This window comes from Paenibacillus sp. JT22N7, assembly GCF_059383875.1.
Genome location: NZ_JBXENY010000002.1, coordinates 230,685 through 461,370, shown reverse-complemented (window position 1 = coordinate 461,370; position 230,686 = coordinate 230,685). Strand labels below are relative to the sequence as shown.

Below are 230,686 nucleotides of genomic sequence, written 5' to 3'. Positions count from 1 at the left end.
CTTTCGTCCATTTTCGCCTCCACGCTTGGCAGCGGGTCTATAATGATTTCCGTATTCGGGTAGATCGCCTTCACGCCAGGCAGTACCAGCAGCTTGTCCACCTGATTGGCCGGAACCTGTACCGAGTAACCATTGAAAATTTGCTGGTACTGGCGCCCGAGCTTCACATTCAGCTTCCTCGCAGCAGCCGCAAAGCTGGATTGCTCCTGCTTCACAATCGTCTGATAGTTGGCAATAGACTTAGCCTGTCCTTGCTGTGCCTTGACGCTCTGTACGGCAATGGGATCAGAAACCAGCTCAACGATGACGCTGATCGTCTGGCCACTGTCCGAATGCGGCACATAATTTTTGAGCAATGGCGTTGTTCCCTCTGCTGCAGATCCCGTGGTTTCGGAGCCACTCGCCGCTTCCAGCTTGAAGCGCTGCTCGCCCTGAGCGCCAAGCAAGCCTGCCGACTCCTTCTTGCCAGCTGAATCTACTTGCTGATAGGCCGATTTGGGCAGCTTCAGCTGCTGTGACAAAATGGAAGATTTAATGCTTTGCGGCGCTGCTTCCGCCCCCATAGCTCCCGCGGGGAACAATAAGGTGAGCAAAAGCGCCATAACGATTAAAATAGATAATGGCTTATTCCGACTTGTTTTGCGTTTAAACCATTGCTGCATGAAATCCCTCCTATTTTTCTTTGCCCTCTACTAAACTGCTAGCCGATCCTCCTTTCTATCTCATATCACAAATTTCCTTTTAATCCATAAATATGTATTTCTAAGTTCGCTAAAATCTATTGTAAAGGATCGTTTACGAGAAAATTGTAGAATCGTCTGATTATTGAAAATATTTTGGAGCATACAAGGTGAAACGGCTGTCGCCGTCCTTTGGCGGCGCGGCGCGTTACATTCCGAGAAATATAAGCCGATTATAAGTGTGAAACTTATAATCGGCTTATATTTAAAAAAAATCTGGCAAACGCTATAAAGCAGCGTCTGCCAGATTGTCTATGAATCTATGAATGGCATACCGTTAAGCGCCAGCTTTCGGCAAAATCAGCACGGATGCGGTTCAAACTATGATTTCGTTTTTGTCGCTGCACGCACCATAGGTGCGACATTCCCGGCTAAAAGCTCGATGCTTTCGGCAACTTTGGCATAAGGAATGCCGCCAATATCGAGCTGGGCAATAAAACGCTGATGCCCGAACAGCTCATGCTGGCAAATAATCTTCTCAGCTATTTCCTCAGGGCTGCCGACGAACAAGGCCTGATCCGGCGCCGTCATATCGGCGAATTCCTCCTGCGTAATCCGGAAATCGCTGCCGCGCTGGCGGTTCATATGCGACCAATAATTCGTGTAATAGGGGAAATATTCCGCACGCGCCTGCTGGCTATCCTTCGCGATATAACTGTGGCCAGTGACGCCAACCTTCAAGCTCGCTGCATCAAAGCCCGACGCGATTCCCGTTTCGCGATAAAGATCGACGAGCGGCTTGAACCTGTCCGGCGAACCGCCAAGAATCGCCATGATCATGCCGAGGCCAAACTCCCCTGCGCGCACGGCGCTCTGCGGCGATCCGCCAACGCCAACCCATACCGGAATTTGCGGCTGAATTGGACGCGGGGCAATCGCGGCGGCCCGAAGGGCAGGGCGATGCTTGCCCTGCCAGGTTACCGTATCCTGGCGGCCTAGCTCGCCGAACAGCTCCAGGTTTTCGCTAAACAGCTCATCATAATCGCTCAATTCATAGCCAAACAGCGGGAACGATTCGACGAAAGCACCGCGTCCTGCAATAATTTCCGCGCGTCCATCAGATAATAAATCAAGCGTCGCATAATCCTCAAATAAGCGCACCGGATCAACCGTACTTAGCACGGTAGTCGCACTCGTCAGCCTAATGCGCTCCGTTTCCCGGGCAATAGCTGCCAGCATAACCGGCGTTGCCGAAACGACAAAATCATGGCGATGATGCTCGCCCAAGCCGAATATGTCAAGGCCTCCCTCATCCGCCAGCTTTGCCGCTGCAATAATGTCCTGAATCCGCTGCTTCGCACTTATCGTGTCCGATGTATGAGGATCAGGCAATATATCGCCTAGTGTATAAATGCCAATTTCAATAGAGGCCTGTTCCTGTTGATCTTCCGTTTGCTTCTCCATCTCCACTTACCCACCAATCGTCAGCAAACTGGATATGCCAGAAGGATCTGTGACCATCCAGCCATCTGCCTGCTTGCGGAATTGTATTTGCTTTTGCCCCAGTCTGGCCAGCACTTCGTCCATCGCTGCTTGATCAGGAAGCACAACCGTGTAGTAGTCCAGACCTGCTGCATTCGCTGGAGCCGCCGGAACACCGACGCCTGCCCATGTATTCAGGCCTAGATGATGATGATAACCGCCCGCCGAAATGAACAATGCGGAGCCGCCCATATTGAAAATAATATCAAAGCCTAATGTGTCGCAATAAAACTGCTGGGCTTGCGGCAGATGGCTTACATGCAAATGCACATGCCCGATGACCGTGTCCTCGGGCAGTCCGTTCCATACTTTGCCTTCAGAAGCATCCAGAAGCCCTTTAATGTCAACGGGATCAGTCGCCATCTTATAGCCGCCGCCCTCCAGCTTCTCCCATTGCTCACGCGGGCGATCGCGGTAAATCTCAATGCCATTGTTGTCTGGATCATTGAAATATAAAGCTTCGCTAACCAAATGGTCGCCCTGTCCGACGGCTACATTATGGTTTGCCAAATTCCGCAAAGCAAGCCCTAGCGCTTCGCGGCTCGGCAATAAAATTGCAAAATGATACAGTCCCGCAGCTGCACGCTCCGGCAAAACAACCGCACCCTGCTGCTCCTGCAATATGAGCAGCGGACGCTTGCCATCAGCCGTCAGCTGCACTTCGTTTCCGCTGCGTGAAAGCTCCTTAAAACCAACAACCGCTTTATAAAAAAGGAGCGAGCGCTCCATATTACTTACTTTAAGCTTCACATATCCAATATGTGCAGCCGGATGAATGGAAATAGTCATTGTCCATCGCCTCTTTATCTGATATATTTGTTATAAGAATATATGTTTTATATGAGAAATATTATCATGCTCATGGTGGCAAGTCAATAAAACATTTGCTACTATGGATGAAGCTTAATGCCACATTCACAAATCAGCCTACAAAGCCATCACAGCTTAACGACATCGGTTAAGAGGCAAACTAGGTTTCAGGAGGTACTCATGGATATTGGCAATACAATTCGCACAATTCGCAAGAAGAAGCAGCTCTCCATCCAGCAGATTGCGGAGGCTACTGGACTATCGCAAGGCTTCCTGAGCCAAGTCGAAAATAATAAAACATCGCCATCTATTTCTACGCTGGATCACATTGCGGGTGCGCTGAACGTTCCGCTCGCCTTCCTGCTGCTCAAGAAGGACGAGCGAATGCAGATATTGCGCAAGGATGAGCGTCGGCACACCTTGTATGGCGGCGGAAAGATGAAGGTAGAGCAGCTCAGCGAGCGCGGCTCTGTCAAAATGATGCTCGTCGAGCTTGAGCCCGGCGCATCGACGGCAGAGGCGCACGCCCATGCGGGCGAGGAAATCCACTTCCTCCTCTCCGGCACGATCTATGTAGAGCAGGGAGACGAATCGGCGACCATCTACGCAGGCGATTCCTTTAGCTGGAAAGCCTGCATGCCCCACTATGCGAAAAATATTGGCGAGGATACAGCCATTGTGCTCATTTCCATCAATAACGATACGCAATTGGTTTAGCCCATCCTATTCAAATTGCTCTGCTGAAAAAGCAAAAACCCGCAGCTGGAGCATCTGTTGCCAGATGTCCTGCCTGCGGGCAGCTTATTGCATGAGCTGCTATTATTTTTTGGCTGCTAGAAAAGCATCGATTTGGCTTTGCACTTCTGCAATAATTTTATCAATGCCGGCCGCTTTCACCTGCTTGTTCAAATCCTCGAGGCCTTTATCTACATCCTTGATCGCGCCGTATTCCAGCGGAATCGCAAAGCGGAGCATCACATTGCCGACGTTAGCGACTTCCGTCTTCACCTTGCTGTTGTCAAAGACGAACGTTTCGAGCGGATAGTGGTAAACCTTTCCTTCCCAATCGTTCGTAAGCGCAGTTGCTTCCTCTGGGAAGGATGCGTTGTCACGGTTAAGCGGCGAATTGAAGCCCCAGCTGGAGAAGCCTGTGAAGTTCACGCTTTTATCGGTCGTATCGTATTTATCGTCGCCAACTGCTGTGAAATGTACGCCTGGGATACCGTATTGCACCAAGTCATGAAGCTCTCTGTCATTTTGCATCAAGTCGACGAACATCAGCGAACGCTCCGGATTTTTGGACGTTGCATGGATAGAAACGCCGTTTTGCGTCGATACGGCATTCGATTTCTTCGTATTCGGCGTAATGTCGGCAAGCGCAAGCTCATAAGGCGATTTTTCCATGCGCATCAATGCCATGAGTGAGCCGAGCGTTCCCATATTATGCGTAATGGACGCTGTTTTGCCTTCCTTGAAATCCTGCTGATGATCATTTTTATTATTCAATACGTTTTTCGACCAGGCATTATTGTCGGCAAGATCTTTGTAATAATACAGCAAATCCTTGAATTCCTGTGTTTCATAGACGTTAAACACTTTACCCGCTTCATCCGTCAGCTTAAAGCCGATCGGCAGGTCGAAATCGAGCATGTTCCAGTCATTTTGCTGCTTGAGCAGGATGCGGTCTAAATTATGCAGCTTCCAGTCGCCGGTTTCCGGTGTGAATGGCGTAACGCCTTTCTCATTTTGAGCGACCGCTTTCAAATAGTTAGCATAGGCTTCCGGGCTGTCGATAGCAGGAAGGTTGTATTTTTTACGCAGGTCCTCCCGGTACAAAATCAGCTTCTCTACCGATTCGCCTCTGTTTTGCGGAACCATGTACAGCTTGCCGTTTACTTTCGCCTGATCCCAGCCAACCTTGTCCATCGCTTTCCACGTTTCTGGCATATATTTGGACAGCATATCGTCGGTCAGCTCCAGAAAACCGCCTTTGAGTGCCTGATCGTTATAGCCCGCCCAGTTCGCAGAATAGATAAGGTCAAAATCTTCATTCGCCGCCAGCTTCAGCGGATACTTTTGCGCCCAATCGGACCAATCCAAAAACTCGGCATCGACAGTCGCATTGATTTTTTCCTTGAGCTTTTTATTAATTTCTGCGAATACGGCATCATAATCAACCGGCTTCGGGCCGACAAACACCATTTTCAGCTTGACCTCTTTGGAAATATCTAAGCCGTCCTTTGTAGGCGACTGCGTTGCGGAAGAATTAGTACCTGATGCTGGCGCTGTGCTCGCTTCTGTTCCTGTATTGCCACCGTTGCCGCATGCACCAAGAACCATGGCTAAAGTTAAGGCTACCGCCGGTATAACGACTTTTTTCTTCTTTTGCATATTGAATTTCCCCCTTAAATGTAACTGTTGATATGCCCATCTATCTTGATAAACCAAGTTCCCTTGGGATTATCCTTTCACTGCGCCAATCGTCAAGCCTTTTACAAAGTACTTCTGGATGAAGGGATAGGCAAGCAGGATCGGACCGCTGGCTACAACCGTCATTGCCATCTTAAGACCCTCTGTCGGCAGGCTTGTCGTCACAACAGCGCCTGAGCCCATCATCGCCTTGCGCATACCATCCATGTTGCCCAACATTTTGTACAAGTAATATTGCAGCGGCATCAGCTTGTCGTCCGCAACGAACAGCAGGGCATTATACCAATCATTCCAATAGCCGAGGGCAAGGAAGAGACCGATCGTTGCGAGAGCAGGCTTGGACAGCGGAAGAATAAGTTTCATGAAAATGAGGAAATCGCCTGCGCCATCGATTTTGGCCGATTCAACAATCGCTTCTGGAATGTTGCTCATAAACGATTTCATAACGATAATATAAAACACGTTCAGCAGCAGCGGCACAATCAGCGCCAGCGCCGTATCCTTCATATGGAGATAGTTGACGATGAGCAGGTACCAAGGCACAAGCCCGCCGCTGAACAGCGTCGTAAAGAAAAAGAAGAAGGAGAAAAAATTGCGCCATTTGAAATCTTTGCGTGATAGGCAATAGGCGGTCATAGCGGTCAGGAATAGGCCGATCGCTGTACCGATAACGGTAACGGAGATGGTTACCCCATACGCCCGAATCATTTGTTCGGGATATTTGAACAGGATTTTATAAGGCTCCACAGAGAAGGCAGTTGGGAAAAATTGATAACCCTCACGCACAATCGTGCTTTCCTCCGTAAACGAAGAGGATACGATCAGAATAAAAGGCAATATGCACAGAACCGACAGTACGGTTAAGGAAGTATAGCCGATAATGGCAAGAAGTTGGCGGTCGAGCTGACCGCTCTTCACAGACTTGACGGCTTTACTGCCGATATTAGCATCAGATACACTCATTTTCATGACCTCCCACTAGAATAAGGCGCGATCTTTGTCATACTTGCGAACGGCATAGTTAAACAGCATAATGGTGGTGAATCCGAGAACGGATTGGTAAACACCCGCAGCGGCTGACATGCCAATGTCATTCGAAGTGATGAGCGATCTGAATACGAACGTATCAATAACATCAGTAGACGAGAACAACACACCATTATTGCCGACCATATTGTAAAACATCCCAAAATCGCCTTTGAAAATATTGCCCACTGCCAGCAGTACCAATATAATGACGGTTGGATATAAATTAGGAATCGTTACCTTGAAGATACGCTGAAAAATATTCGCGCCATCGATTTCTGCGGCCTCATACATTTCGGTATCAATGCTCGTGATCGCCGCCAAATACATGATCGTACCGTAACCGAGCGTTTTCCACGCCGCGACCAGTACGAGAATAATCGGCCAATAGGCAGGCGTATTATAAATATCAATCGGCTCCATCCCAATATTTCTCAGCAGGGAATTAACCGTTCCGATGTCAAAGCTGAGCAGGTTGTAGGCAATCGCTCCCACGACTACCCAGGAAATAAAGTAAGGCAGGAACAAAATCGACTGGGCGATTTTGCGGAACCATTTGCCCCCAACCTCGAACAGCAAAATCGCTGTGAAAATTTGCAGCACATTGTTGACTACAATAAAAGCGATATTATAGAGCGCCGTATTTCTGGTTATGCGCCAGGCATCGCCCGATTCAAAGAAAAACCGAAAGTTGTCCAGCCCATTCCACGCGCTGCCAAAGATTCCGCCGGCATAATCATAATGCTTGAAAGCAATAATAATGCCCGCCATTGGTATATAAGCAAACAGTAGAAAAAACAAAACGGCTGGCAGCAGCATGAGCAAAATAGCCCGATATTTGATGACATCCTGTATAAATCCGTGTCGCTTCATCTGTGCTCCCCTCTCTTCTCTTGTCTGCTTTCATTATAAGAAAAGCAGGGCGTCCGCATAATTAAGGGGAACAACTAAAACTAATACTAATTCAACGATTGGATAAAATAACGGCTAAAAATAACCCGGAATCCACCGGACCCGGGCCGTTACCATGCAATAAAAAGAGAAATACGATTAAATATTATGCTTTTTCCGATATTCTCCCGGCGACATGCCAACCTGCTGCTTGAATTGACGATTAAAATAAATAATATTTTTATAGCCAGCCAGCTCGGCAATTTCGTAAATTTTCTTGGTCGGGTCCTCCAGCAGCTTGCACACATGCTTCATCCGCAGCTCGCTTAGAAAATCACTGAACAGCGTATTCGTCTCGGCTTTGAACAGCTGGCCCAAGTAGTTCGGCGTAAAGTCAAAGTGGGCCGCAACCTCATTAAGCGTAATTTTCTGATCAAGCCGCTGCTCGACATATAGCGCGATTTCTTCAATCAGCTTCCGCTTCTGCCGCTGCTTCTTCAAATAGAGCAGCTCGGACAGCTCGAAAAACCGCCTTCTCAGCCAAGAGAGAATGTCATGCACCGTCTCAAATTGGAACAAAACAAACGGCTGATGGGAGTCCCATTTTAAAATTTCATATAAATGCTCGTTCATTTGCTGGAGATCGGCATGCAGCTTGGACGTAATGCGAATGATGAGGTCGTAGATGTCGTTTTTCCCGGTTAAAGGCTGGTCGCCGCTGAACAGCTCCCGCAAGCAATCATCAACCGTCGTCAGGTCATATTCCAGCATCGCGCGCAGCATGCGGTCTACCGTCTCTTCGAGGCTGTAGGCCATCGCTTCTTTGGGCGACCAAGCCGCTGCATCGTGAATAAGCCTGTTTTTCCCGACGATCCATTTGATGCTGAGTGCTGCCTGTGCCTGCTGATAGGCGTCATGCAGCTTGGCAATAACCGTTGTATGCATGCCAGCGCCAATCGTAATCGAATAAGGAAAAGCTTCGTTAAACGCTTGCACCAGCTTTTCAAGCAGCGCTTTGCATTCCGCCTCCTGCACCGTCGCCAGCAGCACAAAATGATAGTCATAGCTGGTCAGCACCGTTCCAACTTGATGGCGATCTACAAAGGAACGAATAAACAACGCCATTTCCGCTGTTAAGGAACGGCGCTCGTCAGCTGCCATTTTACCCAGCTTCCACTCCATATCGTCGATTTCAATAATGGCAACGGCTGCTCCGCCCTGCAGCAGCGGCATGAGGAAGCTGTGAAGATGCTGCTCCACTCGCCCCGATGTCGGCTCGTTAAACCAGCGCAGCAGCAGCTCCTGATGCACAAGCGTCAGCGTCTCGGTCAGCGACTGGTTTTGCATCCGCTCCTGCTCGATTTTGTTGCACAGCTCCAGCAGCATATCATGAAGCTCATTGTCGTCAACCGGCTTAAGCAAATATCCAGAAGCATTCAGCTGGATCGCTTCCTTCGCATAGCTGAAATCCTGATGGCCGCTAATAAAAACAAGATGAGCCTGCGGATTAATCGCCTTCGCCCTGCGTGCAAACTCCATCCCCGACATAATCGGCATGCGAATATCCGAGAGAATCAGGTCGATGCGCTTCTGCTCCATCATTTCCAGCGCCTCAAACCCGCTAGTGGCCACGGACACATCCTGCAAATGCAGGCGCTCATTGCCGACTACCCTTCGGCGGAGCCATTCCAAATCGATCGCCTCATCATCCACCAATAATATACTAATGTCCATCCTGCACTCTCCCCTCTAAGCTGCCTATGGTCGAAGCCCTTCTGCATCCTCCCGCATCTCGGCATTTTCGACCGGAAGAATAATTTGCACCGTTGTGCCTGCGCCATAATGGCTGCCAATTCGAATGCCAAAATCTGTGCCGTAGCGCAGCTTGATCCGCTCTTCGACGTTTTTCAGCCCATATTTATCCGCTTGGCCTTCTTCCACGCTTTCCGTTGGGCCCGCATGAGCTTGCATAGGCAAGGACGTATTCGAGAGCATTTTCCTCAGTGTATCCGGGCGCATTCCTATGCCGGTATCAATTATTTTCAGCTCAATGCGGTCGCCAAGCCGCCTGCCCGTTATGCGAATCGCTATCGTTTTGCCGAACCAGGCATGCTTAAATATATTTTCGACAAATGGCTGTAAAATAAGCTTAATAATCGGCGTTTGCAAAATATCCGGCTCAACATCGTAATAAACCTCGAACGTGTCCGCATATTTGACCCGCTGAATGTCCAAATACGTCTTTACCTGCTCAAGCTCCTTCTCCAGCGTAATGTACACATTGCCGCCATTCAGCGTTAAACGGTAAAACTTCGACAGCCCCTGAACCATCGCCGTCACCTTGTCCGTCTCGCCCAAATTAGCCAAGCTGCCAATCGTCGAGAGCGTGTTATACAAAAAATGAGGGCTGATCTGCGCTTGCAGCACATCCAGCTCCGCCTGCTTTTTCTGAATGCCCTGCACGTAGACATTTTTGATCAGCTCTTGAATGCTCGTTGCCATCTGATTAAAGGAATTGGCGATGTGGACAAACTCGTCATTGCCGGTAAAACCAATCCGCTTATGAAAGTTCCCCTCTTGGAAGGAGCGGACCAAGGTGACGATTCGCTTCATCTTCTTCCCGGAAAGCCGGGCAACGATGTAGCCAATAAACACCATGACCAGAAAGCTGATCAAGCACACGGCGAAAATAACCTTTTGCATGCGGCTGGCGTCCTTGTTTAAATAAGCATGCGGCACTATCGTTTCAATGACGAATGGCGTTCCGGGTATTTCCTCTTTCACACTAAGGTAGGAGGCCGAATCAGAATGGTCGCTTGTTATGCCGCGCGTATACATGACCTCGCCTGATTGAGTGTTTAGCAGCCGCAAGCTGATGCCTTGATCGATCGGGAACGTATCGAAGTTGCCAAGCAGCTCATCGAAGCGGGCCGTCACGCGCACATAGCCGATAATGGGAGCCATCCCGCTGGAGGACACCAGCTTGCGAAAATGCGAAACGTTTTCCAGCTTGCGGTCGGAACCCAGCTGTATCCAAAGATTATCCTGATTGGATGCTTGAAGTGACTTGAACCAGTCTGTATGCTCGATCTGACGCACCGAGAGCACATAATAGTCTCTGCGCTGAATCGGCTTGTCCATATCATCGCCCGGCACCTCGTACAATTTCTCGTCTACCGTGTAGACGGCAAGCCTGATATTGTTGCCATACAGTTGGAGCGGCGCTCTCATCTGCGGTATGATGTCATCCTTCATTTTCAGCATCATTTCCAGCGGCTCTCCCGTGTTTTGCAGCGCATTCTGAAAAGTTAAGCTGCTGAAAAGCGTGCTCGATATGCGCTCAATTTCATCCATTTGGTATTCAATATTATTGCGCGTCTGCTCCAGCGCGGTGCGAATATTCGTCTCCGCCATCTCCGTTCGCGATTGGATGAGCATCGTATACGATATATAGCCGACCAGCACATCCGTCAGCAGTACAAGCGCCATATAGGGAATCATCATTTTATACGTAAATGGTATATACAGCTTGCTCAGCTGGAAGCTCTTCATCTGTCGTCTCCTTTCGTATCATGCACCGCTTATGTGCATCATTCTACAATACGGGCGGGGAATTTGATATGGCAATAAAATCACTATTTTCTGCACTTATTTAAGCATTACAAGAAAACAACCCGTAAAGTGGAGGTTGTTAGAGCATCCACTTTACGGGTTATAATGATTTATTTATTTCACAATACTCTCAAGCACATCATCAATCATCTGCGAGTTCGCAATCGTTCCCGTATACAGCCAGCTGGCATTGTTGTCATACGCGTAGACGTTGTTATTTTTAACCGCAGGAATGCCCTGCCAGATTGGATCGCTCAAAATTTCCTCTTTCGTCGCTTCCCTGCTATTCACAATGAACAGGTAATCGGCGTCCAGCTCGGCCAGCTTCTCCTTGGAAATCGCACTCCAATTCGCCTTCGCTGTCGACGATATTTCCGCAACAACATTCGGAACGGTCAACTCCAGATCCCGATAAAGCAAATCGCCGCTGGATAAGTTTTGGTTGACGACGTACACATTTTTAGCCGTAACCCAGAGAACAGCAGCTGACTTATCTCCGATCGCCTGATGCAGCTTTTCCTTGGCATCTGCTGCTTTCGCTTCATAATCAGCCAGCACCTGCTTCGCTTCCTCGCTCTTATTCAGCACTTCGCCTACCTTCAGCAGCTCCTGCCGCCAATCATTGTTGACATCGCTGCCTACCGTATAGGTTGGGGCAATTTTAGCATATTGTGCGTACTTGTCCCCCATCACCATTTCCGCATTGTCGATAATAATGAGATCCGGCTGGTAGCTCATCACGACTTCATAGGGAAGCTCGGATGGAATAGCAGGGATATTAGCCAGCTCCTTCTGCAAATAATTTTGCACCTTCCCATCACTGACCGACCACTGAGCAACCGGAATGACGCCTAGCGCCACCAAATGATCTTCCAAATAAGAGGCTATAACCCGTTTAGGATTAGCTGGAACCTTAACTTCATTGCCCAAACCGTCCTTCAGTATTCGCTCACTCGCTGTCTGTTCCGCTGCATTGCTGCTTGCGGCTGGTGCAGTGCCATTTGTCGCTGGAGAATTTGCCGAACTTGCGCATGCGCTGACCAATAAAGTCATCGCAAGCAGCATCATAATGGCAATGGATTGTTTCGAACCTCTGTTCATTTTTAATGCCCCTTCACTACTGTTTTGATAATGATTATCACCAATAACAGTATGCCCGCTGCGTCTTCTCGACACAATAGGGTATCGGGACATCAATAATGGATTATAAGGGCGTTTTCGCGGAGCGCTCGCTTCCGTTTTATAATGGATCGGCGAAATGCCCGTATGCTTTTTAAAAATACGACTGAAAAAATAGACGTCCGGATAGCCGACACCGGCAGCGATTTCCTGTAAAGTCCCCTCCGTGCTCGTCAGCAACTCCTTCGCCTTCTCGATACGAAGCTGGATGAGATAATCAATCGGACTATGCTGGATTTGATTTTTGAACAGGCGTGTTAAATGCCTTGGCGTGCACTCCAGCACCTTCGCCAGCCGCTCCAGTGTAATGGCTTCGGCATAATGCTCATGGATGAACCTGACCGCCTGGGCGACCAGATCTGCTTTTATAACGGGAACCTCCTGCTCACTGAGCTGCCGCATCCATTCATATATAAAATCGTAAAACAATGTTTTCACATGCAGCTCGGCAAGCTTGCCGCCCTTGTGAAATTCCTCGTCCAACTGCTTCAGCTTCTCATAAAGAGATATTGGAAAAGCAGGCGTAACGCCATATTGCATGCGAAAAGGATTTTTCTCCAGCAGCCGCTGTTTCTCCGGCATATTCAGAAGCGGCTGAACCGCTTTGTAGAGGATGAGATAATATTCAAAAAGCTCCTCTGTCGAGCGAATATCCAAATAAAAGCCTTTTCCGCCATGCAGCATTTGAAATTTTTTGAATGCATACTCCCGGTTGTCCAATGCGACCGCTGCACTGCCTCGCAATGCAAACAAAAACGCATTGGCCGGAAGCCGATAGGCGCTAAGCGCTTCCCCTAGCTTCATTTTTATATGCCGAACGTCCATCACTTTAATGGCGCTATGCGTGAACCAAAAAAGCTGCTCGTCGATGTTTATCGTGTCGTTCATGACTTCCACTCTATCTTCACTCCTTGCTCTAACGCTCCACTCGTCTATATTTGAAAAAACGGATAAAAAAGCAAAAAACAGGCCAATCATGGTAATATCTAACCATAATCGAACTGTTTCATGCAACTAACTTTGATACCTTTAAATGTTGAAGGACTGAGGTTCCGCTATTTGGGCTTTTGATTCGATTTCAGGCCATAAGCGGACAGGAAATCCGTTATTGCCCTCAATATCCCGTCAAAATGGCTTATGGCCGTGCATTAGCTGCCCCTGAGTCCGCAGCCTGTGCCATATCCGTGTTTTTGCCGAAATAGCGGCTGCTGTGTCCGTCAAACCTCCTGAAAGCTCCTGAAACTTTCTAAAATTTCCTAACCAGCGAGCGGTACATGAGGAACAGGAAATACGGACTGCCAATCAGCATAATAATTAGGCCTGACGGAATTTCTTTCGGCGCCATAATCGTTCTTCCGAGCGTATCGGCAATGACGAGCAGCAAGCCGCCGAGCAGCCCTGACAAAATAATGGAGCGTCTCGTGTGATGCCCAATCATCATGCGCACGACATGCGGCGCCATAAGTCCGAGAAAACCTATCGTACCTACGCTCGCAACAGCTCCCGCTGCCAGCAAAACGCCGATAATCATCGCCCAGAGCCGCGTTCCTCGAACCGGCAGGCCAAGGCCTACCGAACTTTCGTCGCCAAACGCCAGCAAATCAAATTTCCGTCCCAAATAGTAGGCAACCGGTAAAAGGATAACCAGAAACAGCATAATGCTATAAAATTGGTTCCAGCCTCGCCCATAGGTCGTGCCCGTTAACCATATTAGCGCTGTACTGTTCCACAGGCTCGCCTTGACGATCATCGCCTGTATGCCCGCAGCGCCGATTGCCGATACGGCGATGCCAAGCAAAATAAGAACAGACGGATTTAAGGATTTGCGCCATGCTAACAAAAATACAAAGGCCGCGGCAAGAATCCCACCTGCAATTGCAGCAAACGGAAGGGCGAAGATTGTTAAATTCGGCAGTGCAACCAATACGATTAGCGCGCCAAACCCCGCTCCCGACGTTACGCCAATAATTGAGGCGTCGGCCAACGGATTTCGGACGGCGCTTTGAATTAAGACGCCGCTAATTGCAAGCGCAATACCGCCTCCAGCCGCAACAAGTGTACGCGGGAGCCTTAAATTCAGCAGCACAGAATACGATGAGTCTCCTCCACCGACAAGGCTGCCCAGCAAATCGGCAATCGGTATTCTCGTTCCCCCAAGCGACAAGCTTACAAGGATGATAACGATGAGCAGCGCTGTCATGGATATCACAGTCGGAGCGAAGCGCATACGCAGCGCTACCCCGCCGATGTTCATAGATGACTGCCCAGAGCCTGCTCCGGATATATTTTTCATCTTGGTGAGTACGAGCCAAATGAGCCAAGGCGCTCCAATAATCGCCATGACCGCGCCAACCGGCATTTCCCCTAAATTGCTCCGTACCATACGAGCAAGCAAATCCGCCGCCGTAATGAGCAGCGCTCCCCACAATGCGCTGGCGGGAATGAGCAGGCGATGCTTGCGAATACCGCTAAGCCGGACAAGATGGGGAGCGACCAAACCAACGAAGCCAATCGGACCAACTACACTGACTACAATGGCAGCCAGCAGTACCGAGAGGCCAAGCCCCATTGCCCGTGTTAATCCTACACGCTGCCCAAGCGAGCGAGCAGTAGATTCGTCGAGCTCCAAGGCATCAAATTGCCTTCCTGCGAGCATCGCGATCCCAAGCAGGGCAATGACGAAAGGCCATGCATACAAGACGCCGCTCCAGTTCAGCTGAATCAAGGAGCCTGAGCCCCATAAAAATAAATTTTGCGTTTCCGTTTGCTTAAAAATTTGAATGGCCGTTGTAAACGCCCCAAGCACCATAGATACGATCATGCCTGATAAGGCAAGTCTGATAGGTGTGGCCTTCCGGCCGCCGCTCAGGAAATAGGCAATTAACGCCGCCAGCAATCCCCCCGCCACCGCCAGCAAAAATGGGAACTGCTGCTGCAGAGCAGGAAAAGCTACCAAGCCAAGGACAACCATAAAATAAGACCCGGCATTGATACCTAATGTATCGGAGGCAGCGAGCGGATTTTTCGTTATCGTTTGCAGTAAAGCACCAGCCGCAGCGAGCGCAGCACCAGCCAAAATACCAATAACCGTGCGCGGCATACGGATATCCCAGAGCAGATTATGCTCCATTATATCTTGGCGGCCGAGCAACCCATCTAATACGGTAGCTGCCGGGATTTTGGCCTCCCCGAAGCAAAGACTTAAAATCGATAATACGAAAAGGGCGGCAATGCCGCCCCCAAATATTCCAATTACCCGCCAGGCCATTCCGATTGAGGCTTCGTTGTTAACATTTTCGTTCATCGTGCCACTCATTTCGTTAATGTATTTACAACTTCATCAACGATCACTTTAGAGGAGATTGGACCGCCGAACACCCAGGTCGCGCTATCTAATCCGAAGAAACGTTTTTCCTTAACGAAGGTAAGACCGTTCCAAACAGAGTTATCCTTTAGTTCTTTCGAAAAAATATCATCATCCTTTTGGACGATGTAGATTAGATTGGTGTCTTGAACCGCAGGCAGCGCTTCAACCGTCGAAGTGCTAAATCCATAAACCTCAAAATTTTCCGATTTCCAATCGTTTTTCAGGCCAATCCGATTCAACGTTTGTACGGCAAGAGAGTTATCAGTAAAAAGACGCAACGTTGCTGCATTTTGGTAGCTGTACGCTTGTGTCAGTACATAGTTGAAGCCGCCCTTGCCTGCCGCCTCCAGCTTCGCCTTTGCATCCGCATAATGCGCATCCAGGTCAGCTAGAACCTTCGTGCCTTCCTCTGTTTTGCCAACAGCAGCTGCAATCGTTTTGAACACTTCTTCCATCTGATCATATTGATTGGTTTCCCCTTCAAGCGGGTACAGACTAAAAATCAACGTTGGCGCAATGCCTTTCAATTGATCATAGATCGCTTCGTGGCTATCCGTATTCGCAATAATCAAATCCGGCTTCAAAGCCGCAATCGTCTCCAGATTCGGCTCTTCACGCAAACCAACATCCGTCACGTTTGCATCCAGTGGCGCCTCTGATGTCACATACTGCTTATATTGTGCGTTATCGGTATTCCCCACTGGCTGCATGCCAAGCGCAATCACGTCTTCCGTAAACGTCCACTCTAGTACGACAACCTTTTGCGCGGGCTTATCCAGCTTAACCTCGCCTTTAGCATCCTTAAGTACAATAGGACCAGCCGCAGCGGACTCCCCATTTGTATTTGCAGCAGCTGAATTGTCAGTTGCCGTTCCTTCTGCTGCTGAATTATTCGTTGTGTTAGATCCACAGCCTGCCGCGACCAGCATAACCATGATGACCATAATTAAACCCATTAGCCTTTTGTTCATTTTATATATCCCCCTATTTTTTCAAAAATCAAAGCTGTTCCAATGTGATAATATTTATCATTATATTGATAATGATTATCATAATTAGACACAATAGCTATATTAGCTACCATTTTACCGAAAGTCAATGTTTAAATTTTCAAATTCCACTTTATCCGACCCGAATACAAAAAAAGAACAGGATACGTTCTCCTGTCCTTCGCTACCTTGTATTTCTGCCGCAAGCTGTATCTATGCCATCCGTTGCATCAATCCCGCAGTCTTAGACACTCACATCTTTCAGCTCCGCAGCCAGACGCTCATTTCGCCAGGCTGGCGATTGCCCCATAAATAATAAGGGATGGACTTGAAGCGCACAGCTGTCTTCTGCTTCGTAAAAGGACGGTAGGGCTTGCCATCTGACCACGAAGCAGAGTCTGTCACTACTCCGTCTCCTTCTACAATAACGCAGCCGCCAAGAAGATTTGGAGCGGTATACTCCGTCAAATTTGGCTCCTCCGCCAATGAGAGCGAGGCAATCGGAGCTCCATTGTCCGCTTCCTCCAAGCAATAAACGAGCGGCCCGCGCTGAATAGCCACTTTGCCAGCATCAGCCCGAATAGACGGGTGGGCTGCAATGAACTTCGCCTCCATCGGAAGCAGCCACTCCAATGTATCGCCATCTGACCAATTTCGCGCTACTTTCGCATAGCCATTTTCAACACGATAAAGCTGCGTTTCGCCATTCACCTTCAACGCTGGCTGCTCGTGCTGGAACCAATCAGGTATGCGTAAGGCCATTTCAAAAGCAGCACTTGCAGTGCCCTCCGGAAGGGAAACCGACCATTCAACATGTCCGCTCCAAGGAAGCTCAGAGCGTTGATGCAGCGCTACGTTGACGCCGCCAAGCTCAAAGGAAGCTTGGCTTCCAATAAACAAATGAGTGTACACCGTTCTGCCATCCTCAGACACGTCGTAAATATAATCGTTTAGTGAAGATAGCAGCCGTGCGACGTTAGGCGGACAGCAGGAGCAGCCGAACCATTTTTGCCGAACTGGCTTTACGTGCTGCCGGTCTGGGCTTTTGCAGCTTGCTTCTGGCCATACCTCTAGCGGGTTGACATAGAAAAAATGCTTGCCGTCGTTGGACATGCTGCCCAGCACATTGTTGTACAGCGCTCTCTCCATCACATCCGCATATTCGCTCCTTGCTTCAAGCTGCAGCATGCGCCGTGCCCAGAAAATCAAACCGATAGAGGCACAGGTTTCTGCATAAACCGTATCGTTAGGAAGATCGTAGTCAAACGTGAAGGCTTCTCCGTGATGCGTTGAACCAATGCCTCCAGTAATGTACATTTGTTTGCCTGTCGTATTGGACCAAAGGCGCTCGCAAGCTTCGCGCAGCCCGGCGTCTTCCGTCAAACGGGCGAGGTCAGCCATCGCCGTGTACATGTAGACGGCTCGAACGGAGTGGCCGACAGCGACCGTTTGCTCACGTACAAGAAGATGGGATTGGTATACTTCCAAATTAGGCATGCCTTGTGACCAAATGTTCGTCCTGCCGCCGCGTTTCCATTCCTCTACAAAATAGTTTGGCTCGTTTCCACGCTCATCAATGAAGTAGCGGCTAAGGTTCAAATAACGCTCCTCCCCCGTAACTCCATACAGCTTGACCAAGGCCAATTCAATTTCCTGATGCCCGCAGTAAGCCCGGATCTGGCCCGGTTCAGTTCCAAACAAGCTTGCAATCAGGTCAGCGAAACGGCAAGAGAGGTCGAGCAATTTACGCTTGCCTGTCGCTTCGTAATAAGCAACTGCTGCTTCAATCAAATGGCCTGCACAATAAAGCTCATGGGCCTCGTAAAGATTCGTCCACTGTTTTCCAGGCTCTTTAATCGTAAAATAGGTATTCAAATAGCCGTTGGTTTGCTGGGCTTGGCCGATCAGATCAATGGCTTCATCAGCCGTTTGCTCCAGCTCAGGATCGGGGTGGCGATGCAGCGAGTAGGCAACAGCCTCCAGCCATTTGTACAGATCGCTATCTTGAAAAACCCAGCCGCCAAATTCCCCTTTCGCAAGTCCTGCAGCTATTTTGAAATTTCGAATGGCGTAGCTCGGCTCAGCACCTTCTATCCTATCGTTCAGTGCTTCCCACTGATAAGGGATGACGGTTTGGCGAACAAGCTCGGAATATTGGTTCCAAAAATCGTCTTGGATAAAAATCTGATTTTTTCGCATAAATATCCACCTCGAAGCTATAAAATTTGACTCTCTATAGCATCGAGTATATGCTTTTTATAGCTGTCATAATAGAAACGGATTGACCTTTTTTCTATAAAATATAACACAGAAAAATGAGGGTAATCACTTGAAGGACGAGTTAATGGTTTCGCTGCAGACCCCGCCCCTTCCTTATTATTGGGAAGCTGGCCGCGCGGACTTTCGCGCAGGAGATCGCCACCCGAATCGAAAACATTTCGGTCTGTTCGACCTGCTGCTTGTAGTTAATGGAGCACTGCACATTGGTGAAGACGGGAAAGAATGGTCGCTTGGCGCAGGGGATACGTTATTGCTGCTGCCGGAAGGGGAGCATTATTCGGTCAAGCCATGCGAACAGGAAACGATTTTTTATTGGGTTCATTTCGAGCATAAGGTTTGGCGTCAAGCTCCTGCGATTGCTAAAGCAGAAGCAACGGCCCCATCATCTCCCTTCGATAATCCAAAATTAATCCATATCCCTAAGCATGCCTCGCTGCCTAACCCCCAGATCGCGTTTGATCTGATGAGGCAGCTTCTGGAGCTGCCGATCGGCGAAGCCTTCTGGGAGAAGCAGCACTTGCTGTTCCAGCTGCTCGCTTTGCTGGAAAATGGAAGATCGGGGATGACTAGCACGCCAGCAACGCGTCTGGCTGAGAAAGCTGCTGCTTACCTGCAGCGCAACTACCAAGAGGAAATTACCAATGAAACGCTGGCATTAGCGCTGCACTTCCACCCTAACTACATTGTGCGTTGTATGAAAATGAAATATGGGGTCACGCCCATTCATTATTTGCTGCAATTCCGGATGGAGCGGGCCAAGCAGCTTCTCGTCTCAACGGAATGGTCCATCGATCGCATAGCTGAGGAGGTCGGCTTCCGATATTCCCCTTACTTCTCGACCTGTTTCAAGCGCAGCGTTGGAATGACTCCACTCCACTTTCGCAAGAAATATTTGAATTGAATAAATACGATTATTCATTATCCGAGGTTTGAAAATTAGAATAGACACCGCATATTTATAGCCAACAAAAAAATAACGACCGATCATCATTGATGACCTGTCGTTATTTTTTAAGTTAGAGCATTTGCTGCTTGCTCCATTATTTTTTTCAGCTTATACCCAAATAAGCACTTAAACAACTTGTGATACGCTCATGTTCATCAACGTCCGAGGTGCCCGTAACTGCTATGGCCCCAATAAAGCCAACTCCCCTTACTACGATTGGGAATCCGCCTCCTGCTGCTACATAGTCAACAGGGCTTAAATGGAGAGCCTCCTCCAGTGTCACACCTTGCTCCTTCAGCTTCAATTGAATGCCCAATGTGCTTTGATTGAGCCTATAAACCGTATTTTTCTTCTTCCGAAGCCATTCATCGTTGTCTACGGTCGTCCCTTCCAATGCAGCGTGGAAGATTTGTTGTCCGCATTTAGAAATATCCACTGCAATAGACTTTCCTTCACTTCTGGCTTTGTTTAGCAGCAATAAACCAATTTCTATTCCCATGTCATGACTAAATGTATCAAATTGCAATAACCTTTCTTGTTTGGCAATCCTCTCAATATTCATCGTCAATTCCTCCATCCTGTTGCGTTATATTAGCCTCTTCCCTTAATCTTCAAAAGGATATTTAAGCCCCCATTGACGCCGCAATTCATCGCACTGCTTCATAATGGACAGGCTTTGTTCCCATGTCATAATGGGCGACTGCTTCAGATTTCCCCTTATGCATGCATTCACATGCGCAATCTCATATTGAAAGCCATCATCTTGAATGCCTTCGACACTTTGAGGCGCTGTTTCTTCATAGGTTGTAATATTGCCATCCTTCATCACATGGATTAAAGTAGGCTTCCAAAAGGACGGCACTTCAATATAGCCCCCAGTACCATAGATCATGGCAGTATCGACCATATCCGTTCTCACGCCACTGCTCATGACGACAAGCTCGCCTTTATCATATTTGGCAATATAGCTTGCTTGCTCGTCAACCTGTATATGGTATTCATCAGAATCAATAGTAGCGAATCCTGTAAGGGCAACGGGATTTTTCCCTAATACGGCTTCGGCAAAATGAAGATTATAAATACCTGTATCCAGCAAGCCGCCGCCAGCAAGCTCCGGATTCATCCATCGTTGATCACGGAATTCGCCAGGCATTCTAAAAGAAAAAGCAATATTCATCGCTCTAACTTCACCGATGCCCTCATCATTTAATAATGACCTTATTTTGTTCATCATCGGAAAAAATCTTGTCCACATGCCCTCCATGAAAAATACATTATTTTTCTTGGCACATTCTAATACTTCAGTTAATTCACCTGCATTGACACATGCCGGCTTTTCTACCAATACTGATTTTCCGTGCTCCATCGCCATGATCGCCATTTTTTTATGTGCGGGATGCGGGACGGGAATATAGACAACATCAATATCCGGTCTTTTTAGCAAAGCATCATACTCTAGCGCTAAGGGAATATCGTGCTTTCGAGCCATCTTCTGCGCACTTTCTATTGTTCTCGACGATACAGCCACAATTTCCACATCATTCAGCTGTTTGGCACCACAAATCCATCTGTCAACAATACTTCCTGACCCTAATAAACCCCATCTTATTTTTCTTTCCATTGTTATTCTCCTCCTTTTCGCTTCGCCCGACCTGATCGCTCAATCCTTGTATTCGCTTTCATTCTATCTTTTAGTTTACATGGTGGAACGACGAATTCCGATTGTCCAAACCGAGGTGTTTTTACCCAAAACCGGGCTACCCCCCCGTTCGATCGCGATATTCCTGGGGAGTCATGTTCGAAAACGTCCTGAACAGCTTAATGAAATGCGGCACGGCCTGATACCCAATGATTCGGGCGATTTCATAAATTTTCTTGTCGCTGCTGCGCAGCAAATACGCGGCCAATTCCATCCGGTATCGCAAAATATATTCGCTCAAATTGTTTCCTGTTTCTGCCCGGTACGCTCTCGACAAATAGGCGGGATGAAGACCGATTTGCGCCGCAAGCGTCTGCAGCGATAAATTGTCGTTCATGTTTTGCTCGATGAATTTATGGACTTTGTCCACTAATCCGGTCTGCTTGACGCATGAATCTTCCAATTGTTCTTTAAGGCAGCGGAATATGAAAAATGCCCACTTCTCCAACTGCTTAAGAGAAGGAGCAGTTGGCATGAGACCGAAGGAGGATGCCCCGAACTCGCTTAGCAGCTTTCCTTTCTTGTGCGCCATATACTGGTAGGCGTTAGCAATGGCGAAATACGCTTCATTGGCATACTCGGGGGGATAATCTACGCTTTTCAGTTCCTTGAATATTTCGATTAGCTTTTCCTCCGCATGCAGCCAGTTCCCCGTATCGAGCAAATGAATGAGGAGAGGAGGGCGATATAGCGATGTCAGCGTTCCAATTCGAACCTGATCGAGTAGGCCCGTGATCCGCAAAAATAGGCTTTGCCGCCCTTCTTCTATCCGCCTCATGCCATCAATTACGGAGCGGTACAGGCCGGGAAGGCCTTCGGGAAAAGATACCCCGTTCACGGCTAGCGCGATGGACACATGGCCATTCAAGAGGGACTCCGCCTTTTTCTTCAGCGCAGCCACCCGGACGTCCATCGTAATCCGATCGATTGTCATAGCTTGTTGAGCCTGCCCGTTCGCACTGGCTTCCCCTTTGGCCGAAACGACAAAGACGAGATATTCATTATGATCACGGCAGAACCACAAGTGAAAGACGTCCCTAAACAATTCTTCCGCCATATTCGTGACCGCATATTCAATAAGCCCTCTATCCATGCTTTCATATTCTTGCAGCCTGCCCTCCAGCCTTACGATGAACAAGCCTACTTCCTGACCCAAGGTGAAAGGCAAGTCCAATAGGAAAAGCTTTCGTTCCAGTTCCGCGAACGGGATGCCGTTATCGTGCAGCAAACGATTCAACAGCTCGTTGCGCAACGTAGGCAAATTTTCTCTGAAGGCGTATACGTCGCGCTGCTGCTGCTGTTGCTGCCTCATCTCGCCGGTAATTTCTTCGGATAATTTGCCCAGCATCTCCCGAAGCTGTTCGGGATTTACCGGCTTCATTAAGTAGCCAGACGTATTATACGGTACAACACCTTGCGCATATTCGAAATCGGCATACCCCGAAATAACGATAATTTTGACTTTGCGTCCCATTTTACGTATTTCTCGAATGAATTCAATTCCGTTCATCTCAGGCATCCGTATATCCGTAATGATGATATGTATGTTTTGTTCCCGATAAAGCTTTAAAGCCTCCTCACCCGTATGGGCTTTATGAATATGCCTGATTCTAAGTTCATCCTTTGGAATGGTAGCGGCTATGCTGTCAACCTGGGAGGGAATATCGTCTACGATCAGCACTTCAAATATCGGAATCGCCTCCGTTCTTAATCATCAATCCCACGCGAAGCCCACCTAAAGAGGAATGGTCGAGCAAAAGCCCCGAGGATTGTCCGAAGTAATGCCTTAGACGTTGATGAACGTTCCTTAGCCCAAGGCTGTGATCCGCGCTTGATTTCAACTGCAAGGAATGCCTTAAAGCATTCAATTCAGCTTGCTGCATTCCGACGCCGTTGTCTTCTACGATGAGTTCCCAGCCTTCCTCGGTCTGCTTGCCGGTTATGACGATTTCAAATTTTCCCCTCTTGCCTTCCATTCCATGCACGATCGCATTTTCGACAAGCGGCTGAAACAGCAAGCGGGGCATAAGCAAAGAAAACATGCCTAATTCAATCTGTTCATGAAATTGCAGGCGCTCGGACTGCATCCGGTGGATTTCCAAGTAATTGCGAATCAATTCCATCTCTTCGGCCAAAGAAGTCAATTGCTGCTCCGTCCTGGTCGTATAACGGTAATACTGGCTCAAGTGCTGGGTGAAGGCGACAATCGCTTTCGTCCGTTCAAGCTGCGCCATGCTTTGGATATATGCGAAGTTGTTATACAGAAAATGCGGATTGATTTGCGCCTGCAAATGCTTGAGGGACGACTCTTTAGCCTGAAGCTGTTCCGTGTACACTTTATCGATTAGCGTCTGAATATCGTGGGACATCAGGTTAAACTGCTCGATCAAATAATAAAACTCATTGTTCGATATATGCTTGACCCGATGACCGTATTCGCCCCGCCGGAGCGACTTCACTGCCCGAATTAAATCATAGATCGGCTTCTGCACGTTGCGATACAAAAGCGCTGCGGCGGCAACACCAAGAACCAGCAAAAGCAAGCCTGCGGCATAAAACATTTTCTTGCTATGATCAATGGGCTCCAGCACTTTTTGCATCGGTTGGAAATCGATTAAATACCATCCCAACGAGGCGGATGCCACATAATTGACAAGATACGGTTCATTGCGAAAAGTCAATTTGACCGACCCTTCGGTCGGGTTCTGTGCTTTGATTTTATCAAATTGCTTGGCCATGGCATTGATCAGATCGGGCTCCGACTCCCGCGGCATAATCGGCTCGAAGCCCGGACAATAGAGAAACGGCTCTCCGACGCTGCCTTGCTTAAAACGATCCAGCATTTTGACTAGATTTTCCGACGAGAACGAGACTTCGACATACAAATTCGGATTTTCTGGCTTGGCGTTCGATTCGAAAGGAGTTATTAAATCCCGCACAAATGCGTTTTCCGGTCCACGCTCCGTAACAATCATGCGATAATCCCAGCGCTGCTGGCTCGAATTTCTGAAGTAATCCGCATCGTGCTGCTGCAAATAATTCGTAGAAACCATTACGTCCGAAACCGGGGAATATACGGTGAAATCATTTACCCATTGGAAAGTGGTAGACTGCATATCCAGCTTCTGCAGCAGAAGCGTCTTCGATGCCAGCATGGAATAGGAAGGTTCGGAAGAAGAACGCAGCTGCAGCTGCAGCGCATCCGGGTCGGATGCAACGACGAAGGCCGCTCTCCATAAACGGTCTGCTTCAACGTCCATCTGCTCCACAAAAAAACGAATCCGATTCATGTTGACTTGAAGCAGCTCCTGCTCAACAACGCCGGTACTAATCTTATTCGACGAATTATACATCATAACGACAGGGATGAGCATGAGAACGATCACGATCATGACTTTCGTGAATATATTCATTCTGCCTCCCATAACGCTTCTGCTGTATAACATAGGTCTCCTCCAATTCAGTTGCATCTTCTCGGCCTGCTAGAATTACCCTAGGATTTCACCGAGCCAAGCACAATTCCTTTAACAAAATACTTTTGCAAAAATGGATACACGAGTAAAATCGGCAACGCGCCGATAAAAATTTGTGCTGTTTTAACCGTACGGTTGGAGAAATTGGCTATACTTTCCGATGTTACACCAATCCGTGACATATTGTCACTAACAATCATGGAATGCAAATAAGTGGCGAGCGGATACCCATCCGGATTGGTCATATAGATTACGCCGTCAAACCATGAATTCCAATGAGATACCATTGAAAATAAAGATAATGTCGCAATGGACGGCATCGATACGGGCAAATAAACGCTCCAAAGCACTCTCAAATGACCAGCTCCATCGATATGGGCAGCCTCTTCCAGCTCCTGAGGAATCGTCCGGAAGAAATTGAGCATCAAAATCATATTCCACACGCTGACAGCCGAAGGCAAGATCAACGCCCAAATGGTATCGATCAGATGCAGCTTGCTGACCAATATATACGAGGGAATCAGACCACCCGAGAACAGCATCGTGAACACGAAAATCCAGATGTAAATTTGACGCCCCGGGAATTTGTAGCTGGACTTCGATAAGCTGTAGGAAGCCATCGTGACCACAACCATTGAAAGGATCGTGCCTAACACGGTCCGCTCTACGCCAATCCACATGGCTTTAAGAAATTTCCCGTTGGCTAGCGTTTTGACATAGGCGTCAGTCGTAAAGCCGACCGGCCAAAAATTGACGATATTCGCTGTTGCCGCAGCCCGTGAGCTGAAGGATACCGCAAGCACATGGACAAGAGGAAGAATGCAAATGAGCGCCAGCAGGCAAAGAAAGACGGTGTTCAGTATCGTAAATACGGTGTAGCCTCTAGAGCGGTAGTGCATGGTCGACCTCCTCAAGCGTAAACGGCTGAAGCCGTCCTTTGGCGGCAAAGCAACCGTTTCGCGATGAAATATAAGTCTATTTATAAGTGTGAGGCTTATAAATTCTTATATTTCAAGCGTAAACGGCTGAAGCTGTCCTTTGGCGGCAAAGCAACCGTTTCGCGATGAAATATAAGTCTATTTATAAGTGTGAAGCTTATAAATTCTTATATTTTAAAAAATCCGGTAGTTAGCTAGTTTATATGCCAATCTGTAGCTGATGACGATTAAAATGAAGCCGATTAAAGACTTGAATAGTCCAACCGCCGTTCCGAAGCTGAATTGTCCGTTGTTCAGTCCTTCCCGGTATACGAATGTATCAATGATATCTCCGTGCGAATACACGAGCGGATTGTACAAGTTCAAAATTTGATCGAAGCCGGCATCCAAAATCCGGCCGAGCGATAGCGTCGCTACCACGATTACGATTGGCAAAATGAGCGGAATGGATATGGATTTGACTTGCTGCCAACGGGTAGCCCCGTCGATTTCGGCCGCTTCGTATAAAGCCGGATTGATGCCTATTAGGGTAGCTAAGAAAATAATGGCAGAGAAACCAAATTCCTTCCACACGTCGCTAAGGATGACCGTAAACCGGAACCATGGGCCGTTGCCTAAGAAAAAGATGCTGTCTATGCCGAACGAATTAAGGACGCGATTGACGATTCCGCCCTCCGTCGATAAAATATCGAGCATAATGCCACCCAAGATGACCCATGACAAAAAGTGCGGCAAATACACAAGCGTCTGCACGACTCTCTTAAAAAAAATCTTCCTGACTTCATTGAGCAGCAGAGCGAATACAATGGGAATGAATAAATTCATAATTACCTTAAATGCGGCGATAATTAACGTATTCCATATGACCTGCTTGCCGTCCGGATACGTGAACAGATACCGGAAATGATCCAAGCCCACCCAAGTCGACCCCTTGATGCCAAGCCATGGTTGATAATCTTGGAAGGCAATGACAACTCCAAACAACGGGATATATTGAAACACGATGCATAATATTAAGGCCGGCAACAATAGCATGTGGAACGGCCATGTTTTTCTCCAGTACATTGCCACTTCGTACCCATCCTTTCATCGGAAAAACGGAAAGGAGACCGGCAGCAAATGCTGCCCTCTCCTCCGTCCTCCATTCCTGTTGTCAGCGCGCGTTACTGGTTTTCCGCATACCACGCGTTAACTTCATCCGTAATTTTCTGGCCGCCATTATCCAGCCATTCTTTGACGAATTCATCGAAATATTCGATCGGTTGATCGCCATAAATAATTTTGAGGTAGCTTTCAGTAGCAAGCTTCTTCAGCAATTCGCCTTTGGATTTCATCGTTGGCGTCATTGGGCCGGTAAAATAGTTTTTCCCCTCCGTGATGCCTTGGTTAATACGGACGCCCTGACCATCGATTTGTTTCTTCTTCATTTGTTTAACGTCAAATTCTTTGGAGCTTACGGGCTCAGCGTTAGGGTCGGCCAAAAACTTCTTGACTGGAGCCTCGTTGGAGTAAGGAATCGTCACGCTTGAGCCGAGAATATTCGTCATCATGAATCTCATATCCATACTTCTTCCGTCTTTAAGCGGCCATTGGTCTGCCGGAACGCCCGCTGCTTCGTAATCGCCCTTGATGAGCTTGCCGTTGTATTTCACATAATCGTATCCTTCATAGTAACCGTCTTTCCAACGTGGATCGAAGAACGGATCGCCTTCTTGCTCCAATTGCTTCGCGAACATTTTGTTGAAATAAGCGAACCATACTTCGATATCCTTGAAGTCTTTATTAAATACGGTGAAGCCCGAAACCAACATTTTCTCCGCACGACCTACCAAGCCATCCGGACCAGCTGGAAGCGGATATGGCTCAAAGTCGGCTTTTGGATCGTTCTTGGTCGCGTCGCTCAGCGGCCAGTCACCCATCCAGGCCGGACCGAACATAATGCCGGCTTTGCCGCTGGCAACCAATTCGGAGGATTTTGACGGATCCTTGATTCCAGCTTCTTTGTCCATATAACCTTTGCTCATCCAATCTTTCATCGTCTGCAAATACAATTTGGCGTCTGGATTAATCGCGCCATAGGTCAGCTTGCCATCTTCCCCCTTGTTCCAGAAACTGCGGATGTCAGAGGTATTGATCATTTGGGTGGTAAGGGCTGCAACAATGGCGTCCGTCTGCCCCATCCAAGTCCACGGTCCTTCTTTAAGCGGAACGGCCAGACCGATCGTATCGTTCTTTCCGTTTTTATCGGGGTCATTTTCCGTAAATTGCTTGAGCACGTTTTCGAACTCGGCCAGCGTCTTAGGCGGCTGAAGACCTAGATTATCAAGCCAGTCTTTGCGAATCCACATAACGGTGCCTTCATCACCCATGAAGAAGGATGGCAAACCATAAATTTTGCCGTCTTTTTTGACTTCACCTAGTGTGTATCCATAATTTTTCAATAATTCCTTATAGCCTGGATGCGCATATTTCTCTATAGCTTCGTCCAGAGACATTAGTTTATTAGCTGCAAGCAAGCTTTGAAGCGGCTCCCCCTGGGCTCTGAAAGCATCAGGAAGCTTGGCGCCACTGGAAAGCAGGAGGCGAAGCTTCGTATCGTAATCTTCCGGTTTCGTTACAATAAAATCGAATTTCACGTTGATGCCCATATTTTCTTTCATCCAGCGAAGATTCATGTTGTCTTCCATCGACTCGCCAGGCTTGAACGCATTGCCCCTCGAAGCGCCATCATCGACAATGGCAGTCGTAATCGTAACCGGTGGGTCAAACTTCTGTTCCCACGTACCCGCCCCAGCCGAAGCGCTTTCAGCTGTGCTTGCCGGGCTGCCAGACGGCTCTTGATTATTATTGCTCGAACATGCGGCTAAAGTCGGCAATACTCCGATCGCAATAGAAAGCGCTAACAACTTTGCAAACTTAACATAATGACCCATGTTTTACCCCATTTCTATATATTGATGGTACATAGGAGCTGCGAGGAGTTTAGCGGTCCTTTATTTCGTCGCAGTCTCATAGCTAATTATAGGGTCATAGTGCAGCTGTTTATATATTCCGTTTTTAACATCATATCAAAAATCGTACATTCGGCTTTCCGCTTAGACTTTCTTTGATGGAATCTAATAGGAATCCGGCTATTCATTTACCCCAGATTAAGGTGATTATATAAAAATAGTAAATAGAAAAAACTAGACATACTGTCAAAATTTACTTATATTGTGATTGAGAGTATTCTGGTACTTCCGTATAGATGTATCTGTCGATTCATTCTATCTATGAATCTGGTGCGGTTATCAACAGATTATTCCTCATTATTGAAAAGGGGGCGATCTTCATGAATCTATAGAGAAAATGATTCTATCATTATCAAGAAAATTCTAAAGGAGGAATATTTATGAAAAGTAGTTTTAAATTCCTGTTCACGTCTGTTTTTTCTTTGATTTGTGTTTTGTACTTTCATACGAACGTTTTTGCCGCACCTGCATACGACGGAGTTGTCGAAATAGAGCAACCGTCAGGCGAGTCGTTTCAAGCTACGATGCATGGAGATGAATGGTTCCATTGGGCAAGTACAAACGATGGCGACGTACTTTTACAAGATCAGAAGGGGTATTGGAATTACGCTGAACTTACATCAGACGATCTGAAATCGACGGAAAAAAAATATAAAATTGACATGAAGCCTGCAAAAGCGGTAAATGAGAACAATTTAATTACATGGGTAAACAAATACAATCCTCAAGCTCAGAAAAAACAGGAGCTGATAAATGAGCTGCAAAAGGAATCCTCATCTTCTCTTGAACGTTCAGAATCGAAAGAGTTTACGGGATCACTACAAAATATTGATGGAACTGTCACTTCAGTTTCAGGAACCAAAAAATTACTAGTTTTGTTAATTGAGTTTACAAATATTGATATCGCATATAGCGACAACGATTGGAGCAACAAATTCTTTTCAGCAAATCAAAAGTCAATTAAAGATTACTATAATGAAGTGAGTAATGGAAAAGTGCAGCTCACTCCAGCGTCCGAATTATATGGCACGCAAAATGATGGGGTAGTAAAGGTAAAACTAGACTACGATCATCCGGATACATCGGGAAAAAGCATGGGAACAGTTATAACAGATGCACTGACTAAAGCTGATCTTGCGGTGAATTATGCTAGTTTCGATACCAATAATGATCAGGTCATCGATTCTAAAGATGGTTTCTACATTGTAACTATTCTTGCTGGTAATGAAGAGGCTAGTGGTGGTCCAGCACCAAATGTTTGGGCACATCAGTCGTTTGCTCCCGACACCAATCACGATGGTGTTACAGTATCAGGTATGTATACGGCACAGGGCGAAAAACAATATGGTCATATGGCAACGATTGGTCTCCTTGCTCATGAATTAGGCCATTCCTTTGGTCTTCCAGATCTCTATGGTTCTAATAATCATGTGGGTGATCTAAGTATAATGGCTACTGGGTCCTGGAATAGTCTTCAAGGAGAAGATTACGGAGCTACACCCACTCATATGGATGCCTGGTCAAAAGTAAAATTAGGATTTGTAACACCTGTTGTAGTAAATACAACAAACAATGTAACTCTGCATAGCATCCTTAATAACTATAATGTTATAAAGATTCCTTTAGCGGATAATTCCTATTTTTTAGTTGAGAATCGCCAAAAAGTTGGATATGATGCAAGCTTGCCAACCGTTTCTGGCGGCATCGCGATTTGGCATATTGATGAATCCATGAATAATATCCAAAATGATCCTCACCCTTTCATCGATATTGAGCAATCCGTCAGCGAATACCAGGACTCGTTCTATTATACGAATAATAATCATGCTGCTTCCTTTGGTCCAGGCACCAATCCAAACAGTAATACCTACACTGGAAATAATTCAGGAGTTACAATTACGACGACAAGTACAAGTAATTCCGCTATGAATACGACAGTAACAGTAGGAGGAGCCAATCTGATTCCGCAAACGAATTGGACGCTAAAATATGTAGACAGCGATGAATTGTACAATGAAGCCCTGAAAGCCTTTGATGGAAACAACAGCACGTTATGGCACACGAAATGGTCCCCAGTAGCTCCAATGCCGCACGAGATTCAAATTGATCTGGGTGCATCCTATACTCTCTCCAAATTCAGCTATCTGCCAAGACAAGATGGCCAAGTGAACGGAACGATCAAGGACTATGAGTTCTACGTCAGCACTGATGGGGTAAACTGGGGAACATCTGTAGCCTCAGGTGCCTTTACAAATGATACCACTTTGAAAGAAGTCAGCTTTGCAGCCAAGACGGGTCGATATATTAGACTGCGTGCCTTAAGCGAGGTAAACAATAACCAATGGACAAGTGCGGCTGAACTTAATGTATTTGGAGTGACGCAATAATGTATCAGCCCTCAAAATTCGAAGTACCGGGCATCTTAATACGATTTTTGAATTTCTTCCGCCACCTTATGGCACACTAGAGACTTTCTCTCTTTAGCCAGTTGAGCTACCAAGCGCACAAGAGGCCAACCTATTATACAAAACTAATAGGTTGGCCTCTTTGATTTAATAGATTTTTCAGGCTCTCGTTTACCAACCGAACCGCTTCCATTTTTGGCTCCAGAGACTGCCGGAAGTTCCGCCCTTATCGGCAAAAAAATACCATGTGGCGGCCTTTATGTGATTTCTCCAGAACCTTCCCCCCTTATAGAAATTGTTCGGGCTGCACGCATTAAAATGGTTTAATCATTTGTTGGGCGTTGCTGAATCAAAGTGTGAAGTTCTTTTTGAAATTCGTCTGCCAGACAGGCCGTTTGAATGATTTCATTAAAAGTCAGCAAAGCTCTTTGGAGTTTAGACTCGCCAAGCTCTGTTAAACAAGTATAAACGCCTCTTCGATCATCTTCACAAACATGACGTTGTAAAGCGCCGCAATTTTTGGCTTCCATTCTAACTACCAATCTGGATATGGCACTTTGACTCAAACCGACCATGTCTTGCAATTGCTGCAATCTCAGCTGTTTATCGCTTGTTTGAGACAGAAAATACAGGACATAAAATTCCTTTAAGGACAAGCTGTATTTCTCCTCTAAAGCACTCTCCAGCTTATTATTAATCTTTGCCTGAATGTCACTAAAACTCAGCCAATTATCTAAAAGTTTGTTATCGGTGTTGGTATTCATCAAGTTTTCACCTGTTCTATTTCATAGTATTTAGTCCATAGGCCGATCAACTTGAACATTTGTTCAGCGGCATATCGTTATTATAACCTTAACCTTGTATCCGTACCAGAGCCTTCATTTTATAGCTTTATATGCTGGGGATATAAGTTGTCACTATGCATTTTACTATCTATAGAGGGTGGGAAATGACAAACCGATAACGCACATTGTACGTTCAAGCTAGAGCTGTCGTCATTTTTCTTCTATTCGTTCAGTTCTTAGAATCCAGAAGAATACTGTTTAGGGATATCGGTTTCTTTGCCCAGCTTTGATGCGGCTTCCAATGCCCAATAAGGGTTTCTCAGCATTCCTCTGCCAACAGCAACTAAATCAGCATCTTCATTGCCAATGACGGCGTTAGCCAACGTTGGATCATCGAGTCTTCCTACAGCGATCACTGGAATATCAAGAGCTTGTTTAATATCTCTAGCCAATGGCACTTGATAAGCAGCATGAGTTCCCGGTCTGCCCCATGCAGCAATTGGACCCTCACCACCGGATGAAATATCAAACATGTCCACCCCTGCTATTTGATATTCCTTGGCAAACGCAATGCTTTCCTGAATACCGTATCCGCCCTCCACGTATTCCTTGGCTGAAATACGCATTATGAGCGGCATATCTTCTGGCATCTCGGCCTTCGCCGCCTGAATAATTTCCCGACCAAAGCGGTTAAGGTCTTTGCCATATTCATCATCCCGTTTGTTCGTAAGTGGCGAGTGGAACTGATGAATCAAATAGCCATGTGCCCCATGAAGCTCAATCGTATCGAAACCCGCCTTCACCGCGCGAGCAACAGCAGCCCGGAATTTCTCTACCAATCCTTTAACCTCTTCGGTTGCAAGCGCGCGCGGCTGTTTTGAATTTTCATCAAACGCAATCGCAGATGGCGCCACAGGAACTTCGGCATCTTCTGCCTTGCGTCCAGCGTGGGCAATCTGAATCCCGACTTTGGCACCGTAACTATGGCATGCATCTACGATTCGTTTCAGCGCCGGAATCTGCTCGTCAGACCATAACCCTAGATCAAAATCGGAAATACGCCCATCCGGCTCTACATCCGTCATTTCAAGCATAATAAAACCAGCTCCGCCTACTGCACGGCTAACATAGTGCATGTAATGCCAATCTGTAGCGATACCATCTTTTTTACCAACCGAGTACTGACACATTGGCGGCATTACGATGCGATTTTTCAATTCCAAACCTTTAAATGTATACGGACTAAATAAATCTTTCATGAGAAAGACTCCTCTCTTTATTTAACTACATAGAGAAATTCAAATCCGCGCTTTCGCAAAATTCGCGCAGCTTTTTTTGATTTAAATGCCCTAGTAGACAATATGATGACATTATCCTCACGGATAAGATGCTTTTTCCATACGTAAGGAAGGCGGCCTAGCGAGATATTGATCGTCCCAGCTGTAGGATCAGCCAAATACTCGAGAGAATCTCGGATATCAATTACTTTATATTCACGAAATTCATCCCGCCGTTTCATAAAATCTTGATAATCGATATGTTTAAGGTTTGGCAAGGGCCATAACTGACGTATAACAACGAACATTGCGATTATAACGGCTAAAAAAATCAACCAGAACATTCCGAAGCCCTCTCTCATTTCATTCGGATTTATACTGCAGCTGCTTTTTAGACTTTTTTCAATGCATCGGCAATTAAATCGTCACCAGCAATTAAGTCAAACGCACGCTTGTAGGTATGCTTCTCATCCAATGCGGCCAAAATAGCATGAGCTACATCTTCACGAGGAATACTGCCAGAAGTGATATTCTCAGCAGCAAATACTTTTCCTGTACCCGGTTCATTCAAAAGAACGCCTGGCCGTATAATCGTGTATGTCAACTTGCTGCTTTCCAGCAGTCTGTCTGCATAATGCTTTGCTGCGTAATACGGAACAATCTCAGTGTGCCAGTTCTCACGGTTATTCGCCTGAATGGCACTGATCATAATAAATCTGCCAATGCCTGCTTTTTCAGCCGCTTCAATCGTTTTCACAGCACCATCTAAGTCAATCAACAGTGTTTTATCATGACCTGTTTTGCCTCCTGAGCCCGCGGTAAACACAATGGCGTCACAGCCCTCAGCGGCTGCGGCAATGGAATCGACCGTTCCTTCCAAATCTGCAAGCACCGTTTCGACGCCCTGCTTCTCATAGGCATCGGCTTGTTCTTTTTTTCGCACCATCGCCCGGACGGTGTGCTCTTGGCTTGCTCTCAACAGTTGAATAAGGCGCTGTCCAATTTGTCCATTCGATCCGACTACTAACACCTTCATATTCAAACCCTCCTCGTTATGAAATATTGCCAGTCTATTGCGATAGCCCTACGGATACCAGCAATGCTTGAGTATTGTGGGTAAAGGACGCTTTTGTGCGCAAACGATCTATGATCAGATAACAACATGATCCGTACGCCACATCGAATAAAAGCATGCGCATGCATTTAATTTAGCGTAAAAAACAAATGATGTCAAGTCGTGTATACCATCAATATAATCAGTCATTAATTGAAAATAAGCTTCATCATTTCCTCTTTATTTCCTCGTTCCTTTGATATTTGCTTGGCCTTGGACTTTTTACCTCTCGGTTTTATTTGTCTTGTATCCAGTCTCACGAATTTCTAAATTCACACTAAGATCTCGTAGCGCCTGCTAACTAAAAATAACCAAATCTTAATCCTTTTTAGGTACATAAAAAAAACAAGACGCTAAACAATCGCGTCTTGTTTTTTTATCTTAGAAGTCATTTAAAGCTACTAGCTTCACTAAATGATAAGTTGATTGCTTTATTAATTGGCGAGAGACTGCTCTCCGCCATCCGAGCTCCGGGTATAGCGGTGATCCGTGGACGCCTCCTGAATGTGTCCGAACGCCCAATGACTTGCTGGAACATCCTTCCAGGCGGCTTTCTCGCCCGTGAGTGGACCGCGCTCCAGCACGCGGTTCAGAATGACGACCGCTTCTGCGCGCGTCAGTGAATCGTTCGGACGGAACAGACCGTTGCCCGAGCCGGACATGATGCCAGCTGCGCTTACTCGTCCGATCGCTTCAGCCGCCCAGTGGCTGTCAATATCCTTGAACGATGCTTTAGCATCGCCCTCTGCCATTCCGTTTTTCAGCAAGCGATCGACAATCACTGCCATTTCCGCACGGGTAATCAACTTGTCTGGCATGAAGCGACCGTCGGAGCCCTGCATATAGCCCTGCGCCGTCGCTTGCGCAATCGCTTGCTTCGCCCAAACGGCGGACGGCAGATCGGAGTAAGCAGCATCCGCTGCTCCTGCAGTAGTACCCGGCATCGCTCTGGATAGCAGCGCCGCCATCTCCACACGCCGAACTGCTTGATTCGGACGGAATGTACCGTCGCTGTATCCTTGAATATAAGCCGTATGAGACGAGCTATCTACACTCAACTTCACGATGGAAAAGGTGCTGAACTTCGTAATGGTAAATCGGATGCCCGGCTTGTTCGTTCCGTTGTAGCCGACCTGTTCACCCTTCACCCATTCCTTCGTATCGTCGCTATGCTCGATGAAAACGCCCAGCTTCTCCAGCTCCGCCTTTGGCAAATCCTCCCCTACCGGCAGCTCAAGGGTTACCTCGCGGCTGCTCATGTTCGTCTCGATCGTCATCGGCCGACCAATCAGCTGCAAGCCGTCCGCCGTCGCTAGTCGGAGAAGCGTTGGCTCCTCTTTGAGGCGCTCTTCTACCTTCTTGCGTTCGACAGCTGCCTTAATCGGTACGATATGGAAATACACTTCCTCCTGCAAGCCTTGCAAGGAGCGGCTTGGGATGAGGATGCCGCCGTTGTTGGTCCAGATTTGCAAATCAACGCCTTGTGCGGCAAACTGCTTCGCAGCCTCTGCCGGCAGCTTAATAATCAAATCGGATACTTCGTCCTTCTTGTCAGGAATGACGATTCTGGCCGTAGACGAGCCGGCTTCCTTCAATTGCTTAAGCGCCTGCTCCGCCTGTGCCCACGTCAATGTCACTTCGTCTTTCTTGCTGCCATCTGCAAGGGTCGTTCTTGCAATAGTCGTGCTGGCGACTACACCGCCCTTGCCGCTGCCATCGCTGACTTCGACTTTAATTTGCTCCGTCGAAGTCGAAGTCGAAGCTCCGCCGCCGCCTCCACTTACCGGTGCCGTCGGTATCGCAGCTTGTGATGCTGCGGACGGATCGGACATCCCCGCAGCATTCTGGGCGACAGCGTTGAAGGTATAGGACGTGCCGTTCGTCAGCCCGGAGATGACGGCCGACAATTGCTCTCCGCCAACTGTGACAGAGATGTCGCCAGGATTAGACGTCACAATATAACGATCTACCGGAGCCTCGTTCACATTGGCTGGCGCGCCCAGGGTAACTTGTACTTGTCCATTGCCTGGCACAACCGACAGGATAGCTGGAGTCAGCGGCTTCGCCACCGGACGAACCGTGCCGATGAGCGGCGCCGAATCTCCAGCAACATTCACTGCGTAGATGCGAATCGTGTACGTCTTTCCATTAGACAAGCCATCGAAGCTCGCGCTGTACAAACCCTCGCCGCTTTCCGGCACTTCCTTCGCTGAAACGATGCCGTTGTCTAGCAGCGCTTCGACGCGGTACTTCAAAATTGGCTCGCCGACCGCATTGATCGGCTTCGCAAAGGAGATGACCGCCGTCCCGCTGCCTGGCGTGGCGTTAAAATTCGTCGGTGCTCCAGGAACCGAAACAGGAGCGACTGCCTCCGAAGCCGGGCTCAGACCGGATGCGCCGGAAGGATTGACCGACTTAACCGCAAATACGTAGGATGTACCGTTAGCCAGTCCCTCTGCAGTATACGCATTGGTACTAACCCCACTAGCGATCTCTACCCAATCGGTGACGTCGTGAGGCCCAGCTTCTCCCTCATAAAGGTATACTTTATACGTCTCCGCTATCGGCACGGCCGGCCAAGTCAGCCTGATCTTGCCATCACCCGGAGTCGCAGTGACCAATGCCGGAGCTGCGGGCGGAACGACGACGGAAACTTTGCCGTTTGAGACAGTCTTGTTCATCTCCACGGCATGCACGTCGGTAAACGTCAGCTCCCGCACGTCATTTGGCGTCTCGATAGTCAGCGCGTGATCGCCGATCGGCGCGTCATCTTCAACTGCGAACTTGATCGTGAAGAGGGTCTGAGCATCCTGAGAAGCCGGAATCGGGCTATCTCCGCCCGTCAGATCCAGCCAAGAAACAATCAACCAGCCGTCAGTATTGTTATAGTTCGACATGAAGCCTTGTTCCACGATCCCATCGTAGCTTATCGCGTCCGGATCGAACTTGATCCGTATGCCATAGGAGGCAACCTCCTTATCAAGCTTCGCCTTCACCGGCACGGAGACGATGCCGTCCTCCCCTGCCTTGATGGACGCCGAGCCGATTTCAATGGCCGCATTTCCTGATGGAGACACGGTCACCCTCCCGCTCACGAGATCGGCAGATACTGGATTGACGTCCTCGTAAAGCTGGCCCTGAACGACCGTAAGGGCGGAGTCGCCTGCCGGCACGCCTTCCTTGATCTTGAACCGCAGCGTGAACAGCTCGCTGGAGTCCTCTATAAAACCGGTAAGCGTCAACTTAAGCTTCAGACTTCCGGTTGTTGCTTTGTCTACAAGCAAAATCGCGTTGGAATCGATTGCTTTGACCAGCCCGCTAACGGCTGCTTCCTCTCCTGCCACCGGCTCAAGCACGTTCGGATCGTAATTAATCGTAGTGTCCGACCGGTAGACATACAGATCGGAGCTATTCGAGTCGAAGAAAACCGGCACATCAATATAAGCACCCGGCGCTCCGGCCACCGTGCCGACACGCACGGATGGCGTGTTCGACGGGGCAGCAGACGCTTTCGGGAGTGCCGGCAGCAGCAGCGCCAACACCAGCAACAAAGCAAGGAAAGCGCTGAACCTGCCGCGCAATCCAGATCGGTTAGCATAAAAGTAGTTCAATATATTCACCTCAAGGTTTCTTAGGTTGCATTGCCCATATAGATATTCATAATCAAGGTAGCATCAGCTTCGGTCACTTCACCGTTATCATCCATGTCGAGCGCTTCAAGCTGATCTGCCGTCAGCGTGATTTTCCCTTTTAGATACTTGGTGATGAGCAGCGCGTCCGCAGGCGTTACGGCTCCGTCCCCGTTGGCGTCTCCCTTCAGCCCTATGATAAGCTCTACCTTGCCGGCCGTTTCGGAATACGCTCCGCCAGAATCCATGGCCAGCCATTCGAAGAAGGTCGTACCTCCCCAAGCTGCATCGGGCGTGAATATCAAGCCGTTCAACGAGGCCTCAGTAATCGCTTGTTCGGCCTGAACAGGAACTCCTGCGAGGCTGAGCGTGCCGTGAGCCGGCAGCGTAACGACGCGAATCCCCTTCATCACATGGCCGTTCGGATCGGAATAATGGTACAGGAAATCCGAGCCGTTCAAGGCAATCGCATGGCCTTTCTTGCCTCGTTTCATGAAAGAGCCGGCGATCGGGGGATCGTTCAGCTCGGAGGTCAAGCTAAGCACCCGATTAAAGGTGCCGGTATCATCCAAATTAAGAACGACAATGCGATTTTGAGGCGCATCCGTCACATACAGTTTATTGTCCGGACCGACGGCAAGGGCATGCGGCTCGCTGATGCCGTAATCGTCGGTCAGGTTGAGCCAGGGCTGAAGTGTTGGGCGATTGTAGTAGGAAGCGCCGTTATAGGAAGTACGATAGATTTTCGTCTTGTTCATAACCACGTAAAACATCTCTCCGATGAAATCGACCGCGATTTCCCCCGTCGAGTAGCCATCCCCTGGAAACGTGTTAAAGACAGATTCCAAGTCGACGTAGTAGCCGCCAGAATCCCAGAGTTTACCGTCAAAGTGAAGCGCGAAGCCCAGCTCTCCTTGACCGGAGCTGCCGCGGCCCGAGCCGCTCAGATCCAGTCGAAGACTAGCTTTTGTATTAACCATGCCATATGTCGCAGGAAAATAACTGATTGTTCCGTAGCTTTCATAATAGAAGTTGGCTTCTGTGTACACTTGCTGGTTGATCGGGTTGATTTTCTGTCTAACGAAAAGACTTTTGATGTTCATAAGCTTCGGATAGTTTTGGACAGCGGTGACCATCGGGGTGATCAAATCAATGGGATTGTCCATCGCCTGCCCGTTATGCTTTACTAGCGAAAGCAGTCCTCCTTCCCGGTTAAACGCATGCAGTCCCGCGGTCAAGCCCGATTCGGCGACGTAAATATTGCCGCCTTGGTCGACAGCGACTGCCGTCGGATTATTGACGGGAATAATTAAATTCGCCAGCCCGTCCTGATCCGCCCGAATGACCCGGTTATTGCCGGTGTCGGCGATGTACATCTCCGTTATGCCGTTGTAAGTGTAGAATTTGATATCTTGCGGTGAGTTGAGGTACAAGGGACCAACCGCTGCATTTGCCTCGCGGGACGGCAGCGCCAATGCGGCCAATAGAATAAAGACCATTACCGCAACAGACCTTCTTTTCCATTCCTTCACCCAGTTTGTTTTTCTCGTTAGCATCTGAAACTGTCCTCCTCCTTAAGTCATCAGTTATGATGGTATTTGTCGAATAGTGTAACAGCAAGCACTTAACAAACACTTAAACTCTAAAGTCCATATTGCACAGCTCATGCTAATGTTCATAATCAATTTGACCCTGCTTGCCGGCATAAAAAATGCACCCCCTAGAATTTCATTGGATAAACCAGGGGTTTATTCCAATGTCTATTCTAAGGGGTGCACTTCAAAGTTGGTCAAGTCATTCTTGTCGTTTTTATACGTGGCTGCCATTTTCAAATGGTCTCAGTGATGTTCGGGGGACATCTAATCAAATATAGCTAATAAATGTTCTTACTTAAGCTCATAGTAAACATCCGGTACGGGCGTTTGTTTGAAAATGGATTGTTTCCTCAAGTAGGCTTTCCCATTTACCTGAACTTCAAGCTCATTGAAGCTTTCAATGAGACCCCAACCAACCATTTTATCCTGATTAAAAACAATAACGAAATAACCCATAAAAATCGCATTATCAAACTCGAAATCAGAGTTAAGTGTTGTATTTACAATCATAATTTTGCACTCCTCTCTTTTTCACCATTTTCGCTTCTCCTACTAGAACCTTTTTGCTGTATACTCACAACGCTTGGGATCATTTCACTCGGCAATCCGAATGGATTAGCTGACTTTGGAGTGACTCAAGTGGTAATGTAAGATAAACTAACGCTTTACCGCTAGCCTTAGCGACGGCCTCTGCTCTCTGTCCACCAGTGTAACTTTCTCAATGCCCGCCATAAGAAACATAAGGACTAAAGCACTTTGCAAAATAATCAAAATCATTGACAAATCATTCTCTCCTTGAAAAAATGAATAATAAAAGACGGGATTCAACAAGGTATTCCCGTCTTTTGGTAATATTTTGCTTAGCTTTGTAAAACCTTTGCATCAACAAAAATGTATTTTGATGTGCGTTCCTTAATGAGCCACTTTTCATTTTGACGTACATATACATCATGATATTGAACACTATAATCAGTGAGGACTTCTGTGCCCTCCTCACCGTCACGCAACATTTTTATATGAGAAAATACGACTCCCGTTGCAGTATCTCCATCCACGTTTACAACATGCTGCCCGTTCAGAGAGAAGTATCGTTTCACAAGTGAAACGTGACCGTTGAACTCCTCCTCCAGTTGTGCGGTGCCAGAAACATTAGACACCAATTGATCACTCATATATATTTTAAACTGGGTATCTGGTGTAAATAATAGCATTTGATCTGAAATTCTTTTCTCATCGGTTAAAGTTGCATAAGCATCCACAAGTTCTCTTAATTCAAGTTTTGCTTGGAGCGTTTCTAGTGACATGATGTTATCCTCCTGGTAATTTAGATTAGAGTAAGTAATCCAACACTTGTTGAACAACTTTTCCTTATTGCTTATTATATAAGGTATATCGATTCGTTCAATTGTTAATCATTCGGTTTTTGTTCGATATTCAACAGAAGATCGTGTTTTGTTGTATTTTTTCAGGGAGGTTATGCAATTGGAAGGTAAAGTTGACAGAAGAATTACAAGAACAAAAGAGGCAATTTTTCAATCCTTTATTACTTTGGTCTCTGAGAAGGACTTTGAAAGCATTACGATCAACGATATTGCAGATCGGGCTAATATCAATAGAGGCACCGTTTATTTTCATTTTGATGATAAATACGACCTTCTGAACAAATGCATAGACGAAAACCTAAATAAAATGATTTCGGTTACGACTGAAACAAATGCAAGCGGGGAGACTGTCGATTTGATAAAATCCTCCTTTTTGCCCGTTATGAATTATTTTGCAGAGAACCATCGATTTTATGCATCTATGCTTGCGAATAAAGGAATACCTATATTTCGTGAACGGATGCTAGAGCTCGTTACGAGTCACATCAAACTCCACATTGATATGGGTGGAAATAATCAGAATTACAGCAAGGAGCTAGTGACTCAATTTATGGGCTCGGCATTTGTAGGGGTAATGGAATGGTGGATTCTCAATAACATGCCACAATCTCCTATTGAGGTAGCTGATCAGTTATGGGGTTTGTTGAAACGGAATCAAGTCATCAATTAATCATCTTGAAGTCATGCTCCTCATGGCACGACTTCATTTCCCAAAGTTACAAGATAAGCAAGTAGCCCTTGTTACAGATGCGAATCGAGGAATCGGATTTAACAGACATATAGGCCTGTCAGCCATTGTCCAGTGCGCTAACTGTAAACCAGCCAAATTCAGCCCACCCAGGTGATGCCTGTTCCTTAATGGCGCTTGTCGTCTGATCTTTGACAACATCCGATTTAGCATACACCCCTATTTTAGCTCCTACCCACTTGCTGACTGTTGCTTGAAATAACGGTGCGTTCAGAGCCTCGAAGTGCTCCCCATCTAAACTATATCCAAAGGAGCAGCGAGCTTCAGGGTAGACGTCTGCCCGCAACACAACATGATTTGCTTCAATGGGAGCTTCCCAAATCACCGTTTCCTGATCCTCGTTTCCATATACCAGTTGCAACTTCCTTTTATTCATTGCTTCGCTGCAACAAACACGCAAGGCTGCATACTGATATCCAAATACAATTAATCCTGTCTCCATTCCATCTGAAGCAGCTGAAATGTCCAGCAAAGCAGAGGCTCTGAATGAAGGTGCGGGAAACTTCTGTAACAACAGATGAGGAGCATGAAACAACGTATCCTCCGCATTCAGTCGTGGCTGGGCAACCAATCTTAGCCAACCTGGCCGCTCCGACAGGGAGTACCAGTTGTCAGACGGATTGGCCTGCCACTGCCATTGCACGCCAAGAGTAGAGGCTGCAAAATGATCAGATGTGGCCGGAACTTCACACGAATGCTGACTACCTACATCAGGTTTACGGTAGCGTTCGAGCGGTTCTCCCACACCATTACCATCCACAGCATTCCCCATAATCGGCCAGCCATCGACCCATGCAACGGGCTGCATATGCACAATTCTGCCGTAAGCACCTTTATCCTGAAAATGCAGAAACCATGATTCCCCGGATTCTAATTCTACCCATCCCCCCTGATGAGGGCCATTTACCTTTGATGCTCCCTGAATAAGCACAACACGCTCTTCATAAGGACCATAAGGGCTGGTAGCCCGAAATACGGCTTGCCAGCCGTTCTCCACACCACCTGCAGGAGCAAACACATAATAGTATCCTTGTCTTTTGTACATTTTTGGACCTTCCAGTGTGGGATGCCGCTCAGAATCATGGAAGATAATTCGGCCTTCGCCCAACAGTCTTGTTCCATCAGTGGACATAGGACGCAGACACAACCGATGCTTACGGCCGCTGCGGCTTTTGGCAAATGCATGAATTAAATAGGCTTGTCCATCTTCATCCCAGAAAGGGCAAGTATCAATGAGGCCTTTGCCGGCGTGTACAAGATGCAGCTCCGACCATTCTCCTGCTGGGTCCTCGGCGGTCGTCATAAAAATACCTACATCAGGGTCACCATAAAAAATCCAATACCGGTTGTCATGATACCGGAGGCTCGGTGCCCATACACCATTCCCATGCTGAGGTCTGTCGTAACCTTCCAGTGGCATACGCTGCAGGGCATGATTGATAAGACGCCAATTTACCAGATCCTTTGAATGCAGAATCGGAAGTCCTGGAATATGTCCAAAGCTGGAAGCCGTCATGTAGAAATCTTCACCTACCCGAATGACATCAGGATCAGAATAGTCGGCGTGCAGAACAGGGTTTCTGTAAGTCCCGTCTCCCAGGTCAGCAGTCCAAGGTTCCAACCCATATTTCGGTTTGATAAGTTCCTTCATCATTTTCGTTTCCTCCCCTTGTTCAGCTATTTTTGTTTGAACTCGCTTGGGCTCATGCCCGTGTACTTTTTAAATACTTTAGAAAAATACGCACGGTCTGAGTATCCCAGCATATAAGCTACATTCTCTGCCGTTTCATTTTGCCCGCCAAGCAATCGTTTCGCTTCCTCCATTTTCAGAAGATGCACATGATCCGTAAAATTCAAACCGGCCAGTTTCTTGAAATATCGTGAGAAGTAGTTTGGGTTAAGATGCAGATATTGCGCAATATCAATAGAAGTAACATTTTTGTAGATATACTGATAAATAAAAGCGTTTATTACCTTAAGATCAGGATTTGTGTTCTGATTGTCTGTGTAAGCCGAGCGCTTCTTCTCCATAAAGTCATCTGAAAAAACACTAATAATCACAAGTGCCTCTCCTAAATTCAACGCTTGCTTTATTTCCTGTTGAAGCCGCTCATCCATTGTCCCCTTTAATTGATAGACCGCCTGTTGCAGCATGCGGATCAGCAAATCCTGAACTTGTTTAGCTTCCGGTTTTTTTTCACGAATTAGCTTTTCGATGGTGCTTGCATATATGAGGACAAGGGATCTGTTAAACTCGCTTAATGCCGCTGCCCATTTCTGACAATAGGGTTCAATAGCAGTTAAGTCTACATTCACACTTGTTTCAGCTTGGCTTTCAGGCCCGTCAATTGTAATCAACCACGCAGATTCGTAATACGAGCTTTGCTGTTTCCTGATAATCTCATCCACCTTCGATTTCAGTTGAGCCAGTGAAACGGGCTGATAGGAGATTAAAAAACAGCAATTAATTTTTAGAAATTCCAAAATTTTCTCATGAATGTGGTTGAGATGCCCGCTGACAGCTAATTGTTCATCTGAGTTGCCGGAGAGGTTAGCAATAAACCATAACTGCAGACCTTCGGCTTGAATCGGAGTAATCCCGGTTCCTTCCGTTAGTTCTTTGGCTATGTTGTACGCTGCATATTTGACCAGCTCCAGGTTGTTCCGATGATAAACATTCAGCATGGAGCCTATATCAAGATGGCATAAAATAACCATATAATTAGGAAATACCCACTCGATCCCGAGTCTTTCTCCTTGCTTTAATAATGACTCGGGCTCAGAAGCCTTAAGAATTTCAAGAAAGAAACGCTGGATTAATAGATCCTTATTCCGCTCAACATCGCTTTTATAGGCTATCTTCTCCAGTTCGGTTTGGGCAGATTTCATTTTTGCAACCGCTTTTTCAACACTTTGAATAATTTTATCAGGGCTTAATTCGTCTTTGACGATATAATCATCCGCTTCAATACTCATTGCTTCTTTAAGATAATGAAAATCCTCATGGCAAGTTAAAAAAATAATCCGCAGCTCGGGATATACAGACCGGAAATATTGAGCGAGCTCTATACCGTTTCCATCAGGTAATCCAATATCCGTAAGCAGGATGTCCGGATACTCTTTCATAAATAATTCCTTGGCTTCACTAACTGAAAAAGCTGCAGCACAGACCGACAGATCATGACTATCCCAAGGGACAAGCCTTTGCAAATATTCAACAACCGGCACATCATCGTCAATTAGCATCACTTTGGCCATGTTACATTTCCTTTCCAACTATTCATTCCGGGTATCCGTAAAATACATACAAAACCCTTAGGGTAATTTGGCGTAACTGTAAAAGATGTTCCCTCACCATAACTGAGAAATAAACGCCTTTTCACATTGTGAAGACCTACGCCTTTTTCATCTGTCGATTGTTCTCCTGAAATCAGCTTTCCACTCAGCTGCTGTAATTCCTCTTCACTGATCCCGCTGCCGTTGTCCTCCACCCGGATTTCTATCGTTTGATTAGCCGCCGATTCGACGGCCACACGAATGCAGGGATTTGAATGATTTCGTTTTATTCCATGAATGATACTGTTCTCTACCAGGGGCTGAAGCAGCAGTCTCGGTACAATTAATTGACGGTATTGTTCAGGCAGCACGATATCGAGCTTAATGTTTATCCGGTTTCGCAGCCGCATGATGGACATATATTCTGTTAACAGATTACATTCCTCATATAAAAACAAAGGTTCATTTACCCGCAAATGGGCCCGCAATAAAATCATTAAGGAATCAATGTTCTCGCTATTAGAGAAATCTCCCTCCAAGGCCAGATTGCATTTAATCGAATTTAATGTGTTAAGCAAGAAATGCGGTTGAATCTGCGAAAAAAGAGCATACAATTCGATCGTTCGCTTCTCTTCTTGTTCCTCCTCAATTTTTCTCATTAAGGAATGAATATTATTGAGCATATGATTAACCGCGCTGCCGAGCTGAGCGATTTCATCTTGCCCCTTCACACTGTAGCGGACCGAAGTATTCCCTTCTCCATATTGCTTAACCACGCGCATCAGCTTTCCTATCGGACGATTAAGCCCCCTGGCAATCACAAAAGATATAAAGAGAAATATAAATAAAACAATTAATATGCCCATCAGTAAAAAGGAAAAGCGCTGTGTAATCTCGCCTGTAACCTCTTTTATATCCACTTCAAAGGTCAGCTTCCATGGAGTTCCTGCTACCTCTGTCTTCTCCAGCATCCAGCCTTTTTGCGCAACTGCCGGCAGAAGCGGGGCACTCCCATCCATCCCGGCTATGAGCAAATTCTCCTCGCTATACAGCGAAAATTTTCCATTTGTTGTATTTTTAAATAATTGGATAAAATAAGACTCGGGAATCCCAATAAACAAAGTGCCCAGTATTCGGTCTTGTACAGGATCGTAAACGGATTTTTTGCAATAATAATAGTATTGTTCCGCTGCCTTTTTCTGCATAATCTCAGGCCATTCTGACCGGAACCATTGCACAACTCCGGAAGCTGCCTCGGCTGTAGTCATGTGCTCGAACTGCCTATCCATTTTTAGCAGCTTAATATCTTCAGTTGTTAGAGAACCGACAAGAGGATAGCCCGCTTCATTAATAAAAAAAGTATCAACATGCAGCAGCGAGAGTTTACCCACCAGAATGGTCATGCTCTCATTTAAATCCGTATAATTTTGATAATCCTCAAAATGATCAAAGTGCTGCAATTGATTTAGCTTTCTTAAATCGTAAAATATACCGTTAGCCTGAGGTGTCGTAAATTGATTTACCGTATACAAAATATCATTTGCGGTTTTAGATAGATCATTTGCCATTATGCCAGTGATCCCCTTCATATTTGCATGTGCATTAACTTCGCTGGACTGTTTGTTAGCAAAATAGGAGAACCCTGAAATGAACAGCAACGGAATAATCAAAAACAGCAGCAATGCTGCCTGAATCCTCCGGTAAAACGATATCCGATACAACCACCTCATGCTGTATTCCCCCAAAGTCTGCTTTCTTCTGATACTACACGAGGACTATCTAAAGAAAAATAGGGGAATCGAAATAAATTCGATCTCCCCTTTCGTTATGGTTATGGATTAGCGGCAATTATTTTTTGACCTTCATCCATCATGTATTTCTCTGCTTGCTCATAAGTGGAGTTATCGAGTAAATATTTATTGATTCCTGCTTCAGCCACTTTCTTCAATTGCTGCTGGTAAGCTACACTCACAGTTGAAGAGCCTGCCGTATGCACACGTTCATCGAACAGTACACTTGAGAGCACTTGATTATCCACCAAATCTGATTTATCACCAATAATCTTCGCCAGAACCGCTTTTCCATCTGCCTTCTTCCAGCCAGGGATTCTTCCCGACAGTTCGGCTCCTTCCATCGTTGCGAATTTGATGAACTCAAATGCAGCTTCTTTCTGCTTGGAGTTTTTATGCATGGTCAGAAAGCTACCGCTTATGCTTGTCAACCCAGGTTCTGCAGCCTCAGAGGAACGAGGCAATGGTGCAAAGGTGATCTTAAAATCTCTAGGATAGCTTTCTGTGTTTAAAAAAGCTTCATCCAATGCGTAGCCTGCAATAGGAAGCATGCTGGTAGTACCGTTCATAAAATCTGTAGCCCAGTGCTGCTTAGCAGCAAGTACATCAGCGAGCGGTTTTACCGATTTGTCTTGTACCTCCATCGCCCGGCGTAAATTAAACCAATATTCAAAGGAAGGATCATCGAAGAGCAGGGTACCATCTTCTTTTAGCTGAGGATTTTTGAAATCCGTGTAAGCAATTAGATTAGCGTATTCTCCAAAGGTATGAAAGTAAGTACCGTAGCGGTTTTCACCGCTCGCTGCAAGCTTTTTGGAATATTCTCTGAAGTCATCCCATGTCCAGTCAAAACCGGGAACCTTAAGACCGGCTTCCTTCAGATGTGTTTCATTTAAGGCAACAAACCAGAAGCTGGCATCTGTCATCGCAGCATAGTGCTTGCCTTCAAAAATCGGATTGCGGTAATATTCATTGTCAGGATTGATATTGCTTGCTGTAAAGAATTCATCTAAAGGATATAACATCCCATTACCCGCACGCTCTAGCACAAAGCCTTCGTTGTTAAGCAGAACGACATCCACCTCTTCACCTGATGCTGAGAGAACATCAAGCTTTTGAAGCATTTCTCTGGAGTCATTATTTTGTACAAGTGCCACATGCTCTACATTAATATGATCATTCTGCTCATTAAAAGCGGCCACCAGCTTCATCATCGGTTCTCCCGGGTCGCCTTTAGCATTGGTATACAATTTTATCGTAACCTTTTCAGCTGACGAATTTTCTCCGGCTTGATTTTCCGGCTTACTGGTACCGCTTTCGTTTTTCCCGGCATTATTGCCGCAAGCGGCCAAAATCAACATTAAGCTCAGGAATAGAAAGATAGATGCCTTCTTCATGCGCTGTATCCCCTTTTTCTTATATAGAATGTGCTGCATCTTTATCATACTCATTTGTAAGCGTTTTACCGTGTAACCTGATGCGCTCTTTTTCGTGTGTAATTCCACTACATCCTGTTCTGCTATCCTTTTACACCGCCGACTGTAATACCGTTAATCACTTGTTTTTGCAGGGCAATAAACACAATAATCAGCGGAATAATCGCCGAAACTGCGGCCATCATCATTAGTGAAACGTTGTTTGAATATTCCTGACGGAAGAACTGTATCCCGAGTGGCAGCGGATATAGCTCCTTCGTAAACAGAAAGATAAGCGGGTTCTGGTAATCATTCCAGGTCCAGATAAACTTAATAATCCCTGCTGTGGCCAATATAGGTTTGCTAAGAGGCAATAAAATTTGGGCATAAATCCGAACATAGCCTGCACCGTCAATTTTGGCCGATTCAATAAATTCATTGTGAACCCCTACCATAAACTGACGCATTAAGAACGTAAAGTACATGGAAAACATCAGCATGACGATAATGCCAGTATGCGTATTATATAAACCCATCCATTTTATCATAATAAATCTGGGAACCAGTGTCGCTTGTTCAGGAATAATCATAAAGGACATCATCATTCCAAACATCAGCCCTTTCCCGGGTGCTCTCAATTTGGCAAAAGAGAACGCGGCCATGGATGAAAAAAGAAGGGTAAATACGGTAGCGATAACAGAAAGCTTCAGGGAATTCCAATAAAATAGACCGAATGGCACATTCTCAAGCCACACCTTGTGAAAATTACTAATCCAATTCCAGTCCGTTGGAATCCATTGAATAGGGTATACCATGACATCACGTTCAAATTTGGCGGAGGCAGAGAGCATCCATACCAGTGGAATAATAAAGAAGATAGACAAACCGCCAAGCACAACAGATACGATTATACGGCTCCAATCCCATTTTCTAGCCTTCATTCGTTCACCCCCTCTTCTAAGCCCTTTTTTCTTTCGCTTGAAAAATCCATGTGACTGAGGTCACCAAAATCACGAGCAGGAAAAGAATCCATGACATGGCTGAGGCATATCCCATATTAAAATTAATGAAGCCTTCTTCATAGATCCGGTAAACAATAACCGTTGAAGCATCGTTTGGTCCGCCATCGGTTAAAAACTTAATCAAATCAAACACTTTAAAGGAGCTTATTATCGTTGTAATGGTCAGGAATAACGTGGTTGGAGCTAGTAGAGGCATCGTAATAAACCAAAATTTCTGGATTCCGTTTGCTCCATCTATATCTGCTGCTTCATATAGATCCTCCGAAATTTGAGTCAAGCCCGCCATAAATATGATCATCTGGTACCCGAGTGCCTGCCAGATCGCAATGACCATAATGGCTATAATCGCGTAATGGGAGTCCACAAGCCATTTCGGCGGATGCTCCAGACCTATTTGCATCAAAAAGCGATTGATCGGCCCGCTTGACGGATGGTACAAGGCTGCCCACACGGCGGCAACCGCTACGGTAGAGCAAATATAAGGAATAAAAAACAATACTTTAAACAAATCCTTGGCATAGGCCTTGGTATGAATAATAACAGCCATAATCATAGCTGCTATAAGACCAACGGGAACCGTAATAGCCGTAAAAAAGATATTATTCTCCAGCGCCTTTAGAAATTTAGAATCCTCTGCCAATCGCGTGAAATTGTCAAACCCGACCCATTTCATCCCCTCAAACCCGTTCACCAGATTCCAGTCGGTAAAGCTTAGAAATAACGAAAAGATAAGCGGGAAGATAGCCAATATAATAATGCCTATCGCTTCCGGTGCTAGAAAGATCCACCCGATAACGCCCTCTTTCCGGCGTTGATTCCACCATTTCCTCTGAGGTCGATCTGTACTTCGTTTGATCGCCATGGACATCTTGATCCTACCTCCTGATTGTTGTTATTCGCATAGGATCATTATAGGAATATATAGGGAGGGTGACTGCTTGTAATTTACACCTTTTTGTCGTGTATAATTTCTTATCCAGTAAAGCTTCAATGCATACAAAGAAGCCAAACAACGATTCCCTCCTACACAAGCGTAAACGGCTGAAGCCGTCCTCTGGCGGCAAAGCTACCGTTTCGCGTAGAAATATAGAGAAAGGATCGAAAAATCACATCCTTTCTCTATATTTGAGAAATCGCCGTTTGGCTTACTGATTATAGAAGTTTGAGGTTATATATAAGGCTAAAAATGAATTTCCTCATTCGAGGAGAAGGAATAAATCTGTCCTGCTTCAGCCATAAATTCTACCTTCGCCAGGCCGGGCCCGCTTATTCTGCATAGGCCCGCTGCTGTACACTCTATCCTAGCCTCTACTACCTTCATTTCCGACCACTGCATGCTTACAGTAAATCCTCCACGCGCTCTAAGACCGCGGACGAATCCACTATCCCAAGCTGCCGGCAGTGCTGGCAGGAGCAGGATTTCTTCCGTATGACTTTGTAAAAGCATCTCGGCGATACCTGCCGTTCCACCAAAGTTGCCGTCTATTTGAAACGGTGGATGATTGTCGAACAAATTAGGCAGTGTCGAATGATTTAATAACGCTAACACATTGGAGAAGGCTTTCTCTCCTTCCTGAAGTCGCGCCCAGAAATTAATGATCCAGGCACGGCTCCATCCCGTATGCCCGCCGCCTGCGCTCAGCCTGCGCTCCAATGTTACACGTGATGCAGCTGCAAATTCTGGCGACTGCTTCTGGTTAAACTCGTCGCCAGGATAGAGGGCAAACAGATGGGAAATATGACGGTGACCCGGTTCCGGCTCCTCATAATCCTCCATCCATTCCTGAACCTGTCCATATTTGCCAATCTGTGGCCTCGGCAGCTGTTCCAGTGTGGCGGCAAGTTCTACAGCAAACGGCTGATCGCGGTTCAGAATTTCACAACTTCTTATACAAGCGCCGAACAACGCTCTAATGATTTGAAAATCCATAGAGGCTCCTACACAGAGTACACCACTCTCCCCTCCGGGAAGGGTATAGCGGTTCTCGGGAGATACAGAAGGACAAGTGACCAGCCTTCCTTCTGTATCTTCTATTAAATAATCCAGTAAAAACTCTGCCGCCTCCTTCATGGTTTCATAAGCCTGTTCCAGAAAGAGACGGTCCCTTCCAAAACGATAATGCTCCCAAAGATGCAGGCAGAGCCATGCTGCGCCCATCGGCCAGAAGGAAGCCGGCAAATAAGTATCCTGCGGGGCGGTATCCGCCCAGATGTCTGTATTATGATGGGCTGTAAAGCCACGGCAGCCATACATGACTCTAGCTGTGCGGCGGCCAGGTTCTCTCATCCGCTCTATCAGCTCAAATAAAGGCTCGTGACAATCCGCTAAATTACAATTTTCCGCCAGCCAGTAGTTCATCTGAGTGTTAATGTTGATCGTAAATTTACTGTCCCATGGCGGAAGAAAGCTGTCATTCCAAATTCCCTGCAAATTGGCCGGCAAAGAACCGGGACGGCTGGAGGAAATGAGCAGATAGCGTCCATACTGAAAGTACAGGGCGACTAAACCATTATCCACCTTCCCTTCTTTGACCCTGCTTAGCCTTTCATCAGTTGGCAGCTGCTCCATTACCCCATCAATTCCCGCGAGCCCCAGCTCCACCCGATCATATAGTGCTCTGTAATCCTGAGTATGCTTTACGAGTAATTCATTATAGGACAGCTTCTCTAGTGTGCCCAAATGTGATTTGCAGTGTGTCTCGGGGTCGCTGTATCGAAAGGTAGTGGCTGCCATAAGCAATAGAGTTACACTGTCCGCCTTATCAATAAGGAGATGTTCACCAACAGTCCGGCAGCTTCCCCCTTCAAGGACAGCCTTAAGCACCACCCGGAACTGACTTCCCCCTTCACCTCCGCATTCGCCTCTCATGACCAGTCCGTCATGACCCCATTTTTCAGTCTTCTCCATATACTTCCACCGATTGCGGTTGAATCGGGCCTTCAGTGATATAGCACCTGGTTTATTAGCCGTAAACCGCAGCACAATCGTCTGATCGGGATGGCTAGCGAACAGCTCCCGGGAGCAGTTTACATTGCCTAAACGATAACTGACCCGGGCCACTCCGTCAGACAGATCCAGCTCCCGGCAGTAATCGGCAGCATCCTGGTCATGTCCACCCATAGTAAGGAGCAAGTCACCGAGCGGCAAATAATGCCGCTGGGCTTCCGGCAGACCCGGCATTGTCAGTGCTGCAAGCTCCTCGGCTTCCTTCAGCCGTCCTTGCATCAGCAGCTCCCGCAGCTGCGGCAAATGAGGCAGCGCGTCTTCATTATTTCTATCCCGCGGTCCACCGTACCATACCGTATCCTCATTTAGCTGAATCTTCTCTTCATATATCCCACCGAAGATCATCGCACCCAATCGACCATTACCAATAGGAAGTGCCTCATTCCACTCTGAGGCAGGCTCTTTATACCATAATTTTTTCCTTTGTTCGTTATTCAACAAAATCCCTCCCTTGTAAATATGGTTGTCTCCGATTATGTATATAGACATTATATAAATAAACGGGATAGAAATAAGCTTGTAATTTACACTTGTTACCGTGTATAAACCTCTCTTTTCAGGAAGTGTACAGCCTTTTCAATCCTTAAATGAGTCTGCTATAGCCTCCATTAAAATGACTCTTTCATTCTAAGTTAAGCTTCTTAAACAAAGAATGTAGAAAATTAACTTATGCATGAACAATTCTATCCTCTTGTATGTTTCACATTGGTTTATCATATGTGGCTAAGGTAATTATTTTTTGAGTATACACGCGAAAAACCCTGATAGATCAACGTTCTTGATCCTATCAGGGCATATTTAATTCTCATTTATTAAGTTTCTACAATGAACCCCATTGCTTATATCAGTGACGTCCTATTTAGTCATTGGACGAATTTAACTTTCATCTTCTCTGTTTAGTATACATGTTCCTGCTTAACTAACAGATCTTTTACTACATGAGCGCTGCTAATCGTTACAATATGCTGTGGCTGTAATCCTAAAAGCACTCTCCCGTATAGCTCTAGGCAGGTAGAGGCTGTTGTAAACGCATGGTTAGCTGCTCCTCTAATATCACGATATATTTGAGATAAATGATTCGAATTCAGGATTGCACTACCACCGCTTTCTACCATCAGCATTTCAACAGCCTCCGAACATAGCATAGCTGCGTACCCAATATCCGTTTGGATTCGTACAAAGTCTTCTTGATCTAATAGTTCATTATTTCGTATATGATTCTCTAGAATTTCAATGGATCGATTGATCTGAAGATGAGCAGATTCTATCTTCATGGCTGCTAGACCTACTTTGTACTGGATATGTCCAACTTCTGCCTGGGATTTGTGAATGGTCATGGCAATTCCTTTTTTAGGTGCTCTTCCAATAAAATACTCCAGTGCCCCTCTACCAAGTCCAAGAATGGTGCTTATTCCTGTTGTAAGGCTGGTAATCAGAAATAAATAATGCTTATATCGATCTTCGCCCTTTAAATGTTGTAATATAGCCTCATTCACTTGCTCAAAATCTTCGTCAGCAACACATTCATTAGGAATAAATACGCAATTCATTTCTAAACTATTACTTGCCGATCCTTTTAAGCTCATCGTGTGCCAATCATCAACAATTTTAATTTCATCCATGGGAACAACAGCGAGCTGCATTTTTGGATCTTGTTGCATTGTACTAGCATCTTTTAGATTTAACAACGCGTGTGTGGCATGCTTTGAACCAGAACCGAATGCCCAACGGCCATACTCAACCAAATAGCCTCCATCCACCTTCTTCACAACCGATTTAATCGCCAGTAGTACCGAGCAAAATTTCACCTCATTGGCTTCTCTGAATATTCTGTCCACCACTTCTGAGGGCAGTAGTTGGGAGGCACTATAGTTATTTCCGTTTATATTTTGAATCACCCATCCAACAGAACCATTGCCTTTCGCCACTTCGGAGACAATTTCAATCATTGCTCTTATGCTAACTTCAAATCCACCATATTTCTTCGGTGTTCTAAGTTTAAAGAGTCCCGCACTTGAAAGCTTTTCGATAACTTCTTCCGGTATGTGCATGTCTTTATCAATTTTCGTACCATATTCCTTTAAAAATGGAACTAATTCCGTAGCATTCTGGAGAAGTTTTTGCTCTTCATCGGTAAGTGAAATTACTTTACTAAGGTTTGACATTACGAACACTCTCCTCTTTACACGTATTAGGTTTTAATATGGATCATGAGTTAAAAGACTCTCAAACTATTCTAATTCAACATACAATGGAATGATAAAGAGGAGCGAATAGATATTCGTAAATCATCTATTCGCTTTTACATCTTTTATTAATCCTATGGTTAGGTCAATAATGCTTCAAGACAAGCATTATGACCAATCGGAGTCTCCTGACCACTTATGAACCTTCACTCGTCTAACAAATACGCCAAGAACAAGGCCGGCAAGGGCTACAAACATCGTGAAGAATAATGCGTTTTGCATACCTGCAGTCAATGCCATTGTTGCATTAGCTGGGTTTGAAGGATCAGCAACATTCTTCATAAAGTCTGCTATTCCGGTTGTCATGACACTAACCGCCATAGCAATACCGATCGCTCCTGCAATTTGCTGCAACGTATTCATAATAGCCGTACCATCCGGGTACATCTCGGAGGGCAGCTGGTTAAGCCCATTCGTCTGAGCAGGCATCCACACCATAATAATTCCAACCATCAGGCAGGTATGCAGGATGACAATTAAAGTGATTGACGATGCAACCGTAATATCAGAATAGAACCATAGGGTGGCCCCAGTTAAGATTAGACCAGGAACCACCAAAAATTTAGGTCCGAATTTGTCAAAGAGTGACCCTACAACTGGAGAAAGCACAGCTGAAATGATACTGCCTGGAAGAAGAGTCAGCCCAGCTGTCAAAGCACTTAATTCAAGAACACGAATCAAAAACATAGGAAGAATAAACATGGCTGCGAGATCAACACTCATACAAATGAATACTAGCAACGTACCGATAGCAAACATCGGGTTTTTAAGCGTTCTTAAGTTCATAAGTGGTTCTTTCATGTTCATTTGGCGAATGACAAATAGTATCAATGCAATAGCACCAGCTATTAGAGATATAATGACCACAGGGTTACTCCAGCCATGGTCTCCCTCTCCAGCAGTACTAATACCGTAAACAAGTCCGCCAAAACCAATTGTCGACAAGACCAAAGAGTATATATCAATACGTGGTTTAGTTATTGGTGCTACATTCTTTATAAATGTAACGCCAACTACCAAAGCAACCACCAGTGTCATTAACGATACCCAGAATATCCAGTGCCAGCTCAGATTATCAATCAATAGACCTGAGGTGGTTGGACCTAAAGCAGGTCCTGCTGTAAACACAAGAGTAACCAGTCCCATCGCTTTTCCACGTTTCTCAGCTGGGAATATAATGAGAGCAGTATTAAACATCAATGGAAAGAGTAGAGCTGCTCCAGCAGCTTGAAGTATCCTTCCAAACAGCAATATATCGAAACTTCCTGCCATAGCACCAATAGCTGATCCTATAATTGAAATAATGACGGATGTCAGGAAAAGTTGCCTCGTTGTAAACCACTGATTTAATAATCCTGAAAGTGGAACTAAAATTCCAAGTGTAAGTAAATAACCACTTGTTAACCACTGGACTGTGGATTCCGTAATCGCAAACTGATTAATTAAATCACTGATAGCGATATTAATTGCCGTTTCATTAAACGTACCTATGATACCTGCAAGCATTAATGCAAACATTATGGGTAAAACTTTAACATTTGGGACCTTTTGCTCTTCTGAAATAGTTCCTGATTGCAAAACCTTCACTCCTCTAAGACTTTCTAATTTTCACCGCATGACACTACGCAGTACAGAATACCTTTATTAGAAAGCTCGTGCAGCAGAACCACGGTAACAGGCAGTGCATTGAGTTATTTCCATATCTGAACCTCCTCTTGCATCTTTATCTCATTCTCTCTCTAAAATCTTTCTAAAAGTAAACTCGGAAGCGAACGTTATAGCCCAGAACTTCCAAATAAAGTAGAGGAGAACTTCCAACTTTTCGATCATAACACACGCGTGTCAAGTCCCCCCCTCAACTAAAGAAAAAGTCAACCCCATTTATTTTTTTTTGAGTAAAATTGAGAGAGATTTCATTTACTATCTATTGCAACTAGCTACAAATGAAAAGTTTGCTTGTTTGATCTTCTCTGAGATGCTGGAAAAGCATTGATCATTTTGCTGACTATTTTTACTTTTTCACATCAAGTTTTTGCGCTCATCCAAAGACAAAAAAATCTATCTTTAAAACAAAAAAAGCCGCTACTTATGCGACTTTCTAAGCGATCTGTGTTTTATATTTTTCTATGTTTCCTTCCTCAAAGCCTCCACGATACTCGTTTGATTTAATCGATACATTGGCCAAACTGTGGCAATCAGCGTTGTTGCTATGGCACCTGCACAAGCAAGGACAATGCTACCCCATGGAATTGTCCAGTCTATATCCAATACACCTCTTAAGAGCCGATGCAAACCATAACTCAGAACCGTTCCGAGGGTGCTGCCGTAAATTGCAGCGTACATGCCGTAAAATAATCCTTCCAGCAAGATCATTTTGCCTACATTTCTATGTGTCATGCCAATGGCCTTGAGAACCGCGAATTCTTTGGTTCGCAGAATGAGATTTGTGCTGACGGTATTCAATATGTTCAGGAATGCAATAAGGACAATTACACCGATAAAACCATACAAAAAGATGCTTGCTGTGGTGGCATCGTTTTTGGCCTTTGCACGCGCCATCACATTATCCATATAGCTGTAACCTGCGTCTTTTTCGGTTAGGGACTTGAGGTAATCCGTGATCGGTTTGTTGGAAGTATCGGTTTTCGCAAGAATAAAGATCCTTGAATAAGCATCGTTACCTGTAACTTTCTCTATGACTTCAGGTGTCGTAATGAATTCAAGCATAGCACTCTCATTATAATCTTTCGATAACACCCCTTGATCAACGATTCCAGTCACCGTCAGTGTCTTGTATTTTTGATCCCCCCCCTCTAAAGTACGTACTTGGATATGATCCCCAACCTTAAACTGGGTTTGGTCGATGATAATCTGTTTGCCTTCCTCCGTCGTTATGATTCGTAACTTCTGATTGAGAATGACGCCATTCTCCTGGTTCATCTTATCCTTGTCGATCGTGCCAGCCGTTAGTTTGGATTTCAGAGCATCGAGTCCGTTATCTCCGAAGGATTGGAGGTAATTGTTGTCCGTTCGATACCCCTCTCCTTCTTCAACAGAATACATTCCCTTCCTGAGTTCATAGTATTTGGGATTCACTTTATCCTTCGGAAGGATTGCCATCACTTGATGGGTGTATAACTTATAGGCATGTTCAACTGCGTCAGTTTTGACAATATCTGAATATACGGAATCATCGATCCGCTTGGAATTCCCTTCATATTGAACTGAGTAGGAATATTCGATCCCCGATTGAGACGTCTGTCCTAAGAATTCTGTCAAGCCGCTAAAGACAATAAATAAAAGCATACTGATAACCATGGAAAAGGCTGTGATGCGGAAACGTTTTTTATTCCGTCGTATGTTTCGACTAGCAAATTGGCCTTCCATACCAAACAGCTTTTTCACCAGCATCGATTTACGGATGGATGTTACATTGTCCACCTTTGTGCTGCCCAAGCCATTTATCGCTTCAAGTGGGGATACATTGGCTGCCAGTCTAGCCGGTCCGATCGCAGAAAGATACACAGTCAGCAGTCCAAGTGCACCAGCAATCATCAGGATCGGTAGGGAAATGACCATTTGCATATCATTCAGAAAACCTAGTGCCAAAAAGCTAATGTTGTAAAACAGTAGCTTCATAAAGACAGTTCCCGTGAATAGTCCTATGGGAATGCCAATCAGACTGAGAATTGTCGCCTCTTTGAGAACTAATTTGCGTATTTGTGATGGGGTAGCTCCTATGCAACGCAGCATACCGAATTGGGAAGTGCGCTCCAAGACAGAAATATGAAACGTGTTATAAATTACCGCACTCGTACAACCCATAATAATAAGTATGATCGCAGCGAATGCGTATAGTAAGCTATGGTTTACACCTTCGTAGATGCTTTTGCCATATAACTTGAGCAGTTCATTATTGTACTCAATCCGAACATTTTTAATGTCGATAGCCCTATCTAGTTTTATGGCAGAACCTTGATCCACTTTCTCAATATTCAGTGATGAAAGGATAGCTTTTGTCTTTGCTTCGATTTGATCCATCGATTTCATTTTGACGTAAATGAAATATTTTTTATCTGGTTCGATCGCTTGGTTATCTTCGTAAGTGATCGCCGATAATATGAAGTTGGCCGACCAGGAACCCTTAATGCCTGGGTTACTAAACCCTACGACGGTAAATTCCCTCTCTGTTTGGGGTCGAAAACCTTCATCCTGATCCCAGCCGAGATCTCCCAAACCATTGATTGGTTTGATCTCCCCTGTTGATGCGACAATCCGTTCTCCCAGAGTTAGCTTAATCGAATCACCCAGTTTCGGTTTCGTCGGAAAGCTATCCAGACTCAACGTCGGTAGGATAACTTCATGCGAATTCTTGGGCAGTCTGCCCGCATCCAACTGGATCTGGAGTTTGCTCATCGCATCGGTGTTATAACCTTTGAGATTCAAATACCGATAAGGCGCAGCAAATGGATTTTCTCGCTTCTCTTTCTCACTCGTTTTACTAAGGACCGAATATCCTTCCCTACTAACAATTCCGGCACTCTCCACCGATGCATGATTGACAACTTTAGAGATGGCTTCTCCGGGTATTCCGTTAAAAGAAACATGGTAATTCCCATACTCTTGAACGGTTTGCCGAACTACCTTGTCCCTAAAGCTAAGGCCAATGGTTCCGATGGCTGTAAGTAGTGTCACAGACAAAATAATACCAACGACGGTGAGCAGTGACCTTCTTTTTTGCCCGAGCAAATACTTCTGGGTAAGACTGGTATACTTATTCACGATCGCTCACCCCGGGTTGCTGCATGAGTGTACCATCTTTTATATTTACAACGCGGTCCGCTCTTTGGGCTACATTCAAATCATGCGTAATCATAATCAAGGTTTGATTGTATTTTTTGACAGAGAAGGTGAGCAGATCAACGATTTCCTTACTGTTTTTGCTATCCAGATTGCCTGTGGGTTCATCGGCCAGTATAATCGATGGTTTGTTAATCAATGCGCGCCCAATTGCAGTTCGCTGCTGTTGCCCGCCTGATAATTGGGACGGAAGGTGCTGCCTTCGATCGCTGAGTCCCAACACGCTCAATAATTCTTCGAGATAGCCCTCGTCCACTTTTTTGTTCTCCAGCAGCATTGGCAGCTTAATGTTTTCTTCCGTGGATAGGACCGGTATCAGATTGTAAGATTGAAAAATAAAACCGATTTTACGTCTTCTGAATATGGCGAGTTCTTTCTCGCTTTGTGAATACAAATCCATACGATCAATAAAGACTTGACCACTTGTCGGTTGATCGACGCCCCCGAGCAGATGCAGCAAGGAACTTTTTCCAGACCCGCTGGCGCCCACGATTGCAACGAATTCTCCTTGGTTGACGGACAGATTAACGTTTTTCAGCGCCTCCACTCTGGCCTCAGCACTTCCATATGATTTACATAAATTATCGGTCTTCAAAATTTCCACCTTGTTGTACCTCCGTTGTGTGATTAACATTGCTTGATTGTTATTATAGGTGTGGAAGCTTACGATGAAGTGAAGAAGAAGCTTACATTTTCGTAAGCTTCTTCTTCACTTCATTATCTTTTGAAAAACGAAATTCTGAATGTAGCACCCTCTCTAGGCACGCTCTCCACCGTAATAATCCCGTTTTGTTCCTCGATGATCGATTTTGTCAAAGCCAGACCGATGCCTAAACTATGGGGCTTGTTATGGTTCTTTCCTCTATAAAATCGCTTGAAAATATGAGGCAGATCATCGGGATGGATGCCTTCGCCTGTGTCTCGGATAACGATCGTATTAAATAGTGCGTTTTCTTCCAGTTTAATACGGACCTCCCCTTCTTGTGGGGTGTGCTCCAGTGCATTTTTAATCAAATTCATAAGGGCTTCCTTCAGCCATTCTTCATCCGCTTGCAAAAACGCATTCTCCCCGCCGCGAATTGTGATGGTCTGTCGCTTTTGCTCTGCTACTGTTCGGAGTGAATAGACAGCACTCTCCATTAACTCCCGTAGCCTGATTCTTTCTTTGCAAAACCCGATGGCCCCAGCTTCGACCCTCGCCAGCTTCAGCAGGCTCACGATAAGCCATTCCATTCGGTCAAGCTGCTGCCGGCTTCGCTCCAGAAACGTCATTCTCATTTCTTTTTCCATCCCGGGATCGCTGAGCAAATTTTCATTGAACACTATGAGGGAAGCAAGAGGCGTTTTGAGCTGGTGTGAAATATCGGATAACAGGTTTCGCAGAAAGGCTTTTTCCTGTCGGAGTTGCTCCAGGCTGTTGGTTAGCCTTCCGGCCATCGCATTGAAGCTTCGGCCTAACGAGCCGAACTCTCCCTCCTCATTCTCGGGAAGTAGGTTGTCAAACTGATTTTCCACAACCTGCTCTGCTGCGTAGGAAATCGTTCTGATTTTGTCAAACAATTTGCGGTATTCCCATAGCAGCAATAACATGAGCGGGATTAGGAGTAGCAATACCTGAGCCGCTGTTTTCAAGGGTAATGATCTTCCCGAAAGTACTGGCTGATTTTCTATGGGGATATCTCCCTGATAACCGTATTGCGCGAGGATGCGTTTGCCCTCAGCGAGTTCATCTGCTTTAGCTCCTTGGGTGATAAAGTGAATCACCTCATTTTCCAACCCTGGCTCTTTCATCAACAGATGTCCGATCAGGGCGGTATTTTGATTCACAATGGTTGTATTGATACTCTCGACTTGGTGGTGCATGTAAAAGAACATTAATAACGACAAAAGAACCTGCAGTGCAAGCACTTTAACGGCGATGGATTTCCACTCTGGATTACGCAGTACTTCGATCATGTTCATTTCCCTGTGACTTCCACGTTCCATTTATATCCGATCCCACGAATGGTTACGATATATTGTGGTGCAGCGGGAATGTCTTCCACTTTTTCTCTTAACCTCCGGATATGGACTGAGAGCGTATTATCATCAATGAACTCGCCCGAAAGATCCCATAGATGGTTCAAAATTGAACTCCTGCTGCATATCTGCTTAGGGTGGGAGATTAACATCAGTAATAGTCGATATTCAAGCGCCGTCAGTGTAATTTCAGTATTATTTTTGAGTACAGTTCCTTCTAAAATACGCAGTTGAATGTTGTCGGATTTCCATATGCTCACTTCTTGTTTGCTCTGGTTTTTCCGTCGCAATACCGCTTTGATTCGTGAAATAAGCTCTTTGGTTCGGACAGGCTTGGTTACATAGTCGTCCGCTCCTAGGTCAAGTCCGACAACCACATTCGCTTCCTCATCCAAAGCTGTCAAAAAAATAATGGGCACCTGGGAGACTGCCCGGATCTCACTGCACAATTGATATCCTGACCCATCAGGCAGGTTGACATCCAACAAAATTAAATCGATGGGGTCTGCCTGAAGCTTATTCCTTGCTTCTTCCAAGCTGCCTGCCAGAACGACAGTATATCCTTCACTGGATAGCGTATATTGTATACCAAATACCAAGTTTTCATCATCTTCTACGAGTAATAACCGATTCATCTTGCACCTCAGATCATGCTATATTTAATATAAAAAATACTGCTTCATTTTTATTAAATTGTTACAGCGTTATTATACATCATTTTAGTTTCACTTTGGCTCGAGGGATTTTAAATTACTTTTCGTATTACTGTCAATAGAGTAACCACATGAGACCGAGGGGATCAAGTTGCATTTCAGTACGTACGCATTTGTACCTCTATCCGTAGCGATGTAGGTGATGTCGGTCACCCAAGCTTGATTGGGTGCCTTGGGCCTGAATTGGCGGTTGAGTACATTCTCAGCAACGGGCAGGTTATGTTTGGAGTTCGTTGTCGCTTTATATTTTTTAACGGTTCGAGATTTCAGCCCCTGCTCCTTCATCATTCGAGCGACGGTCTTCTCCGAAACTTTCCTGCCTTGTCTATGAAGCATCTATGTAACCTTCGGGCATCAGCGTCGGTCTTTTGCAAAGTAGTGCATGGCCTTTTAGAATGTCATTTTCTTCATGCAAGTCACGGATTTGCTTTTGTAACGCTTTGACGGCCTTGTCCTCTTCTTGAATCATCTGGACGACTTGTCTTTTAAAGGCTTGATCGTAATGTTTCTTTGTCACTTCGTTCACCTCGAATTTGGATAGGTCTATTTTATCCGATTCTCGGTTCTCCGTGTCTACTTTGCTGTAAGAACAGCAACAATCGCACCTCTAACCCAACTCTCATTAATACTATAAGTAAAAAGCCATACCATAATAAAAATAATTGCAAAGCTTATTACGATCTGAAGAGGCATGAATAACCCTCGATCGAATAAATCAGAAAATAATTCTCTCATTGTTTTTTTCTTTTGAGTAGGTACTGACAATTGGTGATATAGTTTATCTTTAAGTTCCTCTTCATTCCCTCCTAGCTCAAGATAAACATGTCGTAGCAGTGCTCTCTTTACGTTTTCACCGCCACGAGTAATGTCGATGACCAAATTCATCCGAATCAATTGATTGAATTTCCCTATCTAATGCAGATTGCATGGCTTTGCTCATCTTTACTACCTCCCATTATTAATGACTTTTCATGTACAAAATACTATTTCTTTTTATTAAATAATCCGAATTCTTGAATCTCCACAATGCGATCTTCTTTTTTATCATAAGTGAGAAAAAACTCTTTAAATAAGATACCTTTTCCTAATAGAACAATTCGGTTCCCCTTCTCGGCATACTCAAATTTTTTTGATTTGATTGAATTAGGTAGAGTCATTAAGATATGCTGTACGGTAGGCGTTTTGGTACTAATGGGAGCTATCGAGCTACATAAAGAACACAAGTTTCCAGGATTGCAATTGCGGCAATAGAATTGGTCGCAATTTGTGCAAAGATGCTGTTCTTCTTTAGCACAAGACTGTAAGCATGTATGGCAATTGATACGATGAGTGTTACATAAAGGCAGCTTTGTTACACTTGATTCAGTCATGCATGAAGGACAAATAGAATTTATACATACCTTGCAATTATTCAACTTTCTATCATCAAAAAGCTTATTGCATGCCGTACATACAAAGGTATGTTTTTCAGCAACAACAATATGATCATTAGTGATTGTAAAAGGGCCTTCTGTAGAGCTACTAATCAGACACTGAACGTTTACTGGCTTGTCACCATGTACCTTTAATTGAGTATAGCCAGCTGCATTCTCGATTCGTACAGTCGCATGTTCAACCATATTTCTTACGACCAATATAGCTACTGGTTCGATCAATACTTCATTTTCTGACATCGAAAATTTTATTTCTTGCTGGTGAATTAGTGCCTCTCGCTCTTTGAACAGTAAATCAATTTCCGTCTTGGGATCATTACCTTTTGACGTTTCTCCAGTTTGATTATCAGCAATGAGGGTATCATAATAGTCATTTATCCGGCTGATCTCATTTTGTAGTTGGTCATTTGTTTGTTTTTTAATTGTTTCAACAAAGCGTTCAGCGTCTTTCGAGGCATACTTTTCTCTGAATAGTTTTCGACTACGTAAGTATCCTGGTTTTAATATGTTCACGAGATTATAAAGTTCTCTAATATCATTTTGGATAAGTGTAGCAGACATAAGTAATGTGTTTATCTTACTTATACTGTAGATAAACTTGTATGTAGCTGTGGTGTGATTTTTAAGGCAGTGCGCTTCGTCTACTACAAGGAGATCAAATGTACGTTCACTGATTCTTTGTTTTCTCTCATCAAAACGCACGAGTCCAGGAATGGATGAAATAATAAAATCAGACGTCTCCCATTAAACGATCAAATCCTTTTTGAAGTCGAATGGTCTGGGATTGCAATTCCAATTTAACGTTTATGCTGGAAGATCTACCTGATAATAATGAAACCCATATTAGCTCCTAACTCAGCTATGAAGACGGCAAAAGAGCCTGCGTTAGCAGGCTCTTCCATGTCATATAATGCGATTAATCATTCCATAATGATAAGCGATCTTTCACTAGAGCCCCGTAGCTATCTTCCAACTTCTCTACGCCCGCATCGATCAAATCTTTCTGATACGTATCCCATATAACGTCGAACTGGCCCTCTTTGACGTCATGTCAATGAGCTTAATCGGCTGAATTCCTAACCATTGATAGTTGCCTAGCACTCATATTTGTTTTCATTAATAGAATGTGGTGTAGCACATCAACATGAGGAGGCATGCCACAAATGCAGAAAAAGGGACCTGTAAGGAAGAAAACAAAAAATTGTAAAAAGGTACAGCGGCACGTACACGAATTTGAAGGTAGTACTAAATTGGCTGAAGAAGGCGATGATCGACATAACCATCGCTTCGCTGGAGTTACAGGCCAAGCGATTCGAGTAGGAAAAAGCCATATCCATGAAATCGATCTGACGAAAACGGATTTCTTTAACCATTTTCATAAACTGAAAAAGATTAAAACAGGGCCTGCAATTCCAGTAGGAAATGGTAAACACGTACATTTTGTAACAGGTCAAACGACATTAAATGATGGTCATGTTCACCAATTTAAATTCGCAACATTGATTCAAGAACCACTAATTTAGTGAAATATCGCTTAACGGAAAACAAACCTGCCGGATGAAAATATCGGCAGGTCTGTTCTGTTTATATTTTCAATTTTGAACTTTAAATTATTACTCACATAGGACATTGTGGCCAACTGCCGTCATGTTTTTATTCAGCTGTATTCATTTGAGGTTCCCACCAGACTCCCCCTTCAAGTTCCTCTAATGTTTTAGCCATTAGAAATAACCTGACCGTTAGAATTCCTGTAATACGAATAATTTGGAGTTTGAACAAAAATGAGCGCCTCTGGCACGTTGGCTCTCTACTCAGAGCATTGAGGCCGTTCTCGTCAATCCTCACTTTTCTTCATTTTAACTATCTGAACCGTTGATTAACAAAAGCCAGTAGAATCAGGCTTTTTTAGCTACTGGCTTTTGTAACGACAAAACACTATAAAATTAGCGTCATTATTAAATAAAGTCTACACACATGATCAAAACAATCTAAACCTTATAAGCCCGCATCGCCTTGCGCAACTCCTTAAACGTCGGGCGCTTGCCATACATTAGGACGCCGGTGCGATAAATTTTCGCTCCCAGCCAGCCGAAGATGTAGATCGATACGAACAAAATGCCTAAGGACAGCAGCACCTGCCACACTGGCGGGTTCGTCAGCCCAATTCGCAGCATCATAACGAATGGCGAGAAAAACGGCACATAGGAAGCGACTTTCACGAGCATCGTGTCCGGATTCGAAATACTGAATGTGCTAATGTAGAAGCCTGCCAGCGATAAAATCGTAATCGGCATGACTGCCTGTGCCAGATCCTCCGTCCGGCTCACAATGGAACCGATTGCCGCATACAGCATCGCATACAGGAAATAGCCTGCCAAGTAGTAGATGACCGCATACACAATCAGCGACGGATCAATTTGGTCGAAATGAATATTCAAATTCGTGAACGCATCTTTATTTTGCGGCATCGATAAATTGATGATCATAACGGCTCCATACAGCACCAGCTGGAACAAGCCGACGAGGAACATCCCGAACACCTTTCCGAACATTTGTGTCAACGGCGATACGCTGGTAATGAGAATTTCCATAACCCGCGAGCCTTTTTCCGATGTAATTTCTGTCGCAATCAGCTGCCCCGTCACCATAATAACAAAGAACAGCATAATGACAATAATCGATACGAGTCCCATATTGACCGCTTGCTGCTCTGGGGACAGCCCCTCTGCATTGGAACCTGCTCCCGCTTCAGCAGCAATTTGCATGGTATCAATCGTTACCGGCGCGAACAGCTGTCCCTTTTGTTCCTCGCTCAGTCCGGCTTCCTTGAAAATCATTTCGGTGCGTATGTTTTGCAGCGCTCCTTGCAGAGAACGGGTTGTAGATTCATCCAGCAGCTTCTCGGATTTATAAGTTACAGCTGGAAGCCCGTTTGCCTGAACGTCGCCAAAGGTCAAATATCCTTTAATTTTCTGATCGATAATGCCCTGCTTAAGTGCTTGCTCATTACCCGCATCGGTACCCGTATCCGCAAAATCAACCAGCATAACATTCGTCTGCTCCTGCTGCGAATAATAGACTTTGAGCTGCTCCGCAAGCTTAGTCCCCTCTGCCCCACTGCCCGCTTCCGCCTGGATATAACCAATAGAAGTGGTTTTTACTTCGTCATTGTTAAACTGGGAGATGAGATAAGGCAGATTAGCACCAATCGTAATAATAATTGCAAAAATCAACGTCATAACCAAAAAGGATTTTGTCCGAAACTTATTGCGAACGGTGAAGCTGACGACTGTCCAAAAATTACTCATGCTTTTCACCCACCAATTTTATAAAGATTTCGTTTAGGGTTGGCTCCATAATTTCAAACCGCTTAATTTCCGTTTGCTCCATCGCATGGCGTAAAATAAGCCCGCCCGCCGCTTCGTTCTCAATACGGAGCTCGTAACCCGATTCATTGCGCTGCACATTCGTTACGCCTTCCAGCGTCTCAAGCCCCTTCACGGTGCGCTCGGTGCCTAGCATGACGCGCTCGCGAGGATATTGGCCCTTAAGCTCCTTAAGGTTGCCCTGCAGTACCGCGTTCGAGCGGTGCATGATCGTAATATTGCGGCACAGCTCCTCCACATGCTCCATCCTGTGTGTCGAGAACAGCATGGTTGTACCTTCTTCACGCAGCTCCTTCACCGCTGCCTTAAGCAGCTCCACGTTCACCGGGTCAAGCCCGCTAAAGGCTTCATCCAAAATGACGATTTTCGGCTTATGGATGACCGAGGCAATGAACTGGATTTTTTGCTGGTTGCCCTTCGACAGCTCCTCCAGCTTCTTGTTGTAATATTCCGGCACGCCGAATTTTTCCAACCAATACTTCAAGCTTTGATCAGCATCCCGCTTCGACATCCCCCGCAGCTTCGCCAAATAAAGCAGCTGGTCGCTTACGCGAACACGCGGATACATCCCCCGTTCCTCCGGCAAATAACCGAGCATTTGCAGCTGATTATGGCTGTAAGGCTTGCCGTTATATAAAATTTGGCCCCCATCGGGAAAAATAAGTCCCAGCACCATTCGCATCGTCGTCGTTTTGCCCGCGCCGTTCGCACCTAGCAGGCCGTAAATTTCGCCTTCTCCTACTTCCAGGCTAATGCCATTTACTGCTGTTTTATCGCCATACTGCTTATAGATTTGTTCAATTTTTAGTGGCTTCATTGTCGTCTCCTCCTTGATATCAAGCTCTAATATGCTGTCTGTCCTGTTCAATTAATACGGCCAAAATATCATCAAGGTCGAGCGCCTGCCGCCCCATGATCTCGATGCTCGCCTGCTCAAGCCAGCGCTCGGTTTCCAGTGCCTGCCGCGTAATGATTCGCAGATTGCCGCAGCCTGCATCTTCCACCACGCATTGGCCGGGAATACTCCTCACATCCCTGCCTTCAAGCTCTCTGCCATTCACATAAAACATATGCCAGCTGCTGAGCAGCTCATCCTTCTCGTACATGCCCAGTATGCGGCCTTGCGACATAAAGACGATGTAATCCGCGAGACGCTTTACTTCATCCACAATGTGAGAGGCCATAAGAATCGTTCGCTCTCCAGCATTCATATAATTGTGCAAAAAGCTCATCATGCTGCGCCAAGCCAGCGGATCGAAGCCAGAGGAAGGCTCATCAAGCAGCAGCAGCTCGGGATGATGGGCGAGTACAAGTGCAAACTCATACTTGCGCCGCGTCCCTTTGGACATTTTGCCAAGCCTGATGCTGTCATCGACCTCGAACATTCGCAAAATTTCACGATACAAATTCACGTCCCAATTCGGGTACCATTTTTGCACAAAATCGGTCTTATCCGAAGCCCTCAGCTTATTCTCATGACTGCCAAACAGCTCGGGCACATAACCGATTTTATTTTTCCAGTCGATATCCTTCTGGTCTGCAATGGAATGGCCAAGTACGCTCAGCTCGCCTTTATCAGGCTTGATCAAGTCCAGCAGCATCCGAAAGGTCGAGCTTTTGCCTGAACCATTCGGGCCGACAATTGCAGTAACGTATCCCTTCGGCACTTCCAATGAAAGCGGCCCTAGCTGAAACCGATCACGCCGCAGCTCAACTTTTTTTATATGAATAGCCGTCTCGTTGCTCATCTCTTGTCCTCCCTCTAGGCTTGATCTTTAAAATGCTTCTCCAGCTGCTCGCGAAAAATCTGTTCCAGCTCCTCGCGTGAGCACTTCACCCGCTGTCCCGCTGTTATCGCCGCCTCGAATGCTTCGACGACAGCCACTAAGCGGTATCGGTCACGATCATCCTGCTCAACCGCCGCAACGTAGGTGCCCGTTCCTTGCCTCGTTCGCAGCAGCCCTTCCGACTCCAGGTCCTGATAAACCCGGCGTACCGTGATGACGCTGCATTTGAGCGATTGTGCAAGCTCCCGGATTGAGGGGAGCAGCGTTCCTTCTGACAATTGCCCACTGACAATCAGCGCTCTCAGCTGGACTTCTATTTGATAATAAAGCGGCTCGGCGCTCTGCTCATTAATTTGAATCGGCAGCCACACGGCTTCACCTTCTTTGCTTATTTACTCAATTGCCTATTTAAAGCTGCGCGTCTCCAGCCGATGTTTTAGACCTCTATAACTAATGGTGATTCCAATCATACTGACTAGCATCCCAACTAGCAAATACCACCACTCCCCATTTCCAATTCCTATCAGCGAATAGTTGACGATCGAAATGCCATTAAAGCTGAGCAGAGCGCTGATGATCAAAAACACAATGCAGTACAGCACACACACGAGCATGTACGTCTTTCCCGTGAAGCCATATTCCCAAATGGCATACGTAGCAGCAAAGCCAAGCGAATAGAAAAACCAGAATAGTCCATATAAAAGATAAGCACCCGGAGAAATTGCCTCACTTAAGCCATCCACTAAAAAATATTGAATCAGGAAGAAAATGATTTGCATCGGGAAAAGCATAACCGCCAGCTGCAGTATTCTCCCCCATATAATCTGCGGTACTGTAATCGGCATCGTACGCCATTCTGCCAGCTTGCCACTATAGGTATCATTGAACCAGAACATATTAGAGCGGCTTAGCCCAAAACCGAGGCAAGGCAGCGTCGTAAGAAAAACAAAATCGATCGCCCAATATTCACCTGCCGAAACATCCAATTCGTTAATTTGGTACAACATCCCCAACACAATTGCCATATATATAGCTAGTAAAAACGAAGCTAGAAAACCCCATCGTGTTTTCCGCAATTCATAAACTAAAATATGCCATGCCCCTTGCCACATACTCACAAGTTTTCCTCCAGTCACTCTATATACTGTATATATCTTTATACACAGTATAATCACACTTAAATCGGTTGTCAATCCATCCCAGCATTTTTTTTGAAAAAGGGCTCTGCCTAGCCATGTTTGTTAAGCGGCAAATCAAAAAAAGCCTTGGACATGAGCTTATTAGGCTCTGGCCAAGGCTTTATAGCTTTTAAAATGTAGGATGTGCTGCTGTTTTAGAAGCGTGCTGCTGCTGCTTTCGCTTCTTCGATTGCATGCGCAACAATAGCTTCCGCTTCATTAGGCATTTGGTTGTGGCCTTCTGCAATGACGATTTCGAAATTCGTTACGCCGAAAAATTGCATAATATTGCGGACATAATTGAGGGACATTTCAGCTGCCGCTGCTGGACCTTCGGAGTATACGCCGCCTCTTGCATTCAGCAGAGCTACCTTTTTATCAGGAATAAGGCCAACCGGACCTTGCTCGGTATATTTGAACGTTTTGCCTGCTTGGTAAATGTAGTCAATATAGGTGTGCAGCACAGCAGGGATCGTCAAATTCCACAACGGGAAACCGAAAACAACTTTGTCCGCCGCAAGAAATTGATCGATATATTTGCCGGAAACGTCAACCGCTGTTTGCTCTTCTGGTGTCAGCTCATAGCCGCGTGGCGCCTTGAAATTGCCGTTAATCATATTGGCATTCATATACGGAAGCTCTTCTTGGAACAAATCCAGTTCCGTAACGCTATCATTTGGATGTGTCTCTTTGTAAGTATCTAGGAACGCTTGATAGAGCTTCACGCTCACTGCTTGGTCCAAACCACGATCATTTGCTTTCACAAAAAGTACAGTGCTCATAATAATTATTCCCTCCGTAAAAAAGCGCTCAATGCGGGCAGCTTCTCAATTGTGTATTTGTAATAAGCTTTATTTTACAAGCCTTTTTCTTACAAATCATCGGCCAATAGCATGAAAGTCGCCCGTTTTGAGTCTCAGAGGGCTTAGGTCTAGTCTTACGACTCTGGGCCCAAATAATGAATACCGCGCAGCGCGGCTTGTGTTCGATCGGTTACATCCAGCTTGCTAAGAATGCTGCTGACATGGGTTTTGACTGTTTTTTCGGCAACGACTAATTCCCGGGCAATTTCTTTATTGCTTTTCCCTTTCATCAGCTGCCTAAGCACCTCTATTTCACGAGGCGTTAGCGATGTAAAGGCTAATTGATCGGACTTAGCGCGTGTTGAATCGGGTTCCGCCTGTAATTGGAGCGGAGGATGCAATAAACGATCCTCTGTTCTTTCAAACCGTCCAGCTGGCGTCCCACCCCCGATCAGCACGCTGGAAATATCGGGATGCAGCTGAATATTGCCTTTATAAGCGCTGCGTATCGCCTCCGCCAGCTGATCCGGTGCGACATCCTTCAGCATATACCCAATCGCCCCCGTCTGAAGAGCAGGAACAATATGACCGCGGTCTGCGAAGCTGGTCAGCACCAGCACTTTAATCGCTGGATGCTGCTCGGCAATGATTCGGCTTGCCTCAATCCCATCCATGACAGGCATTTGCAGGTCCATCAAGATCATATCCGGCTGGAGCTCGGCCGCTTTCTCCACTGCTTCCTTCCCGTTGGCTGCCTCTCCGACAATTTCAAAATCCGGCTGCAAATTTAGAAAGAAAGCGATGCCCTTCAAAACAATTTGATGATCGTCAACGAGTAAAAGCTTAATTTTCACCGTTCATCCTCCCTCCTCTGCTGCCAGCGGTATGCTCGCCCGAATGACGGTTCGCTGCCCCATTTCGCTATGAATGATAAACTCACCGCCGAGCGCCTCTGCTCTTTCGCGCATAGACAGCATCCCCATCGTCTGTCCCTGCAGTTGTTTAGGAGAAAAGCCTTGACCATGATCCTCAATTTCCAGCGTTACTTCCCGCTCTGATTTCACAAGCCGAATATAGGCAGCTTCTGCACCTGAGTGCTTTCGAATGTTGTTAAGCCCTTCTTGGCCAATCCGCCATAAGCCTTCTTCAAGCGCACGGGGCAGCTCCTTCAGCCCTTCCGCCTCTGCAAGTACGACAAGGTCCATCCTTTCGCCATACTGCTTAAGCGCAGGAAGCAGACCATTCTCAAGACCAGCGGGATGCAGCTGCCAAATAAGCGTCCGCATCTCCCCCAGCGTTTCCTGCGACAAGCTGGCCATTTCCTGAAGCGAGCGTTCCACGATCGGCTCTTTTCCGCCGAGAATCTTTTCTGCCCCTTTGGCGATAAAAGACAGCGAAAATATTTTTTGCATCACCGAATCATGCAAATCCCGTGCCATTCGGATTCGTTCCTCCATACGGGCAAGCTCCCGGCGCTGTTCATTTACTCTCAAATTATCAATGCTGAGCGTCAAATGCTCACCGAGCGCATACATAAATTCTTCATGATAATGATCGAATTGCCCACTATCGTTACTGCTAATGAACAAAACACCATAGGGACAGCTGCCTCTTCGCAGCGGAATCGCTGCAGCCGATGTGAATGCCTTTAGACCTTTCGCTGTTAGCGGGACGACTGCTTCCTCCTTGCTATCTGCAACAACGACAAGACGATTTTGGTGAAAAGCGTCAGCCACAACTCCCCCGTTTCCACAATCGAGCTGCTGCCAGCCTTCCCTCGTCTGCTGCCCGTCGTAATAAGCTCGAAGCGAAAGCTTGTCCTGCTCATAGACGAATAATGCAATTTGCGGCCAGTCGAAAGCAGCGCTTATATGTTCAACCGCTTTCAAGGGCAGCTGGCTAATGTCCTGCACCGCATGGATGCGCGTAATGACCTCGCCAAGCTTCGCATAGAGCAGCGCATTTCGCTCCTGTGCCTGATATAGGCGGATACGCTTAATCGCTGTGCCTATCTGGTACGCAACTGCCTGCAGCAGGGCAAGCTCCTCATTTGAAAAAAATTCTTTGCCCGCCTGCGCAGCATTCAGCAATCCAAAGCTCTCCGCGCCTGCCTTCAGTGGTACCGTCGCATGATGCGTCAAGCCGCCTTTATCGCCAGCATTGTATTCCGCAGCATATACAATTCGGGAGCATTCAATAATGTTGACCGCACGATTCAGCTTGTTTTGGCGATAGCTTTCGGTGCACCAGCAGCCTTCTCCGCACATTGCTGCATTATCGTTGGCTGCAAGGGTTGAGGGGAGATTTTGCGCGGCCGCACATATGCTGTCTGAATGCTCATCAAGCAAGAAGATCCAGCCCGTCGTAAAGCTGGTAACCTCAAGAAGCTTCACCAGTACCGCATTCAGCATAACCTTCATATCATTCATCGAATTGAGCATCTCCGCAATTTCCTTGAGCGCCGCCAGCTCATCTGAACGAATCTCTCTGGACAAGGCAAATCCCCCTTTAATACAGCAAAGCCGCGAATCAGCTTCGCGGCTTCCTTGTAATATGAACTTTATAGACCAAATATAGCATCAATCATCGGCTTCGTATGGCCGCCTGGATATAATAAATACAGCAGGACATAAACGATAACGCCCGTAATCGCTGTGAAAAACCAGATAATCGACGTTACGCGGCCCCATTTGCGATGCTTGGCATATTTGCTCTTGAAGCCCAGCACGAGCGTCGTAATGCCAAATACCGCTGCTACCGTCGCAAGCGTAATGTGGAAAATCAGAAAGACAACATAATAGAGATGCATGCTGTCGGGTCCGCCCCATGTCGTATTGCCGACAACTATTGTTCGCGAGGAGTAAATAATAAAGAAGATGATGGCTGCAATTGCAGCTGCGATCATCACTTTCTTATGCGCCTCAACTTTACGCTTAATAATCAGTCCCCAACCAATCGCAACCAGAATCGCACTAATAACGATAAATGATGTGCTTATTGTAGGGAGAATAAAATACCAATCCAATGTCGATCCCACCTATATCGGTAAAATAGTAAATCCGCCTGTATATTATGCCGTACCTGTGTTGCTATTGGGCAAATCGTCTTCTTTATGCTCACGCTTGTACCATTGTGAGAATATATACGCCAGTATAATCCCGTACATCAACTCTTGCAATAGCTTCATGACGATGCCGCCTAGCTGCTGGTCCTCTACCACTTCCATTAAATTGAAAAATTGAGGACCGTCGAACATCGTAAGCAGCCGCGTCGGATCGCCCGACACACAATACCCCATCGCCTGAACCCAGACGTTTGGATCATTATATACCGCATATAAGGGAGAGCTTGCAAATATAATTAAGGCGCACGCGGGAGTCAGCAAAATGCCATTCGCGAAAACATACGCCATCTTCTTCAAATCCGTCAGGCGATTCCATTCCGGCACAGGACATGCAATCTGCCACCACATCATGATCGCAGCAATTAGCATAACAAAATAATAGATACGGTGAATCGTATAGTGGGTCATGACAAAGTCATGTATGACTGGTACATGGTAAAAAGAAAATAATAGATTAAACAGCAGCAGCGATAAAATAGGATTCATTAGAAAGTTGAGTGAACGCCATTTTTTCGAAGCAAACAGCTTGCGCCACATAAATGCGGGTATCGATAATATAAGCATCGGCGGCACAATGAGATAAGAAATCGACATATTGAACATATGGAAGGTAAACATTAAATGTCCCAGGAAATTAAGCGGCCCGCCATTGCACAAATAATAGAGAATAGCCGAAACAACAAACATAAACCGCTGCTTGCCTGTTGCGGACACCTCTTGCGGTGCGTGCTTCTCCCGCCATGGTCCGTTCAAATAAAAATACAAAATGATTACAGCAATTGTACCGAACATATACCATGGGGTCCACAACTCTTCAAAACTGAAATATTCCAGGCCAAGCATGGCTGCAACCTCCCTTTATCTTCTGCAAAAGAGGAGGGAACCCACCCGGGAACCCTCCTCTGTGCAATTGTAAATCTCTATTACCACCAAACCCAATATTCCGCCATAACGATACAAGTAAATGCAATAAATACACCCATAAGAATGCCGACCGTAGCAAAAACGTGGCCGCGGTCTTTCATATGCATCCAGAATGCCATTTGCACGAACACTTGGAGCATAGCGCAACCCATAATAATGATGTAGATAAAGCTTTTATTGATTTCGCCAGCCGCTACCGCAGCAAATGCTACGAGTGTCAGCAATATGGAGAAAATGAAGGCAATAATGTGCTTCTTCGGTCCTTCTGAGTTGTGGCGAACTGGACGCTGCTCTTCAGCTGTCGAGTGATTGCTTGCCATTTGGCTAGACCACCTTTCCCATCAAATAAACGACGGTGAAGATAAATACCCAAACTACGTCGATAAAGTGCCAGTACATACCTGCAACATACACTTTAGGAGCTGTAACAACCGTAAGGCCTTTTTTCATCAACTGTCCGATAATGCTGGAAATCCAGAAAATACCGAACGCAACGTGGGCACCGTGGAATCCGACTAACGTATAGAAGGAAGAACTGAACGCACTTGTCGTAAAGCCATGCCCTTCATGCACATAGTGGTAAAACTCATAAATTTCAAGTCCTAGGAATCCAAGTCCGAGCACAACGGTTACGATTAACCAGTTGATCAAAGCTTTTACATTATGATTATGCAGCGCTTGGATAGCAAATACGCTAGTCAAGCTTGATGTAAGCAAAATAGCAGTTGCTGCTGCAACGAGCGAAAGCTTGAACAGCTCGCTTGGCTGCGGTCCATCCAGCACTTGATGGCGAAGGGCAAGGAACGCCGAGAACAGCGTTCCGAACAAAACCGTTTCACCGCCAAGAAATAGCCAGAAGCCTAATACTTTATTGCGGCCCTCAAGAGTGGCTTTCTCGGGCTCATGAGGGAGATGCCCCTCTGCATGTGAATGTGTACTCATGCTTTAACCCCCTTGTCTTCCAACTCTTCCGGCTCAATGTGGAAACCATGATCATCATATACCGAGCGAAGGAACATGCTTCCGAACGTTATTAACAGGCCAAGACCGGCAACATAGAAACCGATATGTTCTGTAATAAACGTCCAATCCCTCGAATACATCAGGCCAAAGCCTGTAATGAACAAGCCAAGCGACATTGTGAACGGCAGAATAGAAGGAGATGGCATATGGATCGAACCAATTGGCTCAGCAGGCGTCATGCCTTTGTGTCCATCCATTTTTTCTTTCCAATAAGCATCGTAGCCGCGAACAAGCGGAGTTTGCTTAAAGTTATATTCTGGAGGCGGCGATGGAATGGTCCATTCCAGCGTACGGCCATCCTCCCAAGGATCATCCGCTGCATTTTGTGGTTTTGCATTAGTGATAACTACGTTCAGGAAGAACATAATTGTACCAATACCCATCATGATTGCACCAATTGTACTAATCAAGTTCATTTCATTAAATCCAAGGCCGTCGAGGTACGTCCAAATACGACGAGGCATACCAAGCAAACCGAGGAAATGCTGAATAAAGAATGTCAGATGGAAACCGATGTAGAACATCCAGAACGTCCATTTGCCAAGCGTTTCATTCAACACGCGACCGAACATTTTAGGCCACCAGTAGTGAAGACCGGAGAAAATACCTAAAATCAGACCGCCGACGATAACGTAGTGGAAATGCGCAACTACGAAATACGTATCGTGATACTGGAAATCCGCTGGCGCAGCTGCAAGCATAACGCCTGTAACGCCGCCCATTACGAAGGTCGGAATAAATCCAACGGCATACAAGTTAGCGCTCGTAAACTTGATCGATCCGCCCCACATTGTAAAGATCCAGTTGAAGATTTTAATACCTGTTGGCACTGCAATCAGCATCGTTGCTATTGAGAACAATGCGTTAGCTACAGGCCCCAGACCCGTCGTAAACATGTGATGCGCCCATACCATGAAGCCCAAAAAGCCGATCAGAATTGTCGCGAACACCATCGAGCTGTAACCGAACAGGCGTTTACGCGAGAATGTACTGATTACCTCGGAAATAACACCGAAGGCAGGCAGGATGAGAATATACACTTCAGGGTGTCCGAAAATCCAGAAAATATGCTCCCATAGTACAGCGTTACCGCCATTGTTAGGGTCGAAGAAGTTGGCATCGAATACCCTGTCGAACATCAGTGCCGCCAAACCTACAGCAAGTGCAGGGAAAGCGAACAAGATAAGCGCCGACGTAATGAACGAAGCCCATGTAAACATCGGCATCCGCATGAAGGTCATGCCAGGTGCACGCATATTAATAATCGTTACCAGGAAGTTAATCCCCCCGATAAGCGTACCAATACCCGCTATCTGGAGACCTAAGACATAATAATCCATCCCATGGCCAGTACTGAACGCCGGCCCCGAAAGTGGTGCGTAAGCCGTCCAGCCGGCGGCTGGCGCACCTGTGCTTGTAAACCAGCTGACATTCAATAATACGGCTCCGAAGAAAAACGTCCAGAAGCCAAGTGCATTTACAAAAGGAAACGCAACGTCGCGTGCGCCGATTTGCAGCGGCACGACCGCGTTCATTAAAGCAAATAGCATCGGCATCGCAGCCAAGAAGATCATTGTTGTACCGTGCATAGTAATCAGCTCATTGTATGTATCCGCACTAACGAAATCATTTAGCGGCTTCCAAAGCTGAATCCGAATAAGAAGTGCTTCCAAACCACCGACCAGAAAGAAAAAACCGCCGGCGATCAAATATAAAATACCGATTTTTTTGTGGTCAACCGTTGTTAACCAGTCCATCAGACCAGAGTAACGCTTAACCGCGTGTCCTTGAGCCAAGTTGGTACCTCCTTTTCATCACCGATGATCTATTTTTCGTAGTCCAATGTTAATTCCGATAAGTATTTCGCAATACCATCAAGCTCTTGCTGCGTCAGATCGATCTTGCCCATCAGATTGCCAGGTTTAATGTCATCTGGATTTTCGATCCAACGATGAAGATTGTCATAAGTGGAACCTTCATTGGAGTACTGAGGATCATCTGTATTAATCAGGATACCACCAACGGAATCACGGCTTCCGATACCTGTAAGATTCGGGTACAATGGTCCGCCTTTGTCGCCAACAGCGTGGCAAACGAGACATTTGCTTTCGAAAGCAGCGGCAATTGCCGGATCGCTTGGCATTGCTACTGGCGCTTGAAGCGCTGCTACCCATCGGTCGAACGATGCATCATCAACCGATTTCACCTTAAAGTCCATCAAGCCGTGGGAAGGTCCGCAAAGCTCGGCACATTTGCCCAAGTAAACGCCTTCTTTTGGTGCCGAGAAGAACATTTTATTTGTTGAACCACCAGGATTAGTATCGATTTTACCTGCAAGGGAAGGAACCCAGAACGAGTGAAGCACGTCTGCTGTCTTCGCTTCAATTGTAATGGTCTTGCCTTTTGGAATAACCAGCTCCTGCGCCGTCTTGACGCCCAGATCCGGATACTCGAATTCCCACCAATATTGATGTGAAGTTACTATTACTTTAACCGCATCTGGATCGTTTGAATGATCCTTTGACAGGTTAAATACGGTCTGAACGGTAGGAACACCCAAAATAATCAAGAGAATAATAGGAATTACGGTCCAAATAATCTCTAGCTTGTGGCTACCTTCGACCTGCTTGGGAATCGACTTATCTCCCTTACGTCTGCGAAAACGGACAATGACAAACAAACAAAGTGCAAATACAATCACTACTACACCGATCATGATTGAAAATGCGAGCTTCATCAATCCGAATTGCTCTTGCGCTACGGGCCCCTGGGGATTCAGCGCGGATAGATCTGCTCGTCCGCATGCTGACAGCACCAATACCATCAAGGCCAGAAGCGGCGCAAGCCGTTTAAAAAACTGCCACCGATTCATCAATAATCAACCCCACTTTTGACGTTTTTGCAGCTGTAAACACCCCGAAATTGTGGCAAACTGCTTGTTTTTAAGCTAATAAAAAATGACAACTTCTGCGACCTTAATACCTTATTAAATATAAAGTTGAAGCCCTTATTTGTCAATGTTCCACAGAGAGTTCACAAATTGTTCGCAAAGCTGTCAAATTCGTTATTTTAAAGCGCTTTTTTCGAGAATCGTGGGCTTTCCGTTCACAAAGTCAAATCTGTATAGCTTTTCCTGCGTATATTTAATCGTTCCCTACAAACCCTATTCTTATTACAGCAGGAATGGAGGACATCTAAATGCCAAAAAAACGAATGTTTTATGCGTTATTATGCAGCGCCCTCCTCGTATGCTCATCGGCTGCCTGCAACTACGAGCAGCGGGTACAGGACAGCGACTACGATTATGGCAGCAGGCAAGCCGGCGATCCGAAAATGCTGGGCAGCAAAATGTATGGAACGACGACGAACAATCCGCATCAGCATGACAATGCTTTTTTCGAATACAGCAATACGTTGTCTAAGAAGGTGACCAACTTAAATGGCGTAGCTGCGGCGAACGTCATGCTGACGGACAAAAACGCTTATGTCGGCATCGTGCTTGATTGGACCGCTGTCGGTACAAGAGGTGCTGGCGGCAATCGGGAGCAGTTGAACGGCGGGCAGCCGGAGGACGCCTACAACACGAGCCGTGTCAGCCCGCTTGAGGACAATCGGCTGCTCGTCAAGCCTTATCAGTCGTATTTCTCGGTCAACGACCACAATGAGCTGTCCCCGGAGCTTAAGCAAACGATCGCCACGCGTATTCGCGAGCTTGCCCCGATGGTGCAGGAGGTGCACATATCCGCCAATATGGATTTCGTGAATAAGCTGAATGATTATGCAGTGGAGTCGTGGGGAGGACGATCACTGACCCCGCATGTGGATGCTTTCAACACTTTGGTGAAATATCAATTCGTCGGGGGCCAGGAAATGCCTAAGCCAATTACTTCCAAAAAAACACCATAAAGATGAGCCTCGCATTTGTATATCAAAAAAACTCTTCTATTATATATGCTGATGCAACGCAACAATGATGAATGGGGACCTTTAAGCAGGGTCCCCTTTTCTCTGTTTCAGCATAATGAACAGACATAGCAGCATGGCAGCAAACGACCAAACAGCCATTGCCCCATAAAGCTTCGCCCCGCCATACTGATCAATGAACCACCCTCCGGCGGTTGCCGATATGATGCTCGATACTCCAAAAAGCAGCACCGCTAGCACCGTCTGGCCCGTTGCCTTCCATTCCTCAGGAACAAGCTTATACAAATATTGAATCGACGCCGCGTAAAAAAGCACAAAGGAGACCCCTTGCAGCAGTTGCAGCCACATAAGAGCAGCAGGATCAGTGACGACAGCAGACAGCGCAAAGCGCAAGGCATAGCAACTAGCGGCAACCGCGATAACAGCAAGCTCTTTTTCCGGTTTAATGAAATAATGGCTAATGGCGAAAAAAACAACTTCTATAATCGTCATAACGGTCCAGGCTTGCCCGACTAACTGGACATCGCCGCCCAAGCTTTTAATATATAGGCCGATATAATTATCATTCATCCGGTGCGGCACTGCTAGAAACAGGACAAGTCCGAGAAACCATAGCGTCTGCTTGCTTCTGAAAAACAAGCCGATTTCCCTAAGCGCAATCGGCTTGGCAGCTGCCGGCACTTCAGCAAGCAGGCTGCACAGCAGCAAGGTGATGACCCCGTACACGAGAAATAATACCGCCAAGCTGCCGATGCCATAGTGCTTGCCTGCATAGCCGATGATGGAAGAGGCCATCGCAAAACCAAGCGCGCCAAACATTCGGATCGAGCCGAAATTGACCTTATATTGAAGGGACACACGATAATTGAAGCTTTCAACCAAAGGGTCCGTCGGCATGAAGAAGAAATACATCAAGCTAATGCCTACAAACAACGGCACCAGCTCCGTGGAACGATAGAGCAGTCCGCCGATAACGACAGATACCGTAATTAGCAGCAGCAAAACCTTTTTGATTACCTTGTATTTGTCGCTAATCATTCCCCAGAGCGGCTGGGATACGACCCCAATGAGGCTGCCCAGCCCCAGCATCAACCCAATATTCGTGGCGCTAATATCGCGCTCAGCCAAATAAATAGGCAGAAAGGAGAGAAATAATGCAAACAGCGAGAAATAGAAGTAATTGTATGCGCGCAAAAATAAAACCTGTCTCATAGCCCGCCCCTTATCGTTATGTATATACACCTCCGTACATTTTAAAATACATCGCCTGCATTGAACAGCCGTTTTTGCTTCAATGTATGCCTTTGCGTCAGCTGCTGTCCGGCTTATTTCTTATCGATAAGCGATTGCAGCTTGTTTACCGCACTTTGATAATCAGATTTATCCTTTTCATTTAAGGACAGCTGATCCTGAAGCTGCAATTGCACCTCAAATTGCTTCATTATACTTAGCAGCTGTGATTTGGGGTTCGTCGGTTTAGCTGGCTCAATGGATTTGGTGCCCGTCTGAATCATCAGCTCACCCTGATCATCGACTTGACCCAGAAAGATGTCCGTTAGCTCGATTCGCTGATCGCGCAGCTTTTTGTTCAGCCAGTTGTCATCAAGTCCTGACTCTCGGAGCGACTTCTTGAGCACCTTGCCATCCATAATAATCGTAGTCGCTTCCGCCTCCGGCTCTACTTGAAGGCCGAGAATATCAGCGGTCAGCGGCTGTTGTTCCTTTTTCAGCAGCACATTAATTTCACCGCTTTGCTCCATAATAGCAAATTCCACATCCGCCATCCGATAGACATCCTTTTTACGCAGCTGCTCTAGAAACTCATCGAGCGTCATACGCTCCTTTTGCAAATTTTTTCGCAGCAGCTTTCCTCTTCGGATAAGCACGGTTCCCTGCCCGTCGATAAAGTTGCGAAGCGTCTTGCTCTTCATGGTAGCAAACTCGAAGCCTACGGACACAATGACCCATACGAGCAAGGCTACAATACCCAAATACCATTCATTATCGAGATCCAGTGAAATGTACGAAGCAATGTTCCCCATCGTAATCCCCGTAATATACTCGAATAACGACAGCTGCGAAATTTGCCGTTTGCCCAATAGCTTGGTCATGACAAACAAAATAACGACCGAGGACAACGTTCGCAGCGTAATTTCCAACCAATCTTGCATAAAAGGTTTCGCCTCCTGCATTTGTTTGTTCTTACCCGGGGAGTGGAACAAACTTTGTGAATTTTGTATTTAAAGTAGCGTAACCAGATAGGCAAAAGTCATACATATATAGGTATCTTTTCGCCCCTCTTGCAATTGTTCTTCATATAGGCTATAATGATCTTTGATGTGTTATATTTAACCCCCAAATATCCCTCCTAGAGATTCAATGTTTTCCACAGTTTTGATCTTCTTTCTGGATTTTCTTTTCTGTTCATTTCTGAATTCTCACGTTCGTGCTGTACGAGCTTTGATTCACACTGGCGCGGTCTAGGAGCCGCAAGGATGGAAGAGAGGTAGGGCTTCCGTTGTTTTGGAGTTAGGTTACGAGGCAAGATTATGCTGTCTTGCAAGATTAACAAGGGATATAATGGCCATTCATGTTGCTGAAGGCCCGGTTAAATATACGATACACAAACAGCGGCACCCATTTGATGGGTGCCGCTATCCAATTTTATAGAGATATTTCCGCAATTAAACGCAGGCTGCACAGCGCGAGTGGCTGCTATCTGATCTGTTTTCCCCAGACTGCGAGCCCTTTGTCATCCATTCCGGTAAATACTAGCGTAGGCTTGTTCAGCTCTGAGTCCCATGCTGGCAGCACCAGCACCGTTTCAACCCCCGCCTTCGTCTGATCCTCATCTTGAAAATACAGGCGCACCGTATGCTCGCCATCAAACTCCCAATAATTTGCTGATTCTTCAGCGCCAATCTTGCCGTCTTTTCTCAGCTCAATCGCTTCTGAATCAATCGGCCCATCTATATATTTCTCGTGCACAATGCGCTCCCATGTGCCCGCAAGCGCGCTCTTAGGTATCGTTTGCAGTTGTTCCCCCGCATATCGCTCAGGCGACACCACCGGCCACCCATCGCCAGTCCAAAGCAGCTTGCGCACATGCAAGTACATCCAGTTCGAATCCTGCTCTGGGCGAGCATGATGAACGATATAATCGCTATCGCCGTCCTGCAGTATCGAATTGTGGCCGGGAGCAATCCAGCCTTCTCCTTCCGCAAACCGGTAGCCGCCCATCACCTTGTTGCCGACATCGAAGGTCGGATCATAAGCGGTATCCAGCATATCTCTGCCGAGGGAATCGAGAAAAGGCCCTGTTATCGACGCCGAGCGTCCTACCCGCACATTATAATCCTGACTGAGCGAGTCATAGGAAACGAACAAATAATATTGCTTGAGCTCAGCATTATAAATCATATAGGGACCTTCCACTGCTCCCGATTCCGAGGCAGCGCGAGCCGCGATTTTCGTCCCGTAGCCCTGCTCCTTAAGCTTGCCCGTAGCCGGATCAAGTGGAGATACATAGATGCCTCCGAAAAAAGAACCATACACGAACCAAGGCTTGCCTTCGGCATCCTTCACAATATTAGGATCAATGGCATTCGGCTCGTCGCCAGGCCCCGTCTTTATGACTTCTCCCTGATCCGTCCACGGCCCTTCCAGTGAATCGCTTGTTGCAACCCCAATAAACGAGCGATTTGAGCCAAAGGTCGACGCGGAATAATATAAATAGAAGCGGTCGCCAAGCTTCGCCACCTCTGGCGCCCACATGCCCGTTGCCCCCGTCCACGCCTCTGCTTCCGCTGGAACACCATCAAGCGCATAGCCGGCCCATTCCCAGTTCATGAGATCCTTCGATTTTCTGACCATAAGTCCTGGTTTTGCCGCTCCTCCGACCTTAACATCCGTGGAGAAAATATAATACGTATCCCCTTCCTTAATAATAGAAGGATCATGCACATTGCTTATATTCCAGCCCTGCTCATTGTCTATATTCGCTGTATCATACATCGGGTAGCTAGGCGGCGCCTGCGGATAAACCACTTCCTCGCCCGAGCAGCCGGTCAGCCAAACCGTAGCAACTGCCGTTATCGTTAAAAAATATCGTTTCATAGGCGGCTCTAACCTTTCACGCCAGAAATGGCAACCGATTCAATAATTTGCTTCTGGAATACGAGAAAAATAATAAGCATCGGCAGCAGCGCAATGAACGAAGCCGCCATAATAAGCGCATAATCGGTCTGAATCGCATAAGTCGCGTTAAAATTCGCAATGACGAGCTGGAGCGTCTGCTTCTCCGGCGAATTCAAATAAATAATCGGCGCCAAATAATCATTCCATACCGCCATAAACCATAAAATAAGCTGTGCCGCCACAGCTGGACGGATAAGCGGAAAAATGATTTTGGAGAAAATGCCGAAATACGAGCTGCCATCTATTTTTGCCGCTTCGATAATCGCCCCTGGCACGCTCGTCAAATACTGCCGCAGAAAAAAGATCATCATAATGTTGCCGAATAATCCCGGCACGATTAGCGGCTTGAGCGTATCGACCCAGCCAAATTCAGAGAACAGAATAAACTGCGGAATCATGACCGCCGGGTAAGGAATCATTAAGGCGGATAACAGCAGCAGAAAAATCATATTTTTGAAAGGAAAACGCAGCTTGGCGAAGGCGAACGCCGCCAGACTTGAGGTGAATGTGCCGATAATCGTCACGCACACCGTAATAATCAGGCTGTTCTGAATACCGCTCAGCAGCGGGCCCTTTTCCCAAATTTCGATATACTTCTCAAAATGGAACGTTTCCGGTATCCATACCGGAGGCAGCGCAAAAACCTCCGCCTTCGACTTGAAGGAGGTCGACAACGTCCACAGCAGCGGGGCAACCATAAAGACGGCACCGATACTGATGACGATAAAAGCGAGCAAATCGGTCAGATTGAATCTTTTTAACGATAGCATAAGTCAGGCTTCACTCCTTTCCTGCCGGCAAGTTTATTCCATATCCTTCGAGGAACGTTCATTCATGCGGAACTGCACGAGCGTAATGACGAAAATAAACAGTCCCAGCAGCATCGCCATCCCCGAGGCATAGCCCATCTGCAGGTTCTCGAACGCTTTCTTCCATACATAGAAAACGACCGTTGCGGAGCTGTATTCCGGCCCGCCCGTCGGCGTCATAATGTTAACCTCAGTGAAAATTTGCGCTCCCCCAATAATTTTCGTTACGACGATAAAGAACGTGACAGGCTTCACCATCGGGAACGTAATGTTCCAGAAAATTTTCCAGCTATTCGCGCCGTCCAATTGCGCCGCTTCATAATAATCCTTCGGTACGCTTTGCAGCGCAGCCAAATAAAGCAGCATGGAATACCCAATATTTTTCCAGATCATCATCAATATAAGAGCAGGCTTTACCGTATACTTATCCGTGAGCCAGTTCGGGCCCTCAAAGCCAAACAGCGCTAGAAACTGGTTCACCAGACCATAATCGCCGTTATAAGCCCACTGCCACAGTATCGATACCGCTGCAAGCGAAGAAATAACCGGCACATAATAAATGACCCGGAACGTTGTCGTGCCGAACATTTTCCGATTCAGGCCCATCGCCAGCAGCAGCGCTAATGTAATTTCAATTGGAATACCAATCATCATAAAAATCGTATTAAAGCTCGCTTTATAAAAAAGCTCATCGGCGAGAATATCTTTAAAATTGTCCAGCCCAATAAACGTCATCTGCCCGAGCCCATCCCAATCGGTAAAAGAACCATATAGGGAGTACAGCAGCGGGTACAGCGTAAACAAAAGATAGCCTATAACGGGCGCCAGCACGAATAAATACCCGTAATAGCCTTCCTTCCGGTAAAGATTCGACCTTACTTTCATGTTTCACCCCTCAAAATGACCGGAAGCCAGAGGAACAGGCACTCTTTGCAGCTGCCCCTTGAAAACCAAGGACCGTGCTTCGCTTGTCCTCCGTCCTTCCGGTACTGAGATTAGCTTCTGCTTGCAACCATTATTTCTTGGATTTCGCTTCCTGCTCAACCGCTTTATCAAGCAGCTTCTGCATCTTCGGCTGCTCCGCCTTCACGTAGTCCGCTGCTGTCACCTTGCCATCAAGCACAGGCTGAATATCGGTGAAAAACAGCTGATACCATTCGGAGTTGTATGTCAGCGTGTTAGGCATTGGCTTGCCGTAATCCTCTACGATACGGAGGAATTCAGCTTTGTTTTCAGGCTTCGTCGTCGTGTCTGCGGCCCATTTTTCCGCCATATCAATCAGGTTCGGAATTTGCACCTTCGCATCAACGAGCTGCTGCATGCCTTCCGGCGATGCGGTCAGATACGTTACGAGCTGTGCCGCTTCTTCCGGATTTTTCGAGCCGCTGGATACGCCGATGCCAAGCGAGCCAAGGAAGGTCGCGGATTTGCCGGTCGAGCCAGCAGGGTAAGGGATCAAATCATAATCGAAAGGCAGCGTCTCATACGTCGCAAGATCCCATGGACCTACCGGGAAAAAGGCAAGCTCGCCCTTCATCCAGCGCTGATACGTATCAAGCGTCGCCGCATCTTCAATGGATGGCGTAATTTTATAAACATTTTGCATATCGGCAAAATATTGCAGCGCCTCCGCGAACTTCGGATCGTCAATCGTCACCTTCGTATTCGTTGCGTCCAGCCAGTCTGCCCCATTGCTCCAGACGAAGGCCTGCAGCGCCCAGTTGACATTAAAGCCCGTTCCGTACTGATCGATTTTGCCATCGCCATTCGTATCCTTCACCAATTGCTGATTGACCTTGATGAATTCGTCCCATGTATACGGCTTTTCCTTATCCGGCAACGGGATTCCAGCCGCTGTGAACATGTCTTTATTGTAGCCGAGCGCAAACGGGCCCACGTCCTTCGGCAAGCCATAGATGCTGCCCTGGCCTACGTTATTGCCATCATAGCGGTAAATATCTACGCCACGCTTCCATAGGTTATCGAAGTCGACATCCTTCACGTATTCCGTAATATCTTTCAATACTCCCGCATTCACATAAGCTCTTAAATCGCCTGGGTCAAAATAAAAGACGTCCGGCACGCTTTTGCCCGTAATGGCTGCTTTCAGCTTCGTCGCGTATTGGTCACCCGTTGTCGTAATGATTTTCACCTTTACATCAGGATGATCGGCCTCAAACTTCTTGACCGTCGCCTCATACGCCTTCTGCTCCTCCGGTCCGCCGCGGAACATGAAGCTGATTTGCTTCGTGCCGCCCTGCCCAGTCTCGGTGCTTCCTTCTGTTTGCGAATTGCTGCTGCAGCCCGCGATAACACCCCCCAGCACAATCGTCGCTGCCATTGTTGCAAGTAAACTTTTTTTCATCCTCAAACCCTCCTCCATAAAATGAAAACGTATTCACAATTTCGAAAAGTTGCCTTGCATCATGATGGTATAAGTACAGTGCTGACTCACGCGACACATCCGTTTGCAAGTCAAAATCGCCTTTCAACCGTTGTATCGCGCCTTATTAATCCTATTGCTTCACAAACATTAATAATATATGTATTAATCATTAATGTTTTTATTATTTACGATAATAGTTCAAAGCGCTTACATTGTCAACTATATTTGTTTGATTTTTGGAATTCCTTTGCGCTCAGCCAGCTTCTTACTTGCCGTCCCGCACCGGGACGCCAAAGCTAGGCTTACCATCCGCTGTCCAGCCGAATACTTGCGCCCTCGTGTGGCGATTCGGATCGTAAAGCGGATCCCCTGTAATCTCCTTATAATTGCGGGCATGGTAAATCAAAATATCCTGCTTGCCATCCGGCGACACCGTAAAGCTGTTATGTCCAGGTCCATATTGCCCGTTCTCTTCACTCGTTACAAATACAGGCTCCGGCGCCTTGCTCCATGAAGCCGGGTCGAGCAAATCGCTGTCCTCGGAAGCGCTCAGCAGTCCCATGCAATAATGGTGATCGGTTGCGCTGGCCGAATAGCTAATAAATATCGTCCCGCCACGCTTCAGCACCGCAGCTCCTTCATTGACGTAAAAGCCGATTTTCTCCCATTCGTATTCGGGCTGAGCAATCATAACCTGCTTGCCGCTCATCGTCCAAGGATTGCTCATCGCCGCAATATATAAATTAGAGTTGCCTGCGATCGCCAAATCCTTCTGCGCCCAGACGAGATATTGCGTGCCCTTATGCTCGAAGCTTGTCGCATCCAGCGCAAACGATTCCCAATTGGCGACAAGCTGCCCTTTTTCAACCCACTGGCCTTCGAGCGGATTGGCGGATTCATTTTCCAATACGAACATGCGATGGTCGAACAGCCCTTCTACCGTCTCCGTCGTCCGCGCCGCTGCGAAGTAGATGTACCATTTGCCCTGAACAAAATGCAGCTCCGGCGCCCAAATGTTCGCGCTCATCGGTCCTTCGGCATATTTTCGCCAGACGACAACTGGCTCTGCTTCCCCCAGCTGCTGGATTGTGCGCGCTCTTCTAAGCTCAATGCGGTCGTATTCCGGAACGGAACCCGTGAAATAGTAGTAGCCGTCGGAATGGAGATATACCCATGGATCCGCACGCTGCGGTATAATAGGATTGACGAAAGATTGCTCGGCTTGGATCTGCTGCTCCATCATAATCAAAACCCCTTTGTTAATTATTCATAAATATATTACTTACTTCCTTCGATGTTAATATATCAACAGCTTTACGCCGCTGTCAACCAGATTATGCCTGTTTGAAGGCGTTTCCTTGTCTGTTTTGGCCAAATCATGTATCATTAGTCACAATCAGTGTTATTCACATATTCATTAATATTTCAATTTCCGGAGGACGCCACGTTGAAAATAGAACTTTCCGAACAATATTTGCCTGTATTCGAGGCTATATCCAGCAACGTCCGCATCCAAATCATTCACCTTCTATCGCAAAAATCGATGAATATTCGCGAGCTTGCCGAAGCGCTCGGGCTTAGCAGCGCCATTATGACGATGCATGTCAAGAAGCTTGAGAAAGCAAACATTATTCACTCGGAGATGACGCCCGGCAAAGGCGGGGCAGCGCAGAAGGTTTGCTCGCTCAGCATCGATAATTTGGAAATTATGTTTCCGATCAAGGATGTGATTCCGCGCGAGGTGCGGCGAACGGATATTTCGATTGGCCATTTTACCGATTTGGACATTTCGCCAACCTGCGGCATTTGTACGCGGGATTCCATCATCGGCATTTTCGACGATCCGAGGCATTTTCTTGATCCAGAGCGGCTGAATGCGAAGATTTTGTGGTTTGGGCAAGGGTATATTGAATACAAGATGCCTAATTACATGCTTGGGAGCGAAAATCCGGAGCAGCTCGAAATTTCAATGGAAATTTCCTCGGAGGCCCCTTTTACGAACAACAATTGGCCTTCGGATATCAGCTTCTTTTTCAACGGCATGAAGGTTGGCATGTGGACGAGCCCCGGCGACTTTGGGGGCAAAGGCAAGCTTAATCCGCCATGGTGGTTCGAAAGCGTCAATCAGCATGGGCTGCTCAAGCATTTGATCGTGAAGAAGGAAGGCACCTTCATGGATGGCATTAAGCTGTCCGATGTGACGATTGACGATATTGATATCCGCAGCAACCAGTGGACGTTCCGCATCGCCGTAGAGGAAAATGCCGAGCATATTGGCGGCGTCACGCTGTTCGGCTCCGGCTTCGGCAACCATAATCAGGACCTGGTGTTCCGCCTGTATTATACGAAGCAGCCTCAGGAGAAGGAGATCGAAGCTTAGGCAAAGGTAACTCCCTGCACAATGACAGATTTGGCGGACACAGCAGCCGCTATTTCAACCGAATCATGGGTTAAGGCACAAGTGGCGGACTCAGGAGCCGCTATTGTGCTGCAAATGACCATTTTGACGGGATAATGACGGTGATAGCGGCTTTCCTGTCCGCTTACGGCCTGAAACCGGGTCAAAAGCCAGAATAGCGGAAACTCAGTCCGCCAAAAAAGTGTGAGCGTTCCCAAGCTGCTGCGCGGTCTAATCAAGGGTGATTTAAACAAAAGTGTTCTCAGTAACAGTGGTATTAGCAACGGTGTTCTTAGCAACGGTGTTCTTAGCAACGGTGTTCTTAGCAACGGTGTTCTCAGCAACATTCGCATGCTGCCGTACCCCACCCCTGAAACTGAATCGCAAAATGAGATTGGCCTTGAATAAACGCTAAGCATGGTACAGCAGAATAGCTCTGGTCTGCATACCCACCTAGTATAACTGCACGCAAAAAAGCTGCATCCTTAGTGGAGGCAGCTTTTTCGCATGAACAGGAAGGGTTGAGATTATTGATTTCAGTGAGTATCAGGAGAATGAAAAGCATTCATATTCACATATTGATTAACGGGCTTGCGGTAGCCGCGCGGGCGCTCTTTGTTCGGATCGCTTTTGCCCAGTGTTATGAGCATAACCGGCACATAACGCTCGGGGATTTCAAACAGCTCCTGCACTTTATCCGCGTCAAAACCAATCATCGGGCATGTATCCCAGCCCTGGTCTTTGGCGATCAGCATCAGCTGCATCGCAGACAGGCTCGCATTGCGAATCGCATCGTCCCGCTGGAACAGCTCGCCGCGCGATTCGTAAAACTGAATCACATTTTCATTTTCCTGATCATAATCAAGCTTGCTCATCATGCCCAGCGCGAGCATCCCTGCGTTCAGCTCTCCAACATTAAGGTGCGCCTTCGTATCACCAAGCACGATGATGGCCGCAGAAGCATTTTTTACTTTATATTGTTTGGAAGCTTCATAGATTTTTTCTTTGCTTTCCTCGGATGTCGCCACGATGTAGTGGCTGTGCTGCAAATTAAAGGCCGAAGGAACGAAGCGGTTTAGTGAAAAAAGCTGCTGAAGCTCCTCCTCCGATATCGCTACATTTTCCACAAAATTCACTGCCGAACGACGTTTTTCGATAATCGTTTTAAGTTCTCCCATGTTCAAACGCTCCCTTTGAAAATCATTTTTATGTAAAGCGGCCTACAAGCTTTCTTCTATGTTTGTAATTATAATATATTTGCTTTATTTTTGTAAGTGGTTTACGAAAAAAATTTTCGTTATGCACACAAAATAAATTCAACTACTTTCATGATAAAATAATGCCTGATAAGGAAGTGTCCCATTAGTAAAAAAGATGTGTTCTGATTCAAAATTCGTTGTCTGCTATTGGTACTCATGGAGTCGTGATGACAATGATGATGGGATATTTCGCTGCGAACAACGCTATCTAGCATTTTAGTCTTACTCAAGTGCTTGATTACAACATTGTTAAAGAGCGCGGTATCACCTTCGGAAAAAAGGGAAACCGCTTTATCGTTCATTCCCGGAAAAACTTCATTAGTAAATACAATTAATTCATTACCCGCATAGTATTATCGATATCCGATGTCATGATCGACTTTAGCTGGGGTGAGTAAGCCGTTTTGATCATAATGTCGGTCGGAGTGTTGCAATCGTTATATGGCCCAACTTAGCCATCTCGCCAATCGAATAGTATCGTTTCATTAGGTGTACTCCACCTAGTTGACTCTAATGTAACATGGGGGTTTATAGTCGAAATTTCAAAACTGTCTATTCATTATGCTGTGCCTGATGTCATCGCATTAGCTATGAGCATGTACGGGATATTAATTATAACGCTGTATTGATCGGTATGACACGGGGATTGTGTTTCGTCATCAATTAAGGGGAGAATCAACTTGCTAGAATTAAAGAACTTATCATCTTGAGGATCAGAGTTGTGTTAACCGTAGGCATTTTATGTGCAAAATACAAACGTCAGTCCATTATTAGGCTGACGTTCGCATGTGAAAATTACTGCATGTATATTAGGTATCAGTCCTTTTTGGAGAAAACGCATTATTTCAAGCCCGTATTGGCAATGCCTTCAATAAACTTGTTTTGAGCCAGGAAGAAAACGAGCAGAATCGGGACTGTTGCTATGGTCGAAGCGGCAAGCAGCAGCGGCCAGTCCACTCCGGCATCCGTAGTCAGCATGGATAAGCCGATCGGCAGCGTGAACAATTCCTTCGTATTTAAATAAATAAGCGGTTCAAAAAACTCGTTCCAGCTATTCATAAATGTAAAGATGCTTACGGTTGCCAATGCGGGTGTGGCGATCGGGAGCATAATCGACCTGAACGTGCGCCACGGCGAACACCCATCCATTTTGGCTGCTTCATCCAGTTCAATAGGAACAGTAATTAGAAACTGACGTACGAGAAATACTCCAAACATCCCTCCCGATCCAAGCATTGGCGGAAAAATCAGAGGAATATGCGTATCGATGAATCCGAGGTTTGACATCCAGCTGAATAAAGGAATGGCCGTAACTTCGGTGGGAATCATCATCCCGCTGAGCAGGAACAGAAAGATCGCGTTTTTGAATGGAAAGTGCAATCTGGCAAACGCATAGCCTGCCAATGCGGACAATAAACAAGTGCCTGCCGTGACGAGCACCGCGATATACATACTATTAAAAAAGTAGAGATGAAACGGCATCTCCGTAAACACGCGAATATAATTGATCCACTCCCAAGCTGCGGGTATCCACTGGGGGGGAAATAGAAACACCTCGGATTCCGTCTTCAAGGATGTGCTGACCATCCAAAAAAAAGGGAACAACACGATGAGGGAAACGATTGTTAGAACCAGATAGGATGCAAGGTTGGATGTTATCTTTTTATTGTTCATAATGTACCCATCTCTTTCTTAGTTTCCACTGTATCAAAGTCAGAATCAGGATAATGCTGAACAAAATAAATGCCAGTGCCGATGCATAACCGAATTCGTAGGCGCGGAACGCTTGTTTGAAAATGTAGAAGACCATCACGTACGTGCTTGTTCCCGGACCTCCGCCTGTCATCACATAGATTTGTCCGAACACTTTAAGAGAACCGATAACGGTAATTATCGTTACCATGAATACGGCTGGCGTAATCATTGGCAGTGTAATGGATTTAAAGGTTTCCCAGCGCGAAGCGCCGTCAATTTTGGAAGCCTCGTAATAATCCTTTGGCACATCGTGCAAAGCGGCCAGGAAGATGACCATGTTCATGCCCACACCTTTAAGCGCACTGACCACTATAACGGTAGGCATCGTCCAAGTTTCCGAGAAAAGCCAGGGAATCTCCGTTCCGTCAAACGTTCGGATCAGCAGATTGACTAAGCCGCCGTCCGTAGAGAAAATAAACTTCCATACGATCCCCCAAACCACGAGGGAAACGACTACCGGCGTAAAGATCGCAGTCCGAAACAAGCCAATGCCCCATATTTTCCGTTTCAACAGCATGGCCAGCAAAAGCGATAATACAATGTTCAGCGGGACCAAACCCGCAGAGAAATATATAGTATTAACGACCGTATCCCAAAAGACGGGATCATCGCGCATGGCGTAAATATAGTTATCCAAACCAATATACGCCTTATTCCCAAATAACGACCAATTCGTAAAGCTCATCACGAAAGCGTAAACGATCGGGCCAAACAGGAAGATTAAATATCCCGCCACAATAGGCAGTATAAACAAATATCCCGCCCACATTTCTTTTGATTTCATAGTTGCTAAACCTGCTGGCTTACCTCCGGCCATTTGCGCCTACCTCCTGTTGTGAATATGACGAAACCCTCTCTTTAATATACGAGATCGCCCTATTGTTCATATGGCGATCTCGCAATACTCCACCGTTCAGGAGGGTTACTTCAATAGAGGATTAATGCTGTCTTCCATAATTTTCAACGCTTGCTCGGTTGTCTTGGAACCGAGCAAAATCGCGTCTAGGTTTAATGTCACCTGCTCGTCAATCTTGACCCAGTTCGGATGGGAAGGCCGGATTTCACCTTCGGCCAACCGATCGTATGCAGCCACTTTCATCGTTTCAACAGTCGGGAACGAGAACTTGTTAAGATACTCATCGGAGTAAAGGACAGACTTTCTCTGCGGCACAAAAAACTGGGCTACTTTTGCTGCATTTTCCTTATTACTAATAAATTTTAAATATTCCAATGCTTCTTCCGGATACTCTGCATCTTTGAAGATCGAATAGCCTCCAAAGCCGATAGGCACCGTGACGCCATGGTCGCCTTTCGGAAGCGGAGCAATATCCCACTCGAAATCGACTTTGTCACGGTAAGCGCTTGTACGGGTAACGTTCTCAAACGCCATACCAAGCTTACCTGTATCGAAAGTTAACTGCTCGCCGATGCTTGGATGCGCTTTCTTATCGATCAGCCCTTTAAAGAGATTGATCGCTTTGGCCGTCTCCGGCGTGTTCATAGCGAATTGCGTTGTGTCTTCGTTGAAGATTTCGCCGCCCATCGCCCAAATCAATGGAATCAGATTATCGGACCAGTTGGAGGAACTTTGTATGAACTTCACGCCGTATACCCCTTCTTGCGGTTTGGATATCGCTTCGGACGCTTTGACCATCTCATCGTAAGTCCAGTTGCCCTCTTCATAAAGCTGCATTGGCGACTTCAATCCATTCGCTTCAAACAGCTTTTTATTGTAGAAAACGACCTGAGGCGGCGTAGAAAATGGAATGCCGTAGAGCTTGCCCTCCTTTTCAAATGCAGTGAGCGTGGATGGCAGTATATCATCGAACGCATAAGCCGCATCCTCTTTCACGGACGAAATATCCAGCAGCTGGCCCCCATTCATAAATTGCGGAATCATGCGCTCTGAGATCCATACGATATCAGGCGAAGTTTTGGTCGCTGCCATGATCGCCAGTTTCTGCTGGTAGTCCGCCCACGGAATCACGGTAGTTTTGACTGTCACATTCGGATGGAGCTTATTGTATTCCTCAGCAAGCTCGTCATACAATGCCACCTGGGCATCGCTGCCCCAAACGGACATCTCAAGCTCCACAGGATCTTTTGATTCAGCAGCCACTTCCGCACTCGGCGTATTGTTCGCATTTTCCTTGTTTGCCTTTGCGGCGCCATTATTGTTCTTTCCATTTACTCCGCATGCGCTCAGCAAGCCGAGCAGCAAAATAACAGACAGCAAGACTAACCCGTATTTCTTCATCTTTATGCCCCTCTCAATGTTTGTAATCGCTTTCTATTACTAGTATAAATTTGATGGCTCCCAGAAAAAATAACACGAAATCGAGAAAAACTATGTAAATTCGAGTACTTTAATAGAATCAGGTATATAACAGAAATTCGGCCTAAGCCCGCGTGACAAGGACTTAGGCCGAGATGGTCCCTAATCGTTGACGAAGCCGACAAACACCTCATTGATTCTGGCCATCATATCATTCGAATTGCCATTGCCCCATGACGGACGGACAAAATGGAAGCGCACGGCAGTCGTCACGATGGGATTTTCCAAATTCAACATCGTATACTGACCCCAAAAAGCGTCCTGATCATTATCTCGGACTTCGGCTATCGTCTTCCATTCTCCGTCTTCCAAGAACTGCAGATCAAAATCTCTGACATGCCAGTTGGCCGAGCCTATAACCGGCACATGTCCGCTCCACAGCTTCACTTGGTTGATCGTTTGCTCCGTTGTCCAGTCCAGCATCAGATAAGGCGCTTGGGAGCCGTTTGATATCCAGCGGGTTTCCAAGCTTCCGTCAAGTACTCTATCTTTTGTATTTGTACCCAACGTGGAGTCGACCGACAACTGCGCAGTAATCGCTAGATTATTGGTTACATTAAGAACGAACGTTCCAGTGCGAGCAACGCCATCCAAGACGACAGCTGCCTGCAATGTAGCTTCTCCAGCTTGAAGCGCGGTAACCACGCCCGTATGATCAACAGTCACTAGATCCGGCGTCAGACTTATGAAAGATATGTCCGCATTTTCCAACGAAGCCTCCGATCCTGTATTGTATGTGCCGGTCACATGCAGTTGGGTAGTCATGCCCGGCACCAGCTGCGAACGATCCGCCTTTACCGCTACGGCCGCAAGTTCGACGGGAGGGTAAGTTTCAACCCGCAGGTAAGGCCTATAGCTGGAGTCGGTTCCATTATATAGCTGCGTCAAGTAACCGATTTGATCGGCATCCTGGGCAAAAGCAAGCGATATCGTCCGATCTCCATCCAGCCGTTCTTGCAAGAGCACAGTCGCATCGAATACATACCAGACATTCTCGCCGTTATTATTCAGCTGCACAGTCGAGAGCTTCTCGCCCAGCTCTGGCGGAGACTGGTACGAATTCCATTGCATTGTATCGCTGTCCCAGTCATTGCTGTCCACTGCATAGAGAGAAGTTGCAGCTCCCGTCTCTCCAGCAGGGCTCTCCAGCGCCTGTCCATAAACATAGAGCCAGGCGGTAGCCAGCTTGCCTTCAATGGGATTCAGATCGAATTGCAGATAGCTCCTCGCCGATTCGCTATCTTCTCCACCCTTAATCTGTAAGAGATCCGTAACCGGGGCGTTCTGAGCATTTTTCTGTACACTTGCCGCCTTGGTTGCCGACAGCAGCTCGGAAACCGCCACTTGATTCTCATAATCCGTCCCATTATTTCCGCTGATCTCATTGCCAAAGAGACGAATATTCGTACCGTGCGAGATCATAACGCCATTCGTATTCCCCGTAACATGATTGTCCTGAATGACAATATTCTCGGGTATTCCTGCGCCATTCCCGGCGTTGGTCGGATCGCCATCGTCTTTCATGGCAATTATGCCCCAGAAGTCGGGAGCCGTATTGTTCACGATCTGATTGCCCTTCACTTTCGTTCCGGGCGCATTTTTCAGACGTATTCCCTGGCTCCCCGCGTTCGTAAATCCGGTAATGGTATTATTCTCGATAATCGTATCCGGAGATCCCAAATACACCTGTACCCCATACCGTTTCACATTCTCGATTAAATTGTTATGAATATAATTGCCAGGTCCCGCGGCATCATGTGTAGCGCCCGGATTGCCAACGCCGACAGCCGCTTCGCCGCCGCCAACGATATGGTTGCCGCTTACTTCATTCATATACTCGTCTTCTCCATGGAAATCAATAGCGTCTAATGCCGAGTTCAAGTAGTAGTTGTTTTCAATGAGATTGTTATGCGTGTAAGAATGCGCCATCGTTCCGTGACGCAGATAGGGACCGATAAACTCGTTGTTGCGAACGACATTGAAACGAGAATCGTCCTCTCTGCCGAGCCGACTTTCCTTGGACTTGCCTTCGATGGACACGCCATATCCATTTCCGCCCTCGGCTAAGTTCGTCGCGTTGCGAAAAAGCGAATTTTCCACAATGACATCATGACTGTTCGTAATGACAACGCCGATCCGTTGAAACTTCTCGATCGTCAGATTGTCCAGCGTAATGTTATATGACGGTTTGCCGGAAGCGGCGGTAATCATGATCACCTGCTTAGGTCCGCCCCGATCCGGATTCGCAACCGACGTATTCGTTGAATAATTCAAGTCCCAGCTGGATGTAACTGTCATGTTGCTGATCTTAATATTGTTTTGTCCAGCCATGCGAAATACGATGCCTTCAACCGTAGCATATTCTTCCTGTTCATTAGCATGGTCGGAGACCAGCAGAACGCCATCCTGACTCTCGCCGCGCATCTGCACGCCGGATTTCATAATGAAATGGGTAACTCCGTCCATATCTGTGCTCGTTAATTGATAGTGTCCGTTCGGAAGATAAACTTCGTCCCCAAGCGTCGCTGCAGCCAGTGCAGCCCGGATAGCTTGAGCGTCATCAATTCCGTTGTCGGCAGGATCGGCGCCGAAGTCCAAGACATTATACGTAGAACCAGTCACTGCCTGAGCCTCATGCGGCACATGCGGTGTGCCATCCGCATAATAGAGACCAGCTTTTGTCGGAATTGGGGAATCCGGATCCGGTCCTGTTGGTGGAATCTCCACATCCCTTAATATAACCCCGTCCACATGGGGAGGGTAAACCTGAATTTCCGTTATGCTTGTCCATTCGCTTGCTCCGCGCCCGACAACCCGTACATAACGGGCAGTGGAGGCTTCAAAACCAAAGGCTTCAACCTGCGTCGTCGTGCCGCTGCTGTCGCCGCTGTATAAGCGGGTCCAGTTGGTCTGGTCGTTCGAAACCTCAATATCAATGGTCTTACGGCGATTGTCTCCCCGGTAGAAAGCAACTCCCAGATAAGAAACCAGCTGTTCCGAGCCCAGATCCAGTTCGATCCATTGCCCGTCATCATACGCCGACCACCTTGTCTGAATATCGCCGTCAATGGCATACTCCGGAATATTGGAATCGCTGCCGCTGGCCCGATAACCCGCGACCGTCAGCGGGGTTGCTGAAGCACCGCTAAGTGCCGGTGTGGATACGATCACCTCATTGCTCGGCACAGAGGTCAACTCAGTCGTCGTATGCGCTCTTATGGTAAAGGCGTATTCGGTGCTAGGCTCCAGATTGAACACAAGCGCGCTATATAGACCGCCATTCGCATCATAGGTGGAAAAACTTACGGAAACCGCAGGACTGTCGCCGTTGTAGATCACATATTGGCTAACATCAGAGCTTGGCAACGGATTCCACTGCAGCTTGACAGTTGTGCTCGTCGTCTCCATGACGTGAACAGCGAATGGCGGTTCCACCTCAACATTGTAATCGTCCGGAGCGACGTTCTCGAAATCCTCGAATACGATCCGGTTAGCAGACTCCGCTTCGGCTTCGGCCTGCACACGGCTCGAGCCCATTAAACCCGTGAACAGCATACTTAGGATTAATAATAACGCTGTAGATCTTTTTGTACGAATAGTCATTATCCACCACATCCTTTCTTTCATGTCATTTCATTTGCTCTTCTCTTGCAGTCTCACTGTAAGCGCTTCCAATAAAACCCAGACCAGATTTCCTCTTACACCTCCCGAATATCCGAATGCAATCATTCTGTCGCAATACATGAAGTCTCTGCACCAATTAGAAGCGCTTAATAACAAGTATACAAGTCAGCCTGTCAGTGAAAAACAACGCAAGTTCGAGAAAAGCTACGATATTTATAGCATCTGTTTTGTTTTGTGCTCAATGATCTAACCGGCCTTAGTTCAGCGGCCTTTTTCTATATTCGGTAGGCTTCGCTCCGCAATGCTGCCGAAACACGGCCATAAAGTGATTGGCGCTGGCATAGCCGCAAAGGTTTGCGACCTCGTATATTTTCAGATGTGTATGGGTCAGCAGCTCCTTGGCTTTACTCATCCGGCAGGCCGTCACATAATCAGAATAGTTTTGCCCGGTTTTCACTTTAAACAATGTGGATAAATATTGGTGATTCAAATGCACCTGCTCCGCGATGAATGGAAGTGAAACATCCTGATCCAGACAAGAGGCGACCAGTTCCTTCACTCTTCGAATCGTCAGATCTTCATGGGCTGCTTCGGCGTTAGGCATCTCTACCGCCCGCTCGCGGTCCAGCCGCGCTTTCAAATTCAATAGAAAATAGGAAAGCTCAATCCGGTCCACCGGCTTCAGGATGTAATCCGACGCATTGTGACGCATCGCCGCCTTGGCATAAGTAAAATCTTCATGCCCGCTGATGATTAATACAGGAAGGTTGGGATACCCCCCCCGGACATGCCGCAATAACTCGATTCCGTTCATCTGGGGCATACGGATATCCGTGATCAGCAAATCCACCGACTGCATTCTGAGAAGCTCCAGCGCAGCGAAACCGTGCTCCGCTTCTGCGGTTACCCTGTAACTGCCGATCACTTCCTCTATCATTATCTTTAACCCTTCTTGAATTTTCTTCTCGTCTTCTACCAGCATCACATTGTACATTCTAATTCCCCCCAACGTAATGGCAGCCGGATTCTCCATAGTGTTCCGGAAGCCTCATCGCTCTCCACGCTTAAGCCGTATTCCACGCCATAAAGCAGTTGAATGCGATGGTGAATATTTTTGATGGCATAGCCTTTAAGTGTGTCTCCAAACTTTGGACGGCTGCCGTCCCGCTCCGGCTTGCACAACATCTGCTCGCGAACCTCCAATAAACGTTGCGTCGGCATCCCCACCCCATTATCCTGTACAGTCAGGAGCAAATCCTGATCCAGCACGGATGCCCTGATCGTTATCGTTAATCCTCTATTCCCCATTCCGTGCTCCAATGCATTCTCAACCAGCGGCTGAAGCAGCAGCTTTGGTACAAGACAAGATTCGAAGGACGGATCCACATACATTTCCGAACACAGCTTCTCGCCATGTCTGGATAACTGAATTTGCAAATAGGCGTGAACGAACCGTATCTCCTCCTTCAATTGCACCGGCCGTTCCTGCTTGTCAACCGTGTATCTCAGCATTTTCCCCAAGCTGGCAACAATGTCGCTGATTTCGAGATTTCTCTCCTTCAGCGCCTGCATGCTTACCAATTCCAACGTGTTGTACAGAAAATGCGGATTAATCTGGCTTTGCAGAGCCGACAGCTCGGCTTCGCGTTCGCGCAGCTTCGTTTCATATACTTCCTTGACCAGCCGCTCCACTTCCGTCACCATCAGATTAAAACCCTGGGCCAATTGCCCAATTTCATCGCGATTCATCAAGCTCAAATCTGCCCGTTCGCTGAAAGCCCCGTCCTTTACCCGCCGCATGCGCGATTGAAGATAACGAATCGGCCTGACCAGCCGCTCTGACGTAAAGATCGCAAGCAAATAGGCAATGATAAGCGATATTACTGAAATGAGGATCGTAAATCCGACGATTTCCTTGCCTCCCCGTTGCAAATCGGCCATCGGGATAAGTCCGTGAATATTCACTTTCGTTGATTTGGAGTGCATGGTTGTGTACATATAAGTCTGGTCATTCCAATCTATCGTTCCGTCCCCCGGACCGGTATCCGGGAAATTAACCAGTCCATCCGGAAATAACAGCTCGCCGTTATCCTTTGTCAAGTAAAACTGGCTGTTGTCGCTGAGCCATACTTCTGACAATAACGCTTCGAGCTCTTTCATGTTAAAATCAATTTTGACGACCCCGATGCTTTGCCCCGTTGCAGGGTGATTCAATGCTCTGGCAGCGGAAATTACCCGCTCCGATCGTTTGTAATAAGTCGTCTCGTGAGGTTCGATGATGACAAGCCTTCCTTCAGCATCCAACACCTCCTGCATCCAGCCATTTCCTTTCTCGTTCCAATAACGCTGTGTCAGTTTTTCTTGAACGCTGTACATAATACCGTCGCGGGTAAAAAAAATCATTCGTTCAATTCCAGGCTGATCCAATGTGAGCGAAGCTGCTACTCTTGCCATTTTGGTAATTTCCGCTGACGGAATAAGCTTCTCCTCGCCTGGTTCTTCATAACTGTGCTTCTCCAAAATACGCAGCACATCTTCGTTATACAAGGGAGCCACCGTTATTCTGTCCGCACCTTTTATCGTATTTTCCAAATTAATTTTCACTTGATTCATAATTTGCATGGAGTACGCTCTGGAGTTTTTTTCGGTTTCCTCCGCAAAGTTATTGTAAGTGCTGATTCCGCTAATCAGGAATGGAATGGTGATGAGCAGAACGAACATGGTTATAAATTTGGCTCGTATCGAAATATACCGCTTCATTTCACCGACTCCTCCTGACAGATTATAAGCGCAAACATATACTATCACACGGTAAAAAAAAAGGCCGCTCATCCGGTAGAATGTTTGTTTTCCAACAAACTTCCGATACGAGGCGACCTTATGAAAAAGTCTACCATGTTCCATTTATTTCTTCAATTGAATTTGGCCGTTATCTCGCTGGCGGATGCGAGCTATACAGTCTGCCCACTGCGCAGCAGCGCGCCATTTTGAATTAGACGCTCCTGCAGCTGTCCAATGTCGATTTTTCCCGGTGATATACCCTGCTCCCATCCAATTGCTGCCGCCGTACCGGCAGCCTGTCCCGTCGCCATGCAGCTAGGTGTCAGACGCGTCGTTGCCAGCGCCTCATGCGTCGTCGAAATGCAGCGGCCTGCCACGAGCAGATTGTCAATCCGCTTTGGCAGCAAACAGCGGTAAGGAATATCGTATGCCCCGTCTCCCTTGACCCATGCGGCCTGTACGCCCTTGCCGGACGGATCGTGAATGTCGATGGGATAGCCGCTTCGTGCAATGCAATCATCAAACGCGCGTCCATCTACAACATCCTGTACTTGGAGTGAATAGCAGCCGTCTATTCTGCGGCTCTCTCGTATGCCGATTTGCGCTCCGACCGAAGAGATGGAAGCGTTCTCGAAGCCTGGCAAGCAGCGGGTCATGAAATCCGCGACCATGCGCACCTGCTTCCTGCCCTGCACCTCTCCTTCCGTCAAATCCTCCAATTCAGTTCCATCCAGCCCTTGAACACGAGTCGTATTGACAAGCACTTCGTCCGGTCCCGGACCTGTGAAGAAAAGGACCTGGTCTCTGTTAATGGGCAGGTCAGCCTCCTTCCAATGCTTGAAGTAACCCAATACGCCGGTCAATGGCAGTTCCTCCAGCTCATCGAAAGGCGTCTTCTTGTAAAACTCGTCCGGATGGTCGATCATATACCGTTTAACTCTCGCCAGGTCAACGCCTCTCATTCGGAACTTCATCGTCATCGGCTGCGTCAAATTGTCGCTGTCGCGTCCCTGCAAGCACGGCGCACCTGACAGATAGGCAAGATCGGCATCCCCTGTCGCATCGATGAACTGCGATGCCGAAATTTCGTACTTCCCGGACTTGGTAGCCAATCGTACCGTTTCAATGAGGCCGTCCCTGGTCTGCACTTCGTCCATGAAGCTGTGCAGCAGCACCTTCACACCCGCCTCGCGCAGCATATCAATGATTAACACCTTATACACTTCAGGATCATAAGGGGTGATCGTCTTTACAAAGCCTACCGTATCGCGAACATGACCGGGCGAAGCCCCCTCGACCATCAAGCGGTCTACAATTTCCTGCGCCGTTCCGGCAATGACCTGCTTGCCATCCATCGTGTGAAAGGTCATCCATGGATAGACCAAAGCTGTAGTCGACATGCCCCCAAGAAAACCGTATCGTTCAACTAGAAGTGTTCGCGCCCCGCTCCTTCCAGCTGCCAGCGCCGCATTAATCCCCGCCGGCCCTCCGCCGCATACCACAATATCCGTCTCTATTTTTCTCACACTTAACCCCTCCTCTGAAAGTATTTTCATTATAGGAGTCGGGGGACTTCTAAAGTAGTTCAACTTTAGTTTAAAATAGAGCTGTCAAGCGTTAGCGTGGACAATGGCTTTACGTTCGCATCCCCTAACCACACGGAGAAAAGAGGAAGGCGGTTTTGAAATTGGGAACTCGTAAATCGATTACTCTGCACGATCTTTCCAAAGAACTTGGTATTTCGATTCAGACCATATCCAAAGCGCTGAGCGGACGAGCCGGCATGTCAGAGGAAACGCGAAGCCGCATTATCCGAACAGCCTTCGTACGCGGCTATTTGACTGTATCTCAGGCACGTGCGATGGTCAGCCGCGGCATCACGCCCTATCCAACCTTCCAATTTCGATTTGTATTGATACAGTCTCGGCAATCTATGAATTACAACGTATTGTTGACAGAGGGGATAAGAGAGAGGCTCGATCAATTGGAGCATCGACTGGAAAGCTATGTGCTGGATGAGGATGTGCCGGATCACGCATTCTCGGACTGGATGGAGCAGCGCAATTTGCCGACGGCCGACGGTCTGTTCATCGCACCCCGACTGCTCTCGGACTCCACAGAGCGCAAGCTGTTCGAGCTGCCTTTACCCAAGGTGCTGATTAATTATCCGAGACCGCTTTCCCGAATCGACAGCGTAATCTGGGATGTGTTCGAAGCCGTCTGCTTGGCCGTGGACCGGCTCGCGCAGCTTGGCCATACCCGTATTATGTACGTAGGAGATATTCACAGCCAGCGAGGGTATACAAGAAGATGGCAGGCGTTTGAGGAAATGATGGGTGAGCTTCAGTTGGATCATGACGCAGAACTGCATATAACGGACGTTTGGGACGAGTTCATGCTGATTGACAAGCTGCGCAGCAGCCAACCAACATCAATCATTGCCGCCATCGATGAAGATATCGTAAGGCTGTACGACAGTCTTACCTCCCTCGGCTATCGCATCCCGGAGGATATCTCCCTAGTCGGCTTGGCCAACGGACCGGTGGCGGCGCTGCCGCATTTAAGCCGCCCCCAGCTTCTGATCAGGGAGACCGGATATAAAGCGGCTGAGAAAATGCTGTGGCGCCTCGCCAACCAGGGCGAGCCCTATGAGCATATCCGCATTGCCGGCCCTTTCCACAACGGGCAAACCATCCGGCGCTTCAGCTGAGAAGCGCCGGATGGTTTGATGTTCGGAAGAACTGAGCTCTCTCTACAAAAAAAGCAAGCAAAGCTGTTCCGGTTGTTCGATTCGCAGCTCACTGAGGTTCGCCTTTTCGGCAGTCGCGTTCTCAGTCTTCACCGAACTGATTCGGTTGCAAATTGGACATTAATTGATATAGATTGCTAAAGCTAGTTTGCACGCAGCCCATCGGTGTTGTTCTGCAAACATCCTGTTCTACTACGTACCACTCGACTCCGTTCTCCTCTCCCCAGCGAATAATCGGTTCAAATTCAATCAATCCTGTACCGATTTCCGCAAATGCCTGCTCACCGTCTGCGGTCATATCCTTCATATGGACAATCGGCATCCTGCCCGCATATGGTTTGAAGAATGATGCTGGCTCAAAACCGCACTTTTGAAGCCAATATACATCCAACTCTGCGAGGATTTCATTGTCTACAGCAGCCTCAAGTAAGTATGAAAGCGCGTCCTGCCCCTCTATCACCGTTTCAAATTCAAAAGCATGATTGTGATAGCTGATTCGGAAGCCTTCGCCCTTCAAATGCTTCGCAATACCATTCAAATCTTTCTTCAGTTGTTTGTATCCGCCTTCATTTCGCAGCTCAGCGGGAATACTTGGGCAAATAATATCCCGCGTGCCGAACAGCCTGGCGTCCGAGACCACTTTGCCTGTGTTCGTAACAATGTCATGGAAACCAACATGCATGCCCGCGGTCTTCAATCCAACTTCGTCCAAAACCGCTTTGAGTTCCTGCGGGTCATAGCCTTGAAAGCCCGCAAACTGTACACCGCCATAGCCAATTTTACTTATTTTACGAAGAACTCCAGGGAAATCCACATGGCATTCCTCGCGAAGCGTATACAATTGAACCGCAATCTTATCTTTTAACAAACTACCATCTCCTTTACTTAATTAATCCCCAGTATAGTGACAATTGATTTAGATGTGAATATCCGATTCTCTGCTTGTTGACTTATTTTGCAACATTTATGATAGTAGTAATAATTTACTCACTTGGAGGTGGCAGCAAATGATAGATTCATCGTGGATCGATTGCCTGTTGACCGGTTATTCTCATCATACATCACCATTCACCGGCTCCTTGCAAAAGGGCACAGCTGACAATCGCTTGCTCCTGCGGTTCCAGGTAAAAGGAACATGCCGTGTCGAGATTAACGATGAGATATATGTTGTGCAGCCCGGCGATCTGATCATCCGCAAGCCAGGGGAATACTACCGGCTAGTGGTTGAGGCCGATAAAGACGCTGACGCCTCTCAGCCAATTGAGAGCGCCGATTACTACTTAACCTGCAGCCAAGCATGGGTTCAGCAGTGGTGCAGCCGGAACGATTTTCCAAGCAAGGTTCATCTGGATACGGCAGAAGACTTCTTGGCATTGTGGAGAAAACTGATCTATGAGAAGCGGAATATTCATGGGGATAATGCGGAAATGTTAGACGCTTTAATCAAAGTTTTATGTCTAACTATCGAGAGATATGTAATACGGAAGCAGACGGCGACGGCCTCCAGGCCGGAGCTCAACATTCCTTACAAAATGAAGCAGTATTTGGAGAAGCATGCTACCGAGCCGCTGACGCTGACCCATATCGCAGAACGTTACGGCATCAGCGTATCGACAGCCTCCCACTTGTTCAAGCAAGCGTTCGGGCAATCTCCAATGCGTTATGTCATTGAGATCAGGCTGTCTATTGCCTCAGAGAGAATTCTATACAGTGACATGAAACTGGAAGATATCGCCGAAGCCTCCGGGTTTCGCAGCTATCCTTATTTCTGCCGCGCCTTCCGGGCTCATTTTCACGCCAGTCCCAGCAAATACCGTGTTCGGAATCAGCTTCACAAGGCAGAGAATCCTTAATTGGAACGAAGCAGCTATATATTGCCGCTGCTCCCCGCTACAGCCTCAGGCGGTATTGATGCGGAGACACGCCCATAATCCGTTTGAACAGGCTAATAAAATAAGAGGTGCTCGTAAACCCTACCTGCTCGCCGATCACTTCTACGGATTTGTTCGTCGTTTGAAGCAGACTGCAAGCCTGCTGCATTCTGCGGGCTGTCAAATAGCCCGTAATATTGCTACCCGTCTCTTGCCGAAACAGCCGGGACAAATAAGATTTTGACATGTGGAGCTCGTCCGCAAGCAGCTCCAGCTGAAAGGGCTCCCCGTAATGATTTTCAATCCATGCCATAACACGTTCCGATTGGCGAATCGGCTTCATATGTTCCTCCTGCCTGGGCCCCGGAATAACCTTTCGTATAATTAATGACAGCACCTTCAACAAATAGAGCGCGCTCTGCTCATCCTTGCTGCTGGCGGAGGAAGCGAGCTGGCTATTCTGGAATGCGGAGCAAGCGGCATTCAACTCTTCATTGCAATCGATCATATCTATGCCCTGCAAAGCGATAAGCCCTTGAAGCATTCGTTTATAGACGTCATAAAGAGCCGGAAACGGCTTTAAGTAGCCCTTCATAAATACAGGGTCGAAATGAAAAACGCTGCGTTCATACGGCCGGCTTTCATCCACTTCCGCATAGACATTATGCAGCTGATAGGGTTGAAAATAAAACAGCATGCCCGGCTTAAGCTCGTACGTCTTCTGATTGACGGTAACCGAGCCGTGTCCCTGATGCACAGCCAACACCTCGAAGCCCCGATGCCAATGATAATACCCTTCGAAATCTTGCTGCGACCAGTTGCGGTATGACCAAAGAAAAGATAGTCCCCCGTAGTCCATTTCCTGAAACAGCGTCCCCTTCATTGACTGCACCCCTTCATTTCAACAAGTCAACAGAACAACATTTTTAACCATTGTAGCGTAACTTTGTCCATTTGTCAGAGACTATAATGATAGCAAGCAGCTTAACCACAATAATGGGTAACGAGGGGGCTTACTACTAAATGAATCAGGCATACAAAGAGAAAACATTGGCGCAATTAACCGAAAAGGTAGAGCGCATGATAAACCAAATTGGAGATAAAACGCCTCATGTGGCAAAAGCCAACGGCATCTATGACAGCACAGACGATAATTGGTGGACGTCCGGCTTCTGGCCCGGCCTGCTTTGGGTTATGCATGATGCAACAGGGAAAGAGTCATTCAAGGCAGCCGCTTGGGAATGGGACGCTAAGCTGGAGCGCTGCTTCTGCGAGCATCCCGTACAATTGCATCACGATGTCGGCTTTCAGTTTCTGCCGACTGCTGTCATTAAATACGAATTAACGGGCAATCAGGAAGGTCTGCGAAACGGCTTGGAGGCGGCAAACTTCCTCGCGGGCCGCTTCAACGTGAATGGAGAGTTTATTCGTGCGTGGAACGAGCAAGAGGCGCTCGGCTGGGCCATTGTTGATTGCATGATGAATATCCCCCTGTTGTTCTGGGCAAGCCGCATGACCGGCGACCCGCGTTACAAGCATATCGCGATACGTCACGCGGACACCTTCCTCCGTTACGCCATTCGCGAGGACGGCTCGGTATGTCATATTTTATCTTTTGATCCGGAGACGGGCGCGTTTATAGAACCGCTGGGCGGTCAAGGCTTTTCCGGCTCCTCAGCGTGGAGCCGAGGCAATGCCTGGGCCCTTTATGGCCTCGCGATTGCTTACCGATGCACCGGACTTGAGCGTTATTTGCACGCGGCGAAGCGGGTAGCGCATTACTTTGTCGCTGCCCTGCCGGAAGACTATGTGCCGTATTGGGATTTCCGCGTAGAAAACATAGAAAACGAGCCGCGCGATACTTCCGCTGCCGCCATCGCAGCATCAGGTCTGCTCGAACTTGCTGAGCTGGTTCCATCCGCGGAACGCAGGATCTATAACGCGGCTGCCGAGAAAATCCTGTATTCACTTAGCGAGAATTATGCGACCTGGGACAATCCGGACCATGAAGCGATTCTTCTCCAAGGCACCGGGCATAAGCCTCAGAACGCCAACATCAATGTATCGCTTATATACGGAGACTACTACTTCGTGGAGGCCTTCGCCAAGCTTAACGGCTGGAGCCATCGGATCTTTTAGCCTGCCTCATGTCGTTTATTGTAGAGACATTTTTTGATCTTTGCACTATGGAATACGAATCATAAGAAAATATAGCCTCCATCACAACTCTCACTGAGGTTTTGGAGGCTTCCTCATTACATATTTGTATCTGTCCCTTTCTGTTACTATCTATGACCCAACTATTTTTTCTCCCCTTGTATTCTTGAATCCAGACAACGCCGCGTAGGTTCTGAGATTTTAGTGATTTTAGAGTCGCGCCAAAAAGCTGCTTGCCATCGAGGCAATACGCGCATGGCCCTGTTCATTAGGGTGCAAACGATCTGAAGTGAGAACGGAAAGTGTGAAGCGGTTGAACCCACTCTCGGCATATAAGTTCAGCACAGGCAAAGCATATTCAAGGCCTATTTCCTGAATGACCTCGACATAATCAATCAGTCGATGGCCAGCCTGGTTGATGGAGTGTATGTCAAAGCCGTCCTTATCACGCTGCAGAGGCGTCCATAAGCTCAGACGGCATGCGGGATTTTTCGCAAGAATATCCTCGACTAATTCGATATATGCCCCATAGAACGTATGAATATTTCGATCTTCCTTCCGTCCTATAGGTTTGTCCAATCGAAAATCATTGGTACCCGCAAAGATAGTGACACAATCATAACCAAGCTCCATCTTGCGTCCTATATGCACGGTTGCACCATAATCCTTGTCACCGCCTGCAGTAAGCGGGCATCCGTTTTGTCCTGCATTCGTAATAACGGAGAAGCCTAATGCCGCACCTACCAAGGGTTGATAGCCATTAGCTGCTGTAATACTATCACCCAGTGCACACCAGCTTTTTCCATACCATCGTCGTTCATCTTTTATAAGCTCCATTTTCTTCTTTCCCCCTAATAATCCGTTTTCTCTATTATAAAATGTAGCCATCGATGATAAAGTTTAATTTTAGTTTAAACAATAATGAGTACATGATACGATAGGTGTATACATCCCGAAAAATAGAGGTACATTTCCCTGCCCATTCGTAAGCCGGTTAAATAAAATCAGATTCGCAGCCTGAGAGCGGCACGTATCATCTCCTATCCGATTGAACGCAAGCGATTCATACTTGTAAAAACCCAACAATCAGTTAAGCTGATTCACTATGCCCCTACAGCTATCATCTGCGGAGTCAGTGGAGCTGCAAAAATTAGAACAAGCTTAAGCACTTTTTCTGCTTAAGCTTAATAATAAATCAGGTAAATGAGCTACTTAAATAGTGCATCCTTACAACCGACACACAGCACTCCACATGTAAGGAGTGCGTGAATGGAACCAAGCCTTCACCAATCCATATTTCCATGCATCATTGTCGCATATCGTATAGCTCGCGACTAGTTCCCCATATCCCCCGAAAGCAACTAATCTTATTCCGTTGCCGCCTCGTTCAACTCCTGTTCAATCACAGCTTGGATGGCCTCGTAATCGAACGGATTCCCTATTCTCTTGTTGTTAATCATAATGGTCGGAGTCTGCAAAATATTAAAATCCTTCACGAGCTGCTGATCTTGATCGACCCGTGCCTGTATTTCTTCCGAGCTCAGCAGGGCTTTGAACTGGTCCTTGTCCAAATCCGGAACGGACGCCTCTGCAACCTGCATCAGCTTCTCTACTGTAATCCAAAGTCCGTCATGGTCTGCATCCGGCTGCTCCGCAAACAAAGCTTCATGGAAATGCCAGAAATCGTCCGGATTCGATTCAAGCACCGCTTCCCCAGCCAAAGCGCCTAATGCTGATTCTGCCCCATGAAATAGAACATTCACATACGAGAACGAGGCTTGTTTCGTATCTACATAATCTTTCTTTAATTGCGGCCAAATCTGCGAGCTCCATGCTTTGCAGGACGGGCACTTGTAATCTCCGAACTCTACGATAGAAACCTTGGCGGCCTTATCCCCCCATGTAGGCTGGCTGGAAATGGGCGGAGCCTCTGCTGTTTCCTGCTCGATGCCCGTCCGGCTTTTGGAAATCTCGTTAATGGCGAACAGCGCAATAAAAACAACGACAATGACTAAGGTGTACCAAACTAATGTCCTTGATTTCACATTTTTCTTCTTCATCCTGCTTCTGCCCCCTGTACTATTCATAAAATTGCAGCGCTTCGTACAAAAGCTTTTACATCCAATTTAAAGAAGAAATCTCAATTCACCTTAACATATGAGCAATTATTCATCAATCGTCAAACTATATAGAAATCTTGAAAAAACTTCACTACCTGTTGTTAGGGCTACTTCTTAAATAGCAGTATGCCATTCCCACAACGATCATGAAAACACCTATGATATAATAACGAACATGAGTATGAAATGAATTAACAGGCGGGGATGCAAATGAAATTGGAGCGATTGATCTCCATAATCTACAAGCTGCTGAATAACAAAGTTTTGTCTGCCTCGATGCTGGCTGAAGAGTTTCAAGTTTCCCAAAGAACCATCTATCGGGATATCGATGTGATTTGTGCTGCGGGGTTCCCGGTCGTATCCTATCAGGGAATGCATGGCGGATATGGCATAATGGATGGTTACAAAATGGATAAAAGCTTGCTCGGTTCTTACGATGTCGATTCGCTGATCACCGTGCTCAGCAGCCTCGCCACCGTGTTTGACGATGAGCGTGCGCAGGGAACCATTGAACGGCTGCAAACAATCGGGCCCGAGCATCAGACCCCGAGCCTATCTGTCGATCTTGAAACGCGCCGGACGGAACCTGACGCACTTCGCCATTTGCGCACAGGCATTACGAAGCGAAAAAGCGTCCGCTTTGACTATATCAATGCAAATAATGAACGTACGACCCGGGATATGGAGCCGATGTGGCTGCATTTCAAATATAGCAATTGGTACGTTTATGGATTCTGCCGAACACGGCGGGATTATCGGGAGTTTCGACTATCCCGGATGATGAATTTATTTTTGACCGAGGAAAGCTTTCAGCCACATCAAGTGGCACCTAAAGAAGCTGCTATCTCAACTAAAGAATGGCACGATCAGCTGCAAGATGTGGTAATTCGAGTGGGGCCGGAGGCTTTGGCCGAAGTGATGGATCAATTTCACCAGGCTGATAAACAATTTCACGCCGATGGAAGCATGACGATGCGAATTCCTGTTTATAAGCCATTAGAAGCCCGTTGGCTTTGGTCGATTCTGCTGGGTTTTGGGAGTGGCGCAGAAGTCCTTGAGCCCTATGCACTGCGAGGGATCTTAAAAAAACAACTGCAAAATACACTCCAACTCTATGAAGAAGTATGACGAACTATTGTCATACTTCTTTTTTTATTATAACAACAGAAACAAAATCAAAAATTTATGAGAAGTCAAAAGGAGACGTTATGAATGTCGAAGCATCCGGTACAAATGTTTGAATATCACACATGGCCAATCAAACTATTTTCGGGAGAATCAAGAAACTCCCATATCGCAAATGGTACTGTATAGGATCAACCACACAACCTACCACATGGGCAATATTTCTACAATGCTGCGTCAGCTCGGCCATGCATTTGCCATGAACGACCACTCCCTTTTTTTGGTAAAAGTAAATGTGTATGAAAAATAGAGTTGCTCGCAGATTTGGAAGATCATTCCTTTTTTCACGGACTGAGATTCCGCTATTCTGGCTTTTGATCCGATTTCGGACCGTACGCGGACAGGAAATCCGTTATTGCCCTCATTATCCTGTCAAAATGGCTTTTGGCAGCGCATTAGCGGCTCCTGAGTCCGCCACTTGTGCCTTACCCATTGTTATTTTAAAATAGCGTCTGCTGTGTCCGCCAAATCTATCTTTGTGCAGGGATCAAGCCCCTGATACGGAAAATTCCGAAGCCCTAAGCTCGAAACTGCCTTGCGGTATATAGTGTAGGTTTACATTCATGTGGAGAAGCATTCCCGCCAGTAGCAGGAATACGCGAGAAGCTACAATCGATCAGCAGCTGGCTCGCTTGCTTTTACAAACACGCACCCTTATACAAAAAAAACGATTTTTCGAATAGGAGAAATAATCATGTTCAATGTCTTACAGGAGATTAATTGGATTGCCGTTCTGCTAGCTGCATTAGCAACCTCTATTTTGGGAGGCGTTTGGTTTACTATTATTTTTGGGAAGGCTTATGCTCGAGCATTAGGAAAAGAAGGAACACCCACTGAAAAACCAGCTCCCCTTTTTATCGCGGGACCATTTGTCTGTGGTTTAGCAACTACAGTTACCATGGCCATTTTGATCTATGCTTTCGATATCGAATCCTTGGTTAATGCGCTAATCTTTGGTGGCATTGTTGGTGTTGGATTGTTGGCTTCAACGACCGTCAATACGGCGATCAACCCAAATATGCCTCGCCCGCTGTTATACGGACTAATTAGCGGAAGCTATTTTTTACTTTCAGGTTTGATTATTAGTGTAATTATTGTAGCTATGAAATAATTTCTGCGAAAAATAAATCGCCTTTTCTAGTATGGAGACCAGTATCCTTACATCGTCTTGCTTATTACTTCAACATCGACTAGGGTCACAGGCATTATAATGATAATAACGACTCTCCATACCTAGAAAGGAGGAACTTACTTTGTCTATCGATATTGAAAATCTATTGGCAATAACATCGCGAGAAGCTTTGAGAATTTGGCTGCAGGAAAACGGACAGACCGAAAAATTTTGTTGGGTAGTCGTAAGCATGGCGCCAAACCCGGATACGTTGCTGTATTTGGATGCAGTCGAGGAATGTTTGTGCTTTGGATGGATTGATGGGGTAAAAAAGAAAATTTCTGAATCCCAGCTGGCGCAGAGACTATCTCCTAGAAGCAAAAAAAGCTCATGGACTGAATTGAATAAAGAACGCGTCCGCCGCCTCGAAAAGCTGGGATTAATGAGCGACGAAGGAAGAAAGGTGCTTCCTGATATGGAGCCCCATTCCTTTAAAATAGATCGCGTTATAGATCAAAGGCTGAAAGAAGACCCGCAAGGATATGAAAATTTCAGCGCATTTCCAGCTCTTTATCAAAGAGTTCGAATCGATACGATACAAAGCTATAAAAATCAGCCATCCTTATTTGAAAGCAGATTAGACAAATTTATAGCCAACACGAAAGAAAATAAAATGTACGGTCAATGGCATGATAATGGGCGCCTCCTGGATTATTAAGCTGCCCTATAGCTCGAATAGAGAGAAATGGTTTGTTAAGGTGATCTCCTTACCTCTAATCCATATCCAAATGAGCAGACCGCCCCCTTCGGGCGGTCTGCTCGCATTTCCAATAACATTTGCATCGTTTCATATTTGTATCATTTCATATTTGAACTCAAGCCCTCGAATGATAAGTTTCATTCAGTTTCATTCCGTTTCATTCACTCATTGGCGAGGCATACTACAGCTTCCCCAGCAAATTCGCACGTATTTCTGCCAGCTCCTGCTCACGCACCAGCTTGCCATTTTCAAAAATCGTCCTCAGCGCGTCTTCGTGCTTCCTTGCCTCATATTGCTGCACGCTTAAATCGTCAGTGAGCGTCAGCACGCCGTCCTGCTCGGTTACGAGCACGAGTCCGGTTTGCGATTTTTTCACTTTGCCGATATCGGTTGCCGGGTCTTTGAAAATTTTGCGCTCTTCGCCGTTAATAATCGTAAACGTCGATTTCAGCGCAAAGCCGAACGTATCTCTCGTATTGTACTGGTACGTGAACGAGCCGATACCGAACACCATATTTGTGGAAGCAAAGCCCTTCGCCGCCAGCTTCTCGCAAATTTCGCGGCAGCGGCTGATCGTAATCGCATCCCCATAAATCGCGCCAATGTGGCTGTCGAGCTGCTTAAAGCCCTTCTCCGTCACTGTGCCGCCGAAAATATCCCACAAAATTTCAATAACGCCTTTGCGCTCAAATGGATGCTGCGAATCGGGATCGCCGCAAATGATTTTGACCGGATCTCCACTGTCCGGGCGAATGACAACCTTGCCGTCGCGGGCGAGAATATCCTCTTTAAGCCCTCTGACCACCACATCGAGCACGCTCCACAAATCCCATGTATCCGAGACAATCGAGACGAATCCATTCGGATACACCTCATTGATCAAATAGCGGTACGACGCCATTTCATCGGTGCCATGGGCGCACATGACGCTGTGCTCGGTCGCTGGAATCGAGGTGCCTACCAGCTCTTTTTCCATATTCGCGCCATAAAATTGCTCCAGATACAAAATCGCCGGAACCGTATCCGTTCCCGTGAACGACAGCAAATGCCCGGCGCCGCTGCCCTTCGCCGCTTCCAGCGAGCTCATGCCCCGCATCGAAAAATCATGCCCCTGAAAAGGCACGCCCGACGTATCGCCGTTCGTCTGCAAAGCGTATTGCTCCAATATTTTGCGGTACTCGAAAGCTATCGTCGCACTCGTCGTCGGCATCCAAAGCTGGCACGACATGAGCGTCTCCAAATAATTGGTTACCCAGAAAAAGTCAGGATGCGTATTTTCAATCGTCAGCATCGGCACTTTAACCGGAACGATTAAGCCTTCCTCAATCGCCTTAACGCGAATCGGCAAGTAGCCGAGTTCATGCAGCGCAGCGATGTGCGAAGCATCCGGATCAGCATCGCCCAGCGCAAATTTCAGCACTCTGCGATACTCCTCCACAACGTCTTCCTTCGTTCTTGCGAAAAAATACTCATTGAAATAGTCGATCAAATATTCCTTAATGAAGGCTTGAAAACCAAAGGCGACCACTTCCTCCACGCCTTCCAGCCGACTTGTACGGGCGGTCCAGGTCGAGTAGACGAGTTCCGTCCCTTTTGGATACTGGTTTTTGTGGCTGATTTTATAAAAATCGCATAGCAGTGTCGCAGGGTAAGCTGTCTTCGTCGTCATTTTAAACCTCTCCCCATTCAAAAAGTTTTATTTTCTCATGTCCCGCTTCATTTAGCATCGTATTGGTCGTAAACACTTTATCGACGAGCGGCGATTCGAGCAGCTTGCCCTTATGAATCGAAGGCTCGCAGTGCCCTACAAGCAAATAAATTTCCGCCGCGCCCAAGCCTTTAAGCTTCTCCGCACTGCGCATAAACGTTCCCCCGTAGGAGCAAAGATCATCGACGATAATCGCCTTAAAGCCAACGCTTGCCACCTGTCCAACTACATCAAGCCGTTCTATTTCGCCCGTCTGAAAATTCCGCGCCTTAAAGCCGACCAGCTCGTTATAGCCGCGAACTTTGCTGTAGCGCTTCTGCGCCCCCGCATCCGGGAAAAATAAATAGTCGGACGCACGGTCAAAGCCCGTTGCCTCAACGACAAGGTCCAGCAGCTCAATCGTCGGATACCGTGCCGAGCAATTGTTCAGCAGCGCTAGCGTCACATCGGAATGCGGCTCCAGCACCGTCACATGCTCAAATGCCAAGGAGTTGATCAGGCCGCTTACGTATTTCAAGGTAAAAACAGAGGTTCCCTCAATCCGGTCCATCCGGCTGTAGGGCATATAAGCAATCGTCAAGCCCGCCTGCACCTTCCGGTTGTCTAAATATTGCTTCACGAACATCAGCTTAATCAAGTCGCTGTCATTGTCATATTTAAAAGCAAGCGTATTCTGCTCGGCTATCAATGCCGTAATCGCATCACCATCGACAAGCGTTTCCCCGTTGGGGAACGTTTTGAACACAAGCTCCACGCCATTCAGCTTGATCATCCTGCTCACTCTCCTCGCTGCTTCGTAGTTACCTTCTAAATCTGCCGTTCCGCTCCGGTACGCTTTGATACGCTCAAATCGTTCTACAATCTCTACTCTATCTTTTATCCGTAAATCGACAGCTGCGGCTCTAGCCCCGTAAACCGGTATAGCTGAGCCGGGCGCTGCGAATACTGATTGGAGGACTTTAACGCCCCGGCCGCATCCACGACTTTCTCAATAATGCCGCTGCGGCTTTGCGTCGAGGTGATTTTCCGAATAAAGTTTTGTTCTGCAAAATCCGGCACGACCGCTTGTATGACCTGATACAGCTCGGCAATCGTGAATTCATCCGGTAAAAAAGCTTTCGCTATCGTCGTCGTCAGCATCTTCCGTTGAATTTGAATCAGCGCATCTTGAATTAAGATGCGGTGGTCAAAGGCAAGCGGCAGCTTCAGCGCCTCCTCTACCGGAAACAGCTGCACCTCCGAGGCATCGACCGCCGCCTGCCGATTTGCAAGCTGCTGCTCACCCACGAGTGCAAGAAATGCATGTGAAATCATCCAGCCCCGCGGATCGCGTCCAGGCGCACTATATACGTTAAAATATTCGAGATGAACCTCGATAACCTGCGTCTCTTCCAAAAGCTCACGTCTGGCACATTCCTGCACCGTTTCCGTTTCCAGTGTAAAACCGCCCGGCAGCGCCCATTGCCCTTCGAAAGGCCAAATGTTACGCTTGATGAGCAGCACCTGCAGCTCATGATGCGGCAAAGCTTTCTTAACCTTGCTGCGCTGGGTTGAAACAATCGTAAAGATCACGATGTCCGTCGGCGCTCCGTCCGGCGTTCGGTAATGATCCGGCGAATAATTGGATTCATTTTCGATCAAGTGCTTCACTTCCTGCTACGATTTAATTTTCTATTTGATATTATCATTATGACATTATTAAATCATTTGTCAACCCTTTGAATGATTTTTAGGCTATTCCTTCCCATATGTTTATACAAGAACGCTACTGACAATCTGTTGTCAGTAGCGTTCTTGTATATTCAACGTATAGTTACGAAAGGGAGGCTCACACTTTCAAAATGGACATGAACAACGACGCTTTTATTTTTGAAACACCGCTTATTGAAGGCTTGATTCTTCGAAGAAGAAATCGATTTATTATGGAAGTGGCGATCGACGGCGTCATTTATGATTGCCACTGTCCTACTACAGGACGCATAGGCAGCATCGTATTCCGCGATATTCCCTGCCTGCTTTCCAAGAGCAAAGACTTAACCAGAAAAACCCTCTACACCGTAGAGGCCATTTCACTCGATTTGCTGTCTGAGCCAAATAAATCTTGGATCGGGATTAATCAAAATGCGGCAAACCGCTATGTGGAACATTTTCTGAAAAATGGCCAGCTCTCTGCTATGGTCAGCAGTGATAGCGTGAAACGGGAACAAAAGCTCGGCAATTCCAAGCTTGATTTTCTTGTAGGGAATACTTACATCGAGGTCAAGACCCCGCTTACAACTTTACAGGTTGAGAAAAAAGACCATATCACGACCGCAAAAGGAAGTGAATTCAATTCCTTCGAACGTTTCCTTAAGCATATTGGCCAGCTTGAAGCCAGCTTAGAAGAAAATGATAGAGCTATACTGTTCACTTGTTTTATCTATGATAGTCCAGGATTCAGAGGCTCTAAGAACGGCAAATACAGCAGCTATATTAGAGAATCCGTTGAATCTTCTATAAGAGGGGGAGTTGAAATCTGGCAGGGAAACTTCAAAATTACAGCTACCGAAGTGAGCCTTATCCGGTATTTCGAAACCACAACAGATATGATGAACTAATGCGGCTGCTCAAAAAAATTAAATAAAGGGGGCCGCTGCAAATTGAATAAAACAGAACGCTTGTTATCGATCGTTCTAGAGCTGCAGCGAAACAAGGTGCTGAAGGCTGAGGAACTGGCAGAGATGCTGGAAGTTAGTCCTAGAACGATTTATCGGGATGTTCAAGTGTTAAGTGAATCCGGTGTGCCCATCATCGGTGCGACTGGATTAGGTTATTCCTTAATGAATGGCTATTTTTTGCCGCCAGTGAGTTTTACTGTAGAAGAAGCAGCAGCGCTTTTGATTGGAGCCGAATTTGTAGAACAGCGTTTTGATCCTGTCTACAGCAGGAGCGCCCGCTCTTCACACGGGAAAATCGAAGCTGTATTAACGGAGCCCATCCGCGACGAAGCGGATCGGGTACGCGATAATATCCTTCTTCTTCACAAAGAAAATGAACCAGAAATAGGCGAACGGGAGAAGGCTTACGTGGCAGCCATCCGTACCGCCATGCTTGAAGGCAAGAAAATCCGCTTTGAATACCACAAACGAGCGGCACAAGCGAATGAAAAACATGAAATGCTGCGAACGGTTGCCCCTTACGGGCTCGTCCTTGATGAACAAAATGGCTGGCTGTTAGTTGCCCATTGCGACTTGCGGAATGACATTCGCCATTTTCGGGTATCGCGAATAAAAGAGCTTGCCACTATGGATGATACGTTCCAGCTACCTAGCAGCTTTCACCTGCACGACTATCAGCCGAAGGATGACCGCAACGTCAGCGTCCATGTGCTTTTTAATGCGAGCATCGCGGATAAAGTGAAAATAGCAAACAACTATTATATGGAGAATGCCCGATTGAACGCCGATGGATACTACGTCACCTTTCGCGTTCGACAACCGGAAGATCTGCTGTCCTGGCTCCTTGGCTGGGGCGCAGATGTTAAAATCCTTGAGCCCGAAGCTTTCAAACTCCGTATGAAAAAAGAAATCGAAAAAATGTTGAAACGTTACTGACAGTCTAGTGTCAGTAACGTTTTTGTATAGTGTAGATAGGCATGAGGTTGCCGTATTGAAAAGGAGGAAACCAAAATGAACGCAACAAAAGAAACGATATTGGTTACAGGCGCAGGCGGAAATTTAGGAAGATTGGCCATTCAATGGCTGCTCGAAAATTATGATGGGCCGATTATAGCAGCTACCCGCACCCCAGAAAAACTTTCGGATCTTGCCGACCGCGGAGTTAGCGTACGGCATGCGGACTTCGACCAGCCTGAGACGCTGGCCGATGCTTTTACCGGGGTGCAGCGTCTGCTTTTGGTAAGTACGGATGCGCTTGAAGTGCCGGGTCATCGAATCAAGCAGCATTCGAATGCCATACAAGCTGCGGTTAATGCGGGAGTAAAACATATTGTCTATACATCGTTCTTAAACCCTGAGCCCGGTACAGCGAATTTAACGGCGGGAGACCACTACAGCACGGAAGAGGCTATTAAGAACAGCGGCCTGTCTTATACGATTCTTCGCAGCAATCTGTACGCCGAGAATCTGCTTCAATCCTTGTCGCATACGGTCGCTACAGGCCAATACGCTGCTGCTATCGGCGAAGGCAAAATCGCTTATGTGACACGCAAGGATTGTGCTCATACAGCCGCAGCTGCACTCGCTTCCTCAAACACGGACAAGCACACACGGAATGTAACTGGGCCAGAAGCGCTATCCGGTTATGATATCGCTCAAATATTGAGTGACATCGCTAAGAAAGACATTGTCTATATTCCAATCGAGACCGCACAGCTCGTTGGCATGTATGAATCGTTTGGCGTTCCGAATGCTGTAGCGCAAGCATTAGCTTCCTTCGATACCGCCTCGGCCAGAGGGGAATATGATCAGACGTCAACAACGGTTCAAGAGCTGACTGGTCAAGCTCCTACAAGCTTGAAGCCATTTTTGGACGAGTATTATTGGAAGACGGTTACGGTCTGCTAAAAGAATAGAGCGCAAAAAAGCGGGAGCTGCTTCTTTTCAAGAGCAGCTCCCGCTTTTTTAACCATCCTCGCTTCTTCCCTTAAAGCCGCGGATCTACCGAATCCGACTCCATGGATAAAGCGGCAAGCACACATTCATGAATTCGATCCACCGATTCCTTGCGAATAAACCGTTCAACCGACTCCAGCCCCAGCGCAAATTCCTTGAGCGCATAACGCTCCTTTTTGCTTGTTTTGCGCTGCTTCAGCCTTTGCAAGTTTTCGGGCAGCAAATAATCCATCCCATAAATAATATGCAAATACTTTCTGCCTCTTACTTTAATGGCCGGCTGGATCAGCCTTCCCTTATGTCTGGCGACAAAATACTCCGGCTTAATAACAGCTCCTTCATGCCCTTGCTCCGTCATTTCCTCCCACCACCGAATCGCCGCAAGCTCGCTGGTTTCATCGGTCACAACCTTGTATTCTGTTTCCATGAACAGCTCCGAGCAAGCGGCGAGCTCTCGTGCATGCTCCATATGCCAGCTGTGCTGTTCGCTTTGGAAGCTTGCTGTACTGTGCGCCAGCGTATGGAAAGGCGCAATTCGGATGCCTTCCAGCCCGTTCGTATCCCAGCAATACTGCTGGAACGCCTGGTCGAACGTCTCGGCGTTGCCCAGCTTGATTTCCAGCTCATCGATCCAGTGCTGCACGGCTTTGCCTGCATCTTTCGCCTCCCGCAGCTTGGCGAGCTTGGCTCGTCTGTCCATCAGCGAAGCTTCCGCCACATGGGCATATTGCGAAGCAATCAGTTCCCGCGCCTTTAAATTCCACGGTACAATTTCTGTATCCAGCAGCACTAAATCCGTACCGTAACGGTCAAAATACTCCGCCTTCGTCAAATCGCCATTCAGCTGCCGCAGTACTTGTTCCTGAAGCATAGACTGGAAAAATGCTCTGCCCGTTCTCGTATAAATGACGCCCAGCGTCTCACGGCCGACATACGGTACTGCTGCGGCTTCATTTCGAAACAGCAGCACGATGGCTCTGCTGCCCATATGTTTTTTCTCCATGATCATTTTCTCTACGCCTTGTGAACGATAGTAGGCGAAAGCTTCGACCGGATGCTCCAAAAACCGCTCATCCTCAGCCGTCATTGGCGGCGGGCTCATCGTTGGCGGAATATACACCAATTCCTCCAGCGGCACCGTAAAGTGCGATACCGTATCAATCGCAGCTTTAACGAATTCGCCCCGAACCGCTACATCTCCATAAGAGGATGTCAGCACCGAGTAGCCCTCAATATATTTTCGCAAATTCGGCTGCTTGAACCGATTCAATTGACCCTCTAGCAAAGGATTGCGAGCTTCCCCGGCATAATTTTCACGCGCCTTTACTTGTACGAACTGCTTCTCCGGGTAACGATATGCGGTCAAATGTCCGCCAAATACGACGCCTTGATCAATATTAATCGTTTGGTTCGTTATCGTCGGCTCGACTCGCGGATCATGTCCCCAGACGATGAGCTCGCCGGATTCATGTTCGTTGTACCATTCCTTGCGCAGCGGTTTGCCCTGGGCATCGGTACCATCGGACTCCCCATATCGACAGTAGTCCTGAATTTTAGCGGACTGTTTGCCAATATAGCTGTCACGAATGCCCGCATGCACCACAACGAGCTGTCTCACGCCATCGCAGCAAAAGACGAGCTGAGGGGGCGCTTGCAGCAAAAATACTCGAAGCCGCTCCTTGAGCATATTCGCCGCTTCTTCACCATGCTCCCGCTCATATTCCACAAGCTCCGCTGCGGTTTTCTCATCACCATGGCTAAGCTCGACCTGCCTGCCATCCAAAAATCTAGCCAGCTTCCAGCCATGATTGCTGTCCGTCATATAGGCAAGTCCCGCTTCAACATGCTTGCGCCACCATTCCATCGCTGCTAATGATTCCGGCCCACGGCTCATCACATCGCCGACCGATACAGGTATCCTGCCTTCCGGATGACGGAAAAGCCCGGCCTCGTCAGGTGCATAACCAAGCTTGCCCAGCAGCTCTAGCTGCTCCTGAAAACAGCCATGAACGTCGCCGATAATATCAATTCCTTGTCCGACCTCATGAACGAGCGGGTTAGCCTTGCGCTCGAATGCAATATTTATAAGCTGTGCTGCTTTTATGACATAACTGGCATCAAACCCTTCCAGCTTCAAGCTGCGCAGCGACCGCTTGAACAAATGCGCTTGCTTCTTCACCCGCTGCTTGCCCCTAGGAAACTCGCGCTCGCTATCCCTGCGCAGCAGTTCCTCCTCTGGGGTATCCAGCACAAGCGCAACGACTGGAACGTGCTGCTTCCGCGCAAGCTCCACATAACGTTTGCGGTCTTCCTCATATAAATGCGTGGCATCGATCAGCGTTAATTTATCCAAGCGGCAGCGCATCGCAATGATACCCTCCATCGCTTCGAACGCTTTTGCCGAAATATGCTGATACTGCTTGTAAATAATATCGGATTCCAGCTTGCTGCGGCTGGTCCAATCCATAAACTCCACATCGCCAACAAGCATTCGGAACTGATCTGAAGACACAACCTCCGTCTGCTTGACCTTACCCGCTGCAATCAGCGTCTGAAGCAGCGTCGTCTTGCCGCTGTTCGATGGGCCAACCAGCAATACAATACCGGCATGAGGGAGCCGAATCACCCTTTTACCCTGTTCGCTCATGACCGCTGAGCCCCCTCTACCTTCGTAAATACAGCCATCTGTGTGGGCTGTCCGTACTGTCTATCCGCATCGCCGACTCCGCATATATGGACCGAATAGCCGAATGGCTCGCCCCATTTTTCACACCACACACGGAATTGCTCCCGCGTCCATTCGAAGCGATGATCGTTATGCCTCATTTCATAATCGTCCAGCTCATACAGCGTGTTATATTCCTTATTCGGCGTCGTAACGATCCAGCTCTGCGGCTTGTAGCGCGATGCAATCATTTCGATAACCTGATCAATCCGAAAGGCATCAATATGCTCAATAACCTCGCATAATACAAACACATCTTTGCCACACAACCATTCATCATAATAAAAAAGCGAGCCAATAACAGCCTGCGGAACGATCGTCCCCTGCTTGCCCTCAAGCTTTGCAAAACGTTCTAAGGCGCGAATTTGCGATTTGCCCGAAGGCTCTACCGCCACAATTGACTTCACGCCTTTCACTCCTCCAAGTCTTGCTGCAAGTTTCCCTTCCCCAGAGCCCATATCTACGATAGACCCATGCTGAGGCAGCGACTCCACCACCTTGGCTATCGCTTCATAACGGAGTTCGTTCAGCCTTGTTTTGCGCGGCGGCTCCTCTTCTTTTTCCGCTAGGGAAGACGCGCTGAGCCGTATCTGCTGAGCCTCCGGCCGCTGTTCCGTTTTTTGTACAAGCTCGCGATTAAACTTCATAATCAGCGGGCTGAAACGCAGCGTGCGCCGAATAATAAGCTCGCGCTGCGGATGCGCTGCCAGCCAGCCTTCGCCATACCGATGCAGCTTATCCGCCTCCTCCTCGCCAATAAAATAATGCTTATAGTCGTCCAGCATCGGCAGCATAATGAACAGCTGGCGCAAGGCGAGCTGAAGCGTCTGCTTGCCAGAGAGCCGAATAGTCCGCGCCGAGCTGCGGCTTTTCAATTGAAACGGATAAGCGATGTCCGCCCTTTCAATTTCGACCTCATAGTCAAGCGCCCCGAACAGCTCTTCAATTGTCCGGTCAGGCAAATTCGAGGCGAGTGGCCCGAAGGACAGCTCAAGCTGGAATGCATGCTGTACCCACTGGGCATAATCCTCCTTCGGCTTGCCGTTCAAAGCCGTACCCAACGCGGATCGCATGTAGGTACAGAACAAGCTGCTGACCACAAATTCACGGTCATTAATATAATGCGTAATATCATAGTGCTCTGGGCTGCCTTTATACAAATCGATTGGATCAGGCTCGGCAAACAGCAGTACCTCGGTTTCTTCTGGCGAGCTTATCGTATAAACGAGGCACACGCGCGCCTCTTTTTCCTTGCGTTCATATAAATGATCCGGGTGCTTGGAGAGTAAGAAAGAAAGCTTATCTGCATGCTCACCCCGTGCTTTTATCGTTAAAAACATGTTATCCCCCCTGACTACTTCCTTCATTTTCCTTGAAGCAAGCGTTTATGAACATGGCAGAAGTATTACGAAACATGCTTTTCCCGAGCACTTTTATAGTGAAAATATTGCCCGTTCCTACTATACGTGGACAACGCCAAAGAAGCATGTGCCGAAATCACACATGCTTGCTTAGAACTATTCTTAAGGCATCGCGGCCTATTCATGTAAATGCTAACTACTGCTCTGCCGCTTCCTAATTTCATTCACGCCCATAATAACTGCAATCAGCTCATAATCTCCGAGCTGGCGGGTTTCGTTCCACAAGCAATAAGCGCCGGATTGCATCCAGCCGCTCGTCTGCGCGAAGCTCGCAATCGTCTCCTCACGGCGGTTCATAATCACATACTCTTTGGAAAACGCTGGCGACTCAATTAAATAAAAGCCGCGCTCGCCCGCATCATACTCGAACCGCTTATTCATGAAGCTCATTCTTGGGCGCAGCACACCGAGCGGAGCGCCGTAGCTGTCGCTGACTTCCCATTTCATTGAGAAAAAACGAAATTTCGCCTCGCACATTTTCGTATCATTGGCATCATAAACTTCCAGCGAAGTGCTAAACGCACTTTTCAGATTAACCCATCCCGCAGACTGCCCCGTCTCATTCATAATGCCTGTACCGCCGGAATTGAATAAGTTGTCTCTGAAATATAAGGACATGCAGCCTCACTCCCCTTCTACGATGTCATCACCATATACGAAGCGCTCCAGCAGCAGCAGTTTCTCCTCATTCAGCTCGCCTGAATTATCAAAATCAAGCACCGAAGTGGCTGGAATCGGCCAATTCAGCTTGCGCGGTCCCAGCGAGCGGCTGAACGTTTCCCAATTGCCAAGCTTCCACTCATCAAGCTCCAAGCCCCGTTCCTGTATCCGGCTGCGATGCAGCTCCTGATCCCGCAGGGAGACGAGTACGACCCGCACAGCTACATCACGCAGGCTTGCACCGATGGCCGACAGCTCCTGCTCAATCCAAAGCGGATCAGCAGTTTCCTTCGTGAAGGGGCCGATGACGAGCGCGTCCGTGCCAATCGCTACATTTTCCAATGCTGCATCCATCGTAATCCGGTAGCCGAGATCGCGGCAGCGCACCTTATACAGCTCCGAATCACGGTCCTTCGGATCAAGTCCCGACGCCGTCATAATCGCCTCGGCCGCCGGACGCAGCAGCGTATCCATATCAAAAATCGCAGCGCCCTTGCGCCGAGCCAGCGCCTTGGCCAGCGTCGTCTTGCCCGCTCCCGCCCCGCCTAGAAAAAATACTAATTTTCGCATATGATTCGCCCCCACACTCTAATGATCATTACCCGCAAACCTGAACCAATGAACACGTTATCAACTCTATCTCTCTACTATAAACGATTTTCTCATCTACTGGTCAAAAAACACCCCTTAAATACCGAAAAAACCTCCAAAGCCGCATGAACTCGCGGCCTTGAAGGTTGCTCCAATAAACGGCCGCAGAAATGGCCTATCTATTGTGTTAGTGAACTTTAATATTCAGCACATCGCCGGCAAGCTGCGTATTCACGCCTGCTCCGTCCGTGCCAATCAGCCTGGTCACCGCAAGCGCGGTCACATCAGTTGGCGCGTCCGCTTTAATGCGGAAGGTCAGCTTGAACAGATTGCCGAGCGGATTGTTAAGACCGTCTCCAACATGGCTGCCTTTCAAGCTGATAATGCCAGCAGCCTCTAAATGCTCGTTAATGACGAATCTGCCAGTATCCAGCGATTCTGGCGTTCTTACAAGCTCCAATACAGTCGGATCGAATTCAATTCGGATGTTTTGCTTCGCAATGCCTCTTGGCACATTTTGCAGCGCATATACAACATCGAACGTTTGTCCCTTTGCCATTGCGTTTGGCCCGATTAAGGAAGCGCCGACCGAGCTGCGGTCATCCACAACCGGCGTCCAGTAATTTGGAATCGGCACATTCGCGAAATTCGTATCGGAAGCAAAATAGAAGCTCGTATACGTCGGTTGGTTATACGTCGTGTTTTGCCAAGCTACGCCTGTACGGTACTGCGAATCATGCATCAGCGTATAAAGCTTGCGGTCTGTCAGCTCTGTGCTCATATAGATACGGATAGCCGAGCTGTCCACGGTGCGCACCAGCATTTCTTCCCGCCAGTCTCCGAAAATATCGGCTACGAGCGAAGGCGTTCCCTTCGTATGATTGTTTGTGCGGGTTCCCGCAGCCGTCAGCAATCTGCCGCGTTTCCAATCATCAATCGTCGGTGTAACTTCCAAGGAGCCATTCACAATTTGCGTCGTCATATTGCCCGCCCATTTAATGTTCATATTCGTTCCAGGAGAGGTTGTGCTGATCTGCGTTCCATTTGCTGTCCATGTGCCGACTGCCCATGTCTCCAGCCCTCTATGATCCGGATCGATGTCGCCAACCATGCCGCGACCGGTATCCTTGCCGGTGTAGCCGCCATAAATGACTTCGCCTGTCTTAGCATCGCGCAGCGAGTAGCCATAAGGGGCATACGGTCCGCCCTCATGCACCATGAAAATTTCCAAGCCCGGACGGTCAGGATCAATATCTGCGACATGCAGCGCATCGCCATGGCCAAGACCTGCATACGTCCCCGGATTTGCGCTGCCCGGAGGCAAAATATCGCCCGAGCTGTATAGCAGCGTACCGTCATGGTCAATCGTCGAGGAGCCATAAATAATTTCCTGCTTGCCGTCGCCATCCACATCCGCCGTGCTCAGCGAATGCGCACCCTGCGTCGTAAGCGTTGCAAAAGCCGGATTCAGTCCCGGTCTGCCATGTGGCCCGTCATTAAACGGATTCGTCATCGGCACCCAGCCGCTATCGACAAACCAGTGCTCGCGCAAATGCTTGCCATCCCATTCATAAGAAACGAGCGTCGAGCGCGTGTAATAGCCGCGGGCAAATACCGCATAAGGCTTCGTGCCATCCAAATAAGCGACGCCTGCAAGGAAACGGTCTACACGGTTGCCCGGCTCAATCCGCGCCATCGCATAGTCGCCCCACATAAGGCCATCGTCATGACGGCCCGGCTTGTAGGGGATCGTCTCCAGCTCCTTGCCTGTCGCACCCTCAAACACGGTCAAATATTCCGGCCCGCTCAAAATAAAGCCTTCAAAATCACGCAGCTTATTGTTGCCGCTGCGCGCCGGCGCATACACGTCCATAAAATAATCCGTCAGCTCTTCCGCATCCTCGCGAGACAGGGGATACGCATACTTAGGCGCAATACCGAAGCTTTCTTCCAGCGTTGCCGGCCAATTGCCGTTTACGACTTCCTCATGCTTGTCCCAGTCCATGAACATATTTACGACATGCTCATAATAGCCCTGCTTGCTCACGCGGTAATCATCATCATGGCTGTACCCTGCTGCAATATCCTCCTGAGGCATCGTAATATATTTTTCGGAAGCGATGCCGCCGCTGCCATCGTATTTCGTTATTTTGGTGCCCGGCGCCGTTTTGAACATCATTTCCGCCTTGCCGTCGCCGTCAAAGTCATACACCATAAATTCGGTATAATGCGCACCAGCGCGAATGTTCGGCCCCAGCTCTATGCGGTAAAGCTGCGTTCCATCCAGCTCATAGGCGTCAATAATGACCTCGCCGGTGTAGCCTTTCTGCGATACATCCTTGGAGTTGGAAGGGTCCCATTTCACGATATATTCGTATTGCCCGTCTCCATCCACATCGCCGACGCTCATATCGCCAGCCGAATAGGTGAAAGCTTCGCCCACAGGCGTAACCCCATCTGCCGGTTTATTAAGCGGCAAATCGTAATAGCCATCGCCCCACGGCTTAGCTTCGCTGCTTCGTGCCAGCTCTTCCCCATCCACTACAGCCGCCACCTGGTAACGCGATGATGTGCTGCCCTGCGGGTCCGAATAGTTCGTGCTGTCCGTCACCGTCGCAATAAGCGCGCCATCCCGGTAGACGTTGAAATTCGCGCCGGTCATCCCGCCCGCGGAATAGCCAGTTACTTCATTTCCTAGCAGCCGCCAGCTGAGAAATACGCTTCCTGAAGAAGCGACAGCTACAAGTCCTCTATCCAAATATTCCAGCTGTACTTTGCCTAAGGCAGCCCCTGCTTGTCCCGAAGCCGTCGTTCCCGCAGCAGTTGCGCCTGCGGTGCTGCCGCAAAGCAGCGTAAGCCCCGTTAACGTGGCGGCCGTCTTTTTAAGCCAGTTGGAGTGGTTGCTGAACATAAATCAATCGCATCCTTTCGATTTGAAGATAAATTGGTTACGCTTACAAAACACAGGTTAAACTAGCTAGCCTCCTTTGCTCGACACCTGCTTAGCGCAGTAAATCCCTTTTTAGTATATAGATTCCTATTTTCAGGCACTAGGCAAAAAACAGAGTTTTTCCATTAAATAACCGTCTTTCCCCATCATTAGAAGACATTCCCTTGTGCCTTCACTATCTTAAGCTCAAATGATATCGTCAATCATTTTGTTAGATAAAAAACAGAGAACCCTATTTCCGGGCTCTCTGCGCACTCTGACTATCATTTTGCCGCTATATTATTGTTTATTTATATTTTGATGAAGCACGGCTAGCATTTTCGCCGCTTCGGCTCTTGTTGCGCCGCCTTTCGGATCAAAAGCATTGGCGCCCTTGCCCGAGATGATTTCTGCTTGCTGCAACGAAGCAACGGCATCTGCTGCCCACGAGCTAATGCTGCTTTGATCAGCAAAGGTGACTGCGCTGGCCGTCTTAGGGAGCGTGAAGCCAGCCTGATCGGTAAATCGCTTCAACATAACCGCCATTTCCTCGCGGCTGATCGATACATTTGGTTTGAATTCATTGCTGCTTGAGCCTTCAACTATTTTATGCTCTGCTGCCCAAGACACATAAGGCAAGTACCAGTCTCCGGCTTTGACATCCCCAAATGTAGAAGTCGTAAAGCCAGACACATCTGCGCCTGCAATACCAGCCAGTATTTTAGCAAATTCCGCTCTCGTGATGTTTTTGTTCGGCGCGAACTGGTTGCTGCCGCTGCCGGAAATCATATCCCGCGCAGCCAGATAGGAAATATATGAAGCTCCCCAATGACTGCTGCTGTCGCTAAAGCTGATCTTATTGTAGCCTACAGCATAATGGCTCAGATGGTTCGTTACGAAAGTAACCTTGCCATTACTGTAGCTTGAATGGTTTAGAACATTCGGCTTCCCATTATTGTCGATATAATAAGCAACAATAGCGTTTGTATCCTCGCCCTGTGCAGGCGTATACGGAATATCGATCTGAATGCTGCCGCCGCCAAAGGCAGACAGGCTGGTAGCGCCGGATTCAATCGAAATATCCAATACAGGCCTTGTTCCAACTAACCGTTTAGCTTCCGGTGTAAGCGTATCTTCTTCGCTTTTCGCTACCTCGAACCTAATATTATTGCCTGCTGACTTCTCTATCGCATTCAGCGTAGTCGAAGGGATGGTAAGAGTACCGAATGGCGTCACCACGACAACTTGATCTACTTTGCCGTTAGACAGATTAGTAACAGCCGCTTTAGATAGAGTGATGCCAACTGCTTTAGCGTTGTTCGCCGCTTCAACGGTAAGCGTCACAATTCTTGAGCCTGCTTCCTTTGCCTGAGCCTGCTCCGTCACGGTTTTAATCTGTGCATCGTCAATGACAGCCTCTGCATTTCCATTAGCGTCAGCCTTTGCTATCACCGTTACACCAATGGAGTTCGGATCTACAGGGCCGGACGGTGTAGGCGTTGGAGCAGGTGTCGGCGAAGGAGTCGACGGATTCGAATTACCCGAGCCTGTTGAGCCTCCCGAATTCGACTTATTCGTAATTTCCAGCACCACTTGATTGGCCTGATAAACAACCTGAGTATTGTATTGACTCGGTACCCCGCTAATCTCAACAGCGGTAAATTGACCATTTTGTTGACCAGCGCCATAGCTCATAAGAGCCACAGAACCAACGGTCGGCACATAGCTGCTTGGAAAATTCACCTGCAATTTTCCGTTCGCATTTACCGCTCCCTTGATTTCCAGCACATCGTTTGCGCTGTCGACGTTAAGCTCAAGCGTACCATTCGCAGCTTGCGTGAAGCTTCCGCCAATCGTCATTTTTCCTGCTGCCTTCTCTACTAGCGTACCGCCGTTATTCACGACATCGCCGCTGCCGAGAGCTGTTGCCGAGCCGCTTTCCAGCGTACCCGCGTTAATCTGGGTCCCCCCGGAATACGTATTTGCACCGAGCAGCTTCAAGCCGCCAGTACCTTCCTTCGTCAGCTTGCCTGCTCCAGCAATGTTGTTCTTCCAGCTGTCCGCTGCATGGAAGCCGCCTTTGCTCGCATCCATCGTCACGGTTACGTCGCTGTCAAAAGCGCCATAGCCATCTGCTGCGGCGAAGAGATTCAGACGTCCCCAGCCCTCCGGATCATCCAGTACCGGATAGCCGGAAGCAAGGCCAGTCGTCGCCAAAACAGCACGGCGCTGCTCGCCCGTCAAATAAGGCTGGCGCGTTTCCAGCAGCACCTCAGCGCCTTTAGGCACAACCATCGGTTCCGTTGTAGATTGGATCTGATCGAAGCCATAGGTCAAACGCTGGGTGAATTGCGCTTTATTTTTCTCATAGTCAGTGAAACGATCTTCCGCTGTACCTGTTTCAGTCAACAGAAGGGCATGCGCCTGATCATAAGCATCCTGCTTAAGTGCCGCATTGTCCGGGTCAGACAAGGTAGCTGCTGCCAGCGCTGTTGCCATCACGCGTCCGCCTATGACATCAAGCGGAGAATGCATGCCCGCTATAATCCGGCTGTTCCCCATTTCCGAAGCACGGGTCAGCAGCTCCTGGAACCGCTCAGGCACAGCATAAGCCAGTGCATAAGATGCAAGATACGAAGCATTCGTATGACCGCTTGGGAAACCGCCATCCGTAGCCGGCGTTGTGCTGATTGCAGGAACCAGCGTAGGCACGATCATAGAAGTATCATTAGCCCAGCGGTATGGACGCATATAGCTGTAGAAGTTTTTCGCCGGGTTGCTAGATGCGTAATTGCCTCGCAGCGTCCCGATCAAGTCTACCATTTTGCCAAGCTCGGAACCCGAATCGCCCGCTTTATTGGAGCCATTGCCGTCGTTGTATTTGACTGATGTGGCATCATCTGGAATGCTCGTAATTGTCGTAAATGTTCCCGTTTTGTCGCGATATACATCAGCCAGAGCGCCAAGACCTTCAGTCGCTCCATACGACTGGTTTCTCCGGTCAACGAGATAAGCCAATTGTTCATCTTCTGCTGTACGAGTGGCTGCTATGTTTGCTACATATTGAATGTTGTAGTCCAACACGCTGCTGTTCAGCTTTGTGCCATTGTCCCAGGATGTCCCTGGCTCCCAGAGATCCTGAAACCCGGACAGCACGCCGATGACTGGGTTGGAATATACCGACTGGTTAGCAGAAATGCTGTTTTTGTAGTTGTCTACAAAATGTCCCCATGCCGGAGCTGGCGGCAGTTCAATGGAAGCTCCAATGGAAGCTCCATTTGATGCTGCGGTTGCAGCATTCCCCACTACGGAATTGGAAAGCAGTAACAGGCCCAAAGCAGCAGATAGATACTTTCTTGTAGATTTCATTTTCAAGTTGAGTCTACTCCTATCGTTTCGTTTTTTGTTTTCCGAACCGATTTCGAGCGTAACATTGGGCCCTGCCGCTGCTCAATATAACAATTTCTGAAATGTATAAAAATCGTATTCTATCCTCGCCATCCGCCCTTTCCTTCCTCATTTCCTTCCACTTTCCTTCCTCCTTTCTTTTATTGCTTTTCCATTTTCAACCGCCTTTGCTCCTAATGTTAAGATTTGATTAATGGGTATAAGTCCGTCCACCCTGTGGTGTATAATCTAGGCGGTGAGGGGGGGAGTAAGCGGTGAAAAAATGGAACTCCGTATTTGCGAATCTAGCCATTTCATATATAGCGATCGTGCTTGTCATCGTTTTGCTGCTTTGCTCCGTCTTCTATATCTACTTCTCAAAAAGCTACGAAGCGGAGCTGCGCACCAAAAACCAGCTGATTTTAGAAAATACAGCCCAAACGATTGAAGCCACGGTGCTCCAGCGAGTTCAGCAAATTTATTTGAATTTATCTCTCGACAAAACCGTAGATATCCGTTTATTTGCCGACTCTTCCTATAAAAGCAATCTTAGCAAGGCGATTGACCTGCAGGAGCTGCTCAAGACAGAAGTCGCTGGCAGCTCGGACATCGTGTATGCCGTTCATCTGTATTATCCTAAACAAAATATAATGCTTTCGTCGAACTATGGGCTTAAGTTTAATGCTGATCAAGGCAGCGGCGCCATATTTTTTGCCGACTGGATGAACGGGATGCGCGGCACTAAGCAAAGCCATCTCTGGACACCTGCCCGGTTGATTCCGCAGGATATTTACTCCAGTCTGCCCGATAGCAAAGGCGCAACTTTAATTACTTACGCACACAGCTATCCATTCCAAGCCTCCGGCAAAAATAACGACCTTATCATTGCGATTGACATGAAGGAAAGCGCGATTAGCGAGGTTATTCGGAATATGATGCCTACACAATATGAAAGCACGTTTATTTTGGAGCGTTCTGGAAGCCTGATATCGGGCTCAGCTAGCAGAAGCCCAGATTTGCACAGTGCTTACAGCTCCAGCTTTACCGAGACTTTGCTGTCCAAGGCGGAGGCCGGGAGCTTTAACGATACGATTCAGGATGAAGCCTATGCCGTTTCCTACCAAACACTGCCATCGACCGGTTGGAAAATATATAGCGCCCTGCCTGCCAGCTTCTTCTATCAAAAGTTGATTTTTGTACAAAAGCTGGTGCTGGGCATCTGTGTCATGGCCCTTTTGCTAGGAATCGTATTATCCGGGATTTTTGCCAGAGCGAATTACAGCCCGATCAAGCGATTAGTGGGAAAAATAAAGGATTTGTCTGGGCATACGCCTGACCATGCAGCCAATGAATTCAAGCTAATTGACACAGCCTTCATCAGGCTGAACGACAAGGTCAGCAGCCTGGAGGATACCCTTGAAGCCAATAGCTCGGTTATTAGGCACAATGTTTTGCTGAACCTGCTCCATAACCGCTATACCCCAGAGAAATTGGCCGAGGAGCTCCCCTTTTTAGGCATCAATCAGCCATACAGCCATTACTGCTGCATGATTGTAAATTCAGATCAAGCTTTTGCCGGGTTAAGCTCCCGAGATCAACAATATACGACGTACAGGATGATTACCCAGCTGCAGGGCGCTTCTCTGCCAGAAGGGCACATCATTGCCGAGGAGCTGCCGGACAAGACGATTGTAGTCGTTGTTTTCGCAAAAAAACAATGTGACGCGCTTTTGGAACAGCTCTGCCAGCTTCTATTAACGGAAAACAAGCAGCAGTTCCAGCTGGAATCTCAAATATCTCATGGATGCTGGGTGCAGGACATTATTGATGTCTACAAGAGCTACAGCGAAGCTCAGACCCTAATGAAATATGGTTATTTTCTGCCGGACCTGTCGATTCTGAATGATCGCGCTCTTCTGGATCGGGAGAGCTGTGTTGAAGAAATTCCACAAGCTATGCTTATGAGGTTCAAAGAAAAATTGCACGCTAGGCAATCCGGTGAAATCGTAACGGCGGTCGATCAGCTGGTCAAAACGATGCAGGAAGGCATGTACGCTGCCGATTACTGCCACTTTATTTTGGCAAATACCGTATTCGTATACTCCGATTATGTGAAGAGCGTCCGTTACAAATACCCTGATCAAGGCAATATGGATGTATATCATCAGTATCAAGAGATTCACAACATTTATTATTTTCGGAATTGGCTGGTTGAATCAATAACCGCATTCCTAGTGCAAATAGAGAAACGGAATAACGATAGAGCCATCTCTAGCGTCGAGGCTGCCAAGCAATACGTGCGCAGCCATCTGTCGGATGATCTGTCTCTTGAGAAGGTGGCTGCTCAGGTGTTTATTAGCCCCAAGTATTTGAGCAAGCTCTTTAAGGATGAGAACGGCATCACCTATACCGACTATGTCACCAGCCTTCGAATGGAAAACGCCCGAGCATTGATCGAGAACAATAATATGTCAATCGAGCAAATCGCGAGTACGGTCGGCTACGGAACCGCGGCTTATTTTATTAAGAAATTCAAGGAAAAGTACGGGTGTACACCGGGCAATTATTTGCGCCAAACCGTTAAACAAGCGTAGCCGCTTTAGCCTAACACTGCATGGCACTGCACGCCAGGACTATGATTCAAGGAAGGGCTCATCATGAATAAGAAGCAATTACGACGTATCACCGCCCTTATCGCAGTTGTCTGTCTAAGCATCGTTAGCGGATGCGAAACGAGCTCTGTGCAGCTGTCTGCCGCACAACAAGTGCAGCCTTCCATTTCTTCTGACACCCCGCAGTACAACATTTCCTGGACGATGCATCTGAATTTGCCTGTTCCAGACGATGCCGAGATGGTTCGCCTCGTGGAAAATAAGTTCAACGTTAATCTGGATATTTGGGATTTAGAAAACAATAAATACGAAGCTTTACTAGATATGAAGCTGGCACAGGGGGAAATTCCCGATTTGTTCCGGATCAGACAGCCGCAGGACCTCCTGAAATATCAACAGCAAGGCTTGCTGGCCGAAATTCCGGAGGAGATGCTAAAGCAATACGCCCCCAACATTTTGAAAGCTATTAAAGAAAATGCGCCCGCTTATCAAAATGCTGGAAAAATCGGCGGAAACTATTACGGTATTCCTGTCATCAACCCCACAAACATCTACCGTATACCTGTTGTATATCGAAAGGATTGGCTGGATAAGCTGGGCCTGCCTGTGCCTGAGACGCTATCCGATTTTGAGAAGGTCATCTATGCCTTCGCAAATGAAGATCCGGATGGCAACGGCTTGAAAGATACGTACGGCTTGTCCAGGGAAGGAATGAATGTTGTTTTCGGTGCATTCGGGCAAATCGTTTTCGCAGACCAGCTCTACTTCGGGGTGAAAAATGAAAAGCTCGTTATCGGCGCATTGGAGCCGGAAATGAAGCAAGCTCTCCATTATCTTCGCAAATGGTACGCTGATGGCGTAATCGACCCGGAGTTTGTTACCGGGGAAAATAAAGGCGGCTACAAGCATCTGTCCCATGCCTTTATCAATGGAAAAATCGGCATGACCTCCATGGGGAATTACTATCATTGGATTCAAAATGGAGATTATTGGGTAATGAAGGATCAGGGTAGCACGAATGGCGAAGAGATTCCGGTAGAAGCTACGTTTAACGTGAAGGAATTAACAGCGGGCAATCCGCAGGCCCGAATTGTGTTCGGACAACCCTTTCGTGGACCAGAAGGAAAACGAGGCTCCAAAGCCTATGATATGCTGATGAGCTTTACCGCTATCGGGGCTGACGCGGCCAAAGAGCCGGGGAAGATGGAGACAATCCTGCAAATTCTGGACGATGTGAGCGCCAATCCCAATCTCGATGAATATACCTCGATGAAATACGGGATCAAAGGCACGCACTGGACATGGGCTGGAGAATCGAAGGAAGATGTTATTGTGCTGCCTCCCTTTGACACCATGTTCAACTATCAAAATACAATCGGCGCCAATTTGGGTATGACGGTACCCTTGATCCCTAAAGAACGAAGAGAGCAATGGGCCTCCACCTTAGGACTCGATCAGGATGGCATCTACAATGCTTTGGAAGTTGCGACTCCCTCTTTAATCGACAATGGAGCTGAGTTAATCAAGTTAAAAAATAAAGCCTATGTCGCCTTTATTACTGGCGAGAAGCCCTTGGAGGACTTTGACCGTTTCGTCCATGAGTTTATGAAGGCGGGCGGAACAGAGGTGCTTCGGGAAGCAAATGACTGGTATCGCCAGCATGCTGTGAAATGAAAGAAATCATGTATAACCTCTGCTCATTTATTCCACAATAAGAACGTTTTGTTACAGGCGCATGCCGCGCCACTACAAGGAGGTTTTAGGATGAGTACATCTACAACACAAACGCCTAAGCAGACGCTGCCGCCCCAGCATCAGGATCAGCAGCCTGGATTGGAATCCGTTATGCATCCGCAGCCTGTCTATAAATCCGAAACTTATAAAGCTGCTGGCAAGCTGCTTGGCAAAGCAGCCATTATTACCGGCGGTGACAGCGGCATCGGCCGCGCCGCAGCGATTGCCTTTGCAATGGAGGGCTGCGATGTCAGCATCATCTATTTGGAAGAGGACAAGGACGCAAACGTGGTGAAGCAGGAGGTCGAACAGCTCGGCAGACGCTGCCTGCTGATTTCCGGCGATATTGGCGATGAAGCCTTCTGCAAGCAAGCGGTAGAGCAAACAGTAAAGGAATTCGGCAAGCTTGATATTATCGTCAATAATGCCGCTGAGCAGCATGTTCAGCAGCGCCTTGAGGATATTACGGCGGAGCAGCTTACCGCGACGTTCCGCACTAACGTTTTCGCCATGTTTTATTTGACGAAAGCGGCGCTCGCTCATTTGAAGCAAGGCGCATCCATCATTAATACGACATCGGTTACTGCCTATCGCGGCAATGAAACGCTGATCGATTACTCAGCCACCAAAGGCGCGATCGTTTCCTTCACCCGCGCCCTATCCGCCAATTTGGCGGGCCAAGGCATTCGGGTCAATGGCGTCGCGCCGGGTCCTATCTGGACGCCGCTTATTCCCTCCACCTTCGATGCTCAGAAGGTGGCTACATTCGGCGGCGATACGCCGATGAAACGCCCCGGCCAGCCTGCCGAGCTCGCCGCAGCCTACGTCTATCTTGCTTCGGATGATTCCAGCTATGTCACCGGGCAAGTGATGCACGTCAACGGCGGAGAAATCATTAACGGTTAAGAACAAAAGTGCACCTCCCAGCCTTGTATTGGATTGACGCCCGCTAACATGGACTTATCCAATAGGATCTGTGCCCGCTTAGATGGGATTTTCCAATATTTACTCTGGGAAGTGCATTTTTCTTTCGATGAACTAGAGTGTGTATTCAAACCTGTGTGGGCCTGCCACTTCTTGCCCAAAGCTTATTCGATGCTGGAGCACTGCTGCCAATCTCATCTGACGACTCCAGTCTAAGACTTGAGAACCGAAGCATACGATTGTTGCTGAGACCCCTATTGCTTAGACCACACAACAGCTTGAGACCGCTGACCCTTTTTTTGGCGGACTGAGGTTCCGCTATTCTGGATTTTTGCCCGGTTTCAGGCCGTAAGCGGACAGGAAAGTCGTTATCATCCTCATTATCCTGCCAAAATGGTCATTTACAGCACAATAGCGGCTCCTGAGTCCGCAGCCTGTGCCTTGCCCATGATTCTGTTGAAATAGCGGCTGCTGTGTCCGCCAAATCTATCTTTGTTCAGAGTATATACACTAGCAGAGGCCCTACATACGTTTAAAGCTAAATTTGATCACGATCTAGCCTGCTCACGTTTGCATACACGATCTGGCTTGCTCACGTTTGCATACACGATCTAGCTTGCTTACGTTTGCATACACGATCTAGCTTGCTTACGTTTGCGTACACGATCTGGCTTGCTCACGTTTACATTCCGATCTAGCCTGCTCACGTTTGCATACACGATCTGGCTTGCTCACGTTTGCATACACGATCTAGCTTGCTCACGTTTGCATACACGATCTGGCTTGCTCACGTTTGCATACCGATCTAGCTTGCTCACGTTTGCATACACGATCTAGCCTGCTCACGTTTGCATACACGATCTGGCTTGCTTATGTATGCATACCCGCCCTAGAACGCACCGCCACTAACTAATTTGCCGTACTCCCCATGATCGTGAATAGCGGCATGCTCAACCTGAATCGTGGAATGGACAATGCCATAGCGGTTTTTTAACAGCTCATTCATTGCGAGCGTTATACAATACGGTTGAATGTTGCTTCGCGCCAACACATGTGCTGTAAGGGAATAATGGTCGGTCGACACCGCCCAAAGATGCATCTCGTGCACATCCTCAACGCCTTCCACCCCTCTAAGATCACGGCGAATATCCTCTAGATTAAATTGCTCCGGCACAGCTTCCATTAGAATCACATACGCCTCTCGGATGATCTTGTATCCGCCAAATGCAATAATGCCGCCAATGACGATACTGATAATCGGATCTAAAATCGACAACCCCGTCAATCGAATGAGTATCGCTGACACGATAATGCCAACCGAGCTAAGCAAATCGCCAATGAAATGCCACAGCGCGCTTTTCACATTCAGATTGTTCTCTGTCTTCATACTTCGGCTCAGCACCAGCGTAAGCACGATGTTTACGATTAATCCAATGATGGCGATGCCGAGCATAAGGCCAAGATCAACCGGCTCAGGATGAATGATCCGCTTTATCCCTTCTACGAGAATGAAAAGCGCGATGACAATGAGCGCCAATCCGTTCAAAAATGAAGCAATGATCTCGAAACGCAGAAAGCCGTACGTATACTGCTTCGTCGGACGTCTCGTCGCCATATAGATGGCGAGCATGCTCAGCCCCAATGCAAGGACGTCTGAAACCATATGAGCCGAGTCCGACAGCAGGGCAAGAGAGCCGGATACGAGCCCGCCAACGACTTCAACAATTGTGAAAAACAAAGTGAGCATCAGCGTAATCCACAGCGTCTTCTTGGAAGCTGATTGCTCCTTCACATGCTCAAGATGATGAAACTCGCCTATTTTCATGGTAGCCATCTCCTTCAATTTAATTATAATAATTATCTTTTTATAATTAATATAATTATATGCCCATTTACCAATACATACAAATGGACATTTTATGGATAACATGAAGGATAATCATTCTCTCTTGGGCTGCGCGCACGAAAAAAAGCGGCTCTCCAAGCGAGAGACGCTTAGAAAGCCGCTAAACTATGGGATAGGCGAAATGCAGCTGTTCTCCGCCCCGCTACTCCGCCCTTGCTTACTCCTCTTCCGGGCTCAAATGCACTTTATCCTCTTCGTTATCGCGAACGGTTTTCTGAAGCACGAGGCAGGCTACAATCAGGAAAGCTCCGGCGATAGCGTAGTAGCCTTTTACATAGAAGGGTTCCTCTAAAGTGTACAAGCCGATATATTGCGACAGCACAGCAATGATAAAACCGATCCAGGCCATGAACGTAAAGGCTGGCGTATTGCGGTTGCGATAGGAAGGGTTTTGCTCCTTCAGAAATTTATCCTCATCATTGTCGCGGGCTAGCTTCTGGAGCGTAAACGAGGTAATGATAAGCAGTATTCCCGTTACGGCGTAGTAGCCTTGAACCGAAAGCGGCTGGTTCAGCGTATAAATGCCGATAAATTCAAAGGCGAATGCGAGCACAAAAGCTCCCCAAGCCATAAACGTATAAGTCGGTGTATTCCGGCGGCGGTAAAAGTTCATTGATTTGCGAACAGGCATCTGATTTTCCATAATAGGCGTCCTCCCGTATAACCGTGCGGTTATTTGTTTGATAGCCTTATCTTACCTGTTTTCGCTGGAAAAAATAGTACCATCTTATCTTAGTACCTGCTGCTAAAAAAGCGAGCAAAATGACCCCAAGCAGCATATATCAGCTGCTCCATTATTGAAAAGAATATAAAAAAAAGGCTTAGTTTGCATAAACTACGCCTTTGTCCTCAAATGCAACAGTCCGTTGACCGCTGTTTATATCGTATAGCTGACCTTCTTTTGCAGCGGTATTTCCTCTTTGCCCAGCACCTTGTTTAGAATAAGGTTTTCAAAATAAATAAATCCGCTGTCCCGGTTGCGAGGACGGTCAAGCGTAATCCGCTTATCGAGCGAGATAACGCCCTCCTCAATCAAAATAACCCGGTCTGCCAGCGCAACAGCTTCGCTCACATCATGCGTAACGAGAACGACCGTGAAGCCCTGCTCCAGCCACAGCCGCTCAATCAGCTGCTGCATTTCAATGCGCGTCAGCGCATCGAGCGCGCCAAGCGGCTCATCCAGCAGCAGCAGGCGCGGCTTGCTTGCAAGCCCCCGGGCCAGCGCCACCCGCTGCTTCTGCCCGCCGGATAGCACATGCGGCCATTCCCCTGCGCGGTCCGCAAGCCCGACCTGCGCCAGCGCCTCCGCTGCCTTCGCCCTATCCTTGCCCGGCGTGCCGATCCGCACATTATCCAGCACGCTCTTCCAGGGCAGCAGGCGCGCTTCTTGAAACAGCACGCGAATATCTGTCCCGCCGCTTTGCTGTTCGCCGCTGCCGAGCAGCAGCGTGCCTTCTGTCGGCAAATCCAGCCCGGCGATCAGCCGCAGCAGCGTGCTTTTACCACAGCCGCTGCGGCCGACGATGGCGACAAATTCGCCACGGTCTATTTTCAGATCAACGCCTCTTAGCACTTCCTTGCCTGCAAACTCCTTGCGTACCCGGCTCAGCTGGAGCTGCGCCCCTTTGCGGCTATCGGTCATGTCATCCCCTCCTATGCTTTCGCACGGCTGTAATTCGGATTCCACTGGAGCAGCCGCCTCTCGAGTATTTTCGCAATGCTGTCGGACAGCTTGCCAAGCAGCGCATAAATGATAATGCTCAGCACCGTCACATCGAGCTGCATAAATTCACGAGCATTCATCGCCATGTAGCCGATGCCGGAATTTGCCGCTACCGTCTCCGCAACGATGAGCGTCAGCCACATAATGCCAAGCGAATACCGGACGCCGACCAGCACAGAAGGCAGCGCTCCTGGCAAAATCACTTCTTTATACAAATCGAAGCCCCGCAGCCCATACACCTTCGCCATCTCAATCAGCCCGCGGTCAATCGAGCGGATGCCGTGAAAGGTGTTGAGGTAGATCGGGAAAAAGACGCCCAGCGCCACCAACAGCAGCTTCACCTCTTCTCCAATGCCGAACCAAATAATAACGAGCGGAATGAGTGCCAAATGCGGCACATTGCGCAGCATTTGAATAGACGAGTCCATGACGATTTCCGCTCTGGAAGAAAAACCGTTAATAAGTCCTAGCAGGAAGCCGATGCCCCCGCCAATAAGGAAGCCGAGGATGGCACGACGGGCGCTGATCGCAATATTTTCAGCCAGCTGGCCGCTCTTGATGGAAGTGATCAGCTCCTCAATCACTTGCAGCGGCTGCGGCAAAACGTTAGCGGCAATAATACCCGTAACCGTCAGCACATGCCAAGCGATGAGCAGCAGAATCGGCAGCAGCCACGGCGTGAAGGAGGAAGTCCAGAAGCTGTAAGATGGTTTCCGCAAAATATAGCTCTCTCCTTTCAGGCTAAAATTATTTCAGTGCGTCGGCAAAAGCGTCGCTCCAAATCGTCTTCACATCAACCGGATTTTTAAGCAAATCGACCTTTTGCAGCGTATCGGCAATGTCCTGCTGGGAAGCAATCGCTTCATCCGATGGCGGCAAAATCTTCGTCGGCTGCTGGGCTTCGCCATCCTTCAGCGTTTGAAGCGCCTGCTCGACAGGCTGCTTGGTATTTTCAGCTACGATGCCTGCCCACTTCTCTTGGTTCGCACGAATCCACTCATTGTACTGGTTAAGCCGGTTCAGGAAGTCCGCAATCGCTGCACGCTTGCCCGGATCTTCAATTGCTGCCGGAGTCGCTTCAATCGGGAAGTTGCCGGATAAAATGTTTTGGGCAGACGCCAGCGTCGTAGCGCCATTTTGTCGACCCGAAATGACCGCATTGCCATAGCTCGCCAATGCATCGACGCTGCCGCCGATCAATGCGCTAAGGCCATCAGAGGTCGACAATGCTACAGGCTCAATGTCCGTCCAGCTAAGCCCTGCTTCTTCAAGCATCTTCAGCAGAAAATAATGTGCGGTTGTGCTGCTGACGTAAGCAACCTTCTTGCCCTTCAAATCGGCTACGGATTTCACCGTCGAGCCTTTGGGAATCAGTAGCTCCTGCTGGAGCGTGCTTCCTTTTTGAATCGCAATAATTTTGAAATTGCCGCCGTTTGCCGCCTGTGCTGCGAATAGTGGCGGGATTTCGCTCGTCAAAGCGACATCCAAATGTCCGCCTGCCATTGCCTCCAGCTGCAAATTGCCGCCTTGGAACACGCTGAATTCAATTTTGTAAGGCGTGTTATCAAGTCCGGCTTCCTTGAAGCCGATCTTTAGATTTTCCCAGCCCGTTTGGCCGATGTTCAGCGTGACTTTGCTCAAATCTGGCCCAGCTTCCGCTGCTGGGCTGCTGCTTTCAGATGAAGCAGCCGGGCTCGCTGCTGCATCTGTATTCGACGTTCCCCCTGTATTGCCGCAAGCTGCGAGCAGACTCGCCACGATGATTGCGATGCTTAAGCCTAGCCATTGTCTCTTTCTGTTTTTCACGGTTGTTTCCGCCTCTCTAGATCTCGTGTGGAATGTTTCCCCTTATCGTTTATCGCGTACCTTTATTGTTAAGAAATGGCTGCTTTGCTTCTAATCCGCTGCCCGAGCTGATCCGCTGCGATAATCGCCTCCGCGATTGCCGCTGGATGAACGGCGAATGGCAGCTCAGCAGCTTTCGCTCCAGCGAGCGGCACTTTATGGGCAATGTCATACGCGATTTGATCCGCTTTTTCTTCAAATCCCAGCTGCGCCAGCGTAACAGGCAGACCAAGCGCAGCAAGCTTCGCTGCAAGCCGCTCCGTCTCTTCGGCCGTTTGCCCTTGCAGCAGCGTGTGGGCAACGAGCCCAAACGCGACCTTCTCGCCATGCAGCGAGCCATGCGTTTGCGCAAACTGCGTCAGGCTGTCGTGAATGGCATGGGCCAAAGCGCCGCGTGCGCCTCCTGCCGATACGGTGTTCACCTGCCCGGCCAGCCAGACAATGGCGTGACTAACCTCATGGAATGCGGGCGACGCTATGCCGTCGCCTGCATTCGCATACGCCTGCTGCGCATAGCGGTCGAGCACCTCGACCGCCAGCTCCGACGTTTTGACGCCAAGCCGTACATCAAGGTCGGCCGGAACCTTTTTCACATTGACGACCGTCTCGTTCCATTTCACATACGTATCGCCTATGCCCGATGCGAGGTAGCGTTTAGGTGCAGCAGCAAGCACCGATGTGTCGGCTAGCACCAGCTGCGGCGACCGCTTAAGCGGCAAATAGCCTGCCGAGCGGCCCTCCTCGTCGTACAATACGGTCAGCGCTGACCATGCCGCGCAGGTTGCCGCAATCGTCGGCACCGTCACGCTCGGCACATGAATCCGTTCCGCAACCGCCTTCGCCAAATCCAGCACCCGTCCGCCGCCGATTCCTACCAGCACGTTGATATCCTGGCTCGACGCCAGCTCCGAGTAAGCTGCAATCTGCTCCGTCGTCACCTGCCCGGAAAAACGGTGCACCTGATAGGTGACATCGACGGTATTCAGGCTGGCCAGCAGCGGCGCCGCGGCCTCTAGCGCTTTTTCCCCACCGATAATAAAAAGCTTGTTGCCGATTTCTGCAATTTTTGCCCCGCCGTCCGTCCATGCATTTGGCTCGTTTACGTATTGATTTGGTGCTTTCACCTGTACCATTTGTTCTCAAACCCCCTTGTTTAAAATATAGGAAAGGATAGGATTGTTCCATCCCTTCTCTATATTTCTCGGATTGAAACGCGCCGCGCCGCCAAAGGAATGCGACAGCCGTTTCACCTTGTAATCAGCTATACAATATTGTTATACTCATTATTCACAGTTGTTTACTTGTATTTAGGCAAGTATAGGTTACCCCCAGCTAATCGTCAATCGGCATCAGCCCAGAAATAATCTATTAGACGATCATAAAAATCTATAATGCAGCGACCTCATTTTTTCCCCAAAAAAAAGAAAAAGAACGGACATCGCTGCTGCTTTAGCGGCGGTCCGTTCTACATCTTTTCCCTTCGCACTCTATACGGCTCTATATGGCTCTATACGTCCTGACCAGAGTGCCCCGCGAGGCCACAACAGCAAACGTTAATTCACCAACCTGTTACTTCACCATCTGCTGCCTTAGCTCCGGGTACTCGCGTTCGAATGTTTTCACCATCACATATAGCTGGATTCCCCGAGCGGCCTGCATCGCTTCCTCCGCCAGTTCGATTGCCCTTGGCCGATTGCCCTGTTTATACTCCATGTAAGACAGCAGTGATTGCTTCATCCAATCCTTGGAAATGCGATTTATATAGTCATGAGCCTCCGTAAACTCTCTTCTCTCGATGTAATAATAAGCCTGATAATAATACCTATACTCGATTGGCTGAATAAATTCGATTTCGTGCAGGACGCTCTGAATATCCTTATTGTAGTGAGCCTGAAGCGTCTTGAACAACGCCTGTTTATTCTTTTGCTTGTACTGCTTGAGCAGCTTCGCTATGTTCTCTTCAAACTCGTCATCCAGACGATTGGCTACCGCATAATTGATATAGTAGCTAGGTATTTTGCGGTTCGCGAGCAGAAACCTCTCGATCTTCATCAGGTTTCTTGTCCCTAAAATGGTATAAAATAAGGGGCCCAGCGTTAAGGCCACATACGTCAAAAATATAATGATGATCGATACCGGAGTACTAACCTCAAGCATTCTCAATAAAAAAATAAGAATGATAGCGACCAAAATATAAATCAATGTTTTTTTCAAAAATCTCATTGCTTGCTCTCCTTTATGTTCTTTTCAGCCCTTCTTTCATTCTACCATCCGACTCGATCTGAATACAAAAAAAGGATAATCTACAGGCTGCTTGCACAGCCCGAGCATTATCCATATTTCCGTGCTATACAGCCTTCGCTTGCTCCGTGTCCTCGCTGCTCAGCACGAAATGACTGAGATCGTCCTGGAGCTGCTGGGCCATATCGCGCAGCGCTTCGGCTGATGCTTGAATTTCCTCCATCGACGCAAGCTGCTCCTCCGTAGCTGCGGCCATCGTCTCGGCCTCATCCGACGTTTTATTCGAGATGTTCGCTACCTCGCCAACCGATGCCGTTACCTCTTCCATGCCTGCGGAGATTTCCTCGGCAGCTGCCGACACTTCCTGAATTTGATCGCTCATCGAGCGGACTTCAAACAAAATATCGCCAATTGTCGTATTGGCCTGCTCAATGGAGGCCAGACCCGAAGCTGTCTCCGATTTCATCTCGCTCATCGCCTTCACATTCTCGCTTACGAGCGCCCGAATATCTCTGATCAGCTCAGATATCGTCTGCACCGACTCGCTCGTCTGCTCAGCCAGCTTGCCTACTTCGGAGGCTACGACGCTAAAACCCCGTCCATGCTCGCCTGCCCTTGCCGCTTCAATGTTCGCATTCAGCGACAATAGCTGTGTTTGCTTGGCAATCGCCATAACGGCTTGCACGATTTGGCCAATTTGCACCGAATGCTCATCCAGCTTTGTAACAACCTCGCCTGAACGGACAGCCGATGCTTGAATGCTGTTCATTTGGCGCACCGTTTGTCCAAGCTGTTCTTCGCCTACTTGAGCGTTGCCCGTCACCTTGACCGCAGCGTCCGCTACTTCTGAAGCCGCTTCGGCAATCCGTGTTATGCCAACCGCCATTTCATTCATCGCTTTCGACGTTTCATCCGCCGATACGCGCTGTACGTCCGTTCCTTCGGATACGCCCTGAATGGACTCGGCAATTTGCTTCATCGCAAGCGTCGATTCATGTGAAATGGCTGTGAGCTCCTCCGACGAAGCCGCTGCCTGCTCAGACACAATCTGGTTTCTCCGCAGCAGCACATTCAAGGAGCGAATCATGTCATTAAAGGAATGGCCGACCTGAAGCAGCTCATCCCGCGTTTCCAAATGCAATTCTTTGGAAAAGTCGCCTTTCGCCATCGCATCCGCACGATTTCGGAGCGCTGCCACCGTTACCATTACATTGCGGTAGAAAGCCATGTAGAAAATAGCAACGAGCAGCAGGGACAGAGCCGTCAAGCCGAGCAGCATATTTCTAGTGGCTGTCAGCCCATCAATACGCTGCTGGAGCACCTGCTCAAGCTCTGTATTCACCTGTACATAAAAGTCGTTTAATACACCAATCGTCGCCGTTCCAGACTTGAAAAACTCCGATCCATTCATGTTCAAGTTGGAGCCGTTAAGGACACCTGTATTAAGAAGCGCTACAAAGCTTTTGAGCGATGTTGCGGTCGTCGCGCCACTTTTCTCTAGGGATGGCACCAATGCCTCATTCCAGCCTAAAGCGCTGCTCAGCGACTTATTCATATTCGTCAAAGAATAATTGATCATTTCCGCTTCCAAACGAAGCTTAATTTCTTCGTTATCCGTCATTTTTTTACTCGTAAGCACACCATTGCCTTTGCCGCGAATAATCGCCGCATGCTCCATTAACGCAGGAATCTGCTGTACGAACATAGAACCCAAATAATAAGAATCCATCTGCGTATCAAGCGAAAGTCCCGATTCATCTGCAAGTTTAATCATAATATTGGTTAAATCTGAGACGAGCGTAGAGTGGCTTTCAAAACTGTCGGAAGCCGACATCGCAGCGCTGCTTGCATTTAATTTTGTCCACTGCTGCTTCCATGCTTCCCACAGCTCCTGCACCCCCGCCATGCCAGACGCTTGCAGCTCCGGGTCTATCGTTTGGATCAAGCCCGCAATTTCCTGAGATTTGGCATCTACCTCTGCCTTGGCATCCGTATTGCCATTCAGCAAGCCCGAGAAAAGTCCACGGTGCTGCTGCACCTGAAGCATAAGCGGCATCATTTCTCTAATATAAGTGACGCCGTCATGTTCTTTTTTAATATACTCAATGTTTCCTTGCTGCTCGTTAACCCATAGAACAAGCAGCAAGACCAGCGGGATCATAAACAGAGCACTGACGACCACAAACTTCTGTGCATACTTCAATTTGGACATGAGAGCTGTAAAAGGACTTAACAATTTGAAAAACATGAGACCCACCCGCCTATTTATTTAATTGCTATTCATGAATAGAAATATCGGCTATAGACGGTGATTTGTTTAGTAAAATTTGAGGAAAAGTTGCGCGACGATGGGATTCCGCCCTCATTTCGACAAATGTCGATGGAAGGCCTCCATCAAACAAGGAATCAATGGGATAAAGCGTTAACCTATGACATCTGATTTTCATGCCTTGCCTTGCTATCGTATTCATAGACGCTTACTTCCTACAAGAAAGGAAATTGGGAAACTTTGTCGAATACTAGGTTCAGATATGTAACAGCACGAGCAATAAATGAGAAGGAGAGTCTACATCCTTGCAAAACCAAAATAATCGTTTTAATAACCGGCCTCCAAGCCGTAATATGCAGGCACAAACGAATCGTTCTTTGAATCGTCCTACCAGCAATATGCGCAGCAGTTCTAATTATGGAAGCAGCTCTGCTGCCAGAAGCCAGCCCCCTTCAGTTGTTGTCGAGCAGCATGCCGATACTACTGCTGCACCTGCCCTTTTATGCGTAAAATGCATGTCCACTCATGTCATGATGACAACAAGAGGCTACAGTGTGACCAAGCTGTTTGTGACGCTTGCTCTAATGCTCATTGTGCCCGTGCTGCTATTTATAGTCGGTCTTGCTTTTCCTGTTGTTATGCTATATTTGTTCCCTTTCAGCGGTGGCGGATTTTCCGAATCATCAGGGGGATTATTAGGGGCTATTTATGTAATTGTTGGCCTGCTATGTTTGGCCTCCTTTTTCCTTGCTGCACCTGTCGCAGCACTGACTGGCCTGCATGGCAGAAACAAGATTATGAATGGCTGCATGGGCTGTGGACACAAATGGTACCCCGGCGAATAGTCGATCGTTTTTGGAGGCCTGCTGAGAAAGAGACTTCATAAAGGAGTAAACATATGCCATCTATTAACGTCTATCATTACGATGCCTTTAGCCCTATTCCGGGGAAAGGAAACCCGGCGGGTGTCGTTTTAACAGGCAATGATCTGACGGAAAAAGAAATGCTAGCCATCGCCGGGCAAGTTGGCTTTAATGAGACTGCTTTCCCGCTGCCATCGAATGTAGCGGATATTCGAATCCGTTATTTTACACCCGGCCACGAAATTAATCTTTGCGGCCATGCCACGATGGCAACGATCTATGCGCTGCAAACAAAGGGGCTGTTAGGCGATAAAACGGAGCTTCTGATTGAGACAAAAGCAGGCGTGCTCCCTGTTCGGCTGCATACGAATGAGCAGGGGCAGCTTCAAATCACAATGACGCAGGCGGCTCCGCAGTTCCGGGCTTTTAACGGTTCCTATGCACAATTGGCATATGCCTTGGGCATTGAGGAAGCCGACATTGAGATAGAGCTTCCCACTGTTTACGGAAGCACGGGGACATGGACACTGTTAATTCCTATCAAAAGTCTCGAAGCATTCCGCCGTATGAAGCCAAATAATAAGCGGTTCCCCGAAATTTTGCAGGAGATGCCGCGTGCTTCTCTGCACCCTTTTTGCCTGGAAACCTATGATCCACACGCTCATATGCACGCCCGTCATTTTTCATCGCCGTATTCCGGCACGATTGAAGATCCCGTTACAGGTACAGCATCTGGCGTAATGGGAGCTTATTATGCAGCGCATTTGGCTGAGAAACCGCTACAATCGCTTGAGCTATGCATTGAACAAGGCCATGAAATAGGCCGGGATGGACGTGTCCTGGTAACAGTCACTAAACAGCAGGATGAACCACTCATCGAAGTGACGGGCACTGCCGTTTATGTGGACGCTTTTGGAGTAAGCCTGCTGTAAATTTGGCATATGCGCGGCGGTTGATTATAATAGTGGGCGAGAGCTGCGAATGAGAGAGGAAGAGATACGTTGAGTCATACCGCACAGGATGTAGCCGATTGGATGCTTGGAGAGCTGAAGTTTGCTGGCATTCTTCATCAGGAGAAGGCCGTTGCCCATATTACAGCCCATTTTGGAGAGCAGTTCATTTATGTGAACGAGCAGGGAAATACGTCGATCGACAAGGAAGTTAAAAAAGCGTTTAAAAAAGGCCATGGCGGCAAAGCAGCCTGGGACCGTGAAGGTTTTTTCTGGGGCTGGACTTAGCCCATAAGTGTGAAGCTTATGTATTCTTATCGTTCAAAAAAAGCTATGCAACCTTCGGTTAGAACCTAACCGGAAGCCGCATAGCTTTTTCTACTATAGTGGAGCTTGCAATGCCCGCTTGCTGCGCTGGTACGCCCAGTGATTGGTCGGACCATGCCCGCCGCCAATTTGAATGCCGTCCTCGATGGCCGCTTGAATAAACGCTTTCGCTTGGCGCATCGCAGCTTCCATATCAAGCCCCTCTGCAAGCCCTGCCGCAAGCGCCGCCGAAAAAGTACAGCCTGTGCCATGCGTACGGGCCGTCGCCACTCGTCTGCCTGCCAGCTCGGTAAAGCCGCTGCCGTCATACAGCAGATCGATCGCTTCCTCGCCCGTATCGTGGCCGCCCTTAATAATGACGTAGCCTGCTCCATATCCAGCGAGCCGTTTCGCCGCTTCCCGCTTATCGTCCGCCGTTACGATCGCAATGCCCGTCAGCTTCTCCGCTTCCGGTATGTTCGGCGTAATGACCGTCGTTACGGGCAGCAGCTTGTCCGTCATCGCCCGGATGGCTTCCTCTTGCAGCAGCGAGGCTCCGCCTTTGGCGATCATGACCGGGTCTACGACGACATTTTTCCAGCCAAGCTCGGCAATCGTTGCCGCAACAGCCGTAATAATCTCGCTATTGAACAGCATGCCCGTCTTCAGCGCATCGACGCCAATATCCGAGCCGACCGAATGCATTTGCTGCACGACAGCCTCCACGCTAAGCGGAAATACGCCCTGTACGCCAAGCGTATTTTGCGCCGTAATCGCGGTAACCGCGGACATGCCGAATACGCCTAGCTCTTGAAACGTTTTCAGGTCCGCTTGAATGCCTGCGCCGCCGCCGCTGTCCGAGCCCGCTATCGTCAATGCCGTTGGGACACTGCGTGGCGCCTGTCCATTCCCATGTACGCTCATGATGTGTTTTTGCCCCTTTCTTCATCAAATGCCGAACCAAGGTGAAACGGCTGACGCCGCCCTTCGGCGGCGCGGCGCGTTTCACTCCGAGAAATATAAGCCTAATGATAAGTATGAAACTTATAAATGCTTATATTTTAGATCATACGCTTGCCCACCGATTCTCGTTTTCGCAGAGTTCCACTTCCATCCCCAGTTCGCTGTGCCTTGCTCTGTCTAACTGAACCGCTCAGGAGCAAACGCCTGCATGAAGTCCGGCATCTTCTTGCCTTCTACGCTATCAGCCGCAAGCTGCGCTGTAACGGGGCTGAGCAAAATCCCATTGCGGTAATGCCCTACCGCCATCACGACGCGGCCAGATTGCGCCAGCGCGCCGAGCAGCGGGAAGCCATCCTGTGTGGAAGGGCGAAGTCCCGCCCATTTGTGGAACGGCGTCCACGTTTCGAGAAACGGGAAAGCTTGCTTGTTCCATTTTCGCAGGCGCTCAATGCCCTTCTCCGTTACGCTCGTCTCGAACCCGGCTACATCCTCGGAGGCGCCGCATACGAGCGTATTATTTTCCTTCGCCACGAGGTAGCCCTGATTGCAAAATACCATATGATGAACGGGCTTTTCCACTGTCTCATAGGCGCAAATTTGCCCGCGAATCGGATAGACTGGAATGCGAATGCCAAATGCTGCTTCCAGCTGCTGCGCCCAAGCTCCCGAGCATACAACGAGCCGATCCCCTTCAAAAACACGTCCGTCTGCTGCCTCCAGCACGACCGAGCTCTGCCAATCCTTAATCGCAACCTGCTCCAAATGCTCATGAATATGAACATCCATCAAGCGGCAGGCATGCTCCAGTGCTTTGACATAATGCGGCGCATACAGATGGCTTTCCTCCGGCGTATACAGCGCCGCCCGCACCTTGCCTGACAGCTTTGGCTCCAGCCGAAACACGTCGCCACCTTCCAGCAGGCTGCCCGACGAACCATGCTCCCGCTGCCAGCGCAGCCTGCCTTCAAGCGCCAAAATATCTGCATCATGGTAAGCAATATACATGCTCCCGGATTCGGTATATTCGAAAGGCAGGTCGGAAACCTGCTTCACGCGATCTGTAAACGAAGGATAAAGCCGCAAGCTCTGTGCGCATAAGCGAAAAAAGTCATCCGGCCCCTCAACATTTTCCGAAAAAGGAGCCAGCATCCCCGCAGCCGCTCCGGACGCCTGTCCCCCGCAGCTGCCAATTTCCAGCACCGTCACCTGATGACCGCGGCTTCGCAGCTCGAACGCACAGGATAAGCCAATAATGCCGCCGCCCATGATTACAATCCGTTCTCCCATGTCCTAACCAGCTTTCCTTGTTGAATGATCCTGTTATTTCAGCTTAAACTCCTCATAACCGCTGCTTGCCGAAGCGTAACGCTTCTTCGAAATGCGGCCTGACAAATAAGCCAGACGGCCAGCTTCGATGCCGAGCCTCATCGCCCGCGCCATGCCTGCTGGATCTTTTGCCTTCGCAACCGGTGTATTCATCAGCACGCCCGCCACGCCAAGCTCCATCGCCTGGGTCACATCACTGACTGAGCCAAGCCCGGCATCGACAATAATTGGAACCTTCGCTTCCTCTACAATAAGGCCCAAATTATAAGGGTTCAAAATGCCAAGGCCCGTCCCAATCGGAGCCGCTCCCGGCATAACAGCCGCAGCGCCCGCTTCCTCCAGCCGCTTGCAAATGACCGGGTCATCCGATGTATACGGAAGGACGGTGAAGCCCTCTTTTACGAGAATTTCCGTCGCCTTCAGCGTTTCAATCGGATCAGGCAGCAGCGTGCGCTCATTGGCGCTAATCTCGACCTTGATCCAGTCGCTGAGTCCCGAAGCCCGTGCAAGACGCGCGATCCGCACCGCTTCCTCCGCCGTGCTTGCTCCTGAAGTATTCGGCAAATATTGATACGATTGACCTTGCAAATGCTGAAGAATCGAATCGTCCTCGGTCGCCTCCAAATTAATCCGGCGAATAGCGAACGTCAGCACCTCTGCGCCTGATGCCTCAATCGCTTCCCTCTGTACATAAGGGCTTGGAAAAAGCCCGGTGCCGATAAAAAATCGGGACGTTAGTTCACGGTTGCCAATATGCCATACATCCGGCTTCATTCGCTTCAGCCTCCTCCTACAAAATGTACAAGCTCGATCTTCATGCCTTCGCGAACTTCGGTTGCTGCCCATTGCTCCTGTGTCAGCACCGCTCCATCCGCTTCAACGACAACCGGCTTGCCCGTCAGTTCAAAATGGGCAATGACCTCTTCAATCGTCTTCGCTGCCAGCTCCTGCTTCACACCGTTAATGACTAGTTCCATTATGACTCTCCCCATTTATCCAGCTTGTCTAGAAAAGAACGGCAGGTGCCGGAAATATCGCTGCTGCCAACAATTTCGCTAACCGCACAAATGCGCGTAGCTCCCGCTGCAATAACCTCATCCACATTGCGCAGCTTGATGCCCCCAATGGCAACAAATGGTATTTTCACCTTGTCCGCTACCTCACGCACATAATCAACCGTTACCGGATCAACAACGTCGACCTTCGTCTTGGTTGGAAATACTGGACCGACGCCGATGTAGTCGGCACCTTGCTCCTCGGCAAGAAGCGCCTCTTCAATAGCATGCGTGGAAATGCCGATAATTTTATCGCCCACGAGCTTGCGTGCTTCCACGAGCGGCACATCGCCCTGGCCCAAATGAATGCCGTCCGCATCCACTTCCAGCGCAATATCAATGTAGTCATTGACGATAAAGGTTACGCCATGCTTGCGGGTCAGCTCGCGGAGCGCCCGTGCTTTTTCCAAAATCGCCGGCTTGTCGCCCGACTTGTCGCGCAGCTGAATAATATCAACGCCGCCGTAAATCGCTTCCTCCATTACCTCGATCAAATCGCGGCCCGGATGAAATTCCTCGCCTGTAATCGCATATAAACGAAAATCCTTCATATTCACACATTCCCTTCGCTGTTGGAGACTGCGACGAAATAAAGTACCGCTAATTTATTGACAAAAGCGGGTACTAATTTCCTCGCAGCTCCTTAGTTTCCGATATAACGGGCATATAAGGTTTTGGCACGGACCATATCTTCCGTTCCCTGCACAAGCACACGCCCATCGGGGAACAGCACGAGCCGCTCGCCTTCCGGCAGCTCGGCTTTCAGCAAATAAGCGTTATGCGTAAGCTCCACAGCAATCGGTTCCAGCCTTTGCCGCCACTGCTCCAAATGAAGCGGGGCGCCGCCAGAAATTTGCACGGTGCTGCGTCCACATAGCGAGACTGCCGCATCCTGCTCTGCCACCTGCAAAGCTGGATACTGCTTCAGCTGGCAGCAAGGGCACTGCTTGGCAGGCTCGCCCAGCTTCATCTCGAATGCGTGATTTTGCCATAAATCGAAGGTCATTAGGCTGTTTCTTCTTTTATCCGCAGCTCCGACCAAATATTTAAGCGCCTCTACCGCTTGGTAGGAAGCGACAATATCCACTACTGGCGAAATAACGCCGATCATATCGCAGGTTTGTCCGCCCGCGTCCGCTGATTGGATAAAGCAGCGCAGACACGGCGTAGCGCCCGGCACGAGAATGGCACTCATGCCCCGCGAGCTGACCGCCCCGCCATAGGTAAACGGAATGCCGCTGCGGAAGCAAGCATCGTTGAGCAGAAAGCGCGTCTGAAAATTATCCGTCCCATCAAGCACAAGGTCGATATCCGCCAGCAGCGCGTCGATATTTTGAACGGTGACGTCAGCGACAATCGCTTCGATTTTGACATCGGAATTGATTTTGCGCAGCTTCTTCTCGGCGGCAACCGCCTTCGGATAGCCATTCTCAACATCCTCTTCGTCGTAAAGCATTTGGCGCTGGAGATTGCTGCGTTCCACATAATCACGATCAACGAAACGGACGAGCCCGACCCCCGCTCTGACCATATGATTGGCCAGAACGGTGCCGAGCGCTCCCATTCCTATAATAAGCACAGCGCTTTCGCTTAGCTTGCGCTGCCCTGCTTCACCAATTGGCGTAAACAAAATCTGTCTTGAATAGCGTTCGTCCATACGCCGTATTCCCTCCACCATTATAGGTTGCGGAATGCATCCTCCGCCTTGATCTCTTTCGTAAGCTGGCCATGCTCCTGCAGCCATGAAATGACATTGCTCCACGACTCCGCCGTCTGGCTGCCGAAAGCTTCGGAGCCCGCATCCATGAGCGGCAGCAATACCTGCAGGCTCTGCTTCTCGATCTCGGCATCGAGCGGATAATCCGCGCTTTGCTTGTCGAGCAGCACCTGAAGCGCCTCATCCGGATGGCTAGCCGTATATTCCTGCCCTTTAGCCGCAGCGTCGATAAACTTCTTGAACACTTCGCTTTTGCTGGCAACGCCATCCTCGCTCGCTGTCATCACAAGCTCGTAATAATCCGGCACGCCATAATCGGCAGGATTCAGCGCGATCAGCTTCTCGCCTTCCTTCTCTAGAAGCAGCTTCTCGTGGTTCACATAACCACCGATTATCGCGTCAACCTTCTTCGTCGTCATGGCCGGAATCAGGTCCCAGCCTACATCGATATAGTTCAGTGCTGATGGATCTCCGCCGTCGGTTTTCACCATCGTGTTCACATATGCTTCATCGAGCGGTATGGACGGATAGCCGATTTTTTTGCCGACCAAATCCTTAGGCGTCTTCACGCCGGACGATTCCAGCACGAACAGCTGGTTCAGCGGGTGGCGCACAAGCGAGGCAACCGATACAATCGGAATTTCCTCTGCGCGGGCAACGGCTACCTGCATTTGATAACTGATCGCCAGATCCGCCTTGCCTGTTGCGACCAGCTTAAGCGCATCATTCGTATCGGCTGGCACCTGGAGCTTCACATTAAGGCCGGCTTCCTTGAAATAACCTTGCTCCTCCGCCGCATACAAGAACGTGTGCACCGCATTCGGATACCAGTCGAGCAGCACCGTCAGCTCCTGCACACCTTCCTCGCCATTTGCCGTGTTTTTATTATCCGAGGAGCAGCCCGCCATAATGGCTAGCGTCAAAGCCAAACATGCTGCGACCCATGAGCTGCGTTTCCATTTGGAAGCTTTATTTTTCGTAAAAATACGATTCCCTTCATTCTCCTTACGCATAGACAACTTACCTCTTTCTTGTTCTATTATAGTATATAAAAGGCCATAAAGCTTGAGCGGCACTCCGCCTTGGGGCCCCCTTACCGGCCTACCTTCGATTCTTTCCGATAGGATAGACAGATTCGCTCAAGCGCCAATACGGCTAAAAATAACATAATGCCCATTGCTGACAGCAGCAGCACGCCGGAAAAAACACTTTCGCCGCGCAGCATATTCGCCGCCCGCTTCGTGTACATGCCCAGCCCCGCTTCGCCGCCCAGCCATTCGCCAAGCGTGGCGCCGCCGACGCTGATCGCCGCTGCCATTTTCAACCCCGTGAAAAACTCCGGCAGCGCCGAAGGGATTTTCCACTTGAGAAACAGCTCGCGCTTGCCTGCTCCCATCGTCCGCAGCAGTTCCCCGATATCCGGGTCCGCTGAGCGGAAGCCGTCCGCCGTATTCATCGCAATGGGGAAAAAGGTGAACAGCATGACAACGGCGATTTTGCTGCCTATTTCATAGCCAAACCACATGACCATAATCGGCGACAGCGCAATAATCGGAATCGTCTGCGAGGCGACAACGAGCGGATATAGCGTTTTGCGTGCCAGAGATGAGCTGTCGATCCAGATCGCCGACAACGTTCCCAGCACGATTGAAATCGCCAGCCCAAGCAGCGCCTCGCCTAACGTGATGGCGAAATGCCGCGCCAGCAGCCCGCTGTTCTCCGCTATGGAGACGAGCACATCAGACAGCCGCGGGATAATATAATGGGGAATTTGGAATATTCGCGTTCCAGCTTCCCACAAAACGGCAAGCAGGAGGATGAACAGCACAACTGGCATATGCTTTTTGAAAAAGCGCTTCATCGGCTTCCCCCCTCTAAGCTGGCCGCTGTGTGCGCATGCCCGAAATGCCCGAGCAGCTGGCGTTTTAACGCCACAAACGGCTCGCTCAGCATCGTCTCGTAGGTACGTGGACGCGGCAGTGCCACCGGATATTCCACCAGCTCGGCAACCGGCGCCTTCGCCGCCACCAGCACCCGGTCCGACAGAAGGAGCGCTTCATCTATGTCATGGGTAATAAAAACAATCGTTTTGCGGTGCTGCTCCCATATTTGCAGCAGCCATTCCTGCATGCTGACTCTCGTCATCGCATCAAGGGCGCTGAACGGCTCATCGAGCAAAAAGAGCTCGCCGCCGCCCAGCAGCGAACGAAGAAACGATACCCGCTGGCGCATGCCGCCCGACAGCTCATGCGGATACTTCGCCTCGGTTCCGGCGAGGCCGAAATCCGGCAGCAGCTCCCGCACCCGCTGGCGCGCTTCCTTCTTCGGCGTTCCTGCCAGCTCCATGCCGAGCGCGGCATTATCCAGCACCGTCCGCCACGGCATAAGGCAATCCTTCTGCGGCATATAGCCGATCTTTGCCGCCTGCTGCTGGCGATTCAAGCCGCCAATCGTAATCGTGCCGGCTTGCGGCTCCAGCAGTCCGGCCAGCAGCCGGAACAGCGTCGTCTTGCCCATGCCGCTCGCCGCAAGCACGCTGACGAACTCGCCCTGCTTAATATGCAGGTCAAGCCCTTCAATCAGCGGCGGCCCGCCGGGAAAAGCATACGTCAGTCCGCTGACGCTAAGGCCTGCTGGCTCGTTGCTTTCGCTATGTGCAGAAGCGGTCGTTCTCACTGCTGTTGCTGTTGCTGTTGCTGTTGCTGTTGCTGTTGCTGTTGCTGCTTCTGCATCTGCTGCTTCTGCTGCGTCTGCTACTGCTGCTTCTAATGCTTCTGCTTCTGTCTCGCTTGCCCCCGCCGCCTTTTTAAGCCCCTGCTCTCCCGGCTGACCTTTCAATATGCTCACACTGGCCACTCCTCCCCGCGATATGCCATATCCCAAAATAAATATTCCATCTTCGATGTTATAACAAAATGCTCCTCCAGCTTCGCAAGCTCCCGCTCTGGAAGCCCTGCTGCCAATTGGTCCATTAGGCCAATGCACCAGTTCGTCAGCTCTCCGAACTCCTCCGAGCTGTACATGAGAATCCATTCCTTATAAAGCGGATGCTCCAATGCGCCCGGATATTCGGCGAAGGTTACGCCAATTTCGCGGTAGCTCCACATGCACGGCAGCAGCGCCGCTACAACCTCTGCGAGCGAGCCATTCGCCGCCACGTCAAGCATATATTTCGTATACGCGATATTGCTAGGCGCAGGCTGCGTGCCCTCAAGCTGCTCGCGCGTCACGCCAAAACGGTCGGCATACTGGCGGTGCAGCTCCATTTCCACATGCAGCGTGGAATGATACAGCCCGGCGAATTTGACCATTGTTGCCATATCGCCAGCTTTTATACTGCCGTAGGCGAACAGCTTTGCATAGTCGATTAAATAGACGTAATCCTGCTTGAGATAATAGATGAAGCGCTGCGGATCCAGCGTTCCTTCCCGCATTTCCACGAGAAAAGGATGCTCGTGGCTTTTCTGCCATACTTCGCGGCTTGCCTGATATAATCTATCGCTAAACTTGCTCATCATGTCCTCCGGACGCCTGATGAAAAAGGACTGCTGCGCTACGTGAAAGGTTTGGCTTTCGATCGCTGCGCTTCTCCAGCTCAAACCTTTCACTCCGCTGCTCCCTTCTTTCATCCGGCTTTTTATTTAACAGAGAGTGATTCGCTCTCTCTTATATGCTCATCTCGTTTATTCAAATACATTGACTACAATAAAAACTGCTACTTTAACATTACTCTCATTAATCCGACTTATGTTCGAGGACTGACGTTCCGCTATATCCGCGATTTGGTCGATTTAGCCGATTTAGTCGATTCAGTCGGGCCAGCGGACAGGAGATCCGCTATTTCAGCGATTTGGCCACTTTAATCTTGTTCGCGGACAGGAAATCCGCTATTCCGTGAAAAACGGGGACTTTATAGGATTTTTGCAGCCAATAACTGCATCTGAGTCCGCGAACAAGGCAAAATCGTTGATTTTCACAAATTAACGGCTTCTCTGTCCGCTCGACAACTACAAGCTACATAATGAACACTACACACTAAATGCTGCATACTGCACGCTACTCGCTGCTCACTACTCACTACTCACTGCACGCTACTCATTACTCACTACTCTCTACTCACTACACGCTACTCACTACACGCTGCTCTCCGCTTCCGCTTTCGGGCGGTTGCACCAGTCGACGATGAAGCCGAGTATTACTTTTGTATAATAAATGAGCTCGTTGATGTCGATACTCTCGTCTACCGCATGGGCATGCTCCAGCTGCCCTGGACCATAAATGACCGTCGGGATGCCTTCCCTGCCGATCCAGCCCGCATCGGTTACACTTGGGCTCATGCCAACAGCGGGCAGTACGCCAAGCACTTGCTGATGACTTTGCTCCAGCACCTTCAGCCCCGACCACTGACGGTTCAGCTCCTGCGAAGGGAAAATTTCGCCGCGCTCCTCGATCATCGAGCGCCCTCCCCAGCGGAAGGTTGGCGGATTGTGGCGCATCCACGGATCGCCCTGCGCCACGCCAAGCAAATGCTCTTCAATCTCGGACGCTATCGTTTCATAATCTTCATTCGGGTAAAAATGAACCGTAATCCAAAGCGAACAGCGGTCCGCGATAAAAGCGGCATGGCGCCCGCCTTCAATAACCGCAGGATTAATCGTATTGGAACCGGGAGGAAAACCTTCATAAGATTTGCTCACGGCCCAGTGGCGCTCCAAATCTTGAAGCCCTGCGATCAGCTTTGCCATTTTTTCAATCGTGCTGGCTCCTTGAACGCCGCCTCCGGCATGGATCATGCGCGAACGCATGCCATCATGGAACGTCTTCGGGCTTTGCAAGGTGACCCAGCCGGTTATAACGCCGCCCTGTCCTTGAATCGCCAGCCCGCTCGTATCAGCGACGATGGCGAAATCCGCTTCGCAGCCGCGCTCCATACAAGCGCGAGTACCTGCCTCGCCCGCTTCCTCGCCAATAACGGCTTGGAACAGCAAATCCCCTTTCAGCTCCACACCCGCTTCGGTCAGCAGCTTGCTTGCAAACAGCAATGCCGCAAGCCCGCCTTTCATATCGGCGGTTCCACGCCCATAGGCGCGTCCATCCTCCAGCAACAGCTTGAACGGATCATGCTTCCAGCCGCCGCTGTCGCCCACCTCGGCAACATCCATATGCCCATTGAGCAGCAGGCTGCGATAACGCTTGCTATCGGTGCCCCGTTTTACCGCTGTCACGTTTGGATCGCCCGGGTAAACCTCCCACAGCTCAGTTGCAAAACCGCTCGCTTGCAGCTGCTTCTCCAAAAACTGCTGGGCTTCCAGCGTATTGCGTGCCGGAGGGCTGACGGTTGGATACGCCACCAGCTCGGCTAACAGTGCGAACAGCTCATCCTGGCGCTCATCCACCTGCTGCTGCAATGCTTCAATCCACGCTTCTGTCATCTACTTTCTCCCCTTTCCTGAAGGAAAGCAATGCTCGCAGCTCGTCCAAAACACCGCCCTAGACAAAGCCGCGTTTTTCTGCGGAGAAATACAAAAAAACCATTCGAGAATACACGAATGGCTACGTTTCGTTATGTTCTCTACGCCAGCATTACCTGGATCAGATTAACGGTCAGGAAAACAAGTTCCCTATCTCAGCCAGACTTTATCCAGCACCCGCATTTCGTATGAAATTAGTTTAACTATAACGGAATACTTGAGAATAGGCAACGGTTCTATTGTGATTGCAGCTGATTCCTTTTTTGGTAGGCTGTAGCCTAAGCAGCTGTAAGCTATAATGAAAATAGAATTTTCTTTATAAAAATTATATAACAAATGGAACGACAAATTTAGAATGGAGTATTCTACCATTGAGAAGCTAACAGGAAATGATGAAGCTGCTTATCGATTTTGCTGCCAATGATTCGAGAATTGTACTTGCAACGCTCGAAGGCTCACGCACCAACAAAAACATCGTCCCTGATCTATTTCAGGATTTTGATGTTTCCTATTTTGTGACCGATATGGAGGCTTTCAAGGAAAATGAGGATTGGCTGAACAGCTTCGGAAAACGGATTATGATGCAGAAGCCTGAGGATATGGAGCTATTCCCGCCCGAATTAGGCAATTGGTTTTCCTATCTCATTATTTTTGAAGATGGGCATAAGCTCGACCTGACGCTAATTCCAATCGACGAGATAGAAGATTATTTTACGAATAGCGACGGTTTAGTCGAGGTGCTGCTTGATAAACAGTCGCTTGTGCAAAATGAAGTGCTCCCAACTGACCGTCAATATTGGACGAAGCCGCCAACCGCAAAAGAATTTGACGATTGCTGCAATGAATTTTGGATGGTTTCTACTTACGTTGTAAAAGGCCTGGCGAGGGAAGAAATTCTATTCGCGATTGATCATTTAAGCGAAATTGCCCGTCCTAATTTACTGCGAATGATGGCTTGGCAAATTGGCATAGAGCAAGGCTATTCCTTTAGCGTCGGGAAAAATTTTAAATTTATTAACCGTTACCTTTCAGAAGAGGATTGGGAAGCGCTGCTTTCTACTTATGCTGAAAATAGCTACCCCAACATGTGGCAGTCTCTATTCACCTGCTATGAGCTGTTTAGAAAATACTCTAAAACCGTGGCAGCAAGCTTTGGGTATGCATATCCCGATTATGATGAAGCCATCACCAAATATACAGAACGCATCTATAAAAAAGAGGGCCTTCTCTAAAGCAGCTTAACGCTGCTCTAGGGAAAGCCCTCTTAAGCATGCTTATGGCTGTTACACCATGATTTTGCACATTGCGTTCGTAAATTCAACCGGGTCTTGAATTGGCAAACCTTCAATGAGCAGCGCTTGGTTGTACAGCAGGTTCGTGTACAGGCCGAGCTTCTCTTCATCGCTGGCGAAAGCGGTTTTGAGCGACTGCAAAATCTCGTGGTTGACGTTGATTTCGAGCACCTTGTCCGCTTTCACATTTTGGCTGTCCGGCATCGCTTGAAGAATTTTCTCCATCTCAATGGACACTTCGCCCTCCGAGGTCAAACATACCGGATGCGATTTCAAGCGCTTCGAAGCGCGAACACCGGATACTTTGCCTTCGAGAATCGTTTGCATTTTCTCAAACAGATCCTTGTTGTCAGTCGCTTCCGCCTCTGTCGTTTCCTCGCTCGGATCCGCTTCAATGCCAAGATCGCCGCTCGAAACGGATTTAAATTCTTTATCCTTGTATTTCAAAATCACTTTAATCGCAAATTCGTCGATATCATCCGTGAAGTACAAAATTTCGTACCCTTTGTCCAATACCATTTCCGTTTGCGGCAGCTTCTCAATGCGATCAATGGATGCGCCCGAAGCATAATAAATGTACTTCTGATCTTCCGGCATGCGCTCTACGTACTCATCGAGCGATACGAGCTTTTTCTCCTTGGAGGAGCTGAACAGCAGCAAGTCCTGCAGCGTATCCTTGTTTGCGCCGTAATCGTTGTAGACGCCAAATTTCAGCTGTCTGCCGAAAGCTTTGTAGAACTTCTCATAGCTGTCGCGCTCGTCTTTGAGCAGGCTCACAAGCTGGCTTTTAATTTTGTTTTTGATGTTTTTGGCAATGAGGCTCAGCTGGCGGTCATGCTGGAGCAGCTCGCGGGAAATGTTCAGCGACAAATCCTCGGAGTCGACCATCCCTTTCACGAAGCCAAAATAATCTGGCAGCAGGTCGGAGCACTTGTCCATAATGAGCACGCCATTAGAGTACAGCTCAAGGCCTTTCTCAAATTCCTTCGTGTAATAATCGAACGGCGTATGCTCTGGAATGTAGAGAATCGCGTTGTATACAACCGCGCCGTCTGCACTGATGTGGATATGCTTAAGCGGCTTGTCGAAGCCATAGCGCTTCTCCATATAGAAGTTGTCGTAGTCTTCCTGCGTCAACTCGTTTTTATTTTTGCGCCAGATCGGCACCATGCTGTTAATCGTCTGCTCTTCAGAATACTCTTCGAATTCGCCTTCGCTGTCTTCCTTCGGACGTTGTCCGGCAACATCCATCTTGATTGGATAGCGAATGAAATCGGAATATTTCTTAATGATTGCACGCAGGCGATATTGCTCCAAAAACTCGTCGTAGCTGACTTCTTCCGCATTGTCTTTGATTTTCAGCACGATTTCAGTTCCGACGGTATCCTTCGTAGCCGGCACAATCGTGTAGCCGTCTGCACCTTCGGATTTCCATTTGAACGCTTCCTCGCTGCCGAGGGCACGGCTCGTTACCGTTACAACGTCCGCCACCATAAACGCCGCATAAAAACCAACGCCGAACTGGCCGATGATGTTATGGCCGTCCTTCGCTTCATTTTCGTTCTTGAAGGCCAGCGAGCCACTCTTCGCAATAATGCCGAGATTGTTCTCCAGGTCCTCCTTGGTCATTCCGATACCTGTATCGGCAATCGTCAGCGTGCGCGCCTCTTGATCCGCCGTTACTTTAATATAATAATCCGCCTGATTGAATACCAATTGATCATCGGATAATGCTTTGTAGTAGATTTTATCAATTGCATCACTAGCATTGGAGATCAGCTCGCGCAAAAAGATTTCCTTCTGCGTATAGATGGAGTTAATCATCATTTCCAGCAATCTCTTCGATTCCGCTTTAAACTGTTTCTTGGCCACGAATAAATCTCCCTTCAATAATCATCATTATTAGGCTGCGTAAGGCTAAGTCTAGTTTAGCACTCTTCATGCCTGAGTGCTAATCCTAATTTTTATATACCATATATGAATTTGTAATGTCAACTTATGGTTAGCATTCACTATCCCATTCGGCATAAAACTGCTCCAGGTAGGCTAGCATGAACTGATGCCGCTTTTCGGCAAGCTTTTTCCCGTAGGCCGTGTTCATTAAATCCTTAAGCTTAAGCAGCTTCTCGTAAAAATGGTGCACCGCCGTCGCTTCGCCACTCCGGTATTCCGCCTCCGTCATTTCCGTGCGGGGCCGCACATTCGGATCATGCAGCAGATGGCCCTTCGCGCCCGCATAAGCAAACGTTCGCGCAATGCCAATGGCGCCAATCGCATCGAGCCGGTCGGCGTCCTGCACAATCTCGCCCTCCAGCGTGCTCATCGCCTTGCCTCCGCCGCCCTTGAAGGACATCGTCGAAATGATTTCCATTACATGTGCGGAGTCCTGTGGATGGACGTTATGGTGCTCCAGCCAGCTCCGCACCTTCTGCAAGCCTGCGGCTTCGCTAGCATTCAGCTTGGCATCCGCGATATCATGCAGCAGCGCCGCCAGCTCGCATATGAACAAATTCGCCTGCTCCTCGCGGGCAATGGCCTTTGCCATCTGTGTAACCCGGCGAATATGCTGCCAATCGTGTCCCGTGTACTCTCGCTCCAGCGTCTGCCTGACGAACTGCTCGGCAGCTAATAGAATTGCCTCGTTCGCCTGTTGCTCTTGATGGTCTTCTAGTTGGTCTTCTAGTTGGTCTTCTTGATGTTTCTCTTGATTATCCTTCGGATTCATCGCCTGTCCATACCCGCCTTTCTCCTACCCATACGTCACCAGCTTGCAGCTTGTATAACGTATCTGGTTGTCCACCCCATTGCTGCTTCTCCACATTATAAGCTCTGCTCTTGATACGCTTAACTTCCCGCTCCGTTCGAAATCCTGATGCCAGATCATCGTCTAGCTCGGACTCATAATGAAACTCGGCATCTATATGGAGCTGCCAGGCAAAATGCTCCACGTCCTTGATTTTGTACAGCAGCGGAAGCTTAGCAAGACGTTCGTCTGCTATAGCCTGCATCATCGTATTTTGCTCAAATGCGTGATCATAATAATGCAGCTGCTCGCCACTCGCCGCAACCACCTGCGAGGATATGAAACTCGGCTCATACAGCCATATTTTTAAATAAAAGGGTTCGTTGCGCTGCTTTAATTGCTGATGCCACGCCTCATAAATATCCATTAGCGCTGCCAGCAGCAGCCGTGAAAACCAGACAGGCGGATTCTATTATATCGTTGCTTCCCTTATTTGGAAGCTGCTCTTTCGCCGTTTTTACAAAACTAGCTCCGTCCCTTGATATGCCTTTAACAATCTATTTATATACTTAGAACGATTCTACATACGATCTTAAAAAAAGGATAAAGGGGATTTGTAAGCTTATGAAAACGGTTAAGCAACTTGTTCAAATGATGTCAGTCGCGACGATGCTCGCTGCCGGGACAGGCGCCTTCGCCCCTGCCGCTCTCGCTGCTGATGCGCCCGCTGGCGATTATGTGAAGCTGCGCCAAGCGATCGAAAATATGCAAGGCGAAGTAACATGGGACGCCGCCAGCCGCAGCGCTGAAATTACGGTAAGCGGTTTAAAAGCATCGTTCCCGATCGGCTCTTCTTCCGCAACGATTAACGGTGCCGCAACTGAAATTGGAAGCCCTTCCCTTTTGACGAAAAGCACAACCTATGTTTCCAAAAAAGCGCTGGACAGCCTGAAGGCGCAGCTCGTTCAGCAGCAAAATAAAACCGGCTTTGAGCTTGCCTCCTCCTTCCAAATGCCAAGCGAAAAAGCCGAAATCGCCGCTTCTACGCCAGACGGCAAGCGCCTGCTCGTTACTGAAGCGGACAATGGCAGCATTTCTGTGCTGGACATCGCGGACATTAACAAAGTGAGCGTGCTGAAAACCGTCAGCTTCCATGACCTTTCCGCAGATGCGGAAGTGACCAGCGTCACCGTATCCAAGGACGGCAGCTATGGATTGGCAGTCATCCGTACGGGCGATGATGTGAACAAAGCGAACAAAGGGCTGCTTGCCGTAGTCGATTTGGCTACCTACAAAACCGTAAAAACATATGAGCTTGGCATCGGCCCTGATTCCATCGCGCTTTCGCCGGACGGGCTGAATGCCGTGATCGCGATTGAGGATGAGGAGATTGATAAAGCTGCGGATGAAATCGATTTTGCAAATGCGAAGCGCCCTGGCAGCATAATGATCGTTTCTTTTGCAGACGGCGACCCGCTGAAGGGCGAGGTTGTGGATATTGCTACTCCTTTGGACGATGTAGAGGGAGCCATATATCCGCATGATCCGCAGCCGGAATATGTGGCAATCAGCCCGGATAGCGCAACCGCAGCCGTAACGATGCAGGAAAACAACGCCATCGCGATTGTCGATTTAAAAACGAAAAAGCTCCTTCGGATTTTCTCGCTCGGTACGACGCAGCACAAAGCCGATTTAGAGGACGATGGGAATGTGCGGTTTACGCAGGATTTGACCGCCCGTTATGAGCCGGATGGCATTGCGTTTTCGCCAGATGGCAAATACGTGCTGACCGCCAATGAAGGCGACTTGGGCAAAAATGAATTTAAAGACGGCGTGAAGGCCGGCGGCCGCAACATCGCGGTATGGGATTTGGAGGGCAAGCGGGTATACGACAGCGCTAACCTGATTGACGAGGCGACAGCTAAAGTCGGCTTGTATCCCGATGACCGCAGCCCGAACAAAGGCAGTGAGGTCGAAAATCTGACCGTCGCGACAGTCGACGGAACAGCCCTTGCCGCAGTAGCGTCGGAACGCGCGGATACAATTTTATTTTTCAATATCACTAATGCTGCCAGCCCTGTCTACCTCGGCTTGATTCCAACGGCTGGAGAATCGCCGGAAGGCATTCACCGCGTACAAGGACGCAGCTTGTTTGTCAGCGCGGATGAGAGCACGGGAACGGTAAGCTTTTACGCGAAAAAATAAGGGCGGCCGCACGCTGCATTTAGCAAAGCTGTTATCACCCGCTTTAACGAGAAAATCCCTTGAGCGCTTGTATGTGCTCAGGGGATTTTTGGCTTTTAACGCTATGCGTTGTCAGGGCATCCAAATTCGCTTGAAGCTGGAAGCCGCATCGGTGAAGGAAAGCTCGTACACGTCGGGATTGGATAAGGCTTCCCATTCCTCAAATCCGACTGCCTGATCCAGATGCTTGAGCAGCAGCGAAATGAGGTTGCCGTGTGAGACGATTACGGTATTTTTCCAGCTGCTATTCAGCACCTCGGTAACGACTTGAACGGCCCGATTTGTAGCGGTACGGCTGGATTCCCCACCCTCGTAGCATAAATCCATGTCCTCATAGGTTTGACGAAGCATTTCGCGCCAGTCTGGATGATTTTGACCTAATAAAACTCGCTCGGTTAACCGCTCATCCAGCTTTATAGTCAGGCCAGTGGCGTCAGCTAATGGAGAGATGGTGCGATACGCCCGCTCAAAAGGGCTGGAAATGATGCCTTCTATCCGCTTTTTCGCTAAGAAAGCAGCCAATTGCTGCGCTTGCTCTATTCCAGCTGCTGTTAATGGTGCGTCAGGCTCTTGGCCTTCTGCTTGGCAATGACGGACTAGATATATCGTTTTCATGCTCTCACGATCCTTTTTTTGAAAATTAAATAGGCTCTTTTAGCTATCGGCTTTGCGGCTCGCCTAATACTTCAATCTCTACATCGACAGCGGAAATAATGAACGCTTTTAGCGAATCCAGCAGCACTCTGAGCTCAAAGCCACCGTCAATCGTGTAAATTTCATCGTACAGCCACCACATATTTTCAGGAAGATCCGGAAGCTCCAAATGCTTGACTCCGTAAAACGTGATTTTAATATCCGTAAAATAATGATAAGAGCCGCGACAGTCTAAATATAGAATAAACGTTGCTTCATCGAGCCGATCGTAAGAGATAACTTTGGCATCGTGAAGCGTATTTTCGAATAGCTTGACCGCATTGGGCGGAAGCTCATTTTTAATCGATTTATAATAGCTGTTGTAGGTCTCAGCCAATTTTCGCATGCGATCATCATAGTCTTGCTTCCACTGCTTCGCCATTTCCTTCAATTCAGGAGGCGGGTAAATCGTGTTCAACGTGCCGTCGTGTATGTAGGGATGGAAGGCTTCGGGGAGGTATTTTAGCAGGTGTTCTTTTTTCTTCTAACCATTCGCGCTGTGATTGTAAATAGTCTATGCCTTCTGAGCGAAAATAGGCGAGGTACTCCTCCCACTCTTCTTCTGTCTCATATATGCACATTATCCCGGCAATCTGCATTTCTTCATACCATTCTTTTGTGCAATATTTCATAGAAACCCTCCTTGGCTACTAGTGAATTAATCTGTGCACTCCGTGAGGAGTGCGACTTAATTAACGGCAGCGCCAGCAACCTCACACTTGTTTCAATCAACGCACTCCATACGGATTGCGACAATAAAAAAAGCCGCAGGTATGCTTTCCCATACGTTTCAATCCACGCACTCCATACGGAGTGCGACGCTTAATAATCCCTTTTCCGTTCTTCCAATTAATGTTTCAATCCACGCACTCCATACGGAGTGCGACGTTCAAACACCAACACTGCGCCTGGTTTACGATAGAGTTTCAATCCACGGCATCCACTTCAGCATATCGTTTCAATCCACGCACTCCATACGGAGTGCGACCGGGTACGCTTGTACCCTACGCTTCCCCAACAGGGTTTCAATCCACGCACTCCGTACGGAGTGCGACGCGGCATATTCGAGATATCACGCAAGGGCTATCGTTTCAATCCACGCACTCCGTACGGAGTGCGACTATTCTGTTTGTTAAAGCACCTCAAGCTAGCGGCGTTTCAATCCACGCACTCCGTACGGAGTGCAACTTCAACGATCATTTTGCTAGCTTCTACCAGCGAAAGTTTCAATCCACGCACTCCGTACGGAGTGCGACGAGGCAAATCTATCAATTAAATTTTTGCTGTACTGTTTCAATCCACGCACTCCATACGGAGTGCGACCAAATCGCCGTAGAGAAACCGCAAGGCGATTCCAGTTTCAATCCACGCACTCCATACGGAGTGCGACGATGATGAAGGTAAGAAAGTCGCTGCTGTTGTGGTGTTTCAATCCACGCACTCCATACGGAGTGCGACGCACGTATCTATGGTATTGATATGTGGGGATATTGGTTTTAATCCACGCACTCCATACGGAGTGCGACCAACAACAACTGGGGATTTGCCTCCTGTGACTAATGTTTCAATCCACGCACTCCATACGGAGTGCGACTTCAATCTCTCGGCCATACCCGCGGCATCCGATGTTTCAATCCACGCACTCCATACGGAGTGCGACCGAAAGGCATCATCAAGCGCCCAGCAAATTACATGTTTCAATCCACGCACTCCATACGGAGTGCGACGAAATGTCGAAAGTAACCGCACTGGACGTCGCGAAGTTTCAATCCACGCACTCCATACGGAGTGCGACTTGTGCAAAAACAGCAGCGGCCACCACGGGCGATGTTTCAATCCACGCACTCCATACGGAGTGCGACTCAAACACCCTATCACCTGCCTGACTTCCTGCCAGTTTCAATCCACGCACTCCATACGGAGTGCGACGATGTAGGAACCTGCAACATGCCGATCTTTCAGCAGTTTCAATCCACGCACTCCATACGGAGTGCGACCGTCAATACGCCCCCTCAGCGCTGCCGCCTCTTGTTTCAATCCACGCACTCCATACGGAGTGCGACTATGACCAAGATGGGGGTATCCCGTATGACGAAGGTTTCAATCCACGCACTCCATACGGAGTGCGACGATACCTGATTAAGCGTGATGGGATAGAGGTCGGTTTCAATCCACGCACTCCATACGGAGTGCGACAGCGAAAATACATACAATTGATTCCATCATGGCATCAATTGTATATATTTTCAAGATCCTCCATACGAACAAAGTCAAAATAAAATATTGACTTTTCCCGAAGCCCTTCGTTTTCGTCATGATTCGACAAATTTTGAGGTGCGAATCCCCTAGGGTTTTTATGGGAGCTTCCGATTCGCACCTGCATCGGCATAACCTTTTTTCACTCCATCGAACGATGGATCATCAGCCACTGCTTGGCAAAATCAACTGCCTCTTTCAGATCAAAAAGCCGGCACTCGGCGCTGCCTACCGCGCCTTTTTGCACGGAGCCTTCATAGTCGTAGCACTGCCCAATCTGTGCAAAATCTGCCGAGTCATAGGCGAAATCCGTAAACCATTTCCATACTCGCTCGTCCCCTTCATAAATAGCAGTTCCCAGCTGTTTCGTCGGAAGACGCTCACTCATCGCTTCAGCCAGATGAAAGCTTGTGCAGGATTCATACCCCGTCCCCAGCATCAGCACCTTGGCGCCCAAGCCGTACAGCTTCCCAAGTGGTGACGCCATGCCGAATTGCGGACTTAGCATATGCTCAGATGTAATAAGCTCCGCATACTTGCCATTGGCGCAAAAAGAAACCTGCGGATGCGCTGAACGCACCGTAGCCGGAAACGTGCGAAACAACTCGGCAATACGCCCCATTCCCCGCGTTGGCGACAAAGCCGGATCGAAAGCCGGAAGCTCCCGATAAATCGTCTCATACCACTCCTCTGGAACTGGCGGATTGCCCCATTCGGCGGGATCGCTCCAATCTCCGCTTTGCGCAGGCATAATTAATGTGCCTTCATCCCCAACCGCCTGCATAAGCGCCTGCACCATAGCTTGCGGACCACCGCATACCCAGCCCAAGCGCGACAAGGAGGCGTGCACCAGCACGGAATCGCCCTCTCGAACGCCTAATCTTCGCAAGTCCTGAACGATGTTGTTTATCGTAATTGGCCTTTTCTGACTGTTGATCAACTGCTGTTCTCTCACCTTTGTGCCCCCTGCTTCTACCTTTGTGCTTTAATCATAAACCGCTCTGCGTTCGTCTTGATGCCTCTTTCCGACTTATTGTCCCTAATGAACGCTTCTAATCGCTCAAAATCTTCCGGCTGCCGCCCAAAATTCGGAATAATCGGCGTATGCTTAAGCAGAAAAATCAAATCCTCCGCCGTCTCATAAAACTCCGCGACGTTCCACTCCATAACCTCAATCTTCGTAAAGCCAGCTTCCGTCAGCTCCAATATATACCGCTCCTTGAGCGAGCCTGGCATCTCCCCATAGGCTTGCCCTCTTCCAAACGCCTGCTTTAGATTAAGCTTATCGTTCTCGCTCACTTGCTGCGTCAGAAATGTACCGCCGTTCTCCAGCACACGAGCTACCTCCTGAGCATTAAAGGCTGAATGCCTGCAGGAAACGATATGAAAGAAGCGGTCTGGAAAATCCAGCTTGTCCGCATTCATTGGCAGGACGCGAACGTTGCTGCGCCCGGACTTCGTAATATTTTTCATTGCGGTGTCGACCATGCCTGTAGATAAATCAATGCCCACCAGCAGCAGGGCACAGTCCGCAATTGATAAAATAGCTTCCCCGCCGCCTGTACCAATATCGAGCAGAAGATCGGTTTTTCGGCTAAGCTTGACGACCTCCTGATACAAGTCCCACTTCGCTTCCTCCGACATACACTTCAGCCTGCTGAAATCCCAGCCATTGCTCGCTCCAACCTCATTATAAAAAGCCTCATAGTCAATTTGATTCATTATGATTCAGCCTTTCCTTAAAAATCCACATTTACCCATGCGTGCATAAGTGTCTAAAAGACAGCTTCTTTGTAAATTGTAACATTTTAGGGTGTGTTTTCGTAGTAAGGAGTATATAAAAGGCTGCTGCGCGCTATTGCAGGCTGATCCTTGTACCCGGGGGGAAATTGCGATGAGAAACGAAAAATTAGTTCTTGTGCTGTCGCTATTTTTAATTTTTGTCGGTTTTACCGCTATTCTTTTTGGCTATTGGGAAGCCTTGCAGCCGAAAACAGGCCCCGTTGGCAACGGAGCCACCTTGCCGACCTTTCTTCAAATACTCCCCTCTATTTTAGCCATCGTGACGGGTATTCTGAATCTAGCCCACATCGTCTATCGCCGCAGGAAAGCCTGTTTTAATAACAAAGACAATCAAGAGAATACGGATCAAAACCCCTCGTAGAAAAAGACAGCTATACCAACACGCGGCTTGCTAGCTCCCTACTTCGGAAGCTGCGCAGCATAGCGCTTGCGCAGCGCATGGAGCCGATCCAGCTGATTAAGCGCCTGCTGGCCTTGCCGCTTCGTCACAGCTACCGTCAAAGCATCCACCAATGCAACGGGAGCCGTCATCGAATGAAAGCCCTCCAGCTCCCCCCGATCCAATTGCAGCACAATATCACTCTGCTCCAGCATATCCGAGACGAGCAAATCCGTGACCAGCACCGTTCGATAACCCGCCGCCCTGCCCTGCTCCAAAATAACCGTCAGCTCCGGCGACCGCCTGACAAAGCCAAACATCAGCACGACATCCTCTTCCCCCGTGTGAGACAACGTTTCAAACAGCTCGCTGCCGCTAGCCTCCATCGCTACCACCTGTACGCCAATCCGATTCAGGCGGAATTGCAGAAGCGCAACGAGACAGACCGCCGCCCCCGAGCCAAAAATATAAACTTTACGCGCAGCATGAATGGCCTCCACCGTCTGATGAAACGCTGCCCGCTCCACCCGCTGCTTCGTGACCGCAACATTATTTGCAGCTATGTCCAATATTTCGCCCACAACATCGGCTTCTTCCGAATCGACCTTATTTAAAATCTGCTTCATTTTATGAGCAGGGGTAGCATGTTCATTTTGCAGCAAATGCTTCTTGAAGGCTTTCAAATTGGCAAAACCAATCGTAGCCCAAAAACGCGAAACGGTCGCCGTACTGACCCCAACCGCCTGCGCAATGTCCTCCTCCGTGCAATAGGGAATTTGCGCAAGCGCGCCCGCTACATAATTGGCTATCGCCTGCTGGCTTTTTGACATTTTGTCCAAATCCATTTTGATATTAATCGGTACCATGATGTGCCCTCCCTATGCCTGTGCCTGATCCTGTGCCTGTGCCTCAAAAGCAGGCTTTCATCAGCAGTATAGCATTCGCTGCAGCTTTATGAAAGTTTTTTATCACAAATTAATTTATGAAAATTATTTTACAGAAACGAAATAATTCGTTGATGATGCGTTAACAGTTCCTCTATATATTGAAAAAGAGTTCGCTGCTGCACTGAGGCAGGCGAAGCGAATTTCGCCTCAATCCCATTTTGCTTAGGAGGAATTAAACGTGACATCCGCGCTTAAACGCCGTTACGAATTGACGCAATCCCAGAAGCTTATGGTGTTCATACTGGCTATGTCGCTTTACGGCATTTCCAATATGTTCTCCGAGCTTATCCCCGAGCTCAAGCTTGGGCCGATTGAAATCAAGGTCGAATATTTTGCCTTTATCCCGCTCACTTTATGTATTTTGTTCAACCCGCTGTATGCCGCGCTTGGCGCTTCCTTCGGCGAGATTATTTTCGGAGAGCTGCTGCTCGGGCAATTCGGCGGACTCGGGGAGCTGGAAAAATTCATTGAGTTCTCACTCGCCATGTACGTTGCCGGACTGCTCGTCAGCGATCCCCGCAATCGCAAGCAGCTTGCTCTAGCTTCCTTCGTTGCAGTAGGCATTGACCAAATGCTCGGCACGATTGTCGATGTCGGCAAAGTATGGTTTGGGATTGAGGAATTTGAAGCGGTGCCGGGGCTTCCAGAAAGCATTTTGCTCATTGAGGGCCTTAGCTTCCTGAACGCCATGGTCATTACCGGCATCTTCTTCTCCCTGCTGCCAACGCTGTTTCTCGTACCAAGACTCTATGGAAAAATCGAGCCGCTGCTCGGCATGAAGCCGCGCGACAGCCGGGTTCCGCTCTCTCTTGGACAGCTGATGACGCCGCGCTTGCTCATTACGGGCATTTGCTTTTTCTTCCTTGCGGTCGTCGCCGAATTTCTGGCCGAGTCAGATATAAACTTCGCCGTCTGGGAGCCGGAATTTATTGAGCAATATGGCAGCGGCTATATGTGGGTGAGCATCGGTGCCGCAGCGCTCGTCCTGCTCGTAACCGTTGCATTCGCGATGCGTTCCAAAGCAAAAACTATCCAGAAGCCGGGGGATATGAAGCTTTGAGCAACCTACAGCATCATAATGCCGCAACGATGACCTCACGAGCTGCTGCCGCTGCGGCTACAGCTCCTATTATTGAAATGAACGACGTTTGCTTTCAATATCCAGGTGCTGAAGGGATGGCTTTGCACGATATAAAGCTGACGATTCAGCCTGGCGAATTTATCGCCATCGCCGGGACGAATGGGAGCGGCAAATCGACGCTCTGCAAATGCTTGAACGGGCTTATCCCTAATTATTATGTTGGCGATTTGAGCGGCTCGATTCGGGTAGCTGGCATGGATGCCGCAAACGAAACGGTGTCCTCTCTTTCGCGGAAGGTGACTTACGTCTTTCAGGATTTTGAAAATCAGCTCGTGCGTCCGACTGTGTACGATGAAGCCTGCTTTGCACCGCTTAATTACGGCTATGCGGACTATCGCCAGCGCGGGGAAAGGGCGCTCGCTATGCTTGGTCTTGAGCCTTTGCGCGACCAGTGGATTTGGCAGCTTAGCGGCGGGCAGAAGCATATGACTGCGCTGGCAGGCGCGCTCGCTCTTGATCCCGATGTGATCATCGTGGACGAGCCCGTCGCCCAGCTTGATCCTTATCATGCCAAGCTGATTTATGATAAGCTCGCCATGCTCAACAAGCAATACGGCAAAACGATCATCGTCATTGAGCATCATACTGAATTTATTGCCGATTATTGCGATAAAGTCGTATTGATGGATAGCGGCACCATCCGCTGGATCAAGCCTGTACAGGAGGCGCTGTCCCGCGTCGATGAATTGGCAGCGCTGAATATTTTGCCGCCGCAGGTCACCTTGGCGGTGCGAAATTGGGAAGCCCGGCGCGGGCAAACAGCGGCAGCAACGGCAGCAGCTCCGCTATATCCGATTACGCTGGCGGAGGCTGCGGTTTATTTTCAGAATGATGCGGAAGCAGTGGCTGGTGCCAAAAAAGCTAATCAGTTGCAAGCCGCTTTTCATTCTACTAAGCAGGCTGGGTTTATAGAAAAGCAGGATTCGCAAGCGCTCAGCCATTCCGCCAATTCAAGCTCAGTGCTGGCTAAGGCTGCAGATGCCGCGTCACCGCAAGAGTTGATTCGCTTCGAGCATGTGTCCTACGGCTACAAAACGATAACGCGAGCGCTGCATCCTGTTATTCGCGATCTCAATCTCTCGATTTACGAGGGCGAGCGAATTGCGCTCGTCGGCAACAATGGAGCGGGCAAATCGACACTGCTTAAGCTTATTTCCGGCATCCGCCGTCCAAATAAGGGCGAGCTCGCCGTTTGCGGCCGCTTAACGAGGCGCCATTCGCCCGAGCAACTGTCTGAATTCGTCTCCTTCATCTATCAGCATCCGGAGGAAATGTTTATTGAGGATTCGGTGCGCAAGGATGTGGAGTTTTTCCCGAAAGCCCGAAATAAAGCGGGATATTCAGCCTTTACCGATGAAGTGCTGGAGCGGCTGCGGCTCACCGAGCTTCAGGATCGCGATGGCAGATTGTTAAGCGGCGGGCAGCAGCGGCGAGCTACCCTTGCGATTGGCCTCGCGATGCGTCCTACGGTGATGCTGCTCGATGAGCCGACGGCAAGTCTCGATGCTTCAAGCCGGCGCGAAATGACCGCCATGCTTGCCGAGCTGGAGGATCAGGTCAAAGCGACGCTGATCGCCACCCACGATATGCAACTTGTTGCCGAATGGGCGAATCGCGTCATCGTGATGCATAACGGCCAGGTGCTGCTGGATACAGATACGCGTTCCTTGTTCCGCGAGCTTCACGTGTTGGAGCAGGCCGGACTCATTCCGCCGCAAATTACGCTGCTCAGCGATCGGCTCGGCCTGGAGCCGCCGTGTCTGTCCGTTGACGAATTGCTTTGCCGCCTGACTGGGGCTGCATCTGCGGACACATCAGAGCAGCTGCCTAGAGAGGAGGCCATCACGAGTGGAAGCCATTAAACAAAATTTGATCGACAAGCTCAGCGTCGAGCAAATCAAAATCGAGCTGATGCGCACCGCCTTCGGCCGCCAATCTACTTTTTTATCGCGCTTCGACCCGAGGATTCTCATCATCTGGTATTCTTTTTTCGCTATAGCGCCATGGTTCATTCATAACAAATTCATTTTGCTGGGGCTGCTCGTGCCAATCGTCGCGCTCACCTTGTCCTCCAAGGTCAGCCCGCTCGTCCTCATCATTATGGGCATTGGGCTCGTCAGCGAAATCAGCTACATTCTGCTCGGTTCGCTGCTCTTCGGCGGAAGTCTCTCCAGCTTCTGGCCCCTCATGACACTTACGCTGAAAATATTGCTCATTTCACTCGCCAGCATTGCTGTTTTCTCCAGCATGGACCCCGAGAAGCTGAGCGATGCGCTGCTCAGTCTAGGCATGCCGGCGCAGTTCAGCTTCGGCGTATCGTATGGCTACCGAATGCTGCCGATTCTTATCGAGGAATATCACAACATTATTCATTCCTTCCGCCTTCGTGGACGCTCGCCGCAGCGGAAAGGGATTTTCGGCTGGCGCTCCCTCGTCTACTTGGCGACGATTAGCGTCCGCGCCTTTTATCCGCTCATACTGAATACGGCGAAGCGCACCCGCACAACGGTTGAAGCGCTGGAGGTGCGTGGCTTTACTTATTCCTTAGTCAGCCCGGACGCGAAGAAGCTGAAGCTCGCCTATTTGCGCATTCGCCCATTGGACTTTGTATTTCTCGGCTGCTCCCTCTGCTATATAATTGTGCTGGCGGTAGCAGGACAGCATTTTTCACTATAAAATTGACTATCAAAACGGAAACGGAGACCTCAGCTATATGATGAATCTTGATTTGCACACCCACGGCAAGCTATCGAAAAAAACACATTTTTCGCTCGACTATTTCGCCGCCATGACGGCTGAAGCAATTGAAAATGGTCTAAACGCCATTGCGTTGACCGAGCATTTTAACACGCTGAATTATACCGATATGCTGGATCAGCTTGACGCAGCCTTCGCCTATCAGGACGATTATTATGATGTGAATAGACTGAAGGTGTTTACGGGCATGGAGGTAGATGTTGCAGAGCGCGGGCATATTTTAATCATAGGCAATCGCTTGTACCTGCGGGAATTGCGCCAGCAATTGGAGCCCTATGCGGAAAAAGGCAGCTTTATCCCCTTTACCGAGCTGATGGATCGTACGGAGGATGCTCCTGTGCTGCGGATTGGCGCGCATCCGATGCGGGAGAGCAATCCGCTCACGCAGTACGCGGCCGAGCAGCTGCTGCGGCTTCACGCGTTGGACATTAACGCGAAGGACTTGTATCAATATGGACCCGCCATGGCCGATCAGGTTCGCCAGCTTGCGGCTGAAATCGGCTTGCCCGCCTGCGCAGGCAGCGACTCCCATCAGCCGCTCCAGTTCGGCAGCGTATGGAATGTGCTGGAGCGGGAATGCCGCACCGCCGCCGAGCTGCGCGAAGAGCTGCAACGCGGTCGCTACTCCGTGGAAATTTCACCTTGCCTCAGCGTCAAGGTGAAGGCTGCGCAGATGATGAAGGAGCTTTTGAAGAAGACGATGACGGTGGAATAAGTAGAGGCTTTTAGTATAAATAGGCTGCTTCCGCGTGGATGATACGACGCGGAAGCAGCCTGTTTTTTTCAATTTAAATGAATGTGCGCTTAGTAACTCGGATTTGTAGTCGTTCGGGAGGCGTATCAATTCACGTATTTCGTTCGGAGTGCGACCCGAAAGCTCATCGAGCTTGACATAGAGCTGCAGTTTCAATCCACGCACTCCATACAGAGTGCGACGGAAGACAAAAGCTTTTGGTTGAAGGCATATAACGTTTCAATCCACGTACTCCATACGGAGTGCGACTGAGTTCAGGCATGGTGTTCGCCAGCCCGCTTATGTTTCAATCCACGCACTCCGTACGGAGTGCGACCATCAATATTCATCTCCCTATAAGTACATAAAAGTTTCCATCCATGTACTCCGTACGGAGTGCGACCGAATTGAGTTAGATTGGGATCAAGATGTTATTTGGGTTTCAATCCACGTACTCCGTACGGAGTGCGACAATAAAACGTTGGCGCCTCTTACGGTAAATGACCTGTTTCAATCCACGTACTCCGTACGGAGTGCGACGTTCTATAAAATTCACAGTAAACAGCAGCCCTATTGTTTCAATCCACGTACTCCGTACGGAGTGCGACGGATATTAGTCACCCCGATTAAAGTCTATCAAACTGTTTCAATCCACGTACTCCGTACGGAGTGCGACCCTTCTCACAGATTTTGCAAATGATTAGTTCAGTCGTTTCAATCCACGTACTCCGTACGGAGTGCGACCTAAGGCACGAATTACCCTTTGAATGTAATATCAATGTTTCAATCCACGTACTCCGTACGGAGTGCGACAGCGAAAATACTAGTGATTGATCCCATCATGGCATCAATCGCCCCATTTTTCAATAAATATAATACTATAAAAATCTGGATCAAACCTTGACTTTGCATAAAACAACTCAAATTCGACAATTTTCTACAATATCTGAGGTGCGAATCCCCCAGGGTTTTTATGGGAGCTTCACATTCGCACCATGTATCCGCAAAAATTTTTTCGCTTATAGAATAAGCGGCGCTTCCATATTATAGGCTTCTTTTGCACTGATGTGCTCCACATTGCTTTTGTGATTATCACCCAAATTGTAGAAGCGCAGGCTGTCCGTCTGCTTATCGATTAGCTCCTCCAATTCATACTTCAATTGGCGAAACTTTGTCGCATCTACAAAACATTCATATACGGAGTTTTGTACCCTCTGACCGTAATTTAGACAGGTTTTTGCCACTCGTGAGAGCCTTCTACGCCCTTCCTTGCTTGATGTACTCACATCATACGTAATTAATACGAGCATATGAACACCTACTTCCAGAAAAATGGCATATATTCGTCCAAATCACCACGAATATGCCTCGCAAGCAATAAGGTTTGGGCGTAAGGCACGAGCCCCCAAGCCATCTTTTAATTCATATAGGGGTGCATGATCTTCTCCTGCTTGCGTTCCTACCACGCTTTAAGCACCTCTTCCTCGTGTCATCGTCCATGATAACGGCTCCATTTTATTTTTCATGAAACACTTGCCTTTAACTCAATCTCGCTTCCCTTTACATTCACTTCTTCCCCTAAGTCGATCGACTCCGTTGCCGTCTGAATGTTGAGACTTTCTTCACCGCTTACCTCAATCTTACTTCCAATCATAATCAGGGCGGATTTTATTTTTCAACAGTATAACAAAAAGCTCATTCCTAACTCATGGTTCAAGTTGGAATAAGCTTTTGCAAGTTTATCGAGTTTTTTAGTTTTTGGCTTGTTGTTTATAGTTGGGGTTGTAAATAAGCTTATATGAATATCGGTAAGGAGTCTGAGCATCCCTAATTTTTATTCAGTTAACATTGCTTGAAACTCTTCGAAACTCGCACTCGCAAAATATGTGACCGGTTCTACGTCTGTCGATTCTTCATGATTCCAAACACATACAGAAGGCTCTTTAGCATTATTACGATAGTCTAAACACACAAAATCACCTGCAAATAAAACCGCTATCGGTAACAATTCAGTGCCTACTAAATCTTCATCTGAAACAATCCTTTCATCCAACTGGGTTCTAACTACACCAATATCATAGAACTCATTATCCCTATCCCCAGTTACTTTTAGTATACACAAAAACCTATCAATCGTGTAACTATGACCGTTACATACAAAGCTATCTTTTTCAGGAGAAGAACCATTATATTATGTAATAAATTGTTTATACGCCTCTGGTAATTTAATTCTCCATTTACGCGCTTTTTCAAATGACGGATTGTAATATGAAGTGCGACACATAAAAATGACCCATGACCGATTCGTGTGTAGAATGAAGTTACCACACTACCCCTACACAGGAGAATCAGCCATGAGCTACCAACATCTTACCACAAGAGAGAGAAGTCAGCTAGAATTACTCCATCAATTGGGATGGTCGGCTAGAGCGATTGCACGTAAGCTCGGGCGTCATCATTCCAGCCTATCCCGTGAGCTCAAGCGTCAAGGAACAGAAGAGTCTTACTGTGCAGATCGAGCCCAGACATCGTATATAACCAAGCGAGCCCGTTGTAAACCTTCGGGTAAATGGAATGCTGAAAGGCAACGTTACATCACGATGAAGCTCGCAGAGACCTGGTCGCCTGAACAGATTGAAGGCAGGATGAAACGGGACGAGCCTCATCTTCGTGTATGCCATAAAACGATCTACCGATGGCTGTACCAAGGAAGGCTTGTTAAAGGAAATACAGCCTTTCTAAGGCATAAAGGGAAACGTCGTCAACCGCTGGAGAAGCGCGGACGTTTTACAATCGGGTTGTCCATTCACCAGCGCGCCAAAGAGATCCGTAAGCGTGAGACCTTTGGGCACTGGGAACTGGATACGGTTGTTTCTAGTCGTGGAAAAAGCAAAGCCTGCGTAGCTACATTCGCTGAGCGTAAAACAAGGTTCTACCACGCGATTAAAATGCAGGATCGTACAGCCTCTTCCATGGAGATGGCTTATAAACAGGCTGTCCTATCGATCCCGGCAACGGCCTTCGTAACGGCTACCGTTGATCGTGGTAAAGAGTTTGCCTGCCACGAACGCCTAACTGCTTTGCATGGCATGAAGGTGTATTTTGCCGATCCTTATTCCTCTTGGCAGCGAGGCACGAATGAAAATGCGAACGGACTGCTAAGAGAGTTCTTTCCTAAGGGCTATGATTTCGCAGACGTTACAGAAGAAGAATTAGCGTGCGCGTTGTTCTTTATTAATAACCGTCCTCGAAAGTGTCTAGGATGGAAAACCGCACACGAAGCTTTTCAGGTTGAAGTGTCGCACTTGGCTTGACAATCTGTCAAATAGTAAAGTATTATCTGGTAATGGATAAATAGATCCGTACTTAATCTTAATACATCCCCCTCCCACTATGTTCACCGAACTCTTAAAAACTATATCTCTTAACATGCCTGTTGTTAGTTGTTTTTATGACCCTGCTATAATAAAGAAAACTCATCATTACTCTTTAATATTAGAATTCCTATATTTAATTTCAGAAAGCGCCTCTTTAGCTGCCTCTTGTATTTCTTTACTAGGATGAATTAAAAATGTCTCTAAAATTGGTACATACTTATGATTCCCTGAAAAGCCCAAGAACGATATTACATACGTCAGATACTCTACTTTCAATGATGATATATAAGGAATAAATACATCCAATGAGATTTCAGCAGCTACATTCTGATAGACTATAGCGTTATTAATAGTATGTAGAATACTTTCTTTTAATGTATCATTTTTCTCTAAAACTACATATGATATTAATGAATTAACGCCTTCAATTATCTCGTTGGTATCCAGACCTCCATATTCTAAAATATCCCCTATTGCTTCGATTGCATTTTCTTTCTCAACCTCATCGTCCATTGAAAATATAGAATTCAATTTTTCAACTAGTTTCATTTCTTCATCCTCCACTCTTCTCCTACTTAGTCAGGAGATTTAATAGGTATGTGGGTACGGTTAATAAGATCTTCATTATAAAACTCGCTAGCAGGGTTTGATATGCCGGGAGGCTGATATTCACCTGTTACAGGATCAAAATATTTTTTACCTTTTTGAATTCTTACTATCCAACCATTAGCAGCATTACTCCCTGCTGGAATATCAGGTGATGAGTCAGGACCATGAACACGAACACGTATTGTTTGCCCATCTTCTACCCATTTATATTCGAAACCTTCCATCACTTTTCCTTCAATTGGAAATAACTCACGTCTCTTTGCATCTGTAGGTATTCGAGATAATATTTCATCTATCGACGCTCCCTCTATGTCACTAAAATCTCCAACCTTACCAGTACCCAGTTTATTCCCCTCAGGACCATGCTTACCGCCACCATCGCCATCCATCCGCGTCATCTGCCTATATTCCGCTTGGCTCATCATCTGCCAGAACCTCGAGCCATCGGCGGTCTGCTTCACAACTACACGGAAAGGCAGCATTTCCAGCACAGCATTACGCAGTTTTTCTACCAGTATACCTTCCTTTTCCAGCTCATCCAATAGCTTTTCCAGCGTGGACGCGTTCGTTTTTAGCTTCCCGTCCTTTGATGCTGCCGCGGCTGCTTCGTCCATTTGATCTGTGAGAAGCGGCTTCCCTTCTCCATCTTTATCCTTCTTCCCCTCTGGGCCATCTCCTCCATCCGTATACCCGTTCTTAGCGCCTTTGCCCACCCCTTTGGCAAGGGACTTCGTCGCTCCCGCTGCACCTAAAACCATCGTGCCCGCATCCACAATGCGAATATAGCCCTCCATCGTTTTCTGTCCGATTTCCTCGCTCTCCTCTTTCGTTTGAAAGAGCAATTCGGTTGGATTCAGCGTCATGCTTTTCGGGACTAATATAAAGGCCGGATTAAACATCATCGGATTAAAAGTAGGCATGTCCACGATCGGCTGTACAAAGCTTGTGGCAGCGGAAGTGATATCGCTCCAGATCTCTCCTCCCGATTTCTGCAGCGTCACCGTTTCCATGCCATAATCTACCGCTTGTAAAAATCCTTTCATCAGATCATTGCGTTCTTCCAGCGGCGCGGCCTCTTTACCGCTCACCCACTCGTACACCGTATCCGAGTTAATTAAGATATCCGCTGCATCTACCGCCAAATCCCAAAGCTCCAACGCTTCATTTTTTAGCGCCTTTAATTCCCCACTGCCTCGCGCCAGTTGGTTTTCCATCATCCGCTCAGCCGCCACTCGCTTGATTCCCTTTTCTTGCACCTGTTGCTCAAACGGGCTTAATATTCGCTCATACGTTTTCGTCACACTTGCTTTTAACTCAATCTCGCTTCCCTTTACATTCACTTCTTCCCCTAAGTCGATCGACTCCGTTGCCGTCTGAATGTAGAGACTTTCTTCACCGCTTACTTCAATCGAACCGCCGCTTAGATTCAGCGAGCCAGCGGCTTGAATCTGTACAGCCGTCGAGCTGTTCAGCATCACACCCGTATACTTGTTCAGCGAAATGAACAGCGCTCCCTCTTGCGCGGTCATATGCAGCTCGCTGTCCCCCAGGCTGAAGGCCTTGCCCTGCGGATTGCCAAATGACTTAACACCCGGATCGGCCATCGTCTTGTGGCTTTTCTCCTGCTGTGCTCCTTCCGCCTTCATCCGCACCGCATGGGTTACAATCGCCTCATCCTCATCTGCGCTTGGAAAATAGAGCTTAACCGCTGCCCCCTTCTCCGGCAGCATGTACAGCACCTGATTCCCTTCCGCTGAATACGGGAACCACTGCGCTTCTCCTGCATCCTGCTTGCTATCCATCTCCAGATGCAGCTTGACCTGATTGCGCTCCACGTCGATAATGCTGCCATTGATAGAAGCTCCAATGATCGCCAGATTATGCAGTTTGCGCTTTTTCAAGCCCTCTGGCAGCGCACATTCATAGCTCCACTGAAGCAGCCCATGCTTCAGACATCCATGCCGCTTCGTAATGAAATAGGTGACATGGTTATGCTTCACCTCATCGCCAAGCTGGAGCAGCTTCCCCCACTCAAACCGATAGGACGTATAATGCTGCTCTAGCCCGCCAGACTCATGGTTCATTTCCCGTTCTAAATAAGGCGCTAATTCCCGCTTGATTTCATAGGGATGGCCTTCCAGCTCAATCGGAGCCTTGCCATCCGGAATGCCAATCCAGAACTGCTGTTTATGTGCCGCAATATCCGGTACCAGCTCCGCCCCAACATGAGAAGCCAAGCGTTTGAGAAATTCCCAATCCGTCTCCTCATATTGCATCAAAAATTTACCCGTCTTCTTCTTCCCAAATGCCGTATCAATAACGTCTCCACGCCCATACTCGCGTACAATAGACCATACAATCTCATTGTATGTATGATCTGTGCTTTGGAAAGAACGCTTCTTTCGGCGCGTATCAAAATCATAGGTATGGGACAAGACTTCAAGCTGCACACGAACCCCATCCCTTGCGGCATGCAGCTCGACATGATGCAGCTGTCCAAGAAAGAGCGGCTGCTTCCTGCCATCCTTGAGTACCCGGTACACCCCGATATGATCATTTGCCGATGCATGGGTTATAATTTCATCTTCCTTTTCCTCTGCTACGGTACCCACTACAATTAATTTGCCATGCTCCCCAAATGCATGAATGATTTCCAGCTGCTCTAGCCGCAGCTTGCCATAGGGCCACACGAAGCGCAGATCCTTGTAATCTGCCGCTGTTTCCTCCGCTTGCTTTTCCTTCATCATCATCCCCCTCAGCGCCCTTCAATGGCTACAGCTGCCCATCCTGATCGATCGTAATGGTGCCTCCAGTCATGCACATTAATTGGGATTTACTAAGCAGTGCGGGCTGCTCGTCGATAAGCACATCCTTCTTGCCATCTGTCCATGGCCCGCAGGTCAATGGCTCGCAGACACCGCCCGTTTTTTTGCAAAAGCCAAAATGGCTGATGTTGTCGATTGGAACGGCATCCATCACATGCAAGGCAGGCTGGTCTTTAATATAGACGCCATGGGAGGTCGGCAAATTAAGCACACCCGGATCGGAGCCTTCGCTGCATTTTAATACGGCCCCTCTGACTACATAAAAATGCTCGCCCTCCAGCATGCCGTTCATAAGCGCTTGCAGCAGCATCGTAAACATCATGTCCTACTCCCCCTCGCCTTTTCCTCATCCGTTCTATGATGATTCCGCCAGCTTAAGCGTCGAGATAGCCGCATGGGCCAGCTGCTGCCACAGCTCTACCTCGCGCAGCGGAAATTGAAAGCTGCTCATCAACACTCTCCCGGCAAACACGGTCATCCCTACAACCTGATAAACGGACTTCTCTCCTTCTGGAAGAAGGCATTCGTAGAAGGCGATTTCATGTGCCTCCGGCTTAAGCATGCCGCCGCCCGTTAGCAGCAGCTCTGGGCGCATTTGCTTGATTTTCACGACCATCGCTTGTGCAAATCCCTCGAGGTAAGGCCGCTGCAGCTCATGCTTTAACCAACTGAGCGTACATACGATGCTCTTCGTTTCATCGGTAAATGACCACTGCTCATGCTTTCGCTGCTGCTTGGCCTCCACCTGCGCTTTGAGTGATCCCGACTCTTGCATCGCCGATAACGAGGAAGGCAGCATTAAGCTTACGCGCCCATCCAGCAGCCGCAGCTCCTGCATGCGATATGGTTGTCCGTCTATTCTGATAAAGCCCCCTTCGCCTTCAACTACCCATTGCGGCTCGCGGTCCGCTGTATCTGCATGAGGCTTCCTGATCCACGTATCCAATATTTGTTCATCCATATAACGCTTCATGCGGCCCCTCCTCATCTACCTCGACCCGGTTAAGCGTAACCCCCGTCGCCTCCCGGCGCAGCAAGCTCTCAGCCGCCGCCAAGCTAAGGACGAGATAAGGCTCTCTCACCCCCGCAAGAGTAAAAATATGATGGCCTGCTATTTTGCTCCGCGCGAGCACCAGCCGCTTTATCGTCTGATCCGGATGAAAGCTGCTTTGAACCGATAGCGCGTCGATGGGCGGAACCTGCATAGCCCAATAAAGCGGCTGGAACTGCTGCTCCCGGTTCATGAAATACACTCTTTTGAAAGCAATCCGGGCGTTATATTTAATGGCGATCGTTTTTATCTTGTCAGATACCATGCGGATTGGCCGCTCCAGCCAGTCCAGCACCTCGACATCTCCTTGAGCCGCCACATCCACTACGGAAATCGCAGGCAGCTGTGCAAAAGGCTTGCCATTGTCAAATCTAGGCGGCTTAAAGGTACCATCCAGCTGCTGATCTTCCTTTAAAATAAAATACTCACTCATTGCGCTCCCCCTTCCAACTGCGCCCGCACCCGCTCATACCCATTGAATGACCTGCCTTTGCTGCTCGGATAGCGGGAAAAGCTGCTGATCTATCGCAGAAAAAACAGCCTGCTCCAGATTGGCGCCTTCAAAGCTCGACCGCCCCAGCCTTGCGCCAACAAAGCTCGCCCCTGCCAAATTAGCTCCATCAAACTGTACGCCAAGCAGTCCGGGAAAGCGGTGAAGCCCCTCTTTAAACGGCTGCCCGCTGCAATGCTCGAAGAGGGCTCCTCGCAAATTGGCATGCCTAAAGTCGGCATCCGTTAGTAAGGAATGCTGAAAATCCGCCCCTGCGGCGGAGCAAGCCTGCCATCTCGAGCCAATAAGGGCGCAGCTCTGAAACCCGCTATCGGTCAGCTCGCAATGACTGAAATCCACATAACGCAAATCGGCTGCTTTACTCTTTACACCCTTCAAATCCAGCCCCCGCAAGCTGTCATACGGCTGAATACCGCCTTGTCCTTGCCTGTGACTTTGCCCCTGGTCTTGTTCCAGACGATTTCGAATATCCCGCTCATCGCGCGGCTCCTGATGCTCCACATAAACATCCTCGCTGAAATCCATATATTCGCCGACTCTCACGCGCAGCACAGGCGCCTTTATGAGCGCCTTATATTCAGGCAGCTGAATGGCTAGCGGCATAGCGATACGCGCAATGGCGACAACAAAAGGATGAAGGACTTCAAGCTGCCTGAGTACCATCCGCTCTACTTCACCTGCCCTAATCTGATTCATATATGTTTTGCGTGCCCTATCCAGCACCTGCCGGATAATTGGGATATCTTGATATAGCCAGCTTGCATCATAAGCATGAAAGAAAGGTGAGGGGTCGCCGTACCATTTTTCCGAGTAGCCTTCCATCTTGTAAGTGAACGACTGATCCAAAACGGAGGTGCGAAGCATCGAATAGTGAATAAAAGCAATCGGCCCCTTCCGCCCATTCTGCTGGAGAAGGTGCAGATGTCCGCACATCTGACGGAAGGAAGCGATCAAACCGTCCACCAGCCCTGCTTTATTTTGCAAAAAATAATGCTCCAGCTCCACAATCTGCTGTTCGAACGCCGGCATGCCATGATGCTCGGTAAAATGCTGGATCACCTGCTGTTTATTCATCGCCATATGCGCCCTTCTAATTCATTTTGATTTCTTCGCCGTCAACCTTGACGAGGCTGTCGCCCAGCGTAATCGTATTCGCTTTGCCGCTCAGCTCGATTTTGCCCGCTGACAGCTGAATGTTTTTAGCCTTCATCATCATGCTGCCGCCTGCATTTATGCTAATGTTTTGATCGCTCGTAATTTGGATGCCCTGCGCATCGCTGATGACGATCGACATGCCGCCTGCCTGAATGACGATCTGATGCGGCTCCAATACAATTTCTTTTCCGTACTTCGTGCGAAAGCTTTTACGGTCCGAATTGGACATCCAATCCGAGCCGTCGTCCTCGGCCCCGCCAGAAGCGGAGGCAGCTGGCACAACAGCCCGCGAAGCTGCTGCCCCTGTTGATCCACTTGCTCCTGTTGAACCTGATGAACCGCTCGATGCTTTGGCACCAGAAGACGCTCCACGTTTGACCGAGCTGATTGCGTAGCCTTCTTCTTCCTTGCTGCTGGGAAAATAAATCCGAATGTTGTCGTTCTCTTCCGGCATGCAGTACCAGCCGGTGTTGCCCTCCGAGGCATAAATCGTGGAATAGGGGAACCAATAATCGGTATTTGGGTCCTCCTGATCATCCATATCCAGCTTGGCACGAACCGTATCCTTATTGATTTTGACGACCGTCGCTTGAATGGAAGCACCAATGATCGCTTGATTATATTCCTTCTTTTGCCGCAGACCTTTTCTGGGGAACAGCTGATAGGTGTGGGTGAGAATACTATTTTTCATACAGGATACGGCACGCCCTACAACAAGCTTTCTGGCTTTGAAAAGCACCTCGTTGCCGGGCACCAGCAGCCGTTCGCTTTCTACCTCATACACGGTGTAGTCCTGATCATCAATGCCGGGCACATCATTTTCTACTGCATATTGATACTCCGAAACCCGTTTTTTCGCGGTATAATGCTTGGCCACAAGCTTGCCCTTGTCCTGACCCTCTGGCAGTCCCAGAAAGAAGCACGGCGCGCTCATTTCAGCCGCAGCAACAAGCACCGTATAAAACCGTGAAGCGATACGCTTCAGAAACTGCCAATCCGTCTCCTCATACTGCATCACAATCGTTTGAATCGCTTGGCCTTGGCTGGCTGCATCTATACAATCCGCTTTGGAGTAATTAGAAATGACGGCGTCCACCAGCCCGATATATGTTAGCTTCGGATTTTGAAAAGAGCGCTTATTCCGCTTCACGTCGAGCAAATACGTATAGGAGACCGCTTTTACCTCGATATAATAAATGCCGCGAACCGCCTTTACCTCCACATCAAGCACAAAGCCGCTGAACAGCACTTCTTCCTTTCCCGTCCCCTTGTCCTTCAGCAGCACCTTTACCGGTGTCTGTGCCGTAGTCTGATTGACATAGCTATCCTTCTTCTCTTCATGAATTACGCCTGAAAACCTTAAATAAGCATGGTCATTGACGCTTTTGACGACTTCCAGTTCATGCAGACGGACAAGCTCATAGGAGGTCATTCGAATATCTCCATAATTCAGCACTTGGTCACCCATTCGTTTGTTTCTCCCTCTCAGATGGTAATTTGTATATGTTTAACTTTATTTTATTTCTATCATTATCGGCGCCTGATACAGGAAAGTTAATACAATTCTAGTAATTTCAATTCAAAATAGTAGGCACTAATACAGCAATATTTTATTGTAATTTTGTGTTTTATAACAAAGATTTAACTGTTTTTATAAGTAAATTTGCTTATGCCTATCTCCAAACACCAGCTAAAAGGAGCTTGAAAACAAAAAAAGCCTAACGCTAAATTCTAGCGTTAGGCCCGTGCTATCATGAAATTTTCCGCTGTCTTACTGCTAAAAATTAGGCTGTGCTACTCGAGGTCCTGCGTATTTCATATGACCTCTTAAGTTGATTTTTAATCTTACCTTGAGTCCGTGACACTTACTGTTCTTCTACAATACGGAGTGCGACTTTTTTTGAAAGGTCGCATCTACCTCTAATTCAAAATTTTAATCCATGCACTCCATACAGAGTGCGACATAGAACGTCAGTTCGCGGATTAACCTTTAGGGAGTTTCAATCCACGCACTCCGTATGGAGTGCGACGGCTGCTCCGGTTGGCTGCGGATTATCCATTCGCGTTTCAATCCACGCACTCCATACGGAGTGCGACCATGACCTTGTTAATCAACCTGACCCCGTAGACGATGTTTCAATCCACGCACTCCATACGGAGTGCGACGCGCCTGCTCCGCGCTGTCGCCCGCTTTACCGCTGTCGTTTCAATCCACGCACTCCGTACGGAGTGCGACCTTCTTTAGAGTGGCATTTGCGATTTGTGCATGTAGTTTCAATCCACGCACTCCGTACGGAGTGCGACTGGACTCCTCATTCCACCTACGCTCGCCGATAAGTTTCAATCCACGCACTCCGTACGGAGTGCGACAATATACTTCGATACGGAATCACACGTACAGGTGTTTCAATCCACGCACTCCATACGGAGTGCGACTAGTGACAGCTCACTGTGCCTATCAGCATCATGAGTTTCAATCCACGCACTCCGTACGGAGTGCGACACGAAGTTTTCATAACAGCGCCGATCCGTGTTCCAGTTTCAATCCACGCACTCCGTACGGAGTGCGACCTTACTCCGCAAACTTCGCTGCAAGCCCATTAAGGTTTCAATCCACGCACTCCGTACGGAGTGCGACTTTGTGACAAGGCTAGTGCCTTCTGAATCTTACGTTTCAATCCACGCACTCCGTACGGAGTGCGACGGAGACTTTTACAATCAGCATCGAGGGCAACACAGTTTCAATCCACGCACTCCGTACGGAGTGCGACGACACGATTCGCCGCCGCAATTTTGACTTGGATCTGTTTCAATCCACGCACTCCGTACGGAGTGCGACATCGATTTATTTATTTCAACGGCGGCATTACTCCGGTTTCAATCCACGCACTCCGTACGGAGTGCGACTATTTAGCAATCTCTTTTATGTCGTCCTCATAAGTTTCAATCCACGCACTCCGTACGGAGTGCGACAACAGGCGTTCTTAACAACACACATCAGCAATGCCGTTTCAATCCACGCACTCCGTACGGAGTGCGACCCGAACCATGGTAGTTGGTCGCAGCCCATAAGGGTTTCAATCCACGCACTCCGTACGGAGTGCGACTATTGTTCTAGGTAAAGACATGACTCAAGTTGTGGTTTCAATCCACGCACTCCGTACGGAGTGCGACAAGCGTTGGAAAATGGAGAAAATATCGATTTGGAAGTTTCAATCCACGCACTCCGTACGGAGTGCGACGCCGTCCTTTGGCTGGGGCGGCTTCTGATTTGGAAAGTTTCAATCCACGCACTCCGTACGGAGTGCGACGATAAGGGAGCTTAAGGCCTCCATTGTAGAGGTGTTTCAATCCACGCACTCCGTACGGAGTGCGACACCGTTACAACTTTGTTGACTTCAGGAACAGTGATGTTTCAATCCACGCACTCCGTACGGAGTGCGACAAAGAAGACAGTCGGCCAGCATAGCCACTTCAAAGTTTCAATCCACGCACTCCGTACGGAGTGCGACATGAAGAGTCTTGGATTACAAGGGTTTGTATTTGTTTCAATCCACGCACTCCGTACGGAGTGCGACGAAAACGTTTCTTGTACAGGGGTCACAGTAATATTTGTTTCAATCCACGCACTCCGTACGGAGTGCGACTACCACGTCCGCTGTTTTGACGGTTGTAAGTAGCAGTTTCAATCCACGCACTCCGTACGGAGTGCGACAACAACGATGTTGCCCTTTTTAGGAGCATTAAATCGTTTCAATCCACGCACTCCGTACGGAGTGCGACAATACCAAAAGTTATAACCTTCAGGCATCCTTAGGTTTCAATCCACGCACTCCGTACGGAGTGCGACAGCGAAAATACAAGTGATTGATCCCATCATGGCATCAATCACCCCATTTTTCAATAAATATAATACCAAAAAAATCTGAGTCAAACCTTGACTTTTCTTGAAGTAACTCAAATTCGACAAATTACTACAAATTCTGAGGTGCGAATCCCCTAGGGTTTTTATGTGAGCTTCACATTCGCACCAAGAATCCGCAAAAAAAATTTGCCTATAGAATGAGCGGAGCCTCCATATCATAGGCTTCTTTTGCCCCAATATGCTCCACCTTGCTTTTATGATTGTCACCCAAATTGTAAAAGCGCAGGCTATCCGTCTGCTTATCGATCAACTCCTCCAACTCATACTTCAATTGGCGGAATTTTGTCGCATCCACAATACATTCAAATACAGAGTTTTGTACCCTTTGACCGTAATTCAGACAGGTTTTCGCCACTCGCGAGAGCCTTCTACGCCCTTCCTTGCTTGATGTACTCACATCATACGTAATTAACACAAGCATACAATCTCACCTACTTCCAGAAAAATGGCGGGTATTCGTCCAAATCACCACGAATATGCCTCGCAAGCAATAAGGCCTGAGCGTAAGGAACGAGTCCCCAGGCCATCTTTTCGTTCAAATAGGGATGCATAATCTTCTCTTGCTTGCGTTCCTGCCACGCCTTGAGCACTGCTTTCCTCGTGTCATCGTCCATGATGACGGCTCCATTTTCTTTTTTCACGAAGCCGCTGCCGTTAACGACCTTCTTGTTGATCAGGTAGAGCACCATTCGGTCAGCATATACGCTCCGCAGTTCCTCCATCATATCCAGCGCAAGCGAGGCTCGCCCCGGACGGTCCCGATGCAGAAAGCCGACGTAAGCATCCAGTCCCACGGACTCCAGCGCGGCTGTCACATCTTTTGCAAGCAGCGAGTAAGTAAAAGAAAGCAACGCATTGACATTATCCAGCGGAGGACGCTTATTTCGCCCATGGAAAAAGAACTGCTCCTTTTGCTGCAAAATCAACTGGTCAAATACCGAGTTGTATTGCACAGCAGCCGTTCCTTCCAATCCACGCAAAATATCCAGCTGCTCCACGCCACGAATAAGCTTCATAGATTCCGATAGCGAAGCACTGACCTGCTTCATTCGCTCGGTATCCAAACGAAGAGCATGATCCCGCAAGGCACGCTCAACCACCCACTTGCTGTTATAAACTTTGCCCAAAATCATATTTCTGGAAAAAATAGCGCTTCGGCGCTCATCATCGGAAATGCGATATTGCTCTTTGCGGAGCACAACGTTCCCTTTATCCTCACCGACGACCCGTGCCAAAAAACGCCCATTGCGGGTCATAAAGGTCAGTCCGATGTTATTTTCTGCGCATTTCCCCATAAGAGCTGGGCTGACTCCCGCATAACCGAAGGTACAGACTCCCTCTAAATTATGCAGCGGATAGCGTCCGGCAATTTCGTCGTCACGCTTAATAACAATATTTTCGCCATCGAGTGATAAATACGTATCTGGCATCGTCACAAACAGCGTGTTCAGCAGCTTTTTCATTCGTATGACCTGCTTTCGATAAAGCTTGAAACGGGTTTTCGCTCCAGCATTTCCGGCAAACAAACGATATTCAAAGAGCAGCTCTGACAATGCGGCCCCGTCTTCGCCTTCGGCGTATGGTTCCGCTCATAGTAGTGGCGCATCTCGTCCAGACTTTGCTTGACCCTCTCTTTGTCGCCTTCAGTGACCGGCACCTCAACCCGATGCTTGATTTCATCATAATAGAGATAGCCCATTGACAGCTCGCACATTAGCATCTCTTCCAGACAAATGAGCTGGGCTACTAGTTGCGAGCGGTCGGAATCATTCCGCTTCGGCTTGCCGCGTTTGTATTCCACAGGGTACGGAAGGTATAAGCCTTCCTCTCCCGCCAGTGGAACACCTGAGCTATCTCGAACGAACTCAACTACATCGCATATGCCGGAAATACCCAGCCTCCGTGATTGTACGGGAAGCGCGCGGACAATCAGCTTGTCCCCACGCTTCTCCCGCAGCATCGGCTGGTCGGCTTTGCGGTGCAAATGCGCACCTTCAACGGTACGTACATTCTCTTCCCATTGCTGCTCAATATGGATAAGCGCCCATTGCCTCCGGCAAAAGTTGAAATGCTGAATGCCAGAAAGCATTAAAAAATCTTCTTCGTTATTGTCCCACATATCTTTGAGGCTCCAAGCCCTCAAGCGGCTGAATCGTCCAAGTATAGTCGTCGATCGACTTTCCTTCGACTACTCCTTCTTTCAGTTGAATTTCCAAGGAGCGATGTACCTTCGCTGAGGAGTATTGTCCAAGCTTGGACTGGTGCTTCCACCAGAAAAGATTATGAACTTCCATACTGCCGTCCGGGCGCGCGGATGAGGTGTCATTTTCAAAAAGAGAAATAAGTGCTTGTCTAATCTTCTCCGCATCGTCCTTAGTGAAGCCCGTTTTCTCCGCCAATTGTGTATTGATGCTGCCGTAGATGACGTAGACGCCAAAATCCACTCTATGCTTCATCCCCATAGTGTCCGAACCCTTCTTGTTCGGGTCCTTGCCCGTCACCGAATTGACGCTTTTCGTAATTTGCATGCTGGAAATAGAGATTGGCTCAACGCTGACAGCAGTATGAATAGATACTGGGCCACGAATACCAACAGAAACATCGGTACCGCTAAAAGCAAACACCTGCCCGAAGCTCCGCACATCAATCCATGCCTTGCAGGCTGCCTGCGCGTAAAGCTCATTGTTTTGTTTTTTACCCTTGGCATACTCCTGAATATCCGCATTCGCATCTACACGGTCTTTAATGCTACGATGCCCGTCGTCACGGCGCTCATCCGACTGTACGAGAATCGATTCACCCATGTCCTGCAGCCTGTTACGTATTTTGCGCTTTAGGCACACATCAGAAATCTCGCCATTCCCTTCATATGTTTGTCTTGGACGATTGCCATTCAAGGGATCGCCATTCGGATTGGCATTTCGGACGGATAAAATAACGGCAAAATCAATTTTATGGTCAAGTACGCTCATTTAAATCTCTCCCTATTCGTTAGTCTCGTGATCATTTTCCAGCTCAGAATCATCTGCCTGCTCGCCATCCTGCCCATTCCCGGCTTCGCTTTCCTTGTTCTTCTTGCTCGTATATAAATCGTGACGCTGGCTATAAAATCCGAGCAAATACAGTCCGCTAAGCGGGCTATCTGTAAACTCCTCCGGCTTTAGCTTCGCTCCAACCTCATCCAGCAAGCTGTTGAGATACCATGCGTCCGTTCCCATCCGTGCCTGATAAGGCTGAAGATTCGACTGAATGACACTCCATGTGCGACCCGGGCGCTGGGCAAACGTATTCATATACCGCACCGCATTTGTAGCCCGCTTCTCCTCCCTGCCTAGCGCTCTGCGCTCCAATACATCGGCAATAGCAAGCAATCTTCCAAACAAGTAGCTCCGGTCGTCCAATTCTTTGTTTAGGCTCACTTGAAAGCTCCTCTCCTCATTCGTTTTATTGACCAACGCGCAGGCGATGCTCAGCGTCTTCTCCCACTCCCACATGTCCATCCCTACAGGATTGGACGCACGGCTAATGGCGCTGCGCACAATATCTATTGGAATGGGGCGTCCGTCTACGATACAGGGCAGCATCCGCTCCAGCAGTCCTTTGACAACCTTATCGCTCGCCCGTGGTCCATAAGCAGCAAAAGCAATATCGCGCGTAGCCGGAGCGCCGGTAAAAGCAACGTACTTGTTCTGCGCATTTTTCTTGTACTGATGCCGCCAGAAGCAGGATTCATGCCATTTCAGCAATCTGTCCATAAACAGCTCCTTGTTCAAATCTCGGTAATACACAATAGACAACCGCCCTGGCGTTGCGGCATCCAGAATCATAATAAGGACATTGGATTTATAGTCACCATCATAGCGGTAGCCGCCCAGCGCCTTCCGCACTTCATTCGCGTATTCCTTGTGAGCCGCATCTCCAGCCGCTTCTTCCTCGTCTTCCTCATTCAGATAACTGAATATATCACCCAGCGGATCTGGCATTTCAAGCCGCTCAGGCCCCCAGACGAGAAAAACTCTTCCATCCAGATGAAAGGACTGCCGCTCAATGAGCCATTTCAATGCATTATGTGCCTTTTGCGAAACCTCATAGCTGACGGAGGCCGCATCATGGCTTGTACGAAAACGTCCGCGAAACGTGAAACCGCTCGTATCATTGGCTGAAATCAGCTTCGTTTTATCCCCCGAATTACGGATACGTGAAGCATGCTTGTCTGCATAAGGGAGCTGCTTTCCCGTCACATAACATAAGTCCGTCTCCGCCAGCTGCTGGTCATAAAATTGGATAAAAGCTTGCTGAACCGCACGATCTCGCCAAAGCCTCGGCTCGGTATCTCCCGGAATCTGCACCGCAAACCTTACGAAAGCGGAGCTTTGCTCAGAGGCAATAACTTTAAAAATATCCGGCTTCTCTTTGCCGCTCTCTTCCATATCCGAGCTCCACTTGTCAAGCAGCTTGCCTCCAGCATTAACATGCAGCACTTCATATTCAACTAAATCTGCTATCAGCGTCCCTTTTTCCAAATACCGATAGACGCTCTCCACCTTCCGATGGGTATAAGGAGATGTACACCAAGTACGAAGTTGCTCCATATAGTCTGCATGTGGCGTACCTTTCACTTCACCTACATAACTTGCATAGTCGCCCGCAACGTACACCAGCTTATCGAACAGCGGATACGGAACAGGTGCGCTTGTCCGGCTGGCAGCGGCCTCTGTGCAAGGGATAATCGTACTTGCTTCTTCCTTGACAATGACTTCGGCTTTCAAAAATTCTCCCTGCCCATTCAGGATCACCTCAATATGGGCGCTCTGAGTCGTATGCGAGATCGGAATGAGGGCATATTCGCGCCCATTCCTTTTCTTCTCAAACTGCCCAATAGACTCCGCATGATTGTCATACGTCCTGCTCAAATTAGCGAGCCAGCTCATGTCCTCTCCTCCCCTGCAAACAGCTGTTCATGCAGCGAGTCTACCGACTCCATATTTTCAGGACCGAATGCCTTGACCTCGCCTTCTCCCGTCTTGCGGGTCAACGTACAATCTTCTGGCCGAATGAATGATATGACGCCATTATACATTTTGGCTCGCCACAGCCGCGTTTCTCGTTCCTCCCTGCCCGTTTCGTCAGGATAGCTGATGCCATGCACCATATTGCCGAAATCCATTTCCGGCACGTCATCATAGAAGCCTGTTCCTTCTTCAAAAGCGCAAGGCTCTACATAACCCTGACATTCACGCGTCCCGAGAAAAATATCCCTGCGCCCCCCTGCCTGAACCGAGCGTTTGGCTATGTTGTGATGCTTATGCTCATTGCGGTCATAGACAAGGTCTTCCCGATAAGGATTAAATTCAAAATGAGCGCGAACCTTATAGCTCACATCCTTCAGGTAGGTATAATAGGCAAGCGTATTCCCGCCATTATATTCAATCGGACGCATGCCCTTGGACTCCGTCTGAATGACGTTCATGATACGAACCTCATCGATATACCAGATCAACGTCGGTTTCCAGTAAACAGATTCGACAATCCCTTTCAGCGCTTGATAAGTCGGCACCTGATAGCTGAACTTCTCTCCCCCGATTTTGGTCAACGGGTCTGTAAACAGCGCGTAGCTACCAAATACCTCAAACTCGATTTGATTACGCATGGTTGTCCTCCTTTCCAGTGGTTATATAAACTAAACTCTATTAATATCAAAACGGGCGCTGGAAGATGAAAAATTCGAAGTATCGCAGATTTGATTGCCACACGCTGTTTTTGTTTTCAGCGCCCGTTTTCATCAAAAAAAGTATATAACCAAATATTATTTCTTAATTTTTTCGAAGAATTTCACTCACTTGTTGAGCAAAATCAAGCTCCATCTGTTTTATCTTGTAAGCTTGTCGTCTTATGATCTTATTTGCACTTACAAGTTTTTTCTGGAGTTTTCTATTCTTCTTTAAGAGCTTGCTATAAATCATTTCACAATCCTCACAACATGCCTTAATTTTAAAAGAATGCTTGAAACAACTATACATTTCCTTACTTAAATAAATGATTTCAAATCCAATACAATTTTTTTAATTGTCGCTGAAAAGCGTGGATTGAAATTTATGATTTTGCATTTGAAAACCCGCCCTTAGGTGGGTTTTTCTCTTTTCACCCAAAAATCGCTAACGACATTTCTCCATCGCCATCTGTCTCCACACCAAACTGCTTAGAATAAGCCGTTTCACTTAAAGCCAGCACCTCGCCATGCAGAAGGGGCTGAATATCACCATTTTTATCAAGCTTCCTAAACTCAAGCTCATAAATGTTGACGACATACGGCTGAAGCTTACGCAGCAGCACGCCAAGCTCACCTGCCTTCAGATCGCCGTTCAAGTCAAGAATCAGCTCTCTCGCTTCCTCGTTATAAGGAACGAGTACCGTTCGCGCCACATTGCTAATGACTTCAAAATATTGCTCCGCCGTAGCCAACGCCGAAAAGCTGGTCAGCTCAGGAGCTTTACCGTTCTTTCCTAGGTAACCATCAGCATATCCCTTGTTTAGTTCCAGCAGCTCAAAAATATTCTGATCGAGCTTCTGTACATGGTACTGCATGTCGTCTTGTATCAGGGCATAGTAGTAGCTAAAATAAGCCTGCATCGCCGCCTTCGATAACAGCTCTCCCCCATAAAGCTTCAGATTTTCCTTCATCTCGTTCAATATGCGCTGCGTTTGCTCCGCACCGATGCTAATCTCCTTCAAATGCGTCAGTACCTCATCCGCAGACTTTATAATATAAACATTCCGAATCGCGTCCTTCCCATGCCGATTGCATCTGCCTGCTGCTTGCGCAATGGAGTCAAGACCAGCAAGGGAGCGAACAACACATTCAAAGCTGATGTCGACGCCTGCTTCAATAAGCTGCGTGCTTACGCACATGACCCGTTCCTTTTCTTCCGCAGCGAGTGCTTTTATTAGCTCTTTAAGCACGTCCTTACGATGAGCCGCGCACATATTTGTGCTGAGATGAAACAGCCTTGCATCACAGTCCCCTGAAATCTGACGCTTCTCCAGCTCAGCGAACAGCTTGCGCACAGCCGACTTCGTATTCAATATCACCAGCGTGCTGTCGATCTCATCCATCCTGTCCAGCACAAAATCCGCCAGTTCCTCCGCCTTCCAGCCGCTCGGAGTCGTTCGATCCACAACCTCCACCCGCTTAAAGCTCCGACCTACTTCATCCAGATTTTCGATCATTTCAGCATCTTCCTTCAATTGCAGGCGATGCTTCACTCCATCCAGAGCAGGCTGCGTCGCTGTACAAAGCAGCAGGCTGGAGCGCCCAAAGGCATGCAAAAAATTCAGCGCCGCATTAAACAACGATATACATTTGATTGGTACCGACTGCACCTCGTCGAAAATAATGACCGCATTTGAAAGCTGATGCAGCCTCCGTACATTCCGCGTTCCCTTCGCATAAAACGTATTCAGAAACTGGACCATCGTTGTAAAAATAATCGGGCGATCCCACGTATCTTTCGCCAGCTTGATTTTCTTGCGCCGGATATCATAGGCTTCGGCTTCCTCCACTTTTTCAGGCGGATCAGACTCCTCAATGACATTCGAATGATGCTCCAAAATCATATCGTGTTCCTGCAAAATATCCCGGATCTCCTGCGCATTCTGCTCAATAATCGTTGTATACGGCACGATATAGATAATGCGCTGCTTTCCTGTCTCTATCGCATGCTTTAGCGCGTAACGCAGGCTCGCCAGCGTCTTCCCGCCCCCTGTAGGAATGGACAGCGTGTAAATGCCTGACGGACGAAGCGCAAAAGTATCACATTGCAGCGACATTTCCCGTCTCAGGCGGTTAATCGGATGGTCGGCGTCCTCCGCTTCGTCCATTTCGTCCAGCTTTTTCATTAAAGCCTTGTAGCTTCTCTTGAAAAATGGAGCATGATCCTCAGCTGCTTCCGCTGCTTCCTCCTCTTCAAACTGCCGCGAATTGGTTCGGTCCGCGTCAATCAGGCAGCTGAAAATGTACTTGATCAGCAGCGAACAGGTGATTCTCGGCAGTTTATATTTCTGCATAACCGCTATAAGCTGTTCAAGCTCGGCTGCTGCATTGGCAAAATACGCATCCATCTCAGCCTCGGTATGCTGCTCGAAGAAAACCGCATTGGCTTGCTCATAGCCCTGCTCAATGTCTGCTTCCTTCTTTTCATCCACTCTTTTTAAGAATGGCGATGTTTTGCCCGGATCAATAAAATCCCGCAGCCCTTGATGATGGGAAATAATGCAGTTGGCGATCCATTCTGCCGCCATCTTATCCGTCTTTTTCGTGCTTTTCTTGTGGTACCTGCGATAGACCAGTCTGCCGCCTGCGGTCGAATGATCGACAGAGCCTCTTTTCGGCGCCCTCGTATCCCCATCATTCGCCGCTGCTACTGCGAGCTGGATATAATTTTTAAAAGCAGTCGTATTTTTACCTAGGTCATGAAGCCAACCAGCTAGTCCCGCCAGATGGCTTGCACCAATCTTGCCTCCAAGCTGCTCACAGCCTTCCTTTACTTCGATCAGATGCTCTTTGACCGTTTGAATTTTGCCGTCTTTCTCTCGAATATGTGCAATATACACCAAAGCGCCTCCTGAACTAGATTTAAAACACAGATTCGACAATTTCCAACATATCCCTCTATTTCCAACTAAAATTTTATAAAAATAGATAAATTACCGTCTTTTACGCACAGAAGACCACCCCTTTTGGGAGTGGTCTTCTGTTCCAGGCAAGCAAACAACAGCTTGCAAATGCACATTAAAAAGCTATAGCCACCGGCTATGTAATGCCGCCAGCATCGTTTCACCCGAATAAGCCAAGGGCAATTTCAGCATGACAAATTTATTTAAGAAACGGTTCAAATTATACAGCCCTTGAGCATCTATTTCCCCGCCAGCATCCAAGAAATCCTGCTGCATATACTTTATTACCTGTATCATTTCATTCATTTGACTAATAATGCTGCGGTCACTGGTTTTCGTAAAGAGGAAAGAATTAGCGCTTTGCATATAGCTTTCTATCACCTGCTTGTCCGCCTTATCAGCAAGCAAATTTTCAGCAATGCTCTCGATTACAAGCTCGTGGAATCGTTTAAAATCCTGCTTTTTCAAGCCATCCAGCACAAAGTTATATCTGGTCTCATTATTCATAATCAACACACATTTCCGGCGATTCAGCAAAAATAGATGGGCATGCCAGCCAAATAGCCGATCTCCCGCCGTCGGCACTTCCACAAAATCCATCATCCCAAGCTCGCTTTCAAGCTTTTTCGTACATTGCAAAGTAATCATATCCGCTCATCTCCTGCCGTCTGAAGCTAGCCGCCCTCACCATCAGAGCTTTATAATTATCCTATCAAGTTTTTCCGTTGGTGGGAAGCGCAAGCTGCTCACGCGATCATCCGCATGATTGGGACGATTATATGAAGGCTTGGGCGTACTGGCGCAAGCTTCTGCCCTAAACATCGCTATTTTTCCATACAAGCTGCTGACCGTTTCCCATCACCACCGTGCTGCCTAAAGCTCACTGTTCTCCCATTGTACAAACTGCTGCGGGTTCGACCGAATGTACGTACGTATGAGCTTCAGGCTCTGCGGTGCAATTTCATTTAAATGTGAAAATAATCGGCTGGCCGCAGCCATAAGATTATGATCCTGCTCCAAATCTTTCAAAACCGCATCGCTCCACTGCAAGCCGAGCCTCACTCTTCTCTCCTCGAAAATCGTCTTCGTCTCCTCAAGCAAGCGCAGCATGGAGCTGTCGCCAAAAAATTGCAGCCCGCTGGTCACACCTGACCAATAACCCGGTTCGGCAAGCAGTTGAGAAACCCATCCATAATATTCGCTGACCGAGTTTTTGGCATGATCGTAAAACACTCGGAACATGCATAACGCCCGCTGGCTCTCATTGAGCCCAACCATCGCCTCGGTTTTCGCCTGTCTATCCTTACCGCGAATTTCCAGAAGAATGTGCTTGCTGCAAGCCCAGCCAAGCCTTTCATCATTTAAGGTATCAAAATCCTGTTTGCTCATTACGGCTAACGCCATCTAATTACCACTCCTTTTTAGACTATCATAAGTGTCAATGAAAAAAGTAAAAAAATCAGCTTGGTTTAATAACCGCCAAGGCCGATTCAATAACTTGCTCAAGCACCATTTCTAGCTGCTTTAGCACTTCTGACTGCGCAGCCCCTTGCGTTACGAGCTCCTGCTGCCGCTTTTCTAAATAGCTCATTCCCTGTGATATCGCACCCCAAAACTGCATGGCCAGAAGGCTGGCATTGCCAGAGCGAATGGTTTGTTCACTAATGCCCCTCACAATGGCCTGCTCCATAGGCTGCATGAAGCTTTTCACCCATTCGAACGGGGAAAAGGATTCGGCGGGAAATATATATGACACATCCATACTAATCCGCATATAAAAATGCGAGACAGCAGGCTCTTCCAAAACTTGCTTGCACACGATTCGAGCGTACCCTTCAAACAAATCAAATGCTGAACCCGCTTGCCCGAAATGAGACTTCGTAAACTGCTCCGTCCTGTCCATCATGTGCGTGTAAAGCTTTTGAAACAAGTTCTGCTTATTTTTAAAATAATGGTACACCAGACCGCGCGCCAAGCCAGCCCGTTCAGCAATTTCACCGATTTCGGAGGCGGCGTAACCTTTCTCCGCATACACAACGATGGCAGCCTGCAAAATTTCTCGCGACCGCTGCTTGCGAATTTCTTCATTTTGTTCTTTCGTACGTGGCGACATCACGAACTCCTCTTTTTCAATTGACATTCATGTCAATCAAAATGGTACAGATAAACCCTTGCATTGTCAATAGCTGGTTAAGCTGATATAAAAAACGCCAAATGCCCACTATAGTAATAGCAGAGAGGCATTTGACGCTTTACTAGATTAGCGGACTCTGCGCCCGCAAAATGATTAGCTATCATTCACAATCCTAAACACCAGCCTTGCGTTTAAACAGCAAATACATAAAAAACGGAGCCCCGACTCCTGCCGTAAACACACCAGCGGGAATATCCAGCGGCATAAACAGCATTCGCCCTGCTAAATCGGCAAGCAGCAAAACAATTGCGCCCAATAGCGCAGACACCGGGATGATCATTGTATACGAATGGCCTGCTACCCTTCTAGCCATATGAGGCGCAAGCAGCCCGATAAAAGAAATCGTTCCGGCAATGCCGACGGCCGCTCCGGCAAGGGCCACACTAAAGAACAGCAGCAGCAAGCGGCTTAGCTGAAGCCGGCTTCCCAAGCCGCGCGCGACGTCCTCGCCTAACGACTGCACATTCAATTCCTTGGAAAAAAGCAGCGCCAATGGAATAAATACAACGACCCACGGCCACAGCGCTTTAATATACGACCAGTTCGTGCCGTAAATGCTGCCCGTCATCCAGTTCAGCACCTGCGCCGCCAAATAAGCAGGACCGCTTATGAGCAGAAACATCGTAAGGGCGCTCATCGCCGTGGATATGCCAATGCCGATCAGCACGAGCCGCAGCGTGGAGACGCCTTTTTTCCAGGCCAAGCCGTAGTTGAGCGCCGCTGCGACAAAAGCGCCAAAAATCGCAATGACCGGAACGAAGTGGATGCTGTAGCCGGTGAACAAGGTCATAAAACCAACGACCGCGACAGACGCGCCGCCCGTTACGCCAAGCAAATCCGGCGATGCCAGCGAATTGCGGATGACGCCTTGCAGCAAGGAGCCTGCTACCGCTAATGCTGCGCCAATGAGCAAGGCGGCTATGATCCGTGGCAAACGGAACTGCATAATAATTAAATCACTGTCCTCCGTATTGCGGCCCAGCAGCGACAGCAGCACTTCTTTAACCGGAATAGCGACGCTCCCCATAGCTAAGCATAAAATACTTAAACCAACGAGCCCGATGCTTAACGTAAGCAGGATTGAAATATTTTTCCCTGTGCGCTGCTTAGGCATATTTCTTCCTCCTCGCCACATGAATCAGGAACGGCACGCCAATAAGCGCCGTTGCAACGCCTACTGGAACCTCCTTCGGCAGGAGCACGAATCGGGACAGCAGATCGGCCGCCACCAGCAGCAAAGCCCCTGCCACTGCGCAGTAGGGCAGCAGCCAGCGGTGATCATTTCCGACCAGCGCCCGGCATAAATGAGGAATAACGAGCCCGATGAAAGCAATCGGCCCCGCGGCAGAAACGGCACTTCCCGCAAGCAGCACGACAGCTGCCGTACATAGAAGGCGGATTAGCATGAGACGCTGCCCCAGTCCCTTCGCATTTTCGTCTCCGAGTGCCATCACATTCAAGGAGCCCGAGAGCAGGAACGCGAGCAGCAGCCCGGCGATTATGTACGGCAGTACCATCACGAGATGGTTCAGCTCTCTCCCTGACACGGAGCCGATCATCCAGAACAACGCCGATTCGAGCGACTGCTTATTGATTAAAATAAGGCCAGAGGTAACCGAGCTCGCAAATGCCGCTACACAAGCTCCTGCCAAGGTGAGCCGAATCGGCTCAAAGCCTCCTCTTCCCTGCATGCCAAGCGCATAGACGAACACGGCCGTGACCGCCGCCCCCGTAAAAGCAAGCCCAATCATATGACTCATCGTCAGCGACGAGCCGAATAAGGCCAGCCCTACGACAATAAACAGCACCGCACCGGAATTAATGCCGAAAATCGACGGCGATGCAAGCGGGTTGCGCGTCAGCACCTGCATAATGGCGCCGGCCACCGCCAGACTCGCTCCTACGACAGCCGCAATAAGCGCTCGGGGCATGCGGGTATGGGTCAAAATCAGATGCTCATTCGAGCCATCGAACTGGCTGTAGGCGAGCCACAAATCTTTTAAGCCAAATTGCTGGAGCCCGAACAATACGCTCGCAAGCATGCAAATAAACAGAATCACAACTCCCGCTGCGAGTACGACAAGCTTGCTGCCTGGTCTCTCCATCCACTTAGACATCCCTTCTCCTCCCAATAAAAGAAGCCGACGCCAATAAAAATGACGTCAGCCTGCACATTTATTTCAGTCTCTTTATTGAATGTCGAAATATTTAACAATTTCATCCAGCAGCAGATTGGCCGCCTTGTAGCCTCCGGCTGTATTCCAAATCGCCTCATCTACTTGAACGACTTTGTTATTTTTCGCTACGTCAAGGTTTTTGAACAGCGGATCATTCATCCATTCTTCCACTACTTTAGCCGCATCCGTCTTTCCTGCCGCTTCTGTTACAAAGTAGAACAATACGTCCCCGTCCATCTTAGGAATGCTTTCTTTGGACATCACTTCAATAAAGGAATCCACATCCTGTGATTCTGGACGAGCAAAGCCTAGCTGATCTAAAAGCACACCGGAGAACGTCTGCTTCTGATAAATACGTACTTGGGAAGCCGAGAAGCGGGCCACGGATACTTTTGTTGCCGCTTTATCGCCAATTTTCGCTTTTACCTCCGCGACGCGCTTATCGAAATCCGCCATCGCTTTGTCGCCTTCATCCTGTTTATTCACCGCTTGCATATACAGCTTGAAGTTAATTTTCCAATCGCCAGCCAGATCCTCGGCAAATACAGTTGGTGCAATCTGGTTCAGCTGCTCATAAATTTTCTCCTGCCGCACCTTGTTGCCAATAATTAAATCCGGCTTCAGGCTGGCAATCAGCTCAATGTTCGGCTGCAATTCGTCGCCTACAACCGTCACATCCACCATTTCATCTTTAATATGCTCGTACCATGGGTCACCAACCCATGATTGAACCGCGCCAACTGGCTTAATGCCTACCGCAAGCAGCGCCTCTGTTCCTTCATTCGTCAAAATGACGACGCGCTCCGGCGTCCCTGTCAAAGTCACTTCGCCCATCGCATGCTTGATGACGCGGGAAGCGTCCGCTGTAGCCGTATCGGTAGCGGCTGGCGAAGCAGCTGCCGCATTGCTGCTTGGCGATGCGGAGCTTGGATTCGTCGTCGCGTTCGTGCTTGGTGTACCTGCTCCGCAGGCGCTAAGCAGCAGTGTGAAGCAAATAAGCACAGCTGCCATCATTGATATTCTTGACTCTCTGTACATAAATAAAGGCCCCTCTTCCTTATAGTGAGAATGATTTTCACAACCATACTCACTATACCGTTTGAGCCTTCGCGGGACAAGGGCATATCTTGAACCGGGTACAGGATTATTTTGAACCTTCGCTTTGTATTGCCCCAGCGACATGCCGGTATGTTTTTTGAATAGGCGATTAAAATAGCTGTCATCCGGAAAGCCGACGCTTTCGGCAATTTCCTGCAGCGTCGCCTCCGTTCCAAGCAGAAGCTCCTTCGCTTTGCTGATGCGCAGCGCAATTAAATAGTCGATTGGGCTTTGTCCAATCGTCTGCTTGAACTTGCGGGACAAATAGCTGACGCTGCAATCCAGCAGCTCGGCAAGCTCGCCGAGCGCAATACGCTTCGCGTAATGCTCCTGCATGTAGCGAATGGCTTGCGAGACGTAGTCCGCTTTTTGCACATGAATATCTTGAATGGATAGCTGCTGAAATAATTCATGAATGAATTGGTAGAACATCGTCTTAATATATAGTTGATCCAGCACGTTCGGATGCTGCCATTCCCGCTCCATGCGCTGGATTTTATCGAGCAAAGCAATAGGCTGGCGGGAAACAAAGCTATATTGCAGTTGAAACGGATTATGCTGCTCCATTAACTGAACCAGTTCCTGACGGCTCGGCAGTGGCAACACCGCTTTGTACAAAATCAGGTAATATTCCAACCCATCATCCGGCACAATGTCCAGACACATGCCCTTCCCGCCATGCAGCATATGAAAACGCTCCACCAGCACCGTCTTGCCATCCAGCCGCACTTCAGCATGACCACGAGTCGTATACAAAAAAGCGCTCGCCGGCAGTCGATAAGAACGCAGCTCCTCCCCTCGCTCCATAATCGTATGCCGCACGTCCATCACGCGGATGGAGGCTTGGTTCCACAGCAATATATGCTCACTCTGATTCAAAGTGCCCTATCCTTCCTTTCCTCATGCTGCTAATATGCACCCATGTCGATCCCCATCGATTGTTCTTGTCCTCCTATTATAAGTGATAATAATTCTCACACACAATGGTTGATGTGAAATCATGCGAAGTGTCTATCGGAAGGAAGGAAATAATAAAGGCTTTCCCGAATGATAAGTATCAAGGAAAGCCTACATTTAGAAGGAGGGATGAACGTGGATGCATCTAATCAGAAGCCTGATCAAGACCAGGCGGGCGATTTGCCCAATGTCGGAAAGCCAGCAACACGCGCGCTCACCGCTGCCGGATACGTGCAGCTGGAGCAATTCACAAAACTCACCGAGGCGGAGGTGCTGAAGCTGCACGGGGTCGGGCCTAAAGCAATAAGGATCATCCGGGAAGCGCTCGCTGCCAACGGACAATCCTTCGCTGAACAAGCGTAAACGGCTGTCGCCGTCCTCTGGCGGTAAAGCTAACGTTTCGCGGTGAAAAATAAGCGGAGTATAAGAGGGAAACTTATACTCCGCTTATTTTTTAAAAACTAATAGCTGCTGTTACAAAAAGGTTATGAACGCTCGTCGATTAGCTTCTCTAGAAACTGGGCGAACGATTGCGCATACACTTCGACATCCCCACCGTGGTAGTCCTCGCGCATGACCTCGCCCTCATTTTCTTCGTCCCAAGCCGTCCTATCAAAAAAATAAGCTTCTGCATGCAAACCATTTTATCGCAGAAGTCTGCTCCAGTTTAATTTTCAGGGATGGGTACGTGATTCCCCTCTTCATCTTCATCGTCTGTCTCATCTATCGAGTCTATCGCATCTACATCGTCTGACTCGTCTGTCGAGCCTATCTCATCTACATCGTCCGTCTCGTCTGTCTCGTCTATCGCGAGCTTCAAAGCTGCATGAAACATCTCGAAATTTTCGCACAAAACGGATAGATTACCTTCGATCATCTCTTCAACCGTTGTATTCTCGCTTTGCGCCTCCGATTCCGCATCCTCTAAACAAAGAGCCATTTCATGATCGATATATAGAAGGCTAGGGCTCTCATTCGACTCGCGATAATCAAAAATAAGCCAGTCTCCGCTGCTGATGCTCCATGCGAAAGGAATTAATTTGCGCGGCTGAAGGACAACCTCGGCTATCGCTTCGAGATTTTCAGCATAGGAAGCATCCAGCTTAATAAACCGAATGCCCCAAGCGGTATAGCCGTTAAAATCGACGAGGTCGTATTCTGTATTAGGATTAGCGGACTGCAACTCATCCGTCGTCATAAATGCCTTATACGCTGCTGGAAAAGCAAGCTGTAGCGATTGTTCAATGTCATGAATGTCCGATAGCTGCTGAGAAATATCCATCTCGTTAATTGCTCACTCCTTATCGGCGTTATGCCTTTTATTTTTTCTTGTTCAACTTTTCTTGTGCTTTTTTCGTATTTTCAGCCACTCTAAATGCGACAATTCTGCTGATCAATTCATAAGGCAGCGGCTTGTCCAGCGGAAACTGAACCGAGCCCTTTGCCCCTTTATAAACGGACAATTCCTCTTTGAAGGCTGCAATGCCTCTTGGAGCGGGATAAAATCCGATATGCTTTTTAAACGCCGCAAAATGTACCAAGTTGCCATGCAGCTCAAATGTCGGCATCTGGTAGCTGATTTTCTCCGTCGCTTCCGGCGCTGCCTCTTTAATGACCTTCCGCATCGCCTGCAGCAGCTCTTGGATTTCTTGCGGGAAGCCGGCGATATATTCGTCGATCGTTTCAAACGTCGTTTGGTTGCCGTCCATCATTAAGCTCCTTTCCATTCATTCAAAAATCAGTTCCATAAATTAGACATAATTAAAGTAAATACAATAACACCAAACCTAATAGCGCCCCAGGCTGTATGATTGATTATAAGTGTAATATAGACAACGAAAAAAGCGATTGTACTCACATCTTCTTCAAATTACAAGGAAAGCATTGAAGGGCTCCATTTGTTGTTTCAATGAATATACGTATACTATTGATTATACTATTAAAGTCATATTTTTCATCAGCAATTAGACCTTAAACAAAGACATGAGGTAGATTCATGCTCTTCGCTTCAGGTGTTTACTCCCTGCACAAAGACAGGTCTGGCGGACACAGCAGCCGCTATTTCAGCAGAATCACGGTTATGGCACAGGCTGCGGACTCAGGAGCAGCTAATGCGCAGCTATTAGCCATTTTCACGGGTTGAGGAGGTCAATAGCGGATTTCCTGTCCGCATGCGGCCAGAAATCGGAGCAAAAGCCAGAATAGCGGAATCTGAGTCCTTCAAAAAAAGGAGAGTGCTTTCAGAGCTGCGTGCTCTCAGCCACAGTACTCCAACAACAGCACGCACAGCAAACGTACTTCCAGAAACAGTACTCTCAGCAACCGTACTGCCAGCCACAGTGTTTCCAGCCGCTATCGCATACTGCGTTTCACAAACCTAGAGTCATCAGACGAGATTGGTTTGAAATAAGCTGTAGGCAAGCAGCAGCGAGTGGCTCCGACTTGCACACACAACCTAGATAAGGCCCGTCATCTCCTAAGAGACCACGGGCCTTATATTTTTTTACAATAATAGTGCAAACAGCCTACAGCGCAGCTGTCTCTGTATTTTCAATAATAATCTGCTCTAATTTCATCTGAACCGGGTTGGCAAGAGTATCCCCCACTGGGCATTTGCTCTCCAAAAATTGAACGAAGGCATCTACCTTTTCCTTGGGCGAATCTGTTTTGATCTTGAACGTATAGCGAATGTCGGAATAGCCCGGACGAACCTCGCTTTTATTGAAAAATCCATCGAGATCCAAATCGCCTTCAACCTCAACCTGGAAATCGTCAAGCTTCACATCAAACTTAGGGGCATACACCCGGGCCACAATAGACTGGCATGCGCCTAATGAGGCAAGCAGCGCTTCCACAGGATTCATCCCCGTATCTGTCCCGCCAAGGCTCTTCGGCTCATCAATGATCAATTCGAACTGTCTCGCTGTCGCTTTCACTTTAACCCCATCCTGTAAATGCGCTGTTGCCTTAAACGTTTGTACATTAGCCATCATTAACGCTCCTTATGAATCATATTTTATGTCCGTTCTGAACTCGCTCTAAACTCGCACCCAATCCGTTGTCGGAAAATAGCTCTTGCAAGCTAGCATTTCGTCATGCAGACGGTTAAGTACTTCTCGTTCCCGATCTTTAATCCGGTTCAGATTACTGTTTATCGAATGAAGGATGTCATTGTTATGGGTCTGTCTATATTTCATGAGGGTTACCCGTTGCAGGTTGACGTCCCGCTCGATTGGTTCATAACCAGATAACAGCGTTTCGTCCTTAATATAGCCTTGAGCCAGCATAAATTCGATTTTCGCCCGCATACACTTCTTGTGCTCCCATAAAATATGCAGCGGCCGGCCGTCGGGCGCTCGGGTTCCATCGGTTACTTTCACTAGCTCCTCCGCTATGTACTGGTACACGTCCATGCCGAAGGCAAGATTGCTCTCATTGGCAAATATGGTTTTCAGACGATTCGTGGCGCTGAGGTAGTCCTCCAGAAAATAGAGAACGGAATCCGCCGTGAACACATACTTGTGGTCGGTAGCGCGGTATAAGCAAATTCGTGTCTTATATTCTTCGTAATTGCCGTATTCGTCAAAAAAGGCTGCATTATTGAATGCGTTTTCATAATCATCATAAGAAACGGAGAAGGTCTGATATTTGCCGTCCACGAAATTGGTCACCAGATAGCTCTGCTGCTCGCTATCGTACCCGCTGATTAACAGATCATGCGTGAAATTTCTCACCCCAAAAAAGTCGCTATAGGGCATGTAATACTCGTTGATGAAAGAGAGAACATGATAGCCTTCTTCAAGACTCGTTTGAATGAAGCGGTGGATATCCGTTAAGGAAATGACGAGTGAACGGGATATCGCCTGGGTATCACGCAGCGGGCAATTATCCAACTGGTAAAAATTCACTGGACAAGCTAGCTCTACGAAATCCTTCGCGCAAAACAATTGGGTGTAATAGCTGTGCATCCACGGTTGGAAGCTCTCGGAATGTCCAATAATACCGAACAAATACGCGTGGTGCAAATAGCCATAAATAGGTGAATCAGCTAGCGGCAGATGAATTTTCATTGAAACATATCTCCCTTATTCACATTGTATAAATCACCCAATATTGGTAGAGTCGAAGCTATTATCCCACTCCTATTTAGCGCTGTCAATTGGCAAGATTCATACAACGGTATGGTTTGAACTTTCAAAAACAAAGTTAACAACCGGGATTAATATGAATTCTATCATTCCCAAGATTTCACTGTCAATATAATTTCTAATAGGCGGCCCTTTCCATAAAAAAAAGACACCGGAGGGACAACGCCCTCCAATGCCTTTTTCGCTATATTAGGAATGATTCAATTCCGCCTCCATTTTCCGAAAAACGTTATAGCTCCGCCGTGCAACCTCAGAGATCGCAATCGGATGAAAGCCGCTCAGCTCCGCATACAGCGTGTCATTCAGCGGATCAATCCATGACTTCGGCAGCGCTGCCGCGCCAAGCTTCGCACCCATAATCGAGCCAACCGTCGCGCCATTGCAATCCGTATCCATGCCGCCATAGACGGCCGTCGTCACAGCCTTCTCAAAATCATCGCCTGCATACACGAGTGCCGCCGCGACAAGCGCTGCATTATTGTTCGTGTGCACCGCATCGTAATGGCTGAACGACTTCCAGATTTGGCTCACCAGCTCGCGGTCGCTGCTTGCTTTCTCCGCAATGGAAACCGCTTTGCGCACATCATAGGCCAGTCTGCTCGTTGCCGGGATTTCGCTGAGGCCGATCTCGACAATTCGCTTGCTGTCCTTCTCAACGAAAGCAGCCGCAATCATCGCCGCAACGAACATTTCGCCATAGATGCCGTTCTTCACATGCGAGAACGATGCATCGCGCCAGCCAAGCTCCGCAGCCAGCTCCGGCTTTCCGGCTGCGCCGTAAGCGAGACCGTCCGCACGGATTTGCGCGCCAATCCACTCTCTGTAAGGGTTCATATGCATCCGCACCCGCTCTAGGCGTTCAGCCCAATCGGCAGGCTTATCCCCATTCAGATGAGAGGTCTCATGAGCAAAATTCAAATAAGACTGCGTCTCCGCTGTACAAACCTGGCTGTAGGTCAGGTTTTTGTGCCATAGCTTGCCGATGTCCCAAGAGTCGAAAGCGAGCCCTTTTTGCTCAAGCAGTAACAGCCCCAGTACCGTATAGCGGATGTCATCATCGCTCTCCATATACTGAATGGTCTCGCTTGTGCTCATGGGCGACCAATCATTCAGCCCCAGCCCATACTGCTCTTTTGCCGTCGATTCGCCCGGTGTATAACCTTTAATCGGCCAAGCGCCAGCGCCGCGAAACCACAGCTCAATATTTTCCCAGCCTGGCCGGCCGTCTTTGCCATACAAATAGTCCCAAAACTCCAGTGGCTTGCCTAGCGCACAGCCAACACTGCGTCCGAGCCAAGCACCGTAAAACTTGTCCAGCCACTGCTCTTCGGTCATATCCGCTGCCATCGTTCTTGGGCCCTCCGGGCGCAGCCTGCGGATCGACTCCAAATCGGAAGGCTCCTCATAAGGAAAATCCGCACTCACGTCTAGTGCCGACAGCTCGTTGTAAATAGCCATAAGCGCTTCGTGGCTTTCACCCGCCGCAGCCAGCTTTTCCGCAAAGCCGTCTACATTGCAGCCTTCTTCTCCGCGCTGAATGATTTCAAAACGGACAATTTCCTGAAGCTTATCCCAGCCTGCCATAATTAAGCCTGCCCTTTCCGAGCTTTGGCGTTCTCATCATGTACAGCCAGAGCGTCAAAAATCAGCTTAATAAAGGCTTCACGATCCACATCCATCAGCACCTGCACATTCGCCGTTTCATCGGTTTTTTTGCGGCGGTCTGCTACGGTCATGCCTCTCGTCACCCTGCCGTCCGTCTCAATCGAGACGTAATAGCTTTCACTTTGGAACAGCTCTGGTCGAAGCAGCCAAGCGATTGCGCACGGATCATGCAGCGAGCTGCCCTCAAAGCCCAGCTTGCGGCTGTAGATGGAATAAAAGTCGAGCAGCTCGCCCACCATATGCGAAACCTCGCCGCGCTGCTTCAGCGCATCAATATCCTCTTGATAAATAGCCGCCTTATCGGTCACATCCAGACCGCTCATCGTAATCGGCACGCCCGATTCGAACACAATTCGTGCAGCCTCCGGGTCCACGTAAATGTTGAACTCTGCCGTTGACGTTACATTGCCGTAGCTGATGCCTCCGCCCATTAGGGAAATCTGCTCGATGTTCTCTTTTACATCAGGGAAGCCTTTGAGCAGCAGCGCAATATTCGTCAGCGGGCCGATCGGCACAAGCGTTACCTTCTGCTCCGAGGAACGGATAATTTCGACCATCAGCTCAATCGCATGTTTATTGACCGGCTTGAACCGGGAAGGCGGCAAATCTGGGCCGTCCATGCCCGAATCGCCATGCGCCTCTTCTCCGGTTACGAGCTTGCCTAGCAGTGGTCCGGGCGCGCCTTTCGCCACCGGAATATCTTTATCTATAAAGCTGAGCAGCTTCAGTGCGTTGTTCGTAATTTTCTCCAGCACCTGATTGCCGCCAACCGTCGTAATCGCCTTTACCTCCAACTGCTGTGGATTGGCAAGTGCGAGCAAAATAGCGATCGCGTCATCATGCCCGGGATCACAGTCGATAATAATCGGTCTAGCCATCGTCTTAATCATCCTTTCACTTTCGCTTTAAGCTTCCTATTCTTCTTACGGGATTCGCTGACGGCGTATACGATGAGACCGATAACGGTCGTGACGTATGGGAGTGTGCCGATTAGCTCTGCCGGAATTTTAAGCACCTGAAGCGCATTGGCCAGCGCATCCGCCGCGCCGAACAATAGCGACGTCAGCGTCGTGCCGACCGTCGTGCTGCGTCCCATCGATTCCGCGGCAATCGCAATCCAGCCCCGGCCAGCGGTCATATCCCGCGTGAACAGCGACAGGTAGCCCATCGACATATATGCGCCGCCAAGTCCTGCGAAAAAGCCGCTCAGCAGCAGCGCCGTATACTGCACCTTCACTACGCTGACCCCTACGGACTGGGCAGCCTGCGGATTTTCACCTACTGAGCGAATGCGCAGGCCGAGCGGCGTTCTTTTCAGCATATAATACACAACAAAAACCGCTATAATCGACATATAGGTCAATACATTATGGCCGGAGAAAATCGGTCCCAGCACCGGAATATCCTTAAGCAGCGGAATGTCCACACTAGGCAGCACCTTGCTCGGAAGCGAGGTCGAGGAGCCTTTGTCCCCGCTTAGCAAATACAAAATAAATACGGTTCCCCCGGAGGCAAACATATTGATCGCTACCCCGCCGAGAATAATATGTGTCTTGAAATGCAGGGTGAAAAAAGCCAGTATGCCGGAAATAAGCGTGCCCGCCATTACCGCACCCAGCAGCCCAACCCATGAGCTGCCCGTATAAGCGCTGACTACGACGCCTGAAAGGGCCGACACCAGCATAATGCCCTCAAGTCCGATATTGATAATGCCCGCACGGTTGGAAATGAGTGCTCCTAGTGCCGCGAACAAAATCGGAGTCGTTACCCGGAGGACAGAAAACGCAAATTCAGTCGTGAAAATGACATCAAACAAACTAGACATTACGCTGTGCCTCCTTGAGCAGCATCCGATTTTTCCAGAACTTCAAAAACTGCTCTGCCGAAATCAGCAAAATAATAATCGCCTGCACAATCGAAATCATTTCGGCAGGCACATCGGAGAAACGCGCCATCTGGTCGGCTCCGATTCGGATATAGGCCAGGAAGAGCGCTGCGCCAATGACCGAAAACGGGTTATTTTTCGCCAGCATCGCTACTAGCGCACCATCCAGGCCGTAGCCTGGCAGCGACGACCACTGGAAGCGATTGTACATGCCGAGTACCTCGACCGAGCCCCCCATGCCCGCAATAAAGCCAGCAATTAAATGTACGATAATGATGACCTTGGCCGTCTTCATGCCGGAATAACCCGCAAATTCGCGATTGGCCCCCGTCATTCTCAGCTCATAGCCCCATTTGGTTTTGTATAGAAAATAATGCGCGGCTACGATCAGCACCAGCACGATAATCAGCCCCGTATGAATGCGTGTACCCGGTATCAGCTTGGTGAGCATCGCTGTTTTCTCGAACTTGAAGGATACGGCTGCAAAGGCCTGAGCATCGCGCAGCTTATAGTTCAAAATATAAAGCCCGATGCCAAACAAAATATTGTTGAACATCAGCGAGCTGACGAGCTCATTTACATTCCATTTAGCCTTGAGAATACCTGGAATAGCGGATAACACCGCGCCGACGAGCGACCCTGCAAGGATGGCCACAATCGGATGCACAAAGCTGTTTAGACTAAGATGAATCGCAAGCGACGCTGCAACTACCCCGGAAAAATAAAACAGCCCTTCCGCTCCGAGATTGAACAAATCCGCTTTAAACAGCAGCGATACCGCAAGTCCTGTGAACATGAGCGGAATGGCCATTTCAATGACGTTGCCGATATGCCCCTTCGTATTCAGCGGCTCCCATAGGAAGATGCGAATGCTCTCCAGCGGCTGCTCGCTGACAATGGAAATAATAATAAAAGCGAGAACAAGCGCAATCAGAATGACCGCTGTCGTTCGGATGACTTCAAAATATTTTACCTTCATGCTTCCACGGCCCTCCTGATTTGCTGCTCGTCCTGCCGGTTAAGGCCCAGCATGTACAGCCCGAGCTCTTCCTCGCTTACCGTTGACGGCTCTTCCAAATATGCGACGATTTGTCCTTCATACATCACAAGAAGGCTGTCGCTCAGCTCCAATATTTCGTTCAAATCTGCCGAAATGAGCAGCACGCCGCTGCCTCCATCCCGAAGCTCAATCAGCTTCTGGTGAATAAATTGGGCTGCCCCAATATCGACGCCGCGTGTCGGCTGCTCGGCAATGAGCAAATCCGGCGCTGTCGAGCATTCACGAGCGACGACGACCTTCTGCATATTGCCGCCCGAAAGCATGCCTATCGGCTGATTCGGGCCCGAGCAGCGCACGCGGAACTCCTCAATGAGAGTGGCCGCAAGCTTCGCTATTTTTTTACTCCTCAAAAAGAGGCCCTTGTTCATCGCTTTCGTATTGTATTGCGTAGAAATCAAATTATCGGAAATGCTTGCGTCTTTGGCTGCCCCTTGGCGCATGCGATCCTCCGGAATATAGGAAACGCCGAGCGAGCGAATTTTGCGGATATCATAGCCTTGAATGTCCGTGCCTTTAACGGCCACATTTCCGCTGCGCACAGCCAAACTGCCCGTTAAAGCTTCAACAAGCTGAGTTTGCCCATTGCCCTCGACTCCAGCAATACCGACGATTTCGCCGCCACGCACCTTGAACGCTACCTTGTCCAGCAGCGCCTTGCCCGTTTCATCCGCCAATGAAAAATCAGTAACGGAAAGGATTGGCGCCCCGTAAGGCTTCTTCTCCTTGTCATACCTCAGCACAACGTCACGGCCGACCATCAGCTTGGAAATTTCCTGCTCGGTAACATCCTTCGTCCAAAAAATACCTTCGCTTTTGCCAGCGCGCATAATCGTAATCCGGTCGCAAATCGCTTTAACTTCCTTCAGCTTATGGGAAATAAACACGATCGTATGCCCCTGCTGCTTAGCTGCGTCAGCTCGCGGAACAGTTCCTCGGTTTCCTGCGGGGTCAGTACGGCGGTCGGCTCATCAAGAATAAGAATTTCCGCACCACGCAGCAGAGCTTTCAAAATTTCGACCTTCTGCTTCATGCCGACACTGAGGTCCTCAACCTTCGCCTTCGGATTAACGAGCAGATTGTACTTTTTGCTCATCTCCTCTGTCATTCGCACCGCTTCGTTGTAATTAATGCTGACGCCCTTCTTTGGCTCCATGCCCAGCACCATATTTTCGGCAACGGTGAACGACGGCACCAGCATAAAATGCTGATGGACCATGCCGATGCCATGATCTATCGCATCCTGCGGCGAAGCCAGCCTTACCGGCTTGCCCCGAAGAATGATTTCGCCTTCGCTCGGCTCTTCCATGCCGAACATCATTTTCATCAGCGTGGATTTGCCGGCGCCATTTTCACCGACGATTGCGTGAATCTCGCCCTCGGCCAGCGTAAACTGCACCTTCTGGTTGGCGACCACCCCGTTCGGGTAAACCTTCGTAATATTTTTCATTTCGAGCAGCTGATTCGGCATCATCGTAAAACCCCTTTACCTTTCGGAGGTCATTATAAAGAGGCAGCTGGCCTTCTTCCTGATGGAAAGAGAAGAATGACCAACTGCACTAAGCTTTGAGGATCGTTATTATGGTTTAACCGCGTTGCGGATGGCTTCGATTTGCGAAGTTTCCATACCCATCGCGTTGTCTACTTTAATTTCTTGTTTAGCCAGCTTTTGCTTGATATCTTCTACTTGCTTCTGCATATCAGCCGTGAAGATCGATTTGTAAATGTCATTTTCAGCAATGCCTACGCCATCTTGATCAAAGCTGAGCACTTGGCGTTGTCCATATTCGAGTGTGCCCTCTTGCGTTTTCTTCACTGCGCCAAGAATAGAGGTATCGATTTTTTTAATAGCAGACGTCATGATCAGATTCGCTTTTTCTTTATCCGTTTCCTGAAGCAGGGACCCTTGGTCGGAGTCAACGCCAATCGCGTAACGCTTCTTGTCTTTCGCTGCATCGAAGATGCCCAGGCCCGTCGCGCCAGCCACGTTGAAAATCACGTCGACACCGGAATTGTACTGAATGAGCGACAGCTCCTTGCCTTTCGCCGGGTTAACGAAATCGCCCGCATAGGACACGGCTACCTTAATGGCAGGATCGACGTATTGTGCCCCTTGGATATAACCAACCAGGAATGCATTAATGCCGGGAATGTCCATGCCGCCGACAAAGCCAATCACATTATCTTTGTTCGCATTTGGAATATCGGATTTCGTCGCAATCGCGGCTACTGCGCCTGCAAGGAAGGAAACCTCATTCGTTGCGTAAGACATCGCATATACGTTAGCCGGTGTTTCTTCAATATCCGTATCGTAGTTGATGAATTTTTTGTCAGGATACGTTTCTGCTGTCGCATTAAACATCTCGGTAATTTCAGAGCCGCCGGAGATGATAATATCCCAGTCCTGCGCTGCTATATCTTGATAAGTAGGTTCCCACTTCGTTTTGTCTGTTCCCATTTCAATCACTTTCGTATCTGCGCCCAATTCGGATTTAACAAGCGTCAATCCCTTGTTCGCTGCATCAAAGAAAGATTTATCGCCAAGTGTACCCGGTACGAGCAGAACAACCTTCAGCTTCTTATCCCCGCCTGTACTGCCTGAGCCAGCTGAATTGCCGCTGCTTGTCCCCGTATTTCCTCCACCACAAGCTGCCAGCACCAATAGAACCGAAACCATGAGTAATGCCATCACATTTTTCTTCATTCTCTGTTCCCCCACTCTCTGTCGATTAAAAGACGTGTTCCCTTTGAAACTAGCCGCCCGCGCCTGCTCTCCTGAAAAGAATGCTTACCCCAAGTGTAATGTAGAAAATAAATAGGTTATAATAAAGGTACGCTTTCTGAATAGCTTGTTCGGGATGATACGATCATATCAAATTCGAAATCAAATAATTATCTCGATTCGGTCAACTTTTTATACGATTCGGCTATATACACGCGAAGGAGGGCTGTTATGAATCGATTATTGTATTTAGCAAATGACATACATGAGAGAAATACTAACATCCCTCCTCATCAGCATGAGTGCTACGAGCTTGTTTATTACATTCGCGGTATGGGTCCAACCGTCATTGCAGGCCGTAAATATCGCTTTAAAGAGCATACGATTGCCCTCATCGCTCCTCGGCATATTCATAGCGAGATTCATGAATTGGAGGGCGAGGTGCTGTTCATTGGTTTTAACGCTCCTGATGTGGAATTAAAAGGATTAAGCGGGGTTTATGACGACGATGCGAGCCATACGATTTTAAAGCATTTATGGCGCATAAAAGAGGAGTTTTTCATCCGTCCGAGAACCGACAGCGAATCGCTGAATGCTCTCCTCAATGAGCTGCTTCCGCCGCTTCAGCAAATTTTTGGAAACCGAAAAACACCCCATCCATCAGAAGATCGGGTCAAATACGTGCTGCAATATATGGATGACCATTATAAGCAGAAGCTCACCGTTGAGCTGCTTGCGGACATGTCCGGTTACAGCTATGACCGGTTCCGCCACCTTTTTAAGGAACGCTACAACATCGCGCCTCTCCAGTATATTTTGCTAAAACGTCTGGAATATGCAAAATCGCTGCTAACAGGTACCCAGATGCATATTTCTGAAATTGCCGCCGATGCCGGCTTTGCCAATGATGCGCAATTTTGCAGCATGTTTAAACGAGAAATTGGCTGTACGCCTCGCACCTATAGGAAGGGCAAAATTTTGTGAGGGATTGAAAATATTAATCTATAGAGGGAAGAGGATTTATATGATGCGGAAGTATATGGTCCGTACCGTATTTTCCGTGGTGGCAGCTGGGCTGAAGAGGCCCGGGGCTGTGAGGCTACGTGCAGGCGTCGCAGTCATCCATCCTTTTGCATAGACGACCTTGGCTTTCGCCTTGCCCGCTCTGTTGCACCATAGCATAGGCCAAATTAATGAGACGAACTCACCAAGCATGGCGTGTGGGTTCATCTCATCTATCCATTAACAGCCTATTTCATGTTGCCGCTTAAGCTAAGCTTTGCCTTTATATGTCTTCGTGGCTGTATCGAGCATGGATTTCCAATCTGCAAACTCGGTCTCGCGCGCAACATGGCGATCAAACAGCTCATCAGGAATGTTGTCGATCTCCTCATGCGTCTCTGCTTGAAAATTGCCTTTCTCCAAAAACTGCCCAAAGCTGCTGCTGCTGGAATGCTTGCTCATAAATGCATCGTTAAACAGCTCGTTTAAGGATACCTCGTTCGGATCTTCCTGGTTTGTTTTCTGTCCCTGCAGTTCCTTCAACAGGTCGTCAAATGACATTGGTTTTTGCTTTCTCAGATTACCACTCCTTCAATTTGTGCGATCGACTCCAGGCCCATGCAAAATCCCTATACATGGAGTCTGATCTTTTTAAAAACCTTTTAAACACTCAAGCGTAAACAGCTGAAGCCATCCTTTGGCGGCAAGGCTTCCGTTTCGCAGGTGGAATATAAGTTCATTTATAAGCGTGAAACTTATAAAGTCTTATATTTTCAAAAAAAGCCTTCTGGAAAGCGCTGCTTCTTGCTGACCAAGATTTCAGTTACTTCTATAATATCATCATTCATGCTATGCGTTAATATATAGAACGTTTATGTTTTTTATTTTTGGGCTAAACGCTGGGTTTCTCGCCTTTTTGAGTACTTGAAGCAGCGGCTCCATCCTGGTTTTTAGTCCCTTTGCTTTTATAAGGCTTAGGCGCGTTTTTGGCTTTATTGGCACTAGCCTGCCACCGATTCCAGCCCTTCTTGTCCGTTCCTCTGCCTGTTCCACCCTTGCCCTTCGCCTTGCTCAAAAAATCACTCCTTTATGGTTGGCTCAAAATCGAGACCGTTGCTTGCTGCATAAATCCAGCCAAGGTGAAACGGCTCTCGCCGTCCTCTGGCGGCGCGGCGCGTTTCATTCCGAGAAATATAGAGAAAGTATGGCGAAATCATATGCTTTCCTATATTTTAAAAAATGAAAAAGCATCTCCTACGCCTGCATTAATTGACAGACCTGCTGTGCAACCAATGGAATAGACAGATGCAGACTCAGTATAACAATGAAACGCTTGATTTGCCAGAGGTAGCGATTATAAATGATAGCTCTTCATGGCGAAAGCAGGGTAACAGGGGCCAATGTCGGACAAAAAAAGCATCTTCAACAACGCCGATTCGCTGGTAAAGATGACGAATTTTATTATTGATTCAGGCAATATTCAGTCGTTCGTCGCTGAAACCGCACCGTTGGGGACGCTCGGGAACCTTCCTCATTTTTTCAAGGACTGAGGATCCGCTATTTTGGCTTTTTCTCCGATTTTAGGCTGTAAGCGGACAGGAAATCCGCTATTGCCCCAATACTCCCGTCAAAATGGCTTTTTGCAACGCATTAACGGCTCCTGAGTCCGCCAGTTGTGCCTTAACCCAGATTCTGTTGATATAGCGGCTGCTGTGTCCGCCAACTCTAGCTTTGTGCAAGGAGCCCCCTGAAACGTAGCAGATGATGCTGATTTTCGGCACACTCCTTTTCAGTTGCCTGCACTTTATTGGATTAAAAATCACATTCATCTCTAGTATCCGTAAGCTCTGCCCATCTCGCCATCAAAAGCTTCGCATAATCGACGGAAAATAGTCCATAATGCCCTAATGCATATCCATCATTCACTTCTATTAACAAGGTTTCCCCCTTATCCGTTAAGCCAAAATCTATCGCATATCCTTTAGGCGCGGAGGTGAACTGTGCAACCGCCTTTTCAACGACTTTATAGTCAAAATGCATTCTCCAGTCGCCTTTATACCTGCGTATATCTAATATTTCCCCGTATCTGACGAAGCATCTCCATTCCGTTACAAAATGGACGACCTCCGAGCATAATATATCAGTATCTTCCCCGTATGTGCCACAGCCTACTAAGTCCTTTGTCCCGCGAACAACGACGCCAGTGAACTTTTTGTCCTCGATTGGCTTTATAAATATGTTCCAGCTGTCTGGATTGTTTGCTATCGCGCTTAATTTAGATGTCCATATTTTTCTGCCCAAGTAGCCTTCAAGCTCCTCAGGATAATCCATTTCAGGCGTTATGATGTTATGTTTAAAAAGAGCTTTTCTTACTTCATTCACATAACCAACGACGATGTCTTCTTTTTGATTTCCTGACAGCTCGCTGACCGTCTCAAAATAATGAATTTCAAAACCCATTTGCTTGAATCCGTCAAAAGCGGCATAAAAATTATGGCTCGCAATTTCATTATCGCTATTTTTCCGAATATACGCCCTCATCTTATTCACCTTTCTATTATGCTCTACTCGAATATTAAATCTATATCATGATTATATCATTCCCTTTTTTGGAAAAAACAAAAAAATAGACTGCTCCTTGTGAACAGTCCATTAATTATTAATAAAGCAGCTTCGTCTTTCTCTTTATTTGCGCATATGATTTAGCCCTCTCCACGCCTAAAGCGTTAGAGATATACACATTTTCCACTCTGCTGCTGAGTGTGCTAACCACTTCATTCGTTATCGTTCCAACTCGCTTGGCGATTTCTCCGGCTGTTATGCTCTCCTTGCCATCTTGTCCGATCAGCGTTGCCGTATCCCCTTGCTGAACCCCGGCTATCGAAGTCACATCGACCATCAACTGATCCATGCAGATTTTCCCTACTATTAAAGCCCGCTGGCCATGTATGAGTACACAGCCTCCTTTTTGGGACAGCTCGCGCGGAATGCCGTCGGCATAGCCAATCGATACCGTTGCGATTTTGCTGTCTCGTGAAGGCGTGTAGCAGCCATTGTATCCGACGGGCTCACCTGCATGAATGCTCTTGACCAACGTAACGGTCGCTTTCAGTGACAAGACCGGACGCAGCTCGACGTTCGCATGCACGCGGTCGTTATCCTGGCTCAGGATGCCATACAGGGCGATGCCTGGCCTAACCATTCCATAACCTCGATCCGGATAATTTAAAATGCCGTAGCTGCTCTGGATATGGGTGATGCCCGGATTTACGCCATCTGCTAGGAGCTGATTGACCACGCTGTCGAATCGCTCTAACTGAAGCCTCGTAAAATCCACATCCTCCTTGCGGTGACTTTCCGCAGACGTGAGGTGGCTGAATGTGCCCATAACTTGCAAATTTTTATGCTGATACATCGACCGTATACGCTCCATGTCGTTGTAATGTTCACCCAGCCGATTCATGCCCGTATTGATTTTAATATGCACCTTTATTTTTTTGCCAAAAGCTTGCAGCCTCTCTGCATCATCCGCATTAATAACGGTCTGTACCAGCTTGTAGCGGCGCAGCTCCTGAAGACGATGCAACGGCGTATAGCCTAAAATGAGGATATCGCCTTTGATCCCTTTTTTGCGCAAGGCTATGCCTTCATCAATTGCTGCAACAGCGAAGGAGCGAACGCCCGCTTCATTAAGCTTCCTTGAAATCGGGATGCTGCCATGACCGTATGCGTCCGCTTTGACCACCGCCATGATTTGAGTGCCTGCTTGGGCAACCTTTTTAAACTGCCTGAGATTATGCACTAAATGATCGAGATTGATTTCTGTCCATGCTCGATGCAGAGCTGGCTTTCGAGTCGCAGCAGCCAGCTTGAAATAGTCCATACCACCATAGCCAAATTTACTCACAGCTCCCATCGCCCTTCTGATGAAATACTGTCACAACAAAGCCGTCCTGATTATTGCCGGATAGTTGATAGCTATCTCCTCTAATAATAGGTACCGTTGTTACCTGCTCCTCTGCTTCCACATAATAAATTTCGGCGAAGGCAGAACGCCCCTCCACATAAAGATGCTCCTTGTGGTAAGAGAAGCTCTTCATATAGGCCGTGTACTCCTCCAAGCACAAATCCAGCTGCTTCATAAGCATAGAATGCGGATAACCCACGTAACGGTAATGCCACGGCTCGCAAGCGATGCCCGTAATGGCTTCCTTGCTTTCCTCATATCTTTGGATAAAACCGTACTCTGCCGCAAGCGCTTTGAACCTGCCGCTCGCGCCATCATCGGGAAACGTCGGACAAATATAATCGATATCGCCCATGCACAGCCCCACATCTACAGCAAGCCCCGTCTGGTGCTCGCTTGCCCCCGGAATGGCCACATATCTCGATGTGAAAGCCGCTCCATTCTCCTCTAGCGAAGCCGCATATATTTTGGCTTGCGCTTCTCTGGAACGATAGCCGCTTACTGCGGCAATATCGTCCGCCGCCTGGCACGCCTCCAAGAGCGCGGACAATGGCTGGATGCACATTTTATCAAGCATAATCCGCTGCTCCTGCACATGGCTGGCCTTACGTATACTTGCCGGCAATGACCGGAGGCTGGGCACAATTTGTTTGACCGGATTTTCCTGATTCACTAGAATTAAGCAGCCTTTATGCACGTCTTCTCGGTTCACCTGTATACGGCATTCATGCTGCCTTTCATGCTTCCTCCCGCTGGGCTTGCGGCTTATGCTTATAGCTTCCATCATAATGCCGCCTTTGCTGTCTCCAGCTCGATGAGACGGTCCAGCAGCTCAGGAAAGTCAATGCCTGCATGCTTCATCATATTCGGATACCTGCTGTGCGCCGTGAATCCGGGAAGCGTGTTGACTTCATTAAATAAGAGCCGCCCATCGCTCGCATAAAATAAATCAACCCTTGCTAGACCGCTGCACCCCAGCACGCTATAAATCCGCAGTGCCATAGCTTTCACTTTATCCGCCGTATCCTTATCGATGTGGGCAGGCAGATGAATGGCTGCTGTGCCTAGCGAATATTTTTCTACATGGTCAAAAAACTCGCCCGTCAGCGCAATTTCATCGATTTCACCGATTATGGGCTGCGAGGCATCGCCAAGTATAGCGCAGCCCACTTCAAAGCCATTCACATGCTGCTCGATTACAACTTTTCCGTCATGGGCAAAAGCTTCCTCAATGCCGCTTATCAGCTCTTGCTCTGTGTAAGCTTTCGTTATCCCGATGGAGGAACCGGATCTGGAAGGCTTCACATAAAGCGGGAAGCCCAGCTTCGCCGCTGCCCCCACTGCTTTGGCAATGGAATCGCCAGCCAGGACGGTAATCGATGGCGGTACCTCCAGTCCGGCAGCTTGGACTACATTTTTGGCCACCGCTTTATCCATGCAAATGGCAGAGGATAATGTGCCGCAGCCTACGAATGGCAGGCCCGACAGCTCAAGCAGCCCCTGCACGGTGCCATCCTCGCCATTTTTACCATGCAAAACCGGGAATACGACATCTAACGTTGTGATGTGAAATTCCGTATGCACAATCTCAATGAGTCCTCTCGTTTCTTTGCTCGGAGATAGAACAGCCGGGACGCACTGGGCAGACTGGCTGCTCCAGCGATCCTCCCGAATGTCTGTTAGGTCCCCGTTATATCTATACCAGCGTCCGTCTCTCGTAATACCGATCATGACGACATCATATTTATCTCGATTTAAATGCTCCAGAACAGCGGCTGCTGAGGATAACGACACTTTATATTCCGTAGAACAACCGCCGAACAATACGCCCACTCGTATTTTATTCATGTTCTCCTTCATCCCCCTATCAGATGTATGAATCTAGCATAGCGGGCTTCTCTTATGAGCCTATAACCGTAAGCTTAGTAGAATCGAAACATTTGCTTATCATTTCTTAACATTTCTTAACACTTCTTAACATTTGTTTAGCAAAAACAAAAAACACAATTCCTCGTATACAAGGTCATTGTGTTTTCGTTATTAATATAAAGGAAAGCGCGTTTCAAATATCGTCTCGCCCCGCCTGCTTTTTACCGCAATCGTTCCATCATGCAGCTCCACAATGCTCTTCGCAATCGAGAGCCCAAGTCCCGTCCCGCCCGTCTGCTGTGACCGGGATTGGTCTCCGCGATAGAAGCGTTCAAATAAATAAGGCAAATATTTTTCGGGAATCGACTCGCCATAATTGACGACCTCCACTACAGCATAGCCCTGCTCCCGCCGCAAACGGACATCGACATAGCCGCCTTCCTGCCCGTATTGAATTGCATTCATGACCAAATTTTCAAAGGCTCTGACCAGCCGGTCGCCATCGGCCTTAATTTTGAGCGGAGCAGCGTCTGGAAAGACACGCCCCTTCATTCCTGCCGCTTCCAAATTCGGCACGAACTCCTCTAACAGCTGCTGGATAAAACCGTTCAAATCCAATTCGAGCTTTTCCAAAGGCATGCCGTTATTGACCCGCGTAAATTCGAATAAATCATCAATTAATTTTTTCAAGCTTAATGACTTTTCATAGGCAATGCCAATGTAATACCGAAGCTCGACCTCATCTTTATAGCGATCCTGTTCGATCAGCTCCAGAAAGCCGAGAACCGAAGTCAAAGGTGTGCGCAAATCATGAGAAACACCAGTGATCAAATCATTTTTCGTCTTCTCCGCCTTACGCTCCTCCTCAATCAACATGTTCAGCTTGTGGCCCATTTGATTGATGTTATATGCGACCTCGCCCAATTCATCCGAGGATTTTACCGCGATCTCGTAGTTCAGATTGCCATTAGCAATTTGCTGGAGGCCGAAGGTAATTTCCCTTAAATAATGAATCGTTTGATTGCTGATTAGGAAAAATACGACCAGGAAGAGAAAAAAGCAGGTGGCGATAATAAGCGGCAAACGCCCTATCGTTTCAATAATGCCGCGTATGAGCTCGCCTAGCGGCGCTATTTCTACAAGCAATACGACTGCAAAATAAAGCAGCATAAATAAAATAAAGCTGATGACGAGGCTTATTAAAAACCCGAATACGAGCTTCCAGCGAATCGTTCGAAACAGCCAGCTTCCCGTTCCAAATGCTGCAAGGCTTCCGCGATAACCAGCCTTTGCCGCATTCGTCTCCCGACTGTAGAAGAAGATTAAACAGAGGCTAAACAAAAGCAAAGCCGCAAATATGACAAGCGGTAAAGTCCCTACAATATTTTGCAGCCCTCTTACGGTTTCCCGGAATGGCCGAAAATTCATGAGCACATTGGCTGACAGCCCATAGGCGACAAACAAGCCAATTATCGTAATCGCGAAGCTTCCCAGCGTAGCAAATATAAGGCGTCTCATTTGCTCACTGTTCATAGCGCCTCCATTTTGTAGCCGATGCCCCATACCGTTTTAATAAACTTCGGATGCTGCGGGTCCTTTTCGATTTTCTCGCGAATTTTACGAATATGCACCATGACCGTATTTTTCGATTCCATGAAAGGCTCATTCCAGGCTACCTCGTAAATTCGCTCCGTACTCAAAACAATGCCCCGATTAATAGCAAGCAGCTCCAGTACGGCGAATTCACGCGGCGTCAGCTTTACCTCTTGCCCGTCGGCGGTAACGGTATGGGCATCAATATTAATGACAAGATCATCAATTACAATTTGCTGGTCGCTGCTCGGCTCCGACTTCTGAATACTCATCCGATTATAACGGCGCAAATGCGACTTAATACGCGCAACGAGCACAAGCGGACTGAACGGCTTGGACACATATTCGTCAGCACCGATGCTAAGACCCGTAATTTTATCGATATCCTGCGTCTTCGCTGACAGCATAATAATCGGGATATTGTGATCCTCGCGAATTTTCATGCAGGCTTCCAGTCCGTCCATCTTCGGCATCATCACATCAAGTATGATCAGATCAACGCTATGTTTACTCAGCAGCTCAAGCGCCTCTAATCCGTTCGACGCCTGCAGCAGCTGATAGCCTTCATTCAGCAAATAAATCTCAATCAGTTTCAATATTTCCTTCTCATCATCGACCATTAATATCGTTGCAGCAGCCATTGTGTGACCCCTTTCCTCCCAAGCCCCTTGCCTCGTCCCCTACAGTTTACCCTCCCTGCATTATGAAGGAAACAGTTTAACAACAAGGGCCTCAATACTTATGAATGGTTTAACATTTTCTTAACGATGAGCGGATACCGCTCTTATATGCTGTCCCATTTTTACGACTATTACCTATTTACGTCATTTGAGGGATTCAAATATGCATTTTACCCAAAAGCTGTTTTTTCATCGCCAAATAATTGTATGATATTTAGATACCGTCGTACAATGACGCAAGTGGAACTGAGGGAGGTATCCTTTTATGTATCGAGTAGCAATTTGTGAGGATGAGGAAAAGCAAAGAGAGCTCGTTAGAAGCATGCTGATTGCTTTGTCGATCAAGTCCAATATCGATTTTGAAATCGAATTATTCAGCTCGGGAGAACAGCTTCTCTCTCATTACGAGCGGGAAGAAGCGCCTTTCCATATTTTAATATTGGATGTTGAAATGGGCGGGCTAAACGGGATTCAAACCGCTCGAAAAATTAGAGGGCTCCATCGCCTCGATGAGCAAATTGTCTTCCTGACAAGCTACCCGGAATATATGGTCGAAAGCTTTGACGTCATGACCTTTCAATATTTATTAAAGCCGGTAGCCCCTGCGATCCTTGAGGAAAAAATAATGAAGCTATGCCAATACTTTCAAGCGCTTCACAAAAAGTTTCTGGTCATCAAGTCGGCTTATGAAGAGGTTGTTTTAAAATATGATGACATCATTGGCATCGAGGCAGCCAAAAGCTTAAGCGTAAAGAGCAAGCTGAATTTTATAACCTCACATGGAACCTATGAAAGCAAAGGCATTCTTGCCGATTATGCTTTAGCCTTGAAGGACAGCAACTTCTTGCAAATTCATCGATCCATTATTATTAATCTGCTCCATGTGAAGAAGTTTGCGAGCGGGGTCGTTCTCATGTCTAGTGGCCTGGAGCTGCCGATCGGCCGTTCAAAAATTAAAGAAGTGAAGGATTTTTATACCAAATTTATGATCATGAGGGTCAATGAAAATGAGTCATGACAACCTGTTTATTGTATTTAGCATTGCTCTTGTGATGGGCGTCCAGATTTCTTTTTTCTTCAATTCGGTTTTTGGCAAGCCAACTAGAAAGCCTTATCGATTCCTTTATTTTATTGTTTTTATCGTGCTCAATTGTCTGTATTTACTTTTTTATATCTCTCCTGTTGTATCCTCGATTTTTGCGCTGCTTGTCATATTTAGTTTGGCTCAGTCTTATAAGGTCGAGTTAAAAGCCAAAATCATTTTCACGATCCTTTATGGCGTGCTAATGTCCATCGTTAATCTCATCTCGCTTTATATTTTTTATAAACTGGATTCCGTTGACTTCAGCAACTTTAATTCGATTAATGCTCAGGATCAGCTCGCTTATACGAAGGCTACTTTGCTCACCTGCGTCATCATGTTTGCAGTCATTCAAATGATCCGGCTAATTGCCAAACACCGAAGCTTCTCTTTGCATTACCGTTACTATTTGCTCATCATGATTATCCCTGCAATCAGCCTGTACCAGCTTAATGTGCTGACAAGCTATAGCGAAAAGAACATTCACTATTTCATATCGGTCATCGGATTTCTTTTCATCAATGTGATGATCATTTATATTTTTGATATGATTATTGAAAAATTTCAATTTATGCATGAGAATGCCCAATTGCAGCAGCAGATGGACTATCAGGATGCCAATTACGAGAAAACCGTTCATAGCTTCAAATCGATTAAGAGGATCATTCATGATACGAACCAGCAGTTTTTGTACATCGAGGAATGTATTAAACGAAATGAGCTGGCGGCAGCGATGGAGCATATTAAGACAACGTTAAACAAAGTCGAAGGCGCCTATCAGAGGGTGAATACGGGGAATCTCGTTATTGATGCGCTTGTTACGAATACGCTTACGATTGGCCAGGCGAATGGCATACGAATCGATACGAAGCTTAACCTGAACGCCCAGGAAGTTGCCATTGACCGGTATGACCTATGTGTCGTCCTAGGAAATATGCTGGATAATGCCATCGAAGCTTCTAAACAGGTGCGAATCGCTGAGGATCGCTCCATTCTCATTCACATCCATGCCAATGAATCGGCACTGTTCATCCATATCCTTAATCATATGGAAACAGAGGCCGCCTCGTTGAACAGCCAGAAGCCGAACCCAGAGTACCATGGCATTGGCTTAACCAACATTGCTAGAATATGCGACAAATATGGTGGTCATATGACGATCGAGACGAAGCCGAAACGTTTTCAAAATATGGTCATGCTGCCCTTTTGAACGAACAATCCTTAAACAATCTTGTTGTTTAGGGATTGTTTTTTTCGTTTCAGGGTCATTTGCTCCATATGCCTCTCCCTCCTAGTAAGATACATGCAGGAAGTAAAATTTGGCAATGGACTTAAGAGGAGGATTTTAAAAATGAAAAAAATGATTGCTGGATTAATGGCTGCTGCGCTGTTCATTATCCCCGTAACCCAGACGTTTGCTCAGGCGAATAAGGGGGCGGCTCTGGATACGGTTAAGGAAAAGGCAGAGCTGCTCGCCTCGGAGATTGTGTCCAATTACGGTGTCAGCGGGCTGCAATATGCGATTATGGATGAGGGGGCCGTTGCCCTATCGGATAGCGCGGGGGTAGATGATAAAGCGACCAAGGCGCCCATTACGAAGGACACGATGCTCGGAATAGGCTCGGTAAGCAAAATGTACGTTACAGCGGCAGCGATGATGCTCGCTGATGCTAAGCAAATCGATATCGATAAGCCGCTGACGACGTATATCAAGGATTTTAAAATGGCCGATGAGCGCTACAAGCAAATAACGCCGCGTATGCTCATGAATCATTCAGCAGGACTTTACGGCTCCCACTATGAAAGCAGCATGCTGTTTGGTGACAATGATACAAGCAATCATGATAAATTATTGCTCCGCTTGCAATCCGAACGGTTAAAATCAGCTCCCGGCGAATATTCGGTATATAGCAATGACGGTTTCCAGCTGCTTGAGCAGTTGGTTGAACGAGTGAGCGGTTTAAGCTATACCGAATTCATTGCGCAGCGTATAGCCAAGCCTCTGAATTTAAGCGCTACGAAAACACCACTCGACTCCTTTGATCGGACTCGGCTGGCTAAAACGTATTTTCCGACGATGAATCAGGCTATGCCCGTCGAAAACGCCAATGTCATTGGGACAGGAGGCATTTACTCAACGGCAGAGGAATTAAGTAAATTCGCTGACGTATTAATCGGCAATTATCCTGATATTTTATCCGCACAATCTGCTGAAGCGATGCAAAGCCATGAGTATAAAAAAGGCATCTGGGTTTCGGATGAGTCCAATACCTTTAACTATGGTCTTGGCTGGGATGCCGTCAGCTTGGCACCGTTTGATGATTATGGAATAACAGCCCTCTCTAAAGGCGGAGATACGATGATGTATCACGCTGCCCTGATTGCGCTGCCTGAGCACAACATTTCCATCGCCGTGCTTTCCTCGGGAGGAAGCTCCCTTTACAACAGCGTTTTTGCAACCAATGTGTTGTTAGAATATTTAAAAGCGGAGAATATCATTCCAGACATCATGCCCGATAAAACGTTCGAGCCTTCCGTGAAAGTCGATATGCCGGCAAGTTTGCTTGCTAATTCTGGATTTTACGGTACGGTGGGATCAACGTTGGATATTGCGATTGAGGACGGAGAGCTTGCTTTACCCGCTTTAATGGGAGGATTTATACCTGAACAAAAATACGTCTATACGGGCAATGGACAATTCAAAAATAAGGAAGGCAACATCACCTTAAGCTTTGAACAGCAAACCAATGGCAAAACGTATTTAAAGCTTGGCTCCTATTTGAATTTCCCGGGAATCGGGCAAACGCTCATGGTCGTTTACAGCTATCAGAAGCTGGACCCTAATCCTTTAACACCAGCAACGAAACAGGCTTGGGAAACTAGAAACGGCAAAAGCTACTACCCTTTGAATGAAAAAATCACTTCTATTTTTTATTTGTTGCAGCCCTATTTCGTGAAGAAGATAGCTGTGAATACCGAGTATGGATACGCATCAGGCACTAAAATTGTAGATGAAAATACAGCAGTCAATGCTGTTGAAATTCCGGTTACGGACGGAAGAGATGCCTTTGACCTTCATTTCTACACGTTGAAAAATAAAGAATATTTGATGATCGATGGCTCCTCCTTTATCCGTGAAGATGCGATCGCGCCTCTTTTCAGCGGAAAATCGTCGGTCAGCACGATCCCACCCAGCGGCCATGCCGTATGGTACAAAATTGACAAGAAGTCAGCGAATAAAAAGATGATCGTGGATGTGCCAGCAGGCGGCGGCTTTGCCGTGTATGATGCGGCAGGAATGATCGTCAACTTCTCGATCGCCAGCCTTGAAAAATCGGTGACGCTGCCAAAAGACGGACTCATCGTTTTCGGTGGTAAAGCCGGAGATACGTTTAAAATTGATTTGAACAAGCAATAAAAAAATAAATCCCCTCTTAAAATGGCATTTCGCATGCTCTAAGAGGGGATTTTCATCCATTAAACAGCGTATTCTATTTACGATTGTCGCTTCTTTCTATTTCCTCCATGCTTTTCCGCTTTCCTATCCCAAACACATAATAGCCCACAATGACGATAACCGGAAGCCACTTCGATTTGAACGTATGGTCATGCATGTCATTTTTCCAGCGCTTTCTGAATTTAAACTGGCTGAATGCCAGCGCAAACCACGGTACCATTCCCGGAAGAACACTTGCACTGTAAATATACAAAAACATTTTGGAATCTGGCATTAAATAGTTCAACAATACACCGATCAACAGCAAGCAGATGGTCATAACAATGCTGTTTCGAGGAGTTCCGCCCTTGGATACTTTGCCGAGAAATTTGGGGGCCTGACCGTTTTGAGACAACGTATACAGCATTCGTCCCGCACTATAAATCCCGCTGTTGCATCCCGACATAGCCGCTGTAAGAACGACAAAGTTGATAATACCCGCAGCGGCGACAATCCCTACCTTCGCAAAGGTCAATACAAACGGACTGCCCGTCACTTGTGATCGGACTGTTTGGATGGAGATAAAGCACTTATATGGAGTTCAAAGCCGATTAGTATTGGTTATAAATCCGGTAAAGGAATACCGCTGCTTCCGCGCGGGTTGTTAGCGCCCCGGGATTAAGCTTACGTCCAGAACCGGAGATTAAACCTTCTTCCACAAGAAGCGTGAGGCTTGATTCCGCATAGGCAGCTATATCCTCTCTGTCGCTATAAGGCTCCAGCACGGAGACATCTGCTTCAGCTTCCAGCCCTCTGAACTTCTCCAACGCCCGGGCCGTCAGTACGATCATATCCTGCCGCGAGATG

Annotated in this window: 191 protein-coding genes, 6 pseudogenes and 3 CRISPR repeat arrays (2 of these 200 only partly in view); of the genes and pseudogenes, 38 read left to right on the top strand and 159 right to left on the bottom strand. The window is 48.0% G+C overall.

Translation table 11 applies throughout. From position 1 onward, the window contains the following. The 3 genes from AC50Y5_RS06670 to AC50Y5_RS06660 form a co-directional block, all read right to left on the bottom strand. Window positions 1-662 carry the 5' end (the start) of a S8 family serine peptidase gene (locus tag AC50Y5_RS06670; protein WP_494859340.1) on the bottom strand. It extends 3,304 nt beyond the left edge of the window, so 662 of the gene's 3,966 nt are visible here — the first part of the coding sequence; the start codon lies at window positions 660-662; its stop codon lies off the left edge, out of view. Between the two features lie 399 nt (window positions 663-1,061). After that, window positions 1,062-2,144, bottom strand: a complete 1,083-nt coding sequence (locus AC50Y5_RS06665) for an LLM class flavin-dependent oxidoreductase (protein ID WP_494859338.1) — start codon at window positions 2,142-2,144, stop codon at window positions 1,062-1,064. A gap of 6 nt (window positions 2,145-2,150) precedes the next feature. Continuing rightward, window positions 2,151-3,011: a VOC family protein gene (locus tag AC50Y5_RS06660; RefSeq protein ID WP_494859336.1), complete on the bottom strand. Its 861-nt coding sequence runs from the start codon at window positions 3,009-3,011 to the stop codon at window positions 2,151-2,153. A gap of 201 nt (window positions 3,012-3,212) precedes the next feature. Here AC50Y5_RS06660 and AC50Y5_RS06655 point away from each other — a divergent pair, with 201 nt between their 5' ends. After that, window positions 3,213-3,749, top strand: coding sequence for a helix-turn-helix domain-containing protein (locus tag AC50Y5_RS06655; protein ID WP_056042834.1), 537 nt, complete (start codon window positions 3,213-3,215; stop codon window positions 3,747-3,749). A 102-nt stretch (window positions 3,750-3,851) separates the two neighbouring features. Here the strand turns inward: AC50Y5_RS06655 and AC50Y5_RS06650 are convergent, their stop codons facing one another. From AC50Y5_RS06650 to AC50Y5_RS06610, 9 genes are all read right to left on the bottom strand, one after another. Then, window positions 3,852-5,423 carry an ABC transporter substrate-binding protein gene (locus AC50Y5_RS06650; protein ID WP_494859333.1) on the bottom strand — a complete coding sequence of 524 codons (1,572 nt, stop codon included), beginning with the start codon at window positions 5,421-5,423 and terminating at the stop codon, window positions 3,852-3,854. Window positions 5,424-5,492: 69 nt separating this feature from the next. Continuing rightward, window positions 5,493-6,425: a carbohydrate ABC transporter permease gene (locus AC50Y5_RS06645; RefSeq protein WP_341281308.1), complete on the bottom strand. Its 933-nt coding sequence runs from the start codon at window positions 6,423-6,425 to the stop codon at window positions 5,493-5,495. 15 nt (window positions 6,426-6,440) lie between these two features. Beyond that, the gene (locus tag AC50Y5_RS06640) at window positions 6,441-7,361 is read right to left on the bottom strand and encodes an ABC transporter permease (RefSeq protein ID WP_056042839.1); all 921 of its coding nucleotides are present in this window, start codon (window positions 7,359-7,361) and stop codon (window positions 6,441-6,443) included. A 177-nt stretch (window positions 7,362-7,538) separates the two neighbouring features. Then, window positions 7,539-9,113 (bottom strand): response regulator, encoded by a 1,575-nt coding sequence (locus AC50Y5_RS06635; protein WP_494859331.1) that lies wholly within the window; start codon window positions 9,111-9,113, stop codon window positions 7,539-7,541. A gap of 24 nt (window positions 9,114-9,137) precedes the next feature. Continuing rightward, window positions 9,138-10,931, bottom strand: a complete 1,794-nt coding sequence (locus tag AC50Y5_RS06630; RefSeq protein ID WP_494859329.1) for a sensor histidine kinase — start codon at window positions 10,929-10,931, stop codon at window positions 9,138-9,140. Window positions 10,932-11,105: 174 nt separating this feature from the next. Next, window positions 11,106-13,058, bottom strand: a complete 1,953-nt coding sequence (locus tag AC50Y5_RS06625; RefSeq protein ID WP_081419157.1) for an AraC family transcriptional regulator — start codon at window positions 13,056-13,058, stop codon at window positions 11,106-11,108. Between the two features lie 358 nt (window positions 13,059-13,416). After that, the gene (locus AC50Y5_RS06620) at window positions 13,417-15,474 is read right to left on the bottom strand and encodes an iron ABC transporter permease (RefSeq protein ID WP_494859327.1); all 2,058 of its coding nucleotides are present in this window, start codon (window positions 15,472-15,474) and stop codon (window positions 13,417-13,419) included. 8 nt (window positions 15,475-15,482) lie between these two features. Beyond that, the gene (locus AC50Y5_RS06615; RefSeq protein ID WP_056042847.1) at window positions 15,483-16,508 is read right to left on the bottom strand and encodes an ABC transporter substrate-binding protein; all 1,026 of its coding nucleotides are present in this window, start codon (window positions 16,506-16,508) and stop codon (window positions 15,483-15,485) included. Between the two features lie 279 nt (window positions 16,509-16,787). After that, window positions 16,788-18,725: a glycoside hydrolase family 127 protein gene (locus tag AC50Y5_RS06610; protein ID WP_494859325.1), complete on the bottom strand. Its 1,938-nt coding sequence runs from the start codon at window positions 18,723-18,725 to the stop codon at window positions 16,788-16,790. Window positions 18,726-18,855: 130 nt separating this feature from the next. Here AC50Y5_RS06610 and AC50Y5_RS06605 point away from each other — a divergent pair, with 130 nt between their 5' ends. Next, window positions 18,856-19,707, top strand: coding sequence for a helix-turn-helix transcriptional regulator (locus tag AC50Y5_RS06605; RefSeq protein WP_494859323.1), 852 nt, complete (start codon window positions 18,856-18,858; stop codon window positions 19,705-19,707). Window positions 19,708-19,855: 148 nt separating this feature from the next. Here the strand turns inward: AC50Y5_RS06605 and AC50Y5_RS06600 are convergent, their stop codons facing one another. The 7 genes from AC50Y5_RS06600 to AC50Y5_RS06570 form a co-directional block, all read right to left on the bottom strand. Continuing rightward, entirely contained in the window at window positions 19,856-20,314 is a 459-nt protein-coding gene (locus tag AC50Y5_RS06600; RefSeq protein ID WP_494859321.1) for a heme-degrading domain-containing protein, read from the bottom strand. Between the two features lie 42 nt (window positions 20,315-20,356). Continuing rightward, complete coding sequence (locus AC50Y5_RS06595; RefSeq protein ID WP_056042854.1) at window positions 20,357-21,373, bottom strand: Gfo/Idh/MocA family protein; 1,017 nt, start codon at window positions 21,371-21,373, stop codon at window positions 20,357-20,359. 136 nt (window positions 21,374-21,509) lie between these two features. Beyond that, window positions 21,510-23,132, bottom strand: coding sequence for a response regulator transcription factor (locus AC50Y5_RS06590; RefSeq protein ID WP_056042856.1), 1,623 nt, complete (start codon window positions 23,130-23,132; stop codon window positions 21,510-21,512). Window position 23,133: 1 nt separating this feature from the next. Beyond that, a complete protein-coding gene (locus AC50Y5_RS06585; RefSeq protein WP_494859318.1) occupies window positions 23,134-24,864 on the bottom strand; it encodes a sensor histidine kinase in 1,731 nt (576 codons plus the stop codon). Window positions 24,865-24,944: 80 nt separating this feature from the next. Continuing rightward, window positions 24,945-25,823 (bottom strand): carbohydrate ABC transporter permease, encoded by an 879-nt coding sequence (locus tag AC50Y5_RS06580; protein ID WP_056042861.1) that lies wholly within the window; start codon window positions 25,821-25,823, stop codon window positions 24,945-24,947. A gap of 213 nt (window positions 25,824-26,036) precedes the next feature. Continuing rightward, window positions 26,037-26,927 carry an ABC transporter permease gene (locus AC50Y5_RS06575; RefSeq protein ID WP_056043031.1) on the bottom strand — a complete coding sequence of 297 codons (891 nt, stop codon included), beginning with the start codon at window positions 26,925-26,927 and terminating at the stop codon, window positions 26,037-26,039. Between the two features lie 98 nt (window positions 26,928-27,025). After that, window positions 27,026-28,795 (bottom strand): extracellular solute-binding protein, encoded by a 1,770-nt coding sequence (locus AC50Y5_RS06570; protein WP_056042862.1) that lies wholly within the window; start codon window positions 28,793-28,795, stop codon window positions 27,026-27,028. 458 nt (window positions 28,796-29,253) lie between these two features. Between AC50Y5_RS06570 and AC50Y5_RS06565 the strand changes: the two genes are divergently transcribed. Beyond that, window positions 29,254-31,260 (top strand): M6 family metalloprotease domain-containing protein, encoded by a 2,007-nt coding sequence (locus AC50Y5_RS06565; protein ID WP_494859315.1) that lies wholly within the window; start codon window positions 29,254-29,256, stop codon window positions 31,258-31,260. Between the two features lie 341 nt (window positions 31,261-31,601). Here the strand turns inward: AC50Y5_RS06565 and AC50Y5_RS06560 are convergent, their stop codons facing one another. The 9 genes from AC50Y5_RS06560 to AC50Y5_RS06520 form a co-directional block, all read right to left on the bottom strand. Next, window positions 31,602-32,042, bottom strand: coding sequence for a MarR family winged helix-turn-helix transcriptional regulator (locus tag AC50Y5_RS06560; protein ID WP_056042866.1), 441 nt, complete (start codon window positions 32,040-32,042; stop codon window positions 31,602-31,604). A gap of 257 nt (window positions 32,043-32,299) precedes the next feature. After that, entirely contained in the window at window positions 32,300-33,322 is a 1,023-nt protein-coding gene (locus tag AC50Y5_RS06555) for an NADH:flavin oxidoreductase/NADH oxidase (RefSeq protein ID WP_494859313.1), read from the bottom strand. Window positions 33,323-33,339: 17 nt separating this feature from the next. Then, window positions 33,340-33,684 carry a rhodanese-like domain-containing protein gene (locus tag AC50Y5_RS06550; protein WP_081419144.1) on the bottom strand — a complete coding sequence of 115 codons (345 nt, stop codon included), beginning with the start codon at window positions 33,682-33,684 and terminating at the stop codon, window positions 33,340-33,342. 47 nt (window positions 33,685-33,731) lie between these two features. After that, entirely contained in the window at window positions 33,732-34,376 is a 645-nt protein-coding gene (locus AC50Y5_RS06545) for an SDR family oxidoreductase (protein ID WP_494859311.1), read from the bottom strand. Window positions 34,377-34,888: 512 nt separating this feature from the next. Further along, window positions 34,889-38,065, bottom strand: coding sequence for an S-layer homology domain-containing protein (locus AC50Y5_RS06540; RefSeq protein WP_494859309.1), 3,177 nt, complete (start codon window positions 38,063-38,065; stop codon window positions 34,889-34,891). A 20-nt stretch (window positions 38,066-38,085) separates the two neighbouring features. Beyond that, window positions 38,086-39,639 carry a dockerin type I domain-containing protein gene (locus tag AC50Y5_RS06535; protein WP_494859307.1) on the bottom strand — a complete coding sequence of 518 codons (1,554 nt, stop codon included), beginning with the start codon at window positions 39,637-39,639 and terminating at the stop codon, window positions 38,086-38,088. 330 nt (window positions 39,640-39,969) lie between these two features. Beyond that, window positions 39,970-40,188: a hypothetical protein gene (locus AC50Y5_RS06530; protein ID WP_056042875.1), complete on the bottom strand. Its 219-nt coding sequence runs from the start codon at window positions 40,186-40,188 to the stop codon at window positions 39,970-39,972. A gap of 147 nt (window positions 40,189-40,335) precedes the next feature. Then, window positions 40,336-40,461, bottom strand: a complete 126-nt coding sequence (locus tag AC50Y5_RS06525) for a hypothetical protein (RefSeq protein ID WP_494859305.1) — start codon at window positions 40,459-40,461, stop codon at window positions 40,336-40,338. A 77-nt stretch (window positions 40,462-40,538) separates the two neighbouring features. Next, window positions 40,539-40,982 (bottom strand): nuclear transport factor 2 family protein, encoded by a 444-nt coding sequence (locus AC50Y5_RS06520; protein WP_494859303.1) that lies wholly within the window; start codon window positions 40,980-40,982, stop codon window positions 40,539-40,541. 178 nt (window positions 40,983-41,160) lie between these two features. Here AC50Y5_RS06520 and AC50Y5_RS06515 point away from each other — a divergent pair, with 178 nt between their 5' ends. Continuing rightward, the gene (locus AC50Y5_RS06515) at window positions 41,161-41,730 is read left to right on the top strand and encodes a TetR/AcrR family transcriptional regulator (RefSeq protein ID WP_200931691.1); all 570 of its coding nucleotides are present in this window, start codon (window positions 41,161-41,163) and stop codon (window positions 41,728-41,730) included. A 118-nt stretch (window positions 41,731-41,848) separates the two neighbouring features. Here AC50Y5_RS06515 and AC50Y5_RS06510 read toward each other — a convergent pair whose 3' ends face one another. The 17 genes and pseudogenes from AC50Y5_RS06510 to AC50Y5_RS06430 all read right to left on the bottom strand — a co-directional run bounded on the left by AC50Y5_RS06510 (window position 41,849) and on the right by AC50Y5_RS06430 (window position 64,291). After that, window positions 41,849-43,462 (bottom strand): glycoside hydrolase family 43 protein, encoded by a 1,614-nt coding sequence (locus AC50Y5_RS06510; protein ID WP_494859297.1) that lies wholly within the window; start codon window positions 43,460-43,462, stop codon window positions 41,849-41,851. Window positions 43,463-43,485: 23 nt separating this feature from the next. Beyond that, on the bottom strand, window positions 43,486-45,066 hold the full coding sequence (locus tag AC50Y5_RS06505) for a response regulator transcription factor (RefSeq protein ID WP_494859291.1): 1,581 nt from the start codon (window positions 45,064-45,066) through the stop codon (window positions 43,486-43,488). Then, entirely contained in the window at window positions 45,054-46,814 is a 1,761-nt protein-coding gene (locus AC50Y5_RS06500) for a sensor histidine kinase (protein ID WP_494859289.1), read from the bottom strand. The genes AC50Y5_RS06505 and AC50Y5_RS06500 overlap by 13 nt, the downstream gene beginning before the upstream one ends. Window positions 46,815-46,915: 101 nt before the next feature. Continuing rightward, window positions 46,916-48,271 (bottom strand): ABC transporter substrate-binding protein, encoded by a 1,356-nt coding sequence (locus tag AC50Y5_RS06495; RefSeq protein WP_494859286.1) that lies wholly within the window; start codon window positions 48,269-48,271, stop codon window positions 46,916-46,918. Window positions 48,272-48,393: 122 nt separating this feature from the next. After that, window positions 48,394-49,230 (bottom strand): carbohydrate ABC transporter permease, encoded by an 837-nt coding sequence (locus AC50Y5_RS06490; protein ID WP_056042885.1) that lies wholly within the window; start codon window positions 49,228-49,230, stop codon window positions 48,394-48,396. Window positions 49,231-49,246: 16 nt separating this feature from the next. Beyond that, window positions 49,247-50,179 carry a carbohydrate ABC transporter permease gene (locus AC50Y5_RS06485; RefSeq protein ID WP_442952565.1) on the bottom strand — a complete coding sequence of 311 codons (933 nt, stop codon included), beginning with the start codon at window positions 50,177-50,179 and terminating at the stop codon, window positions 49,247-49,249. Window positions 50,180-50,491: 312 nt separating this feature from the next. Next, window positions 50,492-52,807, bottom strand: a complete 2,316-nt coding sequence (locus AC50Y5_RS06480; RefSeq protein WP_081419147.1) for a glycoside hydrolase family 95 protein — start codon at window positions 52,805-52,807, stop codon at window positions 50,492-50,494. A 407-nt stretch (window positions 52,808-53,214) separates the two neighbouring features. Further along, on the bottom strand, window positions 53,215-54,483 hold the full coding sequence (locus AC50Y5_RS06475) for an acyl-CoA dehydrogenase family protein (RefSeq protein ID WP_494859279.1): 1,269 nt from the start codon (window positions 54,481-54,483) through the stop codon (window positions 53,215-53,217). 189 nt (window positions 54,484-54,672) lie between these two features. Beyond that, entirely contained in the window at window positions 54,673-56,082 is a 1,410-nt protein-coding gene (locus AC50Y5_RS06470) for a DHA2 family efflux MFS transporter permease subunit (protein WP_494859712.1), read from the bottom strand. A gap of 606 nt (window positions 56,083-56,688) precedes the next feature. Continuing rightward, window positions 56,689-59,346 (bottom strand): ABC transporter permease, encoded by a 2,658-nt coding sequence (locus AC50Y5_RS06465; protein ID WP_494859277.1) that lies wholly within the window; start codon window positions 59,344-59,346, stop codon window positions 56,689-56,691. Then, the gene (locus tag AC50Y5_RS06460; protein WP_056042894.1) at window positions 59,339-60,028 is read right to left on the bottom strand and encodes an ABC transporter ATP-binding protein; all 690 of its coding nucleotides are present in this window, start codon (window positions 60,026-60,028) and stop codon (window positions 59,339-59,341) included. Before AC50Y5_RS06460 ends, AC50Y5_RS06465 begins: the two co-directional genes overlap by 8 nt. Window positions 60,029-60,141: 113 nt before the next feature. Further along, window positions 60,142-61,386 (bottom strand): HAMP domain-containing sensor histidine kinase, encoded by a 1,245-nt coding sequence (locus AC50Y5_RS06455; protein ID WP_494859274.1) that lies wholly within the window; start codon window positions 61,384-61,386, stop codon window positions 60,142-60,144. Next, window positions 61,383-62,078, bottom strand: coding sequence for a response regulator transcription factor (locus AC50Y5_RS06450; RefSeq protein WP_494859272.1), 696 nt, complete (start codon window positions 62,076-62,078; stop codon window positions 61,383-61,385). Before AC50Y5_RS06450 ends, AC50Y5_RS06455 begins: the two co-directional genes overlap by 4 nt. Window positions 62,079-62,272: 194 nt before the next feature. After that, a pseudogene (locus tag AC50Y5_RS06445) lies at window positions 62,273-62,462 on the bottom strand (IS3 family transposase); the annotation flags it as partial. A gap of 19 nt (window positions 62,463-62,481) precedes the next feature. Then, the gene (locus AC50Y5_RS06440; protein WP_494859270.1) at window positions 62,482-62,673 is read right to left on the bottom strand and encodes a hypothetical protein; all 192 of its coding nucleotides are present in this window, start codon (window positions 62,671-62,673) and stop codon (window positions 62,482-62,484) included. A 56-nt stretch (window positions 62,674-62,729) separates the two neighbouring features. Beyond that, window positions 62,730-63,050, bottom strand: coding sequence for a hypothetical protein (locus AC50Y5_RS06435; protein WP_494859268.1), 321 nt, complete (start codon window positions 63,048-63,050; stop codon window positions 62,730-62,732). An 89-nt stretch (window positions 63,051-63,139) separates the two neighbouring features. Further along, window positions 63,140-64,291 carry an SNF2-related protein gene (locus AC50Y5_RS06430; protein ID WP_494859266.1) on the bottom strand — a complete coding sequence of 384 codons (1,152 nt, stop codon included), beginning with the start codon at window positions 64,289-64,291 and terminating at the stop codon, window positions 63,140-63,142. 461 nt (window positions 64,292-64,752) lie between these two features. On the opposite strand from AC50Y5_RS06430, the gene AC50Y5_RS06425 reads away from it, so the two are divergent. Further along, window positions 64,753-65,112, top strand: coding sequence for a YmaF family protein (locus tag AC50Y5_RS06425; protein ID WP_056042903.1), 360 nt, complete (start codon window positions 64,753-64,755; stop codon window positions 65,110-65,112). Window positions 65,113-65,577: 465 nt separating this feature from the next. On the opposite strand, the gene AC50Y5_RS06420 is transcribed toward AC50Y5_RS06425, so the two are convergent. The 14 genes from AC50Y5_RS06420 to coxB all read right to left on the bottom strand — a co-directional run bounded on the left by AC50Y5_RS06420 (window position 65,578) and on the right by coxB (window position 78,689). Continuing rightward, window positions 65,578-66,897 carry an ABC transporter permease gene (locus AC50Y5_RS06420; RefSeq protein ID WP_494859264.1) on the bottom strand — a complete coding sequence of 440 codons (1,320 nt, stop codon included), beginning with the start codon at window positions 66,895-66,897 and terminating at the stop codon, window positions 65,578-65,580. Then, entirely contained in the window at window positions 66,890-67,792 is a 903-nt protein-coding gene (locus AC50Y5_RS06415; protein ID WP_056042907.1) for an ABC transporter ATP-binding protein, read from the bottom strand. Before AC50Y5_RS06415 ends, AC50Y5_RS06420 begins: the two co-directional genes overlap by 8 nt. A 19-nt stretch (window positions 67,793-67,811) precedes the next feature. Next, window positions 67,812-68,723 carry an ABC transporter ATP-binding protein gene (locus tag AC50Y5_RS06410; RefSeq protein ID WP_494859261.1) on the bottom strand — a complete coding sequence of 304 codons (912 nt, stop codon included), beginning with the start codon at window positions 68,721-68,723 and terminating at the stop codon, window positions 67,812-67,814. Between the two features lie 14 nt (window positions 68,724-68,737). After that, window positions 68,738-69,133 (bottom strand): GntR family transcriptional regulator, encoded by a 396-nt coding sequence (locus AC50Y5_RS06405; protein ID WP_494859259.1) that lies wholly within the window; start codon window positions 69,131-69,133, stop codon window positions 68,738-68,740. Window positions 69,134-69,166: 33 nt separating this feature from the next. Beyond that, window positions 69,167-69,880 (bottom strand): hypothetical protein, encoded by a 714-nt coding sequence (locus AC50Y5_RS06400; RefSeq protein ID WP_155973613.1) that lies wholly within the window; start codon window positions 69,878-69,880, stop codon window positions 69,167-69,169. A 215-nt stretch (window positions 69,881-70,095) separates the two neighbouring features. After that, the gene (locus tag AC50Y5_RS06395; protein WP_494859257.1) at window positions 70,096-70,722 is read right to left on the bottom strand and encodes an FMN-dependent NADH-azoreductase; all 627 of its coding nucleotides are present in this window, start codon (window positions 70,720-70,722) and stop codon (window positions 70,096-70,098) included. A 155-nt stretch (window positions 70,723-70,877) separates the two neighbouring features. After that, window positions 70,878-71,597 (bottom strand): response regulator, encoded by a 720-nt coding sequence (locus AC50Y5_RS06390; protein ID WP_494859255.1) that lies wholly within the window; start codon window positions 71,595-71,597, stop codon window positions 70,878-70,880. A gap of 3 nt (window positions 71,598-71,600) precedes the next feature. Next, the gene (locus tag AC50Y5_RS06385) at window positions 71,601-73,238 is read right to left on the bottom strand and encodes a GAF domain-containing sensor histidine kinase (RefSeq protein WP_494859253.1); all 1,638 of its coding nucleotides are present in this window, start codon (window positions 73,236-73,238) and stop codon (window positions 71,601-71,603) included. Window positions 73,239-73,303: 65 nt separating this feature from the next. Further along, the gene (locus AC50Y5_RS06380) at window positions 73,304-73,768 is read right to left on the bottom strand and encodes a DUF420 domain-containing protein (RefSeq protein ID WP_056042917.1); all 465 of its coding nucleotides are present in this window, start codon (window positions 73,766-73,768) and stop codon (window positions 73,304-73,306) included. 45 nt (window positions 73,769-73,813) lie between these two features. Next, entirely contained in the window at window positions 73,814-74,710 is an 897-nt protein-coding gene (ctaG, locus tag AC50Y5_RS06375; RefSeq protein ID WP_494859251.1) for a cytochrome c oxidase assembly factor CtaG, read from the bottom strand. An 80-nt stretch (window positions 74,711-74,790) separates the two neighbouring features. Beyond that, the gene (locus AC50Y5_RS06370) at window positions 74,791-75,111 is read right to left on the bottom strand and encodes a cytochrome C oxidase subunit IV family protein (protein WP_494859249.1); all 321 of its coding nucleotides are present in this window, start codon (window positions 75,109-75,111) and stop codon (window positions 74,791-74,793) included. Window positions 75,112-75,115: 4 nt separating this feature from the next. Then, complete coding sequence (locus tag AC50Y5_RS06365) at window positions 75,116-75,733, bottom strand: cytochrome (ubi)quinol oxidase subunit III (protein WP_046234813.1); 618 nt, start codon at window positions 75,731-75,733, stop codon at window positions 75,116-75,118. After that, the gene (gene ctaD / locus AC50Y5_RS06360; protein ID WP_099521416.1) at window positions 75,730-77,571 is read right to left on the bottom strand and encodes a cytochrome c oxidase subunit I; all 1,842 of its coding nucleotides are present in this window, start codon (window positions 77,569-77,571) and stop codon (window positions 75,730-75,732) included. Before ctaD ends, AC50Y5_RS06365 begins: the two co-directional genes overlap by 4 nt. Before the next feature lie 68 nt (window positions 77,572-77,639). Next, window positions 77,640-78,689: a cytochrome c oxidase subunit II gene (gene coxB, locus AC50Y5_RS06355; RefSeq protein ID WP_056042924.1), complete on the bottom strand. Its 1,050-nt coding sequence runs from the start codon at window positions 78,687-78,689 to the stop codon at window positions 77,640-77,642. Between the two features lie 323 nt (window positions 78,690-79,012). Here coxB and AC50Y5_RS06350 point away from each other — a divergent pair, with 323 nt between their 5' ends. Beyond that, a complete protein-coding gene (locus tag AC50Y5_RS06350) occupies window positions 79,013-79,720 on the top strand; it encodes a YhcN/YlaJ family sporulation lipoprotein (RefSeq protein ID WP_056042925.1) in 708 nt (235 codons plus the stop codon). Window positions 79,721-79,801: 81 nt separating this feature from the next. Here the strand turns inward: AC50Y5_RS06350 and AC50Y5_RS06345 are convergent, their stop codons facing one another. The 7 genes from AC50Y5_RS06345 to AC50Y5_RS06315 all read right to left on the bottom strand — a co-directional run bounded on the left by AC50Y5_RS06345 (window position 79,802) and on the right by AC50Y5_RS06315 (window position 88,370). Next, window positions 79,802-80,950 carry an MFS transporter gene (locus AC50Y5_RS06345; protein WP_494859246.1) on the bottom strand — a complete coding sequence of 383 codons (1,149 nt, stop codon included), beginning with the start codon at window positions 80,948-80,950 and terminating at the stop codon, window positions 79,802-79,804. Between the two features lie 113 nt (window positions 80,951-81,063). Further along, on the bottom strand, window positions 81,064-81,909 hold the full coding sequence (locus AC50Y5_RS06340; RefSeq protein WP_494859244.1) for a DUF421 domain-containing protein: 846 nt from the start codon (window positions 81,907-81,909) through the stop codon (window positions 81,064-81,066). Window positions 81,910-82,453: 544 nt separating this feature from the next. Then, entirely contained in the window at window positions 82,454-83,833 is a 1,380-nt protein-coding gene (locus AC50Y5_RS06335) for an arabinan endo-1,5-alpha-L-arabinosidase (RefSeq protein WP_494859710.1), read from the bottom strand. A gap of 29 nt (window positions 83,834-83,862) precedes the next feature. Then, the gene (locus tag AC50Y5_RS06330; RefSeq protein ID WP_046231421.1) at window positions 83,863-84,705 is read right to left on the bottom strand and encodes a carbohydrate ABC transporter permease; all 843 of its coding nucleotides are present in this window, start codon (window positions 84,703-84,705) and stop codon (window positions 83,863-83,865) included. 33 nt (window positions 84,706-84,738) lie between these two features. After that, a complete protein-coding gene (locus AC50Y5_RS06325; protein WP_056042933.1) occupies window positions 84,739-85,629 on the bottom strand; it encodes a carbohydrate ABC transporter permease in 891 nt (296 codons plus the stop codon). Between the two features lie 130 nt (window positions 85,630-85,759). After that, on the bottom strand, window positions 85,760-87,109 hold the full coding sequence (locus AC50Y5_RS06320; protein ID WP_494859242.1) for an ABC transporter substrate-binding protein: 1,350 nt from the start codon (window positions 87,107-87,109) through the stop codon (window positions 85,760-85,762). Between the two features lie 286 nt (window positions 87,110-87,395). Further along, window positions 87,396-88,370 (bottom strand): glycoside hydrolase family 43 protein, encoded by a 975-nt coding sequence (locus tag AC50Y5_RS06315; protein WP_056043044.1) that lies wholly within the window; start codon window positions 88,368-88,370, stop codon window positions 87,396-87,398. Window positions 88,371-88,577: 207 nt separating this feature from the next. On the opposite strand from AC50Y5_RS06315, the gene AC50Y5_RS06310 reads away from it, so the two are divergent. Further along, on the top strand, window positions 88,578-89,510 hold the full coding sequence (locus AC50Y5_RS06310; RefSeq protein ID WP_056042937.1) for an ArsR/SmtB family transcription factor: 933 nt from the start codon (window positions 88,578-88,580) through the stop codon (window positions 89,508-89,510). A 554-nt stretch (window positions 89,511-90,064) separates the two neighbouring features. On the opposite strand, the gene AC50Y5_RS06305 is transcribed toward AC50Y5_RS06310, so the two are convergent. From AC50Y5_RS06305 to AC50Y5_RS06270, 8 genes are all read right to left on the bottom strand, one after another. Continuing rightward, window positions 90,065-90,706 carry a nitroreductase family protein gene (locus tag AC50Y5_RS06305; protein ID WP_056042939.1) on the bottom strand — a complete coding sequence of 214 codons (642 nt, stop codon included), beginning with the start codon at window positions 90,704-90,706 and terminating at the stop codon, window positions 90,065-90,067. A 921-nt stretch (window positions 90,707-91,627) separates the two neighbouring features. Continuing rightward, entirely contained in the window at window positions 91,628-92,461 is an 834-nt protein-coding gene (locus AC50Y5_RS06300; protein ID WP_056042941.1) for a carbohydrate ABC transporter permease, read from the bottom strand. Beyond that, window positions 92,451-93,359, bottom strand: coding sequence for a carbohydrate ABC transporter permease (locus AC50Y5_RS06295; protein WP_494859239.1), 909 nt, complete (start codon window positions 93,357-93,359; stop codon window positions 92,451-92,453). The genes AC50Y5_RS06300 and AC50Y5_RS06295 overlap by 11 nt, the downstream gene beginning before the upstream one ends. A 105-nt stretch (window positions 93,360-93,464) precedes the next feature. Further along, window positions 93,465-94,799, bottom strand: coding sequence for an ABC transporter substrate-binding protein (locus AC50Y5_RS06290; RefSeq protein WP_494859238.1), 1,335 nt, complete (start codon window positions 94,797-94,799; stop codon window positions 93,465-93,467). Window positions 94,800-94,979: 180 nt separating this feature from the next. Next, window positions 94,980-98,480 (bottom strand): discoidin domain-containing protein, encoded by a 3,501-nt coding sequence (locus tag AC50Y5_RS06285; RefSeq protein ID WP_494859236.1) that lies wholly within the window; start codon window positions 98,478-98,480, stop codon window positions 94,980-94,982. A 277-nt stretch (window positions 98,481-98,757) separates the two neighbouring features. Continuing rightward, window positions 98,758-99,495, bottom strand: a complete 738-nt coding sequence (locus tag AC50Y5_RS06280; protein ID WP_056042948.1) for a response regulator transcription factor — start codon at window positions 99,493-99,495, stop codon at window positions 98,758-98,760. After that, window positions 99,483-101,261: a cache domain-containing sensor histidine kinase gene (locus tag AC50Y5_RS06275; RefSeq protein WP_056042951.1), complete on the bottom strand. Its 1,779-nt coding sequence runs from the start codon at window positions 101,259-101,261 to the stop codon at window positions 99,483-99,485. Before AC50Y5_RS06275 ends, AC50Y5_RS06280 begins: the two co-directional genes overlap by 13 nt. A gap of 191 nt (window positions 101,262-101,452) precedes the next feature. Beyond that, entirely contained in the window at window positions 101,453-102,838 is a 1,386-nt protein-coding gene (locus tag AC50Y5_RS06270; protein WP_056042953.1) for an FAD-dependent oxidoreductase, read from the bottom strand. Window positions 102,839-102,963: 125 nt separating this feature from the next. Here AC50Y5_RS06270 and AC50Y5_RS06265 point away from each other — a divergent pair, with 125 nt between their 5' ends. After that, the gene (locus AC50Y5_RS06265; RefSeq protein ID WP_056042955.1) at window positions 102,964-103,992 is read left to right on the top strand and encodes a LacI family DNA-binding transcriptional regulator; all 1,029 of its coding nucleotides are present in this window, start codon (window positions 102,964-102,966) and stop codon (window positions 103,990-103,992) included. A gap of 121 nt (window positions 103,993-104,113) precedes the next feature. Here AC50Y5_RS06265 and AC50Y5_RS06260 read toward each other — a convergent pair whose 3' ends face one another. Continuing rightward, on the bottom strand, window positions 104,114-104,899 hold the full coding sequence (locus tag AC50Y5_RS06260; protein WP_056042957.1) for a sugar phosphate isomerase/epimerase family protein: 786 nt from the start codon (window positions 104,897-104,899) through the stop codon (window positions 104,114-104,116). A 139-nt stretch (window positions 104,900-105,038) separates the two neighbouring features. Here AC50Y5_RS06260 and AC50Y5_RS06255 point away from each other — a divergent pair, with 139 nt between their 5' ends. Next, window positions 105,039-105,884 carry a helix-turn-helix domain-containing protein gene (locus AC50Y5_RS06255; RefSeq protein WP_494859232.1) on the top strand — a complete coding sequence of 282 codons (846 nt, stop codon included), beginning with the start codon at window positions 105,039-105,041 and terminating at the stop codon, window positions 105,882-105,884. Window positions 105,885-105,921: 37 nt separating this feature from the next. Here AC50Y5_RS06255 and AC50Y5_RS06250 read toward each other — a convergent pair whose 3' ends face one another. Then, window positions 105,922-106,785 (bottom strand): helix-turn-helix domain-containing protein, encoded by an 864-nt coding sequence (locus tag AC50Y5_RS06250; RefSeq protein WP_494859231.1) that lies wholly within the window; start codon window positions 106,783-106,785, stop codon window positions 105,922-105,924. Window positions 106,786-106,925: 140 nt separating this feature from the next. Between AC50Y5_RS06250 and AC50Y5_RS06245 the strand changes: the two genes are divergently transcribed. Then, window positions 106,926-108,041, top strand: coding sequence for a glycoside hydrolase family 88 protein (locus AC50Y5_RS06245; protein ID WP_494859229.1), 1,116 nt, complete (start codon window positions 106,926-106,928; stop codon window positions 108,039-108,041). 228 nt (window positions 108,042-108,269) lie between these two features. Here AC50Y5_RS06245 and AC50Y5_RS06240 read toward each other — a convergent pair whose 3' ends face one another. Together AC50Y5_RS06240 and AC50Y5_RS06235 are read right to left on the bottom strand one after the other, a co-directional pair. Further along, window positions 108,270-108,896: an SGNH/GDSL hydrolase family protein gene (locus tag AC50Y5_RS06240; protein ID WP_056042967.1), complete on the bottom strand. Its 627-nt coding sequence runs from the start codon at window positions 108,894-108,896 to the stop codon at window positions 108,270-108,272. Between the two features lie 530 nt (window positions 108,897-109,426). Continuing rightward, window positions 109,427-110,119, bottom strand: a complete 693-nt coding sequence (locus tag AC50Y5_RS06235; RefSeq protein ID WP_494859226.1) for a DsbA family protein — start codon at window positions 110,117-110,119, stop codon at window positions 109,427-109,429. 270 nt (window positions 110,120-110,389) lie between these two features. Between AC50Y5_RS06235 and AC50Y5_RS06230 the strand changes: the two genes are divergently transcribed. The 4 genes from AC50Y5_RS06230 to AC50Y5_RS06215 all read left to right on the top strand — a co-directional run bounded on the left by AC50Y5_RS06230 (window position 110,390) and on the right by AC50Y5_RS06215 (window position 113,193). Continuing rightward, a complete protein-coding gene (locus AC50Y5_RS06230; protein ID WP_494859224.1) occupies window positions 110,390-111,307 on the top strand; it encodes a helix-turn-helix transcriptional regulator in 918 nt (305 codons plus the stop codon). A gap of 172 nt (window positions 111,308-111,479) precedes the next feature. Then, window positions 111,480-111,614, top strand: a complete 135-nt coding sequence (locus AC50Y5_RS06225) for a DinB family protein (RefSeq protein ID WP_494859222.1) — start codon at window positions 111,480-111,482, stop codon at window positions 111,612-111,614. 444 nt (window positions 111,615-112,058) lie between these two features. Continuing rightward, window positions 112,059-112,475, top strand: coding sequence for a DUF1761 domain-containing protein (locus AC50Y5_RS06220; protein WP_056035850.1), 417 nt, complete (start codon window positions 112,059-112,061; stop codon window positions 112,473-112,475). A 148-nt stretch (window positions 112,476-112,623) separates the two neighbouring features. Continuing rightward, window positions 112,624-113,193, top strand: coding sequence for a YdeI/OmpD-associated family protein (locus AC50Y5_RS06215; protein ID WP_494859708.1), 570 nt, complete (start codon window positions 112,624-112,626; stop codon window positions 113,191-113,193). 223 nt (window positions 113,194-113,416) lie between these two features. On the opposite strand, the gene AC50Y5_RS06210 is transcribed toward AC50Y5_RS06215, so the two are convergent. The 3 genes from AC50Y5_RS06210 to AC50Y5_RS06200 form a co-directional block, all read right to left on the bottom strand. Continuing rightward, window positions 113,417-114,904, bottom strand: coding sequence for a nicotinate phosphoribosyltransferase (locus AC50Y5_RS06210; protein WP_494859220.1), 1,488 nt, complete (start codon window positions 114,902-114,904; stop codon window positions 113,417-113,419). Window position 114,905: 1 nt separating this feature from the next. Beyond that, on the bottom strand, window positions 114,906-115,715 hold the full coding sequence (locus tag AC50Y5_RS06205) for a ribose-phosphate pyrophosphokinase (protein ID WP_056035856.1): 810 nt from the start codon (window positions 115,713-115,715) through the stop codon (window positions 114,906-114,908). Between the two features lie 104 nt (window positions 115,716-115,819). Then, window positions 115,820-116,584, bottom strand: coding sequence for an NUDIX domain-containing protein (locus tag AC50Y5_RS06200; RefSeq protein ID WP_494859218.1), 765 nt, complete (start codon window positions 116,582-116,584; stop codon window positions 115,820-115,822). A 200-nt stretch (window positions 116,585-116,784) separates the two neighbouring features. On the opposite strand from AC50Y5_RS06200, the gene AC50Y5_RS06195 reads away from it, so the two are divergent. From AC50Y5_RS06195 to AC50Y5_RS06185, 3 genes are all read left to right on the top strand, one after another. Then, window positions 116,785-117,540: a DNA/RNA nuclease SfsA gene (locus tag AC50Y5_RS06195; RefSeq protein WP_494859216.1), complete on the top strand. Its 756-nt coding sequence runs from the start codon at window positions 116,785-116,787 to the stop codon at window positions 117,538-117,540. A gap of 42 nt (window positions 117,541-117,582) precedes the next feature. Beyond that, window positions 117,583-118,536: a helix-turn-helix transcriptional regulator gene (locus AC50Y5_RS06190; protein WP_494859214.1), complete on the top strand. Its 954-nt coding sequence runs from the start codon at window positions 117,583-117,585 to the stop codon at window positions 118,534-118,536. A 75-nt stretch (window positions 118,537-118,611) separates the two neighbouring features. Then, a complete protein-coding gene (locus AC50Y5_RS06185; protein ID WP_494859212.1) occupies window positions 118,612-119,508 on the top strand; it encodes an SDR family oxidoreductase in 897 nt (298 codons plus the stop codon). A gap of 79 nt (window positions 119,509-119,587) precedes the next feature. On the opposite strand, the gene AC50Y5_RS06180 is transcribed toward AC50Y5_RS06185, so the two are convergent. From AC50Y5_RS06180 to AC50Y5_RS06155, 6 genes are all read right to left on the bottom strand, one after another. After that, window positions 119,588-122,203, bottom strand: a complete 2,616-nt coding sequence (locus AC50Y5_RS06180) for a polynucleotide kinase-phosphatase (RefSeq protein WP_494859210.1) — start codon at window positions 122,201-122,203, stop codon at window positions 119,588-119,590. Beyond that, on the bottom strand, window positions 122,200-123,621 hold the full coding sequence (locus AC50Y5_RS06175) for a 3' terminal RNA ribose 2'-O-methyltransferase Hen1 (protein ID WP_494859208.1): 1,422 nt from the start codon (window positions 123,619-123,621) through the stop codon (window positions 122,200-122,202). Before AC50Y5_RS06175 ends, AC50Y5_RS06180 begins: the two co-directional genes overlap by 4 nt. A gap of 213 nt (window positions 123,622-123,834) precedes the next feature. Beyond that, window positions 123,835-124,320 (bottom strand): hypothetical protein, encoded by a 486-nt coding sequence (locus AC50Y5_RS06170; RefSeq protein ID WP_494859206.1) that lies wholly within the window; start codon window positions 124,318-124,320, stop codon window positions 123,835-123,837. Between the two features lie 6 nt (window positions 124,321-124,326). Beyond that, a complete protein-coding gene (locus tag AC50Y5_RS06165) occupies window positions 124,327-124,932 on the bottom strand; it encodes a P-loop nucleotide/nucleoside kinase family protein (RefSeq protein ID WP_494859204.1) in 606 nt (201 codons plus the stop codon). Window positions 124,933-125,140: 208 nt separating this feature from the next. Then, complete coding sequence (locus tag AC50Y5_RS06160; protein ID WP_494859202.1) at window positions 125,141-127,864, bottom strand: rhamnogalacturonan lyase family protein; 2,724 nt, start codon at window positions 127,862-127,864, stop codon at window positions 125,141-125,143. Window positions 127,865-128,182: 318 nt separating this feature from the next. Then, entirely contained in the window at window positions 128,183-131,251 is a 3,069-nt protein-coding gene (locus AC50Y5_RS06155; RefSeq protein WP_494859707.1) for an S-layer homology domain-containing protein, read from the bottom strand. 293 nt (window positions 131,252-131,544) lie between these two features. On the opposite strand from AC50Y5_RS06155, the gene AC50Y5_RS06150 reads away from it, so the two are divergent. The 3 genes from AC50Y5_RS06150 (at window position 131,545) to AC50Y5_RS06140 (ending at window position 136,521) form a co-directional block, all read left to right on the top strand. Beyond that, window positions 131,545-133,863, top strand: coding sequence for a helix-turn-helix domain-containing protein (locus tag AC50Y5_RS06150; RefSeq protein ID WP_494859200.1), 2,319 nt, complete (start codon window positions 131,545-131,547; stop codon window positions 133,861-133,863). 63 nt (window positions 133,864-133,926) lie between these two features. Continuing rightward, window positions 133,927-135,555: a type 2 periplasmic-binding domain-containing protein gene (locus AC50Y5_RS06145; protein ID WP_494859196.1), complete on the top strand. Its 1,629-nt coding sequence runs from the start codon at window positions 133,927-133,929 to the stop codon at window positions 135,553-135,555. Window positions 135,556-135,645: 90 nt separating this feature from the next. Further along, window positions 135,646-136,521, top strand: a complete 876-nt coding sequence (locus AC50Y5_RS06140; protein ID WP_056035887.1) for an SDR family oxidoreductase — start codon at window positions 135,646-135,648, stop codon at window positions 136,519-136,521. A gap of 907 nt (window positions 136,522-137,428) precedes the next feature. On the opposite strand, the gene AC50Y5_RS06135 is transcribed toward AC50Y5_RS06140, so the two are convergent. The 9 genes and pseudogenes from AC50Y5_RS06135 to AC50Y5_RS06095 all read right to left on the bottom strand — a co-directional run bounded on the left by AC50Y5_RS06135 (window position 137,429) and on the right by AC50Y5_RS06095 (window position 146,502). Then, window positions 137,429-138,364: a cation diffusion facilitator family transporter gene (locus AC50Y5_RS06135; RefSeq protein WP_155973179.1), complete on the bottom strand. Its 936-nt coding sequence runs from the start codon at window positions 138,362-138,364 to the stop codon at window positions 137,429-137,431. 238 nt (window positions 138,365-138,602) lie between these two features. Continuing rightward, on the bottom strand, window positions 138,603-138,794 hold the full coding sequence (locus AC50Y5_RS06130) for a YiaA/YiaB family inner membrane protein (protein WP_430160532.1): 192 nt from the start codon (window positions 138,792-138,794) through the stop codon (window positions 138,603-138,605). A gap of 84 nt (window positions 138,795-138,878) precedes the next feature. Next, window positions 138,879-139,016 (bottom strand): annotated as a pseudogene (locus AC50Y5_RS06125) (YiaA/YiaB family inner membrane protein); the annotation flags it as partial. 306 nt (window positions 139,017-139,322) lie between these two features. Beyond that, on the bottom strand, window positions 139,323-140,087 hold the full coding sequence (locus AC50Y5_RS06120; RefSeq protein WP_056035889.1) for an ATP-binding cassette domain-containing protein: 765 nt from the start codon (window positions 140,085-140,087) through the stop codon (window positions 139,323-139,325). A gap of 11 nt (window positions 140,088-140,098) precedes the next feature. Beyond that, window positions 140,099-140,887 (bottom strand): ABC transporter permease subunit, encoded by a 789-nt coding sequence (locus AC50Y5_RS06115; protein WP_056035890.1) that lies wholly within the window; start codon window positions 140,885-140,887, stop codon window positions 140,099-140,101. Window positions 140,888-140,915: 28 nt separating this feature from the next. Then, the gene (locus tag AC50Y5_RS06110; protein ID WP_494859191.1) at window positions 140,916-141,974 is read right to left on the bottom strand and encodes an ABC transporter substrate-binding protein; all 1,059 of its coding nucleotides are present in this window, start codon (window positions 141,972-141,974) and stop codon (window positions 140,916-140,918) included. A 68-nt stretch (window positions 141,975-142,042) separates the two neighbouring features. Beyond that, window positions 142,043-143,146 (bottom strand): iron-containing alcohol dehydrogenase family protein, encoded by a 1,104-nt coding sequence (locus AC50Y5_RS06105; protein ID WP_494859190.1) that lies wholly within the window; start codon window positions 143,144-143,146, stop codon window positions 142,043-142,045. Window positions 143,147-143,582: 436 nt separating this feature from the next. Further along, a complete protein-coding gene (locus tag AC50Y5_RS06100; RefSeq protein WP_494859188.1) occupies window positions 143,583-144,236 on the bottom strand; it encodes a hypothetical protein in 654 nt (217 codons plus the stop codon). Between the two features lie 124 nt (window positions 144,237-144,360). Continuing rightward, complete coding sequence (locus tag AC50Y5_RS06095) at window positions 144,361-146,502, bottom strand: methyl-accepting chemotaxis protein (protein ID WP_494859186.1); 2,142 nt, start codon at window positions 146,500-146,502, stop codon at window positions 144,361-144,363. A gap of 326 nt (window positions 146,503-146,828) precedes the next feature. Between AC50Y5_RS06095 and AC50Y5_RS06090 the strand changes: the two genes are divergently transcribed. From AC50Y5_RS06090 to AC50Y5_RS06080, 3 genes are all read left to right on the top strand, one after another. Beyond that, window positions 146,829-147,368, top strand: a complete 540-nt coding sequence (locus AC50Y5_RS06090) for a hypothetical protein (RefSeq protein ID WP_494859184.1) — start codon at window positions 146,829-146,831, stop codon at window positions 147,366-147,368. Window positions 147,369-147,421: 53 nt separating this feature from the next. Further along, entirely contained in the window at window positions 147,422-148,318 is an 897-nt protein-coding gene (locus AC50Y5_RS06085; protein ID WP_056035902.1) for a PhzF family phenazine biosynthesis protein, read from the top strand. 69 nt (window positions 148,319-148,387) lie between these two features. Continuing rightward, window positions 148,388-148,624: a DUF6953 family protein gene (locus tag AC50Y5_RS06080; protein ID WP_172455375.1), complete on the top strand. Its 237-nt coding sequence runs from the start codon at window positions 148,388-148,390 to the stop codon at window positions 148,622-148,624. Window positions 148,625-148,717: 93 nt separating this feature from the next. Here AC50Y5_RS06080 and thiD read toward each other — a convergent pair whose 3' ends face one another. The 11 genes from thiD to AC50Y5_RS06025 form a co-directional block, all read right to left on the bottom strand. After that, the gene (gene thiD, locus AC50Y5_RS06075) at window positions 148,718-149,566 is read right to left on the bottom strand and encodes a bifunctional hydroxymethylpyrimidine kinase/phosphomethylpyrimidine kinase (protein WP_056035905.1); all 849 of its coding nucleotides are present in this window, start codon (window positions 149,564-149,566) and stop codon (window positions 148,718-148,720) included. A 216-nt stretch (window positions 149,567-149,782) separates the two neighbouring features. Continuing rightward, a complete protein-coding gene (gene thiO, locus AC50Y5_RS06070; protein ID WP_494859181.1) occupies window positions 149,783-150,892 on the bottom strand; it encodes a glycine oxidase ThiO in 1,110 nt (369 codons plus the stop codon). Between the two features lie 33 nt (window positions 150,893-150,925). Next, the gene (locus AC50Y5_RS06065; RefSeq protein WP_056035911.1) at window positions 150,926-151,705 is read right to left on the bottom strand and encodes a thiazole synthase; all 780 of its coding nucleotides are present in this window, start codon (window positions 151,703-151,705) and stop codon (window positions 150,926-150,928) included. A gap of 5 nt (window positions 151,706-151,710) precedes the next feature. Continuing rightward, window positions 151,711-151,908, bottom strand: a complete 198-nt coding sequence (gene thiS, locus AC50Y5_RS06060) for a sulfur carrier protein ThiS (RefSeq protein ID WP_494859173.1) — start codon at window positions 151,906-151,908, stop codon at window positions 151,711-151,713. Beyond that, complete coding sequence (thiE, locus tag AC50Y5_RS06055; protein WP_494859172.1) at window positions 151,908-152,537, bottom strand: thiamine phosphate synthase; 630 nt, start codon at window positions 152,535-152,537, stop codon at window positions 151,908-151,910. Before thiE ends, thiS begins: the two co-directional genes overlap by 1 nt. Before the next feature lie 92 nt (window positions 152,538-152,629). After that, on the bottom strand, window positions 152,630-153,643 hold the full coding sequence (locus AC50Y5_RS06050; RefSeq protein ID WP_494859171.1) for a ThiF family adenylyltransferase: 1,014 nt from the start codon (window positions 153,641-153,643) through the stop codon (window positions 152,630-152,632). A 20-nt stretch (window positions 153,644-153,663) separates the two neighbouring features. Continuing rightward, window positions 153,664-154,716 carry an ABC transporter substrate-binding protein gene (locus AC50Y5_RS06045; RefSeq protein ID WP_081418821.1) on the bottom strand — a complete coding sequence of 351 codons (1,053 nt, stop codon included), beginning with the start codon at window positions 154,714-154,716 and terminating at the stop codon, window positions 153,664-153,666. A gap of 80 nt (window positions 154,717-154,796) precedes the next feature. Continuing rightward, window positions 154,797-155,564 (bottom strand): ABC transporter permease, encoded by a 768-nt coding sequence (locus tag AC50Y5_RS06040; protein ID WP_494859170.1) that lies wholly within the window; start codon window positions 155,562-155,564, stop codon window positions 154,797-154,799. Beyond that, window positions 155,561-156,550 (bottom strand): ABC transporter ATP-binding protein, encoded by a 990-nt coding sequence (locus tag AC50Y5_RS06035; RefSeq protein ID WP_494859168.1) that lies wholly within the window; start codon window positions 156,548-156,550, stop codon window positions 155,561-155,563. The genes AC50Y5_RS06040 and AC50Y5_RS06035 overlap by 4 nt, the downstream gene beginning before the upstream one ends. Continuing rightward, window positions 156,547-157,218, bottom strand: coding sequence for a thiaminase II (tenA, locus tag AC50Y5_RS06030; protein WP_056035925.1), 672 nt, complete (start codon window positions 157,216-157,218; stop codon window positions 156,547-156,549). Before tenA ends, AC50Y5_RS06035 begins: the two co-directional genes overlap by 4 nt. A 618-nt stretch (window positions 157,219-157,836) precedes the next feature. Continuing rightward, a complete protein-coding gene (locus AC50Y5_RS06025) occupies window positions 157,837-159,135 on the bottom strand; it encodes an acetylornithine deacetylase (RefSeq protein WP_494859166.1) in 1,299 nt (432 codons plus the stop codon). Between the two features lie 428 nt (window positions 159,136-159,563). Between AC50Y5_RS06025 and ant(6) the strand changes: the two genes are divergently transcribed. After that, entirely contained in the window at window positions 159,564-160,406 is an 843-nt protein-coding gene (ant(6), locus tag AC50Y5_RS06020; RefSeq protein ID WP_494859164.1) for an aminoglycoside 6-adenylyltransferase, read from the top strand. A gap of 51 nt (window positions 160,407-160,457) precedes the next feature. Here ant(6) and htpG read toward each other — a convergent pair whose 3' ends face one another. The 3 genes from htpG to AC50Y5_RS06005 all read right to left on the bottom strand — a co-directional run bounded on the left by htpG (window position 160,458) and on the right by AC50Y5_RS06005 (window position 163,636). Continuing rightward, window positions 160,458-162,338 (bottom strand): molecular chaperone HtpG, encoded by a 1,881-nt coding sequence (gene htpG / locus AC50Y5_RS06015; protein ID WP_494859162.1) that lies wholly within the window; start codon window positions 162,336-162,338, stop codon window positions 160,458-160,460. A 130-nt stretch (window positions 162,339-162,468) separates the two neighbouring features. After that, on the bottom strand, window positions 162,469-163,191 hold the full coding sequence (locus AC50Y5_RS06010; RefSeq protein ID WP_494859160.1) for an HD domain-containing protein: 723 nt from the start codon (window positions 163,189-163,191) through the stop codon (window positions 162,469-162,471). Next, window positions 163,175-163,636, bottom strand: a complete 462-nt coding sequence (locus AC50Y5_RS06005) for a hypothetical protein (RefSeq protein WP_494859156.1) — start codon at window positions 163,634-163,636, stop codon at window positions 163,175-163,177. Before AC50Y5_RS06005 ends, AC50Y5_RS06010 begins: the two co-directional genes overlap by 17 nt. Before the next feature lie 197 nt (window positions 163,637-163,833). Between AC50Y5_RS06005 and AC50Y5_RS06000 the strand changes: the two genes are divergently transcribed. Next, entirely contained in the window at window positions 163,834-165,414 is a 1,581-nt protein-coding gene (locus tag AC50Y5_RS06000; RefSeq protein ID WP_494859152.1) for a choice-of-anchor I domain-containing protein, read from the top strand. 111 nt (window positions 165,415-165,525) lie between these two features. On the opposite strand, the gene AC50Y5_RS05995 is transcribed toward AC50Y5_RS06000, so the two are convergent. The 4 genes and pseudogenes from AC50Y5_RS05995 to AC50Y5_RS05980 all read right to left on the bottom strand — a co-directional run bounded on the left by AC50Y5_RS05995 (window position 165,526) and on the right by AC50Y5_RS05980 (window position 170,124). After that, a complete protein-coding gene (locus AC50Y5_RS05995; protein ID WP_494859150.1) occupies window positions 165,526-166,068 on the bottom strand; it encodes a histidine phosphatase family protein in 543 nt (180 codons plus the stop codon). 43 nt (window positions 166,069-166,111) lie between these two features. Next, window positions 166,112-166,727, bottom strand: a pseudogene (locus tag AC50Y5_RS05990) (DUF4085 family protein). Between the two features lie 140 nt (window positions 166,728-166,867). After that, a CRISPR array of direct repeats spans window positions 166,868-168,342; the repeat unit is 33 nt; unit sequence GTTTCAATCCACGCACTCCGTACGGAGTGCGAC. A gap of 202 nt (window positions 168,343-168,544) precedes the next feature. Then, window positions 168,545-169,357: an AAC(3) family N-acetyltransferase gene (locus tag AC50Y5_RS05985; protein ID WP_056035947.1), complete on the bottom strand. Its 813-nt coding sequence runs from the start codon at window positions 169,355-169,357 to the stop codon at window positions 168,545-168,547. A gap of 17 nt (window positions 169,358-169,374) precedes the next feature. Next, window positions 169,375-170,124, bottom strand: coding sequence for a class I SAM-dependent methyltransferase (locus AC50Y5_RS05980; protein ID WP_494859148.1), 750 nt, complete (start codon window positions 170,122-170,124; stop codon window positions 169,375-169,377). 172 nt (window positions 170,125-170,296) lie between these two features. On the opposite strand from AC50Y5_RS05980, the gene AC50Y5_RS05975 reads away from it, so the two are divergent. Continuing rightward, window positions 170,297-170,566 (top strand): hypothetical protein, encoded by a 270-nt coding sequence (locus AC50Y5_RS05975; RefSeq protein ID WP_494859146.1) that lies wholly within the window; start codon window positions 170,297-170,299, stop codon window positions 170,564-170,566. Window positions 170,567-170,604: 38 nt separating this feature from the next. Here the strand turns inward: AC50Y5_RS05975 and AC50Y5_RS05970 are convergent, their stop codons facing one another. After that, on the bottom strand, window positions 170,605-171,450 hold the full coding sequence (locus AC50Y5_RS05970) for a MurR/RpiR family transcriptional regulator (protein WP_494859144.1): 846 nt from the start codon (window positions 171,448-171,450) through the stop codon (window positions 170,605-170,607). A gap of 259 nt (window positions 171,451-171,709) precedes the next feature. Here AC50Y5_RS05970 and AC50Y5_RS05965 point away from each other — a divergent pair, with 259 nt between their 5' ends. From AC50Y5_RS05965 to AC50Y5_RS05950, 4 genes are read left to right on the top strand one after another with little or no spacing between them, the layout of a single operon-like run. Then, complete coding sequence (locus AC50Y5_RS05965) at window positions 171,710-172,591, top strand: DUF8171 family membrane protein (protein ID WP_494859143.1); 882 nt, start codon at window positions 171,710-171,712, stop codon at window positions 172,589-172,591. Then, on the top strand, window positions 172,588-174,534 hold the full coding sequence (locus AC50Y5_RS05960; protein WP_494859142.1) for an ABC transporter ATP-binding protein: 1,947 nt from the start codon (window positions 172,588-172,590) through the stop codon (window positions 174,532-174,534). Before AC50Y5_RS05965 ends, AC50Y5_RS05960 begins: the two co-directional genes overlap by 4 nt. Continuing rightward, window positions 174,521-175,348, top strand: coding sequence for an energy-coupling factor transporter transmembrane component T family protein (locus AC50Y5_RS05955; RefSeq protein WP_494859141.1), 828 nt, complete (start codon window positions 174,521-174,523; stop codon window positions 175,346-175,348). Before AC50Y5_RS05960 ends, AC50Y5_RS05955 begins: the two co-directional genes overlap by 14 nt. A gap of 37 nt (window positions 175,349-175,385) precedes the next feature. Beyond that, on the top strand, window positions 175,386-176,144 hold the full coding sequence (locus AC50Y5_RS05950; RefSeq protein ID WP_494859139.1) for a PHP-associated domain-containing protein: 759 nt from the start codon (window positions 175,386-175,388) through the stop codon (window positions 176,142-176,144). A 122-nt stretch (window positions 176,145-176,266) separates the two neighbouring features. Further along, a CRISPR array of direct repeats spans window positions 176,267-176,975; the repeat unit is 33 nt; unit sequence GTTTCAATCCACGTACTCCGTACGGAGTGCGAC. 206 nt (window positions 176,976-177,181) lie between these two features. On the opposite strand, the gene cas2 (AC50Y5_RS05945) is transcribed toward AC50Y5_RS05950, so the two are convergent. The 3 genes and pseudogenes from cas2 (AC50Y5_RS05945) to AC50Y5_RS05935 form a co-directional block, all read right to left on the bottom strand. Continuing rightward, window positions 177,182-177,472, bottom strand: a complete 291-nt coding sequence (gene cas2 / locus AC50Y5_RS05945) for a CRISPR-associated endonuclease Cas2 (protein ID WP_056034693.1) — start codon at window positions 177,470-177,472, stop codon at window positions 177,182-177,184. A gap of 8 nt (window positions 177,473-177,480) precedes the next feature. Beyond that, window positions 177,481-177,677, bottom strand: a pseudogene (locus tag AC50Y5_RS05940) (subtype I-C CRISPR-associated endonuclease Cas1); the annotation flags it as partial. Window positions 177,678-177,996: 319 nt separating this feature from the next. Then, window positions 177,997-178,341: pseudogene (locus tag AC50Y5_RS05935) on the bottom strand (SMI1/KNR4 family protein); the annotation flags it as partial. Between the two features lie 175 nt (window positions 178,342-178,516). On the opposite strand from AC50Y5_RS05935, the gene AC50Y5_RS05930 reads away from it, so the two are divergent. Then, the gene (locus AC50Y5_RS05930; RefSeq protein WP_494859136.1) at window positions 178,517-179,476 is read left to right on the top strand and encodes an IS30 family transposase; all 960 of its coding nucleotides are present in this window, start codon (window positions 178,517-178,519) and stop codon (window positions 179,474-179,476) included. Window positions 179,477-179,644: 168 nt separating this feature from the next. On the opposite strand, the gene AC50Y5_RS05925 is transcribed toward AC50Y5_RS05930, so the two are convergent. The 20 genes from AC50Y5_RS05925 to AC50Y5_RS05830 all read right to left on the bottom strand — a co-directional run bounded on the left by AC50Y5_RS05925 (window position 179,645) and on the right by AC50Y5_RS05830 (window position 204,636). Beyond that, entirely contained in the window at window positions 179,645-180,088 is a 444-nt protein-coding gene (locus tag AC50Y5_RS05925) for a hypothetical protein (RefSeq protein ID WP_056034690.1), read from the bottom strand. A gap of 26 nt (window positions 180,089-180,114) precedes the next feature. Further along, window positions 180,115-182,898, bottom strand: coding sequence for a polymorphic toxin type 30 domain-containing protein (locus tag AC50Y5_RS05920; protein WP_081418776.1), 2,784 nt, complete (start codon window positions 182,896-182,898; stop codon window positions 180,115-180,117). Between the two features lie 22 nt (window positions 182,899-182,920). Beyond that, window positions 182,921-183,295, bottom strand: a complete 375-nt coding sequence (locus tag AC50Y5_RS05915) for a DUF4280 domain-containing protein (protein WP_235533137.1) — start codon at window positions 183,293-183,295, stop codon at window positions 182,921-182,923. Between the two features lie 33 nt (window positions 183,296-183,328). Further along, window positions 183,329-183,946, bottom strand: coding sequence for a hypothetical protein (locus tag AC50Y5_RS05910; RefSeq protein ID WP_056034684.1), 618 nt, complete (start codon window positions 183,944-183,946; stop codon window positions 183,329-183,331). Further along, complete coding sequence (locus AC50Y5_RS05905; RefSeq protein ID WP_056034681.1) at window positions 183,927-184,457, bottom strand: hypothetical protein; 531 nt, start codon at window positions 184,455-184,457, stop codon at window positions 183,927-183,929. The genes AC50Y5_RS05910 and AC50Y5_RS05905 overlap by 20 nt, the downstream gene beginning before the upstream one ends. 33 nt (window positions 184,458-184,490) lie before the next feature. Then, entirely contained in the window at window positions 184,491-185,615 is a 1,125-nt protein-coding gene (locus AC50Y5_RS05900; RefSeq protein WP_494859133.1) for a pentapeptide repeat-containing protein, read from the bottom strand. Between the two features lie 10 nt (window positions 185,616-185,625). Further along, complete coding sequence (locus AC50Y5_RS05895) at window positions 185,626-187,158, bottom strand: type VI secretion system Vgr family protein (protein WP_056034678.1); 1,533 nt, start codon at window positions 187,156-187,158, stop codon at window positions 185,626-185,628. Window positions 187,159-187,620: 462 nt separating this feature from the next. After that, window positions 187,621-189,540: a CRISPR direct-repeat array (repeat unit 33 nt; unit sequence GTTTCAATCCACGCACTCCGTACGGAGTGCGAC). 205 nt (window positions 189,541-189,745) lie between these two features. Beyond that, window positions 189,746-190,036 carry a CRISPR-associated endonuclease Cas2 gene (gene cas2 / locus AC50Y5_RS05890; protein WP_056034675.1) on the bottom strand — a complete coding sequence of 97 codons (291 nt, stop codon included), beginning with the start codon at window positions 190,034-190,036 and terminating at the stop codon, window positions 189,746-189,748. Window positions 190,037-190,046: 10 nt separating this feature from the next. Beyond that, on the bottom strand, window positions 190,047-191,078 hold the full coding sequence (gene cas1c, locus AC50Y5_RS05885) for a type I-C CRISPR-associated endonuclease Cas1c (RefSeq protein WP_494859131.1): 1,032 nt from the start codon (window positions 191,076-191,078) through the stop codon (window positions 190,047-190,049). After that, window positions 191,075-191,734: a CRISPR-associated protein Cas4 gene (gene cas4, locus AC50Y5_RS05880; protein WP_494859129.1), complete on the bottom strand. Its 660-nt coding sequence runs from the start codon at window positions 191,732-191,734 to the stop codon at window positions 191,075-191,077. Before cas4 ends, cas1c begins: the two co-directional genes overlap by 4 nt. Further along, on the bottom strand, window positions 191,721-192,587 hold the full coding sequence (gene cas7c / locus AC50Y5_RS05875) for a type I-C CRISPR-associated protein Cas7/Csd2 (RefSeq protein ID WP_056034664.1): 867 nt from the start codon (window positions 192,585-192,587) through the stop codon (window positions 191,721-191,723). Before cas7c ends, cas4 begins: the two co-directional genes overlap by 14 nt. 12 nt (window positions 192,588-192,599) lie before the next feature. Further along, on the bottom strand, window positions 192,600-194,546 hold the full coding sequence (cas8c, locus tag AC50Y5_RS05870) for a type I-C CRISPR-associated protein Cas8c/Csd1 (protein WP_494859126.1): 1,947 nt from the start codon (window positions 194,544-194,546) through the stop codon (window positions 192,600-192,602). Next, window positions 194,543-195,265, bottom strand: coding sequence for a type I-C CRISPR-associated protein Cas5c (gene cas5c / locus AC50Y5_RS05865; protein WP_056034657.1), 723 nt, complete (start codon window positions 195,263-195,265; stop codon window positions 194,543-194,545). The genes cas8c and cas5c overlap by 4 nt, the downstream gene beginning before the upstream one ends. A gap of 491 nt (window positions 195,266-195,756) precedes the next feature. Next, window positions 195,757-198,225 (bottom strand): CRISPR-associated helicase Cas3', encoded by a 2,469-nt coding sequence (gene cas3 / locus AC50Y5_RS05860; protein ID WP_494859124.1) that lies wholly within the window; start codon window positions 198,223-198,225, stop codon window positions 195,757-195,759. 186 nt (window positions 198,226-198,411) lie between these two features. Then, window positions 198,412-198,936: a DUF6933 domain-containing protein gene (locus AC50Y5_RS05855; RefSeq protein WP_494859122.1), complete on the bottom strand. Its 525-nt coding sequence runs from the start codon at window positions 198,934-198,936 to the stop codon at window positions 198,412-198,414. A gap of 225 nt (window positions 198,937-199,161) precedes the next feature. After that, window positions 199,162-199,692, bottom strand: a complete 531-nt coding sequence (locus tag AC50Y5_RS05850; RefSeq protein WP_494859120.1) for a hypothetical protein — start codon at window positions 199,690-199,692, stop codon at window positions 199,162-199,164. 55 nt (window positions 199,693-199,747) lie between these two features. Then, entirely contained in the window at window positions 199,748-200,401 is a 654-nt protein-coding gene (locus tag AC50Y5_RS05845) for a TetR/AcrR family transcriptional regulator (RefSeq protein ID WP_494859118.1), read from the bottom strand. 193 nt (window positions 200,402-200,594) lie between these two features. Continuing rightward, window positions 200,595-201,596, bottom strand: a complete 1,002-nt coding sequence (locus tag AC50Y5_RS05840; RefSeq protein ID WP_494859116.1) for a FecCD family ABC transporter permease — start codon at window positions 201,594-201,596, stop codon at window positions 200,595-200,597. Next, window positions 201,589-202,599 carry a FecCD family ABC transporter permease gene (locus AC50Y5_RS05835; protein ID WP_494859114.1) on the bottom strand — a complete coding sequence of 337 codons (1,011 nt, stop codon included), beginning with the start codon at window positions 202,597-202,599 and terminating at the stop codon, window positions 201,589-201,591. Before AC50Y5_RS05835 ends, AC50Y5_RS05840 begins: the two co-directional genes overlap by 8 nt. Window positions 202,600-202,671: 72 nt before the next feature. Further along, window positions 202,672-204,636 (bottom strand): ABC transporter substrate-binding protein, encoded by a 1,965-nt coding sequence (locus tag AC50Y5_RS05830; protein WP_494859112.1) that lies wholly within the window; start codon window positions 204,634-204,636, stop codon window positions 202,672-202,674. Between the two features lie 213 nt (window positions 204,637-204,849). On the opposite strand from AC50Y5_RS05830, the gene AC50Y5_RS05825 reads away from it, so the two are divergent. Further along, on the top strand, window positions 204,850-205,077 hold the full coding sequence (locus tag AC50Y5_RS05825) for a helix-hairpin-helix domain-containing protein (RefSeq protein ID WP_235533136.1): 228 nt from the start codon (window positions 204,850-204,852) through the stop codon (window positions 205,075-205,077). A gap of 304 nt (window positions 205,078-205,381) precedes the next feature. Here AC50Y5_RS05825 and AC50Y5_RS05820 read toward each other — a convergent pair whose 3' ends face one another. The 11 genes from AC50Y5_RS05820 to AC50Y5_RS05770 all read right to left on the bottom strand — a co-directional run bounded on the left by AC50Y5_RS05820 (window position 205,382) and on the right by AC50Y5_RS05770 (window position 216,173). Further along, complete coding sequence (locus tag AC50Y5_RS05820) at window positions 205,382-205,996, bottom strand: SMI1/KNR4 family protein (RefSeq protein WP_494859110.1); 615 nt, start codon at window positions 205,994-205,996, stop codon at window positions 205,382-205,384. Between the two features lie 37 nt (window positions 205,997-206,033). Continuing rightward, window positions 206,034-206,423: an iron chaperone gene (locus AC50Y5_RS05815; protein WP_494859109.1), complete on the bottom strand. Its 390-nt coding sequence runs from the start codon at window positions 206,421-206,423 to the stop codon at window positions 206,034-206,036. Window positions 206,424-207,239: 816 nt separating this feature from the next. Further along, on the bottom strand, window positions 207,240-207,704 hold the full coding sequence (locus AC50Y5_RS05810; RefSeq protein WP_056034631.1) for an OsmC family protein: 465 nt from the start codon (window positions 207,702-207,704) through the stop codon (window positions 207,240-207,242). Between the two features lie 48 nt (window positions 207,705-207,752). Further along, window positions 207,753-208,784, bottom strand: coding sequence for a cysteine peptidase family C39 domain-containing protein (locus tag AC50Y5_RS05805; protein ID WP_056034628.1), 1,032 nt, complete (start codon window positions 208,782-208,784; stop codon window positions 207,753-207,755). 267 nt (window positions 208,785-209,051) lie between these two features. Beyond that, entirely contained in the window at window positions 209,052-210,446 is a 1,395-nt protein-coding gene (locus AC50Y5_RS05800; RefSeq protein ID WP_494859106.1) for an ADP-ribosylglycohydrolase family protein, read from the bottom strand. Between the two features lie 2 nt (window positions 210,447-210,448). Then, window positions 210,449-211,405, bottom strand: coding sequence for a nucleoside hydrolase (locus AC50Y5_RS05795; protein ID WP_056034623.1), 957 nt, complete (start codon window positions 211,403-211,405; stop codon window positions 210,449-210,451). A gap of 8 nt (window positions 211,406-211,413) precedes the next feature. Further along, window positions 211,414-212,352: an ABC transporter permease gene (locus AC50Y5_RS05790; RefSeq protein ID WP_494859104.1), complete on the bottom strand. Its 939-nt coding sequence runs from the start codon at window positions 212,350-212,352 to the stop codon at window positions 211,414-211,416. Further along, a complete protein-coding gene (locus AC50Y5_RS05785) occupies window positions 212,345-213,391 on the bottom strand; it encodes an ABC transporter permease (protein WP_494859102.1) in 1,047 nt (348 codons plus the stop codon). Before AC50Y5_RS05785 ends, AC50Y5_RS05790 begins: the two co-directional genes overlap by 8 nt. Then, window positions 213,388-214,356: an ATP-binding cassette domain-containing protein gene (locus AC50Y5_RS05780; protein WP_494859100.1), complete on the bottom strand. Its 969-nt coding sequence runs from the start codon at window positions 214,354-214,356 to the stop codon at window positions 213,388-213,390. The genes AC50Y5_RS05785 and AC50Y5_RS05780 overlap by 4 nt, the downstream gene beginning before the upstream one ends. Next, a complete protein-coding gene (locus AC50Y5_RS05775) occupies window positions 214,335-214,943 on the bottom strand; it encodes an ATP-binding cassette domain-containing protein (protein ID WP_494859099.1) in 609 nt (202 codons plus the stop codon). Before AC50Y5_RS05775 ends, AC50Y5_RS05780 begins: the two co-directional genes overlap by 22 nt. A 105-nt stretch (window positions 214,944-215,048) precedes the next feature. Then, window positions 215,049-216,173, bottom strand: a complete 1,125-nt coding sequence (locus tag AC50Y5_RS05770) for a BMP family ABC transporter substrate-binding protein (protein ID WP_056034615.1) — start codon at window positions 216,171-216,173, stop codon at window positions 215,049-215,051. 249 nt (window positions 216,174-216,422) lie between these two features. Between AC50Y5_RS05770 and AC50Y5_RS05765 the strand changes: the two genes are divergently transcribed. Further along, the gene (locus AC50Y5_RS05765; RefSeq protein ID WP_056034612.1) at window positions 216,423-217,175 is read left to right on the top strand and encodes a helix-turn-helix domain-containing protein; all 753 of its coding nucleotides are present in this window, start codon (window positions 216,423-216,425) and stop codon (window positions 217,173-217,175) included. A gap of 33 nt (window positions 217,176-217,208) precedes the next feature. Further along, window positions 217,209-217,370: pseudogene (locus AC50Y5_RS05760) on the top strand (SUMF1/EgtB/PvdO family nonheme iron enzyme); the annotation flags it as partial. A 93-nt stretch (window positions 217,371-217,463) separates the two neighbouring features. Here the strand turns inward: AC50Y5_RS05760 and AC50Y5_RS05755 are convergent. Both AC50Y5_RS05755 and AC50Y5_RS05750 read right to left on the bottom strand, forming a co-directional pair. Continuing rightward, on the bottom strand, window positions 217,464-217,754 hold the full coding sequence (locus AC50Y5_RS05755; protein WP_046231510.1) for a hypothetical protein: 291 nt from the start codon (window positions 217,752-217,754) through the stop codon (window positions 217,464-217,466). Window positions 217,755-218,085: 331 nt separating this feature from the next. Next, on the bottom strand, window positions 218,086-218,268 hold the full coding sequence (locus AC50Y5_RS05750) for a DUF3934 family protein (RefSeq protein ID WP_046231511.1): 183 nt from the start codon (window positions 218,266-218,268) through the stop codon (window positions 218,086-218,088). 325 nt (window positions 218,269-218,593) lie between these two features. Between AC50Y5_RS05750 and AC50Y5_RS05745 the strand changes: the two genes are divergently transcribed. Then, window positions 218,594-218,743 carry a hypothetical protein gene (locus tag AC50Y5_RS05745; protein ID WP_155973115.1) on the top strand — a complete coding sequence of 50 codons (150 nt, stop codon included), beginning with the start codon at window positions 218,594-218,596 and terminating at the stop codon, window positions 218,741-218,743. 262 nt (window positions 218,744-219,005) lie between these two features. Here the strand turns inward: AC50Y5_RS05745 and AC50Y5_RS05740 are convergent, their stop codons facing one another. From AC50Y5_RS05740 to AC50Y5_RS05715, 6 genes are all read right to left on the bottom strand, one after another. Next, window positions 219,006-219,734 carry an ATP-grasp domain-containing protein gene (locus AC50Y5_RS05740; protein WP_494859096.1) on the bottom strand — a complete coding sequence of 243 codons (729 nt, stop codon included), beginning with the start codon at window positions 219,732-219,734 and terminating at the stop codon, window positions 219,006-219,008. A 118-nt stretch (window positions 219,735-219,852) separates the two neighbouring features. After that, entirely contained in the window at window positions 219,853-221,100 is a 1,248-nt protein-coding gene (gene vanT, locus AC50Y5_RS05735; RefSeq protein ID WP_235533135.1) for a serine racemase VanT catalytic subunit, read from the bottom strand. Continuing rightward, on the bottom strand, window positions 221,093-221,947 hold the full coding sequence (locus tag AC50Y5_RS05730; protein ID WP_235533134.1) for a D-alanyl-D-alanine carboxypeptidase family protein: 855 nt from the start codon (window positions 221,945-221,947) through the stop codon (window positions 221,093-221,095). Before AC50Y5_RS05730 ends, vanT begins: the two co-directional genes overlap by 8 nt. Further along, a complete protein-coding gene (gene vanG, locus AC50Y5_RS05725) occupies window positions 221,944-223,008 on the bottom strand; it encodes a D-alanine--D-serine ligase VanG (protein ID WP_494859093.1) in 1,065 nt (354 codons plus the stop codon). The genes AC50Y5_RS05730 and vanG overlap by 4 nt, the downstream gene beginning before the upstream one ends. Before the next feature lie 192 nt (window positions 223,009-223,200). After that, complete coding sequence (locus AC50Y5_RS05720) at window positions 223,201-224,562, bottom strand: sensor histidine kinase (protein WP_235533133.1); 1,362 nt, start codon at window positions 224,560-224,562, stop codon at window positions 223,201-223,203. After that, window positions 224,559-225,263, bottom strand: a complete 705-nt coding sequence (locus AC50Y5_RS05715; RefSeq protein WP_099516986.1) for a response regulator transcription factor — start codon at window positions 225,261-225,263, stop codon at window positions 224,559-224,561. Before AC50Y5_RS05715 ends, AC50Y5_RS05720 begins: the two co-directional genes overlap by 4 nt. A 304-nt stretch (window positions 225,264-225,567) precedes the next feature. Here AC50Y5_RS05715 and AC50Y5_RS05710 point away from each other — a divergent pair, with 304 nt between their 5' ends. The 3 genes from AC50Y5_RS05710 to AC50Y5_RS05700 all read left to right on the top strand — a co-directional run bounded on the left by AC50Y5_RS05710 (window position 225,568) and on the right by AC50Y5_RS05700 (window position 229,801). Next, window positions 225,568-226,320: a LytR/AlgR family response regulator transcription factor gene (locus tag AC50Y5_RS05710; protein WP_494859090.1), complete on the top strand. Its 753-nt coding sequence runs from the start codon at window positions 225,568-225,570 to the stop codon at window positions 226,318-226,320. Beyond that, on the top strand, window positions 226,310-227,593 hold the full coding sequence (locus AC50Y5_RS05705; protein ID WP_056034601.1) for an ATP-binding protein: 1,284 nt from the start codon (window positions 226,310-226,312) through the stop codon (window positions 227,591-227,593). Before AC50Y5_RS05710 ends, AC50Y5_RS05705 begins: the two co-directional genes overlap by 11 nt. A 141-nt stretch (window positions 227,594-227,734) precedes the next feature. Continuing rightward, window positions 227,735-229,801, top strand: coding sequence for a serine hydrolase domain-containing protein (locus AC50Y5_RS05700; RefSeq protein ID WP_494859087.1), 2,067 nt, complete (start codon window positions 227,735-227,737; stop codon window positions 229,799-229,801). A 73-nt stretch (window positions 229,802-229,874) separates the two neighbouring features. On the opposite strand, the gene AC50Y5_RS05695 is transcribed toward AC50Y5_RS05700, so the two are convergent. Together AC50Y5_RS05695 and AC50Y5_RS05690 are read right to left on the bottom strand one after the other, a co-directional pair. Further along, on the bottom strand, window positions 229,875-230,402 hold the full coding sequence (locus AC50Y5_RS05695; RefSeq protein ID WP_494859706.1) for an amino acid permease: 528 nt from the start codon (window positions 230,400-230,402) through the stop codon (window positions 229,875-229,877). Window positions 230,403-230,430: 28 nt separating this feature from the next. Beyond that, a protein-coding gene (locus AC50Y5_RS05690) for an Ig-like domain-containing protein (protein WP_494859085.1) crosses the window boundary here: on the bottom strand, window positions 230,431-230,686 show its 3' portion. 4,244 nt of this gene lie beyond the right edge of the window; 256 of the gene's 4,500 nt are visible here — the last part of the coding sequence; its start codon lies off the right edge, out of view; its stop codon occupies window positions 230,431-230,433.

Excerpts from the sequence above, each read along its gene's own strand:
- AC50Y5_RS06665 (WP_494859338.1), bottom strand. The coding sequence starts at position 2,144 with ATGGAGAAGCAAACGGAAGATCAACAGGAACAGGCCTCTATTGAAATT.
- AC50Y5_RS06660 (WP_494859336.1), bottom strand. The coding sequence starts at position 3,011 with ATGACTATTTCCATTCATCCGGCTGCACATATTGGATATGTGAAGCTT.
- AC50Y5_RS06655 (WP_056042834.1), top strand. The coding sequence starts at position 3,213 with ATGGATATTGGCAATACAATTCGCACAATTCGCAAGAAGAAGCAGCTC.
- AC50Y5_RS06650 (WP_494859333.1), bottom strand. The coding sequence starts at position 5,423 with ATGCAAAAGAAGAAAAAAGTCGTTATACCGGCGGTAGCCTTAACTTTA.
- AC50Y5_RS06645 (WP_341281308.1), bottom strand. The coding sequence starts at position 6,425 with ATGAGTGTATCTGATGCTAATATCGGCAGTAAAGCCGTCAAGTCTGTG.
- AC50Y5_RS06640 (WP_056042839.1), bottom strand. The coding sequence starts at position 7,361 with ATGAAGCGACACGGATTTATACAGGATGTCATCAAATATCGGGCTATT.
- AC50Y5_RS06635 (WP_494859331.1), bottom strand. The coding sequence starts at position 9,113 with ATGGACATTAGTATATTATTGGTGGATGATGAGGCGATCGATTTGGAA.
- AC50Y5_RS06630 (WP_494859329.1), bottom strand. The coding sequence starts at position 10,931 with ATGAAGAGCTTCCAGCTGAGCAAGCTGTATATACCATTTACGTATAAA.
- AC50Y5_RS06625 (WP_081419157.1), bottom strand. The coding sequence starts at position 13,058 with ATGAACGACACGATAAACATCGACGAGCAGCTTTTTTGGTTCACGCAT.
- AC50Y5_RS06620 (WP_494859327.1), bottom strand. The coding sequence starts at position 15,474 with ATGAACGAAAATGTTAACAACGAAGCCTCAATCGGAATGGCCTGGCGG.
- AC50Y5_RS06615 (WP_056042847.1), bottom strand. The coding sequence starts at position 16,508 with ATGAACAAAAGGCTAATGGGTTTAATTATGGTCATCATGGTTATGCTG.
- AC50Y5_RS06610 (WP_494859325.1), bottom strand. The coding sequence starts at position 18,725 with ATGCGAAAAAATCAGATTTTTATCCAAGACGATTTTTGGAACCAATAT.
- AC50Y5_RS06600 (WP_494859321.1), bottom strand. The coding sequence starts at position 20,314 with ATGAATATTGAGAGGATTGCCAAACAAGAAAGGTTATTGCAATTTGAT.
- AC50Y5_RS06595 (WP_056042854.1), bottom strand. The coding sequence starts at position 21,373 with ATGGAAAGAAAAATAAGATGGGGTTTATTAGGGTCAGGAAGTATTGTT.
- AC50Y5_RS06585 (WP_494859318.1), bottom strand. The coding sequence starts at position 24,864 with ATGAATATATTCACGAAAGTCATGATCGTGATCGTTCTCATGCTCATC.
- AC50Y5_RS06580 (WP_056042861.1), bottom strand. The coding sequence starts at position 25,823 with ATGCACTACCGCTCTAGAGGCTACACCGTATTTACGATACTGAACACC.
- AC50Y5_RS06575 (WP_056043031.1), bottom strand. The coding sequence starts at position 26,927 with ATGTACTGGAGAAAAACATGGCCGTTCCACATGCTATTGTTGCCGGCC.
- AC50Y5_RS06570 (WP_056042862.1), bottom strand. The coding sequence starts at position 28,795 with ATGGGTCATTATGTTAAGTTTGCAAAGTTGTTAGCGCTTTCTATTGCG.
- AC50Y5_RS06565 (WP_494859315.1), top strand. The coding sequence starts at position 29,254 with ATGAAAAGTAGTTTTAAATTCCTGTTCACGTCTGTTTTTTCTTTGATT.
- AC50Y5_RS06560 (WP_056042866.1), bottom strand. The coding sequence starts at position 32,042 with ATGAATACCAACACCGATAACAAACTTTTAGATAATTGGCTGAGTTTT.
- AC50Y5_RS06555 (WP_494859313.1), bottom strand. The coding sequence starts at position 33,322 with ATGAAAGATTTATTTAGTCCGTATACATTTAAAGGTTTGGAATTGAAA.
- AC50Y5_RS06550 (WP_081419144.1), bottom strand. The coding sequence starts at position 33,684 with ATGTTCTGGTTGATTTTTTTAGCCGTTATAATCGCAATGTTCGTTGTT.
- AC50Y5_RS06545 (WP_494859311.1), bottom strand. The coding sequence starts at position 34,376 with ATGAAGGTGTTAGTAGTCGGATCGAATGGACAAATTGGACAGCGCCTT.
- AC50Y5_RS06535 (WP_494859307.1), bottom strand. The coding sequence starts at position 39,639 with ATGCTAACGAGAAAAACAAACTGGGTGAAGGAATGGAAAAGAAGGTCT.
- AC50Y5_RS06530 (WP_056042875.1), bottom strand. The coding sequence starts at position 40,188 with ATGATTGTAAATACAACACTTAACTCTGATTTCGAGTTTGATAATGCG.
- AC50Y5_RS06520 (WP_494859303.1), bottom strand. The coding sequence starts at position 40,982 with ATGTCACTAGAAACGCTCCAAGCAAAACTTGAATTAAGAGAACTTGTG.
- AC50Y5_RS06510 (WP_494859297.1), bottom strand. The coding sequence starts at position 43,462 with ATGATGAAGGAACTTATCAAACCGAAATATGGGTTGGAACCTTGGACT.
- AC50Y5_RS06505 (WP_494859291.1), bottom strand. The coding sequence starts at position 45,066 with ATGGCCAAAGTGATGCTAATTGACGATGATGTGCCGGTTGTTGAATAT.
- AC50Y5_RS06500 (WP_494859289.1), bottom strand. The coding sequence starts at position 46,814 with ATGAGGTGGTTGTATCGGATATCGTTTTACCGGAGGATTCAGGCAGCA.
- AC50Y5_RS06495 (WP_494859286.1), bottom strand. The coding sequence starts at position 48,271 with ATGAAGAAGGCATCTATCTTTCTATTCCTGAGCTTAATGTTGATTTTG.
- AC50Y5_RS06490 (WP_056042885.1), bottom strand. The coding sequence starts at position 49,230 with ATGAAGGCTAGAAAATGGGATTGGAGCCGTATAATCGTATCTGTTGTG.
- AC50Y5_RS06485 (WP_442952565.1), bottom strand. The coding sequence starts at position 50,179 with ATGTCCATGGCGATCAAACGAAGTACAGATCGACCTCAGAGGAAATGG.
- AC50Y5_RS06480 (WP_081419147.1), bottom strand. The coding sequence starts at position 52,807 with ATGTCTATATACATAATCGGAGACAACCATATTTACAAGGGAGGGATT.
- AC50Y5_RS06475 (WP_494859279.1), bottom strand. The coding sequence starts at position 54,483 with ATGTCAAACCTTAGTAAAGTAATTTCACTTACCGATGAAGAGCAAAAA.
- AC50Y5_RS06470 (WP_494859712.1), bottom strand. The coding sequence starts at position 56,082 with ATGTTTGCATTAATGCTTGCAGGTATCATAGGTACGTTTAATGAAACG.
- AC50Y5_RS06455 (WP_494859274.1), bottom strand. The coding sequence starts at position 61,386 with ATGAACATGATCGAAGTACTGCGTAATCCAGAGTGGAAATCCATCGCC.
- AC50Y5_RS06450 (WP_494859272.1), bottom strand. The coding sequence starts at position 62,078 with ATGAATCGGTTATTACTCGTAGAAGATGATGAAAACTTGGTATTTGGT.
- AC50Y5_RS06425 (WP_056042903.1), top strand. The coding sequence starts at position 64,753 with ATGCAGAAAAAGGGACCTGTAAGGAAGAAAACAAAAAATTGTAAAAAG.
- AC50Y5_RS06420 (WP_494859264.1), bottom strand. The coding sequence starts at position 66,897 with ATGAGTAATTTTTGGACAGTCGTCAGCTTCACCGTTCGCAATAAGTTT.
- AC50Y5_RS06415 (WP_056042907.1), bottom strand. The coding sequence starts at position 67,792 with ATGAAGCCACTAAAAATTGAACAAATCTATAAGCAGTATGGCGATAAA.
- AC50Y5_RS06410 (WP_494859261.1), bottom strand. The coding sequence starts at position 68,723 with ATGAGCAACGAGACGGCTATTCATATAAAAAAAGTTGAGCTGCGGCGT.
- AC50Y5_RS06395 (WP_494859257.1), bottom strand. The coding sequence starts at position 70,722 with ATGAGCACTGTACTTTTTGTGAAAGCAAATGATCGTGGTTTGGACCAA.
- ctaG (WP_494859251.1), bottom strand. The coding sequence starts at position 74,710 with ATGCTTGGCCTGGAATATTTCAGTTTTGAAGAGTTGTGGACCCCATGG.
- AC50Y5_RS06370 (WP_494859249.1), bottom strand. The coding sequence starts at position 75,111 with ATGGCAAGCAATCACTCGACAGCTGAAGAGCAGCGTCCAGTTCGCCAC.
- AC50Y5_RS06365 (WP_046234813.1), bottom strand. The coding sequence starts at position 75,733 with ATGAGTACACATTCACATGCAGAGGGGCATCTCCCTCATGAGCCCGAG.
- ctaD (WP_099521416.1), bottom strand. The coding sequence starts at position 77,571 with ATGGACTGGTTAACAACGGTTGACCACAAAAAAATCGGTATTTTATAT.
- AC50Y5_RS06350 (WP_056042925.1), top strand. The coding sequence starts at position 79,013 with ATGCCAAAAAAACGAATGTTTTATGCGTTATTATGCAGCGCCCTCCTC.
- AC50Y5_RS06345 (WP_494859246.1), bottom strand. The coding sequence starts at position 80,950 with ATGAGACAGGTTTTATTTTTGCGCGCATACAATTACTTCTATTTCTCG.
- AC50Y5_RS06340 (WP_494859244.1), bottom strand. The coding sequence starts at position 81,909 with ATGCAAGATTGGTTGGAAATTACGCTGCGAACGTTGTCCTCGGTCGTT.
- AC50Y5_RS06330 (WP_046231421.1), bottom strand. The coding sequence starts at position 84,705 with ATGCTATCGTTAAAAAGATTCAATCTGACCGATTTGCTCGCTTTTATC.
- AC50Y5_RS06325 (WP_056042933.1), bottom strand. The coding sequence starts at position 85,629 with ATGAAAGTAAGGTCGAATCTTTACCGGAAGGAAGGCTATTACGGGTAT.
- AC50Y5_RS06320 (WP_494859242.1), bottom strand. The coding sequence starts at position 87,109 with ATGAAAAAAAGTTTACTTGCAACAATGGCAGCGACGATTGTGCTGGGG.
- AC50Y5_RS06315 (WP_056043044.1), bottom strand. The coding sequence starts at position 88,370 with ATGGAGCAGCAGATCCAAGCCGAGCAATCTTTCGTCAATCCTATTATA.
- AC50Y5_RS06305 (WP_056042939.1), bottom strand. The coding sequence starts at position 90,706 with ATGGGAGAACTTAAAACGATTATCGAAAAACGTCGTTCGGCAGTGAAT.
- AC50Y5_RS06300 (WP_056042941.1), bottom strand. The coding sequence starts at position 92,461 with ATGAACAATAAAAAGATAACATCCAACCTTGCATCCTATCTGGTTCTA.
- AC50Y5_RS06295 (WP_494859239.1), bottom strand. The coding sequence starts at position 93,359 with ATGGCCGGAGGTAAGCCAGCAGGTTTAGCAACTATGAAATCAAAAGAA.
- AC50Y5_RS06290 (WP_494859238.1), bottom strand. The coding sequence starts at position 94,799 with ATGAAGAAATACGGGTTAGTCTTGCTGTCTGTTATTTTGCTGCTCGGC.
- AC50Y5_RS06285 (WP_494859236.1), bottom strand. The coding sequence starts at position 98,480 with ATGACTATTCGTACAAAAAGATCTACAGCGTTATTATTAATCCTAAGT.
- AC50Y5_RS06280 (WP_056042948.1), bottom strand. The coding sequence starts at position 99,495 with ATGTACAATGTGATGCTGGTAGAAGACGAGAAGAAAATTCAAGAAGGG.
- AC50Y5_RS06275 (WP_056042951.1), bottom strand. The coding sequence starts at position 101,261 with ATGAAGCGGTATATTTCGATACGAGCCAAATTTATAACCATGTTCGTT.
- AC50Y5_RS06270 (WP_056042953.1), bottom strand. The coding sequence starts at position 102,838 with ATGAAAATACTTTCAGAGGAGGGGTTAAGTGTGAGAAAAATAGAGACG.
- AC50Y5_RS06255 (WP_494859232.1), top strand. The coding sequence starts at position 105,039 with ATGATAGATTCATCGTGGATCGATTGCCTGTTGACCGGTTATTCTCAT.
- AC50Y5_RS06250 (WP_494859231.1), bottom strand. The coding sequence starts at position 106,785 with ATGAAGGGGACGCTGTTTCAGGAAATGGACTACGGGGGACTATCTTTT.
- AC50Y5_RS06245 (WP_494859229.1), top strand. The coding sequence starts at position 106,926 with ATGAATCAGGCATACAAAGAGAAAACATTGGCGCAATTAACCGAAAAG.
- AC50Y5_RS06240 (WP_056042967.1), bottom strand. The coding sequence starts at position 108,896 with ATGGAGCTTATAAAAGATGAACGACGATGGTATGGAAAAAGCTGGTGT.
- AC50Y5_RS06235 (WP_494859226.1), bottom strand. The coding sequence starts at position 110,119 with ATGAAGAAGAAAAATGTGAAATCAAGGACATTAGTTTGGTACACCTTA.
- AC50Y5_RS06230 (WP_494859224.1), top strand. The coding sequence starts at position 110,390 with ATGAAATTGGAGCGATTGATCTCCATAATCTACAAGCTGCTGAATAAC.
- AC50Y5_RS06225 (WP_494859222.1), top strand. The coding sequence starts at position 111,480 with ATGGTACTGTATAGGATCAACCACACAACCTACCACATGGGCAATATT.
- AC50Y5_RS06220 (WP_056035850.1), top strand. The coding sequence starts at position 112,059 with ATGTTCAATGTCTTACAGGAGATTAATTGGATTGCCGTTCTGCTAGCT.
- AC50Y5_RS06210 (WP_494859220.1), bottom strand. The coding sequence starts at position 114,904 with ATGACGACGAAGACAGCTTACCCTGCGACACTGCTATGCGATTTTTAT.
- AC50Y5_RS06205 (WP_056035856.1), bottom strand. The coding sequence starts at position 115,715 with ATGATCAAGCTGAATGGCGTGGAGCTTGTGTTCAAAACGTTCCCCAAC.
- AC50Y5_RS06195 (WP_494859216.1), top strand. The coding sequence starts at position 116,785 with ATGGACATGAACAACGACGCTTTTATTTTTGAAACACCGCTTATTGAA.
- AC50Y5_RS06185 (WP_494859212.1), top strand. The coding sequence starts at position 118,612 with ATGAACGCAACAAAAGAAACGATATTGGTTACAGGCGCAGGCGGAAAT.
- AC50Y5_RS06180 (WP_494859210.1), bottom strand. The coding sequence starts at position 122,203 with ATGAGCGAACAGGGTAAAAGGGTGATTCGGCTCCCTCATGCCGGTATT.
- AC50Y5_RS06175 (WP_494859208.1), bottom strand. The coding sequence starts at position 123,621 with ATGTTTTTAACGATAAAAGCACGGGGTGAGCATGCAGATAAGCTTTCT.
- AC50Y5_RS06170 (WP_494859206.1), bottom strand. The coding sequence starts at position 124,320 with ATGTCCTTATATTTCAGAGACAACTTATTCAATTCCGGCGGTACAGGC.
- AC50Y5_RS06165 (WP_494859204.1), bottom strand. The coding sequence starts at position 124,932 with ATGCGAAAATTAGTATTTTTTCTAGGCGGGGCGGGAGCGGGCAAGACG.
- AC50Y5_RS06160 (WP_494859202.1), bottom strand. The coding sequence starts at position 127,864 with ATGTTCAGCAACCACTCCAACTGGCTTAAAAAGACGGCCGCCACGTTA.
- AC50Y5_RS06155 (WP_494859707.1), bottom strand. The coding sequence starts at position 131,251 with ATGAAATCTACAAGAAAGTATCTATCTGCTGCTTTGGGCCTGTTACTG.
- AC50Y5_RS06145 (WP_494859196.1), top strand. The coding sequence starts at position 133,927 with ATGAATAAGAAGCAATTACGACGTATCACCGCCCTTATCGCAGTTGTC.
- AC50Y5_RS06140 (WP_056035887.1), top strand. The coding sequence starts at position 135,646 with ATGAGTACATCTACAACACAAACGCCTAAGCAGACGCTGCCGCCCCAG.
- AC50Y5_RS06135 (WP_155973179.1), bottom strand. The coding sequence starts at position 138,364 with ATGAAAATAGGCGAGTTTCATCATCTTGAGCATGTGAAGGAGCAATCA.
- AC50Y5_RS06130 (WP_430160532.1), bottom strand. The coding sequence starts at position 138,794 with ATGGCCTGGATCGGTTTTATCATTGCTGTGCTGTCGCAATATATCGGC.
- AC50Y5_RS06120 (WP_056035889.1), bottom strand. The coding sequence starts at position 140,087 with ATGACCGATAGCCGCAAAGGGGCGCAGCTCCAGCTGAGCCGGGTACGC.
- AC50Y5_RS06105 (WP_494859190.1), bottom strand. The coding sequence starts at position 143,146 with ATGGTACAGGTGAAAGCACCAAATCAATACGTAAACGAGCCAAATGCA.
- AC50Y5_RS06100 (WP_494859188.1), bottom strand. The coding sequence starts at position 144,236 with ATGAGATTTTTGAAAAAAACATTGATTTATATTTTGGTCGCTATCATT.
- AC50Y5_RS06095 (WP_494859186.1), bottom strand. The coding sequence starts at position 146,502 with ATGTTTTTCAAATTGTTAAGTCCTTTTACAGCTCTCATGTCCAAATTG.
- AC50Y5_RS06085 (WP_056035902.1), top strand. The coding sequence starts at position 147,422 with ATGCCATCTATTAACGTCTATCATTACGATGCCTTTAGCCCTATTCCG.
- thiD (WP_056035905.1), bottom strand. The coding sequence starts at position 149,566 with ATGAGCGTACATGGGAATGGACAGGCGCCACGCAGTGTCCCAACGGCA.
- thiO (WP_494859181.1), bottom strand. The coding sequence starts at position 150,892 with ATGGGAGAACGGATTGTAATCATGGGCGGCGGCATTATTGGCTTATCC.
- AC50Y5_RS06065 (WP_056035911.1), bottom strand. The coding sequence starts at position 151,705 with ATGAAGCCGGATGTATGGCATATTGGCAACCGTGAACTAACGTCCCGA.
- thiS (WP_494859173.1), bottom strand. The coding sequence starts at position 151,908 with ATGGAACTAGTCATTAACGGTGTGAAGCAGGAGCTGGCAGCGAAGACG.
- thiE (WP_494859172.1), bottom strand. The coding sequence starts at position 152,537 with ATGAAGGATTTTCGTTTATATGCGATTACAGGCGAGGAATTTCATCCG.
- AC50Y5_RS06050 (WP_494859171.1), bottom strand. The coding sequence starts at position 153,643 with ATGGACGAACGCTATTCAAGACAGATTTTGTTTACGCCAATTGGTGAA.
- AC50Y5_RS06045 (WP_081418821.1), bottom strand. The coding sequence starts at position 154,716 with ATGCGTAAGGAGAATGAAGGGAATCGTATTTTTACGAAAAATAAAGCT.
- AC50Y5_RS06040 (WP_494859170.1), bottom strand. The coding sequence starts at position 155,564 with ATGAAGCGCTTTTTCAAAAAGCATATGCCAGTTGTGCTGTTCATCCTC.
- tenA (WP_056035925.1), bottom strand. The coding sequence starts at position 157,218 with ATGAGCAAGTTTAGCGATAGATTATATCAGGCAAGCCGCGAAGTATGG.
- AC50Y5_RS06025 (WP_494859166.1), bottom strand. The coding sequence starts at position 159,135 with ATGACAGAAGCGTGGATTGAAGCATTGCAGCAGCAGGTGGATGAGCGC.
- AC50Y5_RS06010 (WP_494859160.1), bottom strand. The coding sequence starts at position 163,191 with ATGAATCCGAAGGATAATCAAGAGAAACATCAAGAAGACCAACTAGAA.
- AC50Y5_RS06005 (WP_494859156.1), bottom strand. The coding sequence starts at position 163,636 with ATGGATATTTATGAGGCGTGGCATCAGCAATTAAAGCAGCGCAACGAA.
- AC50Y5_RS06000 (WP_494859152.1), top strand. The coding sequence starts at position 163,834 with ATGAAAACGGTTAAGCAACTTGTTCAAATGATGTCAGTCGCGACGATG.
- AC50Y5_RS05995 (WP_494859150.1), bottom strand. The coding sequence starts at position 166,068 with ATGAAAACGATATATCTAGTCCGTCATTGCCAAGCAGAAGGCCAAGAG.
- AC50Y5_RS05980 (WP_494859148.1), bottom strand. The coding sequence starts at position 170,124 with ATGAATCAAATTGACTATGAGGCTTTTTATAATGAGGTTGGAGCGAGC.
- AC50Y5_RS05975 (WP_494859146.1), top strand. The coding sequence starts at position 170,297 with ATGAGAAACGAAAAATTAGTTCTTGTGCTGTCGCTATTTTTAATTTTT.
- AC50Y5_RS05970 (WP_494859144.1), bottom strand. The coding sequence starts at position 171,450 with ATGGTACCGATTAATATCAAAATGGATTTGGACAAAATGTCAAAAAGC.
- AC50Y5_RS05950 (WP_494859139.1), top strand. The coding sequence starts at position 175,386 with ATGATGAATCTTGATTTGCACACCCACGGCAAGCTATCGAAAAAAACA.
- cas2 (WP_056034693.1), bottom strand. The coding sequence starts at position 177,472 with ATGCTCGTATTAATTACGTATGATGTGAGTACATCAAGCAAGGAAGGG.
- AC50Y5_RS05930 (WP_494859136.1), top strand. The coding sequence starts at position 178,517 with ATGAGCTACCAACATCTTACCACAAGAGAGAGAAGTCAGCTAGAATTA.
- AC50Y5_RS05925 (WP_056034690.1), bottom strand. The coding sequence starts at position 180,088 with ATGAAACTAGTTGAAAAATTGAATTCTATATTTTCAATGGACGATGAG.
- AC50Y5_RS05920 (WP_081418776.1), bottom strand. The coding sequence starts at position 182,898 with ATGATGATGAAGGAAAAGCAAGCGGAGGAAACAGCGGCAGATTACAAG.
- AC50Y5_RS05915 (WP_235533137.1), bottom strand. The coding sequence starts at position 183,295 with ATGATGTTTACGATGCTGCTGCAAGCGCTTATGAACGGCATGCTGGAG.
- AC50Y5_RS05910 (WP_056034684.1), bottom strand. The coding sequence starts at position 183,946 with ATGAAGCGTTATATGGATGAACAAATATTGGATACGTGGATCAGGAAG.
- AC50Y5_RS05905 (WP_056034681.1), bottom strand. The coding sequence starts at position 184,457 with ATGAGTGAGTATTTTATTTTAAAGGAAGATCAGCAGCTGGATGGTACC.
- AC50Y5_RS05900 (WP_494859133.1), bottom strand. The coding sequence starts at position 185,615 with ATGGCGATGAATAAACAGCAGGTGATCCAGCATTTTACCGAGCATCAT.
- AC50Y5_RS05895 (WP_056034678.1), bottom strand. The coding sequence starts at position 187,158 with ATGGGTGACCAAGTGCTGAATTATGGAGATATTCGAATGACCTCCTAT.
- cas2 (WP_056034675.1), bottom strand. The coding sequence starts at position 190,036 with ATGCTTGTGTTAATTACGTATGATGTGAGTACATCAAGCAAGGAAGGG.
- cas1c (WP_494859131.1), bottom strand. The coding sequence starts at position 191,078 with ATGAAAAAGCTGCTGAACACGCTGTTTGTGACGATGCCAGATACGTAT.
- cas4 (WP_494859129.1), bottom strand. The coding sequence starts at position 191,734 with ATGTGGGACAATAACGAAGAAGATTTTTTAATGCTTTCTGGCATTCAG.
- cas7c (WP_056034664.1), bottom strand. The coding sequence starts at position 192,587 with ATGAGCGTACTTGACCATAAAATTGATTTTGCCGTTATTTTATCCGTC.
- cas8c (WP_494859126.1), bottom strand. The coding sequence starts at position 194,546 with ATGAGCTGGCTCGCTAATTTGAGCAGGACGTATGACAATCATGCGGAG.
- cas5c (WP_056034657.1), bottom strand. The coding sequence starts at position 195,265 with ATGCGTAATCAAATCGAGTTTGAGGTATTTGGTAGCTACGCGCTGTTT.
- AC50Y5_RS05855 (WP_494859122.1), bottom strand. The coding sequence starts at position 198,936 with ATGATTACTTTGCAATGTACGAAAAAGCTTGAAAGCGAGCTTGGGATG.
- AC50Y5_RS05850 (WP_494859120.1), bottom strand. The coding sequence starts at position 199,692 with ATGGCGTTAGCCGTAATGAGCAAACAGGATTTTGATACCTTAAATGAT.
- AC50Y5_RS05845 (WP_494859118.1), bottom strand. The coding sequence starts at position 200,401 with ATGTCGCCACGTACGAAAGAACAAAATGAAGAAATTCGCAAGCAGCGG.
- AC50Y5_RS05840 (WP_494859116.1), bottom strand. The coding sequence starts at position 201,596 with ATGCCTAAGCAGCGCACAGGGAAAAATATTTCAATCCTGCTTACGTTA.
- AC50Y5_RS05835 (WP_494859114.1), bottom strand. The coding sequence starts at position 202,599 with ATGTCTAAGTGGATGGAGAGACCAGGCAGCAAGCTTGTCGTACTCGCA.
- AC50Y5_RS05820 (WP_494859110.1), bottom strand. The coding sequence starts at position 205,996 with ATGGATATTTCTCAGCAGCTATCGGACATTCATGACATTGAACAATCG.
- AC50Y5_RS05815 (WP_494859109.1), bottom strand. The coding sequence starts at position 206,423 with ATGGACGGCAACCAAACGACGTTTGAAACGATCGACGAATATATCGCC.
- AC50Y5_RS05810 (WP_056034631.1), bottom strand. The coding sequence starts at position 207,704 with ATGGCTAATGTACAAACGTTTAAGGCAACAGCGCATTTACAGGATGGG.
- AC50Y5_RS05805 (WP_056034628.1), bottom strand. The coding sequence starts at position 208,784 with ATGAAAATTCATCTGCCGCTAGCTGATTCACCTATTTATGGCTATTTG.
- AC50Y5_RS05800 (WP_494859106.1), bottom strand. The coding sequence starts at position 210,446 with ATGGCAGGCTGGGATAAGCTTCAGGAAATTGTCCGTTTTGAAATCATT.
- AC50Y5_RS05795 (WP_056034623.1), bottom strand. The coding sequence starts at position 211,405 with ATGGCTAGACCGATTATTATCGACTGTGATCCCGGGCATGATGACGCG.
- AC50Y5_RS05790 (WP_494859104.1), bottom strand. The coding sequence starts at position 212,352 with ATGTCTAGTTTGTTTGATGTCATTTTCACGACTGAATTTGCGTTTTCT.
- AC50Y5_RS05785 (WP_494859102.1), bottom strand. The coding sequence starts at position 213,391 with ATGAAGGTAAAATATTTTGAAGTCATCCGAACGACAGCGGTCATTCTG.
- AC50Y5_RS05775 (WP_494859099.1), bottom strand. The coding sequence starts at position 214,943 with ATGATGCCGAATCAGCTGCTCGAAATGAAAAATATTACGAAGGTTTAC.
- AC50Y5_RS05770 (WP_056034615.1), bottom strand. The coding sequence starts at position 216,173 with ATGAAGAAAAATGTGATGGCATTACTCATGGTTTCGGTTCTATTGGTG.
- AC50Y5_RS05765 (WP_056034612.1), top strand. The coding sequence starts at position 216,423 with ATGAATCGATTATTGTATTTAGCAAATGACATACATGAGAGAAATACT.
- AC50Y5_RS05755 (WP_046231510.1), bottom strand. The coding sequence starts at position 217,754 with ATGTCATTTGACGACCTGTTGAAGGAACTGCAGGGACAGAAAACAAAC.
- AC50Y5_RS05745 (WP_155973115.1), top strand. The coding sequence starts at position 218,594 with ATGTCGGACAAAAAAAGCATCTTCAACAACGCCGATTCGCTGGTAAAG.
- AC50Y5_RS05740 (WP_494859096.1), bottom strand. The coding sequence starts at position 219,734 with ATGAGGGCGTATATTCGGAAAAATAGCGATAATGAAATTGCGAGCCAT.
- AC50Y5_RS05730 (WP_235533134.1), bottom strand. The coding sequence starts at position 221,947 with ATGATGGAAGCTATAAGCATAAGCCGCAAGCCCAGCGGGAGGAAGCAT.
- vanG (WP_494859093.1), bottom strand. The coding sequence starts at position 223,008 with ATGAATAAAATACGAGTGGGCGTATTGTTCGGCGGTTGTTCTACGGAA.
- AC50Y5_RS05720 (WP_235533133.1), bottom strand. The coding sequence starts at position 224,562 with ATGAACAGTGAGCAAATGAGACGCCTTATATTTGCTACGCTGGGAAGC.
- AC50Y5_RS05715 (WP_099516986.1), bottom strand. The coding sequence starts at position 225,263 with ATGGCTGCTGCAACGATATTAATGGTCGATGATGAGAAGGAAATATTG.
- AC50Y5_RS05710 (WP_494859090.1), top strand. The coding sequence starts at position 225,568 with ATGTATCGAGTAGCAATTTGTGAGGATGAGGAAAAGCAAAGAGAGCTC.
- AC50Y5_RS05705 (WP_056034601.1), top strand. The coding sequence starts at position 226,310 with ATGAGTCATGACAACCTGTTTATTGTATTTAGCATTGCTCTTGTGATG.
- AC50Y5_RS05700 (WP_494859087.1), top strand. The coding sequence starts at position 227,735 with ATGAAAAAAATGATTGCTGGATTAATGGCTGCTGCGCTGTTCATTATC.